Origin of the sequence: Emticicia soli (assembly GCF_037860775.1) — a bacterium.
Classification (GTDB): Bacteria; Bacteroidota; Bacteroidia; order Cytophagales; family Spirosomataceae; genus Emticicia; species Emticicia soli.
Genome location: NZ_JBBEWC010000001.1, coordinates 57,672 through 288,357 on the forward strand (window position 1 = coordinate 57,672; position 230,686 = coordinate 288,357).

Consider the following 230,686-nt stretch of genomic DNA (forward strand, 5'->3'; position numbering starts at 1 on the left):
TTTAGTGCTAATACCGAGCGCCAAGGCTTCTGAGAACTCATCAAAAATTTTGCTTGATGATAATTTAAAAGTCTGGTTCTTTACAAACTCGGGTACAATAAAATGGTAGTTTGTATCATACCATTTGGTCATTTCCATGGCTTTTACATCAAGGCCATCTTTCTGATAGCCACGTGCCATAGCAAAATACTGGTCGAGCTGGTTGTTGGCAGCGTTGCCACTCAGAATGGCATCATAACGCTCAGGAATATTGCCTATCAGCAAGCTATGGTCAAGCACCTGGTCGTAGAAAGAGAAATCATTAGACGGAATAAGGTCAATGCCTGATTGCTGTTGTAACAACCAATTCTGACGGCGAATCTGCCCTCCGACTTCCAATAATTGAGATTGAGAGATTTTGCCTGACCAATAAGATTCACAGGCTTTTTTGAGCTCACGATGGCTTCCGATTCTCGGATAACCAAGATTGTTTTTGAGCATACGATTAAAGGTTTTAGTGAAACAAAAATTTGGATATTTTTGAACTTCCCTTTTCGTATGCTTTCACTGAGAAAGATACAAAAGACGCACACCACTAAGCTGAAACAAGGATTTGTTCCGGCTAATGAAATGTTCAACGCCTGACTACTGCTCTATGTCGTGAAAGCATTCGTCAATTCGTTTAAGGCAAGTCTCCCGACTCGTAACAGCCTTTACCCTCCTTCTCATCTTTTCAGACAATGGATTAAAATGATAAAAACTTTGCCCTTCATTCAGGGCAGTTACTCACGGTTGCACGTCAGCTCGTGAATGACACACGATTCCTTTTTAATCAGCCGAGAACACTATTATAATATTCTGACCAAACCTATAAACGGCAATTGATTGAAAGAACCCTTGCAAAGTTAGCAAAAAAATCTAAAATTCAATGCAATTTTAGAAAATTTAATATGTAAACATAGTTATATATAGAATAATTAACTACCATATCAACAATAAATAGATATTTTACTAATCAACACAGAAATTTTTTTCAAGTAAATCATCTATAATAATTTTTATAGATTTAGGTTTTACACTAAAAAAATGAGCTTTATAATGTACTTGCCTCTACCAGCCCAAGCAATAGAAACGCTTCTTTCAGCATGACAAACAATGTAGATATTTATGTTTGGTTTGCTGGTAACGAGCCCTCTTATCTAAAGACGAGACCACAGCTTGTAAGATTGATTCAGCTAAATTGCTGATAGGATATAAAAGCAAAAGAGGTAATTACTTGATTACCAAATAATTACCTCTTTTTGTTGTTGACCCACTAGGATTCGAACCTAGACATACAGAACCAAAATCTGTTGTACTACCCTTATACTATGGGTCAATCCTGAACTTGTGGGTGCAAAAGTAGTATTTTTTAAATAACGACGCAAGTATGAGCAAAGAAAAAAAATAAAATTTTACCAATTATTTACTTTTTCATTAATCAGGTCTAATAAAAACTGTGTTTTGACACCAATTTGCCCTGAGCCCAGCACCGCATCATCGACTCTGGTGATAGGTAAAACACGTTTTGTAGTACTTGTGGTAAACACCTCGTCGGCCTCTAGCAGTTCTGTAAAGCTCACAGCACGTTCTTCAATCTTGAAGTGCCCTTTGGCTAGCTCAAGCGTTGTTCTTCTGGTAATGCCTTTCAGAATATCGGTATCAGGTGTAATTAAAGTATCACCTTTAAAAATAAATACATTACTTCTGCTCAGCTCGCTGATATATCCGTTTTTATGATAGAGCACATCTGAAGCCTTAGCGGCTTTAATATCCTGTTGCAATATCATATAATGCTTGTAATCGGTACTTTTTACTTCTGGTAAATCTCTCACAAACTCATACGCAATTACTTTTATGCCTGCAGTATACTCTTCCGGTTTTACAGGATGTATGTCTTCACTGATAATAAGTAGGTTTGGCTTGCTCATCGAAACGCTGTCTTCTGAGTAACCACCTGTTAAAATAAAGCGTATGGCGCAATCATCTAAACCCGACTGTTCTACCAATTGCATTACTACTTTATAGGCTTCGTCTTTCTCAATCGGGTTAGGAAGCCTTAAAAGCCTTGCCGAGCGTTCATATCTTTCCCAGTACCAATCCCACTGAAACGGGCGACCATTGTAGGTACGGAAATAATCGAAAAGACCATAGCCACGCAGTAGCCCAAGGTCGGTAATGTGTACGTTGGTTTGCTCTACAGAGCCGATTTTGCCATTAAAGTAGCAGTGGTGAGCCATTGGTAGTGTTTAATTTGTTTGCCTATGCAAAAATATCATTTTCCTGTATTTGTCTCAAAAAAATCTCCTTTATTCCAGGTTGGTCTTTCGGGGTTTTGTGCTATCAGGTAGCTTATCAGAAAGTTTACCTGTGCGTATTTCCTTCCAGCCGACCACACGAAGGTATCATTTACCTCGTCAGATGGTTTATGGTAATTGGCTTCTCTCCATATTTTTACTTTTTCGGCCAGATTTTTCTCTATCGTAGTTTTTTTATAGCCGTATTTGATATGTAAAGCCGGAATACCCGCTTTTACAAAATTATACTGGTCGCTTCTTACAAAACGGCCTTCGCTTGGGTCTGGGTCAGGCTCTACGTTCAGGCCAACATAAGAAGCGGCTTCTTCAACTACTTTCAATAAACTGCTATGCTCGGCACCCAAAGGTGCTACCGACTCTAAAGGAGCCAGAATAGTAGGCATATCGGTATTGATACCAGCTACAATTTTATCTTTAGGCAAAGTTGGTAAAGCCGTAAAATAGCCTGAGCCTAAAAGCCCAAGTTCTTCGGCAGTAAGCATAGCAAAAACAACCGAACGCTTTGGTTTTGTAGCCAACTTTGAATAGGCACGGGCAATTTCTATGGCACAAGCCACACCAGAGGCGTTATCGTGCGCACCATTATAAATAGAATCACCGTTGATTGGTTTTCCTACACCTACGTGGTCGAGGTGGGCCGAGTGAATCACAAATTCGTTTTTCAGTTTAGGGTCTGAACCCTCAATTTTACCTATTACGTTGTAGCTATTAATGTCTTCAAAATTCGACTCATAATGTCCGCTGATAGCACTTTTAAGTGTTTTGCTTACATAAGAGCCTTTTTCTAATGCCTGCCAGATGGTATCTAAGTTTTCGTTTTCGGCTTGCATCAGTTCTTTTAATAAAGTTACCGAAATACCACCAGCTGCCTGAATCTTACCACCTAATGCAGAGGCTGAACTTGCTCTTTTGCCGTCAGGCAGAACAGACGCACCAATGCCATTTACCGACATATTGTTGGTTATTGCTCTAAACTGAACAGCACCGCTGGTATAATTACACACCAATACGCCAACAGCTCCGTTTTTAGCGGCAAATTCTTGTAAGGTAGCAGGGTACTGTAAATGCAATTTTACGTTGGCCGATAAATTGTCTGGCACTTTACGTAAAATAACAACTATTTTGCCTTTTACATCAAGATTTTTATAATCCTGAATATTGATTTTTGGTGCATCGAAGCCTGTGCCTACAAAAGCCAGAGGTGCATCAAAATCAACCGATTTTTTTTCAGGATGCGGATACACATAAAAATCGGTGCCTAATACGAGTGGTTTTTTATCGCCATTAGGCAGGGTTAATACCAGAGAAGTTTTATCTTTATCTAATCGGCTTTTGCGGAGGGTTACTTTTTGAAGGTAAGAACCATTTTCTCCGGCAGGTTGCAGGCCAATCTCTTTATATTGTTTTTGCACATAGTCTACGGCCATCATAAAGCCCTCTTTACCGGGTTGTCGGCCTTTTAGTTTATCGTCGGCCAGATACACCACATGTGCTTTTATTTTATTAGAATCAATCTGATTGATAGCAGCCTGTGCATCGCTATTGAGAGCTTTCTGAGCATTACTCAACAGCGGAAGTAAAGCAAGCAAAAGACAGAATGTTTGTTTCATGAATTGTCTGTTAGGGATTAGTTTGTCGAAAACTTTTCCGCTAAGTTAAGCAAAAAATGCTTAGGTGGGGGTTAGAAGGGATTAAAAGTGGGGAACTATGCCCCTATAAAGTAAAATTTCAATAAACTATTTCTTATTGGTTATCATGTTATCAACCCAACATCCTTAGCATGCGCAATAGCTTCATCAGTGTGTTTAAACTGGCAAAAATGAATATTTTTGTTAGTGATGGTATTCAGCATTCCTAGCGTTAACTCTTCTTTTTGCGGGCTAATGTTACGGATATAGATTGCCGCAATCTGCTCAGAATATTTATTGGCAATACTCATATAAATTTCCGGGTCTTTTTGTGAGTTATCACCCAGTAAAACAAATTTTTGTTTCGGAAATGCGTGCAAGATTCTTGTTACCCGTACCAGTTTCCCTTGGTGTTTGGTTGCGCCGGTTTTAAGTAATTGGTACCATCTTTTTATCTGGTTGAGCAGAAATGCCCCTTTTGGTAAGCCATTATGATTAAAAAACTCAACTAAGTAATAGTATAGATTCCATTCGCTACTCGAAACATAAAAAAATGGATTCAATAAATCAGGGCTTGTATGGGCTACTGAAAGCAACTGATAAAACTTTACTACATCGGCAAAAGTTTTTCGGGTATGCGGGTTTTTAGTAAACATAACACGCAACTTTTTGCCTGTATCAGCCGAATGAGATACTAGAACGGTATCATCAATATCAGATATAAATCCGTATTGAGTTGAATGAGGTACAAAAATTTCTCCTTTTCCTGAAACAATAGTGCCGTTTTGCTCATTTAGTAGATGAACTGTTATCTCGTGCCAACCTGCCGCCACTTCGGTAGTAGATTGCCATTCAAATTTGAAGAAGCCGTCCGACTCGGTTGTGGTATATAATTGTTTATTTCCCCATTGCAAACTAACACGAACATTTGGTAATGGCTTTACCGAAAACAGCTTGAGTAACTGTAAAGCATTTGTGAGCAGATTATCGCTGAACTTACCCGACTTGGCCGGTTTATTTGCCAAAACATGGCCATACACTACCAGATTATGGGTGTGTCCATAGCCATGATAGACTTTTACGGTAGCATCTAAACTTTTATTTTTCATCATGACGCAAGCTAATACAAGAATACTTTTTATAATTAATCCTGGTTCAGGCAAAAATAATACTGATTGGGCTTCTATAATAGCCGATTACTTTAAAGTAACACAGCATATCGTTAAACTTTATGAACTCACAAAAGACTGTAATATAGAAACAATAAAACAGGAGATTAAGTTATTTCGACCACACCAAGCAGTTGCAGTTGGAGGCGATGGCACGATAAAATTGGTGTCTGAATGCGTGATGAATACCAGCATCAAATTAGGCATTATTCCGGCAGGGTCAGCCAATGGTTTAGCTAGCGAGCTTAAAATAAATGCAGATAATGCCTTAGATATAATCTCAAAAGGCTTTTCTCAAAAAATCCACTTAACTAATATCAATGAGCAATTATGTATTCATCTAAGTGACATTGGGCTTAATGCCTATGCCATGAAAAGGTTTAAATATCAGAAAGTACGGGGTATGTGGGGCTACTTTATTGCTTCTCTGAAAGTGCTGATGCAAAATCCGAAAATGGAGATAAGTATGCGGATTGATAAAAAAGCTGTTAAGATGAAAGCCGAAATGATTGTAATTGCCAATGCAACACAATATGGTACAGGAGCAGTGATTAATCCGATTGGGCGACTTGATGATGAATTATTTGAAGTAATAGTGATTAAAAAAATATCTCTTCAGGAAGTTTTCAAGATGGTTTTTACGCATAAAGAATATGATTTGACTAAAACCGAAGTTTTTCAGGCTAGTTCATTAGCTATGCATTCGGCCAGGAAAGTACATTTTCAGATTGATGGAGAATATCTTGGAAAAATAAAGAGTCTGAATGTTGAAATAATCCCTAAGGCTCTTGAATTGGTTGTGCCTGAAACTTTGATTTAGTCTAAACTGTCAGCAGTCCGACATTCTATTTTTTATAGCTCCATTATATTTGCTGTGCAAATCAACCAAAATATGTCTGAATCATTAGCCATTTTATTACTCACAACCCTTATAAGTTTTGTAGGCTCAATACAGCCCGGCCCTGTAAATCTGGCGGTAGTTCAGGCAACACTTTCACACAATTTTAAAGCTGGTATATGGGTAGCTATTAGTGGCACAATACCCGAAATCGTTTGCACAATAATAGCCCTCAAAAGCCAGAGTTTCTTATCGAAAAACCAACGATTATTTGAAATTTTAGAACTGGCCGTTATTCCTTTTTTTTTAATAATTGGCATTTACAGCTTTTTTAACTCCTCAAAATCAAGTTTAGAATTAAAACAGACTACTCAATTAAAAGCAATTTTCGGCGGATTTATTAAGGGCATCCTTAATCCTCAATTATTACCTTTCTGGGTAGTTGTTTTGGTCTATCTCCAGTCAATTTTTAGTTTTCAATCATATACTTCACAAATCTCTTTTATCCTTGGGGCAGCTTTGGGTGCATTTCTTATTCTGCTGATTTTTGTCTGTCTGACAAACCGTTTCCAAATCAGGCTGCTAAGTTTATTTGACAAGTATGCAATTAATAAAGCTATTGGTTTATTTTTTATTGGTCTATCAGTATTTCAAACTTTCAGAATTTTTCTGTGAATTGTCATTGAGCCGACAATTAGGTTTTTATTAATCTACCAATTTTGTAAAAAATTAAATCTCAATCAGCATGAAAAACAAACTTGTTCAAATAGTTATCCTATCACTCTTTTTTACCGGAAGTATTTTTGCTCAGGAAAAAGCTTTTTACGAAAAAAATGGAGTGGCTATTAATGGCTATGACCCCGTAGCCTATTTTACCGAAAGCAAAGCTATTGAAGGCAAAGAAGCGTTCAGTTTTGTCTGGAACGAAACTAAATGGCTATTCAGTTCTCAGCAAAATCTGGATGCTTTCAAAGCTAATCCGGCTAAATATGCACCACAATATGGAGGTTTTTGTGCCTTTGGTGTAAGTGAGAAGCATAAATCTCCAACCGACCCTGATGCCTGGACGATTGTAGACGATAAACTTTACCTGAATTATAGCAAAAAGGTAAAAGAACTATGGTCGAAAGATATTCCTAACCGCATTCAAAAAGCCAATGATAACTGGCCTTTGCTTAACAAGCCTAACGAATAAACTTAAATAACACCGAAATGAAACTCAGATCTTTTTTTATATTACTCCTCTTAGGTATTTCAGTTATAAGTTTTGCCCAGAATGCCAACAGAGCAAAACAGTTTAACCTCGAAAACGGTTTGGCAATACAAGGCTACGACCCAGTGGCTTATTTTAATCAGAATAAGGCTTTAGAAGGCAATAAGCAATTCAGTGCAAATTTTGAAGGGGTAACTTATCGTTTTATCAATGCCGCTAATAAGGAAGCATTTTTAAAAGACCCTAAAAAATACGAACCTCAATATGGTGGCTGGTGTGCGTATGCGATGGGAGCAACAGGCGAAAAAGTAGAAATAGACCCAGAAACTTTTAAGGTTTTAAACGGCAAACTCTATCTTTTTTATCATTCATGGACCAATAATACACTTCCGAAATGGAATAAAGATGAGGCCAACCTTAAATTGAAAGCTGATAAAAGCTGGATGAATATTTTTCATTAATTGCGCTATAAAGTCAAATGAAAACACTAAAAATAGTCTCTTGGATTTTACGAATTTTAGCTTCTGTTATTCTTATACAAACCCTTTATTTTAAATTTACGGCACATCCTGAATCAGTAGAATTATTCACGAAACTTGGTGCTGAACCCTGGGGGCGAATTGGTACAGGAATTTTAGAGTTAATAACAGGAATATTGCTTTTAATACCCACAACAGCATTTGTCGGGGGGCTTCTTGGAATGGGTTTAATGCTTGGCGCAATAGCGTCTCATATACTGGTAATCGGAATAGAATCAAAAGGCGATGGCGGCCAGCTTTTTATACTGGCAATTATTGTTTTAATTTGTTCGGTAACTATACAATTTATTCATCGTAAAGAGGGCATCGCATTTGCAAAAAAATACCTTCCCAAATCAATAACTCAATTTTTCATAACAACTACATGAAAATACCGCTTTCAATAATAAAAATCTCCAATTACGAATACTGGCCGTGGTGGTTTTTTTATCTGCCAATGGCTCCTTATTGGCTTTATCTGGTATTTAAAACCCGTTCGTTTACTTATTTTACTTCTGTAAATCCGGGTATTGAGGCAGGGGGTTTTTATGGCGAAAGCAAAATTGATATTCTAAACAAAATCAATCCACGGTTTTTACCAAAAACCGTTTTTATTGATAAAAAAAGTGATTTTGAAAAAGCTATTCATTTAGTAACAAGCAGTTACTTGACATTTCCACTAATTGCAAAACCGAACATTGGCGAAAGAGGCACAAATGTAGCCAAAATAGAAACGATTGCTCAATTAAAGAACTACCATTTAACAAGCCCAGAAGATTATATAGTACAAGAGTTTATCGATTATCCTATTGAATTTGGTGTACTTTTTAGCCGCTTGCCAAACGAAAGAAAGGGAAAGGTTTCGTCGCTGACAATGAAAGAATTTCTGACTGTAACAGGTGACGGAAAATCTACCATCAAAGAGTTAATTGAGGCCTCAACCCGTGCCCGATTTCAATTAGAAGCGTTAGAGTCAAAATTGGGTGAAAATATTCATGCAAGCCTTCCTGCAAATGAAAAGCTTTTACTAGAACCTATCGGTAATCATTGTCGGGGAACTAAGTTCATAAATGCCAACCATTTGATTAACGAAAAACTAGATGATGTCTTCAGCAGAATTGCTGAAAGTTTCGAAGGGTTTTATTACGGCAGATTCGACATGAAAGTAGCTAGTATCGAAGATTTATACCGGGGCGAAAACATAAAAATAATGGAATTAAACGGTGTCAGCTCTGACCCTGGCCATATTTATGACCCAAATTATCGGCTTTGGAAAGCCTATCGAGATTTACGTTGGCACTGGAAACGTAGTGCCGAGATAAGTATTCACAACCAAAAAAGAGGGTTTCATCCACTACCGTTTAGCAAAGTCTGGGCAATAATTAAAAAGCATTTTATGTAGATATATGATACATTGAGTATATTAGCAGAGAATATTATCGAAGGCCTTTATGAATCTTGATACAAAATATTGGTATCTGCGAGACCATAAACTTTTCAGTGTACTTTCTTCATCAGAACTGAAATCAATATGTATGATAACAAACTTCAAAACTGCCATGAAGGGAGAGATCATCTTGTTTTCACATGATGAAAATACAAGGGTTTATTTTCTCAAAAAAGGAACACTTAAAATTGTAGAAATAGATGAAAAGGGAAATGAAATTGTAAAAGATGTTATACAAAAAGGTGATATTTTCGGCGAGTTTACTTTAACCGAAACTCAGTCTGATGAATATGCCGTTGCAGTTTCTGATAATGTGATTTGTTGCAGTTTCAGGATGGACGATTTTGAAAAATTATTAGAAAAGAACCCTCAGTTAGGTCTTTCATATACCAAATGGATGGGATTCAGGTTCAAAAGGCTTCAAAATAAGTATTCAAACCTCATGTATAAAGATGTGCGAACTCGTTTTATGAGTTTTTTAGACGAATGGGCATCAAAAGAGGGAACAGCCACAGCCAATGAAGTTACGCTTAAAAATTACCTTACCCATCAAGACATTGCCAGCTTGATATGCAGCACTCGCCAGACAGTTACCCAACTTTTTAATGAATTCAAAGAGAAAGGTATTTTAGACTATTCCCGCACTGAAATCATCTTTAAAAAAAAACCTTGAAGTTCTTGTAGTTTTCTGAGTTAGGTCGTCCAGCCGACAATCCAAATATTAATAATCTACGATATTTGTATGGTAAACTCAAAAATCATGAAGATATACCTCATAAGTTTCTGCCTTGTATGGGCTTTATTTTCTTGCCAGAAAGAAGTAATCAGACAGAATGATTTTACTTCAAACCTCACAGATTCATCTGGTAAATTCAATTCAACCGGACAAAACCTTCTATTACAAGGTAATTTTGAAAATGCACAACATAGTACCTCAGGAGTTGTAAAAGTTTACGAAGATAAGGATAAAAAACGTACCTTAATTCTGGAGAACTTCATTACTGATGCTGGTCCTGACCTCCGCATTTACCTTGCCGAAGATAAGTCTGTAACCAATTTCATTCAGCTTACCGATAAAGTGCAGAACGGTAATATTTCGTTAGAAATTCCATCAAATGCTGATTTACATAAGCAAAACCATGTATTGATATGGTGCAGAAAATATTCAGTATTATTTGGCTTTGCCCAACTAAAATAACTAATCTATTAAGATAAAAAACAATGAAGAAAATCATTCTATTTCTGTTACTGAGTCACACGTTGTCAGCACAATATTTATACCCTGCAACACAACGCAACTTCGACTTATCAGTTGCTTTTGGCTCTGCTTTTTCGCCTTCTCTCTCCTATCAGAACCTGTATGGCATTGGTAAAGCTAAGCGCTTCAAAATTGGGTGGGGTATCAGGCTAAATACTTTTTTTAGCGGCCAAAAAAATTATATCACCGCACCTGCAAGGCTTACGTCTGGCAGCCAAAGCATTGTGGCTTTATTTACTGAAAATATTGCCGATAATCTTGATACGCTACAACTAACAAAATCAAGGCTAGGCAATGTAAATGGCACAATTATATTGCAGTATAGTTTCAAAAAACTTGACATTGGGTTTAATATTGATTTTATTGGTTACTCTTTTGGCGGTAAACAAACTGGCAAATTCATTGCCAGTGAATCAAAATCATTGCATGAGACTATACAAACAGCCAAACCAACCCAATTCAATTTACTATTAATAAGCGATAGCGATATTGGTAGCCTGAATTCAGAATTATATTTCAGGTATCGGATAAGCAACAAGTTGGGGCTTCGTGCAGGGGCAAGTTTTCAATTTTTAGAATACACAACCGATAAAACTTTAACTTTTGAAAATGACCGTTTCCGCCATAAAACTTTGCTGCCCTTTGTAGCAATTACTTACACACCTATTAAAAAGACTGCTAAAAATGCTCGATAATCATTTCAAAAATATTCTATTGGTGTTTTTCTTGTTTGTAGGTTTGATATCTCATGCGCAAAGTTGGAAGCCGACTACTGCAACAATAACATTCAAAATAAAACATGCATTTGGTTCAACTGCCGAAGGCTCGTTTAAAGGTTTTGCAGGTGTTATAGTTTTTGACCCTAAAAACCTCAAAAATACAAACCTGAAAGCCAGTATTGAAGCCAAAACTATTGACACAGGTTTAGATATACGCGATAAAACGTTAAGAGGTAGCAATTACTTTGATGCCGAAAATTACCCTAAAATTTCGATGATTTCTACCAGAATCGAAACAGGAGCAAGCGAAAATGAGTTTATAGGATATTTCAACTTAACAATTAAGAAAACTACCAGAAGCATAAAAATCCCTTTTTCTTTTGTACAGAATAATTCAATTGCGCAATTAAAAAGCACTTTTGAGGTAAACCGATTAGAATACGGAATAGGTGGAAAGAGTTCGCTTCTTAAAGATATTGCCATAGTTTCAATCACCTTAAATGTTCAACAATAAAATGACACGTCAAGCATCAATAGGAGTAATCAAGCAACTTAGAGACTTACTTAGTCAGCTAACCCCACACGAATATACCGAAAACCTTGCGGTGCTGAATCATAGCAGTATAGGGCAACATGTAAGACACACGATTGAGTTTTTTCAATGCTTAATTAAAGGCAGCTTAATTGGCATAGTAGATTATGATGGGCGGGAACGTAATCTGTTAATAGAGACCAATCTGCCCTTTGCACTAAATATTTTAACTGATATTGAGCATAGTATTACAACTGAACCAGATCTATGTAGAAAACTTAAGATTAGGGCAAATTATGATGGAAGCAACTTTGAGCTTATAGAATCTAATTTCATGCGTGAATTGGTATATATGATTGAGCATTCTATCCACCATTTTGCCTTAATCAGAATTGGTATTCAAGAGCATTTCAAGCATATACAAATCGAGCCAACCTTTGGCGTTGCGTATTCGACCATTAAATACAAACAAGAAATTTTAGTTTTTGAAAACTGATTATTGCATTTTTTAACAGATAAGATTCGAGAGATTCGAATTATTTAAACAATTCTAAATTTTTCAATAGTCATGTGTGTGCTGACTTATATCCCTATTGCCAATAAGGGTTTTATTCTTACCTCCAATCGTGATGAAGCTGTATCACGTGAGGCGGCCACTCCACCCAGAAAATATATGATTAACGGCCATCATGTTTTTTTCCCGAAAGACCCCCGTGGTGGCGGTACATGGATTGCCAGTAGCGGAGAAATCACCTTGTGTCTTCTAAATGGGGGTACTATCAAGCATATTCCACAACCACCTTACAGGCAGAGCCGAGGTAAGGTTATTCTCGATTTCTTTAAGTTTAGTACCGTAAATACCTTTATTGATGACTATAATTTTACAGGAATTGAACCATTTACATTAGTGATTATTCAAAATACACATGATTTAATAATCTATGAGTTGAAATGGAATGGACAAACACTTTCTAATAAAACAATAGACACATCAGAACCTCGAATCTGGTCGTCGGTTACGCTTTATTCACCCGAAATTATTAAGATGAGAGAAAAATGGTTTAGCGATTTTTTGCAACAACCATTAAATCCTGAAAAAGTGCTGAACTTTCATAAATATGGAGGTGTGGGAGATATAAGGAATGATATCAGAATAAACCGTAATAATGTACTAAAAACACTTTCAACTACACAATACGTAATTAATGAGAAATTTTTTACAATTTATTATGAAGATTTAGTGACCAATAAAAAATATAATTACAGAGTGATTGAGTAATATCTGTCAAATCTATTTCTGATATACGGTAAGCTACTTATCATAGAGGCTATAATGTTTATAGAGCCAATAATTAAAAGGCTCATTCATTAGCCCGAAAAATATTATGCTTTTTATGTAGACTTACCAAAATCTATGCTTAAATTTAATCCCCTCATAGGTTTTTGACCTGACAAATCTTCATCGTAAAAATAAAAAAATATGAAAAAAATATTCTTCGTAGCACTACTTGGTTGTTTTGTAAGCACCGCCTATGCTCAAACCGATACGCTTACAACAGATAAAGTAGCTAGTTATGTAGATAAACAAGTAATCGTAAAAGGTGTAGTAGCCGGCGCAAGACGCTTTGAGTCGGGCGAAAGAGCTCCACTTTTACTTATAAATTTAGATGAGGCATACCCTCACACGCCGTTAACAGTTGTATTGTATAAAGAAGTGCTAGAAAAAGCCTCTATTGATGTTGATGCACTCACAGGTAAGAAAGTAGTAGCCAGCGGAAAAATAAGTGTTTTTAAAGGCCGAAATCAGTTAGTAATTGAAAAACTGGAAGACCTAAAGATAAGCAACTAAGGTTTTATAAAATAACATAAACAACAAAGCCACTGCTAGTAATAACGGTGGCTTTGTTGTTGTTTATAAAAAGGCTTTTTAACCTATCATTAAAGACTCACGGCGTCTCATTTTTCCTGCCGGGATACCAAACATCATTTTGAAACGACGGCAGAAATAAGCCGTGTCTTTATAGCCTACTTCATGCCCAATGGCACGGATGCTCTTCTTCGATGTACGTAATAAATTTACGGCTGCTTCCATACGTTGATACTCGATATAATCTTGCGGATTAATACCCGTTAGCATCTTGAAATACTGCCCTACGTAGTCTTCTGATACGTTGGCTACATTTGCCAATTGTTTGTTAGACAAATCACCGGCCAGACTGTTCTTGATATAAGTAAAGATGTCTATCAGACGAGGGTCTTTGAAATATGTACTATTGGTTGCCAATTGCTCTACAAACATTCTGTGTTTTAAGATATGGCGCACAATCTCAATCACAATTTCTTCGGTCTTGTTTCTGATTACTCTTCCACGACCAACTTCATCAGAGAAGTCTTCTTTCAGAATATCATAAATCAAAGACGCAAGTTTTGAGTGCTGCTTGATAAAGAACGGAGGAATATCTAGCGAAGTAAAGAAGTTTACAGAATCAAAAACCTTTGCTTCGAAGTTTATCAAGCCAAATGAATTAGGCACTTTGCCGATAACCGTTTGATCTGTCATTGACTCAAAATAGCTCTCACGACGAGTCATGAACTCTTCAAACGAAATGTTTTTAGGCTCTCCTACACCATAGCTAATGGTTGCGGCTTTTCCGCCTGGTATGAAAAGCAAATCTCCTGCCTGCACACGCTCATCATTGCCAGCCAACTTTACGTCCCCGTCATATAGTATAAGAATAGAGTTCTCAACGTCATAAACGTTTTTAATCTTAATCGGTTGTAAAATCCTTATGTGGCGTGCTTTAGCAAATTTCACACCCAGAGATTCGATAATCTTATTATAATCTTCCATTTTGATAGGAGAATTTACGTGATAGCTTAGAATACTAAACGCAATGTATTAACTAATATTGGACAAAACTAATATTTTCCACTTTTTTTTCAAACAAATAAAAAGCAAAAGATGTTCCTTTAATTATATTTTTTTACAACAATAGCACCGTTTTTCTAAAAAAAGTCTAATTTGAGTCATATAAAAACGTAGTGCTATAATTGAATTTTTAAGTAAAATTCCAATATTATATGCCATTTTCATAGCAAAAAAGGCTCAAAAAGAGCCTTTTTTAATACAATGAAATATGCGTTTTGTGCTAAACAATCTGTTGATTATTTCAGAATTTCACGGGCAATTACAAGTTTCTGTATTTCAGACGTACCTTCATAAATCTGGGTAATTTTTGCATCACGCATTAAACGTTCTACATGATACTCTTTCACGTAGCCATAGCCACCGTGTATCTGTACGGCTTCAGTTGTAGCCCACATAGCTACTTCTGAGGCAAAGAGTTTAGCCATAGCCGCTGCTTCAATAAAATCTTTCTTTTCATCTTTCAGGCGAGCTGCTTTATACACCAATAAGCGGGCAGCCTCAATTTTTGTAGCCATTTCGGCCAGTTTAAACTGAATGGCCTGATGCTCACTTATGGTTTTACCAAAAGCCTTACGTTCTTTCGAGTACTTTAACGCTAGCTCATACGCTCCGGCTGCTATACCCAAAGCCTGGGCTGCTATGCCAATTCGGCCACCGTTAAGGGTAGTCATGGCAAATTTAAAACCGAAGCCATCTTCACCAATTCTGTTTTCTTTAGGTACTTTTACATCGGTAAACATCAATGAGTGCGTATCTGACGAGCGAATACCCATTTTATCTTCTTTCTTTCCAACCTCAAAACCATCCCATCCTTTTTCTACAATCAAGCAATTAATGCCTTTGTGCTTCAATTCAACATTAGTTTGCGCAATTACCAGCGAAACCGAAGAAGTACCTCCGTTGGTTATCCAGTTTTTTGTACCATTCAACAAATAGTGGTCTCCTTTATCAATAGCAGTAGTGCGTTGAGAAGTTGCATCAGAGCCCGCTTCAGGTTCTGATAAGCAAAACGAACCTATTATTTCGCCACTTGCCAAACGTGTAAGATATTTTTGTTTCTGCTCTTCTGTTCCAAAACTTTCTAATCCCCAACAAACCAATGAGTTATTAACCGACATCACCACCGATGCCGAAGCATCAACCTTAGAGATTTCTTCCATTGCCAGTACATAAGAAATGGTATCCATGCCACCGCCGCCATACTCAGGCGACACCATCATACCAAAAAAACCCAACTCACCCATTTTTTTTACTTGCTCATGCGGGAATTTTGAATGTGTATCACGTTCTATCGCGGTAGGTAGTAGTTCGGTTTGTGCAAATTCACGAGCGGCTTCCTGTACAGCCAGGTGCTCTTCAGTCAGATTAAAATTAATACCTTCTATTGATGAAACTGCCATAAGCTTATAGTATTTGATTGATAGTATGTGTTAGCATATAAAAAACTAGCTAGAAAAAGATAGTTTCAAACAAATATAAATAGAAACAAAATAGTATGCAAGCATACTATAATGAAGATAAAGAAGAAATATATCAGTTGATGAATTTTGTTGTTGTGCTTAGTATATGTTTTGGGGGCCTGATAAGCCTATAAATCTTTCAGAATATTCTTCAATACTGCTTGCGCCGACCACTCTCTGTTAGCAGCCTGCTGGATTACCACCGACTGATTATCGAGCACCTCGTCGGTTACTTTCAGGTTTCTACGCACAGGGAGGCAGTGCATAAACAAACCATTGTTGGTTAAATCCATTTTTTCTTTGGTAATCATCCACGATGGGTCTTGTGTTAACACTTGCCCATAATGTGTGTACGACGACCAGTTTTTACCATACACAAAGTCGGCACCTGCCAGTGCTTCGTTCTGGTCATATATTACTTTGGCATTGCCTACAAATTCAGGTGCTAGTTCGTAGCCTTGCGGGTGTGTAATCACAAACTCATAGTCTGTCATATTAACCCACTCACAAAATGAGTTAGCTACCGCCTGTGGCAAGGGTTTAAAATGCGGTAGCCAGGTTAGCACAACTTTGGGGCGTGCTACTTTTTTACACTCTTCTATTGTGATTAAATCGGCTAAAGACTGACAAGGATGGCGAGTGGCCGACTCGAGATTTACGATTGGCACACCTGCATATTGTCTAAATTTCTCCATCACAAGTTCACGGTAATCGGCCTCACGGTTTTGTAAACCAGCAAAGGCTCTTACGGCAATTATATCGCAATAGCTGCCTATTACAGCAGCCGCTTCTTTTACGTGTTCGGCTTTGTCTCCGTTCATTATTACCCCGTCTTCCATTTCAAGCTGCCAGCTATCTTGCCCCACGTTCATAATCATCACATTCATACCCAGATTCTCGGCTGCTTTTTGTGTACTCAGGCGGGTTCTTAAACTCTGGTTAAAGAATATTAAACCTATGGTTTTGTTTTTTCCTAACGCTTGCTCGGCAAAAGGTGCTTGTTTCTGACGAATCCCCTCATTCACTAAATCCTGAACACTTTCAACATCTTTCAGCGAAATAAAATTTCTCATCTTTCCTTTATAAATAATCGAATAAATACAATAAATAACACTCTTTTACACGGGTAGGGTAATAAACCCTAATGCCTTGTTTCAGACACAAAATCAATAAAATTCCCTGGTTATTCTTTCACAAAAGTATAGGTCAGGAAATTTGCCACAAATATGGCTATTTGAAAAATAATAACAAGACCCTATTGATTTAATTTTTTAGTAAGCCAAAATAAAGGATAACTCACAACCAGAAAGATTAGCGCATAACCACTACTCTGAATATCCTGATAAACAGCACCAATCAGAAACAAAAGCGAGATAACTATCAGTAAATACGGAATAAACGGATAACCCGCCACCTTATATGGCCTTGGTAATTCGGGCTCTTTTTTGCGTAGCATAATAAGGCTGGCAAAGCCTGCTATATAACACAATACAAAAAAGAAAACGGCAATGTCGGATAGTTTTTCGCAGGTTTCTTTTCCGCTCAGAATCAATAAAATAGAACAGATGCCAGTGAGTGGCATAGCTATGGCGGGGGTACCGCCACTATTCACTTTCTGGGCTGCTTTAAAGAATAGCCCATCACGACTCATTGAATATATTACTCTTGGCGAAAACATAATCTGTGCATTGAGCATACCAAAAATAGACAACGTCAGAAAAAGCGTAACTACCTTGGCAGACTTTTCGCCAAAAATCAATTTAATGGCATCAGACGCCGCCAGTTTTGAGTTAGCCAACTCGTCCATCGGCATAATGTATAAGATAGCCAGATTAACCAACAAATAAATAGCAATCACAACCAGTACTCCACTTATCATTGATTTAGGCAGATTCTTGGCAGGGTCGGTGGTTTCTTCTGAAAAGTAGGCGGCTGTATGCCAGCCATCGAACGTATAAAATACCGATTGAAGCGATACTATCAGGCTTGTCAACAAAGCAGGGCCTGCTACTTTTTGAGTAGTAGCCACCAAAGCTTCACTTTTTACCTCACCTCCGTAAACAAAACAGGCAATTACAAAGGCAAATAAGCCAATAGCCTTTAAAAACGAAATAATCTCCTGCGAACGCCCCGCTGATTTAGTGCCTAACCAGTGAAAACCCATTAGCAAAATAAGAATACCAATAGCCATGTATCTGATTATTGGCTCAACTTCGGGCATCATTAAGGCAACAAACTCACTCATGGTATACGCACCAAAACCAAGGGCTGCCACTGTGCCTAGCCAACTTGTAATGCCTGTAACAAAACCTACGTAATCACCAAAGGCACGGCGGGCATATACATACCATGCACCGGCTTTAGGTACAGAAACGCCCAACTCAATAGCACACAAAACCCCTAAAAAAGCATAGATACTCACCAAAACCCAAACCAACATAATAAGTGTAGGGTCGCCCAGATTAGCAGCAATAGGACCGGGTTTACGCAAAATACCCGTACCGATTGTTCCGCCAACTGTTACTGCAATACCAAAACCAACACCAAGAAGTTTGAGAAGTTCACCTTTGTTTTTTTCAGAAGCCATACTTTCGTTTTATTAATTTTAACGAATATAGCAATTAATCAGATAAATAGAAGAAAAGCAAGATTTTGCTTTTCAAAAAGAAGCAAATATCAAACAATAGGTTAGCACGTAAGTCGCTCAATGTCAACTATTTACAAATACAGAAATTTAATTAAAAACGTAGAAAAAAGTTTGTTTATTTTGATATAGCCCAAAAAAATATTTTGGCTGAAAACACAGAGTTTTAAGGGGTAAAATAAAGCAAGCCCTATTTTACCCCTATTAACATTACAATTTTACACGCACAGCCAGCAAGAAGTTTGTGCCAGCTTGTGGGTAATAAAAGTTTTCGGTAACTACTTGTTGGCCATATATATAGCTATATGTATAGCCATTGGCTTCATACAAATGGTTAAGGATATTATTAGCTAATAAGCTGAAAGTAATCTCTTTTACGATTTTCGGATTAATTGTATAGTTTGCACGTAAATCGTTCACAAAAAAGGCATTCAGCTTCCGGTTTTCGTCCGAAGTATTGTCCATATACTGTTTACCAACATACTTAGGCAACCAGGCAAACTCAAGATTTTTCAAGGGCGAATAAGACAACTGCCCGCCCGCTATCACATTCGGCGAAAACGAAATATCTGTTTTAGCAAACTGATTTACTCTATCGGCATCGCCATCATAATTCACAATGGTTTCGCTAAAGTTTCTGATTTTATTCTGGCTGAATGTAGCGTTGGCATTCAAGCGCCATTGTGATGCAAATTTCCAGTTGGCAACCAATTCAATACCAGCCCGGTAGCTTTTCGGTACATTTACACGAATCGCCTCTCCTACCCCATTTACCTGTCCGGTAAGTACCAATTGATTTCTATAGTTCATGTAATAGAAGTTCGCATCAAAACTCAATGTCTGATTTGCCCAACGATACCCCGCTTCTAAATCTTCCAAATGTTCAGGTTTTGGAACTTTTACATTATCTATAAAATCGGTGCGGTTAGGCTCTTTATTCCCAACTGCATAAGAAGCATAGAACGAAGCCTGATTGCTTAGCTGATAATTCAAACCCAGCTTAGGGTTAACAAACTGGAACGAAGTCTGGCGGGTAATATCCTGCAATTTATCTGCAATGCCATTCATATCGTAAGATACCGTACGGTATTGCACATCACCAAACAGATTGAACTTATCAGTTACTTGATAGAATGCCTTTGCAAAAATATTAAAGTCGGTTTTGATAGAACGGCTCTCATACCAACGATAATCGTTAGAAGGAGTCAAAGCAAATTTCGTCCAGATTACCTCGCCATAGTGGTCGCCATCATATTTGTTCCATGCACCGCCAATATTGGCTGATAGCTTTTTATTGCTCTGATAATCGAACGAATAAGTAATGCCATAAAAGTGGTTATCGAGCCATTTTCTGCGTACCAAATCAGAATGTGTAATGGTATCGCCACCTATGGCCGAAACGGGCAATTTATAGTTGGCTAATTCGTCCATTTCTCTGAATTGCTCATAATATCCCTTTCCTCTTGTATAATGCAACGTCGGATTAAACGTCCATTTTTCGCTTAGTTTAAAAGAAGAAATCAACTGATAGTTATCTTGCTGATAGTTGTCTACCTGGTTAGGGTATGTGTAAGGGTTAAAAGTTCTGTTGCTCTTCAACAATCTTTCCGGTACGCCTTCCCAAGCCTGATAGGTAACTTCTTTACCCGAAAAAACATTGAGCCTTACAAAATTGCTTTTGTTGTAATAGCCTGCCGATACATAAAACGATTTCAGGTCTGAACTTGCTCTGTCAATATATCCGTCCGACGATAGTTTCGATAAACGGGCATCAACCACAAAATGGTTATTCAGCAAACCTGTACTTGCCATAATATTGGCTTTCATGGTATTGAAAGAGCCATACGTAAAGTTGGTTTCGCCAAAAGCCTCACGCTCATAACCCAAAGTACTAATATTAAGACTAGCCCCAAAAGCACCTGCGCCATTAGTTGATGTTCCGACCCCTCGTTGCACCTGAATACTTTGCACACTAGAGGCGAAATCGGGCATGTTTACCCAGAATGTCCCCTGCGACTCAGAGTCATTATAAGGCACCCCATTAAGCGTTACATTGATACGGGTAGGGTCTGAACCACGAATACGGATACCCGTGTAGCCAACGCCGGCGCCGGCATCAGAGCTCACCACAACCGAAGGTAATTGATTCAATAGAAACGGTAAATCTTGCCCAAGATTTTGTTTTTTGATGTCTCGCTTATAGACGTTTGTAAAAGCCATACCAGTTTTTTCGTTAGCACGGGTCGACTTCACAACAACTTCATTCAACTCACTGATTCTGGCAGAATCTTCCTGAGCAAAGGCAATTGAAACAAAAAAAAGTAAGAAGGCAGTAGTAGAAAAGGTTTTTCTAAGCGTTTTTGGTACGCTGGTTAAAAGAATACATAAAACATTCTTTGTTAATTTTTTCATTGAATTACGAAAATTTTAACAAGGCAAAGGAGTAAAATCTTGTGAGCTTTTGGCTCTTAGTGAAACAAAATTTTAAATGGAATTTGTAAACAGTCTTATAGCTGCGCACACTATAAAACTATTCTCTCTCCCTTCGACAGAATTACCTGTATCAGGTTCGATGGGTATAATCTCAGCCCGTTATATTAAGGCACCCCTTTTGAGATAAGTTTTGCAAAGAAAACGTTTTTTCACGAAAACTTGTTTATATTAGTGATAAGAAATTTATAGCATCTCGAAACGTTGTTAATTCTACCCAAATAGCAAACAATTTAGTGTGGTATAGATTTTGTGATTGTATTATTAAAATATAGGAGAGATTATGACTCAATTTATGGTGGAATTTGATTTGCCAGTGCCTTTCCCAGAAGGTTTCATTGCCAAAATTCCTTATCAACGAATTGCTGTAAATCAATTGTTAGAAGAAGGAAAGCTTAATTCATATGCGCTGTCGGCCGATAGAAGCAAACTCTGGTGCATTGTGAACGCCCAAGACGAACTTGAAGTAATGGATATTATTGCCGAATTTCCATTAATAGACTATATGCACCCAACCATTACAGAACTCATGTTTATGAACTCTGTGGTGATGAAAGTGCCTACGTTTTCATTGAACTAATCGATGCGTGGTCTGTTGAAGACCACGCTTATAAATATTTCTGCTTACCAAAACCTATGCCTAATTTTCTTGTTGTCAAAGATTTAGAATTACCTGCCGAATACTCAATCATCGAACTAGATGGCCATAAAACGCTTACGATGCGAGGCTTTTATGAAGAAATCGGCGATGCACTCGCTTTTCCTGAAGAGTTTGGTTTTACAATCGAATCGCTTGATGAAATGTTAAGCAATTTATCGTGGCTGGAAGACGAAAAAATAGTAGTGTATATTTCGCCTTCCGAACATTTTATAGAAAAGGAACGGAACCCTGAAAAAATAGGCACATTACTTAATCTACTTGATGCCATTTGTGAAGACTGGCGCTGGGAAGATAGCGAAGACCTACCTAAAAAAGAGCTAATCTTTGCGTTTTCAGATAGTGCTCGTGTAAGAGGGCTACTCGACAAACAGGAAATAAGCTACCGAACAAGCACCAAATGAATTTTACGCTGAGAAGATGGCAGTCGGGCGATGAAAAATCATTGGCTGAAAATGCCAACAATTATAAAATCTGGAAAAACCTGAAAGATGTTTTCCCTCACCCTTATACCATTACAGATGCGTATGAGTGGGTAAAAATTGCCGCAGATTCGGCAGAAAACTTTGCCATAGAGGTTGATGCTAAAGCCGTTGGAGGCATAGGTATTATGCTCAAAGACGATATTTATCAGAAAAACGCCGAGATAGGCTACTGGCTCGGCGAAGCCTACTGGGGTAATAAGATTATCTCTACTGCTATTACCGAAGTAGTGCAATATACCTTTGCGTATTATAAAATTCACCGCATTTATGCCGGAGTTTTTGAGTACAACCTACCATCAATGAAAGCGCTTGAAAAAGCAGGTTTTGAAAAAGAGGCTGTTCTGAAAAAATCTTTGGTAAAAGAAGGCAACCTCTACGACGAGCACATTTATGCCAAATACCGTGAAGTTGTTTAGGATTTTAATTTCAGTTTAAAAATAGTGGTATTTTGAGCGAGACAAGTCAAATGATGAAGCCCCGAATGGAATTCCATAGCAGAGCTATGGTTGAAATTATTTGACGAAGGCGTAGCTAAAATAACGCATTTTTAAACGAAAGAAATAATCCTAAACAACTTCAGTATATAAATTATAAGCCCTCTATTTTTATATGCTTGGTTTCAAGGTATTCAAAAACTGCATTTCTTGATAACTCTACGCCATAGCCTGAGTCTTTCCAACCTGCATAAGGTGCATAGTTGGTATTTACAGCACCATTGTTAATACATACTGTTCCGGCTTCCAATTGCTCGCCTAATAACATACTTGTTTTAAAATCTTTGGTAAATGCATAAGCAACCAAACCATAATTGGTATTATTGGCTTTTGTGATGGCTTCATTGAGCGTCTCGAAAGTTTCTACAGGCACAATACAGCCAAAGGTTTCTTCTTGCATTACTTTCATTGAATCATTACAGTTATCTAAGATAGTAGGCAGAAAATAAAAGCCTTTTTCGTACTGTTCCCCCTCTGGTGCTCTGCCACCTGTTACAAGTGAAGCGCCTTTACCTATGGCATCTTCTACGTGTAGCCTTGATGTTGCTACGCCATCAGCCGTTGCCATTGGGCCTAAATCTACAGCGCCATCGCTTATGCCATCGCCAATTGTTAATTTTTCTGCCTGTTTTTTTAATTCGGCTACAAACTCCTGATGTTTGGATGTATGCACATACACCCGATTGACACTACTGCACGACTGCCCCATGTTTCTGAATCCTTTGTAAGCAACTATAGCAGCAGCATTTTTTATATCGGCATCTTCGCAAACAATAGCCGGGCATTGGCCGCCAAGTTCTAAAGAAATTTTCTTTAGGTATGGGGCTACGGTTTGCATGAGTTTTCTTCCTGTTCCGGTTGAGCCTGTCATGGCTACTTTTTTTACTACTGGATGTTTCACCAGACTATCACCAACCACAGCGCCTTGGCCTGTAAGCACACTAATCACCTTAGCAGGAACACCACCATCGACCAAAGCCATACAAAACGCCATAGGCGATAGCGGTGTAACAGTAGTAGGTTTTACTACTACCGAACAACCAACAGTCAAAGCTGGCCCGAGTTTCCACGATAACAATGAGACAGGATAATTCCAGGGGGTAATCAAGGCACAAACGCCTACCGGATAGTATTTCACCATCGAAAAAAGCCCTGTTTTCTCGGTCTGATTCACATAGCCTTCTACCCGCACACCCTCGGCAGCAAAATAATCAAGCGTATCGCACGAGCCTATAATTTCAGATTTCGATTGATTGAAAGGCTTGCCTTGCTCCATAGCCATAAGCATACCAATGCGGTCGGCTTGGGTACGCACGTAAGCTGTCGCTTTTTTTATGATACTCTCTCGTTGATAAGCCGTCAACTTTGACCATTCTTTAAACCCTTCCTGAGCCGTTTCTACTGCCAGATTCACATCTTCTTGTGTTGCACGGGCAATGGTAGCGATAAGCTCACCATTAGCCGGAGAATAAATACTAATACTAGATTCATCAGCAGCAGGCAGTGGCTTTCCATCAATAAAAAGTCCCCAGTTACGTCCCTTTATTTCGGCTATCAATTCGGTGTTCATAAAATCTTAAAGATTAGGTTTAATACTTACTTTCAGTGCCTCGCCCGATTCCATCAAAGTAAATGCCTCGGTGATTCTGTCTAGTGGTAGTATATGGGTAACTATTTTATCTGACGGAAAATTCTTTTTTTGTACCAAAGCCGTAGCAGCCTGAAAATCACTCATTTTTTCAGAATAAGAACCGCTGATGCGTAATTCTTTATAATGCAGATGGTTGGTATTTAACGTGGCAAACGGATTCGTTTTTGGCAAACCGCCAAAATACTCAACCCGTCCGGCTTTTCCGGCTATTTCCAGGGCATCGGCTTGTGCCTGTGCAACACTTACGGCCACTATTACTACATCGTAGCCTAATCCTTCGGTAAGTTCAAGTGCTTGCTCTAAGTGGCTATTCTCTTTATCTACCTTTATTACATTGTCAATATCAAACTGGGCAGCCTTTTCCAAGCGGGTTTGCATCACATCATACATATCTACCTGCTGCGCTCCCTGAAAACGAGAAACAAGGGCGTGCATTACGCCAATAGGCCCTGCACCAATAATGGCTACTTTATCTTTTAAACCAATTTCCAGTCGTCCTCGGCCATGTGCATTTATTACACAACCCAAAGGCTCGGCAAGGCTCAGGTATTCTGAGGGCATTTCTTCATTTACCTTAAATAACTGCCTGCGGCGAACAGCTTTTGCAGGCACTTTCATGTAGGGAGCAAAAGCACCATCAAGATGATACGACATTGTGGTACGGCTCTGGCATAAATTCTCACGCCCTGCTTTACAATAGCGACACTCCCCGCACGACAGCACAATGTACATCAATACCCTATCACCTACTTTTATATCAGTTTCTGTGCTTCTTGACTCCACAACCCTACCACAAAACTCATGGCCCAAAACACGTGGCGGGCTTATTTTTTTATCTCCATGCCTGTAAGTTCGTAGGTCAGTACCACAAACATTGCAGGCTTCTATTTCGAGCAATACCTCGCCTTCTTCTAAGCTTGGTATGCCTACTTCTTCTATTAGTATTTCTTCTTTCCCTCTATAAACCGCTGCTTTCACTTGAAATTATGGTTTAGTTAATAAATAAAAACGCCCCAACTTGTATAGACAAGTTATATATACAAAGGTATAGATACAAAAAAAGTCAGGCAAGTTTTTTCAGAAGAAAATTTCAGAAAATGCAGCCATTAGAAAATGAAAATCTGCAAAAATGGCAATAGAAATAAACTTGATTCGATAAATATTTTACTTTTTATAGACCAGTATTATCATTTTTTGAATAGTTTTGAAGAATATACCATAACAAACACATAAAAACCTAAATAATTATCTACTCATGAGTAACTCACTTTTTCGCAGGAAAGACGTCAATAAAGCTATACAAGAAGCAAAAACAGGCGGTGAAGGGCATTCGTTGGCTAAGATTCTTGGCGTAAGAGACCTGACAACCCTCGGAATTGCTGCTATTATAGGTGCCGGAATCTTCAGTACTATTGGTTTAGCAAGTTTCAACGGCGGCCCTGCGGTGTCACTCTTATTTGTTTTTGTTGCTATTGCCTGCATTTTCACGGCTTTAAGCTACGCTCAATTTGCATCAATGGTACCTGTGAGTGGTAGTGCTTATACTTATGCGTATGTATCGTTTGGCGAGGTATTAGCCTGGATTATTGGTTGGGCACTTATTCTTGAATACGCCGTATCAAACATGGTGGTGGCTATTTCGTGGTCGAGTTACTTTATCTCTATGCTCGAAGGTTTTGGTATTCATTTCCCGATGTGGCTTGCAACAGATTACACTACAGCCAAAGAAGCTTTCGAGGCAGTTCAGGCCGGAGGAGCCGATATTAACGAAGGTACCCGAAAACTGGCCTCAGCTTTTCAGACAGCACCAGATTTAGGCTTTGCCAAGCTTATTTTCAATTTGCCGGCAGGTTTTGTCACAGTTCTGATTACTTCGCTATGCTATATTGGTATTAAAGAATCTCGTAATGCAAGCAACATATTAGTTGCCCTTAAAATGGGGGTTATTCTGCTGGTACTCATTGTTGGTGTATTTTATGTAAAGCCCGAAAACTGGTCGCCGTTTGCGCCGAATGGCGTTGAGGGGGTGCTAAGTGGTGTTGCCTCGGTGTTCTTTGCCTTTATTGGTTTCGACTCTATCTCAACAACTGCTGAAGAAGCTAAAAATCCGCAGAGAGATTTACCACGAGCCATGTTATTGTGCTTACTTATCTGCACCATATTTTATATCCTGATTACGCTCGTATTAACCGGAATGGTGAATTATAAAGAACTAAACGTAGCCGACCCATTGGCCTATGTGTTCTCTAAAGTTGGTTTCGATTTTGTAGCAGGGGTTATTTCAGTAAGTGCCGTTATTGCCATTACGAGTGCATTATTGGCCTACCAAATTGGCCAACCTCGTATCTGGATGACCATGAGCCGTGATGGTTTATTGGGCAAAAAATTCGGTGAGATTCACCCTAAGTTTAAAACTCCGGGTTTTGCTACCATTATCACTGGTATTCTGGTGGCGGTTCCGTCTCTTTTCTTTAAAATGAGTTTCTTTGTTGACCTCACAAGTGTAGGTACTTTCTTTGCTTTTATATTGGTTTGTGCCGGAGTTTTATACCTCGATACCAAAGGACTAAGCAAAGATGCCAAGTTTAAAATACCTTATGTAAATGCCAAATATCTTGCCGGATTGCTCATGCTAGTGGCGTTGTACTTTACTTATGCTGAAGGAGACGTAATGCTACATCTTGAACAAAGACCTTTGCTTTTTGTGTTCTGGCTGGTTTGGCTAGCACTTGCGGTATTGAGTTTCAAACACAATTTATCTTTATTACCAGTATTGGGTATTCTGACTAATCTTTACCTGATGACAGAGTTAGGCTGGTCTAACTGGCGCATGTTTATTATCTGGATGGTAATCGGGCTAGTGATATATTTTGCCTATGGCTACCAAAATAGTAAATTAGCCAAGAAATAAGCATGAAGTGGATAGACAAACTTGCGTGGATATATATAAAAGACCGCAAGATTTTAAGCACTCGCAGCAAAGGCAAGGATACATTTTATTTTCCGGGTGGTAAGCGTGAAGTCGGCGAAAGCGACCACGAAACACTAATCCGTGAGGTAAAAGAAGAATTAACCGTAGACCTTGTACCCGATTCTTTAGCATTTTTCGGAAAATTTGAAGCACAAGCACATGGGCACGCCGAAGGAATAATTGTTGTGATGACCTGCTATGTGGCCAATTATACAGGCGAACTAAAACCTGACGCTGAAATTGAAGAATTAGCATGGCTCACCTATGCCGACAAGCATAAAAGCTCTGCTGTTGACCAGATTATATTCGACCATCTAATAAATCATGATTTAATTGATTAACCTAACCTCTACTCAAAGTGGCAAATTTTAAGAAAGAAATCCGCTTATACGATGCTGTTATGCTCGTGTCAGGGTCTATGATTGGCTCTGGAATCTTCATTGTAAGTGCCGATGTGGCTCGTCAGGTAGGGTCTTCCGGCTGGCTTTTAGCCTCATGGCTCTTGGCTGGAGTACTCACAATGACTGGTGCGTTATGCTATGGCGAGCTAACTGCTATGTTTCCGCATGCTGGCGGGCAATATGTGTTTTTGCAAAAAGCATACGGTAAACTTACCGGCTTTCTGTATGGCTGGTCGTTCTTTGCTGTTATCCAGACAGGTACAATTGCAGCCGTTGCAGTAGCTTTTGCTAAGTATTCGGGCGTACTTTTCCCAGATTTTATCAGTGATAAACACGAGATTTTTGCCATTGGCGATTCTTCTTTCAAACTTACCTCTCAGCGTTTACTCGCCATAGTCAGTATTATTATTCTGACTTATGCCAATACAAGAGGTGTAAAAGAGGGTAAGATTATTCAGAATATTTTCAGTACAACCAAGCTAGGCGCAATTGCCTTGCTTATTATATTAGGTTTCATATTAGGTGCAAATGCCGATGTAATTTCGCAAAACTTCTCTAATATGTTTGCTGCTACAAGCACCGCTAAAATAGGCGACGAATGGGTAACAACAGCCATTGGCGGTTTTACTATCATACTAGCTTTAGGCGTAACACAAGTAGGCACCTTGTTTTCGAGTGATGCCTGGAACGGGCTGACCTTTGCAGGTGATGAAGTAGTAGAACCAAAGAAAACAATTCCGAGAGGTTTGGCTATCGGAACAATGCTTGTAACAGTTCTTTATTTATTGATGAACGTTGCTTATTTGTGTATTCTTCCGCTAAAAGGCGACCCTAACGGCGCCGATGTGTTCAGCAGAGGTATTCAGTTTGCCAGCGAAGACCGTGTAGCAGCTGCTGCGGCTAATCTGATTGGTGGGCAAGGCTTTTCTATTGTTGTGGCTATGTTGATTATGGTTTCAACTTTTGGCTGTAACAATGGTTTGATTCTCTCAGGCTCAAGAGTGTACTACACTATGGCTAAAGATGGCTTGTTCTTCAAAAACTTTGGCAAATTATCAGAGCGTGGTGTACCTCAAAACGCCCTTTGGTGGCAGTGTTTCTGGGCTTCGTTCTTATGCTTAACAGGCAAATATGGCGACTTGCTAGACTACCTGATGGGAGTAGTAATTCTGTTCTATGCCTTCACAATCTACGGCATATTTATCTTACGCCGCAAAATGCCAGAGGCCGAGCGACCAATTAAAGCACCAGGTTACCCTGTTATTCCGATGCTTTATGTAATTGTAGCTTCAATTATCGTATTAATATTAATCAAAGAAAAACCACAGTTTACCTATCCTGGTTTAGGCATTGTGGCTATCGGTATACCAGTCTATTTCTGGTTTAACCGCAAACAATAAGCGTATATAATCTTATTCAAACGCTCTTTCTTTGAAAAGGAAGAGCGTTTTTTATCACCATGAGAAAAATTGTGTTTTTTGATACCGAAACTACGGGTTTGCCCAATAATTACAATGCGCCTATTAGTGCCGTACAGAACTGGCCACGAATGGTGCAGTTGGCTTTTTTAGTGTATAATGAAGATGCCACATTGGCAAGCAAGCATAATTATATAATTAAACCCGAAGGTTATGTGATTCCGGCCGATGCTACCAAAATTCATCGCATTACTACCCAACAAGCATTGCTAGAAGGGCATGATTTAGGGCAGGTGCTTGCACTGTTTCAGGAAACAATCAACGAATCGGCTATTCTGATTGGGCATAACGTTGAGTTTGATAAAGCCATTGTCGGTGCAGAGTTTATCAGAAAAAAATTAGACACCAAAGCCTTACTATCTAAGCGTACTTTTTGTACCATGAAAGACAAAAATGTGGTTAATTTTTGCAAGATTCCGGGTAAATATGGCTTTAAATGGCCAACTTTAGAAGATTTACATTTCAGGCTTTTCAATGAGCAGATACAAGACGCGCACGATGCAAGTATTGATATTGAATCTACCGCCAAATGCTTTTATGAATTACTAAAACGTAGGGTTGTAAAATAAAACAAACATGAGTGATTGCTTTAAATTGAGCATAAATCATGTTTTCTGAATTATTTATCTTTAAAAGCTGTAATGGTTTTTCCATCGTAACGATATACCCCGCCTAAAGTACCAAACCAGATACTTCCATCATTTGCTTCTAAAATCCCGAAAATCATGTTTTTATAAGCTTCGTATCCTGCCATTATATCGGTTATAGTTGGCTTTTGACTAAACAACGACATTGCATCATAGCGCGAAAGTGCCCATCTGTCTCCTCCACCAAAACTATACGGCTGTTGTGAACTGGTCCAGATATTGCCTTTTTTATCTTCATAAACATACCCAACAAAATTCTTATTAAAGTTAGTAAATGTTTTGCCATCATAGCGCCAAAGCCCATCTCCGCCACTCAGCCATATATTGCCTTTTTTATCTTCCGTTATCGTACGAATATTAATAAAACGATTTCCATTATGGGTCAAAACGGTAAATTTCTTTCCATCGTAAGTAAACAAATTACCCCTTGTGGCAAACCAGAATTTTCCTGTTTTGTCTTCAATAATAGAATTAACATCATTGTCGTTAGGATTCTTATCAGCCACTCCTTCATTCATCTTATAGGTTCGAAAAGATTTACCATCATAACGGCTTGCGCCGCCTTCAGTACCAAACCAGATATTACCGCTTTTATCTTCATAAATATGCGGAACCCGGTCGTTAACAAGTCCATCTTTAGTTGTAAAATTCCGAAAGGCTTTTCCGTCATGATAATACACACCTGAACCGATAGACGAGAACCAGAAATTTCCTTTCTTGTCTTGTAAAACATCAAAAAAACGGGCAGAACTTACCCCTTTTGTGACATTGGTAAAAGCCTTTCCATCATAGCGAAAAACACCATCAAACGCCGCTATCCAGATATAGCCCTTCTTATCTTGCTTTATATTACGAGTGATAGACAGAGGCCCGTGTGAAGTAATTAACTTATTGGTGTCTGATAGGTAGTAGCTTCTTGACTGGTTAGTTTTGTTTTGTCCATTACACAACGTGCAAGAAACAAATATCAATAAAGCGTGTAGATATAAGTAATTTACCATTTTCATTTTGTTATCAGGTTTTTTAACAAACCTACAAGTTTCTACGCTACGTATTATGAGCGAAAGTGTAAAAAAAGGTTAATGAAATGTTAAAATTTGAGGTATTAGACATAAAAAGACCTTCTGACAGAAATTTACGTTTTTGACTCGTAAATTCTGCCAGAAGGTCCGTTTTGTTTTCTCCTTAAAAGAGAGATGAATATGATTATAAAATTATATCATCTTAAGCATACACATTCAAAGCTGAGGCTACTTCACGCACGCCCAACATCATCATGTTCGATAAATGTGTGCTAACGTTTTCTGCAAAACCTGAAAGTTGAGTAAGGTCGCTTCCCCATAATTCAGTATTCGACAATACCTTCTGCACTACTTCATCAGCCGAGTTATTCTGCCAAACGTTGTAGAAATAAGCAGCAGAATCGCACTGAATCGGGTATTGCTCTTCGCCTCTTTTACCATAATATTTGCCATTTTCTTCTTTTGTTGCTTTCATAAATAACAGATAAGCAGCAAAACCACGGGCAAAATACTGAGGCACTGTATTAAACTCTTTATAATATTTAAGTAACAACGGAATATTACGCATACGCATCTTCATGGTATATTGTAGCGTAATGCTTATCCATTGATGCTCCAGGTATGGGTTACGGAATCGGTCTAAAACTTCTCTGCCATAGCGTTGAGAAACCTTAGCATCTATTTTGTACGGAATAGCCGGTACAATTTCCGTCGTCATCAAAATTGTGATAAACTTCTCTGTTAGTTCGTCAGCCAAAGCTTCTTTCACAGTCTCAAAGCCTGAAAGATATGCCATACCGCACATTAATGTATGTGTACCATTAAGCATACGTAGTTTAAGCTCACGATACTGCTCAATGTTCTTTTCTATTTTCACACCAGGGTCGGCCTCATGGAAAGATAAAACTTCTTTTACTTTCTCGTCGCCCTCTATAGCCCATAAACGATATACCTCGGCAATAGTCAGTAAATCGTCTTTGTAGCCCAGTTTTTCGTCAAGTTCTTTCAGGCTATCGCCTTTAGGCTTGCCCGGCACAATTCTATCAACCAAAGAGTTACAAAAACTGTTTTCTCTGTTTAGCCATTGAACAAATGCGTCAGGTAACTGATTAAATGCACATAGTTGTAGCACAATCTCTTTCAGCTTATCTCCATTGCCTACTATTAATTCGGTCGGAATAATAACAACGCCCGATAAGCCTGCCTGGAATCTTTCATAAAGCCATGCCGTAAGTTTAGCAGGAAAAGAAGCCGGAGGCGCTTGGCTGATGCTTTCGGCAACATATTGCAGACCTACCTCAGTAGTATTAGAAATAACTATTTCAATGGCTTCGTTCTTAGCAGTTTCCAGAATATCGGCCCATTGGCTTTGTGCTGATAAAACACGGCTAATGGCTGCCGAAATGATATTTTCTTCTTTAGCAACGCCTTTGTCGATACCTCTTACACAAATTGTATATAGGTTATCTTGTTCAGCAAAAGCATCTGCCCCGCCTGAGTCTGTCGATTTAACAACAACAATTCTACCATTGAATATACCTTCTTTATTGGCTTTGTCGATGAAGTAATCACACAAGCCACGAAGTAAAACACCTGTACCAAATTGTAAGACTTTTTCAGGAAGTTGTGTTAAAGAAGGGTCAGCGAGTAAAGATTTATTAAGTTTCATTAAGGTTAACGTAAATAGATTGAATTGAACAAAATTAGAAAATGCGTGTTCTTATATCAACTAATATTCCATTTAATTCTAATACTTTTTTGCGATAAGACATTTTTCATCAAGTTTTTAGACGTTATCACGGGTATTTATTATCCTTTTATCAATTTCACATTTGGCGAGAACCATGAAAACTAATAATTTCGCCATAAAATAAACCGTAAAAACAAAGAATGGAACAGATTTTTACAACCGCAGCGTTGACAAGTATTCTCACACTTACACTTTTAGAAGTTGTTTTAGGAGTAGATAACATTATTTTCGTGTCTATTATCTCTTCGAAACTACCAAAAACTGAACAAAAAAAGGCTCGTCAGATTGGTTTGATTATGGCAATGGCCATCCGTGTCAGCTTACTTTTTGTATTGGGCTGGATTCTGGGTCTTGAAAAAGAATTATTCAACCTTCAGAGCATAGGCTTGCCTTTCGACATCGGTTTTAGTGGTAAAGACCTTATTCTTTTAGCTGGTGGTCTTTTCTTGTTGTATAAATCAACATCAGAGATTCACCATAAACTAGAAGGACACGAAGACAATGTATCGGCCAAGAAAACGACCTCGAAACTTTCAAGAGCCATTTTTGATATTTCAATTATCAACCTTGTTTTCTCTGTCGACTCTATTATTACCGCTATTGGTATGACCAACAACATTTATGTAATGGCCGTTTCGGTAATATTATCAACAGTTGCCATGTTGCTGTTTGCAGGTAGCGTTGGTGAGTTTGTAGAAAAACACCCTACCGTAAAAATGTTGGCTTTGGCCTTCTTGGTAATGATTGGTACATTGTTGATAGCCGAGGCATTTAAAGTACACGTACCTAAAGGCTATATCTACTTCTCAATGGCATTCTCGTTTCTGGTAGAGATGCTTAATATTAAAATGCGTAAAAACGCCAAACCGGTCGATTTACGTAAAGACATAAAATAACCTGAAATCTATTACAGGGGAATGTATTAAAACATATATTTGTGTAATCATTCCCCTGAATATACCCTGATGCAAGGCTTCTTTAAATTATTATCCTGGCTTTATACGGGCTGGTGTCTTTTTTGGTTTTTACTCATATTTATTCTTTTATATCCTATTGTTTTCATTAGTTTACAAAAAGAAGAATGGAAAATTGTAGTACACTACTGCAACCGAATATGGGGTCGTATTTTTTTCTTTATGGCAGGTATGCCTCTAACTATTACATACGAAGCCAAACTTGACCCTAAAAAAGCTTATGTCTTCTGCGCCAATCATTTTAGCTATTTAGATATTGCACTTATGGGCACGGTCATTAAAAACTACTTTGCTTTTTTGGGTAAAAGCTCAGTAAAGAACGTACCTTTATTTGGCTATATGTTTGCTAAAGCACATATTCAGGTAGATAGAAGCGATAAAGGCAGTAGAACCAAAGCGCTGACACGCTCAATAAAAGCCTTAAAATCAGGCCGTAGTATCATGATTTTTCCTGAGGGTGGTATTTTTTCTACCAATTTCCCTCAAATGGTACAACCCTTTAAAGATGGGGCTTTTTCGATGGCTGTCGAAAACCAAGTGCCTATTGTACCTATTTCTCTGGTTGATAATTATAAAGTAATGCCCGAAATACGAATGGTATGGCACCCAATAAGAGTAATTTTTCATGCGCCCATCGAAACCAAAGGCAAAACCAAAAAAGATATTGAAGACCTGAAAAGACAGGTGTATGAGGTCATTCAACCTACTTTAGATAAATACCGCGATTAATCGCTACACTATTTTAAGGATTAGCCTTACCTTTGTAGCCGAAAGAATAGTTAAATATCAAAATGAAAATAGAACAGCAAACAGTAAAGAAAATAGCTCATCTGGCACGTTTAGAACTAAGCGAGCAGGAAGAAGTGAAAATGGTAGAAGATTTATCTAAAATTCTGGACTGGATGGACCAACTCAAAGAACTGGATACTACCGAAGTAGCACCTCTTACACACATGAGCGAAGAAGTAAACGTTTTCAGAGAAGATATTGCCAACAACCAGATTACCCGTGAGCAAGGCTTAAAGAATGCACCTAAACAAGATGGTGAGTACTTTTTGGTACCAAAGGTTATTGAGCAATAATTAGTGTACCTGGTGGCTTGCAGCCCGACCGAAACAAAACAGGCTGATGGCTAACAAATAGTGGTATACGTCTATGCTGTCGATGATGGTGTTGGGCATAAAGCTCTTGTTGTAAGTACCCATCACCAAAGCCACAACAGCCAGAATCAGCCATGCGCCTATCGAACGCTCGCCTTTTATGAGCGCCCATACTCCCATCAACAAAACTAAAGGTATTGAAACAGTAAGAACAGCATTCAGTACCTGCATATTATCGGTTAGCCTTACCACAGTAAAGGCAATAAACCCTAAACCCACTACAACATACGCAAAGTTTACTGGCACGGGTTTCTTCAAAACCAGAAAAAGCGTTACAAATACCAGTGAGAAAGCACCCACCGTTCCTGCCAGATGCTGAAAAAACTCCGAAACAATAAGGGCGTAAGTTGAAGCACCTAAAAAACGAACAGCGCCAAAAGCCGCAGCAACAGTTACCGAAAGCACGAAGGCCTCCCACAATAAGCAAGCTACCAGATCAAGTTTGAATAAATAACGGAAGAAAACAAAAACACCAACCAAGGCTAATACAATATCTGAAATTGCATGAGAAATCTCCATAGTGTTAACACAGCATAAAGTGAGGGAAAGATTAGAGAAGGGAAGCATCGCTAGGGTACTTCCCTGAATGGCAAAATATCAGAAGCACAAGCTAGCCGCACCTAGAAGGCCGGCATCGTTACCTAAAGTTGCTTTCTTGATATCTAATGTTTTTATATAATAAGGCGTAAGCCAGTATTCCAATTGTTTATTTACAGCCGGCATAATGTAATCGAAAGAGGCTGATAAGCCACCGCCAATAAGTATAGTAGTAATATCAAGAATTCTGATCATTGATACTAAACCACTACCTAGCATTTCGCCTACTTCGTCGAATATCTTTTGTGCTAAATCATCTCCTTCTGCTGCTGCGGCAACCAATCCAGTAGTTGAGATAGTTCCATCGCCCGGTAATTGCGTTTTACCTGTATAAGCCTGGCGCATACTGTTGGCAAGGTCTAGCAATTCGTTTTTACCGATATTGCGCTCTAACACTTTACCATGTTTTGAAGGAATATGACCTGGCTCCATAGCGTTACCGCCGCCGCCTTTAAACACTTGTTTATCTATAATAGCTGCACCACCAATACCTGTTCCTAAAGTAACCATGATGTAGTCTTCCGGAACATCCCCTTCACCGAAATAATATTCGCCTAGAGCAGCTGCATTAGCATCATTCTCCAAGAAAAAATCATGATTCGGGAAACGCTCTTTCAAATCAGGAATAATAGTAATACCGTTGATTTCAGGGATAGCTGTGATTTCAATAAGTGTCGAGCGGTCTCTTGTAATCAGACCAGGAACACCAATCCCGACTTTCTGAACATCTTTATTTTCGCGTAATTGAATTGCTATAGCATCACCCAAACGTTCTATAAAATGTCCTGATTTACGCCAACTTGCAGTATCGTGACTATAAAAATTCGAAAGTTTACCTGTTTCTGCTTCAACAATGCCCATTTTGACATTTGTTCCGCCAATATCAATTCCCAAATATTCAGTTGCCATTTATTATAGTTTTGTTATTTTATTCGGTATGTCTGTATAAAATCTTTATTTAAACAGGTTTTTTCATATTTTCCTCAAAATTAAAAATAAATCTCACTTGAAGACAATTTGTAATAGGAAATATTGCATTTCTCTATTAAATCTCTGTTAATTCGCCTTCAGGGTGTAGCTCAAATTCCATTTCGAACAAATCAGCCAAGTGATTTTTCAGTTTTTCGGCAACCTCTTCTATAGCTACTATACGACCTAATTCTAGTGCCATAGACGTAACAGCTTTATCATCGATACCACAAGGCACAATATTGCTGAAATAATTTAAATCGGTATTTACATTAAGTGCAAAGCCATGCATGGTTACCCATCGACTCGACTTCACACCCATAGCGCATATCTTTCTTGGGTTTGTCTGTGTTTTATAATCAAGCCATACGCCTGTCAGTCCATCAATTCTACCTGCATCAATGCCGTAATCGGCCAATGTCAGAATAATACCTTCTTCCAGAAAGCGCATATAACGGTGAATATCGGTAAAGAAATTTTCTAAGTCCAGAATAGGATACCCCACCAATTGCCCAGGGCCATGATAAGTAATGTCGCCCCCACGGTTAATTTTGTAGAACTTCGCCTCTTTGGCAGACAAGCTTTCTTCGTCTAGCAACAAATTCTCCATTTTGCCACTCTTACCAAGTGTGTATACGTGCGGGTGCTGGCAAAATAGCAGGTAATTATGTGTAGGCAATTGCTCTGCAGGCTCTATAGGGCGGTTTTTTACTTTCAGGTCAATGATTTCAGCAAAGAGTTTTTCCTGAAAATCCCAGCCTTTTTGGTAATCAATTAGCCCTAAATTAATAAACCTTACTTTTTTATTAAGAATATTATTCATCAGTTTTGTAACTTTGTGATATGAATACGAGTGCAAATGTAACAATTAGGGTAGGTACAATTGCCGAATGCGTAGCGATTTCTGAACAAATACCTGAATTTTCTGACGGAATTTACGACGAAAAAGTCTACGAAAGTCGATTATTAAACACCAAATTTCTGATTTTAGTTGCTCTTTATAACCACACTCCGGTTGGCTTCAAAGTTGGGTACAAACGTGATACTGACGGCAGCTTTTATACATGGATGGGTGGGGTATTGCCCGACTACCGAAAACTGCATATTGCACAACAGCTAGCCGATACACAAGAGACGTGGGCTCTTAACGAAGGGTTTGCTGCCATTGTGCTCAAAACTCGAAATCGTTTCAGAGCTATGTTGTTGTTTGCCTTGAAAAATGGCTTTTGTATTGAGGCAGTTGAACCAAAAGAAACAATTGAAGATTATAGAATTACTCTTCGGAAAAAATTAATTAATTACCATATATAAGATACAATGATTTATCCTATTGTAGCCTACGGCGACCCTGTTTTAAGAAAAGAAGCCCGTGATATTGAGCCTAGCGAGATTGATGTAAAAAAACTTGCTGAAGATATGTTTGAAACCATGTATGCAGCATCGGGTGTGGGTTTGGCAGGTCCGCAGATTGGCTTAGACCTTCGTATTTTTGTAGTTGATGGTACACCCATCAACGAAGGTGCCGAAACAGACGAAGACATCGACGAGTCTCTTATAGATTTTAAAAAGGTTTTTATAAATGCCGAGATTGTGGAAGAAGATGGCGACGAATGGGCTTACGAAGAGGGTTGTCTGAGTATTCCGGGTATTCGTGCCGATGTATATCGCCCTGAGTTTGTAACTATCCGCTATTTTGATACCGACTGGGTTGAGCATACCGAAACCTACGAAAGCATGGCAGCCCGTATCATTCAGCACGAATACGACCACATTGACGGTATTCTGTTTACAGACCACCTTACGCCTCTCAAAAAGCAAATGCTTAAAAAGAAACTAACCAATATTACAAAAGGTGATGTTGATGTAGATTACCGCATGAAGTTTCCTAAATAACCTTATTTATATAAATGGCTGACCAAAACGCTTCTCTTCAAGACTTAAACGTTACGCTCGTGCAAACCAATCTTCATTGGGAAGATGCAACGGCCAACATGGCTATGTTGGAAGAGAAGATTTTTGGTATTTCGGCACCTACCGATTTAATAATTTTACCCGAAATGTTTACAACCGGATTTTCGATGAGTCCGGCAAAAGTAGCTGAGCCGATGAATTTGTACACCACTCGTTGGATGAAGCAAATTGCCGCTCAAACAGGCGCTGTAATTACGGGTAGTGTGGTTATTAAAGAAAACAACCAATATTATAATCGGCTTTTGTGGATTAGCCCCAATGGCGATGTTGATACTTACGACAAGCGCCACCTGTTCAGAATGGCAAAAGAGCATGAGGTTTATACCGGTGGCGACAAAAAGTTGATTAAAAATCTGAAAGGCTGGAAAATCTGTCCGCTTATCTGCTATGATTTAAGATTTCCGGTCTGGAGCAGAAACGTTAATCTGGAATATGACCTGCTTATTTATGTAGCCAACTGGCCACAAGTAAGAATGTATCCGTGGGATTCGTTACTTGTAGCCCGAGCTATAGAAAACCAAAGCTATGTAGTAGGTGTAAACCGAACAGGGCTCGATGGCAACAATGTGGTTCATGCGGGGCATTCAGCCGTTATCGATTTTACAGGCAAAGTGCTCTTCCGTGAAGTCAACAATGAAGTTGTGCATCAGCATACACTTACAAAAGCTACCTTAGACGAGTTCCGCCAGAAATTTCCGGCGTATCTTGATGCTGATGCCTTTGAGATACAATAATCAGGCTGTTTGCAAAACCGACTTTTGCGCCTTGGCTGCAAACTTAGCCTTGTATTTTTTAAGTATTCTTGATGCAATTATGCCTACTACTACTCCAGGTAAAATCCATGTGGCAATCAATATAAACGATGGCGTATTTTGTGGCATATATCTAGGCACAATGTTTACAAAGAAGGCTGTTAAGGCAGCAGAATAAGCGCCCATCATTTTGCCTCCGTGCCCCAAAAACCAATGCATTTTTTCAGGTTTCTTGTAGCCCAAGTATATCTTCAAATCTCCATAGGCATTTGCTAAACAAACTACCCCGAAAATGGCAAATAAAATAGCCATGCCACCAAAGCCCACAGGATTTACAAAACCATACATAGCATAAGCTAACATTACAATTCCACATACACCTACTCCCCACGCAGCTACCCAGTCGACAAGTGTTGGTGCAATGGCTTTCTTCATGCTCAATATACGTTTACCCGAAAATGTAGGATAAAAACTAATAACCCCGATAGTAAGAAAGAACTGATATTTTAATACCGCAGGATAAATAGCAAAGAATATAATTGTAGTAACAAATACGCCTGCCATTGCCCAATAAAAGATTTTCCCGCTTATGTTATGAGTCTTATTGCCTTTTTGGGCAATCATGGCTATTAATCCGGTTAGTAATGATAAGAATCCGCAGATAACGTGTATAACCAGAAAGAAATTAAATAGTAGCTTTTCCATAGTTTTGTATGTTAAAAAGGTGATTTACTTGAGAGTTTAGGGATTAATCTGTATCTTATCAGAATGCCATTAGGCCAATGGCAAGTGTTTTGTTTTCGTTTACATCAAAGGCACATTGCTCAAAGCTCGGAGGCCCCATTAACATCGTTACGTTAGAGAAACCAAAAGGTTCGGCAGGCATATCACCGTTCATATCCAACTGCTTATTATCATTTAAATCCTGATACAATACAATGGCATATTTACCTTCAAGAATACCCTCAAATTTCAGAGAAACTTCTCCTTCTGGCGTTACTTCTGCAATAGCTGATTTTACATTTGTCCCTCTCGGAAAACCGCTTGCATCGTTTGAAATAGAAGCGTAAACTTTGCCCTGGCGTTGTTGAATGCCTTTTACTACTACAGTAACACTATATTTGTTTTGTGCAAAAGAAGCAGTACTAATGACTCCTAAAAGAATAAAAGCGACAATTGATTTGATGAAAGTTTTCATTTGTGTTATTGTTTATGTGTTGTTTTCTGATGACACAAATGTATAGCAACAGCATAATAGCTGTCAAATGAAAGGGTTGAGTATCAAGCCTTTGGGGAGTTTGACAAAGCTTAGGGAAGAATAACAAGTTTTAGGGAAGAATGACAAAGCCACCAGAATGCGGCATTGGAAGCTTTATTTCAGTTGCTCTACAATTTCGGAATACTTGCGGGCAACCGGAACACTTAGTTCAGGAGATTTAAGGTGTAACTTATAGCCCTGTGCATTGCCTGTTACCTTTTCAACTTTATCAAGGTTAACAATAAAAGACCTATGGCAACGAACAATGTTAGGTAAGTTTATCTGGCTTTCGAGCCTTGTAAGGCTACTACGTAGCATTTCTTTCTGAATCGTATTACCTGTTTTATAGAATACGGTTGAATAATTATCTGACGATTCTATGAAAAACAAATCGTCGGCCAATATTTCTAAAATATCTTTCTCGTTTTCGGCAATCAGCTTTATCGAAGCTTTAGTTTTTATTTCCTGCGTTGGGGTTTCTTGTGCTTGTACTATTATGGTCTGGTTATATTTTTTGAGCTGATATATATAATTTGACATCACACCAAACGAAATAGGTATAATACCTATCAGTATTACAATAAAAAACATGGCAGTAAAACCCAAAGGCGAAAGCGAGAAGTAGTTAAAAAACATCTTTGAGTACAGTAGATTGGCGCAGGTAATGAGCAAAAGCACAAGTAGAATATCTACTATTTTTTTACCTACTGTCCAATTCTTCTCAGTAAAAAACCTTGGGAATAATGCCGGAAGTACAAATCTGTTAAAACTTGTGCAGGCGCTTACAATAGCCCCAAAGCCTACCAGCACCCAAAGTTTATTCGGATGTTTCCACTCATTTAAGCCAAAAGGCTGAAAAATCACAAAAAATGCAGCAACACAAGCACCTTCAATGAGGCTCCTGCGGATACAAACACCTACTGAAGGATTCGTGAAAGGATAAGGTTGCTTTAATATCTTAAACATTACTGAAAGCTATCGGCAATCTTTTGAATGAATATCTGAACAATAGACGGGAAAGTGATAATCATAAACACCACACCCCATAGCGCTCCCCACATGTGGGCTGTATGGCCAATGTTATCATATTGTTTTTGTGCCATGTATCTTGAGTAAAGCAGATACAAAATACCGAATATCCACGCCGGAATAATTGGAGGAAGTGGAATAAAGCCCATTTTTGCAGTAGGCTCAAGCATAATAAAAGCAAAAACCACTGAGGCAACCCCACCCGATGCCCCTAAAGCATTATAGCCGGAATTGTTTTTCTTACTGAAAGTATCAGGCAGATTGGCTACTATAATACCAAGTAAATAAAGCAATAAATAAAAGAAATCGGCTTTAGCACCATACAAGGCATGAAAATATGCCTCTATACCCTCACCGAAAATATACAAACTGAACATATTGAAAAACAAGTGCCCGAAATCGCCATGCAAAAAACCAGAGGTAAGCAAGCGCCACCATTCGTTGCGACGATGCGCTGTGTAGGGGTTCAGAATATACTGGTACATCAGGCGGCTATTGTTAAAAGCCGCAATGCTTATCACAACAGTAATAGCAATTATAATAACTGTTAAAGACATCGTGTGTTAGTTTTCTCGTTCAATCAACATATATATAATATCCAGCAAAGGCTTTTTGCGTTCGGCAGGCGCTTCTAATCTTTCTAAATCGTTTAGACCTTTACTGAAAAACTCATTCATTTTGCTTTCGGCCATTTGTTTAATACCCAAAGTATCATAAATATTGGTAACAGCCTTTACTTTTTCAGCTTTATCAAAACTCTGTGCCGATAGCCATTGTGCTAATTCTTTTTCCTCAGGCTTGCCTTTGGCTTGTGCCAGGGCTTCTATCAACAGAAACGTTTTTTTGTTTTCTATAATATCGCCTCCTACTTGTTTCCCAAATTTCTCAGGGTCGCCGTACACATCAAGAATATCATCTTTCAACTGAAAGCCAATACCGATGTTTGTACCAATCTCATAGAGTAGTTGTGTATTGGCCTCACTGGTTTCGGCAATCATCCCGCCTAGTTCTAAGGCAAAGCCTAGCAGAACAGAGGTTTTCAGGCGAATCATATTAATGTACTCTTCTTCTGAAACATCATTGCGTGAAGCAAAATTCATATCTAGTTGCTGACCTTCGCATACTTCTGCCGCTGTGCGGTTAAATCGTCTGATTACTTTTTTGAAGATATTGTCTTTAACAGCCGTCATCAATTCGTAAGCACATACCAGCATTACATCGCCCGATAAGATGGCAACGCTCGAGTTCCATTTTTCGTGCACAGTAGGTTGGCCACGGCGCAACGGGGCAGCATCCATAATATCATCGTGCATTAGGGTAAAATTATGAAACACTTCTACACCTAGGGCTGGTTTTGTAGCTTTCTGCCAATCATCCGAAAAAATACTTGCTGCCATAAGGCATATCGCAGGGCGCATTCTTTTACCGCCAAGCGACATCAGATATGCAATCGGTTCGTATAACTCTACGGGGCTTTCACCATATTGTGTGCGGGCAATTTCCTGCTCAATTGCTTTAAAAAAAATAGCTGACGACATTTAATCTTGTTCAAGTGAGTAGCAAAATAAAAAAAACTTGGCAACACTACCAAGTTATAAGCCCATATAAAGCATCAAAAGGCTATAATATAATACAAGTAAAGACCCGGAAACTATTATTACTTGTCCAGGTATTTCTGCACAACTTTCACAATAGTATCTTTTACGAATGGCTTTGTAACATAATCGTCCATTCCGGCCTCTATACATTTTTCTTTTTCACCTTTTACCGTTCCAGCCGTAAGTGCAATAATAGGTACTTTACCTTTGCCATTCTCAATGCTACGAATTGCCAAAGTAGCCTCAAGCCCGTTCATTTCAGGCATTTGCATATCCATAAAAATAATATCAGGCGTTTCTTTCTGAAAAATATCTACGGCCAGCTTTCCATTTTCGGCTTCGAGAATACGCCCATTCGGAAACACTGATTTGAAGATAGTTCGGGCAAAGAGCATATTTACTTTGTTGTCTTCTACTATCAAAACAGTCAGGTATCTGTCATCTATATATTGAGCCGGTTTTAGTTCATCTGTTTTATGCTTGTCTTCAACAAACCTAATAGCAGTTTTAGACATAGCTCCAAACACCTTTTGAATAGTAACGGGCTTTACCAGCCTTTGCCTTATCTGTAGCTTATCTGACTCGGAATTTATATAATCGTGTGCATGAGAGCTGTAAAGCAATATTATTGGTAGTTTCTCGGCACTAAATTTGGTTTTTTGTCGCAATAATCGCACTGTATCAAGCCCATCTATATAAGGCATATGATAATCAATAATCAACAAATCAAACTTCTCGCCTTTCTTTAGTATATCTATTACTTCTTGTCCGTTCTCTACTTCTTCATAACTAATTTTTCGTAAATCGAGCATTCCTTTTATCAGCGAACGATTTGTTTTGTTATCATCGGCAATTAATACCCGTTTAAATACCTCAATATTTTCCCATTCATCAATTTCTCCTATTTCGGTTCTAAGATTTAGGTCGAAATAAAACCTTGTTCCTTTGTTGAGTTCACTTTCTACCCGTAACTTACTTTGCATCAAGGCTAATAGTTTGTTCGAAATCGTCAAACCCAGTCCTGTTCCACCAAATTTCCGAGTAGTTGATGAATCTTCTTGTGAAAACGCCTGAAATATTTTTTCCTGATTTTGGGGTGCAATCCCTATACCGGTATCTTTTACCGAAAACCGAAACGTATCATTGTTATTCTTAACTTCTCCTAATTTTTCTACTTTCAGTTCAATTTCTCCGACCTCAGTAAATTTTACAGCATTACTTAGCAGGTTAACCAATATCTGCCGTAGGCGAACCACATCTACCCATATATAGCGAGGCACATCTACCGGAATATTAAGTAATACTTCAAGATTTTTCTGACTTGCCTGAAAAGTAATCATATCGGCTACCTGGCTCATGAGCTCGTGGATATTTGTTTTTTCGATTACTATTTCTAGCTTTCCTGCTTCAATTTTCGAGAAATCGAGAATATCGTTGATAATATCAAGTAAAGCATTGGCTGACTGGAAAACAGTTGACATATACTGCTGCTGGGTATTATCAAGCTTGGTTTTCATTAGCAAATCAGTGAATCCGATTACACCATTCAAAGGCGTTCGGATTTCGTGGCTCATATTAGCCAGAAACTCTGATTTTGCCTTAGCCGCTTGCTCAGCTTCCTGCCGTGCTTTTCGGAAAGAATATACAAAGCGATGTGAAAGAATAAGGGTTTGAAACAGAATAAAGCCAAAGTAGCCGAAAAACAAATAATAAGACGAAGGGCGTATGTACCCAAAGTACCCTAATATATTTAAGCCAACAGCTATGCCAATAGATGACATACTCAATAATGAAAAAATAGAACCTTTCCGCTTTTTTATAACTGCAACCAAAGACTTATAAAGATTGTAGCTTACAAAGAACAATATAATAAAGAAGAACAACTGCGATAGATAAGAGATAATATAGACAGGTGTAACAAACAACAATACTATATATATAAGGCTAATATACTCTGTTGCTCGTACAATAACACTGTTATCTGAATAAAGTGCTCTTACAAAACGGCTGAATAAATAGATACAAATAAAGATAGCGAAGTACTCAAGAGTAAAGGTTATTCTGAAATCAATGTTCGGAAAAACCTGATGCAGGTAATAGATTTTATCGACGCCTATTAACCTATATATATAGAATACACAGTAAAGCGCAAAAAATACTACAACCTGGTCTTTTTGTCCTAAAAAATACAGGCCAAAGAATATCAAAGCTACCATCAACAAAATCCCGGTCAGAATCAGTGTAATTGATAGCTCTGTATCCCATATATCTTCGGTATAACTATTACTACCCAGAATAATGGGCTGAGAAAAACCACCCCGATAATGGTCAAAGTTAGCAACCTGCAATACTAATTGTAGGGTATCTGATTGAGCCAGATATAGCTTTTTTGTAGGCAACCAATGTGGTGTATAGGCTTCTTTGGTAGTAGCCACTACCCCATTGCTGGCTACTGGCTGGCCGTTGATCCAGAGTTTATAGCTTGAATAAGGCGCAGGTATAAAAAACGAAATCTGAGGATTGGCACGGTGGTTTATATAAACATTTAATGTATAAGTAGCATAACCAAAGGCTTTAAATGGCTTGCCTAGTTGCTCGTGCTTATTCCAGACCTCGGTAAAGGGCACATAATAATCAGGCTTTGCAGCAGATACCTCTTTGGGTTCTAGCAATTTTTGCCAATAAAAACCCCACTCACCCGATAAATCAACGTGGTTTTTTGTGTCCTCAATTTTAAGTGCTCTTAAATCTACCTCTCCTTTCTTAAACGACTGCGCAAACGATACAGAAGAGAAAACCATTAAGCATATTAATGAAAAAAAGCAAAGGAAACCATTCTGTAAGCGGCATATCATGTGGCTGTGCACTAAGCATTTAATGTCCATCTTTAAGTCTACGCCATTTTAGATGAAAAATCAATACGAAAAACAATCAATATAAGATTTGGTAAATAAGGCCGGTGGCCCCTCTACCAAATAGCTAATTTTACTTTGAGCAGTTAGAACGAAAGCTATATAAGCCCTGACAAAGACTTACGATGTAAAACTAAAATTTTTCTGAGAAGTTTACTCAAAATAATGATTTATCAGCAACAAATGTGCCTAAAAAACACAGCTATTTACGAAAAAACAAAGCTAATATTTGAAGAGTCGCGGATTTTTGATTAAGCGGTAGTGATTTGAACAAACTATGCTTTTTGTTTAAAGAATATTCTGTAATTATGCCTAAGGCCTTTGCGTCACAAATATACAGACACAAACAAATAAAGCCCGATAATAAACTTATCAGGCTTTCAGCAAAAATCAAATGTATTGCTAGAATTTATATACTATTCCGTCGAGTTTTAATTCTTTCAGTTTCTTCTTTCCTCCTATACAATTTCCCATACATTCTTGCTGAATAAACCCAATCCCTGGTGCCAGCCAGATTGCGTGCTCTTCATCGGCCATTGCCGGAATATCAAAATAAAAACGATAACAGTCTTTAACAGACTCGCCGCCAATTACAATTGTTTCTGTTTTACTTGTAAGCTTTACTGTATAATCTCTATACTGCCAGGTGTCGTTTACATTGGCAGCTAAATCAAACCTTACCGATGTTTTGCCTTTATGATATTCTATAATTTTGTCGTTCTCTTTTCTGACATAAGAGGTATCATAGCTAGACGTAATTGCATAATAAGTTTTCTGGTCAAAAACCTTGGTTTCGTTAATAGTTCTTGTGTCTACTCCATCTATTTTCCAATAATTACCTACACTTAAAGGCAGATAAGAGGTATCAAGCCCCACTACCGAAACAGTATCTTTTTTACAAGAGCTTACAAAAAAGCTACCGATAATACCTAAAATGCAAATTACCTTTTTCATATCATTATATCAGTTAAGTTTGAATAGACGACCCTTGTATTGATAAAAGCAAGTCGAGGCATTTAAGCCTCGACCTGACACCAATTATTTTGTAGCTGTTGCCGTTACCTCCTGAAGGTTTACTTTTACGCCTGTATAATAAAGCGTTGTAGTAGCTTCAAAACCAGAATCGGTACCTACAATTACCCAGATATTACCGTTAGCATCTGACTTACCTGTAAATTCTCCGGTTCTTTTCACAATTTTGTACTTGAACTCAGATGTACCATTGCCTACGTTACCAATTACTTTCATATCTTGGCCACTGGTTGCTTGCTGCATTTTTTTGATATTCATCTCGTAGCTCTTAGTAGTAGTGTTAGCCACTTTTTTCGGCTCGATTGATGTAAGACCAATACCCATGTACACACTTCCTGCCGGAGAACCGCCTACACCAACCGAACTATCGGCAGCACTTGTAGCAAACTCAACTTCGAATGTTCCTTTGTACGATTGATTTGCTTTCAGGCCAGTCATTTTTTTAGTAATAAACATAAACAAATCATCGCTATGGTTATTACCCGAAATACGAAACGCCTTTTTTGTTGTATCTAAAGGTGCCGGTAATTTAGCATCTTTTTTGTGCGACAGTTCGTAGAATGTTTCTTCGCCTACCGGGTAGTCAGCAAAATCAGCAGTCCAGCCTTCTGCCGACACATTAAACTGGTCATTTAACGAAAGTTGTGGGGTGGTTGTTTCCTCTTTTGAACAAGCAAACAAAATAGCTACCGAAACGACACTTAAAATGATTTTTTTCATAAATTTTTCTTTGGTTTATTTCCTACATGGATTCGGTTTGAAAAAATTTGGTTGGAATTATTTTTTTCAAACTGCTCAGAAGAAACGCTATCTTGTTGATTTTCAAATAGATAAAAATCGAAAAAAAATTCACAAAATTTTATTTGGTTATGCACAAATCCATGAAACTACCGAAAAACCTCAGAATATTTTTTAGGTTTATAACTCATAAAAATTGGGCATTTTCAACCTTTTTCAATGCCTTTTTGTTAAGCAAATAAGCATAGTTTACTAGTATGAAAGCATTTATACTGATAAAACCTATCTAATATGAAAATGTGGTTGTAACTTTGCGATTTATTAGCATATTTATTGATTTTTTGCAGATTCAGAGATGGTTGTACCTTACAAAGAAAAAGAAACCGGAAAACGTGAACAGATAGCTGAGATGTTTGATAATATCTCGCCAAAATATGACCTGTTAAATCGTTTACTAAGTGGAGGCATTGATGTGTGGTGGCGCAAAAAGGCCATTTCAATGTTGCGTTCGGCTCAACCTAAAGTAATATTAGACATTGCTACCGGTACCGGAGACCTTGCTGTTGAGGCAGTAAAACAACTAAAGCCGGAAAAAGTAATAGGTGTTGATATTTCGGAAGGTATGTTGGCGATTGGCCGTGAGAAGATGAAGAAAATCGGCATGGAAAAAGTGATAGAACTCAGAAGCGGCGATTCGGAGAAATTATTGTTTGACAACAATACTTTTGATGCTGTCATCGTTTCATTTGGAGTAAGGAACTTTGAAAACCTAGAGAAAGGCTTAACCGATATGCACAGGGTTACAAAACCCGGCGGCACTTGCCTGATTGTAGAGTTTTCGAAACCTAAAACACCTATAATCAAGCAGTTATATTGGCTCTATAATTCTACTATCTTACCTTTAGTTGGCAAAATAATTTCGAAAGACAAAGCAGCTTATAGTTATCTGCCTGAGTCGGTTAAGGCTTTTCCTGAAGGAAATGATTTCTTACGGGTATTCGAAAAAGCCGGATTCAGCGAAACCAAAAGTGTACCGCTTACTTTTGGTATTTGTACAGTTTATATTGGTAAGAAAAAGGCCTGAGCTTGCTATTGATTTATAGTTGTAACCTTTTCTTGAGTTAATGAAAAATATTAAGGTATCCTTTTCTAGTAATTTAACGTTTCCCTTTAAAAAGATTTTTACCCTTACGGGAGTTTCTCTGTTCTTAGCTATTATAGGTGTGCATACTTTGTCAGCACAAGAGAACAAACGTCTTTTCCAAGGCGATTACGATGCCAAAACCGTTAGGTTCGGCTATTTTCTGGGTTTACCTTATACAAACTTTAATATTAAGTTTAATAACTATTTTGTTAATAAGGACAGCATTTACTCTATCACCTCACCATCAACCATCGGGCTTAAAATGGGAGGTTTGGTTAATATACAGCTGAACGATTATTTCGATTTCCGTATCTTACCTACAGTAGCCATTTATGGGCGTCGGCTTGAGTATCGCATTGCTAATACAACTACCAATACACTTAGCGAAAAAAAAGAATTACGTGAAACTGCTTGGTTCGAGTTGCCTGTTATGTTCAAATATAAATCGGAGCGCCGTGGTAATGTAAGAATGTATATTTTTGGTGGTGTTCGTTATGCTGTAGAAACCAATGCCGTTAACAGAAGAGGCCGCCAGCAGTTTACAACCAAAAACAACGATTTTAGTGTAGAATATGGCACCGGTATTGAGTTTTTCAGAGAATATTTCAAGTTTTCTCCTGAGTTACATTTTTCACATGGTATTGTAAATCTTGTAAACCCAGTTACGGCTCGTGGTACGGCTATCGGGGGTATCGACCGCCTCTCAACGCATACAGTTACTTTATATATCTTATTTGAATAACCCCATGAAACACATTGCCATTTTTCTGGTTCGTCTTTATCAGGCAGGTATTTCGCCTTGGTTTCCGGCTTCGTGCCGTTATACGCCTACTTGCTCACAATATTCGGTAGAGGCATTTCAGAAATATGGTTTTTTTAAGGGTTTATTACTTACCATAAAGCGTATCGGGCGTTGCCATCCGTGGGGTGGTCATGGATACGACCCTGTGCCTTAATCTTCAAAAAATTATTATATTTGCATTTCTTCTTCATCAACGCTTAGTATTGAGGTCGTTTAGACTTATTTCTTAGGTTTCAAAATGTGCTATTTGGGCTACGCCAAATCAATCTCATTTTTAAACTGAAATTAAAACTCAAAACAATTCATTTTGTATTATACTAAGAAAATTCTTGACATTTCGTTTAATTATTGAAAATCAGTTGCTTAGCTCTGTTTATTGCATAATAGTTCTGTAAATTTGAGTTGACAACAAAACACTCCCCAAAGCAATGACTCTTGAAGAGCGGCAGTTTCCTATTGGTAAATGGAAACCAGAAAGTAGCTATTCTGAAGAAGAAATGGCTCGAAACATTGGCATTATAGAGCAGTATCCGGCCAAGTATGCGCAATTAATTGCAAATCTTTCGGCAGAAGAGTTGGCAAAGTCTTACCGTGAAGGCGCCTGGAGTATTCATACTCTAGTGGTTCATGTTTCAGATGTGCATATTCTGCATTTTGCCCGTTTTAAACAGGCACTTTGCGAAGACAATTCGCAGGGGTTTATACCAAATGTTACAGGCTGGGCCAATAACCCCGAAGTACCGAGCGTTCCACTAGCCGATGCCCTATTGTTACTAGAAGCTACGCACAAAAGATGGGTACATCTGCTTAAGTCGATGTCCGCCCAGGATTTCAACCGAACATTTTATCATGCTGGCCGCCAGATAACTGTTACTTTAGCACAGGCATTACACATGGGTGCCTGGCACACAGCACATCATCTTGAACATATTAAGATTGCATTGGCAAGTTGAGCAGTAAATAATCAGTAATCAGAATACTTTTAACATAACACCTATTATAGAGGCTTAGTGATTCATGAATAACCAACCTTATTTTATTATAGACTTCGACAGCACTTTTACAAAAGTAGAAGGGCTCGACGAGCTAGCTAATATCGCCCTTGCAGGCAATGCTAATCAGGAAAAAATTGTAGGCGAAATCAGAAAGCTGACCGAAATGGGTATGAATGGTGAGATTTCGTTTTCTGAAGCCCTAAGCAGAAGAATCGACCTTCTGAAAGCCAATCGTTCGCATATTGATAAACTGATTGATTTCTTACATACCAAAGTATCGAACTCGTTTCAACGCAACGAAAAGTTTTTGCGTGAATATGCCGATAACATATTTATTGTTTCGGGTGGCTTTAAAGAGTTTATTGTGCCTATTGTAACAGCTATGGGCTTGAAAGAGGAAAACGTATATGCCAACGACTTTAAGTTTGACAACGAAGGCAATATTATAGGCGTAAACGAAGACAATGTACTGGCTCATGAAAAAGGGAAAGTGAAACTATTGAGCTCACTAAAACTTGATGGAGATGTATATGCCATCGGCGACGGTTATACCGATTATGAGTTAAGAGCATCGGGGCTGGCAAATCGTTTTTATGCTTTTACCGAAAACGTAGAGCGTGAAAAAGTAGTAGCCAAAGCCGACCACGTGGTGCCTTCGTTAGATGAGTTTTTGTACTTGAATAAACTGCCACGTAGCCAGTCTTATCCTAAAAGCCGTATCAAAGTGCTATTGTTAGAGAATGTGCACCCTGTAGCGGTAGAATCATTCAAATTTGAAGGCTTTGATGTTGAGTTTCATAAAGGAGCGATGGATGAGGACGAACTGGCCGAGAAAATAAAAGGGGTATCCATTTTAGGGCTTCGTTCTAAAACCAATGTTACCAAAAAGGTTTTGGAAAATGCCGATAAACTGATGATTATCGGGGCATTCTGTATCGGTACAAATCAGGTAGATTTGAAAACAAGTACCGAAAAAGGTATTGCCGTTTTCAATGCACCTTATAGTAATACCCGCTCGGTAGTTGAGCTTGCCGTTGGAGAAATGATTATGCTTATCCGTAATGTATTCTCGAAAAGTATAGGTATGCACGCCGGAAAATGGGATAAATCGGCTAATAATAGTTTTGAAGTACGTGGCAAGAAATTGGGTCTTATTGGCTATGGCCATATCGGTACGCAATTATCGGTTATTGGCGAGGCACTAGGTATGGAGGTATATTTCTACGACATTGTAGATAAAATGCCTATCGGAAATGCCAAGAAATGCCGCTCGTTAGACGAAGTTTTGAAAGTAGCCGATGTAGTAAGTATGCACATTGATGGCCGTAAAGACAACACCAATATCTTTGGCAAACGTGAATTTGAGTTGATGAAAAAGGGAGTAATATTCCTGAACCTTGCTCGTGGCCACGTAGTTGATGTACCTGCTTTGGTAGAAGCCATTAAAGAAGGCAAAGTAGCAGGTGCAGGGGTTGACGTGTTCCCTTATGAACCTAAGACCAACAACGAAGAGTTTATCAACGAGTTGAGAGGATTACCAAACGTAATTCTGACGCCGCACATTGGTGGTAGTACAGAAGAAGCACAAGAAGGCATTGGCCATTATGTGCCTGAGCGTCTGCTCGAATTTATGAACAACGGTAGTACCACAGGTAGCGTAAACTTCCCTGAGCTACAATTGCCATTATTGAAAAACTCTCACCGCTTGTTGCATATCCACAAAAATGTGCCGGGTATATTGGCAAAAATCAACAATATATTTGCCAAACACGCCATCAATATCAATGGTCAGTACCTGAAAACCAACGAGAAAATTGGTTATGTGATTATGGACGTTGAAAAAGGCTATACCGATGAGTTTATTCAGGAGATAAAGGATATTGAAGAGACGATTAAGTTTAGAATGTTGTATTGATAAATAAACCTTGTCGGTTAGAAACAACAAAAGATTTATTCTGGTTAAAAGCCCGACTTGAGTCGGGCATAGCTATTAAAAATACCTTTGTTATTTTAGTCGGTGAATTTATTCACCGAGATACAAAAAAGCCCTGAAAGAATCTCTCTCAGGGCTTTTGTATTATTAAAAAGTATTAATCCTTTTTATCATAGATTGGGTCATACTTCAAGCCGTATTTATCTAATACATCTTGCGGTACACCTTGCCAATCGTTCGGCGTGTTACCCATATAACCCAAATCGTCGAAGCCCATACGAGTTGTATAAAAGCCCGTAACGGTCAGGTTTCTGATTTGAGAGAAAAACGCTGCACCTTGCGTAAACTCTGGTTTTACGTCTTCCGGGTATGCAATATCTTCTACTATTTCGATACGTTGTTTAGGCGTAATCTGACCAAAAGGTTTGCCGAAGCGTTTATTCGAATGATTCTCCAACCATTTCAAACCACCTCTGATTGGCGTTTGATAATGTGGCATATCTTTTACGATAAATTCGATAAAAGCCGGCACACCTGCTTGCGTAGCACTACCCGATTTGCCATCGGCCGGGATAATAATATCAGCCAGGATTCCGATAGTAGCCAATTCAGCTACTGTCAGGAATTTATCAGCCATTATTTTTTTATCTCTTTCTATTTCCTCCGGTATACGGGCCGGAGTAGTCTTGAACGGTTTCGGGTCTGGAGCAGCTACCAAATCGGTAGTTGGTAAAACAGCCATTCCCAACGAAGTCAATGAAATTGCTTTTAGTGTATCTCTACGTTTCATGTCTGGAAAATGGTTTTGTTAAAGGTTTTTAGCTTTTACCTGCTCAGTGATATAGTCAGACGTACGCCAAGAGCTCGCCAGGATTGTCCAGGTTACGTTTTTATCACCTTGCGATACGAAAGGAGCCGCATCAACTACAAATAGGTTTTTCACGTCGTGCGCTTGTTGCCATCCGTTCAAAGCCGATTTTTTAGGGTCGTTACCCATACGTACCGTACCAATTTCGTGAATGATTTCACCCGGTTGAGCTAAACCATAGTTAGTGCTTGCATCAGGTTTTTTACCTAAAGCAACACCACCCATTGCATGGATAATCTGTTCGAATGTATCCTGCATGTGTTTGGCTTGTTTTATCTCGTTTTCGCTCCATTTGTAGTGGTAACGAAGTGTCGGGATACCATATTTATCTACGTTGTTAGGGTCAATCTCACAATAGTTCGATTCCAACGGAATAGGTTCTCCACGGCCCGCCATACCAATATAAGCACCATAAGTAAGGCGAATATCCTCTTTAAGGGCTGCGCCATAGCCACCTGCTTTTTTCTTGTTACCGTTTTTATCAGGATAAAGCCCATTTACACGCTCAATACCACCACCGAAGCCAAAGCCCGGCATACCCATACCACCACCATACTCAATATGGTAACCTCTAGGAAAATCAAGCGTTTTGTTATCTATCCACCAAGGCGTAAATACGTGCATACCCCCTACACCGTCTTCGTTGTAGCGTTTACGGTCCATCAAAGCAGGGATAAATGCCGAACGACTAGCCCCTGTAGAGTCGTTAAGGTATTTACCAATGATACCGCTATCGTTGGCAACTCCTCTTGGGAATCTTGCCGATTTTGAGTTAAGCATGATTCTGGCTGTTTCGCAAGTACTGGCTGCCAGAATAATGATTTTACCTTTTACAGAATATTCTTTCAGGTCTAGCTTATTTACATAAGATACGCCCGTTGAAAGCCCTGTGTTAGGGTCGGTCAATACTTCTCTTACCATTGCGTTGTTAATCAAGGTAAGGTTACCCGTTTTAGCAGCAGGAATACATAGTACTGACGACGAAGAGAAGTCGGCATAAGCCTGACAAGCTCTACCACATTGCGCACAGTAGAAACAAGCACCACGAGAATCGTTGATAGGCTTGGTAAGCATAGCCATACGAGACGGAATAACCGGAATACCAATACCAGTAGCCGCTTTTTTAAGCATCAGCTCGTGCAAGCGTGGTTTTGGTGGCGGTAAAAATATTCCATCCGGCTCGTTACGGATACCTTCTTTTGTACCAAACAAACCAATCAATCTATCTACTTTATCATAATAGGGTGCATAATCTTCGTAGCTGGTAGGCCAGTCGTCGCCGATACCAGTCAGAGAACCTCTACGGAAATCATCAGGGCCAAAACGCATAGAGATACGCCCCCAGTGGTTGGTTCTACCGCCAAGCATTCTTGAACGGAACCAACGAAACTGTGTGCCCGGCATAGCTGTATAAGGCTCGCCTTCAATATCCCAACCACCCCAAGCGGCATCAAAGTCTCCGAACGGACGGGTACGCGTGCTTGCACCACGGCGTGGCGACTCCCAAGGATTTTTTAATTGAGTGATATATTTAGGGTCTGCAGGGTCAAAGTAGCCACCCGCCTCTAACAAGCAAACCTTTGCACCAGCTTTAGTAAGTTGGTATGCTGCCATACCCCCACCTGCACCAGAGCCTACAATAACAACATCATAGACCTTCGGTTGCTCTTTAATTTCAAATAGGTTCATGTTTAACCGGTCGTAAATAGAAGATGAGAAAAATGAATTTAGAGTGTTAAAACTAGTACTTTTTTTATAAAAAAAAGGCTATTCAGTAAGCAAATTTTCTTTTGCGTAGCATAAATAAAATAATTCCAAATAAAATCACAATTCCAAGCGGTAAAGCAATATTAATAATCTGCCATTTTGTGCGCTCGTCTCGTGTGCGAAGTTTATCCAGAGGCCGTAGTTTTATTTCTTTTCCACGTGCTTGTATAACCCCATTTTCGTCAATCATGTAATCGATAGCATTCAGCACAAAGTCTTTATTACCAAATACATGCTGCGTAGTTTTATCGAAACCCAATGGCAAGGGGTTACCCGTTTTTGGGCTAAGGTCGTTCACGATTAAATCACCATCAGAGCAAACCAGCATTTTTGTTGGCACACTTTCGGCTTTGAACGATGCATAATTAGGGTCTGAGGGTAGCAAACGGTTTTTGTATAGAGACTCAAACTTACCTTCCAACAAATAGGCAATTGTTTTTATACCACCATTGTAATCGTCTTGTTGAGTTTCGGTATGAGCTTCGTTATATGTTACCAATGCTGGCGCATTCAATACCTTTGTGTATGGTGTTGTCATTAACAAAGGGGTTTTGTTAACACCCGCTGCTTGTACGGTATCGATAGAAGCTACGTAGCGACAGAAAATCAAATCCAGGTTATTTGTAATAAGGCTTTTGCCAAAATTATTAATTACCGGAAAGAATCTGTAAGGTATAGGCTGAATATTAGGCTTATCGCCCATGTTTCCAACCACCATCGGAATAGCCGCCGAACTTGCACCATCTTTTACAATATTGCTGTTGATTCGGACCCCGTATTTAAAAAACAAATCGGTCAGGTTCAATTCTAGTGGTTGAGCATAAGTGCCTTGTAAGCCTACCGAATCAACTTTCAGGCCATCAACAAAAAACAAGGCTCTGCCCCCATTCATTACATACTGGTCAATTTTATATTTAGTACTATCATCAACCGGAAAATCAGGCTTTGGCAGAATCAAGGCATCAAGCCCCTGAAAGGTAGGCGATTGCTTGGCATCAATGATAAACAAATCGTATCGTTCTTGTAGAGAAGTAATCAAATCGGCAAAGCTCACAGGTTTTAGTTTGGTAAACTCAGCCAACAAACCAATCTTCTTTTTTTCCTTCAGCGTCAATTTTCTGATAGCATTGGCTAATTCATATTCCACGTTTTCGTACGATTGGTTCAGTTTCTCCTGTGCTGTTCTGCCCTCTGTGCCTTTCAACAACAATACCGGCACTTCTTTACCTTCGTAGCTTACAGATGCATACGGAAAAACGATATTTTCTACCTGACGGCCATTTTTATTATCTATTACCCGTGTAGGTTCCATGCCTTTTTTCATGAGCTCGGCATAAAATTCTTCACGTTTTTTGGTATCGTTTTCTGCGCTTGGGTCTATCAAACGATAGTCAATTCTTGAACCCCCATATACCTGAAACTCATCAAGTGTTTCGTTCACGGCACGTTTCAGTCTTTCAAAGCCCCCAGGCAGCTCGGTTCCACCCAAATATACCTTTATCAGAATCTCTTTATCCAGATTCCCTAATAGAGTTTTAGTGGCATCAGAAATAGAATACCGTTTTTCTTCAGTGAGGTCTAAGCGAAAGAAAACAAAAGAGGCCAGCACATTTAGCACGACAATTACGCCTACAATAGCAAGGATTTTTATAAATTTACTTTTCATTAAGAGTTCTGAAGAAACCGGTTCTTTTAATTTTGCTCAAAAATAAGACATTCGTTCATCTATTTCCACATTAAATTATGAAAACAGCCAAATATTGGGTTGAAAAATACAACATGCAGGCGCATCCTGAAGGTGGATACTTTGCTGAAACCTATCGTTCAGCCGAAAGTATTCCTCATGATGCTCTTCCTAAACGATTTAAGGGGGAAAGAAATTTTAGTACCGGAATTTATTTTTTGCTCGAAAGCCACCAGTTCTCTGCCCTACACCGCATACAGGCTGACGAAATGTGGCATTTTTATTATGGTGTACCACTCAATGTTTTTTATATCGATAAGCAAGGTTTTGTGCAAACCATCAAACTAGGCGATAACCCCGAAAATGGTGAGGTTTTTCAGGCAGTTGTGCCGGCTGGAGTGTGGTTTGGCAGCAAACCTGCGCAACCCGATGGCTACTCTTTGGTAGGATGCACGGTAGCACCGGGTTTTGATTTTTCGGATTTTGAGATGGCTAGTCGTGAAAAACTCCAGAATGACTACCCTCAACACAAAGAGATTATTGGTCTATTGACTAACTAATGAATCTTTTCAATAAAAAAAAGTGTAGGTTTCTTAAACCATTTGCATGAATATTTACCTTTGTACTGATATTTGTATTTAATAATTATTAATTTATTGTTGAAATGTTACAACGCCCTCAATCACTTTTATTGCTTCTCACTGCTATTTGTATGATTCTGTTTTTGGCCACTCCGGTATGGCATAAGGTTGGAGTAGGAGAAGAAGCGATACTTAACCCGTATTATCTTATACACCTGAAAGGCTCTTTAGCTGCTGTAAGCAAGCCTGTTTATTACTTGGCTGTTATGGCGGTTTTTTCGGCCGGGGTATCAATTTTCACTATTTTTCAATATAAAAATCGTGTGCGCCAGATGCTTTACGTAGCACTTAACTCTTTAATTGGAGCAGGCTTACTTGGGGCTACAGTGTATCATATACAATTTGAAGGCACAAGATTTTTTGCGCCGGAAACACAAGGCGAATTTGGTATCGGTTTCTGGGCTGCATTTGTTGCACTAGCCGCTAACTGGGTAGCTAACCGCCTGATTCGTCGTGATGAAAAAACTGTAAGAGATGCCGACAGAATGAGATAATAAGGCTCACAAACACATAGAAAACCTATTATTAATTGAAAATTGCCTTAAAAATACTCAAATATACTGGACTTGCTTTGCTCGCATTGGTTTGTTTAGTAGGTGTTTATCTGCTTGCAGCCTTTGTTTTATCAAGGATAAGCGTAGATAAAGAAAGCCAGACACAAGGCGAAATTCCTGTCTATATTCTGACTAATGGTGTGCATACTGATTTGGTGCTCCCAATTAAAGATGAACAGATAGACTGGAGCAAAGAAGTGAAATTTGCCAATACTATTGGTAAAGATAGTGCGTTTGAGTATGTAGCATTTGGCTGGGGCGATAAAGGCTTTTATTTAGAAACACCTACCTGGGCCGACCTCAAGGTTAGTACAGCCCTTAAAGCGGCTTTCTCGTTGAGTACAGCAGCTATTCATGCTACTTTTTACAAAGAACTGACTGAAGGGGCAGATTGTGTAAAGATATATGTTTCGAAAGAAGAGTATTCAAGACTCATAAAATATATTCAGCAGAGTTTTATTACCGATGCGCAGGGGCATCTGATTTATATCAAGACCAATGCTAACTATGGTGATGATGATGCTTTTTATGAAGCCAAAGGTAGTTATAATATACTTTATACCTGCAATACGTGGGCTAATAACGGGCTGAAAAGCTGTGGACAAAAAGCCAGCCTCTGGACGCCTTTCGACACCGGAATTTTTTATCAATACCAAAAATAAATTAATCTATGTATCAGAAACCATCAGCAGCATTTGTGGCAGCATCGTGGGTAGCATTAGGAGCCGGAATGGCAGGTTTTTTGGTTGGGCTCTGGCGCTCAGAGATGTTGCTTAACGAAAAGGGCTATTATTTTACTATCCTAATGTATGGGTTATTTTCGGTTGTATCTGTTCAGAAAAGCGTGAGAGACCGCCTGGAAGGTATTCCGGTAACTGATATTTATTATGGCCTTAGCTGGTTTTCTACTATTCTGAGTATAGTATTACTAACCGTTGGCTTATGGAATGCCACACTCTTGCCAAGCGAAAAAGGCTTTTATGCCTTTGCGTTCTTACTGGCTTTGTTTGGTGCTATTGCGGTACAGAAAAACACGAGAGATGCTACGCAGGGGAGTAGTAACGAAAAAAGAAATTCGTAATGAGTGAAATAATCATTGTCTACAAAATAAGCTCAACTGGTCGGTTGAGCTTATTTTATTATAACTGATTCCATAACACCTTGTCACTTAATATAACAAGAATAACCATAAAGTTGTTTTTACTATATTAAAAACAAAATAAACAAACTTTATGGTTAAAATAAGAAACTTTTTATATATTTGTATATTGAATTCTAACGTTATACTAATGGCATCTAAGGAGGAAGTGCTTTCGTTTTTAAGAGATTTTAATGTAAAAGCAAATATTTGGGGTATTGTATTTTTAGACGATAGAGCTAAAAATTCTAAGGCATTGGCTTTATTAGAGATTTCACCTATTGAGCGCAAACAAATCATTAAAGAATTACATTTACATGATTTTTCAGATGGTCCTATCAAAGACGGAATGAATATAGGTGGCGATTTATGGGTATTTGGTAAAATGGTAAAGAATCAGGAAGTTTACATAAAAATTTCAATGGGATTCAGTAATAACCCAACCATTTGTATTTCTTTTCATCTATCTGAATACACTATGATATATCCCTACAAAACTATTTAAGATTTATGAAATATATAAAAAGTCCATTTAGTGACAAAAATTTGCAAGTAAGAACACGTTTGGAGAAAATACTTTTTAGAAAGGAAGAGTTTGAAATTATTTACCAATATTATGAAGATAAAGGACAGCAATTTACTACTGATGAAGAAGATGAGATAAATTTAAAACAAGTTTATAACCAATATAGAGAAAAACACAGATTACCTTTTCCTGAAGAAATTCAGGAAATAAGAGAAAAATATCAACTTTCAGCATCAAAAATGTCAGAAGTTTTAGGTTTTGGAATAAATATATATCGACAATATGAAAATGGAGAAGTACCAAATCACTCTAATGCAAGATTAATTCAATTAATAAAAGATCCAGAAGAATTTAAAAAACTAGTGCAATTAAGTGATGTTTTTAGTTTAAAAGAATTAGAAAAGATTATTAAACATATTGATACACTAATTCTGAAAGGCAGACATAATCAAACCCAATTCATTATTGAAGATTATATTTTAGAAAATTCAGAAAAACCTTGCTCTCAAAACGGCTATCAAAAACCCAACTTACAAAAGGTTAGACAAACTATCCTTTATTTAGTAACTAAATTAAAACCTTATAAAACTGCTTTAAATAAATTTTTATTCTATGCCGACTTTGTTCACTATAGAAATTATGGAAAATCTCTTATGGGATTAAGATATAGAGCTATTCCATTAGGTACCGTTCCAAGTAATTACAATAGGATTTTAGCAGATACTATTGAACGAGGTATTATTAATGTAGAATATGTAAACTTTCCAAATGGTATAGGTGAAAAGTTTAATCCCGGAACTGAAATTGAATTAAATTTATCATTATTCTCTGATAAAGAATTGAATACCCTTGAATCTGTAGTAGAAGCATTTTCTGGCAAAAAAACTAATGAAATTGTGGATTTAAACCATCAGGAAACTGCTTGGATTGAAAATCAAGAAAACCGTCAAATTGTTGATTATAAATTTGCGTTTGAATTAAAATACATATAGAAATTTGAATCTCTACTAATAATTTATTGTTAACTTAAATTTATAAAATTATGTCAAATTATCATGTCTCAAAGAACAAAGAAACCTCTAAATGGGATATCCAAAAAGAAGGCGGCTCCAGATCAAGTGGCTCTGCTAATACACAAAAAGAAGCTGAAAAAATGGCAAAAACTTTTGCTTCAAACTCTGGTGGTGGAGAAGTAAGAATTCATGGTCTAAATGGCAAAATTCGTGATTCGGATACTGTTGCCCCAGGAAATGACCCCAGATCAATCAAGGACACCAAACATTGACATATCGTTAACAAAAAATCCTAATCGGCTGATTAGGATTTTTTGCTTTATATCATTTAAACACGTTTGCTGATGTTGTCATACATCTGCACCAATGTTTCTTTCAAATCATATTTCCAGCTCCACTCTGGGTAGTGAGTTTTGAACTTAGAAAGGTCAGAGATATACCAGATATGGTCTCCGCTACGGTTATCTTCTGCATAGCTGAAGCTCATTTTATTTCCGGTAATTTCTTCACAAAGCGCAATTCCCTCCTGCATTGAGCAGTTAGCAAAACGGCCACCACCTGCATTATAAACCTCACCCGGACGAGGTGCATTATAAAAATGCCAGAACATATTCACTAGGTCCCAGCTATGGATATTATCACGTACTTGCTTGCCTTTGTACCCGAAAATAGTGTAGTGATTTCCGGTGATAGCACATTTCATTAAATATGCCAAGAAACCATGTAACTGCGCACCTGAGTGATTAGGACCAGTTAAACAACCTCCACGGAAAACAGCCGTTTTCATTCCGAAATAACGGCCATACTCTTGCACCATTACGTCAGCCGCAACTTTCGATGCACCAAAGATTGAGTGTTTCGAGTGGTCGATTGACATTAATTCATCAATACCGTTTTCGTAGTATGCATGAGATGGGTCAATTTCCCAACGGGTTTCAAGCTCTACTAATGGCAAGTAGTTTGGTGTATCGCCATATACTTTGTTGGTCGATGTAAAGATAAACACGGCATCAGGGCAATGCTGGCGTGTCATTTCAAGCATTACTAATGTACCATTGGCATTTACAGTAAAATCTGTAAAAGGCTCACGTGCAGCCCAGTCGTGGCTTGGTTGTGCAGCAGTATGTACAATTAGTTTAATATCGTTGCCATATTCTTTGAATATCTTACCGATTTGTTCTTCCGAACGAATATCGGCATTGTAGTGCTTATAGTTGTTGAATTTTTCTTCCAGACGATTGCGGTTCCAATCTGTTGAAGCCTCTGAACCAAAGAAATATGAACGAAGATTATTATCAATACCTATAACCAGGTCAAACTTTTCTGCAAAAAAGGCTACCGACTCGCTACCTATCAAACCTGCCGAACCGGTTACTAATGCTATTTTCATTTTTTAGGCTTTTATTTTTTATGAGGTGTGAAAAATAAAAATAGGCATATTACAAGCTTTTAATAGCACGACGCTATAAAGACCGTAATTTGCCTACTCTATGAGCTATAAAATTAAGCTCCGGTTTTTCCATACAAAATTTCACGAATTTTGTTCGCCTTTACTTCAAGGTCTGGATTAGCCGTATATTTATTTTTTAGTTGTCTTGCAGCAGAATCAGGGCTTACACCATATACCCATTGGTCTCCTTTGCGAACATCTTTTTGTTCAATTCTATTTGTTTTTTGATAATTGCATGATGCTAACGAAACCGCTACTACTGCAACTAATAACACGCGTAACTTTCTCATGTTAGAAATGTTGTTCTTTAAATTTGCACAAATTTAAGTTCATCAATCCAAACCGCCAAAACAAATTGTATTTTTTAAATGCCTAAATTTTATTTCTTCAAAGTATTTGATAAATTTACACATGGCACAATCACAAGAAGAAAAACTACAGAAAAGTCTCACACCTACTTTACTATGGGGTTTAGGGGTAGGTTATGTTATTTCAGGCATGTATTTTGGCTGGAATTTGGGCCTTGAAAAAGGCGGTACCCTAGGCATGGCTATTGCTACTATTGTAGTGGTAGTTTTGTACATTACCTTTTCTTTAAGCTACGCCGAGCTAGCCTGTGCCATACCCAAAGCAGGTGGCGCCTTTGATTATGCCAATAGAGCTTTGGGCCAAAAGTGGGGCTTTCTGGCCGGGATGGCCCAAAACATTGAGTTTCTTTTTGCACCGCCTGCCATTGCCGTAGGTATCGGTTCTTATTTCAATGTTATTTTCCCTCAGATTCCGGTTACGGCTATTGCTATTACAGCTTATCTGATATTTACCTTATTAAATATATTAGGCACTAAATTGGCCTCAACTTTCGAGCTGATTATTACTATTCTGGCGGTATTGGGCCTTATCATTTTCTGGGTAGTTGTGTTTCCAAGCTTTGAGGTTAAAAATCTAAGCATAAACCCATTGCCGAATGGCTGGGCAGGTAGCTTTGCAGCTTTGCCTTTTGCTATATGGTTTTTCTTGGGTATCGAAGGTTTGGCCAACGTAGCCGAAGAATCGGTGCATCCACAAAAAGATATTACATGGGGCTTTGGCTCTGCCATGACAACCCTAGTTATACTCTGTGTGCTTACCTTTCTGGCAGCCGTAGGCGTTAGTGGCTGGGAAGCTATCGTATTTAATGCTGATGGCAGTACTTCTGACTCACCGCTACCAATGGCTATGAGCAAGGTTATTAGCCAAAACAGCCTTATTTATTCGTTGATTGTCGGTATTGGCACTTGTGGGCTTATTGCCTCTTTTCATGGTTTAGTGTTAGCTGCCGGGCGTTCAACTTTTGAGTTTGGGCGTGTAGGCAATGCACCTCGTTTTCTGGGCAAAGTTCAACCTAAGTTCAAAACGCCAGCCAATGCCTTATTGCTGAATATGGTTTTGGGTATAGCCGCTTTGCTTACCAACTCAACTGCCGATATTATTATTCTTTCGGCTTTTGGGGCCCTCACAATGTATATTTTTTCGGTAGTATCTTTATTGGTATTGCGCAAAACAGAACCTACATTGCACCGCCCTTTCCATGTACCGCTTTATCCGCTTTCGCCTATTGTGGCTTTAGTTATTGCTTCTATTGCATTACTAGCCATGACTATTTATAATCCCATGCTAGCACTTATCTTTTTTGCTATTCTGATAGGGAGCTTCTTATTGGCAACATTACTAAAAAGGGTGTAACTACACCCTTAAGAATATCTTATTGCGGTACATAAACCACAAGAACACCCACTTCACAACTATTATTCCTGCCATAAGTACTACTCCCTCGTAGTGCTCACCTGCAATATCGGCTATCCATTGAAAGAAACCCTTTGATGTATAGTACCAGTTAATGAATTTACTCGACATATAAATCAGTATAGAATTGGTGCCGATTACCATAAAGAAAAACGCCCAACGACGGAAACCCAGCACATCGATAACATAATAAAAAATAGATAGCAATACCAAACTACAGCCACCTACGTATAGTACAAAAGAGCTTGTCCAGAGATTTTTGTTAATCGGGAAAAACAAATCCCAGAAACCACCAATTATTAAACAAACTACACCTGCTATTGCTAAAGACGGCGCTTTCCGCATTTTGTCCATCGGGTTGTTTTTCAGAAAATTACCTGCAAAAATTCCGAGCAAACCAGTACCGATTGCAGGTAAGGCAGAAACCAAGCCCTCAGGGTCGTGAATACCCCGATGTAAACGCCCCGGAAGTATGGTTCTATCGAGCCATGAAGCAAAGTTCCCTTCCATTGTTAAATCGCCAGTCGGGAAACCCGGCGCAGATGTAAACCTGAGCAGTAGCCAATAGCCAATCAGAATACACGCAAACCATACGTATTGAAACCTCTGGCTGGCATATAGGTAAATGATACAGGCAAACATATAAGCTATACCTATTCGCCCTAATACACTCGGAAAACGCACCTCTGAGAGTGGTTTTATATGCAAGCCATTGTTGTAGATAATGCCGAGCAATACCAGAATAAGCCCACGCTTTATAATCCGCATTAATAGCTTCGATTTATCAGAACCTTTTTCTAAATCACGCCCTACTGAATAAGGTGTAGAAACGCCCGACATAAACAAAAAGAGCGGAAAGATGAGGTCGTAGAACCGAAAACCATTCCAATCGACGTGCGATAGCTGGGTAGCTATCCAGATAGCAGCAGGGTGCTTGGTGGCCAGCATTAACTCATGAAAAAAATCTTCTGCACCCATTATCCAAAACATATCAAAACCACGAAGTGCATCAAGCGAGTAGAGGCGTTGTGAAGTAGAACTTTCACTCATTTTAATAGGGCTTAGGTTTAAAACTTAAATGTACACATTTTAACATATTCTTATATTTGTTGAGTGAAATAGATTTAAGAATTTTAATACAATCTTCATAAGAGATAAATTAATATCTTTAAAATACATCAGGACATCAGTCAATATCTATAAAATTATATACTTATCAGTGTTCGATTCGTACCATTCGTCCTCTAGTACCTAGTCCGAATAGTACGAATATTTCAGTCATAAAATCCCGTTCAGTAAGCTTTTATTTATACCTTGCATGCAATTATAAACTCTACTTTAAATGAAAAATTATTGTCTTCTTTTTTTTATACTTCTTTCAATAAATGCTTTCTGCCAGTCAGGTAGTACGCAAAAAGATACTACCTCTTTTATAGAAATCAACCCCGAGTTTCCAGGAGGAATAAAAGCGTTTTACAAGTATATTAATCAGAATTTTAACTACCCCAAATCTGCAATAAAAGCAGGCTATATGGGAAGAGTAATCGTAAAATTTATAATTGAAAAAGATGGAAGAGTTAAAATTGATAATATAAATTCTTCAGAAATGGTTTTTCGAAGAAAAAAGGCTACTGAAGAGTTAAGACAATTAGCAATAAAAGAAATGATTGTTGCAATAACAAATCATTATGAATCTATGCCTATCTGGAAGCCCGGTACACAAAATGGCACACCTGTAAGAGTTTTCTTTACAACGCCATTATACTTGGAATTTCAATAACCTAAGAGAATATTCTTGTTTTAATCTCCAAAATACTACTCGTACCATTCGTACTTTCGTACCTAGTGCAGATAGTACGAACGGTACGAATGATACATTGCACAAACCAACAATATCTCTTTTATTTGCATAAAATCATCTTGTACTACATGCTAATCAGACTCGCTACTTTAAACGATGCTCTTCGCCTACGTGACCTTTCAGAAATTACTTTTCGTGATACTTATACGGCCTACAATACACCCGAAAACATGGAACACCATGTGGCTAAAAATTTTTCATTACAACAAATAGAAAAAGAGTTACAAGATGCGACTAACCAATATGTTGTGTGTGAAGATGCAGCGCATTTAATTGCTTTTGTGAAACTGGTAAAAAATCACTTGACCAAAGGTTTAACAGAAGAAAAAGTAGTAGAAATAGAGCGAATATATGTATTGAAAGATTTTCATGGCCAACAATTAGGCCGAAAACTCATCGACTTTTGTACTAGCTGGGCTAAAGAACAAGGTTTTGAAGTAATATGGCTTGGTGTATGGGAACATAACCACAATGCCATGAAGTTTTATGAGAAAATGGGTTTCGAACGTTTTGGGGAACACACCTTTGTATTAGGCGACGACGTACAAACCGACCATGTAATGAAGAAATACTTATAAAATCAGGGGAAGTCTGTTGTAGATTTCCCCTGATTAATAACATTTCAGAGAATTACTCTGGAATATCCATTCTGATGCGCCATTCTTTAGGCAGATAATTATTGATTCTACCACCGATTACCTTCATAAAACCTAAATTTAAACCCTGATAACGGGCTAATAACCAACCTTTAGGTTGCTCAGACAAATCAGTAGTCAGGTTTTCTCTTTTCAGAAATTTCAGTGCATCGTCTTTCGATAATTCAATGGCAGGTAAATTCTGAGCGATTGCCGTGCTCAAAGCCAAATCGTGGCTTGGTATAAAATCATTACCTTTAAACTGCCCGATTTCCAGACCCGACGAGCGTTTGTGCAATGCTCTGAACAAAACAGCATATTCGTTTGTCAAATCAGCCGGAATTGCCACTATTTGTCCATCTGGTTTTTCAAAATACTCGAAAGTATCAGGTGTTTGCAACCATTCCTTCAATACCTCAATTTTTTTCTGGGGTACTCTATTGAGTTTAATTTTTCCTTTGGCTTCTTGTTTATCACCTCTGGTCTTTCTGAAAACAGCCAGATAAAACCCTTCACCTTTGGTTTTATGCGGATAAAACTGATACCCGTATTTACGTGCTGTAATTCCCCATTCGGCAGGAATTTCAAGTTCTACTGGCTCAAAATCAGCTACTTGTGTTAGCCATTGGGCATTCAGTTCGTTTTCTTTTTCGTTGTAAGTACAGGTAGAATAACACAGAATACCACCCGGAGCTACCAGCATAGCTGCTGCCTGCAAGATTCTTTTCTGGCGTGCACAACATATCTGCACGTTATTCTCCGACCACTCATTCATGGCCTTTGGGTCTTTTCTGAACAAGCCTTCGCCAGAGCAAGGCGCATCGGTAAGCACTATATCAAAGAAACCCTCCAAGTCTATCATCTCTTCCGAATCGTGGTTGCTCACAATATAGTTAGGAAAACCCCATTTTTCGAGATTTTCTTTCAGAACCCCTACTCTACTCTTTATAACCTCGTTGGCAACTAGCAAACTTTTATTATTCAATAAAGAAGCAAGCAGGGTAGTTTTGCCACCCGGAGCGGCGCACAAATCCATTACTTTAAGTGCTTTGCTTGTGTCTATTGCTTGTCTGATAGCCTCAGCTACAAACATCGATGAAGCCTCTTGCACGTAATAAGCACCTGCATGAAAAGCGGGGTCGAGCGTGAAAACAGGCCGCTCAGCCAGATAATAAGCATCAGAGTGCCACAATACCCTTTCTTGCGTTGCAAGGGGCTCTGAGGGCGTTTTTCTGTTGTTAAGCCTTATGGTAACAGGCGTTGGCTCGGCCAGACTTTCTACGAAAGCAGGATATTCTTCGCCTAAAATTTGCTGCATCTGCAGCGAAAATGCTTCTGGTAATTTCATTAACGTTTCATTAACAATACTTTTGCAACTTGAACAGTCTAAAAGGCATCTTGCATACAGAAGCAGTATCTGTAAACAAACTTTTTTAAACTTATTTCTTTCGACTACAAATGGCTATTTGTTTGATTATATTTCAGAGAAAAACTTCGTCCGTAGTTTTACTACGAACTTAGCTTTTCTCTTCATCTAATCAAAAAATATCTCATTTTCGTCACGAAATAAAAAGTTTAAATAAGTTTTTAAAATCATAAGCCTATTGCAAGACCACTATCCATTTTTTTACAAATTTATAAAAACTGATTACTAAAATGAGAACCGTACTCAAAACACTTGCATTATTGCTTATCACACACTTTTCGTTTGGCCAAATTCAACTTGGCGTAAGAGGGGCTGCTAACTGGTCGACAATGACAAAATTTGACCTTATCCAGAACGTAACACCAACTTTCAGACTGATGCCCTCAGCAGGCGCTGCCATTTTTGCCGAGTTTCCTATCAATGATCAACTATCTATTCGTCCTGAGTTAGCCTATACTCAAAAAGGTTTTCTTATAAAAGAATCGCTTAACCTTGGTGGGTCTGATTTTCTGGGAGTAAATATACCACTTGGTGGCACACTAGCTTTTAAAACCAACTACTTCGAATTACCAATTCTTGCCAAATTTAAAGTAGGCGACCCTGATGCACCACACGCTTATTTCCTTTTAGGGCCATCGGTGGGCTATATGGGCGATGCCAAAGCGGTGATTCGTGTGTTAGGTCTTTTCCCGATACGCCCCTCTATTGGCACAGGCTTTTTCCACCAGTTCGAGATTAGCGGTGTTGGTGGTGTAGGTTTCGAGTTCCCGGTAGGCAATGCCAATCTATTTGTTGAGGGCCGTTATCAACATGGCTTCTCAAGAGTACTTGATATTCCGCTTTTACAACTACCTGTGCGTAACCGTACTTTAGGCGTATCAGCTGGTTTCTCATTCCCAATCGGTGGGTAAAAATAAAGCCCCTCTCGCATGAGAGGGGCTAATTTCACTAAACAACGTATCAAAATCGTGTTTCAAATTAGATTTGTACACGTTTGAATGCTGTAACTTTCAAACCTTTTTGCGTATTTTCAAGTAACTGAGCAATAGTTACTGAGCTATCTTTCACGAATTCCTGGTTCAACAAAGTATTTTCTTTGTAGAATTTACCCAATTTACCCATTGCGATTTTCTCTAACATTGCTTCTGGTTTACCTTCTTGACGAGCGATGTCCATACCGATTTCAATTTCTTTCTGAACAACTGCAGGATCAACATCGTCTTTATCTAAACCTACTGGTTTCATAGCAGCAATTTGCATCGCAATATCTTTACCTACTTCCGTTACGTCGTTTCCTTGCGTGTTATCAAAAGCTACTAATACACCTAATTTACCAGTTGAGTGGTTGTAAGAAACAACTTGTTGTGCTTCTACTTGTGCATACTCAGTGATAACTAATTTCTCACCGATTTTACCAATCAAATCTGTAATATTTTCTTCTACAGAGCGGCCATCTGCCAAAGTAAAGCTCAATAGCGTTTCTTTATCTTTAATATTGTTTTGCACACCAGCCTGAAGAATTTCTTCTGCTAGGTTACGGAAAGCTTCAACTTTAGATACAGGCTCGGTTTCACAAGCAAGTGCTAAAATAGTAGCTGTTGCACCATTATCACTTACGTTTGTTAATACAATACCTTCTTTAGTTTCGTTGTCAGCACGTTTAGCTGCTACTTTCTGACCTGCTTTACGAAGAACCTCTACGGCTTTGTCGAAATCGCCTTCAGCTTCTGTTAAAGCTTTTTTGCAGTCCATCATACCAGCCCCTGTCATCTGACGGAGTTTATTTACATCTGCTGCTGTAATATTCATGATTTTTATAAAATATAAAGAGTTTCAAAAAAGATTAATCAATAAGAAATATTGACTTTTAAATAAAAAACCCCTAAAGGGTTCTATTCGGGGTGCAAAATTACAGTTTTTTTCGGTAAAAGCAAAAGCTAATACTTATAGAGTAAGAATTTATATATTCATAATATGGCAGCCCCTTGTAATATAATAACAGCAGTCTGACTATCGAGCTTCTTTTTTTTCAAAAAATTTATCAATGTATTATAGATTAGAGATTAAGGATGTGATAAAGATAACCGCAATTATCCCTAATATTAAAACACCAGCCCCTAAAACAATACCTAAAACAGCCATTACTCTTTTAGAAGTACTTTTTAAACTTATGATTCCAGTAATCATGGCACCTAGCCCCAATAAGAAGCCTACCCAAACTCCAAAGATTAACAATGTCACGCCAAATAAACCTAAAATTAAAGAGATAATTGCAAGGGTATCATCAGCGCTTGATTCAGGGTTGGCTGTAACAGCCGATTTTTTGCTTACTTGTTTCGATAATTTTTTGATTTGCTGTATTGCCTTAACCTTCTGAATGAGTGTAGTTTTTTTCTTAACCGCTGTATTGGGTTCAAGTTTCTTAGGTTCAGCTATATTTGGTTTTTCAGATATTGTAATTGTTTTAGCTTCTATACCTGTAACATTTGTGCTATTGGCGTAGATACTTTCGGTAGGCGCACCTGGCAATATTACTTCGCTAGCGGGTATATCATCGGATGCTTTAATTTCAGTTTTTTCAATACTGTGAGCGTAATCAGTTTGTGAACTATTTTGAAAAGTAGCATATTGTTTTTTCTGGCATGAGATTAATGACATTAAACAAAAGCTAATAACAAAAAGGAGAATTTGTTTCATAATTGACAATACGTTTAAATTATAAAATCTTCAATAAATACAAAACAACATTACTCTCAATATGTTATTTTCTTTAAGTCAAGACAGCTTAGTTTTTGGATATAAAATACATAATCAATACTCGATTCACCTTTTAGAGAGGTACCTAAGACAACTGCCTTAAATTTGACTATGATTTTACGCTACTACATTTTTAATCCATTCAGTAAAAATTATTCAAAAATAATTCAAAAAAAAATCGTTTTTTTAAATTAGGATAGTATATTGCAAACAGAAAAAAAACCTATTTTTTTGACCATTTAAAACCATTTAAGTAAATGAAAGGAAAATTATCTATTATCTTCGCAACAGCCATTTCTTTCTTCTTTGTATCATGCCAAAAGAAACAATATGCTTTTGTACAACAAGGAAAAGTTGATAATTATGCTTATGCACAAGCCCCTAAAACTCAGGCACCAGCAATAGCAGAAACTACACCAGTTGTTGTTGAAAATACAGCAATTGCTACTTCAGAAGAAATTGCAACTGCAGCTATTGCAAACCCTACAGAGACATTAACGGCATCGAATGATGTTACTACTGCTCCTACTCAAGCTGAAGCGTTGAAATATGACGAAAAAGCTATCAATGCTGAGTTCGAAAAACTGAACAAATTAGAAACATATGTAAATGCCAACGAAGGTACTACATTGGCCGATGTTCAAGAAACAGAACTGACTAAAGACTTGAAACTTGACACTAATGTAACTTCTACAGTTGCAGCTGGTGAATTACCATTGAACATTCCTGCATTCTGGTGGGGTTGCGTACTTGGTCTAGTTGGTGTTTTAGTTGTTTATATCGTAACTGACCAAGACAAAGATCAAACTAAAAAAGCACTTTATGGCTGTTTAGTTTGGGTTGGTGTTTGGTTATTGTGGTGGATTTTCGTTGTATTAGTTGGTGGCAGAAGCTTCTGGTTTTAATTAATATAAGATTCATAAAGGAAAGCCCAACCCCTTGTTGGGCTTTCTTTGTTTAAGTGCTTATTAAAATAATGAAAAAATTAGTATTCTTATTCTTTCTACTTAGTGTTCAATATACTTTCGGGCAAGAGTTTTATCGTTTGAAAGCAGATGTTTCAATTAAAGATAAATTAGCCACAGGAGCCTATCGCCTTACAGTAGGAAAGGTTTACTACAATAAGCCGTCTATGGGTTTAATTTATAAACTTCATTTTCCGCAAGAAGAAACCATTATTATTAAAGATACTACACTATATAGATTAGATAAAAAAGACTCTTTACTGGCTGCACAGACCGTAACCATCATGAACGAGTTTTCGATATTTCATTTATCGTTATCGGGCAAACTAGCAGATTATGGTATTAACTCCGGAAAAGTAAATGGTGTTTACAAAATAGAGAAAGTAGAAAAAGATGCCGATGGACGGGTGATTACAACCTGGAAAGTAGTAGAAAAACGACTCTTGAAGATTCTGGGTAAAATAAAAATGGCTAATATTGACAAAAAATTAGATGCCATAGCGTTTTATGATGTATCGGACAAACTATTGAGCCAGCAGTTTTTTAAAGATTATGTAAACATAAAAGGTGTAGTTTTTCCGAGACAAGTCACTCAGATTTCTTATAATTCAGATGGCACGCAGAATTTCCAGCAAACAACCTATAAAAACATTGTTATAGATGAAAACGGCGAAGATAATATCTACAACCACCATATTCCTGTTGTTCCTATTTCTAAATCAGGCAACAGCCCAAAGTAAAGAAGAGATTAGTCTTCATAGAAACGTAATACAACATCCCACTAAAAAAGTTTATAAAGAAGCTAAAAGCAATAAGAACGAGGTTCAATACCTTTTTTCGGGGCTTTTCTTATTCTATAAAACATTCTTTTCTTCGCAAGACTTAACCGTTTGTACTTTTACTCCTTCTTGTTCAGAGTATGGCATTTTATCTGTCAAGAAACATGGCGTAGTAATGGGTGGCATAAGAACAATGGACAGGCTCACCCGTTGCAATGGTTTAAGCCCTACAAAGTACGAGATTGATATGGACGCCAAGTTGTTGATTGATAAACCCTAATCTGATGAAAAAAACCTTATTATTACTATTAATTGTATTCCCTTTCATAAATTCTTCAGCACAAGACCTATATAACTACGATAATTCTAAAAAATTTGCCGAATATCTTTCTAAATCGGGTCAATATGAAATAGCTACTCGTGAATACGAACGATTAATTTTCATGCTTCCTCAAAACGATAGCCTGAAAACCTCTCTTTTATCTATGTATCGGCGTTCGGGTAAATTAGACCAGGCATTACTCAGAGGCCGCCAGCTATACCCAGATATAACCATGATGTCATCGCCCTCAGCTATTGAGTATAGCCGTAGTTTGCTTCTGAAAGATGATTATAAATTAGCCAAAGAGTTTTGGGCTACAAATACACAATTATCAGAACCTGATAAAATAATTTTATCGGCTACTTCCGAAATCTTGCAAGACCACTACAAAGCTGCCAATGAAATTCTGGAAGTGCTGAAAGATGAAGACCACAAACTAGCTACTGATTATAAAACGCTGGCAAGCCAAGCCGTTAAAATCAGAAGAAAAAGCCCTGCCTTAGCCGGCATTATGTCTACAATAGTACCCGGAACCGGACGTTTTTACACAAAAGACTGGAAAGACGGTTTGGTTTCTATGTTTTTTGTTGGCACTATGGCCTTCCAGTCTATCAGAGGTTTTAGCAAAAGCGGTGTAAAAAGCACTCGTGGATGGATATATGGCTCCATTGGGCTAGGTTTTTATCTCGGTAATATTCACGGCTCTGTGGCTTCTGCCAAAGCCTATAACAAAAAAAGCCACCAGTCGATAAAAAATAGGATTGATAACCTCTTCAATAGTTATTTCTGACAATTGCTAATCCAAAAATCTTTATTACCTATGAAGAGCACTATCATTAAATACTTTATAATACTATTTCTGGCTTTCCCTTTTTTAGCTCATTCGCAAGACCTTGCAGAAACATTTGCCTTTGCAAATGAGCTATTCGAGAAAAAAGACTACCAAGGAGCTGCTAATACTTACAGACGAGTTATTTTTTTTGACAAGGCAGAAGAATACCGAAAACGCTGCTATAAAAATATTGCCGATTGCCTCTATGCTACGCAAAGCTATGAAGAAGCCGCCGATTATTATGAACTGGCTTTTTATCAGCAAAAAACAGATAGTACAAAGGCAGAAGTATTATTTAGAAAACTATCTTGTTTTTTGATACTGGGCAATTTTGAATATGCCGAAATAGAATTAGTAAATATTCCCGACAATCTTACGCCTGAGCAACAGAGACGCAAAACTTTTTATTCGGCCCTCCTTCATTTCTCGACTGAAAAGTACGAAGAATCAAAAAAAGAGTTTCTTGCATTAGTAGATTCCAAGAATCTGGAAGCTAAACAAAACATTGAGGAATTGTTTGTCAAGAATGATAAAATAAGCCGCCTAAGCCCAAAAAAGGCACGAATTCTAAGCACTATTTTGCCTGGCTTAGGTCAGTTCTATGCAGGTGATGTAAAAAATGGACTAAACTCGCTTTTATTAACGGGTGGAATTGTCACCTGGGGGATTCTGGCAGCCATTAGTAGTTCGAGCCCGCTTGATATATTTATAACAATGGTGCCTTGGTTTCAGCGTTACTATATGGGTGGCTATAAAAAAGCAGAAGTAATTGCCGAAAACCAGAAAAAAAAGCGGAGGTCGAAAGTCTATAACCAGATTTTAGACCAGGTAGCTAATTAGATTTACGGACTCCCAAAGAACAATTAAAACGGCGATTCCGACCGTTCAATATAATTTTTAATCATTTCCTAACAAATTATAGTGTTAGAATATTCTACATTATCTAATTTTCGGCTCTAAAATTTAAAAAACGTTATTATGAAAAAATTACTCACAATGACTGCCGTTGCAATTTTATGTTGCATTTTCGCAGAAAACACACAAGCACAAGCATTCCAAAAAGGAACAAAAAATTTAAATGTGGGCCTTGGTTTAGGTTATGGTGTAGGTTTAAATGCCTCGGTTGATGTTGGTATTCATGAACTAATAAGTGTTGGTGCTATTGGTGCATTTAGCTCTTCTAACCTTGGTTATGGATTAGGCCGCTTTAGAAGAACCACATTTGCCATTGGTGGTAGAGGGGCTGTTCACCTAGGTAAATTTGTAAATGAAGCTTTAAGTATCGACGACAATAAATTTGATCCGTATGTAGGTATAGCCCTTGGCTTTAGAACAGTTAAGTATAATGATGATTATGCTCTTTTTTATAACGGAATTGGAACTGGTTTAATGTATGGAGGATATGCAGGTGCCCGTTATTATTTTAAAGAAAAACTAGGTGCTTATGCCGAGGTCGGTTTCCCATACACATCGTTGGGTATAACACTAAAATTCTAAATCCATTAATACTTTCTGCCGAAAATTAGATGTGTTAATATATAGTGTTTCTTCATTCTACCAGGATTCGCACATAAAAAACAGGTGTCGGGATTTCCAACACCTGTTTTTTATTTTATGCTACTTTATTACTTCGTCATCTCGCCATCAACCAAACGCCAGATATTGAGTGGGTTATCACTTTTTAATTCATCAGGTAGAATAGCATCAGGGAAATCCTGGAAACTTACCGGACGAGTGAAACGTGTAATGGCTCTCGTTCCGACCGATGTAGAACGAGAATCGGTAGTAGCCGGGAATGGCCCACCGTGTATCATGGCATGATTCACCTCAACACCTGTCGGGAAACCATTCAGAATTAATCGACCTACTTTTTGCTCCAGAATATCCAATAATTCGCTGTATTCTTCAAAGTCTTCTGCTGTTCCGTGTACTGTGGCAGTTAAATGCCCTGTCAGATTTTGCGCTGCTATCAGAATCTCTTCTTTTGTATTAGCTTCTACAATTAAGCTTGTAGGGCCAAAGATTTCTTCAGCCAGTTCAGGCTGAGCATTCCATGCTTCAATATCGGTGTGCAAAATAACAGGCTCAACAGCCGTGAAGCCTTCAGGTGCTTTACCGATACCTATTACATTGGTATATTGTTTCGAATGCTCGGTTCCTCTCACATAAGCGTCACGGATACCCGGTGTGAGCATAACTCCCCCCTGTGTATCTGATGCATTTTTGCCTATTTCGTCCATAAAGTCTTTGTCGTTTTGCAAAAACAATATACCCGGATTGGTACAAAACTGCCCAACACCCAAAGTAACTGAGCCTAAGTAACTATTGGCAATTGCTCTTCCTTTTTCGGCAAGTATTCGGGGCAAAACAAACACAGGGTTTGTGCTACCCATTTCGGCATATACCGGAATTGGCTCCGGACGGCTAACAGCGGCATCAAATAAAGCTTTGCCTCCTTTCAAAGAGCCCGTAAAACCAATGGCTTTCACGGCAGGGTGTTTTACCAATGCCATACCTATTTCGTGACCGTCGTCAAATAACAAAGAGAATACACCATCAGGCATGCCTGTAGCTTGTGCGGCTTTTTGCACAGCTTTAGCAACTAGCTCTGATGTACCCAAGTGAGCCGGGTGCGCTTTCACTATAACACTACAACCTGCTGCAAACGCCGATGTAGTGTCGCCGCCTGCTACCGAGAAAGCCAAAGGAAAATTACTTGCCCCAAAAACCCCTACAACACCCAGCGGTCGCTCCATAGAGCGTAAGTCGGGGCGAGGCGCTGGTTGGCGGTCAGGCAGCCCTGAATCGATACGGGCATTTACCCATGAGCCTTCACGTAGTAACTGTGCATATAGCCTTAACTGGCCTACTGTGCGGCCTCTTTCTCCAATAGCACGGCCTTGTGGCAAGCCTGACTCCAGCATGTATCTTTCTAACAATACATCGCCTAATGCCTCTATTTCTTCGGCAATTTTTTCTAAGAAATTTGCCTTTTCAAAACCTGATTTTTTACGATAAATCTGGAACGCCTTCTCAGCTTTCTCGGCTGCATATTCCAGTTCGTCGAGGGTAGCTTTAAAGAAAAGTGGCGCAAGGGCTTCGCCTGTTGCCGGATTAATGCTTTGGATAGCTACTGTGCCTTCTGAGAAGGTTTCAAAACCAACAATATTCCTTCCTGTGAGTTGCATGTTAAGAGTGTTAACAAACAAATAACTCATTTATACACCTGTATATATTGTTATCTGCTTTAGTGGTTAATTATTTATTTTGTTTCTACTGTATTTACTAAAGTGCCGATGCCTTCAATCGTGATTCGGATTTCATCGCCTACTTCTAGGGTAAAATCTTCGGGTGGTACTATTCCTGTGCCTGTCATAAGAAAACAACCGTGAGGAAAAGAAGTTTCACGAAACAGATATTCAACCAATTCGGTATGCTTGCGTTTCATACGATTGATAGAAACCGAATCTGTAAAATAAGGAATATCAAAACGAAGAATTTCGAGTTTGATAAGTGTTTCAGACAGAATAGGTTCGTCAAGTATAGTAATACAAGGACCAATGGCTGTGCTTTTGTCGTACGATTTCGCCTGAGGTAAATATAAAGGATTTTCGCCTTCTATATCTCTTGAACTCATATCGTTACCGATAGTATAGCCGGCAATTTGTCCTTTCGAATTTATAAAGAGTGTTAGCTCAGGCTCGGGCACATTCCAGCTTGAATCTCTGCGAATACGCACTTTCTGACCTGACCCAACTACACGATGCGGTGTAGATTTAAAGAAAAGCTCGGGGCGGTTGGCATCATAAACCCGGTCATAAAAATTATCACCTCCAGCTTTTTTCGATTCTTCCATACGAGCATCTCTGCTTCGTAAATAAGTTACGCCCGATGCCCATACTTCTTGCGATTGTATTGGTGCCTGAAGACTGTTATCAATCAATGATTTATATTCGGGTACAGGTGAGAGCAACTGAATCTCTCGCTGCAATTCAAAAAATAAGTCTTCACGGTTAATGAACAAGTCCCAATCCTGGTGGCGAGAAAGGAAGTACTGGTTTTGGTATTCGATAACGAATCCTTGCAAAGTTTTGTAGGCTTTCATTGAACGGCGCAATATTTTTTCAATATTAATTAAAAAGACTTATATACGTATGATAGCAGTCTATATTTATGTGGCTTTTTTATTAAAATATCAAACGCTAAAAGAGCCAATAATTTGTTCATATTCAATTAAAAAAACATTAATCTGTTTACAGATTGCAGACTAACTACTTTTAACTTCTAGTTACTTTTATTTGTTGCAAATTTTATTAAAAAGTATCAATTATACAATGAAGCCATTTTTTATTACATATTACTTCAAAATGTAGTTTAAGTACTACAAATATTTGTCTTAACTTAGCGGCAGGAAATTTATTTAGATTTATGCCCAAAAAACTACTTTTCGTCTTTTGTTTTTTTGTAATAACAAGCACTTGTTTCTCACAGGCTTTAACATATTATCCGTTCAACTCTATTGTTTCAATTGCCAGTAACCCAAACAAACCCGTTTGGCTGGATTTGAGATTTCAGATGAACTCTTATTTTTCTTCGTTAAGCACCGAAATTGCCCCTATGGTAAATCTTACCAAAGGCGAAAAAGCCAAGCTATATATGGGAGTAGGTATAAAAGCTAATTTTCTGAATTATCTGAACACCGACCCACAAAAACAAAACCCACTAGAAGGTTATGCTTTCAATTTAGGCGTAAGGGTTTCTCCGTTCGAGAAAGCGCCGCAGTTTCAGGGTGTTTTTGAATTATCTCCTTATGCCAACAGGCAGTTTGATTTAGGGATTTTTAGAGCCAATCTGGGTATTGCCTATGTTTTTGGCAAGAAGAGGAAAGTAGAATAATCTTCGCCCTTTCGTGTTTATAGTATCTTGATATTGTTATTTTCTCTTACTGCAAATCTAAGTTATGAAGCTGACCGATAAAGCTACTTTTGGGCAAACTGCTTTCATTATTAAACATAAAGAAGAAATAATAGAACTTTTTATATAGACGCATATTATTTTGCGCATATAAACATAGATTTGTACTAACAACACCATAATAATTCATCTTCAATTTTTTTCAGCTTTGAAAGTCATCATTATTAAATATAACGCAGGCAACGTGCAGTCGGTGATGTATGCCTTAGAACGTATCGGTGTGGCGTATGAATTGTCGGACGATGCTGATACTATTCGCTCGGCTGAAAGAATTATTTTTCCGGGTGTAGGCGAAGCAAGTACTGCTATGAAAAGCCTGCGTGAGAGTGGTTTAGACAAATTGATTCCTACCCTGACACAGCCCTTTCTGGGTACTTGTGTAGGTATGCAATTGCTTTGTAAGTCGTCAGAAGAAAACAATACCGATTGTTTAGGTGTGTTTGATATACCTATTCTCAAATTCCCACAGATTAAAGGCTTTAAAGTACCCCAAACAGGCTGGAACGATATTTATGGCTATGCCTCTGAACTAACCAACGATTTAGCCGAACATTCGTATGTTTACTATAATCATGGTTACTATGCGCCATTATCTGACTACACAGTAGCAAAAACAACCTATATGCTCGAATACTCGGCTATGTTGCAGAAAGATAATTTCTTTGCTGCTCAGTTCCACTCCGAAATCAGCGGCGATGTAGGCCAGAAGATTTTTGAGAATTTTTTGAAATTGTAACCTTTTTACATTCTCTATTACCGGAATACGACAAACCTATGTTTCAAATAATACCAGCCATCGACATCATAGACGGCAAATGTGTTCGCCTGACACAAGGCGATTATTCTCAGAAAAAAACCTATAATGAAAATCCGCTCGAAGTAGCCAAAATGTTTGAGGGAGCCGGAATAAAACGCCTGCATCTGGTTGATTTAGACGGAGCCAAGCAAAAGAAAATCATTAATGCCAAAGTATTGGAAACCATTGCTTCAAAAACCAATCTACATATTGATTTTGGCGGTGGGGTGCAGTCTGATATTGATATAAAACTGGCTTTTGATTGTGGAGCAAAGCAAGTAACAGGCGGAAGTATTGCCGTTAAAAATCCTGAGCTGTTTGAATCGTGGATAAAATCTTATGGCAGCGAGGCTATTATTCTGGGAGCAGATGCACGTCAGGAAAAAATTGCCGTAAGTGGCTGGGAAGAAGAAACCAGTGTATGGGTTTATGATTTTGTGGGCGAGTGGATTCAGAAAGGAATTCAGTACACCATTAGCACCGATGTAGCTAAAGATGGTCTATTACAAGGCCCATCGGTAGATTTATACAAAAAAATGCAGGAGCAATTCCCTGATTTAAAAGTGATTGCTAGTGGTGGCGTAAGCTCTATGCAAGACCTTGAAGAATTAGCCGAACTAAACATTTTCGGCGTAATTGTAGGTAAAGCCATTTACGAAAACCGTATTTCATTAAAGGACATTGAACGTAGATTTTTATGAACCACGAATTCAGAAAAGAGGGATACTTAATTAGTACCAACAAAGAACTCTTACAGTTTGATGTGATTCATGGCTTTCTGTCAACCAGCTATTGGTCGCCTGAGATTCCGATGGATATTGTAAAAAGAGCCGCTGAAAATTCAATTGCATTTGGTATCTATAAAGAATCTGGTGAGCAGGTTGGCTATGCCCGTGTGGTTTCTGATTGTGCCACCTTTGCATATCTGGCTGATGTATTTGTGTTAGACACAGAGCGAGGTAAAGGCTTATCGAAATGGTTAATGACCTGCATTATGTCTTTACCCGAACTACAAAACCTAAGACGCTGGTCTCTGGCTACTCTTGATGCGCATGGCTTATATGCGCAATTTGGCTTCACTCCTTTAGATAAACCAGAGGTAGCCATGCAAATTGCCCGACCTGATATTTATAAAGAAATGAAAAATTGAGTGATTTAGTGAATGAGTGATTGCTATTTGATAATCACTCATTCACTAAATCACTCAATCACTAAATAGTTGAAATATGCTTACAAAGAGAATTATTCCTTGTTTAGATATAAAAGACGGCCGCACAGTGAAGGGCACTAACTTTGTTAACCTTCGTGATGCCGGCGACCCTGTTGAACTAGCTGCGACTTACGCACAGGAAGGAGCCGACGAACTCGTGTTTTTGGATATTACGGCTACTGTTGAAGAGCGTAAAACGCTACTTGATTTGGTTCGTCGGGTTGCGCATACCATCAACATTCCTTTTTGTGTGGGTGGGGGCATAGGTTCAATAGCTGATGTATCTAAGTTATTGAATGCCGGAGCCGATAAGGTTTCTATCAATTCATCGGCTGTTCGTAATCCTGATGTAATTAATGAATTAGCCTTGGAGTTTGGTTCTCAATGTATTGTTGTGGCCATTGATACAAGACACATTACACTCGAAAATGGCTCTCAAGCGCACATAGTACACACACACGGTGGCCGAAAACCAACTGAGTTGAAAACAATTGAATGGGCAAAAGAAGTAGAAAACCGAGGTGCAGGCGAAATCTTATTGACTTCGATGGATACTGATGGCACTAAAGCCGGATTTGCTTTGGAACTCACTGCTCATATTTCTGACAATGCCAATATACCTATCATTGCCTCAGGCGGAGCCGGAACAATGGAGCATTTCTACGATGTATTCACTACCGGACAAGCCGATGCAGGCTTAGCTGCCAGTATCTTCCACTTTAAAGAAATAGGTATTCCAGAGCTTAAGTATTACCTAAAAGGCAAGGGTATTTCAATGCGTATTTAGTAGCCGCTACTTTGGCACTACAAATCGTTTGATTTGCCCACTGTAATGGTCAAGAATATATATTTCTTCGTTGGCATCAACCCCAAAAGAAGAAACAGAACCGCCATCAGTGCTTAATAGTTCACTGCCTGTTTTTGTAGTGCCATCAAACGATAAAGCCCAGATGCTACCCTTGGCATAGTCTGCAAAAAGATATTTGCCTTGTAGCGCCGGATTCCGTTTACCACGATACACATAACCACCTGTTACCGACACGCCATCGTTACGTGGGTATTGATGAATTGGGTCGATGAGTGTTTTTGTTGGGTCGCAATCATTTCTTGGGTTATAGCAACGGCTTGCTTCTTTCAGTCGCCAGCCATAATTGCCACCTTTTGTAATAATATCTATTTCTTCAAATTCATTCTGACCTACATCACCTGCCCATAGCTGCCCTGTTTTTGAATCAAAACTAAAACGCCAGGGGTTTCGTAGCCCATAGGCATAAATCTCCTCCCGAAAGCCTTCGGTATTGCCTACATAAGGATTATCAGTTGGAATGCCATAATTGCCCTTATCGGTCTTGTTTACATCTATTCTCAGGATTTTCCCTAGTAATGAAGTTCTGTTTTGCGCATAATTATGTTGGTCACCCCAAGCACCACCATCACCTACGGCAATATACAAATAACCATCAGGCCCGAAAGCCACTTTACCGCCATTGTGGTTATCGTAAGGCTGCGAAAAGCGCATCAATATCGTTTCTGAACTTGGCGATACTTTTGCATCTTTATACGAACTGGCTTTGAAACGAGCAATAATTGTTTCTAAAGGGTTTCTTTTGTTATAATTCAAATAGAAATAGCCATTTTCTTTAAAATTTGGGTCAAAGGCAATTCCTAAAAGTCCCATTTCTCCACCATCATCTACCTTATCCCTTATATCCAGATATGTGCTTGCTTCTTTAGTAGCAGCATTATTATCAAATACTTTAATCACTCCGGGTTGCTCTAATACAAAAATTCTGTTTGTGCCATCGCCTGCATGCACAAACTCAACAGGGCTATTAAACTTGAGATTCGGGAAAGCATTTTCAAGCTGATATGCCGCTGGTTTTGTTTTGAAACCTTGCAAAAGTCTGTTACCATTCAGATAGTTCACCAGCAAGACTATTAATCCAACAGCCACAATGGTAATGGTTAGCAGAAAAAACAACAATCTGTTTTTATAGCGATTCAACGATGAATGAGCAGGTAAACGAAGATACATAACCTTAGAAAGTTTAAATGCACGAAATCCATAAAGTTTCAGTTCATCAATACTTTAGGTTTTCTGTTGCTATACTAGCATTTTGAGCAGATATTTACAAGTACAGCTATGCGAAAGGAGAATAAAGCATGATAATATGTTAATTTTTGCTACGTTCTATCAGATTTTCGAGCAATAAAATCCATTCATGTGCCTCACATTTCCAATCCATCTGCGTGATTTTCATGGGGGCAAAAAACTGCAAAATCTGGTGCTCGTATGAGCTTAATAAGGGGCCTAAGAAATAGCAGAAGTCAGGGTCAGGTATGCTAAAATCCGTTACGTTATTATTTTGTTGCATACTATCAATTGTATCTCTATATGTGGCAGCGTTTTGTTTGCTCAATTTCAGTATGGCTGTTTCAAGTATTACCCTATTCATGGCTACTTGTTCTATTTCTAGCAATAACAAAGCCTTTTTTATTAAATCCTGCCTGCAATCTTCTAAAGGCTCAATGGTAAAGTCGCCTAACAGGCGTGCAAAATGATAAATGATAAGCGGAGGCGTAGCATAGTTATGCGCAACTCTGAACGGGTGGCTTACAAACTCATTTCTGGTAAAAATTCCTTTTAAATAAGTATAAGTAGCCATATCATGTTCATTGTGCGGTAGCTGGTGTAACTCAAACAGATACATCAGGTTGCATAATGCACAGGCATCGAATTCTATGGCCATATTTTTGCCAAACCATGTTGAGTAAATTTTTAGCCCTTTGTAATGTTTGAAAGTATTTTGTACCCGTCTTATATCTTTTGGCCCTTCTGATAAGTTGGCATGCAATTGCACTTTATCTTTCAACCACAAAACCTCTTCTTTGCTCGCCTGCAAGGTCATGTAAACTAAGGCAGTATCATCAATATCATCGGGAATCCTGAAATGTTCTAAATGGCGGAAGATATAACCATTGGGGAAATGATTAGAAGCCAACCCATTCTTGGGTGTTTGCCAGAAGTTATAGGTCTTTAAACCATCTTTATTCTGAAATGCAGGGTAATTCTTAATGGCTTTCGCACTAATATCATCAATTATATCTTGCGAAGAATCGGGTAGATAAGGTTTGAGTTGATTTAAAACGAAAACAATAGAAGCGGTATAGAAAATATTAGTGTCGGGGCGTTTATATAGCAGATATTTGTTTTGCCGATAAGACGGGAAAATACCCTCTGGAAAATGCGTATCGCCCCGTGATTGTAACGAGGCGATTTTATTAATAATTGACTGAATGTGTTCTGTATCTGAATTTATACTTATCATGCCACTTTCAAAACCAATTTACCTGTGTTTTCGCCTTTAAAGAGCTTCATTAAAGTATCCTGAAAAGCCCTGATGCCGCCTTCAGCAATATCTACATTAGAGTTGAGCTTGCCTTGTGCTACCCAGCCTGCCATTTCCTTGATGGCTTTTCCATAATTAGCGGCGTTATCAAAAACCACAATACCCTCCATACGCGCACGATTAACTAATAAGGACATATAATTGCTTGGTCCTACGGGCTTCTGAATCGCATTGTATTGCGAAATAGCTCCACAGATTACAATTCTTGCTTTCAGGTTTATTAATGTCAGCACTGTATCCAGTATTTCGCCACCTACGTTATCAAAATACACATCAACACCATTTACACAAACTTCTTTCAGTTGATTTCTTAAATTTCCGGCTTTGTAATCAACACAAGCATCAAAGCCCAGTTCTTCTACTACATATTTGCACTTTTCTTCTCCACCTGCTATACCGACTACTGTACAGCCCTTAATTTTGGCAATCTGCCCTACTACACTTCCTACTGCACCCGCAGCGCCTGATACCACCACGGTTTCGCCCGGTTTTGGTTGGCCAGTATCCAGAAGGCCAAAATAGGCTGTAAGCCCCGACATACCCAAAGTACCCAAGTACGAAGGCAGTGGAATAAACTCAGGGTCTACTTTTACTAAATCTTTGCCCTCTAGCGCTACATATTCTTGTACGCCTGTGCCACCTGTTACAAAATCACCGGCTTTAAAACCAGGGTGTTTTGAATCTACCACTACGCCCGCACCTAATGCCCGCATTACTTCTCCGATTTTTACAGGGCGAATATAAGATTTCCCCTCGTTCATCCACCCACGCATGGCAGGGTCAATCGAAAGATATTGCACCTGTACCAATACTTGATTTTCCTGAATTTCGGGAACATCTGTTTCTTCAATCTCCCAACATTCGGGCGTTGGATTACCAATCGGGCGAGCCAATAAGTTAATGCGTGTGTTTTTCATAATATTTCAGATTGTTTTTGTCTCTACAAGTCAAAACTATGATATTAAAACGAATTTATTGCATTTCTTTTAAAATAGTGGGCATAGGTGTCTATAAAATTACTTTAATAAGCACAAAGTCTAATATTTTATCAAAAAACTTTCGAAAGAGATTTGGTTAGTAATCAAGAGTTTAGTATCTTTGCAGCCCGAATTAGATTAGCAAAGATATTAAATACATAAAACAATGGCGAAGAAAGGCAATCGTGTACAAGTTATCCTAGAGTGCACTGAGCAAAAAACAAGCGGTGTAGCAGGTATGTCTCGCTACGTTACGACTAAAAACCGTAAAAACACTACAGGTCGTATGGAGTTAAAAAAATATAACCCATTCCTGAAGAAACATACAACTCACAAAGAAATTAAATAATTTTTGATTGTAGGGGTTCATAGATTTTATCAGAATCCTGTAAAATCAACTGACTCAATACATCATAAAACGATACTAAAATGGCAAAGAAAGTAGTCGCTACGCTTCGTGATAAAACCGCAGGAAAAAACTTCGCAAAAGTTATCAAAGCTGTGAAGTCTCCTAAAACAGGTGCATATACTTTCAAGGAAGAAATGGTTCCTATGGAAGAATTGCAAAATGCGTTGAAAGCATAATTCCGATAAAATATTGGTATAAGCCTTCTTGATAAACAAGAGGGCTTTTTGTTTTACATATAGTTTTCGGCATTTCTATTGATTAGGCAGCTATTTTTCTTCATTTTTGAGATTATCTTCTTACCCAATCTTTTATACTCTTGGAAACCCAAAGCAGCAATTATCATTTACATCCTATTAAAGTTGTTGAGGCCGATATCGATGACCTGAACCACGTTAATAACATTGTTTACCTGCGCTATGTGCAAGAGGCAGCAGGTAGCCATTGGCATACGCTTGTGCCCGAAAAGCTAAGCGCACAGGTTATATGGGTAGTACGCCGCCATGAAATTGACTACCTGAAACCAGCTTTTCTGGGAGACGAACTAACAGTAAAAACATGGGTCGATAATTTTACAGGCGTTACCAGCGACCGCCATTGTGAGATTCTAAGAGGTAATGAAGTATTGGCTCGCTCACGTACACTCTGGGTTTCGTTAGATGCCAGCACCAAACGGCCAAAACGTATTGGTGAAGAGATTGCAAGCCTGTTTTTTGGCAATAAAGATGAAGAAATGTAAGAGTATCTTGAAAATTAAACTGAAAGTATAATAAAATTGTTATAGTTTTGTCTTGAATCACACAAGCTTAGCAATTATTCATTTTACACTATTATTATTATTAGATGGGCTTATTTGACTTCTTTTCGAAAGAAAAAAAAGAAACGCTTGACAAAGGATTAGAAAAATCAAAAACAAATATTTTTGATAAACTCTCGCGCGCCATCATCGGAAAATCGAAGGTTGATGATGAAATATTAGATGAATTAGAGGAAATTCTGATTAGCTCTGATGTAGGCGTAGAAACAACTGTAAAGATAATCAGACGTATTGAAGCCCGGGTAGAGCGTGATAAATATACAAATGTTGATGAATTAGATAGAATCTTACGTGAAGAAACGGCAGCATTGCTGGCCGAAAACAACTCACAAGATGTAAAAGATAGTTTTGAAACCGATAATTTACCCAAACCATACGTATTGATGGTAGTAGGCGTGAATGGCGTTGGAAAAACAACTACTATTGGCAAACTAGCACATCAGTTTCAGAAAAGAGGCAAAAAAGTAGTGCTAGGGGCAGCAGATACATTCAGGGCGGCAGCGGTTGACCAATTAAAATTGTGGGGGCAACGTGTAGGCGTGCCTGTAATTGAACATGGTATGAATACCGACCCATCGTCGGTAGCTTTTGATGCCGTGAAGAAGGGAATGGAAATGAATGCCGACATTATTATTATTGATACAGCCGGACGTTTGCACACCAAGGTAAATTTGATGAATGAGTTGGGGAAAATTAAACGTGTTGTTCAGAAGTTTTTACCTGACGCACCTCACGAGGTGATGATGGTATTAGACGGAAGTACAGGACAAAATGCAGTAATACAAGCCCGTGAATTTACTAAAGTAACAGAAATAGACTCGCTAACTATTACAAAACTCGATGGAACAGCCAAAGGCGGTGTAGTAATTGGTATCTCTGACGAATTTAAAATTCCGGTAAAATATATTGGTGTAGGCGAACAAATGGACGACCTACAGGTATTCAACAAAATGGAATTTGTAGATTCGTTATTTAAGAAATAAACACCACAGGGCTTTCGACAGCAAAAAAGTTCCACGACCACTATAAACAACAAAAGCCGCTCTTGAAGCGGCTTTTGTTATAATATAAGCTCTTATTATTAAGCTACATCACATATTTTAACACTTTGTTTCAAAGATGCTATCTGGTCGGCACGTTTCGGTACAAACTCTTGACCAACAAAGCCTTTATAACCCGTTTCTACAATGGCTTTCATAATAGCCGGATAGTTCAACTCTTGTGAATCATCAATCTCGGCACGGCCTGGTACGCCACCGGTATGGTAATGTGCAAAGTATGGGTGGTATTTTTTGATAGTTGCTATTACGTCACCTTCCATAATTTGCATGTGGTAGATGTCATACAATAACTTGAATTTATCTGAACCTACTTTATCACAAAGGTCTACACCCCATTTGGTGTGGTCGCACATATAGTCTTTATGATTCACTTTGCTGTTTAGTAGCTCCATTACCATCGTAACACCATGTTTTTCGGCTGATGGCATTAGTTTTTTCAAAGCTACTGCGCAATTCTCTAAGCCCTGCTCGTCTGACATTCCTTTTCTATTTCCTGAGAAACAAATAACTTTATCATAGCCAAAAGCTTTTAGTTTCGGGAATATTCCTTCAAAGCTAGCGATTAGCTCATTGTGCAATGCAGGGTCGTTGAAGCCTTTTTCGATACCTAAACCAGCACCCCAAGGCAAAGCACAAGTAAGACCATATTTCTTGATAGTTGGCCATTCTTCCGGGCCTTGCAATTCTACCGATTTCATACCCATAGCGGCCGCCTCTTTACAAAGGTCGTCTAACGGTATTTTGCTATAACACCAACGAGCTACCGAGTGATTGATTTTACCGTTAAGGTCGCTACCCAATACTTTTTCGTTTGCCGCAAAAGCTTCTGTAAGTGTCATTGGGGCCGATAATATTGCCGCACTGCCTAAAATGTTTTTTATGGCCGAACGACGAGACGAGTTAGATTCCATTGTTTATCTATGTTAAATTTGAATAGTAGTTCTGTTAAATATTAATCTCTAATACTTACACTTTCAGCCGTCGGGAAATCTTTCGGAACTGCCTGTGTTACTTTGCCTGTAGCTGCCCATTCGGTACCTCTCTGCAAGGTAGTAATAAAACCCTTACATTTCTGAGAATAGTTACCATGCCCAAGCGTAGTATGAAAAACCTTGCCTTTGCCATAAGTGATAGTCATTAGCATTGGCTCTATTCTGCCTGAGCCTCTTTTCTCTTTTGGGCTATAAGCAGTAGCCAAAACCTCCATATTTACAGCAGGCCCTCTCAGTCTGTCGTAAAGCTCGTCTTTTTCATGCAACCAAGCCTCAGGCAAGCCTTTCGTAATCGGGTGTTTGGTGTTGTGTACTTTAACCACAAACTGATGTTCTGCCCCATGACTACCACCATTACCTGCACTGTTATCATGCACGAAATTATGCTTTTCTTCGTCATAATACACATACGGGCCCGACTTCTCGGTGCGGTCGCCCCAGCCTCCCAAGCCAATCATTTTGTTGTAGGCATCCCATTCCGGAAAAGCGTTATCAGCAGCATGCACAACCACAAAACCACCGCCATTGCTTACAAATTTCTCGAAAGCATCTTTGGTAGCTTTCGACCATGAATCTCCGTTATAATTAGATAAAACTACCTGATATGCCGAAAAATCAGGTTTAAACGTTTCCATGTCTCCACCTGCGGGCGGTGTAGTGGCTACATCTACTTTAAAAAGCCCTGTTTCTTCCAGATATCCTTTCATCATCTGTGTAGTCTGAGGCCAGTTTTTGTGGTTATTCTGTCCATCAATTATCAAAACATTCATTGGCTTCTTTGCTTTCTTCTGTGCAAAGGCCTGGCCCAGAAATGCAATTGAAAACACCGCTAGAAGAATAACGAACTTACTAACAAAGTTTAGTTTTTTATTTATCATATTCAGATGTTTAAGAGGTAAGAAATGGCAACAGACGTATCTGTTGCCTATTGATTTTATTATTTACCGTCTTTACGGGCAAACATCTCATGGTTCTCGTTGCCGCCCGATTTCAGGTATGCTATCAGGTCTCTTAGTTCTTCTTCATTCAAGCTATTGATAAGCCCGGGCAACATTACCGATACAGAAGAATATTTACTCGAAGCTACATCTTTTTTCGCTATTTTCATCAATACATCAGGCGCATACGGATTCTGCGATACATAGTAAGCATTGTTATCTTCATTTGCCAGTCGTCCAACAACAGAATCACCGTTTTTCAGGATAAACTGCGTAGCAGCATATTGGTCAGAAACAGCCTTGCTAGGGTCAATGATAGCCTCAAGAATATCTTTGGTAGAGAAACGAGTACCTAATTGTGTTAAATCAGGCCCTACATTGCTGCCCTCGCCTCGTATGCTATGACAACGGCTACACGTAATAGCATTGTACATATCTTTGCCTTGTTGGAAGTTTCGGTTGGTTAATCCTTTTTCTACTACTTCTACTGCATTATCAAGTTTCCAATTTTTGCCAGGGCCTTTCGGATAATTCTGTATCACAAGGTCATTACCTGATTTTGACATCATGTCAGCACCAGATAGTTTTTCGTAATACGAAACTTTATCTTTTGGTACATGTGCCAATGCCAGTTTTCTGGCTCTGTCGATAAAGCCGATATAGCTATTACCACCACGGAAGTTTAGCGCATTGCGGAACCATTTAAAGTATTTGTCACGCAATTGAGGAGTCCATCCGGTTTTAGCCGAACTTAAAACAGTAGCAAAGTAAATTTGCTGTGCAGGTGGTACTTTTTCTAACATTTTTGCAATATCAAGCCCATAAGCTGGGTTTCGCATAATTAAATCGGCAGAAGAAGTAGCTGTTTCTCCGCCCGCTATTGCGCCCGGAACTTCTTTTTTGTCTAATAGAGCCACTGTTTTTGGCACAATACCCGGAGCCTCTAAGAATACCAGAATTCTGCTTAGCAATTTATTGATTTCGTCGTCAGACGAAGGGAATAATGGATTAAGATAGGCTATTACCTTAGGTTTTATAGTAGTACCCGGTTGTCCCATTCTGAAAAACACCAACTCAAAGGCACGTAGTATATCTATTTTCTGCGATACACTTAAGGTAGAGTAATTTATACCTAACAACGACGCCAAAATATTATCTTTTTGCTCGGGTTTTCCTTGGCGAGCCAAAGCAATCATTGCATTGATAACTGTAATAGGCTCTTTTTCTGCCAGTGCTTTTGCTTGCCATTCAGCTACTGGCTGGTGCTCTACTGCCAATCTAGCTGCATAACGCACAAGCCTATCGGCATGTTTTAAATTTGGCCATGCTTTATCTATTGCCATAGCATCAGGGGCACCATGAAATGCCTCTAACTCTCTTCTCAGGGCATTTTCTTTAGGCAAAGCTGTTGCTACTGATACGTTAGTGTTTTCAGGCCCGTTATAATATACACGGTAAAGGTCTGACTCTAATCTACGCCCACCTGTCAGGAAGTAAAGCGCTCCGTCAGGGCCGATGGCTCCATCAGTTAATGGCAAAGGCATACCAGATAAAAACTCTTCTCTCTCTGCCGTATAAGTCGAACCGCTTGGTTTTAAATGCAGTGCATGCACAATTCCGAAACTCCAATCGAACGCCAATAAGGAATTTTTATACTTTGCCGGAAACTTGGCATCTTTTGTATAAATTAAGTTAGTTGGTGAGCCTTGCCCGATATTAACAATTGGCGGAAGATTATCAGGCAATGTAGCCGACCATTTCCCAGAGCCTGTTCTCCAGCCAAACTCGCTGCCACTCGTAGAATGAGAAATACGTGTTGGGCGATACCAAGGCATACCGAAGTCCCACTCCATATCGGCATCATATACAAACAAATCGCCTACATCATTAAAAGCCATATCGTAAGCATTTCGGTATCCGGCACTTATCATTTCCCAGTGTTTGCCTTCAGGGTCAACATTGGCTATCCAGCCACCTGGCTCTTTACGGTCATTGGCGTGCCCTCTCGGATCTTTTATTAAAGGAAATAATTGGTCATACTGCCAGTTTGAAGGTAACCTGTAAGCATCCATTTCTGGTGCATCGGTGTGGTTACCCGAAATTACATACAAAGATTTCTTGTCAAATGATAAAATTACACTATGTGGGCCATGTTCGCCATCGCCGTGTAATTCTTTCATTAAAGTAACTTTATCAAACTGGTCATCTCCGTTAGTATCTTGTAGGCGATACAAACCACTTTTTCTAGGGAATTTCTGGCTGCTATGGTTATTCATCATTACATAGAGGCTATTGAAAGCATACAATAAGCCTTGTGCATTACCTAAAGCCACTGTATCGCCCTGAACAAGTAGTTTTTCAACTTTTGGTTCAGTTCCCTGCCCAATTGCTGGAATTGTAAGACGATACAAAATACCATATTGGTCAGAAGCAATCATACGGCCTTTATCGTCAAAAGCCATTGAAACCCACGAACCCATATTATTTTCGGACGGGCTGAAAAGATGCTCAGCCTTAAAGCCGGGCTGCAACTTTAATTTAGCTATTTTAGGGTTTTCTTCCGCAGTAGCCGGATTATCTTTCAGGCTTGTGTAGGATGCTACAAACAGAAATACCCCTGTGACAACAACAAGGAGTTTCAGCGTGTTTGGTTGAGCGTTCATAGTTTATTTTTTAGGATTGAATGCGGTTATAATTTGCCTTTTTTATCTAACTATCAAGATCAAAAGGGGCTTTAAAAATTATGAGGCTGAATTTCTTTTACTAAATACTCAAGTCTCGTCTATTAAACACACTTTCGGGTTGGGGTGCATTGCCTGATAGAATAGCCAACACGTTTTTCACTGTTGAGACACACATATTTTTATAGGTAGTAGCTGTAAGGCTGCCTACATGTGCCGTGATAATGGTTTTAGGGTGGCTCAATAATGGTTCGTCTTGTGCCGGTGGTTCTACTACCAACACATCGGCGCCAAAACCACCAATAACATTGTTATTCAGAGCTTCTATCAAGGCTTTCTGGTCTACTAAAGCACCTCTTGCCGTGTTAACCAATATTGCCGAGGGCTTCATCAGGCTTAGTTCTTTTTCACCAATCAGGTTTTTGGTGTCTTCAAATAGTGGCAGATGCAGGGTAATAATATCAGACACTTTCAGTAATTCTTCTAAAGGCAAAGCCTGATACTCAGATTGTACCGGAAATTTATCCCAATAAACCACATTCATGCTGAAAGCATCGCCTAATTTAGCTACTCTTTTGCCAATATTACCCATGCCTAAAACACCAAGTGTTTTACCATGTAGCTCGTCTCCAACAAATTGGTTTCGCCACTCCCAGTTACCAGCTTTTACTTGCCTTGCCGACTCATACAAATTGCGTTGAAGCATCAGCATCAAAGTAATGGCGTGCTCAGCAATGGTACTAGAGTTTGAACCAGGGGCGTTTACAACCATTATTTTACGGGCGCTGGCTTCTTTTACATCTACGTTATCAAGCCCTACGCCACAGCGTGCAATTACCTGCAAATCGGGGCAAGCATCCATTAATTGGGCATTGCCTTGTCCTTTTCCTCTTGTAATTACGCCATGAATGGTATTCTCCTGAAGAATATCAGTCAGGGGTTTGTCGCCATAAGCCGTAAAAATTTCTATCTCACCTGCCGAAGCAGCATTATTCAATAAGTCCATTGCCTCGTCGGCAACTGTTTCTAGTAACAATACGTTTTTTTTCATACTCTATCGTGATATAAAGTAGCGTCGGCTGATTTATATCCTCTGAAATCGTTACGGCCTGAAACATAAATACCTGCTTTGAAAAGCTCGTCTTCAAATATCTTAGGGTCAATTTCGCTACCCGGTGCTGATGATATTTCAACTAAATTGCCCGATGGGTCGCGTACGAACATCTGCATAGCACCATCAGGTAATTGGCGTACTTTACCCCAAGGCAAAATATCAATTACACCCAATTCTTTCATACGGCTGAAAACCGTATTGAAATCATCAACCTGCACACACATATGTCCTCTAAACGAATAGGTATCTTCCCACTCGGTCAGGTGTAGTTGTTGTTCTTCGTTAAACTTGAAAAATGCTGTTGGGTAATCGAACAAAAAAGCCGGAAGTGGCTCTAAGCCCAACTCTTTTTCATAAAATTCGCAAGCTGCTTCAAGGTTGCTCACTACTAATGCTACGTGGTTTATTTTTACTGCTTTTGCCATAGCTTTAAAGAGGTTATTGCTTTAGCCGCTATTAGTTTTGAATACATAGCGGCTTTAGAGTGGTTGAATACTTAAATTGTTTGTTTAAATTCTTTTACAAAATCCCAGTTTGGTGTAAGACCTAAACCCGGCGCAGTAGGCACTTCAATCATGCCATCAACGGCTTGAATTTGCTCATTCACTAAGTCGTACATCATTGGGTTTCCGCCTGACGAAAACTCAATGATAGTAGCCGCAGGTGCTGCAAAAGCTACGTTTACCCCAGCCATAAACGAGAACGCCGAACCCCAGCAATGTGGAGCCAACTCTAGCTGATAAGTATGTGCCAAGTGTGCTACTCGCATAGCTTCTGTAATACCACCAATAATGGCAGAGTCTGGCTGAACAACGTCTAATGCACGCACTTCTATTAAATCACGCACATCAAAGGCTGTGTATTCGCTTTCGCCGGCTGCAATCGGAATCGATGTTGAAGCTTTTACCTCAGCAGTTCCGTGGCGGTTATCTGGGCTGATAGGTTCTTCAAACCAATACAAATTACAATCTTCTACACCACGGCAAAACTGCTTAGCCTCAGGTACGCTGAAAGTACCGTGTGCATCGGTCATCAATTTAATATTTTCGCCCAAGGCTTCTCTTGCTGCTCTTACACGGCGGATACTCTCCTGCACGGTTTCGTCCATTACACCCACACGCATTTTCACACCCTGAAAACCCTTAGAAACATAGCCTAACAATTGCTCGCCTATTTTATCGGTTCCGGCCCAGCCACCACTGGCATAAGCAGGCATTTTTTCACGGCAAGCACCACCTAGTAATTCAACAACAGGCACACCTAAGGCTTTGCCTTTTAAGTCCCAAAGAGCAGTATCAACCCCACTCATAGCCGAAATGGTTAAGCCTCTACGGCCAAGAATCGGGAATTTACGGCCTCTTTTTAAAGCATAGTGGTCTCGTGTTCCGTTATAAATATGTTCCCATATACGGGTAATCTGGTGGGCATCTTTACCTATTAGTAAAGGTTTTATTTCGTTTTCAATACAACTTACAATAGATGCACATACACCCGATGAACCTACGGCTGCTTTTGCTTCGCCGAATCCCTGTAATCCTGTATCGGTTGTAATAACCACAAGGGTCATGTCAAAGTCTGTAAGCAGACCATAATCAGAAAAATGCTGTTTTTCTTTAGGTATAGGGCAACGCAGCCAGAAGGCTTCAACATTAGTAATTTTCATTCAAAAAGAGATTAAATAGGTTGGTGGTAGGTATAACCCGTACCATTTAGGTTAACTTTGATTATAGGGCAAACCGGAAGTTTGCCCCACATATTTAGTATCAGATAAGCGGTCTCAGGGTTTCGATAGACCTTCTTGTAAGCATTGAATAAAACTCTTCTGTTACTGAAGAGCTACCGTGGTCTTCCAGAAACTTCTTCTGCTCAGGGCTTAGCCCTTCAGGCATTAGTTCAATCGAGTTTGGATACGGGTTTGCAGGTGTTCTGTCTAGTGGAGCGCAGAATTCTACTGATAATACTTTGTCGTATTCTATTTCACGCAGGGTCTCAATAATTTTAGGCCAGTTGATAGTACCCATTCCCGGCGCCATACGGTTGCTATCGGCAACGTGGAAACCAACCAAACGGCCTTTTGCACGGCGAATAGCATCGTAAGTGTTATCTTCTTCAATATTCATGTGGAAAGTATCTAAACATACGCCACATTTAGGGCCTACAGCTTCGGCAAGTGCTAGTGCCTGGTCGCCTCTATTGATAAAATAAGTTTCAAAACGGTTAATTGGCTCAATGCCTAATAATATCCCTACGCTTTCGGCATATTCATATATTTGTTTCATACCTTCTACGGCCCACTCCCACTCTTCTTCCGGTCTGCCATCGGGTATGATTTTACCTACTGTACCCGGTACAACCGATACCATCTGGCCGTCGAGTTCTTTTACCATTGTTACTACATCTTTGATGTATTGTACCGATTTTGCTCTTTGAGTTTTGTCTTTGGCAAGCAGGTTTCTGTCTTCCAGCATTAGGGTTACTGAGCCCCAACATGTCAGTCCATTGTCTTTTAGTAGTTTGCTTATTTTTTTTGTATCATACGCTTCTGGGGTGCCTTGAATCTCCAGTTTGTCATATCCAAGTCCGGCAATTCGTTTAATAGTAGTCTCTATGGATTCGGCCCGCATCCAGTTGTGAATTGAAATTTCCATCTTAAAGGTTATAAGTGTTGAATATATGAATGTGCATCTGGGTAAAATGCTATAGGGCAAAAATAACAGTAATTGTTTATTTTCTTTGATTTTTCAAAGATATTATTTGTTCTTTCTTATGTAGGCAAAACAACATAATAAGCCTCTATAAATACTATCGTAAATCGATTTAGTACCTCTGTTGACTGTAGTTTTTTATTAAGCAAAAATATGAAGGGAGAAAAAAGTGCTTGGCGTAGAAAACTTATTGCACAATAATAGATTCGTTGATTATCTCATGAATCCTTTTTCGGATGCGTAGGGTGTTGATTTTGTTATTGGTAGAAAGTGGATAAACTCTATTTGAAAGGAAAATAAAAATAAGTTCACGGTCGGGGTCAACCCAAACGACAGTTCCGGTAAAACCAGAGTGCCCATAAGTATTAGCTGAGGCTGTTGATCCTATAATGGGGCTATCGCCCGAATTGGGTTTGTCCCAACCTAGCCCTCTGTGGCTTTTTTGGGTATAGTTTTTAGCAAAATGCCTCACGGTTTCAGGAAACAGGAAATTACGCCCTCCATAAAAACCATTCTGCAGATTCATCTGAAAGAGTTTTACTAAATCAGAAGCATTGCTGAATAAACCTGCATGGCCTGCTACCCCGCCCAGCAATGCGGCATTAGGGTCGTGGACAGTTCCTTGTATCTGCGAAGCCCTGAAAATTGCTTCGTTTTCGGTAGGTGCAATGTTGTTTTTCGGAAATCGCTGCAAGGGGTTATAAAGCGTAGCGGTCATCCCCAATGGCTCATAGAGGTTCTGTTCCAGAAACTCGTCTAAAGGTTGGTTGGTAATGCGCTCTACCAGTTTTTGAAGAATCAGCAAGCCTAAATCGCTGTATGTATAGCGATAGCCCCCGAGTCTATCGTAGATATTCAAGAGTTTCGACTGCATCACCCATCGCCAAACAGAGTCTCTTATGGCCGGTTTGATGAATAAATTACTCGCAACCTGTAAGTTTGGTGGCACTTGCAGGCTATCATAAACGGTGCTATAATAGTTATTGCTCAATGAGTTTCCGGTTTTGGTTTTCTCCCAGAAAGGCACAAAAGCAACCAAACCTGCCTGATGCATAAGAATATCTGAAACCAGCATATTTTCTTTATTAGTACCTTTCATTTCGGGCAGATACTTAGAGATTTTCTCGTTCATATCTATTTCGCCCCTTTCATTCAGCATCATTACTCCTTGCAAGGTTGCCGAGACCTTTGTCATAGAAGCTATATCGTATAAAGTCTGGTCGTTTACGGGTTCGTAAACACCATAGCGAAGTGTACCAAAACTACGGTTATAAACTATTTTGCCCTGGCGAGCTACTAAAACCTGACAGCCCGGAAAAGCCCTGTTATCGATGCCTTGTTTTACAACTTGCTCTATTTCGTCTAGTTTCTGGCTGTTCATGCCTACACTTTCGGCATTACCAAACGATACTCTACCTAGTTTTGGGGTCTGAATACCGTTACCAACTTTTAAATCATTAGCTACCGACACAGGCAGGCGGCCTTTAGCAGGTAAGGCTCCGAACAATACCTGAGGTACTATTTTATGCGAGATTGGGTCGTCTTCGTAGCCACACACCAGATTTCTGGAATTACCATATAATTTAAGCCCATAAGGGTTACCAAAGGCACACACAACCACATTGGTTCGCTGGCTTAGTTGATTAATAAAAGTTACAGTTGCCGGAGACACGCCGTAGTTTCGTTCGCCTTTGCTGTTCATGCCATGTACACTTACTACTACTACCTTGTATTTAGCGGCTTCGTCGAGCACCCAGGCCACATCTTTTTCGGTGCTTGGTTTAAAAGGTACCGTAAAGTGTTTGAAATTGGCATATTGGCTCAGGGTTTTCTGAAAAACATTTTCGTATTCAGAACTGATGGCTACCGATGCAAAGGTTAGAGTATCAAGGTGAGTAAAAGGCAAAAGATTGTTTTCGTTACGGGCAATAGTAACGGCTTGTTCAAATAATTCGGCTTTGAGGTCAAGCGATTTCTTGCTGTTTAAATCACTACTCAACCCTGCCATTTCAATGGGTTTATAATTATTTAAACCTGCCCAATATTTGGCTTTCAGTATTTTCTTTACACGCATATTCAGAATATCCATCTGAATCTGTCCTGACTCTACAGCTTGTTTTATTCTTTTAAACGCTGCCGGCAAATTACCCGATTGCAGAAGAATATCGTTTCCGGCCATAAAAGCCAGCAACTCAGGCTCGCCGGGTTGTAAACCCTGCGTAATGCCTCGCATATTTAGCGCATCGGTTACAGTTAAGCCCTTGAAACCCATCTGATTTTTAATGATCTGTGTTACAATTTTCTCAGAGATTGAGGTAGGCGTAGTACCACGAGGCTCTAAGGCAGGCACAAACAAATGGCCTGTCATAACTGTACCTACGCTATCGGCAATTAAACGGCGGAACGGATACAGTTCAACCTCGTTTAGCCTTTGTAAAGTATGATTTACCACAGGGAGTGTATGGTGCGAATCCTGGTCGGTATCGCCATGCCCCGGAAAATGCTTGGCACTACCCAGAATATTGTATTTTTTCATGCCTCGCACATAAGCAATCCCTTTTTCGGCCACATTTATCTGTGATTCACCGAATGACCGATAATTGATAATCGGATTATCGGGATTAGTGTTGACATCGACAGAAGGGGCAAAATTGATATGGATGCCCATACGCTTACATTGGCGGCCGATTTCTTCTCCGAATTTTTCGACATAGCTATTATCCTGTATAGCACCTAATGTAATCTGCTTTGGAAAATCGATAGTGCTATCAAGGCGCATACCAAGCCCCCATTCGGCATCCATGCCAATTAATAGCGGAATGCGAGAGATTTGCTGATAACGATTGGTAAGCTTTGCCTGACGATGCGGCCCGCCCTGAAAAAAGATAAGCCCACCCAAATGATAGGTGGCTATGTTATTTTCAACCTGTTGATAGTATTTCTCGGTACGGTTCGAAAAAGTAGCAATCATAAACAACTGACCTACTTTTTGGTCAACCGACATAGTAGCAAGCAGGCTGTCGGCCCACTTGTCTTGTAATGTCTGATAATGTGAAGGTTTCGGGGATAAAATAAACGAACTAAAAACTGTAAACAAGCTCAAAGCAAAAGCCCCTAAAATAATGATCTTCCTAACAAGCACGATTCCTGAAATTTTTAACAATTAACGCCAAACAGAGGCTTTTATTTTTGATTAAGAAGCTGTTTAGAGTTTTATGCTATTATTTAAAAATCAGGAGGTTTTGAGCAAGCCAAAACAACACATTTTTAAATGAAAGTAATAATTCTAAAGAGCTTACATAGTAAAGGTAGGGCTTGATTTGAAAAGCTGATATTCGTATAGGTTTATTTTAATTTTTTTTTAATCAATTTCAACCACTACTCCTTCTGTGAGCGGGTGTGCCACACAAGTGAGTATATACCCCTGTTTTATTTCCTTTTCGGTTAAGCCTTCTTCCTCGTCCATTTTCACTTTACCTGATAAACACTTACCCAAGCAAGCGGTACACATACCCGCCTGGCAAGAGTATGGTAAGTCGATATCTAAATCGAGTGCTGCTTCAAGAATACTCTCATGCGGTTTCACTTCAAACTCATATTCTTCGCCATCGTAGATGAGTTTTATCATCTGGGCTTTTAACGAATTATCGTTTTCTTCTACATGAATTTCGTCAAGCATTGGCGCATGGAAATTCTCACGATGAATCTGCTCTTTTTTTACATCATATATATTCAGCCCTTTTATTACATCTTCCATCATGCCAACCGGGCCGCATAGATAAAAACTATCTTTTGCAAAATCAGTGAAAGAGTCTTTCATAAAGCGGATACTGATACCTTGGCTGATGCGCCCAACCTGCCCTACCCAATAATCAGAAGGGCGAGAAATAATATGATGCACTATGAAACGCCCACGATAAGCATATTCCATTTCTTCAATCTTGTCTTTAAAAATAATGCTTGCCTCGCTGCGGTTGCCATATACAAGTGTGATTCTCGATTCAGGCTCCATTTTCAGTAGAGATTTGGCAATAGACATCATAGGCGTAATGCCGCTTCCGGCAGCAAAAAGCACAAGGTGACGAGTTTTTTCGGGGTCTGGTTCAAAAACAAAATTACCCATTGGCTCTACTATCTCCAGAAAATCGCCAACCTTAACTCTATCGTTGAGATAATTTGACACCATGCCACCTTGCACACGTTTTACAGTAATACCAATAGAAGTATCGGTATGAGGCGAGGTAGACATAGAATAACTCCTGCGCTCCTTTTTGCCATTAATCGGCACTATTACTGTAATAAATTGTCCTGCCTTATATTTTATCTGCTCACTTAATGGGTGCCAGAAATAAATTGTTACACAATCGGGAGTTTCGGTTACAACTTCTTTTACCTGAAGAAAGTATGTTCTTAATGCCATTTCAATTTATTGGGTGAAGGGCGGCCGCTGCTGCGGTAATTGCATGATTTAGTGATTAAACTTTAAATGTCATTACTTTAATCACTAAATCACTCATTCGCTAAATCACTAAATTCTTTTAATTTTCTACAATTATTTTTTTGATTACTTCTTGCTTTGCTGTATTTACTTTAATGAGATAGCGCCCTTTGGTAAAATGACGAATATCTATCAATTCTTGCTGGAATCCGCCGATAGCTTTAATCTTGCGCTCGCCTACTACGGCACCACGCATATCAATCAACGAAATATCAACCATATTGTTTGCTAGTGCATAAAACTCTACTATTACTTCATGGCTTGTCGGGTTCGGAAATGTGCGGATATTTACTTCTTTTTCTACACCCAATACATTATTTATTAACACAGTAGTTTCAGCTTTTCCGGTACAGTTATTAGCATCTGTAACTAATACGCTATATACGCCGCCCATTGTCAGAGCTGCATTCAGAATAGTAGGGTTCTGCTCGCTTGAAGTAAAAGAGTCCGGGCCTGTCCATGCATATTTTGTTCCGCCCGAACTGCTTAACTTAATAGATTCGCCTATATAGAAAGGACCAGTGTTGCCAGCCGTAGCCGTTACCTTAGTTACTTGTAAAGCTACCTCGTTAGATGCCTCACTATTTTTACAGCCCAATACACTGCAAACCGCTGTAAAAGTAGCCGCATTTTCAAGCGCTATTGATAATCTTCTGCCTTCTTCATTATTCGACCACTTTACAGTTCCGGCGTCACAACCTGTGGCAGATAGGTTAAATACCTCTCCGGCACAATTCGATAATTTATCGGCCGTAATCACAGGTGCTCCGGCTTCGTCTATTACTATATCTATTGTATTACTCTCAACTGCAGGCGAAGAAGAAACTATTTTTATTTTATACGTTCCTTTTTCTAAAGTCTGTGGAGTTCTTACGGTAATTGTTGTTCTGCTATCTTGGCCGATTTCGGTAGCATTGGCAAAGCTACCATCTTTGTCCGACAACAGAACCTTGAAAGTATTGTTGAAACTAAAAGCAGAACCGCCCAAAATAAATCTAGTTGCAAACGACTGTCCGGCGCAGAATTTATTAGCCTCAAGAGGCGGTACTACAATTACAGGCGACTCATCAAGACCGAAACGCCCTGTTTCGGTAATGTAATTGGTGTATAAGTCAACGGTGTAGCCTATCCCATCGCTTTCTTCTTTATTTGCACCCCAATATACAATCACACCACCTTTTGGGTAAGGAATCACACGTGGGCCGCTGTAATAAGTAAAGTCTTTAATAGAAACACCGTCAGTACCAAAGCGTTTTTGACCAATGTTATCAAAGTGTTGCACGGTTAGGTCATAACCTACTGTTTTTGGTGCAAGCCAAAGGGTATAAACACCGTCTTTTCCGTCAGGCTCTAGTTTATTTGGTAATACATAAGGTTTATCAGAACGAGGAGAAAACACATCGGCATCCCAAAGCATGGTTCCGGTTGAGGTAATTTTTGCGATTTTGAAGGGCTGTGTCTGGCTAGCGGTTTCAACCCATGTTGCAATACCGCCGCCATCGCTTGTTGGTACAATCTGTATATCAAAAGTACGGTCGCTACCCAGGTTAATTCCGTTAGCTCCCCATAGTGCTTTCCCATTTATATCTACTTTATGGCCAAAAACAAATTTGCGACCATCATCAACCGACAAGGTTCTGCCTATTACGGCGTTTCCGTCGTTGTCTACTTTAAATAGGTCGATACGAGAATTACCCGCTACCGGATTCTGATAAACCGCAATAGGGCTTGGTAAGATAGGCGTATTATCAGCATTGAAAGTCTGGAAAAGATAGTCGGCCTGATTGTCTTTAATCATTGCTAAAAAACGTTTGTTTTTAGCATCATATATTACCTTATCTTCTATTCGGTTGTTTTCAAATAGTTTCTTTTCGTCTTCAACAGTATTTCCATCAAAGTCAACCTTTTTAGTATATACAGTATTAATACCGGTAGCTCCTACAAATTGATTGAATAAAACCAAAAGTTGATTGTTGCCGAGATTCACAATGTCAAACACATCGTCATAGGGTTCGACTGTCCATAACTCCATATCTGTCAATTTTTTACCACCTTCGGCCCACAAAACCTTGCCATCTTTAGAAACATGCTGTGCGTAAAACTGTCGATGCCCCGTATTATTGACATCGGGCAAAAGATGCCAGCCTACAAAAGCGCCCCCCTGCCCATCGGGCCGTATTACTCTCTGGCTATAAAGTACATCGTAGTTGCCTAATACATTGCCTATTCTGAGGCCATCTTTTTGCCATTGCGCTACGCCACGGCTATCAAATTTCTGTACGTAGAGTTCTACTACTCCTGTTCTGTAGTCAGACCAAACATAATAGCTGTTTGCGTCTTCGTCTGTTGCATAAAGCTGCGCCGATTGGAAATTAATAGCAGTCGATACCGGAACGGGTGTCTGGTCGTTCAGTTTCCATTGTGCCATACTGGTCTGTAAAAAGCCCAGAAACATGGCAAGGCTAAAAAGTTTTTTGAATCTCATTGTTATTCATGGGAGGTTATAAACAACTCTAAACTATCTCACAAAATTAGCTTCTTCTTATCAGAAGAACTAATTTTCAATGGTTTAGCAGAAAATAAAATAGAAATAATTGCTTTTTCTTAAAGAAATCTATAATTTTGCAGCCCCAAAATACATCCCTCGTAGCGTAGCCCGTTAGTTCGAGGGGCACTGTCAATTTTGAGAAGCAACTGTTTCCGGAGCTGCTATGTGTTGTTTCAACACCTCAAAAATTCGCGAAAAAGAGTCATAACGCGTTCATCTAAGCTTTTGGGGGCAAGGGTAAAAGCAGTTATGGCACAAGCTTTTTTCAAACACATATTAATTTTTAAAATTGTGAAACATTTAAGTTACAAAACGATTTCCGCAAATAACGGAACGGTTAATAAAGAATGGGTGGTTGTAGATGCTACCGATAAAGTTTTGGGTCGTTTGTGCAGCCAGATTGCGAATATCATTCGTGGTAAAAACAAAACAAACTATACTCCTCATGTGGATTGTGGCGATAACGTAATTGTTATCAATGCTGAGAAAATCCGCTTGACCGGAAAGAAAATGACTGACAAAGTTTATACACGCCATACTGGCCACCCTGGTGGACAACGTTTTGCTACTCCTCGTGAGTTATTGGCAAAAGATGGTCGTCGTGTAGTTGAGTATGCTGTAAAAGGTATGCTTCCAAAAGGACGTTTAGGCCGTCGTTTATACACAAACCTTTATGTATACGAAGGACCAAACCACCCACATGCAGCACAAACGCCAAAAACGATTGAACTGTAATTGATCAAACGGGTAATAATTTATAAAATTTAGAAATTTTCAAAAATCCTATATAATAATGCAAGTTATCAACGCAGTAGGTAGAAGAAAAACAGCCGTTGCCCGCATCTATATGAAGCAGGGAAATGGAGCAGTTACTGTGAATGGTCGTGAATTAAAGGAGTATTTTCCTTCTGAGATTCTTCAAATCGTGTTAAACCAACCATTTACTGCTGTAAATGCAACTGGCCAATACGATTTAAAAGTAAATGTACAAGGTGGTGGTATTGCCGGACAAGCAGAAGCAGTGCGTATGGCAATTGCTCGTGCTTTGTGTGAAGCAAACACTGAGAACCGTCCTGCATTGAAAAAAGAAGGATTCTTAACTCGTGACTCTCGTATGGTTGAACGTAAAAAATACGGTCGCCGTAAAGCTCGTAAGAGATTCCAATTCTCGAAACGTTAATATTTTTTACGAATTACAAGTGCTTGTTTCAGACTTTTTCTGTCGGGTACCTGTAATTCGTAAATTTTGTTTTGTCCAGACAGCACTTAAAGTGATGCCGACGTGCTGTGCTGCGTATTTCATTTTTTTCTAACACTTTTTACATTTTATCAAAAATGGCACAATTACAGTACAAAGACCTTTTAGATGCAGGTGTACACTTTGGTCACCTTACTCGTAAATGGGATCCGAAAATGGCTCCATATATTTTCATGGAGAAAAACGGTATCCACATCATCGACCTTAACAAAACTTTAGCTTGTTTAGAAGAAGCTCAACAAGTTGTAAAAGGAATTGTTCGTTCTGGTCGTAAAATCATGTTTGTTGCTACCAAAAAACAAGCACAGGAAATTGTAGCAGAAGAAGCTAAACGCTTAAAGATGCCTTTCGTAACTGAGCGTTGGTTAGGTGGTATGCTAACAAACTTTGCAACTATCAAGAAATCTTTGAAAAAATTGCAAAATGTTGAGCGTATGTTGAAAGACGAAGCTACAGCTAGCAATTTAGCAAAACGTGAGCGCTTAATGCTTGACCGTGAGCGTATCAAATTAGAAAGATTATTGGGTGGTGTTGCTGATTTATCGAGACTTCCTGCCGCTTTGTTTGTTGTTGACGTAAAACGTGAGCACCTTGCAGTAGCAGAAGCGCATCGCTTAGGTATTCCGGTAATCGCAATGTGCGATACTAACTCAAACCCGGAAGCAGTTGAGTATCCAATCCCGGCTAATGATGATGCTTACAAATCTGTTGCTTTAGTAACCCTAGCATTAGGAAAAGCAATTGAAGAAGGTATCATGGAGCGTAAAATGGATAAAGATAACGCCGCTATTCAAGAAGAAGAAGATGCTAAACGTGCAGTAGACACAGCTCCAGCAGCTGCAGTTGAAGAAGCACCTGTTGCTCCGGCAGCAAGTGAAGAAACAGAAGCATAATTTTTCTTTGTTTTCATAAAAAAACAGCCCGAAGTCAGTGATTTCGGGCTATTTTTTGGCTCAATTAAAAGATTCACATCAGAATATTATTAAAAACTTGCTCCCTTCGCCAACTTTAGATGATACTTTCAGGTTTCCGCCATGCATTTGCATAATCTGGCGAGAGAGACTCAAGCCAATACCAGAGCCGGTCTTTTTGGTGGTATAAAAAGGGATAAATATCTTTTCGAGTGCCTCAGGCTCAATTCCACTTCCATTATCGGCAATCTCTATAATTTTCTGCTCGTCGAGTTCGTAAGTGCTAATCTTTATTTGCGGATTCAATCTGTTTTCGACCGATTCTGCTGCATTCTTAATAATGTTTATTAAAACCATAGCAATTTGTTCGGTATCAGCCATCAATTCAAAATCTTCTTTGAAATTGGTCTTTAATTCAACTTCTTTTTCTTTTAACTGTGGCTGAACCAGGTTTAATACCTGGCTTATTACTTCTTTCGAGTTTGTCTCTACAAACTTAGGTTTAGGAATACTCGTAAATTCACGGTAAGCATTCACAAAGTTCATAATTCCCTTACTTCTGTTTTCAATCGTGAAGAGTGCTTCTTTCAAATCGCTTACTGTTTCTTGTATATCTTCCTTTTCTGAAAGGTCTAATTCTATGATTTCACGCATGGTACTTGCCAGTGAGACAATCGGCGTTACTGAGTTCATAATCTCATGGCGCAATACTTTTGTTAGATTCTGCCATGCTTCTAATTCTTTCTGCTGTAGCTCCGCCTGAATATTCTGCAAAGAGATTAGTTTAATAACCCGCCCACGCAAACTTACAGTAGCTGCATTAATTGAAATCTGTTTTTCGTTTGAAGTCTGATATAAAGCTTTGCTGCCCGAGGGAATGTTTTCAAGTATGTCATACAAAGGTGCATGAGCCGTTTTAGCCAGTTCGTTTATATTTCGTAAGCGGTAGATGTTCAAGATTCGGAAAGCGGCATTATTGATTAGCTCGATATTACCCGATGAATCGTAAGATAAAAGCCCAACGTTTACGTGCTGCACAATGGTATTGATATAGTGTAGGTTTGCTTCTTTTTCTGCACGAGCCTGGCGGAATGCTTCTAATACCCCATTAAATTGCTGATTTACCTCTTCAAAGCTTTTACCAAGTTTATTATCAGACCGAAACTTTACTGTAAAATCAGAATACCTTACTGACTCAAAAAAACGAGCAAGTTTACGATTGATGGAAGTAGTATAATTAAAAATCCAGAAGAAGATAAGCGCACCCAGAATACCAAACAAGCCTACGGCCGACCATTGGTCTTGTAAGAAAAAATACACTAGCCCCATCAGGACTATACTCAGAATACCCACACGCCAGAGGATACCAATTGCAAAATGCCTCATGAATTTTAATTGCTTATTAGCCTTAAATTAAACTGTAATAGCCGAATTAATCCTTTTTAAAATATTCCTATCTAAAATAAAACCCTGATTTGAAAAATCACGTGATATTACAAAAGAAATTTTATCAAATTTCGTTAAATACTCGGTAAAACAATAATAAAATGAAAACCAAACACGCAAATAAAAATTTCATCGCAATAATCCTTCTAGCAGCGGTGCTATCGGCCTGTTCTGCTTCGAGAGATTATGTTTCAAATAATTTCGAGAAAGTAAAAACTACTCACCAGAGGGTAGCTATTTTACCTTTTGATGTACAGTTCGAAAATCCGGCAAACCGTAAGCCAAGCGAACGCACCCAGCGTTTTTTCAGCCAGCAAGAGCGTACAGCTAGTTTAGATAGCCAAAAAGAATTGTTTGCTTACGCTGCCAAACAAGTAGAAAAAGGCAGATACGAATTGGCTTTTCAGGACTTCACAAAAACCAACCAGATTCTAGCCGAAAGAGGTATCAGACTAGAAGATATTGGGCAACACGACAAAGGCCGTCTGGCGCAATTATTAGGAGTAGATGCAGTTATATGGGGTCAGATGGGCGTCAGAATCACTCGTCAGGACCGTTACTCGATGATGCCTGCTTATATTGGCAACGATGGCATAGAAACCAACGTGAACCTGTACGATGCAGCCAGCGGCGAGCTATTGTGGAAGACCAATCTAACACAACGCCCCAACAACCGCATGGATACGCCACACCACATGGCCAGCCAGTTGATAGCCCAAGTAGCTAAACATTTGCCTTATCGGACGAAATAAGTGGATTTTTAAAGTAAATTTTTCTAATTTCGCACTCTGAACTCCTACCCTGCTTTTAAATGAAGCGGAGGTAGTTAATTATTAAAAATAGAAATTATATTTAGTATATGGGAAGAGCGTTTGAATTTAGAAAAGCTCGTAAAATGAAGCGTTGGGGACAAATGGCTAAAACATTTACCCGTATTGGTAAAGATATAGCCATTGCAGTAAAATCTGCAGGTCCTGACCCTAACAGCAACTCTCGTTTGAGAGCTATCATACAAAATGCCAAGGCAGCCAATATGCCTAAGGCAAACGTAGAAAATGCAATTAAGAGAGCATCTTCGAAAGACCAGGAAGATTACAAAGAGATGGTGTATGAAGGCTATGCTCAACACGGCATTGCTATATTGGTTGAGTGTACAACCGATAACACCAATCGCTCGGTAGCTAATATCCGCAGTTATTTTTCTAAATGTGGCGGTAGTTTAGGTACATCAGGAATGCTAGATTTTATCTTCGACAGAAAATCAGTATTCAAGATTGCTAAAACCGACAACATTGATGTAGAAGAACTAGAGTTTGAATTGATTGATTTTGGTGCAGAAGAGGTTTTCTTAGACGAAGAAACAAATCAAATCAATATCTATGGTGAGTTTACAGCTTTCGGAGGCTTGCAGAAGTTTCTGGAAGAAAAAGGCTTTGAATTATTACAGGCCGATTTCGAGCGGATTCCGACTGATATGAAGACTATCACCGAAGAACAAGCTGCCGACGTTGAAAAGCTGATTGAAAAACTAGAGGAAGACGACGACGTGCAGAATGTGTATCATAATATGATAATTGCCTGATTTCAGGGTTATTAATATACGTCAGAATCTTATACAGATTCTGACGTTTTTATTTACTTTACTGTTTGTGTTGCTTATGCTACTATTTCTTTATCCTTATATTCTATTTTTTCTTATGCCGCTAGCTGATTATACGCTTTCTTTATCGAAAAACGAATGGAAGGCCCTCGACCAAAAATATTTTAAGCATTCGACCAATGGTGAGCAAGCGCCACAAGAAACCTTAGTAAAGCTAAAGTACGACGACCAATATCTGCATATAGCATTTGAGTGTAAGCAAAACCCCTACTGGAAAGAAAACACTTATACAGTACATAATACTGAACTATACAACCAAGAGGTTTTTGAGGTATTTATAGCCGAAGGAACCGACGTACCCGACAGGTATCTGGAATTGGAGATTAACCCTAATAATATATTGTGGATTGGTAAAATACACAACCCAACCAAAGGACATGGCGGCGGTAACTCGGCCGATATGATAAGTTATGAAAATGCAGGTATAAAACACTCCGTAAAGACCGATAACGATAGCTGGAGTGGAACATTACAAATTCCTTTAGCTCTAATTGGCAATCAGAAAACGAAAGATTATCGTGTTAATTTCTACCGCATTGTTTCGGTACAATCGCATAAAAAAGGTAATTGGAAGTGTACACCTAAAGAATGTAATTTTATATGCTGGAGCCCAACCATGAGTGGCAAATCACCAGCCTTCCATAGACCTGAACATTTTGGATTACTTCATTTAAAATAATAGCTAGGCAACTGAAAACCAGTTGCCTTTTTTATTAATATTACAAGTAGCTTTGTTAATTAGCCTTTTTATTCATTTGAAAGTACCTTTCCTATTTCTTCGCCCATTTTTTTCATACGGGCATAGTTTTCATATGAATTTTTCGATTTATCCATTTCTATTTTTACACTGCCAGGGTACATCTTTATGTAGAAGTTCATGTCGTTGTCTAAGGCAATGTTAGCATCGATTTGGGCATTTTTAAAAGAAAAGTTACCAGCCGGAGTCTCCAGATTATCATCCAGATATTCCTGCACTTCTTTGGTTCTATCCTCCGGAAAAGAGGCTGAAAATTTATAAATATCTCCGGATTCTTTATGAGAGATAGAGATATTGCCTTTGTTTTTGCAGGAACAAAAAACAAATAAAGATACTGATGCAAGTAATACAAAGTTAAATAGCTTTTTCATAATTAATTACGAATTAAGTTCGTTTTGATAGTACAAATATAATGTATTGGCAGATACATTGTTATACATAGTACCTTGTTATTGATAAATTTTCTATAAATGGCTTTAAAATCTGATAAGTGGTAGTTTTTCAGGATTGAACTAAACGAAGCGAATCAGTATTTAGTTATAATCGCCTGACTCTGTGAGGGCAATCAGAAATTGAGAGACTTGCTTTGGCTTTTTAAATACCAAAATCTTGCGGTTTTGGGTATGCTGTTTGAGTTTATCAAGTACTATTGGGCGGTAGGCGTGTCGGTAGCTCAGAATCCAGCCAATAAAACTCCAGTCTAATTTTTCAGGGCAACCTTCTGTCATATCCGGTCGGGTTCTGCCCCGGTAGGTAAAAAATCTTCTTATGGCTCGCCTTAAACAAAGTAAGGTTGAGAAATCAAGAAAAATAATGGTGTCTGCTTCTTTAAAACGAGCCGACATGGTGTTTTTATAATTACCATCAATAATCCACTCGGTTTGTCGGCTTAGCTTTTCAAGCACTTTGCCTTCTTCTTCTTTGGGTAGCATTTGCCAACCCGGTCGCCAGAATTCTTTGTCCAGATGAATAACCGGCAAACGTAGTATTGTTGCCAGTTGGCGAGCCAGTGTAGATTTACCGGCACCGCCACAACCTATAATAGCAATCTTTTTCATGATGGTGAGCCTTGAATTGAAAACTATGTCTAATACAAATTTAGAGCTTATTGTTTTGTTTTACTAATCAGTAAAAGACATTTGGTCTATACAATTATCTGCTTTATCTATCTTTCAATAAAACTGCTTTACTCCGCAGAAAACCGTGTTTGTCAGAAATCACTATTGCTCAGCCTCGCTTTCAGATAGGTTTGTGTCATCATTTAACAAAACTATTATGAGCAAGCTATTACCTTACCTTCTATTCTTTTTGTTTCAGATACCTCAATTGTTTGGGCAAACAACCATTAAGGGCAAAATAACCGACAAAAAAGGTGAAGCCCTACCAGGTGCTAATGTTTTCATCAAAGGCAGCTATGATGGTGCTTCGAGCGATTCAGAAGGTAATTTCAGTTTCAGAACCAGCAGAAAAGATACAGCTACACTTGCAGCCAGTTTTGTAGGCTACGAAAACTTTGAGCAAAAAATAAAGCTGAATAATGCTACACTTGAAACAAGTATTAAAATGCAGGAGTCGATGAATGTGCTAAATATGGTTACAATTACGGCAGGGACATTTGAGGCATCAGACAGTAAAAAAATGGTTATGCTCAAACCGCTTGATATTGTAACTACCGCAGGCGGTGGGGCTGATATTACAGCGGTAATGCAATTGCTACCGGGTGCACAACGTGTAGGCGAGCAAGAGGGCTTATTTGTGAGAGGTGGCTCTGCCAACGAAACCAAAACCTTGATTGATGGCATGATAGTACAGAATCCTTTCTTTAGCAGCACGCCTGATGTGCCTCAACGTGGGCGTTTCACACCATTTATGTTTAAAGGCACTGCTTTTAGCACAGGTGGCTATTCGGCACAATATGGGCAGGCGCTTTCATCTGTATTACTTTTGCAGACCCGTGATAAAACCGACAATGCCAGCGGTTGGAATATTGGTGCCAACCTTGCAGGTATAGGTGCAACTTATACCCACAAAGGCAGTCTTTCAGGCTCACTTTATTATACCAATCTTTCGCCGTTTTTTAACCTGATGAAAACGAATGTGGTATTTGATAAAATTCCTCAAGGTTTTAGTACTTCTTTGACATACAACGAAAACCTTACTAAGAATAGCACTTTAAAATTGTACGGGACTTATTCTGACAACCAGTCAGCTATGTTGTTTCCTACTTATGACGAGACAGGTTCTAATTACCTTTTTGAAATGAAAAATAAGAACGTGTTTACGAATGGTACTTATCAGGTAAATTTTGACGAAGGCAGATGGGTTCTCTTGACAGGTTTATCGTATAGCCACAACACAGACAAAATAAAAATAGGTAATGATGATGGCGACCGACTAGACGAGCGCACACAGGTACGTGCCGTAATGACAAGGCTATTTGGGAAAAACAATGCCAGTTCGGTTTTATTCGGCGCAGAGTTTCATGCCATTAAAGTGGGCAATATCTATAACCAATATGATTTAAGTCTGAAAGATAATTACAGTACAGCTTTTGTAGAAACAGAGGTTTACCTAACCCCAAAACTAGCAGGCAGATTTGGTATGAGGACCGAATACACGAGTATTATCAGCAAAGCTAATATTGCACCTCGTATCTCTTTGGCTTATAAAACGGGGCAATACAGCCAGGTATCATTGGCAGCAGGGCAGTTTTACCAAACACCTGAGAAAAACTATCTTTACCTAAACCAAAAGCTGGGTTATGAATTAGCTAATCACCTGATTTTGAATTACCAGATTATAAAAAACGACCGGACTTTCAGAGTAGAAGGTTTTAAGAAAGACTATAAAAATCTGGTATTAGAGCATACTTATTATTATGACCCTAACCCTTATCGTTTCCCAACGGGCACAACAGATAATAGCGGCAAAGGTTATGCACAAGGATTCGATGTATTTTTCAGAGATAAGAAAAGTATAAAAAACGGTGAATTCTGGCTTACGTATTCATTCCTGGATACCGAGCGTTTGTTCAGAAATTACCAGAAACAAACCATGCCTACTTTTGCATCAAAGCACAATGTGAGTGTAGTGTATAAACAATTCTTTGAGAAAATTAGCACTAGCGTAGGTGTTACAGCTACCCACACCAGCGGCCGCCCGAATTATGATTTTGCCACTACTTCTTTTACGCCTGAATACACAAAGCCTTATCAGAACGTAAGTTTATCGGCTAGCCATATTCGTACTATCAAGGGCAATTTTATAGTGCTTTATGCTACGCTCGACAACCTTTTTGCCCGTAAAAATGTATTTGGCTACCGTTATTCGGCTGATGGCAAGCAACGTTTTGAGGTGATTCCGCCGATGTATCGTACGTTTTTTGTAGGTATATCTATGAATCTTTCAAAACAACTATCAAAACCTAAAGAGGCTGATTTGGATAATTTGTAGGGAATTGAAGAAAGGAAAACGGAGTAGGGAAAATAAAAAACTAAGAACTGTGACCGGATAGAGATTCAAACCCCAAACCATATATACGCCCGCTATCCGGTCAAGTGATTGTGTGCAAGGCTTTTCAAAAAGCTTTTTGACGCAAACGCTCGGGCGAATCGCCAAACCATTTTTTGAATGAATGGATAAAAGCGGCTGGTTCGGAGTACCCCAATACATAAGATATATCGGTAACCGAAAAGCGGTTATGTCGAATCAATAAACCTGATATTTGCTTTCGCAAATCATCAGTGATTTGGCGAAAAGTTATGTTTTCGCTTACCAAACGTCGCTGAAAAGTACGAGGGCTCAAATGAAAAGCATCTGCTACGCTGGCAAGGTCGGGTAATTCGGGCTTTGCCAGATTCAGCGATGCTATTTTTACTTTATTGGCAAAACTCAACTCTGATTTTAGTCCTTCTATCAATTTCAGATACTCTGGTATCAGCAAATCTAATTGTTGTCTGCTTCTATCTAATAATGTTGCTTTTAAAATACCGGAAGTAAAACAGACTGAATAGTTTTCTGATACCTGCCAATCATCGGGATAATCTGGTGAAACAAACGGAGAGGTTTTAATAACTTCAACCCCATTTTGCACCATCATATTTACTTCTTTGGCAACAATGGTAAGAATATTCTCCAGAATAACACGATTGGCTTCTATATGCTCATTGTCAATATGTAATAATATTCTTACTGCATCAACATCAATAGTTGTTTCAATACCAACAATCGGGAATGTCGCATTGAGGTACATTTGCAGATAATACAAGGCTTCTTCTATGGTTGTTGCTTGTAGCGATATACGGTAGATAAGCCCTAAAGCACCTAAATTCAGAAAATTACCTAGGCGAATTCCAAGTTGTTCATCTTTTAATTGCTGAATCAATACATCGATTACCTTATAAAAATCTATCGGGCTTACTGTTTCTGTTTCGCTTAAAAAATCAGTAGGCGGATTTTCTATTAAGCTCACAAGCTCTTGCCGAGCTATTCCCCTCATTTGGGCATATGCTATTATCTGGTGCAGGTGTAAAGCAAGTATCTTCATTTTGTCGTGAATTATCAATCATTAGTCATGCCGCAAATCTACCTTTGTTTCATCATTAAACAATTGATATAACATGACAACCTTAAAAAATGTATTGCTTATCAATGCCCTGAGTTCAGGCATAACAGGTCTTTTATTAATAGAGTTTCCAGTTTTTACAGCTCAACTCTTTGGCGTATCTCAAAGTATGCCTTTTATGGCAACGGGCATTTTTCTGGTAGCATTTGCTTTATTGGTCTATTATGCTTCACGCCAGACACCTACTAACAAAACACTGGTACGGTGGATTATTGCTTTAGATATTATTTGGGTTGCCGATAGCCTGATTGTAGTAGTAGCTCAGTTATTTGGCTTTACAATGATTGGCTACGCCATTACTTTAGCAGTGGCATTATGGGTAGCTTTGATGGCTTTTTTGCAGATAAAAGGATTGAAAGAAGACTTTGTTTTGAAAACAGAGTAGTTTTAGTGGATGTAAATGAGATTAGGGGAGAAATTTTCTCCCCTGATATTTAAGCACCTTCAGCTACTTTCTTCAATTCTTCCAACACAGCGCTCCAGTCTCCTTCTGAGCGTTCAACAGCGGCATCATCTTTAAAGCCGTCTTGTGTAATAGTCAATAAGGTTGTGTCGCCTTGTTCTTCTACCGTGTAGCTAATGTTGGCATAGTTTTCTGGAATATCTTCCGTACCACTTAGGTTACTCCAATAATTATAGGTCAAAGTTTTTTCGGGCTCGTAAGCTAACACTGTTCCTTTGTCTTCGTATGGTTTATCATCCCATTGACCCGAAAATACGATAGGTCTACCTACTTGCCAATCGGTTTTGGTTTCAGTACCAAACAAATATTTTTTGATTTTCTCAGGGTTAACCAATGCATCCCATACATCTGTTTTTGATGCGTGTATCGCAATCGTTTTTTTCAATTCTTTTGCCATGATATAGTATATCTATTTTACTGGTTCTCTTAAAATGGTTCTTAATTTCCCGGGTGCTGTTTTGTTAAAATCAGAGAGATAAATCTCATGATGCAGGCCGTTTCTTTGTAATTGATGTTCATCTGTAAATTGCTTAATCTGAGTCAGACTTTCAGGTTCTTTATCGAATGGCCCTACATGGAGCATTTGCACACATTTGCCTTCATGCATTTCGTAAAGTTCTACATTATGAGCCAGAGCAATCTGTTTTTTGGCAACCACCTCTTCTGTCATGCTTTTTACAGCCTCTGCTGTAACATAGTCTGGCAGGCGTATCAACATTCTATAATGCCATTCACTTCGGGGTATCTGTGTTGGGGCATTATTCATCGTTACATCTTTGTACTGTTCTTCATCATACCACCAAAGCCCTTCTAGTTTTGCCACCACAAAGTCCTGATTTTGTGCTTTATACTTAAATTTAAGCCCATAAGCCGTAGCGTATAAAGCCTGTAAAGTAAGCCCATAGTCAGGGTGCGAAGGGTCTCCTTTGCCTACAATAGACAAAAATTTTGCTGCTTCTATGTCTACCAAAGCAGGTTTTGTAGTAGCTGTGTAGTAGGCTTTGTATTGTTTACTTAAATCTAGCTTTTCCATATTTGTGTATGTGATGGGGCCGATAAAGCCCCATTCTGAAAAAATTATGCTTTAAACCCTTCGTCTGCACTTGGCCCATAACTACCCGGAATCGGAATATCTAACAGGCGTAAATAAACTCCTAGCTGTGCTCTGTGGTGGATAATCTGGCTAAGCGCCATTCGGAGCACATCAACTTTAGGACTTACATCATAAATAGTTTCTCCATCTCGCAGTGTCCAGTTTTCGGAAAGCGAATCAGCATAATCTTCTTTCAGATATTCTTTCCCCTCTTCTACCATTCTTTCAAAATAATTTAATAGCTCTCCGTTATTAGTTATGTTTTCAACCTTGTAAGGATTTTTAGAAAAGTCTAATTCATCGGTTGTAAGCGTCATTTTTATCCACGATGGCAGCTCGGCAATGTGTGTAACCAAGCGTTTCATGGTCATGCTTTTTGTGTGTGGTTTCCAGTCATATTTATCATCTGGAACAATAGATAACATCTTGCGTGTGGTTTGAGCTTCTTGCTCCAATTGTCTTGAAAATTGCTGAATGATTGTCATTTTGCGTTGCGTTTTAGTTTACATTACAAAGTAAACACAGCCCACTGACAACCCTATGGCAGTCGGTTTTTGAAAGTTTTAAAAATTTTTAAGAAAATTTTGAGCAGTATTTTCAGGCCGAAAAAGAGTGCTTAAAAGAACATATTAATACGCTACCGGAAGCTGATAATCGTTCAATCGGATATGGTCTTTTTTGCTGAAAGGTAAGCCTGTTTCACTGATAGTACGGATACGAGACACTTTAAAATCACGATACTCTGAGCGCATCTGGCACCAGGCTATCATGTGCCAGCTAAAGGCATAAAACACCAAACCTATGGCTTCTACCCTACGTTTACTGATTTCTTCTTTGTTGTTGATGTATTCAATATCAAGTATCTGTTTCGAAACAATGGCATTCTGAATAGTGCTTAAATATTCAAAATCATTGCTAAAACGCTGGGGTACTTGTAGCTTAATATTATCGGTCAGAAACTCTATTTTTTCTTTCTGGTTTGTTCGTAGTACCGACTTTACTTTATTAAGGGCAGAAGAATAATGTTTTCGGATAGATTTATCGGCAAAGCCCATCGTAACGCTTTCCATGAGCAACAGCGCATTGGCCTCTTCAATACTAAATGCAACCGGTGGCAGAAAATACCCTGGCACAATAAAATAGCCTTTCTGATTCTCGAAACTCACCGGAATCCCAAGTTCTCCTAATGCCTTAATGTCTCGATAAACCGTACGGATACTGATTTCAAATTTCTCAGAAATACTCTCGGCACTTACATATTTTCTTGATTGTAGCGTGGTTACAATAGCCATCAGGCGGTCTATGCGATTCATGGGCAAGCTCGGTAAAGATTGTTTGGTAAAAGTAGCAAACTATTTACTCCTGTAAAAGCCCATTTTACTCCGTCAAATTCGGTCTTTGTCAGAATACCCTGTTTTACAGAATGGTTCTCCTATAATTTTGAATCAACAAACAAGCACAAGACATTATTAATCATTTAAACGCCTTTTAAAAATGAAACGAATTATTTTAACTCTCAGCTTTTTATCTTTAATTTTCATAAAAACTTTTGCCCAGAAAGCCGATTACGTGGCAGCTATGGAAAATGCCATTACTTTGCTAAATGAGTTTGAAAATACCGAAAATAATAAGCAGGCTGTAAGCCAGCTAGAACGCATTGCCGTAGCCGAGCCGAACGAGTGGCTTCCGGGTTATTGGGCTGCTTATGGTTTAGCAAATCTGAGCTTTGCAGAAACCGATGCCGACAAAAAAGATATGTTGCTTGATAAAGCAGATAAATTTCTGGCTGCTGCAGAAAAACTAGAGCCTAAAAACGATGAGATTGAGGTCATGAAGGCATATCTGGCAGGTGCACGCATGGCAGTAGCACCACAAGACCGCTGGCAAAAATATGGTGGTGCTGTTGGCATGAGCTTACAAAATGCCTATAAACTAAACCCTGAAAACCCAAGAGCTAAAATGCTGGAGGCGCAAGGTATTTATTTTACACCAGAGGCTTACGGCGGTGGTAAAAAGAAAGCAGCACCTTTGTTTGAAGAAGCATTGAAAAAGTTTGCCAAGTTTAAGCCAGCGTCGAGCATTGCACCAAGCTGGGGCGAAAGAGCTACTACCTGGTTATTGTCGCAAACTAATTAAATTAATTGCAATGAACCCTAATGATGCATTGATAGGCTATACCGACCTTATTCAACGAACCGATACTTTTATCCGAAAAAATGCTTTCTGGATACTAGGGCTGGGATTAATAGCAGGAATAGGGCGGTTTATTCAGGAAGGTGGCAGCGGCGCTATCTCTTCAAGTACGCAAATTATATTAGACATTGGAGTCAATACCGCTCGCTTGTTAACTGTTTTTATTATTATTGGCAAAGGTAGCTTACAGAATGGACTCAGCGCAATAGCCAAAATTTTTCGCCTCACAAAAGCCAAATGGGTCAGCATTTGGGATAATATTAAGCGAAATTTCTCAGGCAATTATCTAGCACTTCTGGTCAACTTTATAATTTATACCCTCATAGCGGTTATCATCAATATAGGTTTATTTATACTGTTAGACCATACAGCCTTTTTAGAATGGCTAAAATCAAACCAATTGCTTAGTCCTTTTGCTTCTAAATGGCCTGTATTATTACTTTTAAAAAACATTTCTATTATTCCGTTTACTTTAGTTTTTGAGGTATTGATTGTGAGCTGGATTGTAGAAAAAAATAAAATGACTGAGCAATGAACATTTTACCATCAGAAATAAAAACCATCGCTGCCGAAGGTATCACGCATGTAAATGTTGAGACCGTGAACGGAAACATAGAGCTTCTAGGCAGCGATGAGGCCGAGATAAGAGTTGAGATTTATGCATCGAAGCGCCTGGTGATGAATCTTTTCAGAAAAGAAAGTATTAGTTCAGAAGACCTAAGCTATGGTTTAATAAATATTTCTCAACAAAACGAAACCCTAAGAATTGCTGTGCGAAACAATGGTTTCTGGCGATGGGACTGGCTGAGTTTCTTTCAGGTATCATTCCGTGTTTTTTTGCCTAAAAACATCAATACTTTGCTCAAAACAACAGTAGGAGACATTTATCTGAACAACATTGTAGGTAAACAAACGCTTCGCACATCAGTAGGAGACATAAAAATAGCAAATTCCAATGGCGAAATACAAGGAAAATCGTCGGCAGGAAACATCAAAATTGGTAATTGTGATATTAAAGGTGATATTTCAACCTCTGGCGGAAATGTTCATATTTTTAACTCTAAGGGCGAACTCAACAGTAATACCAGCGGAGGTAATATTAAGCTGGAGAACTTCAGCGGTAAACTCTACACCAAAACCAATGGCGGTAATATAAGAGCCTCTAATATATCTGGCGAATTTAAGACGTTTACGTTTGGCGGTAATATTCGTCTGGAGCAGATGCGAGGTAACATAAGCGCGTCGACCAAAGGTGGTAATATCAATGTACAGGCATTAGCTATTGAAGAATACCTGTGGCTCGAATCAAGCGGCGGCAATATAAAAACACAACTACCCCTGAACCAAGGATTGCAATTAGAAGCAGATGGTGTACAAGTAAACGCCCCTCACCTAAACAATTTTCAGGGTATTAAAAGAAATGGTTTTATTTCGGGCAGTATTAATGGTGGCGGTGCAAGTGTAAAACTCAAATCTTTCGGGGGTAATGTGCGTATCTCTGTTCCTAAATTTGAATATAATCCTGGGTTTGACAAAGACCTAAAAAAAAAACAATATAGCTGGGTAGAACAATTGAATATAGAAAAAGCCCCGGATATTAGCTCCAGGGCTTCTGTTAATCCTACAACTACATCCACTCCAGAACCACAGAAGCCTTATTATAAAGAGCGAAGTAATAGTTTCAGAATAGGCTTTAAAAATGCACTCAACAGGCTCAATCCAAGATTTCTGTTTTATACTTTCCTATTTGCCCTTTTCCTTATTTATGGTTTAAACAGTATCCTATATTTTTCTTTAGAGTTGTTTAATCCTACATCTTTGGAAGCCGAGCAGAATAAGGCCGTTTTTTTAGCAAACCTTACCACAGGCTTTTCATGTTTTGCCAGTTTGGTTATTTTTATCCTGTTTATCGAACGATTTCTGGTCAGAAACTGGTCGAAATATATCATTCTGATAGTGTTCACTTATTTTACACTCATGTTTTTGCGTCTGTTTCAGAAAACACTATATCTATTAGAAAACGACGGCGGTAAATATTGGACCCACTACTGGAAAATTATGTCGATAAATAATGATAACAATGTAAGTGCTCATGGCCTATTATATTTACTGATTCCGATGATAGCCGTTTGCGTAATTTTCTATAACTGGCAACGCTCTAAAGACCTCGACCGTAAAATCTCAGAACAGGAATACCAACTACTGAATCTTGAAAAACTAAAAACCAAAGCACAACTAAACGCATTAGAAGCCCGCATTAATCCACACTTTTTATACAATTCGTTAAACAGTATCACAGGCTTGATCCATGATAACCCAGATAAAGCTGAAGAAATGACTATTCAATTATCAAAATTATTCAGGGCAACTACGGGGCGCTCCGACCAGAGTGCTCATAGCATTGCCGAGGAGCTAGACATTGTAAAGTCTTACCTATCTATTGAACAAATGCGTTTTGGCGATAGGCTGAAATATTTAATCAATTTAGAGCCGGGTCTCGAAAACATTAAAATACCTCGATTTTTACTACAACCAATCGTTGAAAATGCTATTAAACACGGTATCTCTAAAATTACAGAGCATGGCACTATTGAGGTAAGAATAAGTAGAGAGCAAGACTTAGTAGTTTTTGAGATACACGATAATGGCCCTGCATTTAAAGAAGATTTAAGCGGCGGGTATGGCCTCAGAAGTATTAGTGATAAATTGCAGTTGATTTATGGCAATATGGCCAGCTTACAAATCGAAAACAACGACCATAAGGCTATAATCATCAAAGTTCCGGTAGAAACTTTAGATAAAATAGCCATGTAAATTTGTATACTACTTAAAATCAGCGATTATGTTCAAGACTATATTAATTGATGACGAACCTCTGGCCATTAGCCGTCTGAAAAGGCTATTATCTCACTATAGCTCTATTATCAATATTATTGACGAAGCACACAACGGGCAGGAAGGCTTAGAGAAAATTGAAGCGCACAAGCCAGACCTTATATTTCTGGATATTGAAATGCCCCTGATGACGGGTTTTGAAATGCTGGCAAGCCTTAGTTATATGCCTAAAGTTATTTTTTCAACTGCCTACGACCAATACGCCATCAGAGCATTTGAGGAAAACTCTGTTGACTATCTGTTGAAACCGATTGAAACAGAAAGACTCGAAAAAACGATTGAGAAGCTAAAGAAACTAGAAGATAAGAAAGATGATAGCTCGCTGAATGCTAATTTGCTGCAATTGCTCGAACAATTTAAAGTCAAAGAAGATGTGCAGTCAGCCAGTGCGCAAAAACAGAAAGTAGCCCATTCTATATCGGTAAAATCAGGCGAAAGAATCTTGTTTATTCCTTTAACTGAAATCAGCTATTTTGAGGCAGAAGATAAATATGTATTTCTGAATACAGTAGATGGGAAGCAATACCTTACCAATTATACAATCTCTAGTCTGGAAGAAAAACTACCAGATAATTTTGTGCGGGTAAGCCGTGCATCTATTGTTAATTCTTTTCTGATTAAAGAACTACAGAAGTATTTCAATGGTAAATTTCTGGTTTTAATGCGCGATAGTAAAGGCACAAAAATAGAAACCGGCTCTACTTATGGCGATAACCTGAAACGGCTAATGGAGATATAACAAGGGAGGCATAACTAGTATATTATGCCTCTTTTGGTTTTGCCAATTTCCTGAGAATCCAATACAACAAGAAGCCTAACGGGCCCATCATAAGGCATAAAAACAGGCATGGCCCTACAAGTATCCGATTCAGCCCACGGCTTAGTGAATCTTTATATACCCATGTGCCTGCTACTAAATCGAAACAGAGATAATGTACCCAGCCTACCAGCACACTTTCGTCGTTGGCAAATAAGGACTTGATACCGGCCAAGGTGCTGAACGACATAAAATCTAAATTCCCTACGCTTGTAATAACATAGCATGCATACACAGCCGCCAGCAGTAGTGGAATAAGATATGAATCGGCTAACTTCTGTGTCCACTTCCAATGTGGAGCAAATATCATCAGCAGCCATTGGGGCATTACAAGGGCATTAGCAATAGAAAAAACAGTTTCTGAATTCATAGCTTTGATTTTAAGTACAAAATTTAGAAAATTGTATTTACAAAATCAAAAACACATGAACAAACTTCTCCTGACAGGCTTTTTGGCCTTCGCTACCTCACTCGCTTTTGGACAAAACAAAGAAATTGTCAAGACCGATAAAGCACCTGTACCCATTGCACCTTATAGCCAAGGCGTAAAAGCGAACGGCATGCTTTACGTAGCCGGGCAAATAGGACTAAACCCCGAAAGCCGAAAACTAGTAGAAGGCGGCGTAGAAGCCGAAACTGTACAGATAATGGAAAACATCAAAGCAATTGTAGAAGCAGCCGGAGCAAAAATGGGAGACATTGTAAACACAACTATCTACATGAAAGACATCAACAATTTTGCTAAGGTAAACGACTTGTACGGAAAATATTTTACGGGTAACTACCCTGCTCGCACCACTATCGGGGTGGCAAATTTACCAGGTGGTGCTAATATTGAAATTGCAGTAATTGCTGTTTTACCAAAAATACGTAAGAAATAAACTTAGTTGTGGCACAAAAACCAACGAAAACGCATTTTTAATGTGCGTTTTTAGCCTTTTTAATTAAATTTGTTAATTATTAAGCCCTTCATCATAATTCATGAAAAACACCATTTTTCTACTCTGTTTCTTAACAGGCCTTGCAGTGTTTGCTCAGCAACCTGCTACCACGCAATACAATGCCAATACTCGCTTTGAGCAAATGGGTACCGAGTTACCGACTCCAAACACCTATCGTACAGCCTCAGGCGCACCGGGTAAAGACTATTGGCAACAAAAAGCCGACTACGATATAAAAGTAGAGCTCGACGATGTTAATCAGCGCATTATTGGCACTGAGGTAATTACTTATACCAACAAATCGCCTGATGAATTGCGCTATATCTGGTTACAGCTTGACCAGAATATGTTTGAAAAGACCTCTATCAATGCCATGACAAAAACAGGTAGCATTGAAAATAACCAAATGTCTTTCGGCGCTATTCAAGGCATTAACTCGCCAAGTGCTGTAAGAGCTACTATTACGGGCAATAAAGAGTATGGTTATAAAATTACGGTAGTAAAAGACGCTAAAACAGGCGCTGACTTGGTATATACTATCAACAATACTATGATGCGTGTTGAAGTACCTGTTCCTTTGAAAACAGGTCAGTCTTACGCTTTCCGTGTCGACTGGAACTACAATATTAATGAATATTACGGCCGTGCAGGTTTGGAGTATTTTCCGAAAGATGGCAACTTTAATTATTTCATTGCACACTGGTTCCCTCGTATGGCGGTATATGACGATGTAAACGGCTGGCAACATAAACAGTTTATTGGCCAGGGTGAGTTTACTTTGCCATTTGGCGATTATAAAGTAGAAATTACCGTACCAAACGACCACGTTGTAGGCGCAACAGGCGAATGCCAGAACTACGATAAAGTTTTAAGCAACACCCAACTGAAACGTTGGGAACAAGCTAAAAACTCAAAAACGCCTGTATTGATAGTAACACAGGCTGAAGCAGAAGCCGCAGAAAAAGGTAAACCAACAGGCAAAAAAACCTGGATTTACAAAGCCGCCAACGTGCGTGACTTTGCCTTTGCATCGTCTCGTAAGTTTATCTGGGATGCCATGCAAACCGATGTCTATAACAATGGCCGTAAAATATGGTCGATGTCTTTTTACTCAAAAGAGGGTAATCCACTTTGGGGACAATATTCAACCAGAGTAGTAGAGCACACTTTGAAAAGCTATGGTAGCCGTACTATTCAGTACCCTTATCCGGTAGCTATTTCTTGTCATGCTACTGCGGGTGGTGGTATGGAATATCCTATGATTTCGTTCAACGGTGGTCGTCCTGAGCCAGATGGTACTTATTCAGAACAAACCAAAGCAGGTATGATTGGCGTAATTATCCATGAAGTAGGGCACAACTTCTTCCCGATGATTGTGAACACAGACGAACGCCAATGGACATGGATGGACGAAGGCTTAAACACTTTTTGCCAGTATCTGGCCGAACAAGAGTGGGACCGCAATTTTCCGTCTCGCCGGGGTGAGCCACAATACATTGTGCCTTACATGAAAACCGACAAGTCGCAACTATCGCCTATCATGACCAGCTCTGACAACGTAATTTCACTAGGGCCAAATGCTTATGCAAAGCCTGCTACTGGCTTAAATATGCTCCGTGAGACCATTATGGGTCGTGAGTTGTTCGACTATGCTTTTAAAGAATATGCACGCCGCTGGGCGTTTAAATCGCCTCAACCTGCCGATTTCTTCCGTACAATGGAAGATGCCTCAGGTGTTGACCTTGACTGGTTCTGGAAAGGCTGGTTCTACGGCGTTGAGCCAGTTGACCAAGACCTGGCAGAAGTAGAATGGTATGCTATTGATACCCAAGACCCTGTTGCCAAAAAAGCGGCCGATAGAGCTGATTTTGAAGCAAAGCGTGAAACGATGAGCAATATCCGTAACAAAACAGACATTAAGCAAACAGTAGTAGAAGCTGACTCAACTATGAGAGATTTCTACAACTCTTATGATAAGTTTGCTGTTACGGCGGCTGACCAACAGAAATCAGAACAATACAAAGCGAGTTTGTCTGACGATGAGCGCAAAATGCTTGAAGAAGGTAAAAACTTCTATGTATTGAAAATCAAAAATAAAGGTGGTTTACCAATGCCTGTTATCATAAAACTAGATTATGAAGATGGCACGAATGAGATTGTAAGAATACCGGCCGAAATCTGGCGTTTGAATGACCAGGAAATCAAGAAGACACTTCCTACCACCAAAAGAGTAACAAAGTTTACACTTGACCCATTCTATGAGATTGCCGATATTGATACAGCTAATAACTCATTCCCTCGTGAACCTGAGAAGCCAAGCAAGTTTCAGGCATTCAAACAAAGAAGTTTCCAAGCGGGGCCTAATCCTATGCAGCAAGCAAAAAAGAATCAGCCTTCAGGCGTACAAACTAGTGGAAAGAATTAATCCTGTCTCTGTTTTTATATAAATTAAGAAAGCCGAAGTGAAAACTTCGGCTTCTTTTTTACAATTAAAAATATATTAGTAATAATCTGTTTTTTACACAGAGCGAATCATCAATAACCCTTTGCATCTTTTATAAAATGAAAAATCCGCAGTAGCTTCTACTGCGGATTCGAACATTTATTCAACATTTGTTATTATCATTTCGACATCTCCAATGCCATTTTCACAGCATTATAAGCATTTACCATACCACCTGTCAACGACAAATCTTCAAACTTCACAATCTCTTTAGAGCCCGGTTTATTTACTCTTAACTCAGGTAGTTTTACCGATGAATCTAAAATGATTTTTTTGATTTGCGCAGCTGTCAACTCAGGGAAATAAGATTTCAATAAGGCAGCAACACCTGTAGTAGCCGGAGCAGCCATACTTGTTCCGCTTTTCTCTTCGTATTTAGAACCCGGCACGGTTGAGTAAATATCAACACCCGGTGCAAATACATCAACGTTTTTCTTGCCATAGTTACTGAACTCAGCTACTGAATTTGGCTCACTCTTCCATGATAACGCCCCTACTGTAATCCAGTTTTCGGCTTTTTGTCCATTTTCATAATTAGCTGTTGGGTAATGTACATCTACGTCAATATCAAGGTTGTCGTTACCTGCCGCAGCTACCAACAATACTCCTTTCGATTGTGCATATTTCACGGCATCATCTACCCATTTTTTCTCTGGTGAATACGGTTTCCCAAAACTCATGTTTATGATTTGTGCACCATTATCAGCAGCATAACGAATCGCATTTGCTACATCTTTATCTCTTTCGTCACCATCAGGTACAGTACGTACTACCATTAGTTGCACGTTATCGCATACACCCATAATTCCTATATTATTGTTACGGTTAGCACCAATAATACCGGCAACGTGCGTGCCGTGCATTCCGTCAGGGCCTAATACTTCGTTGTTGCCATACTCACCATATTGCAATTTATCTGGTTTGTCACCAACTACTGTACGTGGATTATAATCAAGGTTGTAATTATATTTTAACTGACCTTCGTAGTGTTCTACGGCTTCTTTAATATCGTTACCAGAAGCCCCTAATTCTATAAATTTCTCTAACGTACGTTTTGCAGCTCTTACTGTGCGGTCGGCGTTGTTTTCGTCTATGCCTGTAATGTTTTCTTTAGTAAGCGTTTCTACTTTCAGGTAGTTTTTCAATACGGCTTCTGACTCTAAGTAGTTTTTATACAACTGCGCATAAAAAGGTGCATACTGCTCTGACTCTGAGCGTTTTTCTTCGTACTCTTTTTGTAATTTACCATACAACTCATATTCAGCCTGATTTTTACGAATCAGTTTCTTAGATGGTTTATCGCCGAATTTATCTTTCAGTTGTTTTAGCATACGGGTAATCTCAACCTGCTCGTGGTTTACGTCCTGCCCGTCTTTACCCCCCAGAAAATCCCAGCCATTTATGTCATCAATGAATCCGTTTTTATCATCATCTTTGCCATTACCTGCTATTTCTTTGGCGTTTACCCATATTTTATCTTTCAGGTCTTCGTGGTTTGTATCTGTACCGCCGTCAATTACTGCTACCACTACCGGTTTTGAAGTGCGGCCTTTCAATAATTCCTGATAAGCACGCTCAACACTCATACCCCGAATACCGTCTTTCTCGAAATCAAGATTTTGCCAGTTAGGTTTAGTTTTTAGGTCTTGTGCGTTAGTTTGAAGGAAAAAAGGGAATAAAAAAACTGCAAAAAGTATTTTTTTCATTGTCTAGTTTTTAGTTTGAAATAGAAATCCGTTTAGTTAAAGTATAGTGTCTTATCAACAATTAATCCAATATTATAAAAATGTAAACTGCGAATTAAACGAATTGGTTCGAGTTTTATTTAACCCATATTGGGTTATTTTATTTAATGGACATTACAATTGTGCCAATGCCTGACTGAAATCAGCTATCAAATCTTCGATGTTTTCGATACCTACCGAAATCCTCAAAAGATTATCAGGACTTACCGAATGTGCACCCTCAGCCGACTTCCGATGTTCTATTAAAGTTTCTACACCACCTAAACTTGTGGCGTGTTTCACCAACTTTAAGTGTGACGTTAGTTTTAGTGCCGCCTCTTGCCCACCTTTTACCACAATAGACATCATACCTCCGAAACCGTTCTGCATCTGCTTTTTAGCTACTTTGTGGTACTCGTTCGATTTTAAGCCCGGATAATTTACTTTTTCTATCTGAGGGTAATTCTCTAAAAAAGTAGCCAGTTTCATGGCATTCTGTGCATGTACAGGCATTCTGACAGCAAAGGTTGCGAGGCTACGGAATAATAACCAACAATCAAACGGCGATGGGATTACGCCTCCGGTAGTCTGGAAATTTCTTATTCTTGCTTTTAACTCCTGCGGCAGCGTATTGTTAAGCACTATACAGCCACTGATAATATCAGAATGCCCTCCAAAATATTTGGTAGTAGAGTGCATGATAATATCAACGCCAAAATCAAAAGGTTTAGTAAAATAAGGCGTTGCCCAAGTGTTATCGCAGCCTGTAAGTATATTTTTAGCATTAGCCAGTTTTACCACTGCCTGAATATCGGTTATTTTCAAACTCGGGTTCGAAGGCGTTTCTATCCAGATAAGTTTTGTATTTTTCTTTATGGCTTTTTTTACCTGATTAATGTCTGTCATATCAACAGGTGTGCAGGTCATGCCCCAATGCCCGTAGAGGCTTTCTATCATGTATCGGGTACCATAATAAATATCGTCTGGTAAAATTACATGGCTATTAGCTCCTAAAGCATGAAAAACACTCATGGTTGCGGCTTGCCCTGACGAAAAAGCGATGGCGTCAGTTCCGCCCTCTAGTGCCGCAAGTTTTTCTTCAAGCATTCGTCGGTTAGGATTCGATGCCCTTGCATAAATATCTCGGCCTTCTACAAAGCTTCCGTCTTGGGCACGTTCAAAAGTAGAAGAAAGAATAATGGGTGGAATTACGGCTCCGGTAGTAGGTTCGCCATGATTTCCGGTATGAATGCTTAGAGTTTCTAATTTCATGTGTAATTTTGGAGATTAATTCAGCTATCTGTGTTGTACTACAGAAAGCGGCAAATATAACCATTAAATGAAGCAAAAACTTAACATTATAAAAATCGGTGGGAATGTCATCGACAATCCTCGTGCCTTAGCTCAATTCCTAAACGACTTCTCAGCGCTATCAGATGCCAAAATCCTGATTCATGGTGGTGGCAAAATAGCTACCAAAATAGCCGTTAAACTTGATGTAGAAACCAAAATGGTAGACGGCCGACGTATTACCGACCTGCCAATGCTTGAAGTAGTAACAATGGTATATGGCGGCTTGGTAAATAAACAGGTAGTGGCACAGCTACAAGCTTTAGGTTGTAATGCCATTGGGCTTACAGGTGCCGATGCTGGTGTGATATTGGCTAAAAAACGCCCTGTACGAGAGATTGACTATGGTTATGTGGGTGATGTTGAGAAAGTGAACGATGCCATTATCAAGAATTTTATAGATAATGATTTGACTCCGGTTTTTGCCCCGCTTACGTTTGATAAAGACGGCAATATACTTAATACCAATGCCGATACACAGGCATCGTCGGTGGCTGTGGCAATGTCAAGCCATTTTGATGTAAATCTGATTTATTGTTTTGAGAAAAAAGGTGTACTTTCAGACCCTGAAGATAATGATTCGGTGATTCCGACACTTACACCTGCCAGCTATGCCGATTATAAGGCTTCAGGTGCGATTAATGCGGGCATGATTCCGAAATTAGATAATGCTTTTGCTGCGCTACAGAAGGGTGTTTCGAAAGTAATTATCTGCCATGCAGACGAATTACAGCAAGCCGTAGCGCAAGGGCAAAGCGGAACACAAATTATTCTTTAACTTTGCAGTACTAATATTATTATAGAGATATATGATTCAAAATTCCAATCTGGTTGAGACACTGACAAACGATGCGATTGAGTTACTGAAAGATTTAATCCAGACCGAATCTTTTAGTAAGCAGGAAGATGAAACAGCCGCTATTATTGAAGAATTTTTTCGGGCAAGAAATATTCCGTACCGCAGAAAGAAAAACAATATATGGGCAAGAAACAAATACTTTGATGCCAGCAAACCTACTGTATTGCTCAATTCTCACCATGATACGGTAAAACCTAACCCGTCGTGGACACTTAACCCATTTAACCCTTTGCTAAAAGATGGCAAGTTGTATGGTTTAGGCAGCAATGATGCTGGCGGTTGCTTGGTTTCATTGATTGCCACTTTTTGTTATTTCTACTACCGTGACGATTTAACTTATAATGTGATTATGGCTGCTACGGCCGAAGAAGAGATTTCAGGACGTGAGGGATTGGAAATGGTAGCACCGGAATTACCCGAAATTTCGTTTGCCATTGTAGGCGAGCCTACGCAGATGCATCTGGCAGTAGCCGAAAAAGGGCTGTTAGTATTAGATTGTATTGCACATGGTAAATCGGGGCATGCAGCAAGAAACGAAGGCGAAAACGCTATTTATAAAGCAATACAAGATATTAACTGGTTTCAGACTCATCAATTCCCTAAAGTATCAGAGAATCTTGGGCCAATTAAAATGACGGTTACTATCATCGGCGCCGGAACGCAACACAATGTAGTGCCAGATACCTGTAAGTTTACTGTTGATATTAGGGTAACAGAGCAATACACTTTAGAAGAAATTATTGAAACCGTAAGAAAGAATATCGGTAGTGAGGTAATTCCGCGTTCGATTCGCTTGAAACCATCGAGTATTCCAATGGAACACCCGATTGTACAGGCGGGTATATCGATGGGGCGTACTACTTATGGCTCACCGACTACTTCTGACCAAGCTTTGTTAGATTGCCCATCTCTAAAAATGGGTCCTGGTGATTCAGCACGTTCGCATACCGCCGATGAGTATATTTATCTGGAAGAAATAGTAGAAGGCATTCAGTTATATATACAAATGCTTGAGAAAGTAATTCTTTAAGATAGAAGAATCAAATAATCATTAATGAATATCATTTTTTACTTCTTTGCCATACTTTGCGGGGTAGCCAACAGCATTCAATCAGGTGTGAATGCCGAGCTTCGCAAATCTATCAATAACCCAATCTATACGGCTATTTTTTCTTTTTCGATTGGCTTGATAAGTTTATTACTCATAACACCGCTTTTCAAAGAGCCTTTTCCGTCGCTGGCTTCGCTTAAATCGATAGCATGGTGGAAATGGACAGGTGGGCTTTTGGGTGCTTTTTTTGTAACTACCGTTATATTGAGTATTCAGCGAGTTGGCTCGGCCAATATGCTGGCACTTATCGTAGCAGGCCAGTTAATTACAGCCATGACCCTCGACCACTTTGGTTTATTGGGTTTCAAAATACACCCAATCAGCGTGTGGCGCATTATTGGCGGAATAGTAACTGTAATAGGGGTTTATTTAATAGTGAAGAACTAGAGAGAACATAGAAAGCATAATAAACTACTTCTTTATTATGCTTTCTACAACTGTCATTATTTTTTGCGTAGCTCCTACATTATTTTCTACGTATTTCTGACATATTTTAGCGGCTTTAGCTCTTTGCTTTTCATCAGCTTTCATAGCTTGATATTTCACTTTCAGGTCTTCCATATTTTCAACCGGAAAAGCCCCTCCTAATTCTATCAAATCGGTAGCCTCCTGAAATTTATGGTAGGCTTTATTGCCGAAAAAGATAGGCATTCCGAAAGTAGCCGCTTCCAGAATATTATGTAAGCCTTTGCCAAAAGAACCACCAATAAAGGCATAGTCGGCGTATTGGTAAAGAGACGATAACATTCCGATATTATCAATAAACAGCACATCGTAAGAAGCTAAATCTTTCACCTCGTCAGTATCAGAAAACAACACCGATTTCGCTGATAATTCTTTTCGCCAGATGGCTATTTCTGCATCATGAATTTCGTGCGGGGCTACAATAAATTTCGTATCATCTTTCAAGGCGTTCATCATAGGTATCAGCACATCCATATCAGTTTGCCATGCTGAGCCTATAATAAATACCTGATGCCCGTCTTTAAATGTTTTTACTACCGGAATATCCTTTTTGTTATCAACAATCTGTTTAACACGGTCGAAACGGGTATCGCCCGCTAAAGTTGCGTTGTCAATATCAATGGTTTGTAGCAATTCCAGTGAACTTTCGTTCTGCACCAGAATATGATTAAACTGATGCAATAGTTTACGATAGAAACCTCCGTAAAACTTAAAAAAAGCTTGGTCGGGTCTGAAAATAGCAGAAAAAGAAATAATCGGAATCCTGTATTTGTTGAGTTCGGTCAAGTAGTTTTTCCAGAATTCATATTTTACAAAGAAGGCAATATTTGGTGCTACTATTTCTACAAATTTTTGTGCATTTTCGGGTGTATCAGCCGGAAGATAATAGATATATTCGGCACCCGAATAGTTTTTGCGAATTTCGTAACCTGAAGGCGAAAAGAATGTCAATATGATTTTGTAATCAGGATATTGTTTGCGAAAAGCTTCTATTACGGGGCGGCCTTGTTCAAACTCCCCTAGAGAAGCGCAGTGAAACCAAGCTACTTTGGTATTTCTCGACCTTAGCTGTCGGCGTTCAGTATCTGATTTTAACTTACTGAATATATTATTTCTGCCTTCTACCCAAAGTTTTGCCTTCTTGTTGAAGGGAGCAATAAGCCTGAGTAAAGAAACGTACAAATAAATTGATAGGTTATAAAGAATGTTAAGTAACATACAAATGCTTTTTAAAAACCAATAACGGTATTTAGCAACAAACCTACAAAAAACCTTTGACAAACAATCTTTTTAACTGATTTCGTGTGCTAAAACAAGGCTTTTTCTCCAATATTTTTCTATCGCATTACTTCATTAATCAGTTTATTTATTTGCAGCCAAAAATACTTATTGAAATAGGACAAAAGCAAGAAAAAACAACCGTATAGCCCTTGCAGAAGCCTCTCTTCACAATTATTTAAAGAAAATCAAAATATTTTTCTGAATTTAGAGTTATAATGGCAATTATAACGGATAATATTTGTTATACCGTGAGCCATATTGTGTTTTTCACTATTAAATACAATTTCATTTCCTACAAAAGCTATTATCCCATATAAAATTGGGGAGATGATTAAAACACCAATTAACCCATGTCTTTCCTCGATCGTTTAAAAAACTGGTTTCGTTCTGAAATACCTTCAGATGTTCCCAATTACGAGGCACCTGCTGTAGTAAACGAAGCTCAGAATGAAGTAAGTACGCCCGACGCTCCTGCAACAGAAGTACCTGTTCAGCCTACAGAAGCCCCTTTGACGCCTTTTTGGTTAGAAAATGAAGATGCCCTAAGAGATGAAGGCGTAATTTTTGGTTTGTCCGAATCGAAAGCAGAAGAGAAAATAGCAGCTATACGCAACTATTTTTCACATAAAACAGCTAATCTGGAAAAAACAGTTGAGTATCTTTCAGAGAAAATAGGTGAGTTGAATCTCTTTATTGAGCAAAAAGAAACTCGTATTAACGAGCTGAAAGAAAAAGCCCTTGTGCTTGAAAACCGTGAGGCTGCAACGCATTACTTGCCTCGTACTATTGTTGGTCTTTTGTTATCGTTGGCTATGTGTGTGGGTAATTACTACCTGATTGATGAATCTATTCAGCCGAATTTTCCGCAAAACCATTTGTTTATTGCAGTGGGTATTTTGCTGGCCGGTATGTTTAACTTGTTTAATCCGAAATCTTTGTTTCATGAAAAAGATACACCTGTTTCATGGAGGAATATGCTAGAAGAAGTAGGTATGCCTTTGGCTGCTTCGGTTTTTGTATTTGTACAGGCACTTGAGCACCAATCTGTTGCACGTTCGCTGGCACTCTTATTTTTCACATTCTTCTTGTTTTTGTTTGCAGGTAAACTGTTGCTTAGCAACCTGACTGTTACCAAAAACGATATGGGCTTATGGTTGAGCAACCGACGCCTCGAAAAAGACAAAGTACGCAAAGCCGATGGCTGGGAAGTAGAACTGAATCAACTAAAAAACGAGATTGATCAGCAAAGGGTGCAAAAATGGCAAATAATTGATGAGCTAAAAGCACCTGAGGCAGAATTGAAACGCCTGAACGAAAAACGTGATATGATGATAAAATTGTTTGAAAGTGAGTTTAATCTGGCAAGAAGCTACCGTGAAAAACTGACAAACAAACAAATCAAAAAGATTTTAGAATAGTAAAGTATTGTTTACCACAGTACAAAACGAAAATATTAGAGCATGGAAAAAGAAAATGAAAATTATTATAACGGCGATTATCAGCATGGCTATATCACCGGTATTGAGAATGTAAATAAAGAAACCTACGAAAGTTTCTTGTCGAGCCATGTAAGCTATGAGTGGTTACAAGACCGTATTGCTGAAAAACGTGACGAAATAGCTGAAATAGATGAAACTATCAAGACTAGCAAAGAAATTCAAAAGACAGCTTACGATAAACTACAGGAGCATACACTGGCTGTAAATACCCAAACACAGCACATAGGTTATATTCAGAAAGAAATTGATACCAACACCGAAAGAATCGATTTTTTGGATGGAAAACGTAAAAAATCAGAATCACCTTACTCACTTTTTGCTGGTATTCTCTACTTGTTGGCAGGTATAGCATTTGTATCAGGTGATTTGATTATTTCTCACGAAATTGTGGCGTATGCCCTTAACATACGCAATAGTTTTGAAGCATGGGCTTTTGCTATTGGTTTGGCTATGTTGTCTATTTTATTAAAACCTGCTTATGAGCGCTTGGTTGAACAACCATACTTGACCGATTATAACGCTAAAACCAAGAAAGTCTATGGTGTTTTTCAGGGCTTTTTATTAGTGTTCTCTATTGGTACCATGCTAGTTTTAGGCTGGTTTCGTTATGAAGCCTACAAAACAGATAAGCTGAAAGAGGGTATAAATAAACAAATAAAGGCTTTGCAATTAGATAGCACACCTTTAGACCCATCGGTAGCACAGCCTACAGATAACCAAGCACTTATTCAGAAGATGGACGAGCAATTAAAAGCTTACGACAAACTAAATATTGATTTAGTAAATAGCCCGTGGGCTTTGATGTCGTTTGTTTTGAGTGGTATCCTGTTTGCTATTGCAGGGGCTATTTGTTTAGGTATTGCACTTCCGGTTATGCAGGCTTATTGGTATAGATGGTTGCAGTCGGGGCCGGCTATCAGACGCTTACGTAAGAAAAACGTTAAACTCACCGAAGAGCTGAAAGCAGCCGAAAAAGTTTTGGCTGAGCAAACGGCACAAAGAAACATTGTAGAAAACGATTTGGCAAATCTACCAAGCCTAGCTGAGCTAAAAGAAGAAAAGAAAACGATTTCAGCCGAAATTCTGGCTATGCTTGAGCATGCTCGTATGGCAGACCAAGACCGCAGAATTAACTCATTTAATGATGGTGTTGCCAAAGGTGGCGCAAACCGTGGAGAAATGACTGACGATGAGTATGAAGAGTTTAGAACTGCCTCTGTCAGACAAATGCGTAATGCGCAGGATTCTAACTCAGATAAAACGCCAAAAGTGTATCGCAACAACGGGCTACGCCCGCATCAGGCATTGCGTAAAGTAATTACTGAGCAATTTAATAACCAGAATCCTAATTAAAACAACAGGGTTTTGACAGATATAAAAGTAGAATCATAGCAACGTGATTCTACTTTTTTTATTCCAGCGGGTTATAAACCGATATTTTGCCTATTTTTGTGCCAGAACTTATCATAACAACAATACATGGAATCAACAGATATAAAGAAAATCCCTTTAAGTGATTTACACGAGAAAATCGGCGGAAAAATGGTACCATTTGCAGGCTTCCTTATGCCTGTGCGTTATTCATCTGATATTGAAGAGCACAATTGCGTGCGCAATGGTGTTGGTGTGTTTGATGTATCTCACATGGGCGAGTTTATGTTGACCGGCCCCAAAGCCCTTGACCTTATTCAAAGAGTATCAGCCAATGATGCTTCTACCTTGTTCGATGGTAAAGTACAATATAGCTATTTGCCCAATAAACAAGGCGGTGCAGTAGATGATTTGTTGGTGTATAAATTAACCGACGAATGGTATTATCTGGTTGTGAATGCCTCTAATATCGAAAAAGACTGGGATTGGATTCAGAGCCATAACACAGATAATGTGCCTATGAAGAATTTATCTGATACTACCTGTTTGTTTGCTATCCAGGGTCCTAAGGCGCTTCCGACTTTACAGAAATTAACCGACATAGATTTAGCATCTATGGATTATTATACTTTCAAATCAGGCAAAGTAGCCGGAATTGAGCCGGTATTGGTTTCGGCAACGGGTTATACAGGTGCAGGTGGATTTGAAGTGTATGTTGATAACCAACACGCCGAGCAATTATGGAATGCTATATTTGAAGCGGGTGCTGAGTTTGACATTAAACCTATCGGCCTTGGTGCGAGAGATACCCTACGCCTTGAAATGGGCTATTGCTTATATGGCAATGATATTACTGACACTACCTCGCCGCTAGAGGCTGGTTTAGGTTGGGTGACCAAGTTTAACAAGAACTTTATTAATTCAGCTAATCTGCAAGCACAAAAAGCTAATGGCTTGAAACGTAAACTGGTAGGTATCGAAATGATTGACAGAGGTATTCCTCGTTCGCATTACGAAATCTGTGATGCTGAGGGTAATAAATTAGGTGAGATAACTTCTGGCACTATGTCGCCAACTTTGCAGAAAGGTATTGCAATGGGATACGTACCAACGGAATTTTCAAAAGCCGGAACAGAAGTGTTTATTAAAGTAAGAGATAAATTGTTGAAGGCCTTAGTTAGAAAAATGCCTTTTGTCAAACCGGGTGTGTAACTATATTATTTTAGAGGGAGGATTCTAACCCTAACCTTATTGGTATCAAAGGTTATTAAACTCCCCTCTTTAAGGTAGTTTTCATATTGGTTAAGACAGTTTATAACCATTTCTCCTATAGATTTGGGAAGTAAATCTTGACTTTTTAGTTGAAATACACTCGGAGCATTTGCATTTGTAGCTGCTAGTATGGTGCCAAAATCTAAATCATTGGTAAATACGATATAGTTATTAGCAGAAGCATAATCAAATATGATTTTATCGGGGTCATTTGCATTGCCTACATTTATCCAATGAATGGCTTCAATTCCAAGTTCTTGCAGATACTGAGCCCAAATGGGCGATAAATTCATGTCAATTAATATTCTCATGAAAATACAACGGGAATATCAATCTCTTCTGCTCTCCATGCCGCATAAGAAAGTGCTTGACGCAAGTCTTCGGTTTCTAAATAAGGATAAGCCTTTAAGATTTCATCATAAGAGTGTCCGGCAGCTATTAAACCTACAATTGTTCCTACTGTTATTCGCATTCCACGAATACAGGGTTTACCGCCCATAATATTTTGGTCAAAGGTGATACGATTCAGGTTCATGATACAATTTTTTAAATTTCCTTTTACAAATATAACGAAATTTAAGTCTATTGGTATTAAACAAAAGCGGGAAGGTTTTGAATCCCTTCCCGCTTTACATTAACTCACCGGCCCACCATTCCAAACTTCTTTATGTGGTTGTAAGAGTGCCAGACTACCGTCTCGGTTTTCTGCCATCAGAATCATACCGTTCGATTCTACGCCCATCATTTTTCTTGGTGCCAGGTTGGCTAAGAAAGTTACTTGTTTACCTATCATTTCTTCAGGTGTAAAGTACTTAGCAATACCACTCAGAATCGTTCTTTTCTGAATACCATCATCAATCAGAAACTTCAATAGTTTATCACTTTTAGCTACTTTTTCTGCCTCTAAAATAGTGCCCACACGAATATCCAGCTTCGCAAAATCATCGTATTGAATGCTAGCTTTTAATTCAGGTACTGCTTTTGTTTCGTCTTCTTTCTTTTTCGCTTCTAGTTCATTCATCTTTTTTGTATCTAGCAATTTCTGCACTTGTTTTTCAACTACACTATCTTCAATTTTTGTAAACAATAGCTCAGTTGGATTTAATTTATGACCCGCTGACAATAGATCTATTTCACCTGCTCTGTCCCAAGTCTGAGGGTCAAGATTCAGCATTTCAAATATTCTAGCAGCCGTAAAAGGTAAGAAAGGCTCACTAACAATTGCCAAACTTGCAGTTATCTGCACAGCAATGTTCATGATAGTTCCTACTCTTTCAGGGTCTTTCTCTTTCCAAGGTTCAGTTTCTGCCAGATACTTATTTCCTAAACGAGCTAAATCCATCACTAAAGTTAAAGCCTCACGGAATTTGTAATTAGTAATTGCATCGCCTATTTGTTTTGGGAGAGTTTTTAGGTCTTCTAAAACTTTTGTATCAATCTCACCTAGCGTTCCTTTTGCAGGTACAACTCCATTAAAGTTTTTATGAGTCAACACCAAGGCACGGTTAACAAAGTTTCCGAAAACACCTACTAACTCGCTATTATTACGGGTTTGGTAGTCTTTCCATGTAAACTCGCTGTCTTTGGTTTCAGGAGCATTAGCCGATAGGACATAACGCAATACATCTTCTTTGCCCGGGAATTCTTCTAAATATTCGTGCAACCAAACAGCCCAGTTTCTTGACGTAGAAATTTTATCTCCTTCAAGGTTCATAAACTCATTGGCAGGCACATTGTCAGCCAGAATATAACTTCCTTCTGCCATTAACATAGCAGGAAAAATAATACAATGAAAAACGATATTGTCTTTACCTATAAAATGTACCAGTTTGGTATCTTTGTTTTTCCAGTAATCTTCCCAGTTTTTACCATTCTGGTCGGCCCATTCTTTGGTAAAAGTAATATAGCCAATAGGCGCATCAAACCACACATAAAGTACTTTACCATCAGTATCAGGTAATGGCACTTTAATACCCCAATCAAGGTCACGAGTCATGGCACGAGGTTTCAAGCCCTCTTTCAGCCAAGATTGACACTGACCAGCAACGTTGGTTTTCCACTCTTTGTGGCTGCTTACATATTTTTCAATCTCAGGCTGCATACGGTCAAGCGGCAGATACCAGTTTTTGGTTGGTTTCATTACCGGCTTCGAGCCTGACAACGTAGAGTGTGGGTTCTTCAATTCGGTTGGTGAAAGCGTAGAGCCACAACGTTCGCACTGGTCGCCATAAGCATTCGGATTCGCACATACAGGGCACTCTCCGGCAATATATCTATCGGCCAGAAATTGTTGCGCCACTTCATCGTAATACTGCTCGCTTGTTTCTTCATCAAAGTACCCTTTATTGTACATAGTTGTGAAAATCTCTTGCGAAAGTTTATGATGCGTCTGGTTTGATGTACGTGAATAAATATCAAACGAGATACCGAAATCGGCAAACGATTTCTTGATTTGCTCGTAATAAAAATCTACTACTTGCTGAGGTGTTTTGCCTTCTTTTCTGGCTTTAACAGTAATAGGTACGCCATGCTCGTCGGTACCGCTGATGAATGCTACATCGGCACCTGTTGAGCGAAGATAACGCACATAAATATCAGCAGGAATATAACAACCAGCCAAATGACCAATGTGAATTGGGCCATTGGCATAAATTAAGGCTGCTGTAACGGTGTATTTTTGCATAGGTAATGGTATTGTGTGATTTTAGTACTTAATTAACGAGAAAAATCCCGTTTTCGTAATACTAAATCACGCATTTTAAAAATAAGTTCGCAAAGTTACAGTATTATATGATTTTTGAATAGGCAGCAAATAAAAATCACTGCAAAACTTTATCTGGAAAGAGATGTAAGTAAATCATAAAGTTGTGAAGAACACTCTATTTCTCAAAATCAGGCCATATGTATGCCTATACTACGAAGTTTACATTTTTATAAATACGCTTCATTGATACTTCTATGCCAAGTGATTGAAGAGGTAATTTGCCTTCTATATTTGTTACAATGGTTTCGTGCCAAAGGCCCGGGCGCTCTCTGAACCAAACTTCTGCATAGCACTCATTCTGGCGTATCATCACATATTCTTTGAATGATTCAAGAGTTTTATATTTATCAAATTTACTCGTTCGGTCATATCGTTGAGTAGATTTAGACAGAACTTCTACTACTAGAATCGGATTTATCAACAACAAATCATCATCATCCCAAAACAAAGGTTTCTCACAAATAGCCAATGTATCGGCATAAACGCTTTCGTCGAGATTTGGTAAATATATTTTCTGATCTGAACCTAAAACCTGATAATTTTTTTCGGCCTCTTCAATTACATTTGTCATTTCAACAGCAACGTTCATTGCTATCAAGTTATGGTTATATCTTGCGTTAGGCATTTTAATTATCTCGCCATTTATATATTCATGCTTATGTACCGAACTACCCTCCTTCCGTAGATATTCTTCCAAAGTATATTTACGGGCAGGTTTATGACGGATAAGTCTTGGTAAAAAATCACTTGTTCCGGTTGCCATCTTTCCTAAAGTTTATCTATACAAATATAATCAGTTTTTAACTTTAAAGGTGAAATATTTCACTTTTAAAATGACATTTTACTCACCTGTTATTTACGCAACAGCATCATTGCTATATGTTATCATTTCTCATAAAAAGCTTTTTGTAAACAATCCCTTTCTAATAAAAAAACAATTTCTACGCTATTTCATAAATGCAAAAAAATTGCACTTTTATTCTATTCCTGACATCCATCATATTTTGTTTAAGCTATAGAATATACCTTTGTAGAGCATTTGGACTATTAAAAGAACTTAATAGATGATTCAAATAATTCACAGATTCATACAAATTTTTTGTATTTTTTTGTGTTAGTTTTTAAACACATAAATAAAGTAAACTCATAATAATACAATGTCATTAGTAGGAAAGAAATATCCGCACATCAATACAGGTGCCGTAATCGACGGAGAAGAAATCGTTGACAACTTCAGTTTAGACCAATATTTAGGCAAAAAATATGTTATCTTATTTTTTTACCCTAAAGACTTCACTTTTGTGTGCCCAACAGAGCTTCACGCTTTCCAGGAGAAATTAGCTGAGTTCGAAAAAAGAGGTGCAGCAGTTGTTGGTTGCTCAACAGATACAGAAGAAACGCACTTAGCATGGTTGAACACGCCGAAAGAGCAAGGTGGTATTCAAGGTATTACTTACCCGATTATTGCTGATACTTCTAAAATTGTTTCATTAAACAGTGGTGTATTAGGTGGCGAATACGTATTCAACAACGAAACCAGAACATGGTCATTCGTAGGCAATCCGGTTGCTTTCCGTGGTACATTCTTGATTGATAAAGAAGGTATCGTGCGTCATGAATCAATCAACGACCTACCACTAGGCCGCAACATTGACGAGTACCTACGTTTGTTAGATGCGCAACTACACGTTGAGAAATACGGTGAGGTTTGCCCTGCAAACTGGGAAGAAGGCGAAACTGCTATGGTAGCTACTAATGCTGGTGTTGCCAATTATTTTTCACAAAACTAATCAGGTTAATTCCTTAAATAGATTACGCTTATGTTAGTTGAATTAGCAGAAGATAACTTAGCCGATATTATAGCACAAAACGAAACTGTAATGGTGCAGTTTTCGGCTACATGGTGTGGTAATTGCAGACTGATGAAACCTAAATTCAAAAGACTGTCGAACGATAATGAAAATACCACGTTTGTGATTGTTGATGCAGAGAAATTTCCTTTATCAAGAAAATTGGCTGCGGTAAATAATCTGCCAACATTTGCCAGCTTTAAAGGTGGCCAATTGGTGAATCAGGTACAGACAAATAAAGAAGAACAATTAAAATCTTTGATAGATGAAATTACCCTTAATTAGACAAATTCAGCGTACCTCTTCGGTTGCTGAAATTGAGGCCGCTATTAAAGTTTTAGAGAATATTTCAGAAACTCCTTCTTTAAAAGATGAAGAGGTAGACGTAATCGGAGAATTAATCTCTAATTTCTGTGGAGCACTGGAAGTGCACCAAATGATAGCCGAAGGTATGCCGGAAAAAGATGCAGCTAATACTTTTATGAAAAAAGTACTAGGCTCTATTGACCGAGTGAGTGCTTAAGTCGCAATTACTTCATTAACAAAAATGCCCTCTTATCGTAAGATTTGAGGGCATTTATATTTATTGGAGTTCGGTGAATGAATTCACCGCCTAAATTAACAAAGGATTGTTTTATTTATCTGCCTCGACTTAAGTCGGGCACTTTTAACTCGCAAAATGGCTCCTTACTTCTTCTTCGCCATTTCTTCTTCTTTCAAGGCACGGCGTAAGATTTTACCAACGTTGGTTTTAGGCAATTCGGTACGGAACTCAATATGTTTTGGGCACTTGTAGCCTGTCAGGTTCTGCTTGCAATAAGCTTTTACTTGCTCTGCTGTTAGCTCAGGGTCTTTTTTTACGATAAAGACTTTTACAGCCTCAGTAGATTTTTCGTCCGGCACCCCAATACAAGCAACCTCTAGTACGCCCGGGCAAGTAGCAACTACGTCTTCAATCTCGTTAGGATATACGTTAAAGCCTGATACCAGAATCATGTCTTTTTTTCTATCCACAATCTTGAAGTACCCGTCTGCATCCATTACGCCAATGTCGCCGGTTTTAAACCATTCTTTTCCTTCGGCATCGGTCATCATTACCTTTGCGGTTTCGTCAGGGCGATTATAATAGCCTGCCATTACTTGTGGGCCATGTGCGCAAATCTCCCCTACTTCTCCGACTTCGCCCCAACTGCCATCATCTTTCAATACTTTTACTTCTGTACTAGGCCAGGGTATCCCGATAGTACCAACTCTGTTTTCGCCTACCAATGGGTTAGAGGTTAATACAGGCGAAGTTTCTGATAAGCCGTAGCCTTCAGCCGGTAAATTACCGGTCATTTCTTTCCAACGATTAGCCACTACTCCTTGCAAAGCCATACCACCTGCCGAGGTAATTACCAGATTGCTGAAATCAACCTCTTTTATTTGTGGGTGATTCAACAATCCATTATATAGCGTGTTAAGCCCAGTAAACACATGCGGAGGATTTTTCTTTAAATCTTTAATGAATGCGGTTAAATCACGTGGGTTTGTGATTAAAAGATTCATTGTGCCTGTTTTTAAAGACGTAAGCGCATTAACGGTAAGAGCGTAGATATGATAGAGCGGTAAAGCTGCAACTACCACTACCTTACTATCTTTAATCTTTCCGGTAAGCACACTTTGCCATATATAGTTGGCCTCAAGGTTCGCCACAATATTACGATGCGTAAGCATAGCACCTTTCGATACACCTGTTGTACCACCTGTATATTGTATAAAAGCGAGGTCGCTATTAGTAACTTTTGGTTTTGTCCAGGTCATGCTACTTCCTTTACTAACAGCACTCATAAATGGCATTGCTTGTGGTAAATGATACTCAGGCACCATTTTCTTCACGGTTTTTACCACAAAGTTCACAATCTGCTTTTTCGGGAAACCCAACATATCGCCCAATTGTGTTACAAACACATGTTCGATTTTTGTTTTATCAATTACCTTCTCAAGATTCGAAGCAAAATTGGCTACAATTACAATAGCTTTAGCTCCCGAATCTTTAAACTGGTGCTCCATTTCGCGAGGTGTATATAGCGGGTTGGTATTAACAATAATAAGCCCAGCTCTTAGTGCACCAAACATGGCCACCGGGTATTGCAAACAATTAGGCATCTGGATAACCAGACGATCGCCTTTTTGCAAACCCGAATTTTGTAAATAAGCTGCAAAGTCTCTTGTATATTTATCAAGTTCCCCAAATGTTATCTCTTTCCCCATGCAGGAGTAGGCAGCATTCTGCGCATATTTTTTAAAACCTTCATCCATCAACTCTAACAACGACGGGTAGGCATCAGGGTTGATTTCATGAGGGATACCCTCTGGATAAAATTTCAGCCAAGGGTGTGGTTGTGTTTTAATAGGCATAACAGTTTTCAGAATTTATTTAAGGGTTAACAGTTGTTGTATTTTTTAATGTAAAAATAAGACGATTTATTGATAAGCAACGAGAAAAATCGAAAAATATTAGGCACGCATAATATTTTTAGGTTTAAGAAGGGCCTTATCTGAGACAAAAATAGATTAATAATTGCGTCAGAATAACCAATGAATAAAAAAACCACTTAACTAGCTAATAATAAATAAATTATCTTGTTTATCAGGAAAGAAAAATGTACCTTTGCAGTCCTTTTTCAAAAGGTTTTATTTTCAATTTAATTTCGGTCTAAAAGCCCGGTAGACCGATGTATATGTGGGCGCATCAAAAATATATATGGCACAAGTTGCAGAATTTGACTGGGACAAAGTCTCAAAAAGAGGTATCGGTAGCGGCTACTCCGCTTCTGAGAAAGCAGAACTTGAAAAACTTTACAGCGAAACGCTTTCACAAGTTGATGAAAAAGATGTAGTAATGGCTACGGTTGTGGGTATCACAGACCGTGAAGTATTACTAAACATTGGTTTCAAATCAGACGGTCTCGTTTCTATTTCTGAGTTCCGTGATTTACCTAACCTAAAAGTAGGTGACCAAGTAGAAGTTTTCATCGAGAAACAAGAAGATGCAATGGGCCAATTGGTTATCTCTCGCAAAAAAGCAAGAGTATTGACTGCTTGGAACAACATCGAAAAATCGTTTACAGAAGACGCTATCATCGATGCATTCGTGAAACGTCGTACGAAAGGTGGTCTAATTGTAGACATCTACGGAATCGAGGCATTCTTGCCAGGTTCACAAATCGACGTTAAACCGATTCGCGATTTCGATATTTTCGTTGGTAAGAAAATGGAGGTTAAAGTTGTTAAAATCAACCATACCAACGACAACGTTGTTGTATCTCACAAAATTCTTATCGAGAAAGACCTTGAAACGCAACGTCAGGTTATTCTTAATAACCTTGAGAAAGGTCAGGTATTGGAAGGTGTGGTTAAAAACATTACTAACTTCGGTGTGTTCATCGATCTTGGTGGTGTTGATGGTCTACTTCACATTACTGATATTTCGTGGGGTCGTATCAACCATCCAAACGAATTGCTTAAACTTGATCAACGTATCAAAGTGGTTGTTTTGGACTTCGACGAAGACAAAAAACGTATTTCGTTGGGTATGAAACAACTTGAGTCTCATCCTTGGGATTCATTGGCAGAAGGATTGTCAGTTGGTTCTAAAGTAAAAGGTAAGATTGTAAACATTGCAGATTACGGTGCATTCCTAGAATTGAAACCGGGTGTTGAAGGTCTTATCCACGTTTCTGAAATGTCATGGTCACAACACCTACGTAACCCATCTGATTTCTTGAAAATCGGTGACGAAATCGAAGCAGTTGTATTGACTCTTGACCGTGAAGAGCGTAAAATGTCTTTAGGCATCAAACAATTGACTGAAGATCCTTGGACAAAACAAGACTTATTGAGCAAATATGGCGTAGGTACTACTCACTCTGGTACTGTACGTAATATGACTAACTTTGGTATTTTCTTAGAACTTGAAGAAGGTATCGATGGTTTAGTACACGTTTCTGACTTGTCTTGGACTAAGAAAATCAAACACCCATCTGATTTCGTGAAAGTTGGTGATTCTCTTGAAGTAGTTGTACTAGAGCTTGACGTTGAAAACCGTCGTTTAGCACTTAGCCACAAACACTTAGAAGAAAACCCTTGGGATACTTTCGAGCATATCTTCACAGTAGGTTCTGAGCACGAGTGTACAATTATCTCTAAAAATGACAAACAAGCAACGCTTGAGCTACCTTACGGTATTGAAGGATACGCATTGTTGAAACATTTGGCTAAAGCTGACGGTACAGTAGCTGAAGCTGGTGAAAAATTGCCATTCCAAGTGCTTGAGTTCCACAAAGAAGAGAAGAAAATCATGCTTTCTCACTCTAAAACTTGGGAAGCTCCTAAGGAAGAAGAGAAAAAAGAAGCTAAGAAAAAAGGTGGAAAAGAAGCAACTGCTTCTTCTTCGAATGACGAAAAATCGACACTTGGTGACCTTGATGCCCTTGCTGCATTAAAAGAGCAAATGGTAGAAGGCGAGAAAAAGAAACTTTCTAAAAAGAAAGAATCTGAATCTGAAGTATCTGAGTAAGATAAATCATAAGTAACAAAAATGGCTTCTCGTAAGGGAAGCCATTTTTGTTTTATAGGAGATTGAGATTCTATAATATATTGAGCATCAAAGTAATCGGATATTTTAACTTAAAGGTTAGAACTTTGAAACACAAGAAAGAAATCTTTACTTCACCCCAACAAACCGCTCAAAAAACTCATAAATACGTAAGATTCTATCGATTCGCTGGCGAACATTCCCTGTTCTTGATAATTCATGAGTAGCACCCGGCATACGCACATATTCTACATCTTTACCAAGATACTTCAAGCTTCTGAACATCATTTCCGATTGTATCACACCCGTGCGCAAATCGCTTTCGCCGTGCTTAATCAAAAATGGTGTTTTAATCTGGTTTACAAAAGTATAAGGTGAGTTAGCATTTATTTTGGTTACTTTTTCATCTTCCCAAGGTAAGCCGAAGTAATTGGGCACTAAACGCCATGCGTTGGCTTCACCCATAAATGTTGTGAGGTCGTACACACCACGTTGTGCAAAAGCAGCTTTGAAACGATGGTCTTGTGTGATAATCCACGCTGTTAAATATCCGGCATAAGAACCTCCCGTAATTACCTGGCGAGCTGTATCTACCCACGCTTCTTTGGCAGCATCAGTGCAAGCACTTAGGGCATCTTCTTGTGGGCCCTTACCCCAATCACGATAGTTTGAGAACTGGAACTCTTTGCCATATCCACCTGAACCTCTTTGGTTAGGATACACTACACCATAGCCTTGAGAACAGAAATACTGAAACTCATGCCACATCGAAAGTTCACCAGGACCCCACATAGCTGTTGGGCCACCATGTAATTGTAGCAATAATGGATATTTTTTACCTGCCTCAATAAAAGTCGGCTTCATAATCCAGTATTCTACTTTTTCGCCTTTAGAGTTAGTATAAATACGTTTTTCAGGATAACTTAATTTTCTACCTTTTAACCATTCATCGTTATTAGCACTTAATTTTACATCGTTTTTCATGTTTAAATCGGCCATGTAAACTTCTGACGGATTGGCTACTTCGGTTTTGGCATATACTACTTTATCTTTTGCCAATTCAAACAATCCTTTACCTGACTCATAATCGCTCAGGCGTTCAATTTTACGAGTTTTGGCATCCATTCTGAAAACAGGGATACCGCCATTTGAAGAGGCCGAAAAATATAGATACTTATTATCTGAAGTCCATTTAAAATTGCTTGGTACACGGTCGAAATCTACTACCTGACGGTTGCTACCATCGGCATTTGCAATCACCAACTGACCAAATGAAAGCAAGTTAGGCGTGTTCATATTCATAGCCAATAATTTTCCGTCTGGCGATGGCTCTATACCCGAAAAGCTTTTACCATCTTCTGAAACCAACACTTTTCTGTCAGAACCATCAGGTTTCATACTTATTACTATACTCTCTTGCTCACGGTCGGGGTGTTGGTCGGAGTCTTTTCCACAAACAGCCAACACTCTTTTACCATCAGGTGTCCAGGTAGCTTGGCCATGCGACCAAAAGCCGCTTGTAAGTGGTGTGGCTTTGGCATTTTCTTTTACATCAATCACAAAAATATGTGAGAAATTCATTTCCGGTTCTACTGTAGCCTCACCCTGAAAATTCAGGCGATTTACTACTTTTGCTTTTTTATCTTCTACGTCTTTATCCAGATACGCACGTATTTCTTCTATGCTACCATCAGGATTAGCCTTTGTTTTCTTGTCTTTATTCAAAAACTCATTTTTCGGGAAACCAGGTTTTTCTAATGACCAAAGTGGACCTGCTTTTGACGGATTCAGCAGAGAGTCCTTCAATAATTCATTAAAAGAGATACCACCGCTAAAAAGTATCTTTGAACCATCGGGCGAAAAAGAAGGATTGCTTGCACCATATTTTGAGTTTGTCAACTGCCACGCTTCACCACCATCAAGCGGCATGATAAAAATCTGCGCTTTGCCTTTTGTGGCTCTTACAAATGCTATGGTTTTTCCATCGGGCGAAAAAGTAGCTTGTGAAGCACTTTCTGCTCCACGGGTTAAGGCTTTTGGGGTACTATTTGCCTGTAAGTCTACCAGATACAGATGTGTACGATAATCGTACTCTAGGTTATTATCTGCATTAGTTTCGGTAGTTTTCAACCCATATACAGCCTTCTTACCATCGGGCGATGTAGTGATTGAGACAACTTGCTTGATTCGGGTTAAATCAGTTACCAGAATTTTCTGTGAATTGGTTTGTGCAAAGACAAAGTTTGAAATGAAGAGTAAAGTCAGGATTATTCTCATATGTTTGTTTTGAGGTTTATCTGGTAAAAATACAAAAAGAGGCGTAATATATTGAATATTTTACGCCTCTTGTACAAAAGCATTCTGCATGCTTAACTTATTTTGAATTATTATTTCGAAATCTCCCAGACCCTATCTGTTTATTCTCATAATCTCCCTAGCCACTTCCATACTATTAACGCTAGCTCCGTTTTCGTTCAGGTGCCCTGGGTCGTACAAATACTTACCGTTTGTAATTTTCGTAAGAAAATCTGCTGAATACACCCATTTATTTGATGCTGGCAATGCACTAAAAATAGGCAATATTTGCTTTCTTTCAGTTGTTTTAGGCATATTAAGTGCTATGTAATACACTATTTTTATATCCTGCTTTTTTGCTCGTTCCATTAAGTCAATCAACATTGTATACATTTTTTGTTGTAGCTCTGTTAATGGCACTTGTGGCTGATTAATATCATTGATACTGATAAAATCTTTGGGTTTATCAGAGTAAGCAGCAGCTTTTTTTACAAATCCTATTTCTTTCAAAATCACCTGTTCTGTATAAACTGATGCCTTGAATTGCGAACGGACATTCACAAAAGAAAAAAATACTTTTTCTATATCATTAAACTTAAACGACAAATCAACCTGTTTCTTCATTAAATTGTACAAATCGGTATAATTACTAAAATAAAGATAATGGTTGGGAGGTAGAATAGTGAGGTCGGATAATTCAAAAAAAACAGTACTTTTTGCAGGCAAAACAGGTATAAGTTTTTCGGTCAACTCATAATTATATAAAACACTTGACCCCGAAAGCCCCATGTTATAAAAATTAAACTCAGGTAGTTGTCTTTTTAACAAGGCAGTGTTAAACCCCGCTTGTACTCTACTTGAGCCTACAAAAACAACCTTTGGCTTCTTATCATCAGCGTTAATATATTTCAATAGGTTTTTGTTTATATCACTGTTTTTTGAAAACGTTTGTGCTAAAGCTATAAATACGATATACATAACACTAACAATAAACGTAAAACCCAAAAGCTTATAAAAAGAACTCTTAATTAGGTATGTCATAACTAAAACTGTCTATAATAGGCGTCTTCTATTTGCCCCAAGCCCATGCTAAGTATTATAAATGCCAGTAATATATAAATTGCCCATCTTGCCTTGAATGAGAACAAACCAATGTACTCATCAATAGTTTTTTCTCCGGCTTTTTTATAGAAATAATCCATAAAGATAAATAAGGGTAAAATGTACAAAAGCTGATGCAATAGCCTCATATCTACAAGCACAGCCAGATTTGTCTTTGCAAATAAAGCATTAAGAGTAGCACTCAGGTTATTAGTTCTGAAAATAATGGCTAAAAACGAAGCCCCTACTATATGATACGTAGTACCGAGAGCCCTATTAAACGGTGTATCAGCAAATTTAAAGTGGTCTCGTACCTTGTTTTCAATAATTATCCAACAACCGTTTATAAGACCCCAGATTAGGAACTTCCACGATACCTCATGCCATAGACCTATCAAGCTGAAAGTGCTTAACATTGCCAGATTAAACTGCCATTTGTTCTTTGCGTTTCTGGCAATCGGATAAAATACATAGTCTCTGAACCAGTGGTTCAGCGTTATGTGCCAACCTTCCCAATAATGTTTTCGTGAGTGAGCGGTATATACCCTACTACGGAAATTATGCGTAAGTTTAATGCCAAATATCTGCGAAGTACCCTGAAAAATATCTATATACGAACTAAAATCGCAATAGATATAAATTAAGAAAACAAGCCCTCCTACTAACACCACGCCTCCATGATATATTTCGGGGTTATCAATAATAGAATCTACTACTTTTTTTAGTCGTTGGGTTAAAACAATGTTTTTGAACAAACCCCATAAAATAAGCCTGAAACCTGCCGAAAAGTTTTTATCTGATAAGCCAACTTTATTCTTAAACTGTGCAATCGTTTTTTTGTACCGATGCATGGGGCCAGCAGAAATGTAAGGAAAATAAAAAAGGTAGAGCAGCATTAACCAATAGTTACTTTCGGCTTTTATATATCCCTTTCTTAAATCAAACAGATAACTTAAACCATTAAACGTTATATAAGAAATACCCAGAATAGTAAAAGATTCCGGCAGGCTACTCTTTGGGAAAAGATGCAGTTTCTCGGTTAATAGTGCCGCTAAGCCCAAAAATATAATACCATAATAGGCAAACTTCGATTTGTTTTTTTCGATGAACCTGCCACCAAAAAAAACAATCAGAGAAAATAGCAGAATAAATATTATAGCCCATTGAGCAATAAAAATGTATAACAAAACACTATTTACCAGCAAAACTTTCCATTTCTCTTCGAGTTGTTTAAATATCAGCAGACCTGATACATTCAAGAAAATAAATAGCAGAATTAACGAGATACTAATTGCCATTAACTTGGTTTTTAACGCTAAAGAGATTTTTTACTCCTCTCATAAAAATCCCTCGTTGCCATTCTATTTCTACCCCCTCTTCAAGAGAATACCCTTTAATAATCTTAGCTAATGGTTTTAACAATGTTCGAAGCTCTAGTCTCGCCAGTTTAGCTCCTACACAAGTATGAGAGCCGCTACCGAAGGTCAGATGCGGATTATAACTTCTATCGGGCACTATCTGCTCAGGGTTTTCAAATACGGCAGGGTCACGATTGGCAGAAGCTAAAGACAGAAATATTTTAGAGTTAGCAGGAATCACAATGCCTTCGATTTCAATAGGCTGAGGATTAATACGGATAGTATATTGCTGCGGAGCGGCAAAGCGCAACAATTCTTCGGCAAAAATATTAATCTGTTTGGCATCTGCATTAAGCACGTAGTCTATCAGAGATGGGTCTTTAAAAAACTCTAGTATGCCGGTAGTAACAGAATCGACTGTGGTTTCTAAAGCACCAAAAAACATGATAGTGATAACCGATACAAGCTCATCTTTCGAAAAAGGGCTACCCATTTCGGCATTGATTCGCTTTAGAGTTTTTACCAACGCACTCTCGGTAAGTTCGTCATTATCAAAATCTTTTGAGATAGTAGTAAATATCCATTCAGCATCGGCATTATACGCCTGATATTTTTTAATAGATACATATACGTCTTGGGAGCTTGCCAATGAGTGAGAAATCTTTTTCAGATGCTCATAAGACTTCCATTCATCAGAAGTAGGCTGATAAAACGAAACAAATACCAACGAAGGCAACACTGATACCACCGAGGCCAGGTCGGGCTTCTCTTCATTAAAAAACTCGGCAAACCATTTATCAAGCGATTCGTTTACGTGCTGCTCTAGGTCATAGCTCTTCAATGCCCTTTCAACCAGCTCTCGGGCCACTTTGTGGTCATCGCCGTCGAGATACATCAGCCACTTTTTAGTAGTCTTTGATAGAAATGGGCACTGATTCGTATTTTTTAGTATTACAGGTTCTTTTTTCTCAAAAAAACCAGATAAGTCGGCAGTAATACATGAGGGGTCTCTCAACAATTGCTTTATATGCTCATACCTAAATAAAACCCATTCGCCATAAATCCCTTGTTGAATAGGGTTATATTCACGGCATTCGGCCAGATTCAGGTAAGGATTATGATTATATTCAGCACTTGATGGATTCCATTTTACGAGTTTTGCTTGTTGATTATCCATCCTATTACTTCGTTAATGGTTTCAAACTCACTAAAAATAGTAGGTTCTATGTAGAAACCCACAAAATCTTCTAAATCCTGAGAAAGGGAAACTAAAGAAATAGAATCTAAATGGTAGTCTTCAATGGGTGTGTCGAGGGAGATTTCAGCCTGACTTTTTCCTAGTTCTTCTGCTAATTTTTTCTGAAACCAATCAACAAGTTTTTCGTTTGACATAAGAATAACTTTATTATAAAAAATATGCAATTGACTTTTATAAGCTCAATTGAAAAATCATTAAAAAAATAAGTAAGGAGGCAAGACCAGAACAATAAAAACTAGGAATGCAAAAGCAGAGTTATTTTTGGTTAGGTGTTTTTATAGTGTTTGCCAGGGTGTACAAATATAAGCAAAAAACCGCAAGCTCTTTGCAGAACTTGCGGTTTTGTATGTAACCACTTCTGATTGATTAGAATCTAAAGTGGGAGAACGCCTTGTTAGCTTCTGCCATACGGTGCGTATCATCTTTTTTCTTCACTGCTGCACCTTCACCTTTTGAAGCCGCAACGATTTCACCTGCCAAACGCTCTGTCATGGTTTTCTCTCCACGTTTACGTGAATAGTTGATTAACCATTTCATTCCTAAAGATTGTTTACGCTCCGAACGTACCTCTGTTGGTACCTGGAAAGTAGCACCACCTACACGACGGCTTTTAACCTCTACCGCTGGTGATACGTTGCTCAACGCTTTTTTCCAAAGCTCTAAGCCGTTTTCTTTTGTACGTTTTTCTACTAGCTCTAATGCACCGTAGAAAATACTGTAGGCAATACTTTTCTTGCCATCGTACATCAAGTTATTTACAAATTTTGTTACTACTACATCTCTGAATTTAGGATCAGGTAATACGTAACGTTTTTTTGGTTTTGCCTTTCTCATTTCTCTTTTTAAATAAATAAGGTTTCGTTTTGAAAACTAATTCACCCTGAGTCAATCAGGATTACTACCCCGTAACTAAACGATTTTCCGTAGTGACGGTACTAAACATGAATGCGATTATTTTTTCTTGCCGCCTTTTTGTGGAGCTGCAACCTGACCTGGTTTAGGACGTTTCGCACCATATTTCGAACGACTTTGTTTACGGTTGTTAACACCAGATGTATCTAGGGCTCCGCGAACAATGTGGTAACGCACACCTGGAAGGTCTTTAACACGACCACCACGAATCAATACGATTGAGTGCTCTTGTAGATTGTGGCCTTCACCCGGAATGTAGGCATTTACTTCTTTTGTGTTACTTAAGCGAACACGAGCTACTTTACGAAGCGCAGAGTTTGGTTTCTTTGGAGTCGTAGTGTAAACGCGAGTACACACGCCACGACGTTGTGGACATGAGTCTAACGCTGGAGACTTCGATTTCCAAGTCATTTGCTCTCTACCGTTTCTTACTAATTGCTGTATAGTAGGCATTTTGTTTTGAAAATTATTTTTCGTTTAGTTACTAATTTCCTAAATAGGGCTGCAAAGGTACGCACTTTTTTGAGAAAATAAAACAGTTTGCAATATTTTTAAGGCAAATGTGGCCTTATTATCAGCTAATTATCTATAAAACAGGCATTTTAAGGCTATTAGGCCAATCATTTTAATATCCTGCATCAATCAATGATATTACCTAAAATTATGTAAATTGCATACATTATTCAAACCCCGGAGCATGCATAACCATACTCCTTCTATAAACCTATAAACTTTCTCGTAACATGGCAAAGTCCATATTATCAACTTTTCTTTTGATTTTATTTATCCATATAACGATAAATGAATCATTCGCCCAATCAAAAAAAGCGCCTTTAGTTGTTTTTGTAACCGGCGACCACGAGTATAGTGGCGAACACACCCTTCCGCTTATTGCAGCAGAGTTAGAAAAAAACTATGGCTTCAGAACCAAAGTGCTAAAGGCATACCCCGACCAGAATGCTGAAAAGGATATTCCGGGTCTGGAAGCTCTGAAAGATGCAGATTTGGCCGTATTCTACCTACGTTGGCGACAATTGCCCAAAGACCAACTCGATTACATTGAAGCCTATCTGAAAACAGGTAAGCCAGTGATGGGTTTCCGGACAAGTACTCACTCTTTCAATTACCCGAAAGGGCATGAACTTGAAAAATGGAATGCCTTTGGTGAATTTGCCCTCAACTCGCCTCCGGGCTGGGGCGGTAAAGCAGCCCATACCCACTATGGCCACGAAAGCAGTACTGATGTAAGTATTATTCCGGCCGCAGCAAAACACCCGATTCTTACAGGTGTGGCACCAAGTTTCCATGCCCGATCATGGTTGTACAGAGTTTTACCCGACTACCCAACCAAAGGGTCAGAATGGCTATTAATGGGAAAATCGGTGAACCCCGATAAAGCAGCTATCGAAAATCCTGTGGCCTGGACGGGCACCAACTCTTTTGGCGGTAAGGTATTCATGACTACACTCGGCCACCCAGAAGATTTTCAGCTAGAAGCATTCCAACGTCTGGTAATAAATGCAATTCATTGGGAATTAGGCAAACCAGTACCTAAAAAATGGAAAGGGAAAATTGATATTAACGTACCTTACAGAGGCATGACCAAATGATATTGGTGTATTAAAATAGCTAAAATTGAAAACCTAGCAGACAACCCCACACCCTAAATCCCTCTCCCCACCGTTGGAGAAGAACTGGGAATGGGGTGTTTTCTACATAACACCTAATTTACTCTAATCATGAAAATAAATATCAAAATATTGGTTGTTTTATTTGTCCTGACAGTATTTGCTATCAGTTCGTTTCAAACTACCCCGCCACCAACACTGAGCATTCAGAAGGATTCACATATTGCATTAATAGGTGGCAATTTAGGCTCAAGAATGATGAATTACGGATTATTTGAAACCGAAATGCACGTTCGTTACCCCGATTATAACTTATATATACGTAATATGTGCGATGGTGGCGATACGCCGGGTTTCCGTCCACATGCCAGCCGTAATGCGCCTTGGGCTTTTCCGGGAGCAGAAAAATTTCAGACCGAATATGCCAAGCCTTCTAAAAGCGAGGGGCATTTCGATAGCCCTGACCAATGGCTTACCCGTTTGAAAACTGATGTTATTATTGCTTTTTTCGGATACAGTGAATCGTTTTTTGGTAAAGCAAAACTTGATACTTACAAAGCCGAATTAGATGCTTTTATCAAATACACGCTCAATCAGAAATACAACGGCAAAAGTGCTCCACAACTGGTAATTGTTTCACCCATTGCTTTCGAAGACCTTACAAGCAAATATGATTTACCCAATGGTGTGAAAGAAAACGCAAACCTGTTGTTATATACCAAGGCTATGAAAGAAGTAGCCGACCAGAATAATGTATTGTTTGTAGATGCGTTTACACCTTCTAAAAAATGGTATGATACTACAACAGAGTTCCTAACAATTGATGGCTCGCAACTCAATGAAAGAGGCTATAAAAAGCTGGCTGATTTATTGACAAATACTATTTTCGGGAAAGCCCCTGCGAAAGCCGAGGCTAACCGTAATATGATTTTGGCAGCAGTAAAGGAGAAAAACTGGATGTGGCACAACGACTACAAAATTCCGAACGGAGTACATGTGTATGGTCGTCGTTATAATCCGTTTGGCCCGGATAATTATCCTGCTGAAATCGAGAAGATTCGCCAAATGACCGATATTCGTGACAAAGCTGTCTGGTTGGCAGCAACAAAAGGCGAAAAAATGGATGTTGCAGCAGCCGATAAAGAAACCCGACAGCTACCTGCTGTAAAGACTAATTACAACCCCGAACAAAATGGCAGCTTACAGTACCTATATGGACAAGAGGCGCTGAGTAAACTCAAAGTACCGGAGGGATACAAAATTGAACTATTTGCCTCAGAACAGGAATTCCCTGATTTAGCAAAACCGATGCAGATGTCATTTGATAATAAGGGCCGCCTATGGGTAGCTGTAATGCCGAGTTATCCGCACTACAAACCGGGCGATACAAAACCAAACGACAAAATACTGATATTTGAGGATACTAATAACGATGGTAAAGCTGATAAACAAATTGTTTTTGCTGACAGTCTACATCTGCCTTTAGGATTCGAAATCACCCACGAAGGTGTTTTTGTTTCACAGGGTACAAACTTTAAGCTTTTAACAGATACCAACGGTGATGATAAAGCCGATAAAGAGGAAATTCTCCTAAGCGGATTCGATGACCACGATACACACCACAATAGCCATGCTTATACCGTTGACCCTTCGGGTGCTATTTACTCAGGTGAGGGCGTATTCTTGCATACCGATGTTGAAACTTCTTATGGTACTGTGCGTGCCACCAATGGTGGTTTTTACAGATACAGCCCACAATTGCGTAAATTAGAGCGTACGGCTCAATTATCAATTCCGAATCCTTGGGGAATTGCTTTTGATGAATGGGGACAACCGTTTTTTGCCGAAACCTCAAGCCCTGACGTACGGTGGATGATGCCCGGCACAGTACTGCCTCGCTATGGTGAATTTACGCATAAAAGCATGCAATTGATAGAAAAAGACCACATGGTGCGCCCAACTTCGGGCTTAGAGTTTGTTTCAAGCCGCCATTTTCCTGATGAAGTTCAAGGCGATTTACTAATAAACAATACTATTGGCTTTTTAGGCACCAAAATGCATAGTATGGTTGATGATGGCACCGGATACAAGAGCAAACACCGCATGGATTTAATAGTAAGCGACGACCGCAACTTCCGTCCTGTAGATATGGAATTTGCTCCTGATGGCTCACTTTATGTAATTGACTGGCATAATATACTTATTGGCCACATGCAACACAATGCCCGTGACCCACTCCGTGACCACATGCATGGGCGTGTTTATCGAATCACCTACCCATCAAGACCCTTAGTAACACCTGCCAAAGTAGCCGGCGCAAGTGTAGAAACTTTGTTAGATAATCTGAAACTACCTGAGTACCGTACACGCTACCGTACACGTCGTGAACTAAGAGGCCGAAGCGCAGCCGAGGTACTACCTAAAATTACTAAATGGGTAGCGGCCTTAGATAAAACCGACCCACGTTACGAACACCATGTGTTAGAAGCGCTATGGGTTAGCTGGGGGCTGAATAAAGTTGACCAGAAACTACTTCGCCAAATGCTGAAAGCCAAAGATTACCACGTAAGAGCAGCAGCCGTTGAAGTATTGCGCTTTACAGGCCATCAGGTGCCCGACCAAGCCGCATTATTGATGCAAGCCGTACGTGACGAAAACAGCAGAGTACGTTTAGATGCCATTGTGGCGGCCTCATGGATTGGTAAAGAAAAAGGCTTGCCGATTCTGGCAGAAGCCAAAAAGAAACCACTAGACGACTGGATGATTCATGCCTACGAAACAGCAGTGGCGCACCTGAGTGATATGCCTGTAAAAAAAGCAAAAGAAGTAGCTGAAAAATCAACTTTGAAAGGCACAGACCTTGAATTATTTAATATCGGTAAAGCTATTTATGCCAAAGAAGGATATTGCACAACTTGCCATCAGGCAGATGGAAAAGGGCTGACAGCCTCGGGTTTTCCTCCGCTAGCTGGTACGCCTTGGGTAGTAGGTAATGAAGAGCGTGCTATCAAAATTGTATTGAAAGGATTACTGGGACCAATAGAAGTAAACGGCAAAAAATATCCGGGACAAGTACCTATGACTCCGTTTGAAGGCTTATTAAACGATAAAGAAGTAGCCGCAGTATTAACTTATGTGCGTAACTCCTTTGGTAATAAAGCCCCTGCCATACAAGCAGATAAAGTAAAAGCAGTAAGGACAGCCTTGAAAAATCAGAAAGAGATTTATAATGCTTCAAAGCTACTGGCCGAACATCCCTTAGAAAAATAAAAGACGTCTGTCTTTATTACATTCTACCTCGGTAAATTTTATAAGATTTGCCGAGGTATTTTTTTTATTCGTAATTTGCTCTAAAAATCTGTCGGAATGTTGCCTTCTCTGCCAATAAAAATTGATTTATTCGCTATTATTATACTGCTAGGAGTAGTACAGGGCTTCTTTTTGGCTTTTTTCTTTCTTACTACCAAAAAAGGCAATAAGGTAGCACATCGGTACTTAGGTTTGTTTTTGTTTTCAATGGCTTTTGCCATTACCGAGGTTTTATTGGGCTATACAAATTACACCTTTCAGACGCTGTATCTGGTGGATATGGCTGAGCCACTTAATTTTACAGTTGCTCCGCTTTCATTTTTATATATCCAAACCTATATTACCGAGCGCTTTACTAAATCACAATTACTGCACTTTATTCCATTTTTTGCGTATCTTATCTATATGTCGGTCTTGTTTTATCCCCTACCCGACACCCATCATTATAACTCATATCTTTACGCCTTCCACCCCGAAATGACTAGAGTACATTGTGATTATACTGAAAAAGAGTGGTACTATTTCTTTAAACACCATGTGAATGATTTAATGTTTGCACACATGGTTGTATATACGTTGGCTAGCTTCTATATCGTTTTCAAAGCCTTTAAAAAAGAAGGCTTAAAACTTAGCTCTAATCAGCATACCAAGTTAAGCTGGGCGCGCAATCAGTCTGTTTCATTGGCTTCTATTGTTGTTATCTTTCTTGTTGTAAAACGCACTTTTATTCATGATTTAGGCGACCATATTCTGGCAGGACATATCACACTCATTATCTATGCCATTTCATTTTCGGTTATTAGCCGCTCAAAATTCTTTCATGATGAGCAACAGGTAAAGCCTACAAAGAAATACGAGAAATCATCGCTCACAAGCGATATTCAGGATAACACGCTTAGTAAACTAACCGAATTAATGGAAACCGAAAAGCCTTTTCTGAATGCTTCGTTTTCATTACCTACGCTTGCAAAAATGCTGGCAATTTCGCCACACCATCTTTCCCAGATTCTGAACGAAAAAATAGGGCAGAGTTTTTTCGACTACATCGCCGCTTATCGAATCAGAGAAGCTCAACAATTATTATCGTCTCCAGAAAATGCCCACATCAAAATTGAAGAAATTGCCGAAATGGTGGGTTATAATTCAAAGTCGGCCTTTAATACTTCTTTCAAAAAAATCGTTGGCCAAACGCCTTCACAGTTCAGAATACTCAAGTAAACGGCAATTCTTACGTTCTTTCTTATCGGCTCGAACGCCATGCTTATCGGCAAAGGCTTTTGTTGGCTACAGGTTCATCTACTTTTGTGGCATCATTTAAACAATAATGCACAAAATAATGGAACCTATTACTAAAACACCAGTTACACAGATTGCTACCTCAAAACGCCAGTATTATATAGACTGGATTCGGGTGTTGGCTTTCTGCATTCTTATTTTTTTCCATAGCGGTATGTTCTTTGTCAGTTGGGGCTGGCATGTAAAAAACAATGTCATTAACCATACAATGGAGTACCCGATGGAATGGCTGCACTTGTGGCGCTTACCCCTCCTATTCTTTATTTCGGGTGTTGGTGTGAGCTTTGCCATGAAATCTCGCACGGGTTGGCAGTTTATAGGCGAGCGTACCAAAAGATTATTACTTCCACTTGTATTTGGTATGTTTATTATTGTGCCACCTCAAATCTATTTTGAGCGCCTGCAAAGAGGGCAGTTCAGCGGCTCATATCTTGATTTTTATCACAACGTATTTCAGTTTATACCTTATCCAAAAGGAGATTTTTCTTGGCATCACTTGTGGTTTGTAGCCTATTTGTGGATTTTCTCTTTGCTGGCTACGCCCCTGTTTTTATGGCTAAAATCAGACAATGCGAAAAAGATGGTAGCAGTCGTGAAAAAGCAATTCTCAAATATCTTGGGGGTATTACTACTAAGTGTGATTCCGATGATAATTTATTGGACGCTTAAAGCAAAATGGCCTGTTGAAAACAACCTTATTTCTGATTGGTACAATTTTACCTTATCTTTTACTATCTTTATTTATGGTTATCTGATAGGCACAAATCAGAAAATATGGGATGTGATGGAGAAATACAGAGTTCCGCTTGGAGTTGTTGGAACGTTTATCTGTATATCCCGTATTTCGTTTGATGCCCTTGTGGGAAGTATTCCTGAAGAATTACCTTTTATGTCATTAATCAATGGGTTCCTGACCATGATTAGCCTCTGGACAACCATCCTGGCTATTTGTGGCTTTGCAAAGCATTACCTCAATTTCAAAAACAACTTCTTAACTTATAGCACCGAAGCCGTTTATCCGTTTTATATTTTGCATCAGACTATTACAGTAGCTATTGGCTTTCATATTGCTGACTGGGATTTGAATGTATGGCTAAAGCTAATTATACTATCGCTAGGTACATTTGCTTTTAGCTTATTTATCTATCATTTTCTTATTCGCCCGTTCAATTTTATGCGCTTATTGTTTGGTTTGAAAAGTAAATAGAATTCTTTAAAAAATATAGATAAAAAAACAAAAAAGGTTGCTCAGCTTATTTTTAGGGTTTAAATTTGTTGAGCACCTGTATTTTTGGTTTTAGCCTATTCGTTTCTACCCCAATAAAATATCTCAGATTTACCGACGTTTTTTCATTATAAATTCACTAGAAAACCCTTTTTCTATGCTGAAAAAAAATAAAAAAGTACGCCTATTTCTATTAGGTTTCTTTCTTTGCTCGGCTTATTGGGTATCGGCACAAAACGTGCAGGCTATTAAGTATCCGGCCTTAGAAAGGCTAATCAAATCATCGAACAATACAGTGTTGGTAGTTAATTTCTGGGCTACTTGGTGTAAGCCTTGTGTTGAAGAACTGCCCCACTTTGAAAAACTCAACACCAAATACGCCAATAAAAATGTAAAAGTAGTTTTGATTAACCTTGATGCCGCCGCCGACCTCAACACCAAAGTAAAGCCTTTTGTGGCAAAGAATAATATCAAATCAAGCACTTATCTTTTAGATGAACCCGATTATAATACCTGGATAGATTTGGTATCAGCCGATTGGTCAGGGTCTCTGCCATTTACCTTGATTGTTGGAGCAGACAATAAAACTCGAAAAATATTTGAAGAGCCACTTAACGAAACTCAACTGGAAAGTGCCCTAAAGCCTTTTCTGAATTGATAGATTCTTTATTTAATGTTTAACACAATTTTGAAATTTATGAAAAAAACAATTTTTCTTAGCATGGCCGGAGCACTCTTTTTTGTGCTTAGCAGTTTCATTCTACCAGCCGATGGCTATAAGGTAGGCGACAAAGTGATGGTTTTCAACCTGAAAAACATTGATAATAAAATGGTAGCTCTCGGGCAAGATGCCTCAGCCAAAGGATACATTATAGTATTTACCTGCAATACCTGCCCTGTAGCACAAGCTTACGAAGAACGTATGCTGGATTTAAACAAAACTTATGCGCCAAAAGGCTTTCCGGTTATTGCCATTAATGCCAATGATGAAAAGCGTTCGCCAGGCGATAGTTTTGCACAAATGAAAGAAAGAGCTAAAAGTAATAATTATGGCTTCCCATATTTGTTAGACGAAACGCAGGAAGTAGCTAAAACTTATGGAGCAAAAAGTACCCCGACGGTTTATTTGGTAAAACGTGAAGGTAATGATTTTGTACTGGCGTATCATGGCGCTATTGATAATAACTCAAACGATGCCTCAGCAGCTAATGTGCATTATGTAAAACAAGCCATTGATGCCCTATTAGCCAACAAGCCTGTGGAAATAACCTCAGCTAAAGCAATTGGTTGTGGTATTAAATGGAAAATGTAATAAGTACGTTTCAACGTATAAATCAAAAGAGGCTTAGAGCAGGTTTATCCACTTTAAGCCTCGTTGCTCTCTGAAAATATAATTCTTACAACTCTCTGATTCTCATGTTTCTGAATGAAACACTATCGCCGTGGTCTTGTAAGGCAATTTTGCCTTTTGCATGAGGTTTGGCATACTCCCACTCAGGGAATTTACTTTTAGCCACCATAGCTATCCAATCGGTGCTACCATATTCATATTCTACTACTTTTTCGCCATTCAGCCAATGTTCAACGTGGCCGTCTTTTACAATAATCTTGCCTTTGTTCCATTGTCCGGCTGGTTTCACAATCGTAAAATCTTTAGGCGGTTGCAAATCATAGTTAGCCGCTGTTTTCTGCGTGTCTTTCAGCTTTGCAGGGTAATTCTGGTCGTCGATAATCTGATATTCAGGCCCCGACATATAGCTGGCTTTTTGCTCAGGCGTTTCTATCACTTTATAAATTACACCACTATTACCTTTAGGTGCTGCTTTAAAGTCAAATTCAAGCTCAAAATTTTCATACTCTTTGTCCGTCACAATATCGCCGCTGCCGCCTTTAGTCATTAAAATGCCATCTTTTACTTCCCAGCCCTTTACTTCTGTAGAGTGCCAGTTATGCCAGCCTTTTGTGGTTTTGCCATCGAATATTTTTATCCATTTTCCTTTTTGTGCCGAAGCATCTATGGCACAAATAGCTAACGCAAGAATCAATATTTTTTTCATTGTAAATAAGAAGGTTGATATACGGTGAAAATTATGGTACTAAGAAACGAAATTAAACTTTAAAAATCAGTTTTCGTCGGTAAAAATAAAGCAGAATAACAAACCATATTAATAAGTAAACCAAAGCCCCCGCCAATGAAGCATTTTTAGGTTCGCTAAAGAATGGAACAATGCCATATTGATAAAGCCACTCTGTTAAACCCATGCTACCTGCTGCATCACCTACCGGAATTTGAATCATATTCAGTACACGGGGAATAATGCCCGAAAAGAAAAACACAACCATCGGGTTTACACCAAAAATCACAAAGGGTTTAGTCCAGAAATCGAAACGAATCACATCTATCAGAAAATACAATATGCCCAGTAGTAATAATGCCCAACCAGCGGTGTATAATACAAAGGTGCTTGTCCAGAGTGCTTTGTTTATTGGAAACACCAATCCCCAGATAAAGCCTAGAGCAACGCCAGCCACGCCTGCACCAATCAGGTAAACAGGCTTCTTATTTTTATCCGTTTTATTAGTCAAAAATGTACCGGTGAGTAAGCCCGCAATACCCGTTGCAATGGCAGGAAAAGTGCTGAGAAGACCCTCGGGGTCCCAGATTTTAGAAGTAGCCCATAGGTGTCCGGGCAATAAATAGTTATCGAGCCAAGCGGCCAGATTCGTGCCTTTTTCTACATTAGCTTCTCCAAAGCCAGGCACAGGTACGAGGGTCATAAGTGCCCAATAGCCAAACAAACACACCAGGCCGATAACAATCTGGGTAGTGGTATTGGTAGTAGCATACAAAATAGATATTATCAAGTACACAACAGCAATACGCTGCAATACGCCCGGAATACGAACATTCTTGAAGTTGTCAAGCCCGAATGCCATAGCAAGCATTAAAACAAATAAGCCAATGGCTATAAAAAACTGTTTTCGTTTATCATAGTCGCCCAATAAAGCCATTGTAATAAGAACCGTGAAAACCAGACGAATGAGCATCAACGGGACACCGTCTAAAGAACCTATATGTATCTTGGAAAAGAAATTCAGAAATAAACCTAACAGAAAAATCCGTAGCGTTCGGGTTATGATACGTTCAAAAGTAGATGCATCAAATCTTTTGATAGGCATTGATAGTACCGCCGAAATACCAACTACGAACAAAAAGAAAGGAAACACCAAATCGGTAGGTGTACAGCCATGCCATTCGGCGTGCTCAAGTGGTGAATAAAGATTGCCCCAATCGCCGGGATTATTTACAATAGTCATAAGCATGATGGTCATGCCTCTAAAAACATCAAGCGACGTAAGGCGTTGTTTCATAGGTATTGGGTTTTATTGCGTGGCAATTTAATGAATATCTGGCTGATTTTCTTGCAAATACTTCGGTTTATGCTTTCTGCTTCTTTCAAACAAATAAATTTTTGTAGATTTGGTACAACAGAAGTAAACCTATGATTGGCGCTTATCAAGCTAATTTTATTCTTTAAAAATATTTCTTTCATTAAAACCTACCCTATCGGGGCTTTTTGTATGCAAATCGGAATTGTTGGGCTCGGCAAAATGGGCTATAATCTGGCACTTAATTTACGTAATCATAACTACGAGGTAGTAGCACAAGACGTTAACGCCGAATCGGTGATAAAAATCGGCGAAGAAGGAGGAATCACACCTGCCAATACATTGAAAGAATTGTGCGAAAAACTGACAGGCAGAAGAGTTATCTGGTTGATGGTTCCGGCAGGAGGAATAGTAGACAGCGTAATTGAAGAATTATTAAACTATCTATCACCAAACGACATTGTGATTGACGGTGGTAACTCTCATTTTAAAGAATCGGTAAGACGTTACAATTACCTGAAATCTAAACAAATCGATTATCTGGATTGTGGTACAAGCGGCGGTACAAGCGGCGCATTGCACGGGGCCTGCACTATGATAGGTGGCGACAAAGAAACATTTAGCTATGTAGAAAGCGTATTTAAAAATATTTCATTAGAAAACGGTTATCTCTACACGGGTGCTTCAGGAAGCGGACACTTTGTAAAAATGGTACATAATGGTATTGAATACGGCATGATGCAAGCCATTGCCGAAGGTTTTGAAGTTTTTGAAAGCTCTGAATACGATATAAATTTTGAAGCTGTAGCCAAGCTCTTTAACAATGGCTCGGTTGTAAGAAGCTGGTTGATGGAGTTAACTGAAAACGCTTTCAGAAAAGACCCACATCTTGATGCCATAAAAGGAATTATGCACTCATCAGGCGAAGGTAAATGGACTCTCGAAACAGCACTTGATTTGGGCGTACCTACACCTGTAATTGCTTTATCTTTATTGATGCGTTATCGCTCACAAAAAGAGGATACTTTCTCGGGCAAAGTAGTAGCAGCATTGAGAAATGAATTTGGCGGACACGCAGTAGAAAAAGCGAACTAGGATTTTCATGGCAGATGTACTATATGACTATTTTGTAGGTATCGATATAGGTACTACTACTACCAAAGCTGTTGCTTTTGATATAAATGGCAATGTTTTGAGGCAGTTTAGCAGTGGTTATGGTATGACCCACCCACAAGCTAACTGGAGTGAGCAAAACCCGGAAGAAATATATCAGGCTTTTGAAAAAGCCTTACATGTAATTGTGCCACCATCAGTTGCCGATAAAAGTATTGTATCTTTTTCGTCGGCCATGCATGGGTTGATTGCCATAGATGAAACAGGCAAGCCACTTACAAATCTGATTCTCTGGGCCGATAACAGAGCAACTGATATAGCCAACAGGCTAAAATCTACTGATTTAGGCCAAGAAATATATCATCGCACAGGTATTCCAATCCATCCGTTTTCTGTTTTTAGTAAAATTTTGTGGCTTAAAGAAAACGAGCCTGAGATTTTCAGTAAAACCCACAAGTTTATCGGCATAAAAGAATACCTATGGTTCAGGTTATTTGGTGAGTACACCATCGATTACTCTTTGGCCTCAGGCAGTGGTTTATTCAATTTCAGAGAAGAGAAATGGGATAAACTGGTGCTCGAAACGCTGGGAATAAGAGAAGAACAGTTACCTCAGCTTGTTTCTACTACGCATATACAGCAAAATACTAGCAACATCAAACTACCTTTAGTAAACTATGTGATTGGCGCAGGCGATGGCCCATTAGCTAATTTAGGCTCGGGTGCTATGAAGCCGGGTCAGATGGCCTTTACTATGGGTACAAGTGGGGCTGTAAGAATGTGCGTAACCCAGCCCTACACCGACCCAAAGATGCGTACTTTCAACTTTTTTCTTTTCGAAAACCAGTACATTATCGGTGGCGCTACAAACAATGGCGGTATAGTATTGCAATGGATGGAAGAAAAGATTTTGGGTTCGAAAAACTCTATTGCAAAACTGATAGAAGAAGCGCAAAATTTAGAAATAGGAAGCGAGAATCTTTTGTTTCTACCTTATATATTAGGCGAACGTGCTCCTGTATGGAATGCTGAAGCGAGAGGTGTTTTCTTTGGCCTGAGCATTACACATACCCAAGCACACATGGTGAGGGCTGTAATGGAGGGCTTAATTCTGAATATGTATTCGATTGGCAAGATATTGATGGAGCAACAGAATATCAATGAAATATATGCCAGCGGAGGTTTTGCTAAAAGTGATTTCTGGTTACAATTGGTAGCTGATATTTTTCAGAAAAAAGTGGTTATCTGCGAAACCGTAGAAGGCTCGGCCTGGGGTGCGGCCCTAGTGGCCATGAAAGCCCTGAATATGCAAGAAGCTAATTATGAAGTGGTAAAAGGAAAAGTTTTTTTGCCAGACCAATCAGTAGCCGAACGCTATAAGCGACTTCATGAGAAATTTGAAAGGCTTTACGATAAGCTGAAAGATGAATTTTAAATCTGTGGGGCGAAGTTATACTTCGCCTTTTTTATTAGTTCTTCTGAAAGAACAATTTGAAGTTGTGATAAATACCTGTTCTCTTGAAAGTAAAGTGCTTGTGCGAAAAGAAGTTTACGACGAAACTCATGCCCATACCAAAAAAGTGAGAAATCAACTCAGATATATCGATGCTTTTGCCAAATATAAGCTGCTCTCCATCTAAAAAAGCCCATTGGTCTAAAACAAGTTTGCAGTAATAAGCACCTTTTACGGTAATAAGCCCCGAGATAAAAGAAACCAGTAAAAACTTAAGCCCTTCTCTGAAAGAGTTTTTTGAATGACGCTGGTTAAAAGCAAAAAACTTAGTAAGAAAAAAGCCTATAATAAATGCAATTGTATAACCCGTAGTGATTGAAAGTTGAAACGAAAACCCAAAGTGATTTTGTGTAATAGAACTTACTATAAGCTGTATCATAACGCCCGAGGAGGCGATTAAGAAATAAGAAATAAGTTCTTTATATTTAGCCCATTTGCCCTCTAATTTTATCACAATTATATCTTTGGTTTTAGTTAACTCATTCTAATCATATTATTAGAACGCCAAAATTAGGAAAAATTTATTAGTGGGCATATTAATTTATTTGGGCGGCAAGACTCTGGCTTACTGCTCAAACCTTAAAATCAATATCAACAACTTCTAAAATCAGCCCTTTTGAGAGCCTTTTTTTCTTTATCAAAAGCATTATATATAATATAAGTAATGCTGTTTACCATATAAGGAACCTGTTTAAACTTTAAAGCAAGATTCGGTAAATACCAGTGGGCTATTTTTTTCAAAAAAACTGAAACATTGCTGACATACTGTTGTCAATAGGTAGCTATACCTTTGTTAAGGAAACAATAAATAACCTTAATTATGGAACTACTAACAACTCTTCTATGGATTCTGGTGGCGCTTTTTGTTGCACCTACTTTTTATTACGGTTATGTAAAAATGATTGCAGAACCGGCTAAAATCAGAAAATTCGCAGCGTGGGGGTATTCGATAAAAATAATGCAGGTAATAGGCGTAGTTGAAATTGTTGGGGCGGTTTCTATCCTTTTCCCTGAGCTTCGTTTGTTTGGCATTGCCATCTGGACGGTCGTATTAACAGCATCTGTTTTTTCTAATATGATTCACCGTGAGTCAAAAAAAGAAATACTAACATCTCTCACCATTTTGTTACACCTGATGCTTATTCTAGCCTTAACCATCTGGCTCAATAATGCCATCAGATAAAATATTTGCGCTACCTTATTCTATACATCTTTGTTTAAAAGCTATACCTACTCTACAAAAAGAGGTGCCTCGCAAGGGCACCTCTAATCTAACAAACCTTAAGCGGCAACGGTAGGCTCTTTAATAGCCAATTGCCCACAGGCAGCATCAATGTCTTTCCCTCTACTTCTCCGCACATTTACTATCACACCTTTATCTTCCAGAAACTTGGCAAACTTGCTAAGTTTGTCTTCTGAGGTGTTAATGAAATCGGCCTCAGCAATTGGGTTATATTCTATTATATTTACTTTGGCTGGTACTTTTTTGGTAAACTCCCACAGCTCTTTTGCATCCTGCAACGAATCGTTGAAATCGTTGAAAACGATGTATTCAAAAGTAATACGGTTACCAGTCTTTTTGTAGAAATAATTGAGCGCAGTTGCCAGGTTTTTCAACGAGTTGGTTTCGTTGATAGGCATAATCTCATTGCGTTTTACATCGTTTGCCGCATGAAGCGATAGTGCCAGGTTAAACTTCACTCCGTCGTCACCCAACTTCTGAATCATTTTGGCAATACCTGCTGTACTTACAGTAATACGTTTTGGCGACCAGCCTAGGCCATCAGGAGAAGTAATTTTCTCAATCGACTCCAACATACCTGCATAATTAAGCAATGGCTCGCCCATGCCCATATATACTATATTAGTAAGCGGTGCTTGGTAATGCTGCTCGGCTTGTTCTTTTATTAACACTACCTGGTCGTAAATCTCGGCGGCATCAAGGTTTCGTTTACGTGGCATATAGCCTGTAGCACAAAACTTACAAGTAAGCGAACAACCTACTTGCGACGACACACAGGCGGTCATACGGTCGTCGGCAGGAATCAACACTCCCTCAACCAGATTTCCGTCGAACAACTTGAAACCTGACTTGATTGTTTTATCGTTAGATACTTGTTTTCTTAGTACAGATACCGCTTTTATTTCGAAGTGCTCTTTTAGCAAATCTCTTGTTTTAAATGAAAGGTTTGTCATTTCATCAAAACTCCTTGCTGATTTTTTCCAGAGCCACTCTGAAATCTGTTTTGCCCGAAAACCCTGCTCCCCATTGGTCGAAAGCCATGTTTTGAGTTGGTCGGCAGAAAGCTTTCTTATATCTTGTTTTTCCATATTTTCTTCAACTATTTTGCAAAGTTCTGAAATATTTAGGGCTTTTACCAAAATATAGTGAATTATCATGGTAAAACCCTAGTTTATCTAAACAAGAATGATTGAATAGAAGTTTAAGACGCTTGAAATAATTACATAAAAATGAAAAGATTTTCGAATAAGGTTGTCTGGATTACGGGTGCTTCCTCAGGTATTGGCGAAGCCACAGTTTATGAATTTGCTAAAGAAGGCGCCAAGCTTGTTATTTCGGCCCGACGAGAAGATGAACTGCAAAGAGTAAAGAAAAACACTAACCTGCCCGATGCCGATGTACTTGTGCTACCCTTAGACTCGGAAAAACCAGAAGAGTTTCCGGCAAAAGTAAAAGAAGTACTTAAGCATTTTGATACCATAGATGTATTGTTTAATAATGCTGGTATATCGCAACGAAGCTCGGTAATGGAAAGCGATATGGAAGTGTATCATAAAATTATGGACATCAATTTCTTTGGTGTAGTGGCATTAACTAAAGCAGTGCTACCTGTTATGTTGAAACAAAAAAGCGGGCATATTGCCGTTACGAGTAGTATATCTGGTAAACTAGGCACACCTATGCGCTCTGGCTATTGTGCAACCAAACACGCCCTTCATGGTTTCTTCGATTCATTAAGAAGCGAGGTCTGGAAAGAAAACGTAGGTGTTACAATTGTGTGCCCCGGCTATATCCATACCAATATCTCAATTAATGCTATTGCAGGCGATGGAAGTAAGCATGGCAAGATGGATCAGAATCAGGCAAGCGGCATATCTGCAGAAGATTGTGCGGCCAGTATTGTAAGCGCTATTTATAAAGGTAAAGAAGAAATATACATTGGCCGCAAAGAAGTTTTAGGCGTATACCTTAAACGTTTTTTTCCAGGCATACTTTCTAGAATATTGCGAAACCAAGCGCCCAAATAATATTCTACCAAAATAAGTTTTTACAGAATTTCTCCAAAGCCAAGCCATTTTTCGAAATGGCTTTTTTTCTACGAATAATCCTATCTTTTACATACTTTAACACATTTGTAGGTAAGAAAAATTAAAGTTTTATTTTTTTTTAATTATTGCTTGTACAATAAAAAAAAAAGTCACTAACTTAACGTCTGAGTATGTGGTTAAACACACATATCTTATTTAAACTAAACTAAAAAAACAAACTAAACAAACTGTATGAGGAAACTTCTACTTGCCTGCTTTATGCTGGCTTGGGGTAGCTATGCTTATGCCCAAAATGTCGATGTAACAGGAAAAGTTACAGCCGATGACGGCTCCGTTCTTCCAGGAGTAAGTGTCGTAGTAAAAGGCACAAATCAAGGTGTACAAACAGACGCAAATGGTACGTACAAAATCTCTGCAAAAAAAGGCGCAGCCCTTTTATTCAGCTTTATTGGTTTTGAGTCACAAACAGTAACTGTTGGTAATGCTTCTACAATTGATGTCATTCTGAAAAGTGATGCAGCACAATTAAATGAAGTAGTTGTAACTGCACAAGGTATCCGCAAAAACTTACGAGAGGTTGGTTATGCTTATTCAAAAGTAAGCACCGAAGACGTAACAGTTGGGCGCTCGCCTCAATTGGCTCAGGCACTTTCAGGAAAAGTAACCGGTTTGGCAGTTTATAACGTTAACAACAGCGTTGACCCAACCGTAAAAGTTATTTTGCGTGGGTATCGCTCTTTAACGGGTAACAACGAAGCGCTTATTGTGGTTGATGGTATCCAGACAACCTCTACTATCTTATCAATGATTAACCCGAACGACATCGATAACATTTCGATTCTGAAAGGTGGACAGGCGGCTACCTTGTATGGTTCGGCAGGTATCAATGGTGCTTTGGTAATTACAACCAAAAGAGGCTCTAAAGGCAAAATAAAAGTAAACTACTCAAACAGTACAAACTTCGAGCAAATCAGTTTCTTGCCTGAGTTCCAGGAAAAATACGGTTCAGGTTCGCACTATTATCCGTCTTATGGTTCGGCTGGCTATAGCAATGACCCACTCGTGCGTATGCAAGGCAACTGGCGTGCTTATGAAAACCAACAATACGGCGACCCTTTCGATGGCTCAATGCGTCAGCTAGGCCGTAGTGCAGAAGATGGCTCTACTAATCTGGTTAAATATGCTGCCGTTGATAATATGCGTATGAAAGCTTTTGACACGGGTGTATCAATGAACAACCAAGTGAGTTTTCAGGGTGGCGACGATAACGGGACATTCTATATGTCGTTAGAGAATCAGAAGATTCAAGGTATCGTTCCAAAAGACAAAAGTGAGAGAACAGGTGCACGTCTTTCTTCTACAAGAGAATTTAACAAACTATCGGTTGGTTTCAATGCAAGCTATACACAAGCAAGCTACGACAGAACCAACTCTGATTTCTACAACGACGTAATCAACCAGCCTGCTAACCTTCCGTTACAAGATTACCGTGACTGGCAAAACAATAAATTTGCTAACCCTAACGGTTTCTTTAACGATTATTACAACAACCCGTATTTCAACGCCGACAACAACCGTCGTGTATATAAAGATGCCAATATTTCGGGTAACCTAAGCCTTACTTATAAAATTACGCCTTGGGCTACTCTTAGCAACCGTTTGGGTATCATGAACAACTCACGCACGCAAAAAAGCCGTGTAGGTAAATTTTTATATACCGACTACGCCAAAACAAAAGCATTTATTGCTGAGCCTTTCTTCCGTGATGGCGACGGTACAGGTATTTACCGTGCTATTACCGATATTTTGGGTTCTGTTACTGATTATACTAAAACAGAAAACGTACTCAACAACGAGTTCCAGCTTTTGTTGGAAAAAGACTTCGGGCCATTTGCTAACAAATTAATCTTAGGAAACAGCGTTTACCAACGTTATATCAAAGAAGTAGAGATAGGCTCTAGCTCTATTGTAGTACCAGAGGTTTACAACGTTTCGAACCGCCAGGGTGAATTGACAGGTTATGAGAGAAATTTCTTGAACCGTCGTGTTGGTTATTATGCCGACTTAACAAGTAACTACAAAAACTGGTTGATTCTGAATGGTACTTTCCGTTATGACCAAACATCTCTGTTCTACAAACCATCTCGTCCGAAAAACCTTTGGTCGTACCCATACTACGGTGTAGCCCTTTCGTTTATTCCGACCGATGCCTTCCCTTCGCTTAAAAGCAATGTGTTGAACTATGCTAAGATTCGTGTAAACTATAACAAAAACGCAAACGACAACATTGATACTTACGGCTTGGATTTAACTTACCCTAACGGTACAAACTTCCCGTATGGTAACACAGTAGGTTTAACAGTTGGTAATACTTTGCCTGATGTAAACCTGAAACCGGAATCGGTAACTTCGGCTGAAATCGGTGGTGAATTCCAGTTGTTCGATAACAGAATCAACATTGACGTATCGGCGTATACACAAAGATCGAAAGGGCAAGTAATTACAGTTAAAATCCCTAACTCTACAGGTTTCCCTAATATGTTAATTAACATTGGTGAAACTAAAAACTTCGGGTACGAAGGTGAGTTGAAATACCTGATTACAAGAGCAAGTAAATTCTCTTGGGATGCAAGCGTAAGATATTCGTATAACGACAACAAAGTATTAGAACTATACCCGGGTATCAACGAGTTTCAGTTGAATGGCTACGCTTATGCTAACACAAACGTTATCAAAGGCTCTCGTTTCCCTATGTTAAAAACTGACGGTTACCAATATGCCCCTGATGGCTCTGGTTACCGCCTCGTGAATGCAACAACTGGTTATCCATTACGCCAGACTACCCTTACGCCTAGAGGTGGTACACTTCCACGCCATATTGTTGGTTTAGGCTCAAGAATGAGCTATGGCGATTTTGCTTTCACATTTAACTTTGAGTATCGTGGTGGAAACTATATGTATAGTGACCTTGGCCGCCAAATGACCTTTACTGGTTCTGGTAAATGGACTGATAACAGAGAGGCGCAGATATTCCCTAACTCGGCTTATCTTGATGCCGATGGTAAAGTTGTGCCAAATACTACTGTATATGTTCGTGAGCCTGAGTACGCTCTTTGGGTTGACCAATACCGTTTGATTTCTGAAAACTTTGTAAACAAAGCATGGTTTATCAAACTTCGTGACATTAACCTTTCTTACAGCGTTCCGCAAAGCATACTTAGCAAAACCAAGATTTTTTCTGGTGCCAGCATTGCGCTATACGGACGTAACCTGATTACAATCGTAGACAAAATGAACTACTATACCGACCCTGAGTTTAGCATTACGTCAGGAAATGGAAACGGTATCGGTATTAACAGTACTGGCCAGACGCCTCCGGTACGCCAATACGGTGTAAACATTAACCTTACATTTTAATCAACATTACAATTGACTGAACATGAAATTAAAATCAATATTTATATCAGCTTTGGTTGTTTTGGTTGGCAGTAGCTGTAGTGAATCATATTTTGATATCAATACCAACCCTAACTCGTTGCCTACGGCATCGCCAAACTACGTATTTACCAATGCCATAAACACATCGGCTACTAATATTGCCGGCACAAGTGCAGGGCAAGGTTCAAGTGAAATTGGCTTCTATTGGTCTGGACAGTGGACACAAGGAAACGGATATATCATAAACACTGCCCAATTTGCTTATAACTTCACAAACGGTGATTTTAACTATTGGGACAACTACTATGATAATCTGCAGGATTACGAATATGTAATAAATAATGCTGACGCCAATAATCAGAAATTTTTGAAAGGCCCAGCTAAAGTAATGAAGGCTTTGTTGTATCAACAATTGGTTGATATGTATGGTAATGTGCCGTATTCTGATGCACTCAAAGGAACGGCTTCTCTTGCACCTAAATTTGATGACCAGAAAACAATCTATGAAAATCTAATTAAATTGTTAGACGAAGCCATAGTTGATTTAAAAGCAAACGCATTTGCAGGTGCTTTTGTAGGTTCTGATATTATTTTCAGAGGAAACACTACGAAATGGGCTCAATTTGCCAACTCTCTTAAACTACGCATATTGATTCGTCAGTCGAAAGTTGCCGGAAGAGAGGCTTATATCAAACCTGAAATCAATAAAATTATAAGCGAAGGTAGCGGTTTCATTACTGGCGAAGAAGTAGGTGTTGGTGGCCCTACGTTTTATCTGGCTACAGCCGGAAAACTAAATCCGGTTTACGACCGTTGGGGATATGATGCAAACGGTGCCAAAAGAGCATTGAACAACTACCCTCGCCCAACACAGTTTTTGATTAATACATTGAAAGCCAATGGCGACACCCTTCGTATGAAAAGAATTGCCTATGCTAACAGCGGCGAAAACGGTAATGCGCCGGGCACTAGCTTGTTGAAAGAGGTTTCGGCCAATTATTCGGGTACTCCGTTTGGTGTGAGCTCTGGGTACTTACCTGCAAATACTGTTCCGCTAGGACCAAGCTTGCTTGTAAAAGGAGAATATAACAGACCATATATTTTGATGACAGCATCAGAAGTACAGTTCTTGTTGGCAGAAGCAAAAGAAAGATATGCTGATGTCACATTACCACAAACAGCACAAGGCTATTTTGAAGAAGGCATCAAGCAATCGTTCCGTGTTTTGGGTGCAAATGTAGCAGGTGCTGAAGCTTACAAAGGTAGCGGAATTGTTAACTACGATTGGGCTGCATCACCAAACAAGTTGTCGGCCATTGCTATCCAGAAATGGATTTCGTTTGTAAATTTCAATGGCTTAGAAGCATGGGCCGAATACAGAAGAACAAACTTGCCTGAAACTCCACAAAGTATTCAGCTTGTTGGTGAAACCAAACGCCCGCTTCGCTTCTTTTACCCAAATACCGAATCTGGTTCAAACGGAACTAACGTAGAAGCCCAAGGTGCAATTGATGTATTTAGTACAAAATTATTCTGGGATGTAGACTAACAAAACTCCCCTTCTTTTTATAAACCCGAGGAGCCTAGCAATAGGCTCCTTTTTTGCATAAAAAAACGTTAATTGTACTATTTTTAGCTACAGAAATCAGAAAAACCGGTTTAGCAAATAATGAAACATAGTTCCATTTTTTGGTCAATTTTGTCGAAAATTGTAAGAAAACGGTCGTCAAAATTTCTATGTTCATCGCAGAAGTTATTTAAATTTTTTTAAAAAGTTTCTTTTTTATCAGAAAAACACTCTAACTTAGCACTATTGTACATGAAAAAAGTACTTAAAAATTAACTAAACAAACTAACGAACTGTATGAGGAAACTTCTACTCGCCTGCTTCATGCTGGCATGGGCAAGCTACGCTTTTGCTCAAGATGTGAATGTAACCGGAAAGGTTACTGCTGATGACGGCTCTGCTCTACCCGGAGTAAGTGTTGTACTACAAGGAACAAACAGAGGTACACAAACCGATGCCGACGGGAACTACAAAATTTCGGCTACTAAAGGTGGCTCACTTTTATTCAGTTTTATTGGCTTTGAAACACAAACAGTTGCCGTGGGCAATATGTCTGTTATCAACATTACATTAAAGAGCGATGCTGCTCAATTAAACGAGGTTGTGGTAACCGCTTTGGGTATCTCTCGTGAGAAAAAATCACTTACTTACACTGCTCAAAGTATCAATTCTGAAAAATTAACTGTATCTCGTGATGCCAACGTGGGTAATGCCCTAGCCGGTAAAATTGCGGGGGTACATGTATTAGGGCAGTCGGGTGCAAAATTTGGTTCACCAAACATCCGTATTCGTGGTGTAAACTCCCTTACAGGTGGCGACCCACTTTATGTAGTTGATGGCACACCTGTTGGTAGTATTGCCGACGTAAACATGGACGACGTTGAGAACCTTACTGTATTGAAAGGGCCATCAGCTACGGCTCTTTATGGTAACCGTGCTTCGGGTGGTGTAATTGTAATTACTACCAAACGTGCCAAATCTGGCGAAACTACTTTCAGTATCAACCATAGTACAACTATGGACAGAGTAGCGCTTTTACCAAAATACCAAAACGAATACGGCGGTGGCTATTCTCAGGACTGGGAGACATTTGAGTATAACCCTGCTATTCACCCGGCTTCATGGGCTTCGTTTAACGGACAAAAAATGTTAGATTACTCGGCTGATGAAAGCTGGGGGCCACGCTTAGATGGCTCGCCTCACCGTTCGGCTTTTTCTTGGCAACAAGGTCCGCAATTCGGACAGCTAACGCCTTACGAAGCTTCACCTAACAACGTTAGAGATTTCTTCGAAAAACCATTCAGCCATAACACCAACCTTGCTTTTGCAAAAGGTGGCGATAATTTCCAGAGCCGTGTTTCTTACACACATTTAGATAATAATGGTATTATTCCTAACAGTAAGCAACTACGTGATTTTATAAGTGCGAAAAACACCTTTAACCTTACCAAGAAGTTTTCAGCAACACTTGATATTACTTATTCAGCTACCCGTGCGAAAAACGTACCTGCTGATAACTATGGTTCATCAGGTAGTACAACCGGAAGCATGGGCTTATCAGGTACTATTCCTGTAGCAACTGTGGGTTATAACCAAACAGTTGGCTCATTTAATCAGTGGTTCCAACGTCAGTTAAAAATTGAAGACTTAAGAAACTATAAGAACCCTGATGGTACCTATAGAAGTTGGAATATTGGTGGCCCGCTTGATCCAAAACCAAAATACTGGGACAGCCCATATACCCAGGTATATGACAACACTAACCTAAATAATAACGACCGTATTTATGGTAGTTTTGGTTTAAATTATAAAATCTTTGATTTCTTAACGGCTTCGGTTACAACCCGTAGAGACTGGAGAAACTACTATGGCGAAGGTAGAATTGCTTACGGTACATTAAATGCTGGTGGTTTAGGTGCTTATGCAAATTATAATACTACAGGTTACGAAAATAACCACGAAGCAATATTGGCATTAGATAAAACCCTTGGTAAAGTGTCTATCATTGCTACTGCTGGTGGTAATATCAGATATTCTAAAACAACAGTATTATCTCAATCAACTGTTGGTGGCCTTACATCGCCTAGTTTCTATAATATTGGCGCATCAAAAGACCGTCCGGCTGTAACAAATAACTTATTTGAAAGACAAGTAAACAGTTTATTTGGTAGTGCAAGTATCGGGTATGACAATACTTACTTCTTAGAAGGTACTATCCGTAACGACTGGTCGTCAACGCTTCCTGTAGCGCACAACTCTTACATTTATCCTTCAATTGGTGGTAGTGTTGTGGTTTCAGAATTGTTGCCTAAAAACAGTGTATTGTCGTTTGCAAAAGTAAGAGCCAGCTACGCACAAGTAGGTACTGACGTAGATCCATATAGAATTTATCAACTTTATGATATTGGCAACCCTTATGGTTCTAACCCTACATTATACCCTCGTACACAGTTACCAAATGCTGACCTAAAACCAGGTTTATCGTCTGCATATGAAGGTGGTATTGACTTGAAATTCTTGAATAACCGTATCAGTGTAGAATTCACCGCTTATAAAAACAAAAACAAGAATCAGATTCTTGGATTATCGGTTCCTCCGGCTAGTGGATATGCATCTACCCTTATCAATGCTGGTCTTATTCAAACGCAAGGTTTTGAATTGCACATCGGAGCTACTCCTATCAAAACTTCAACAGGTTTTACTTGGGACATGGATATCAACTTCGACCGCAACACTTCAAAAATCGTAGAATTATCTGAAGGTCTATCTAATTTCCAATTGGGTGGCCCAACCTGGAGAACGCTTACCGTAAATGCTCGTGTTGGTGAGCAATGGGGTATACTACAAGGTAGAGGATATGTAACTAACGATAAAGGAGAGAAAGTTGTTGGTCCAGACGGCCATTATCTGGCTCAGGATAACAAGTTACTAGGTTCTGTTCTTCCTAAATTCAAAGGCGGATTCCTAAACGTAGTTACTTACAAAAACTTCTCGTTCCGTGCTAACATCGACTTTATCGTAGGTGGTAAGTTCTTCTCAACTACTCGTATGTTTAACGCTTATGCAGGTTTGGCAGCAGAAACAGCTGGCTTAAACGAATTAGGCAACCCAAAACGTGATCCTGTATCAGAAGGAGGTGGTATTTTATTGCCAGGCGTAACAGCAGATGGTAAACCAAATACTGTTCGTGTAGAAACACAATCGTTCTATGAAGATAAAATGTTTGCCTTCAATGAAGCTTGGATCTACGACCAGACTTACGTAAAATTAAGAGAAGTATCATTAGGCTATAGCTTCCCTAAAGGCTTTTTGAATAACAAAGCGATTAAATCTGCAAGAGTTGCCTTAATCGTTCGTAATCCTGTGTTGATTTACAGTGCCGCAGGTGGTGGTATCGATATTTCAGAAGCAGAGGTTTACTGGACAGAGGGTGGGCAGCTACCTCCGGTTCGTTCTTTTGGTATCAATCTTAACTTAGGGTTCTAATTTTAGAAATTCAGTACGAAAACTGTTTTCATACTGCTAAAATACAATTGAAAAAATGAAAAAAATAATAGCATATAAATCATTAGCAGTGGCGCTTGGCTTAACGATTGCCACTACGTCGTGTGACCCGGGTGATTTTGGCGATATGAACGTCAGTTCTAATAACCCAGCAGCACCAAATACTGCTAGTTTCCTTACAGGAGCTTTACGTAATATTGGCCAAATGACAACCGATATGGTTCCGGCATTATATACGCAGCAATTCGGAGATATTACTTACATTGAAGAATCTCGTTATAAAACTATCAATTTTAACTTTGGCGGTTATTATACAGGTCCTTTAGTGGCTTATCAGTCAATTATTGATTTAAATACTGATGAGGCAACTAAAACTACTGCGGCCGCAAATGGTTCAAACGAAAACCAGATTGCTATTGCACGTATTGCCAAAGCATACACTTATATGTGGATGACTGACCGCTGGGGTGATATTCCGTATTCTCAGGCTTTGAAAGGTAAAGAAAACTTTAGCCCTGCTTACGATTCACAACAAGCAATCTATACAGACTTGTTTAAGGAGTTGAAAGAAGCACAGGCTCAATTTAATAGCGGAGCAACTGTAAAAGGTGATATTTTACTAAACGGTAATACAACTCGTTGGAAAAAATTTGCCAATACACTACGTATGATTATGGCACTTCGCCTTTCGAAAGTAGATGCAGCCAAAGGTAAAGCCGAATTTGTGGCTGCAATGGCTGATGGTCCGCTAGCTTCAAACGCTGATAACGTAAAATATGGTTATCTGTCTGAAGCTAACAATGAGCACCCGCTTTATAACAACTACATTACTACAAACCGTAAAGATTATGCAGTAAGTAGTACTTTCATGAATTATCTGGTTAAAATCGGAGACCCTCGTATTCCTGCATTTGCAGACCCAAACATCGAGCAAAAATACATTGGCGTTCCATACGGAGTATTCCCTCCTACCTGGAAAGCACAAGATGTATCTTTGGCTGCTACTGCAATACGTCAACAAAACTCATCGGTTAATGTAGTAACTTATGCACAAGTATTATTTTCTGAGGCAGAAGCAGCTAAATTAGGATGGATTACAGGCGATGCTAAAGCATTATATGAAAGTGCCATTAAGGCATCGTTAGAACAATGGCTTGGTGCAGGTGCTACCGAAGCTGTAGTTAGTGCTTTCTTACAAAAACCAGATGTTAAGTATGATGATGCAAGAGCATTGGAGCTGATAGGAACACAAAAATGGATTGCCTTATTTTACCAAGGCAATGAAGCATGGGCTGAGTGGCGTCGTACAGGGTATCCTGTATTAACTCCTCCGGCTAATGCATTAAATCCAAGCGGCCAGATTCCTAATCGTTTAGCGTACCCTGTTACTGAACGAACTTTGAACAAAGTTAACTATGACAAGGCCGTGGCTACACAAGGAGCCGACACCCAGGATACGAAAGTATGGTGGGATAAATAAGCATAATTACCGAAACACATATATCGCAAAGAGGCAGCCACTAGGTTGCCTTTTTTGTTGGTTAAGTACAATTTTTAGAAAAATTTAATATACTTCTAAAAACAAAAGTCTTAACTAAAAAAAATACCAATTTAAATTCCACAAAAAACTAATAATCAACTACTTACAAACCTGCACTTGTCTATTCTATTAAAATTATTCAAACTAGTGCAAACCTTTTTTTAAAAGAAAATTTTGCTTTTTGAATTTTCTCTCTGTTATTTTTGTATGAAGATTGTTATAACAATCTTTTTTTTTCAGTAAAAACAAACTAAAAACCAAACAAACGATTATGAAGAAATCTCTTCTACCAAGCCTTTTTTTGGTATTGTTTTGGACTGTGCAAGTTTTTGCGCAAGATAAAACTGTATCCGGTAAGGTTACATCAGCTGATGATGGTTCGGCTCTTCCGGGTGTGAGTGTTACAGTAAAAGGCACTACCAAAGGTACAACAACAAATGCAGATGGCGCCTACACTATTTCAGTGCCTGGCAATGCAACCCTTACGTTTAGCTTTATTGGTTTTGTTACACAACAAGTGCCTGTAAACAACCGAGCAGTTATTAATTTACAATTGGCTTCTGATGCGCAAGAACTTGCCGAAGCAATTGTTGTAGGTTACGGTACTACCTCAAGCATCAAAAAAACAGGTGCAGTAGGCGTGGTAGGCTCTGAGAAAATCGAGAATACTCCATTTACATCTGTTGATAAAGCTATCCAAGGTCGTGTAGCAGGTTTGCAGTCGGCAGGTGGTTCAGGCCAACCAGGTTCGGTGCAAAATATCCGTATCCGTGGTATTGGCTCGATGACAGCCGGTTCTGACCCTCTATATGTAGTTGACGGTATACCTATCAACTCAGGAGATTTAACAAGAAACACTACTACTGCCAATGCTTTGGCTGGTATTAACCCAAATGACATTGAAAGTGTAACTGTTTTGAAAGATGCAGCTTCTTCTTCAATTTATGGTTCTCGTGCTGCCAATGGTGTAATCTTGATTACAACTAAAAAAGGTAAAGCCGGAAAAACCAAAGTACGTTTCGATACTGAGATTGGTGTAGCCGATATTGCTTATCTGAGTGATGCTAACCGCCCTTTGAATACTGCAGAATGGCGTGAATTAACAGCCGAAGGTCTGGTAAATGGTGGCCGTGCTGCCGACATGACAGCTGCTCTTGCAACCGTTGATCAAAACTTCAGAACTAACTCTGGTGTTGATACAGACTGGTTAAAAGAAGTAACACGTGTTGGTACTCAACAACAATACAACCTCTCGCTAAGCGGTGGTAATGAAAAAACTCAGTTCTACTTTTCAGGTGGTTATTTCAAACAAGAAGGTACTGTTATCGAGTCACTTTTTGATCGTTTTACAGGTAATTTAAATCTAACAAACAAAATCACTGATAAATTGACTTTGAAAGCAAACCTGATGCTTTCGTCAACAGGCCAGAAAGGCCCTGGTAATGGTGGTTTGTTTGCAAACCCTGTATTAACTGCTTACTTCTTGTTGCCATCTTATGCTCCAAGACTTGCGGATGGTACTATTAACACAGTTGGCCCTGACTTCCCGAATGGTGCACTTTACAATCCATTAGCTATTGCAACGATGGATAAAAGAAAAACTTCAGGTATGAAAGGTATCTCAACTGTTGCTTTAGAGTATCAGGTATTGAAAGATTTAAAACTATCTTCTAAAATTGGTATTGATTACAACAATTTTGAAGAAGATATTTATAACAACCCTTTCTATGGCGATGGTAGAAATGATGCTGGTCGTGCTTACAGATTCTATACTCGTTATTTCAACTGGGTTTGGACAAACCTTGCTGATTATACTTGGGACATCACTAAAAACGATGACTATGTGTTGAATATCATAGCTGGTTACGAAGCACAAAAATCGCAACAATATACTTCAAACGTTGCTACTTTTGGCCTTCCTGGCAACTTGAATGTTATTGTTCCTTCAGCCGGTTCGGTTTATAACTCAGCAGTTGGTTCAAACAGCGACTATACTTTCGCTTCTGCTCTTGCAATGGCAAACTTCTCGGTAAAAAACAAATATGTATTATCTGGTAGTTTCCGTAGAGATGGTTCGTCAAGATTCGGTATTAACAACAGATACGGTAACTTCTGGTCTGTAGGTGGTGCGTGGAATATCCACAAAGAAAACTTTATGACAGACATTACTTGGATTGACCAATTGAAATTAAGAGCTTCATACGGTGTAAATGGTAACGCAGCTATTGGTAACTACGACTGGAGACCTACTTATGCTTATGGTTCAGGTTATAACTACCTAGGCTTAACAGGTAGCGGCCCAGATGCAGTAGGTAACGTAAACCTTACTTGGGAAGAAAACCGTCCGTTCGATATTGGTTTTGACTTAACAATGTTGAAAAAACGCTTAAACTTTACGTTTGAGTGGTACACAAGAAAAACTACTAACTTGTTGCTAGATGAGCCATTGTCTCGTACATCTGGTTTCTCAAGCTTTAAAAACAACATTGGTTCATTACAAAACCAAGGTGTTGAGATTTCGGTTTCTGGTACTCCGGTTGTTGCTGGTGATTTCTCATGGGATGCAGCCTTTAACATCTCTTTGAACAAAAACAAAATCTTAGCTCTTGTAAACAATGCAGATCAGGTATCTGGTGCGTTTATCAGAAGAGTTGGAGAAGACTTCCAATCTTTCTACGTAAGAGACTGGGCCGGTGTTGACCCTGCTAACGGTAACCCATTGTGGTATATCGACGATACTCGTACAGAAACAACAAGCGTTTATAACAATGCAAAACAACAAATTGTTGGTTCTGCTACTCCAAGAGCATTCGGTAGCTTAAGCTCTACTTTCAACTACAAAGGTTTAAGCCTTGACTTCATGTTTTACTATAACTTCGGAAACTTAGTACGTGATAGCTGGGCTAACTATACACAAAGTGATGGCTATAATGCAACTTTCAACAGAGTAGCTGCACAGCTTGACAGATGGCAAAAACCTGGCGACATCACAAACGTGCCTAAATATGTTTACGGTGGTGCTAACGCTACAAACTCATTGTCGAGCAGATTCCTATATGGTGGAGACTATATCCGTTTAAGAGATATTACTTTGGGTTATACATTACCAACAAACCTTATCTCGAAAATCAAATTGAGCAATGTAAAAGTATATGTTAGAGGTAGCAATATCTTGACGTGGGTTAAGGACAAAAACTTACCTTACGACCCAGAAACATACATCAACAGTTCAACAAACTTAGATGTTTACCTTCCTAAAACTGTTACAGGTGGCTTACAAGTTGCGTTTTAATACAAAATCTCTAAAGAAACATCATGAAAAGATTCAATCATAAAATAGTAGTTATGGGAATCCTTATTACAAGTTTTCTTTCTTCTTGTAAGGATTCTTTCCTAGAACTATCTCCTTATACGCAAGTTCCGACTGACGCCGCAGTTGCAACAGAGGCCGATTTATTAGTGGCCCTAAGAGGAACTTACGCACAATTGAGAAGTGTCAATTTATTCGGTCGTACGATTCCGGTTATCGGAGATTTAGGTGCTGACAACGTGTTTCTTTCATCAAGAAACTCAGGTAGATATTTTGCATTTGACCAATACGTAATCACAACCAACAATGCTGATTTCGATGGCTATTGGAACAATGCTTATACAGCTATCTTAAGAGCAAACAATATCATCAATTCTAAATTGACTGAAAATGCAAACGTTAACCAGATTAAAGGTGAAGCTTATGCATTAAGAGCGTTATTGTACTTCAACTTGCTACGTAGCTTCTCAAAAGCTGGTGAGCCTGCAGCAGAAGGTGTTCCGATTGTTTTGGCTTACGACCCAACTCTGAAACCATCTCGTAATACTGTTCAGGAAGTTTTTACTCAGATCCAGGCTGACTTAGAGAAAGCTTATACTTCAATGAGCACTTACGAAGGCTCGGCAAGATTCTCTAAATATGCTGCTCGTGCTTTGGCCGCTAAAGTTAGCTTATACCAAGGCGACTACGAAAAAGCATTAACCTTTGCAAATGATGTAATCAACAATAGTGGCTTTACACTGTTGACTTCTGATAAAGTATTAGCTTACTGGGCTTCTCCGGCTTCAAATAGCAATACAGTTAAAAACGAAACATTGTTTGAAGTTTCAGCTGATGCTACATTGAACATCGGTACTGATGAGCTAGGTTATATCTACAATCAAGCTGGTTATGGCGACTTACTTGCAAACGAAGAACTATACAAATTGTACTCTGCAACTGATGTAAGAAAAGGACTAATTGTTATTGGTTCAAGAGCACAAGCTGAAAACCCTGCATACATCGTAAATAAATACCAAAACGTATCAGGTGACAGAGACGACAAAAAAGTGCTTCGCTTGTCAGATGTTTACTTGATTGCTGCTGAAGCTGCGGCTCGTACCAACAAAGAAACAGAAGCATTGCAACGCCTTAATGCTTTAATCTCTCAAAGAGATTCTGCTTTAGTTTATGCTTCATCTGGTGCTACTTTGATTGAAGATATTATCACTGAACGTAGAAAAGAATTAGCTTTTGAAGGCGATAGATTCTATGATTTGAATCGCTTGAAAAGAGACATCGTTCGTGTAGGCGGCAGATATCAACTAAGAGAAATTCCATTTACTAGTAACTTTAGAATTGGACCAATTCCTCAGGCTGAAAGAAACGCTAATCCGAATATTTCGCAAAATCCTGGATATTAATCCGGATTTACGGATAAAGGCCCGACTTAAAGCTTTAAGTCGGGCTTTTTTATACCATCAGTACCACAGCTATCGTTTTATCATCATTATATTTGCTAAAAACCATTCTGATTATGAAAAAAACTGTTTTATGTATTTCTCTTTTTATCGCTGCTCTTACTACACAGGCTCAGATTATGCAAGATGTAAACGGAAAACCGCTTATGTCGGGCAAATATGTTGATATTGTGGGCTCACCTTATATGTTTGAAGATTGGACCAAGGGCGAAGTAACATTAAGCGATGGAACTACGCATAAAGACCTTGACCTAAAATATGATCAAGTAGAAGGTGTTGTATTTTATAAAGGCAAAAACGGTGCAGATATGGGCTTTACTACTGTTGTGAAGTCTTTTATACTTTATCCTAACAATGTGGCTATGAGTTTTACTCAGGCACCAGAAATAAAAGAAACTGAGAAAAATGCCTATTTTGAAGTGTTGAACGAAGGCTCAAAAGCAAAGCTTCTGAAAAGAACAATGAAGGCAATAAGAGAAGGTAAATCTTATAGCTCGGCTACTACCACCAGAACATTTGCCGAGAACACTAACTATTATCTACTAAAAGCAGATGGTACTTATACAAAAATTAAAAAGGATAAGAAAGCCCTTATAAGTGCATTGAGCGATAAGTCGGCTGAAGTAGAAAAATATATTAAAGACAACAAGACAAATTTTAAAGAAGATGCTTCTTTTGCCGCTGTAGTGGCCTATTATAATACGCTATAAATGAACGAGGGGCCTGCTAAGCCCCTCTCTTCTGTTTTAAGCTAATACATTTTTGGCGTAGATTTCGGTTAAAACATCTATTACTTTATCTACTTCTTCTTCAGTATTATACTTGCCGAACGAGAAGCGAACATTTCCTCTGCCCGGGTGTACATTTAAAGCACCTAATACATGTGAGCCTACATCTGTACCACTTGAACAGGCACTACCACCAGAGCACGAAATCTGAGCTATATCGAGGTTAAATAATAGCATATCGTTGTCTTCGCTAGGTGGAAAACTCACGCTAAGTACTGTATAAAGACTATTTTCTACATCGGCCGAATCTCCGTTAAATGTAACTCCTGGAATATTGGCTTTTAGCTTTTCAATCATTCGGCTCTTAAGCCGTGTAATATGGTTCTTGTGTGCTTCCATATCACGGTAGGCAATTTCAAGCGCTTTGGCCATTCCTACAATACCATATACATTTTCAGTACCGCCACGCATGTTGCGTTCCTGCGAGCCGCCATGAATAAACGGGTGTATTTTATTATTAGCGTTGATATACAAAAAGCCTACACCTTTAGGACCATGAAATTTATGAGCCGCACCTACAATAAAATCTATACTCAGCTCTTGTAGATTATGGGTATAATGTCCCATTGTCTGCACCGTATCTGAGTGGAAGATTGCATTGTATTTCTTACAGATTTCGCTTACTTGTTTTAAATCTATCAGGTTACCAATTTCATTGTTGCCATGCATCAACGAAACCAGTGTACGAGGTTTGGTACTCAATAATTCTTCTAAATGAGCAACATCTACACGTCCTTTCTCATCGAGTTTTACATAGCTCAGCTCTATCACGCCTTGTTTTGCCAAATGCTCTAAGGTATGTAATACTGCGTGGTGTTCGGTAGGCGATGTGATAGCGTGTTTTAACTGATATGTATCAATACTACAAATAATAGCTGTGTTATCTGCCTCGGTTCCGCCAGAGGTAAAAAATATCTCTGAAGGAGATGCATTCAATAAATTTGCTATGTTTTTGCGAGCCCTTTCGATAGCCGAACGCACCTGACGACCGTGTGCATGAATAGAAGAAGGATTCCCGAAATTTTCTGTCATCAGGGGTAACATAGTCTGCAGAACCTCATCGTCAAGACGAGTCGTTGCTGCGTTATCTAAATAAATACGAGGCATTATTTTATTTGGTTTTCACAAAATTAACACTTGTTTTTGTATTGTACAACCCACAATTTCAATAGACTAAGCAAATTTTATTTGGCAGAAAAATTATATTTGCCCATTATAACTCAACACTTACATTTCTTTTAAATGCAGCTCCAAAATCAATCATTGATTCTGTTTTTAGTACGCCATCAATATTATCTATTTTGTCATACAATACTTCTCTCATGTGTTCACTAGTTTTAGCAACAATGCGGGCATATAAAGTATATTGCCCGGTTATGTAATAACACTCTGTTACTTCTGGTATTTTTCTGAGTTCTTCAATAATGAGTTTTGAGTCTGAATCTTCTTTCAGAACTATCCCTGTAAAAGCACTCCATTCATATCCTAACTTACGTTCGTCTAAAATAATACCTGCACCTTTCAAAATCCCGACTCGCTTCATGCGGGCAATCCGTTGATGCACCATTGTGTTCGAAATATTCAGATTTTTAGCAATTTCAGAGTATGGTTTCCTACCATCTTTTTCTAGCTGAATCAAGATTTGCTTATCAAAATCATCAAGAAATTTTTCATTAATCATAAGTCAAAATATTCTTTTTTCACCTATTTTAAATAATATTTTACTCTAATATAAATAATAAAGTAAATACAACTCAAAACTTGTTTAAATAAAGTCATTTTAACATTTTTGCCGCATATACTACAGAAAAACTAAATACTATAACTATGGTAGTAGATACTCATTTAAGCGAACAGCTAATTGAATTAGAAGAACGCTACGGAGCTCACAATTATCACCCGCTGTCGGTTGTTTTAGATAAAGGCAAGGGTGTGTATGTGTGGGACATCGAAGGCAAACGTTATTATGATTTTTTATCGGCCTATTCAGCAGTTAATCAAGGGCATTGCCACCCTCGTCTTATCAATGCTTTGATTGAGCAGTCGCAGAAGCTGACACTTACCTCACGGGCATTTTATAATTCTATGTTGGGGCGTTTCGAAGAATACATTACCCAATACTTTAGTTATGATAGGGTTTTACCTATGAATACAGGAGTAGAGGCTGTAGAAACCGCCATGAAGCTATGCCGCAAATGGGGGTATCAAGTAAAAGGGATTCCAGAAAACAAGGCAAAGATCATTTTCGCAGGAGGTAATTTTCATGGCCGGACTTTATCTGTTATTTCGGCATCTACTGACCCTACCGCTCGCCAGGACTTTGGACCATACATGACAGGCCTAGAACTTGTGCCTTACAATAACATAGAAGCGCTTGAAGAAGCCCTTATAAACGACCCTTACGTTGCAGGTTTCATTGTAGAACCTATACAAGGTGAGGCAGGTGTAGTTGTACCTGACGACAATTATTTACCAGAGGCTTATCGCTTATGCAAAGCAAGCAATGTGCTTTTTATTGCCGATGAAATACAGACAGGCATTGCCCGAACAGGCAAAATGCTAGCCTGCGACCACTATGATATACGCCCTGATATGGTGATATTAGGCAAAGCACTATCAGGAGGGGTATTGCCGGTATCGGCAGTGCTGGCTGATAATGAAATTATGCTTACGCTGAAACCCGGTGAGCATGGGTCTACTTATGGAGGAAACCCACTAGCTTGTGCCGTAGCTATGGAAGCATTAAAAGTAGTGAAAGATGAAAATCTGGCCCAGAATGCCGATAAATTAGGCCAACTGTTTCGTCAGGAAATACAGAAACTGGTAGATACTACCAGTATTGTTACACAGGTGCGTGGTAAAGGCTTATTGAATGCCATTCTGATTGATACCACTGAAGACTCTGACTTAGCGTGGGATATTTGCCAGAAATTAAAAGATAATGGCCTGCTTGCAAAGCCTACGCATGGCAACAAAATACGCCTGGCACCGCCTTTGGTTATGACCGAGTCTCAGTTATGGGATTGTATAGATATTATATCAGATACTATTAAAAGCTTTGAATAAACGCCTATACTAAAATTGTACTAATACTCCCAGGTTTTGGGTATCTCCATTTGTCGGGCATAATAAGATGGTGCATAAGTATGCACTCTTTCTAATAGTTTGTTCACATCGCGCTCAAACTCTATGTAGTAATCTTCATGGAGTTTGGGTAATTTTTTTAGCACGAACTCTGTTCGCTTGGCTATATAAAGTGCAACAGTATCCGACTTACTATTATACTTCTCCAGCAATTTTATCTGATTATCAAAGAAAGTATTCAGCAGATAAAGCGTGAGCTCTATCTCTCCATATTTATCTTTTGTTATTTTCACATGGTTGGTGATTCGGCCATTTAAATCTCTCATATCCATCATCATCCAGCCGGGGGTATCGTGGTACATTTTTGAAACCCTTACAATACTCTTTCTTATTTCGTCTCTTCTGTCTTTCAGGAACGATTCATTCTCAAGCAATTGATACTGCAATTGCTGCACAAGCAAATCGTTTTTAGCAATTAGCTTCAGAAGCATTTTATCCTTTTCTTTTGCAGCAAGACTCAGAATAGCTTTTTCGAGATCTTTGGGTATTTTCGACATGATTATAAATGATATTGATATTATAAAACTATAAAGCCCCTGAAAAGTTCAGAGGCTTTATAAATCTATATAAAAACAATGTTTTATCGAGTACTTTTTACTTCTACTGTAAAGATTAAAGGTGCATATGGCGGTATTTTAAATAAGCCAGTTGTATTATCTGTAATACCCTGAGTTCCATAGCCAAGTGCAGACTTAAAAACTAAATTAGCTTTTTCACCAACTCTTAGTGCCTGTAAACCTTCTTCAAAGCCTTTTACTACAGTACCTCCGCCTAAATAAACAGTTAACTCGCCGGTATCAAATTGTTTGATATTGCTGGCAGTATAACCTGTATATTTTACAGTAACTGTTTGTCCGGCAGCTAGTTTGGTGCCAGTTGTTTCATTAAACTTAAGTACTTTTACGCCAGAAGCTGTTGTGTCAGACGATACAAAAACAGCACCACCAGTACCTGTTGCAATATACTCATCAATTTGTTGCTGTTCTGAACGGTATCTTAGTACTTCCAGATCAAAAACTATTACTGATTTAGCAGGAATCTTTCCATTACTTTGCGAACCATACGCCAGATAAGAAGGAATTAAAAATGTACCTCTTTCACCTTCTTTTAGTCTTGTAAAAGCATCTAATAATCCTTGTAAACCTATAGTACCTCCAAAAATAGACGATATTGGTTCATTTTTTAATCTTGAGCTGCTATCAATTCTTGTACCATCAAGTAAAGACATAACATAATGAAACTTTACTTCGTCACCCAAAGCTACATTTCTTCCGGCACTATTGGTTTTTGTAATCTGGTAATACATTCCATTATCATATTTTGTCATATTAAGGTTTTTACTGTTAATATAACTCAACATCTCCTGGTCATTTTGCTTAACGGTTTCTTCTAAATCATTAGCCAGAAAACCACCGCAAGAATTTAATAAAACCGAACTACAAACTAAAGCTAATCCAAGTACTATCTTTTTCATTAGAATTAAATTATTTATTTTACATCTATAACTTCCATTTCGAAAATTAATGGGCTGAATGGTGGGATAGGCCCGCTGCCTTGCTCACCATAAGCTAAGTTTGATGGAATAAAGAAAATGCTTTTTTCGCCTTTTTTCATCATCATAAGTGCTTGCTCCCAACCAGGTATTACTGCACCTTGTCCAACAGAAAATTCGATTGGTTCTCTACCTACAGAGCTATCAAAAGTAGTTCCGTTTATTAGTTTACCTGTATAATCTACTTTGACGGATTTTCCTGCTGTAATGGTTGCACCACTACCTTCTTTCAAAACGACACGATACATGCCATATTGTGTTTTGGTAGCATTTGGGAAGTTTTTCTGTGCATAATTTTCCATAACTTTTGCCTCATTATTTTTCTTCTCCTCTTGTGCTTTCTGGAACTCGGCCATTGTCTGAATAGATTTTATTTTTACAATAAATTTCATATCAGAACCTTTGGTAACTCCCGGAGGCAATGGTTGTTGCACACGCATAAATAGTGAGTCGGCACTTACATACACAGTAGCACTATCGCCTGCCGAAAGGTGCGTAAGAGCGTTATCAAAAGACCCTTTAAATGCACCTTTTTGTACTGGCATTACAATTGGCTCTTTTCTTTTGTATGTATCGGTAAATACTGTGTCGTTCGGAGCTTTTATAACCAAGTCAAAAGTTACAATATCGCCTTCTTTTGCTGTTGTTTTGCCATCTCCTTTCTCGTGGATCTGAAACTTAGAACCATCGGTTTCCTGAGTTACTTTAAACTCGTTGCAAGAGAAAAGCAAACTTGTTGCTGCTACAAGACCCAGTGAAGTTTTCAAAAATTTTGTCATGAAATTTTATTAATTATAATGTATTACGTAATTGAGCTATTTATTCGTTGCTTAATAATTGTGCTTGGTACTGTGGTAAAAGACTCAGAAATCGCTCGACTGTTTTTGATAAGCCGTCATAAGAACGCCCTCCGGCTGCATTTTTGTGGCCACCACCGTTAAAATTATTTCTGGCAAATTCGCTTACCGAAAAATCTTTCACTGAGCGAAACGAAATCCGAATCATATCGTCTCTTTCTACAAACATGGCTGTCATCTCTACACCTTTAATAGAAAGTCCGTAGTTCACAATTCCTTCAGTGTCTCCATTTTTTGAGCCGTATCTTGCTAGTTCATCTTTCGAAATAGCCATGTAAGATACTTTGTAATCAGGTAAGTAAATCAGTTTCTGGCCTAGCACAAATCCAAGAAATTGAATACGTTCTAACGAATTATTGTCAAATATTCGTCTATGGATACTATTGGTCTCTACGCCTATATCTAGCAGTTCGCCAGCTACTCTGTGTAAATCTTTTGTTGTGCTATCGAAACGGAAAGAACCCGTGTCAGCCACTACGCCTGCATACAAACACTCGGCTGCCTGAATATCTATTAAAGCCTTATCGCCCAGAATTTCTATCAACTGATAAATTAGCTCACAGGTAGCAGCGGCTTTTTCGTTCCAGAAAACAAAATCAGCAAAATGCTCGGGTTGTTGATGGTGATCTATCAAAACTTTTTTGGCCGGGGCATTTTTTACAGGCTCTTCCATAGCCTTAATACGGTTTAATGCCGAAAAATCAAGGCAAAAAATCACATCTGCTTCTGCTAGCAGGCGTTTAGCTTGTTCTTGTTTCTCGCTTTCGAAATTAATTACCTCTTTTTCGCCCGACATCCACTGCAAAAACTCAGGATAATCGGTAGGAGTAATAACCGTAACTGTATGATTTTTTTTCTTTAAATAGGAAGCTAAACCCAACGACGAACCGAGTGCATCGGCATCTGGGTTTTGATGAGTAGTGATAACAATTCTTTTGGGCGAAGCCAACAGGTCGTTAAATTCTTGTAACTTTTGTACCGAATCTGTGAAAAACTCTTGCATAACGCCACAAAGGTACAAAGTAATGGTGGGAAAACAAATAAGCCTAAATTATTGCTTGCGTTCAATTATAGCTTATTTCAATACAATATTTCTTTTCAGACTGAAAATATAATATAAATCATATTTTCTAAATTTTCAATATTATATGAAATACATAATTATAATTTTATAAAGTCCTGAAAATTGATAATTTCGCTTATGTTTGTATTAACGAACCTGTTTAAACAGACTCATAGATTCCTTAATTGCTCACCTATGAAAAACTTTATCCTATTTCTTTGCTTATTGGCCCCATCGGCAGCCTATTGTCAACAACAAGCCACCGAACAATGGAGGCCATACTTTCATTTTTCACCCGCACAAAACTGGACAAACGACCCTAACGGGCTTGTATATCATGAAGGCGAATGGCATATATTTTATCAGCATAATCCGTTCGAAAACAAATGGGGACACATGAGTTGGGGCCATGCTGTAAGCAAAGATTTAGTAAACTGGGAGCACCTGCCTGTAGCCATACCAGAAGACTCTGCGTGGATTTTCTCGGGTGGCGTAGTAGTAGATAAAAACAATACCAGTGGTTTTGGCGCCAATAGCATGATAGCTATTTACACAGCCGATTATCATGGCAAAAAAGAAAACCAGCAACTGGCCTACTCTACAGATAAGGGACGCACATGGACAAAGTATAAAAACAATCCTATTATTGCTAAACCGCTGCCAAACGGAAAGGAAATGAAGGATTTTCGTGACCCAAATATGTTCTGGCATGAGCCTAGCAAACAGTGGATTATGGTAGTAGCATTACCTACCGAATTCAAAGTTCATATCTATGGTTCTAAAAATCTTATTAACTGGACATTTCTGAGCGAATTTGGCAAACAGGGCGATTTCACTAAAATATGGGAGTGCCCTTCACTTATTGAACTTCCGGTAGAAGGCTCACAAACCTCTAAATGGGTTTTGTTTATATCATCAAGTAATCCCAATCCTGACTTTGTGGGAATGCAGTATTTTGTTGGGAATTTCGACGGCAAAACCTTTACCAACGATAACCCTGCCGACACCAAACTATTTGTTGATTACGGCAAAGACTTCTATGCCGCAATTCCGTTCAGTAATGCGCCTAAGAAAACCATACTTGGCTGGATGGCCAGTTGGCAATATACCGATGCTTTACCTACGTTTCCGTGGAAAGGACAGATGAGTATTCCAAGAGAAATTTCGTTGAAAAAAACACAAGCAGGCTTAAGACTTATACAAAGACCTGCCGAAGAGGTATTGAAAGCGAAAAACTGGAAAGGTATAGTACAAATGGAGGAGATGGGTATTGAAGAAGATAACAGCATGATGTGGCGAAACCAGACAAGCTCTTATATGATTGATGTAGAGTTTGAGCTAGGCGGTGCACGAGAAGTAGGTGTAAAAGTAATGAAAAACCTTACAACTAATCAGGAAACACTTGTTGGGTATCAGAAAGATAGTGAACAATTATATATAAACCGTATAAATTCGGGTAAAATAATTTCACCCAATTTTGCATCGATGGATGCCAGCCCGCTAAAACTGGAACGTGGCACAGTAAGACTGCTTATTTTTGTTGACCAGTCTTCGATAGAAGTATTTGGTAATGATGGTGAAGCAGTTGTAACCAGCCTTATTTTTCCGGAAAACAACAGTGCTAACTGGCAACTATTCAGCCGCGATGGCCGGGTAAAAGTAACCAAACTGAAAGTATGGGAATGGCAAAAGGATTAAATAACATTCAATAATTTTCAGAGGAAATCTCCTATAATTTCTTCTTATTTCCCTTGCATCAATTTATGTATTTGTGTTTGTAGTATATTTGCAAATGTAATAATTTTTAATGCCGCTACCCTATTATGGACAGTTTTTCACGACGAGACGTACTCCGCACCTTTGGTTTAACAGCCGGTAGTTTGTCTTTTATTAATTCGGAAACTTTTGCAGAAAATAATGACGAAGAGTCGGTTTTAATTCAGCACGACGAGCGTTATATTACGCTTGAGCGACCCGTTACAGCCATTGTTTTGGGTGCAGGTAATAGAGGTAATGTGTATGGGCGTTTTTCTTTGGCTTTTCCTGCCGAATTAGACATAGTAGGCGTAGCAGAACCGATTCCGTTTCGTAATGATAAGTACGCAAAGGCACATAATATAGAAGAAAAAAATCGATTCAATACCTGGGAAGATGTGTTTAAAGTACCCAAGTTTGCCGATGCAATTATTATCTCAACACCCGATTATATGCACTATGGCCCTGCCATGAAAGCGCTTGAAATGGGCTACGATGTATTGCTCGAAAAACCGATTTCACCATCTTATCAGGAATGCCTTGATATATTGGCAATGGCAAAGCAAACCAACAGGGTTATTGCAGTTTGCCATGTATTGCGCTATACACCTTATTTTAAAAAACTAAAAGAAATAGCACAAAGCGGGCAGTTTGGCAAGCTGATTAGTGTTAACCATCTGGAAGGCATCGAGTACCAGCACATGGCTCACTCTTATGTTAGAGGCAACTGGCATGTAGCCAAAGAAACAAATCCGATTATTCTGGCTAAATCGTGCCATGACCTTGATATTTTAAGATGGATTATCGGCAAACCTTGCAAAAGCATTTCGGCTCATGGGTCTTTGAGTTGGTTTAAAAAAGAAAATGCACCCGAGGGTAGCACCGAACGCTGTACTGATGGTTGTAAAATAGAGAAAGAATGTGCTTTCTCGGCCATTAATATTTATCATAAACAACGCCTGCGTATACGTGTACTTGATGTAACTGATGATATGGCAAAACAAGGCGACGAGATTATGGAGAAACTGAAAACTTCGCCTTACGGCCGTTGTGTTTACCGAATGAATAACGACCAGCCCGACCATTACACGACATCAATGGAGTTTGAAGATGGTGTTACGGTTAGCTTTGCAATGGAAGCATTTACTTCTTTTGAAGCACGCAAAACACGCCTCATGTTTGCTCAAGGTGAAGTTTGGGGAGATATGGACGAAATTCAGACTTATGATTTTCGTACTAAACAACATACTAAATGGCGGGCAAGTGAATTGCCCGAATACAAAAGCCAGGCTTCGGGCCATGCCGGAGGCGACTATGGCTTAACTCGTAATTTTGTGCAGGCAGTGGCACAGAAAAAACCAGAATTATTAACATCAACCATTGATGCCTCAATAGAAAGCCATGTAATGGGTTTTATGGCCGAAAAAAGCCGCTTGAATAAACAAATGGTAGAAGTAAAAATTTAAAAATGATGCGTAAATTATTAATAATTGCTCTAGTTGCTTTAGGTGCTTGCAAAAACAAAGAAGCAGATTTAGGAGATTTTGATTTAAAAAGTTTCAAAACCGACCGTGGTGGTTGTGAAGATAAACGAGTAAAACTGATTGAACCATTAAAGACACTAAGACCTAAAGTATTAGGCTTAACCGAAAATCAGGTTGTGGATAGCTTTGGCAGATACGATTACCAGATTCTGAGCCGCCGTAACGAAAAAGTATTTGTGTATTTTCTGGAAAAAGGCCCGCAATGTGAGCAAATTCAGAATCCAACGAATTCGAGGTCGATGCTTGTGTATTTCAACGCTGCTAGTTTAGTAAAAGAAGTATCTTTTCAAAACGGGGGCATTATTGATACTTATAAATAAGTTAATCGTTTAACTAATTGATTTAAAGACTATAAACTTACTGAAAAGTATTTTGATAATTTTTTGAAAAAAATTTTGTTTTTAAAAAATACTAAATACTTTTGTAACAAGATTTTTAAATAAAGACAATGACTCAACAAAATATCATAGCTAACATTTGGTGGTGGCGTTCTTCCGACAAAGGATGAACAGCGTAGCTATGTATTTTAAGTAATAAAGATATATTCAGCGGCTTACAGTTCATCCTGTAAGCCGCTTTTTTGTGCATTATACTCAAAATTTACCATCAAAATGGACACAAAATTTAACTCAAAAATAAGTTCCTGGCTTTTTTTGCCACTTATATTTTTCCTCGGAATTCTGTTAGTAATCACTATCATTGATAAAAGCTGGGGCGGAGCAATTATTCTCGTAGGAGTAACTATTTTCATTCTAAGTTTTCTGTTCCGAACCTACTACGAGGTTGAAGGCAAAGTCCTGAAAATTGTCTCTGGCTTCATATTTAAGAAAGAAATTGACATCATGAGCATCAGGAAAATAGAAAAAACTAATAATCCGCTGAGTTCTCCGGCCTTATCACTCAAAGACAGAATAGAGATTTATTACAGCAAGTTTGATTCTGTTATTATTTCGCCAGAAAGACAAAGCGAGTTTATTGCAACACTGAAATTGATTAATAAAAATATTAGTACAAACCTCTGACACAATGCAAAAGTTTGGCATCACAACCCGACACAAACGCCTATTAGCCGACATGCTTACACCAGTCGGAATTTTTCAAAGACTGCGTAATCATTATGCGCATTCGGTTATTCTCGAAAGCGCCGATTATCACGCCATGCACAATAGCTTTAGCTATATTGCCTGCGACGAAGTAGCAAGTTTCCAGCTCGATAACGACGTTGTTACACAGAAATTTCCTGATGGCACTACTACTCAGTTTCCATTAGAAAACCGCAAAGATGCAGTAGGTGTACTACAAGATTTTGCAGCTAAATTCGAAAACCCAAAAAGCGATTTCCCTTTTATAACCAATGGTTTATTCGGCCACATCACATACGATTCAGTTGAGTATTTTGAAGACATTGAAATACAAGAGAAAAGCACCGAAACCTCTATTCCACAAATATTGTATCGGGTTTATCGTTACGTAATAGCCATTAACCATTTTAAAGACGAGCTATACATTTTCGAACATACTTATACACCAGAAGGGCAAGAGCCAAAACCGATGGCTGAAGGCTTAGAAACTTTAGAGTTTTTTGTAAAAAACCCTAAAATGACTACCTCTAAGTTTAAAGCCTCTACCGACGAAGAAACAAACATTAACGATGATGATATGCGTGACATCATCAACAAATGTATTGGGCATTGTTTAAGAGGTGATGTTTTCCAGATAGTTCCTTCCAGACGTTTTTCAAGAAAATTCGAGGGCGATGATTTCAACGTTTACCGTGCCCTTCGCTCTATTAATCCTTCGCCTTATTTATTCTATTTCGATGGCGGCGACTATCATATCTTCGGAAGTTCGCCCGAAAAACAGATTTTCATTAAAGATGGTCAAGCAGAAATTCATCCAATTGCCGGAACGTTCAGACGAACAGGCGACGATGAAAATGATGCCGAACTAGCCCGCCAGCTACACGCTGACCCTAAAGAATCGGCAGAGCACGTGATGCTGGTTGATTTAGCCCGTAATGATTTATCGAGAAGCTCCGACTCAGTTAAGGTTGATATTTTTAAAGAAGTACAATTCTACAGCCACGTGATACACTTGGTATCGAAGGTAACCGGAAAGATGCATGAAGGCACCAACCCACTACAATTAGTGGCCGATACTTTCCCGGCAGGTACGCTTTCGGGTGCACCAAAGCACAATGCCATGACCATCATCAACCGCTTTGAACCAACCAACCGTAGCATTTACGGCGGAGCCATTGGCTTTATGGATTTCAAAGGCAATTTCAATCATGCCATTGCCATTCGTACATTCCTGAGCAAAAACAATACGCTTTATTACCAGGCAGGTATGGGTGTAGTAGCAAAATCAGACGTGGAACTCGAAATGAAAGAGATTCACCTGAAACTAGCCGCCCTGAGAAAAGCCATAGAAATGGCGAGCGATATTTAGGCTTATTGTGGCGCGAACTTCCAGTTCGCAAAAGTGTAGAACGAGTAAAACTTGATGTAATAATTTTATAAAAATATTCAAAATGAAAATTCTGGTTCTTGATAATTATGATTCATTCGTTTATAACCTGGTCTATATTCTGAAAGACCTGGGCGGAAACGTAGATGTTTTTAGAAACGATAAAATCACTTTGGAAGAAGTTGATAAATACGATAAAATTCTGCTTTCGCCCGGGCCTGGTATTCCCGAAGAAGCAGGCATTATGATTGACCTCATTAAAGAATATGCGCCAAAGAAAAGCATTTTCGGGGTTTGCCTGGGTCATCAGGCTATTGGCGAAGCCTTTGGGGCCAAACTCCATAACATGGGCGATGTATTGCATGGTGTTACTACGCCGTGTATCATCACCGATAAAGACGAAGTGTTGTTTCAGGGCGTACCAGAAAAAATAGAAGTTTGCCGCTATCACTCATGGACAGTTGTACCAGAAACAATGCCTGCCGAATTGAAAGTAACAGCCGTAGACGAAAAAGGCTACGTGATGGCCGAAGCGCATACAAAATACGATGTGAGAGGAGTACAGTTTCACCCGGAGGCTTACCTTACACAACATGGCGTGAAAATGGTTGAAAACTGGTTACGTAAATAATTTGCCGCACTATACCTATGAAACAATACTTACAGATTTTACTCCAGAATCAGGCGCTTTCAACACAGGAAGCCAAAGAAGCCTTATTGCTGATAGGGCGTGGAGAATGTAATACTTCGCAGATTGCCGCATTTCTGATGGGAATACAGATGCGTGGCATTACAGTAGAAGAACTAGAAGGTTTTCAACAAGCTATGCTTGAGTTAGCAGTGCCTACTGATCTAGCTGAATACGACCCAATGGATGTGTGCGGCACAGGTGGCGATGGCAAAGATACATTCAATATATCTACTACCTCGGCATTTGTAGTAGCCGGTGCCGGACAAACCATTGCCAAGCACGGTAATCATGGTGTTTCGTCTGCCGTTGGCTCTAGTACAGTACTTGAGTATCTGGGCGTGAAATTTACCAACGATATTGATTTTCTGAAACGCAAGATAGAAACAGCAGGCATTTGCTATATGCACGCACCTCTGTTTCATCCGGCCATGAAATACGTAGCACCCATACGTAAAGAGTTAGCGCTTAAAACCTTTTTCAATATGCTTGGCCCGCTCCTGAACCCTGCCAAAGTGCAAAAGCAGTTAACGGGGGTTTATGATATGAAGGTGTTTGATTTATACACTCAATTATTCAAGCGTTCGGCAGCACAATTTGGTATTATTTATGATTTAGGCGGCTATGACGAAATATCGTTTACCAACGATTTTAACATCGGTACACGCCACGAAGTGGTTGTGTACTCCCCTACGCACTTTAGCTTTGATTTAACAGACCAATCAGCTTTGCATGGGGGCAGTACGCTTGAAGAATCGGCCAATATCTTAGTAAATATTCTCGAAAACCGAGGCACTAAGGCCCAAACCAATGTAGTATTAGCCAATGCCGGTGTAGCGCTAAGCGTAGCCAAAGGCATTACTATTGCCGAAGGCATTGCGCAAGCCAAAGAATCATTAGAAAGCAAAAGAGCCCTGAATGCTCTAAAGCAATTAGTTGCTGAATAACCAACAAAACCACGTGTGGCATACTTATATATAACATGACAATTTTAGATAAAATAGTTGCCCAGAAAGCAATAGAGGTAGCAGAAGCCAAGGCAGAAATTTCGATTGAAGAATTAGAAAAAGCCCCCCTTTTCTCTCGAAAAACTGTTTCTTTAAGTGCACGGTTATCAGCCGATGGCTCAACTGGTATTATTGCAGAGCATAAGCGTAAATCGCCATCGAAAGGTGTAATAAACGACCAATTAACTGTTGAATTTGTAACAAATGGCTACGCAAAAGCAGGAGCAGCAGGTTTATCTGTGCTAACTGATACCGATTTCTTTGGCGGCACAAAAGAAGATTTACACAAAGCCAGAGAGGCTAACCCCAACACCCCTATTTTGCGTAAAGACTTCATGATTGACACCTATCAGATCTATGAAGCCAAAGCTTGGGGTGCAGATGTAATACTGCTTATTGCAGCCTGCTTAAGCCCAATCCAGATTGAAGAATTGAGCAAAAAAGCACATGAATTAGGCCTAGAAGTATTGCTGGAGATACACGATGAAGAAGAACTTGCCAGAAGCCCCCTGGAAAATGTCGACATCATTGGCGTAAATAACCGAAACCTTAAGAATTTTGCCGAAAACAATGTAAACGCTTCGTTGGCCTTGGCCGATAAAATTCCTGCCCGCATCGTAAAGATTTCTGAGAGCTGTATAAGCCAGCCCGAGACAATTAATTTATTGAAATCGGTAGGTTATAAAGGTTTTTTAATCGGTGAAACTTTCATGAAAAACGAAAATCCGGGAGCAAAACTCGCTGAATTTATTGCTAAAATCTAATAAAAAATGCTAATTTTGACATCGTTTTGTTAGTTTTTCTAAAGTTCATGCTTTTGTCCCGAGTATGAGTAAAATTAAATTTCCTTGGGGGCTAGGAAATATTTTTTATGAAACTGAAAGTATGTGGCATGCGAGATGCCGAAAATCTCAAAGAGCTTATTGAGCTAAAACCTGACTTCATTGGCTTTATTCTTTACGATAAATCGCCAAGATATGCAGGGAATCAACCGGATATTGACCTGATTTTGTCGATACCGAGAGAAATCAGGAAAGTGGGCGTATTTGTAAATGCAACTGTTGATTACATCTTACAAAACGTAAGAAAATACGGACTTAATTATGTGCAATTACACGGCAACGAAACGCCAGATTTCTGTAAAAGCTTACGTACAAAAGGTGTAAATATCATAAAGGCATTTCGTCTGGATGAATCATTCATCTTTAGTCAGTTAAACAATTATAAACCTCATGTTGACTTCTTTCTTTTTGATGCAAAAGGCGAAAGCTATGGCGGAAACGGCGTAACCTTCGACTGGAGTATTCTGAAAAAGTATGATAACGAGAAACCCTATTTTCTGGCCGGAGGCATCAGCCTTGATAACCTCGACGAACTACAGAACATTACACCTAAACCTTATGTGATTGACGTAAACAGTAAATTTGAGATTGAGCCGGGTGTAAAAGACATTGAGAAAATAGCCGAATTGATTACCAAACTAAAAGAAAGAAAAACTATACAGGTATGATAGACAATTTACGTTAGAAAAATAAACAAAATGACAAGTACAGAAAACTATATAGGTAAAGAAACAGCATTTGGAGTAAACGAAAAAGGCTATTACGGACAGTTTGGCGGGGCTTATATCCCCGAAATGCTGTACCCGAATGTAGAAGAACTACAGAAGAGTTATCTGGATATTATTTATAGCTCTGATTTTCAGGAAGAATTTCATGGTTTACTAAAAGACTATGTAGGTCGGCCTACGCCTTTGTACTTTGCCAATCGCTTGTCAGAAAAATACAATACCAATGTTTATCTGAAACGTGAAGACCTGTGCCATACGGGTGCACATAAGGTAAACAACACTATCGGGCAGATACTTTTAGCCAAACGCCTTGGTAAACACAAAATAGTAGCCGAAACGGGTGCAGGTCAGCACGGAGTAGCAACAGCTACGGTTTGTGCCTTAATGGGTCTTGAATGTATCGTTTACATGGGCGAAATTGACATTGAGCGCCAGGCACCTAATGTGGCTCGTATGAAAATGCTCGGAGCAGAAGTTCGGCCTGCTACCAGTGGTTCAAAAACCCTGAAAGATGCCACTAACGAAGCCCTGAGACATTGGATTAATAATCCGGTAGATACACACTATATCATTGGCAGTGTAGTTGGTCCGCACCCATACCCTGACATGGTAGCTCGATTCCAATCGGTTATTTCAGCCGAAATGCGCTCTCAACTTCTGGAAAAAACAGGTAAAGAAACACCCGACTATGTAGTTGCTTGCGTAGGTGGTGGCTCTAATGCCGCCGGAGCATTCTATCATTTCCTTGACGAACCATCGGTAAAAATCATTGCAGCCGAAGCAGGTGGGCATGGCATTAACTCTGGTCTATCGGCCGCTACTACGTTTCTGGGCAAGCCGGGTGTATTGCATGGCAGTAAGAGTATATTAATGCAAACCGAAGACGGACAAGTAGTAGAACCACACAGTATTTCTGCCGGACTCGATTATCCGGGCATTGGTCCGCTTCATGCGCACCTATGGGAGTCAGGCCGTGCGAAATTCTTTGCTATAACCGACGAAGAATCTATTGAGGCAGGTTTTGAACTTACCAAACTCGAAGGTATTATTCCCGCTATAGAGTCAGCTCATGCCCTTGGGGTTTTGAAATACCTTGAAGCCAAGCCAAACGAAACGGTAGTTATCAATCTATCAGGTCGTGGCGATAAAGACCTTGCCACTTATATGAAATATCTGTAAGCAATTCTGTCAAATAACTATATATAAAATGAAAACCCTTCTGTTAACCATCGCTTTATTACCCCTTTTTTACATGGCAAACGCACAAAAAAAAGAGCCTGCGAAACTTCTTCGCCACGCTGTTTTATTCAAATTTAAAGACTCTAGCAGCCCAGAAGACATAAAGAAAGTAGAAGATGCTTTCAGAGCACTTCCAAGCCAGATCAAAGAAATTGCAGATTTTGAATGGGGAACCAACAACAGCCCTGAGAACCTGAACCAAGGATTTACTCATCTGTTTTTTGTGAGTTTCAAATCAGAAAAAGACCGTGAGGTTTATCTGCCACACCCTGCACACAAGGCCTTTGTTGGTGTGTTAGGGCCGCATCTTGATAAAGTTTTAGTGTTAGATTACTGGGCAGGCAAATAATAGCTTCTTTCAGGCGGGCAATACTATTCGAATACTCATTCGTGCTCGCCTGTATTTTATCTTCGCTTATATATTCTCTTATTATATTTACTTATGAATCGTATAACAAAGCTTTTTCAAACTAAGCTTGATAAGGTATTGAACCTATACTTTACGGCCGGGTATCCAACATTAAACGATACGATGCCAATTCTGGAAGCATTGCAGGAAGCAGGTGCCGATATTGCCGAAATTGGCATGCCGTATTCTGACCCCGTGGCCGACGGCGAAACCATTCAGCAGTCTAACCAGATAGCTTTAGATAATGGCATGAGCCTGAAAATACTTTTTGAGCAGTTACAAAATATGCGAGAAAAAGTACAGATACCTGTTATTCTGATGGGTTACCTTAATCCGGTTATGCAGTTTGGTATTGAAAACTTCTGCCAGAAATGCCAGGAAGTAGGCGTAGATGGTTTGATTCTGCCCGACCTCCCTATGGAAGAATATTATGAAGAATACAAGCCTGTTTTTGACAAATATGGTTTGCTGAATATATTTCTGATAACCCCTCAAACAACCGAGGCTCGTATACGCCGTATCGACGAGATTTCAGATGGGTTCATCTACATGGTAAGTAGCGCCAGTGTTACAGGTAAAACCTCGGGTATTTCGCCTGAAATGGAGACTTACTTCAACAGGGTAAACGCCATGAACCTGAAAAACCCAAGATTGATTGGTTTTGGTATAAAAGACCACTATACATTTACGAAAGCGTCAGAATACGCCGCAGGTGCTATTATTGGCAGCCAGTTTATACGTGTTTTGGAGTCAGCAGCCGACCTTAAAACCGATGTAGTAAAGTATGTGAGGGACGTAAAAGCAGTTTAATTTTAAGGATATTTGGCCTCTTTAGAGCCTGTTTAAATTTTATAATCAGACCTGAAAAACAGAATTTCTGGTCAGAATTATAAAATTTAAACAGGCTCTTCGTTTTTTTTTCAAAAAAGTATAAAAAATAGCCTTACAAGTTAAAACTCTTTTGAAAAAACTTTTGTTTGACTAAAAAATGTTCTAAATTTCCTTAGAATTTTAATACCAAGATTTACCGAAAAGGCTATAGCTATGGAAAAGTTGTACAGACTCAGCATAATAGCTATCTTATTGATTACTAGCCAGTTGGCTTTTGCTCAAAAAGACAGAAAGAAAGATAGAAAAAAGGATACCAGATATGGGTATCATTTTAGAGGGAAAAAACAGAAATTCGCTAAATTCCCGTTTGACCTACATGCTAATCTTATTGTTTTAAAAGCAACTATTGACGATTCAGATACCCTGCGTTTTATTTTAGACACAGGAGTAACCTCAACTATTGTAACCGACCCCCAAAGAGCCTCGACACTTGATTTAAAGTATGTACGCCGGGTAAAAATAACAGGCGCAGGTGAAGGAGGCGAGTTGATGGCCAATGTATCGGTTGGGCATACTATCAGAATGGGCGATATAGTAGCTTCACAACAAAATATGGTTGTGTTAGATGATGACGTACTGAAATTATCCGAGTTTCTCGGTGTACCTATTCATGGCATTTTTGGCCACGACATTTTCAACAATTTTGTAGTAACTATCGACTTCGAGCATAAAATACTCTCGTTTACTGACCCCAATAAGTTTAAGTACAAACAGTCGATGGGCACAATTTATCCGATTGTACTTACCCAGTCGAAACCTTATACCGATGCGATTGCAATGGTGCGTAACGATAAGGAGATTCCGATGCGCTTAGTGATTGATACTGGCGCAGGACACGCCCTTCTCTTGAATGCGAGTGAGAAAGAACCTATTCAGTTACCTCAGAAAGTTATGAGAGCCAATTTGGGAAGAGGGCTGAATGGCGAAATCAACGGGCATATTGGTAGAGTAGATAAAATACGAATGGGCACGCTCGAAATGAAAGACATTCTGGCTTCGTTTCCGGATAGCCTTTCTTTCAGTATGAAGTTCCCGCCATCTACTGAAGGCCGCCAAGGGAGTATTGGTTGCGAGTTATTGAGACGCTTTACTGTAACCCTTAATTACAGAGATGGCTACATGATTTTGAAGCCTATCAAAAACCGCATGAAAGAAACCTTTGAGCACGATATGAGTGGTATGGATGTGAGAGCAAGAGGCGACCAGTTTAATCAATACTTTATTAATAGAGTACTTGAAAACTCTCCGGCAGCTGAAGCAGGTTTAGCAGAGGGCGATGAAGTTATTTTTGTGAATAATCAGAATGTGAAAGACATGGCTATCAGCGAGATTTACAAAATCCTGTCAAGAAAAGAAGGTAAAGAAGTAGAGCTTTTTGTAAGGCGCAAAGGGCAACTCATATTTACCAGCTTTAAATTACGACGGATGATTTAAGAAACAAACATAACCTATGATAAGAGTAGAAACGGGGTAGTTGCGTAATGCGATTATCCCGTTTTGTTTTCCGCAGTCCGTAGGTGTTTAATGTATTGCTGAAACATTAAACTTTCCTACGTTCCTGACGGAGTCCCTAATCAAGCATTTGCCAGTTCTTCAACCCCATTTGCAATAAATCTTTATAAATTAATTATCACATCCTTCAATTGATGCCACAAATACAGTTCCAGTGGTTGCTTCAAAAGTATTTCCGTTTCCATTAGCACCCGGCTTTAATTCTATTTTGTTGCCTGCCCTCATGGTTACCTTGGCTGAACCTGAAATAATATTGCTTGCTGTAATAGAATTGGCTGCTCTAAAGGTAGTAGCGCCTGTAGCTAAGTTATTGGTAGGATTTACAAGCGTAAGCGTTTCTGGACAAGGTGAACCTTCGCCGTCGAGCGTAACTGTAACAGCTAATCTTGCACCTTCGCAACCATTTATGGTTTGTGAAGCATAATAGGTGCTACCACTAATTAAAGTTGTTGAGCTGTTTAATAAATTTCCTCCTGTTGCAGCATTGTACCACTTAATGCCTGTGCCTGCTACCACTATATCAGCTATAGTAGAGCCATCGGCAACTGTCTGATTCGCTGCTCCGGTTGGTGCTGCCATTAAAGTGCCTGAAACTACCATAGACACCATTCTAGCAGTAGCAGGCGAAGAGGATTTCTTTCTAACAGCAATTCTATATTCCTGATTCGGGGTAGGATTAGTAATCTTTACCTGTTTATAGTTATTACCGTTCCCGTCAAACCATGTGGTCGAAATAGTTGCATCTAAAGTTCTCTGCGACATCATTCGTGGTTTCCATGTGCGAGTTTCGGCATTAGTAGTCATATTTTTTACCAACATATCAAAATCATAAACCATTCGGCCACTGGTGTTGTCAATACCATCTTCTTCTACTTGCTCAGTTCCTTCATCGTCTGTCCAGGCAATTGAAACAATCAAAGGCTCACAACCGCTGGCTTTCACGGTTCTATACATTTCGGTGTTCGAATCATTAGCAGGATTGTAGGAAATTTCTTCAATATATGCACCCTTACTTTCTGTATCAGTATGTGTCTGACCCGAAGGATTTACAGATGTGCTTCTGTATTTAATGGCATTAGCTGCTTTTTCTACATTTACTAAGCCCCAACCAAATTTAGCATCCGGGCCGGGTTGTCCTAAGTCTTCAGCTGTGCCTAACAAAAGTGCTTTCAGTGTAGAGGCTTTCATATAAGACCCATTAAGGCTATTGTAATATTGTTGTAACAACAACGCCGAAGCCGCCACCGCAGGCGTAGCATAAGAAGTACCGCTTGATCCCTCACCATTGCCACTATACGCATTGTCTGATGGTACATTGGTTTCTTCGCTGGCAAATAATGAAGAGTTAATCCCTGTTCCTTTAGCTACTACATCAGGCTTTACACGGCCATCGTCTGTCGGGCCCCAGTTACTATAGCTTGACATCGTTTTATCTCCGTTTACAGCTCCTACGGTTACCACGTTCTTGGCTGCTGATGTTCCTGTAACCATATCATAACCTAGCTTTGTCCAGTTTCCGTTGGTATGCTTATTGTTGTCGTCCAGCGCATTAGGGTCTTGCTCATTACCCACGGCTACAAACGGCAAATAGTAAGGAGCATTCTTTGTAATTTCGTCCCATTCTTTAGCATCACTATCATAAGCACCGAACTTCCAGATTGGATCTCCCTCTCCGTTACCATTGCCATAAGAGTGATTTGAAATAAGGTAGCCTTGCCCGGCAAAAGCAATCATCTCGGCTCGGTCGTTAGTCCAGTCATAGTTTTTGGCGGTCGCCCCGTAAGCGATACCCCTTGCAGAAGGCTGGTTTACAATATCTTTTCCAACAATAGTACCCGAAACGTGTGTCTGGTGATTATTCCCTTTGTAATTATCTGCGCTTCCATCAAGCGTTTGTCCGGCTTGCATGCTTACTTTACCAGAAAGCAACTCATGTGTAGCTCTTACCTGCCCCCCATCCCATATACCAACTATCATATTTGTACCTGTAATATTTACTCCTACAGAACCACCACTATACAATTGGTTTGCTTTAATTAATTCTCCCGAAGCTCGGTTTTTAGTATTAATATATACCGGATTCCCCTTGGCATCTATGCTTTTCAGGTAATACAAAGCTCCATTTTTTACAAAACTCCTGCTTAATTGTGGGTTCTTTACTAAAAACGCTATTACCTTTTTTTCTTCTTTCTCAAAATCTTGTTGAGCTTGTTGTTGCAAAGAACTGATTCGGGCATTGCTGCTAGTATACGACTGAACTATTTTTTGTCTTTCTTCGGGTGTTTGTGCATTTGCCGAGAAGGTGCTACCTAAAAGCAACGTTATTAATAAGCGAGTAAATGATTTGTCCATGATTGATAGAGAAATAAAATTTATGAGAGAGTTCTGTATTTGCGGCGTGAATAAGTAAATCGGGAATTATCGCTGAGTTCTACCTCTTGGCTTTTGAGCAAGCTAATAATTTTCTGTGGATTTATAAGCACACTTTTGTTGATGCGCTTAAAATCCTGAAAAATACCTTGCCAATAATTAAGGCTATAACTTACGATTACTTTTTTACCACAGTCAAATTTTACTTCATTATAGGGTTGACTACCTAAGTGCTTGATATACACAATGGCTTTTTCTTCTAGTAGGTTTAATACTCTGGTGTTTCTAATAATAGGCGTGTACATACTTTTATTTTTGGGTTACTTTTATGCAAAAATTACTTTGCACTTAAATAGGTTAATGCTGCTGCATACAGTTTGACGTTACAAAAGTAATATTATACTATGACTAAGTAAATAAGGGGAAACCCTTGATTTAAGCCTAATGACAGATTTTTAAAACAGATAATCTTACCCATACCTATTGCATAAATCCAGCCTTAAAATCTCCCTACTCGGTTTATTTTATTACTTTCGTGGCATAATTCTATATTTTGTATAACATGACTATTCTTATATTAAATGCGTTGCTTGTCAACGAAGGGAAAATCGAACCGCGTGATGTATTCATTAAAGACGGTATTATAGAACAAATTGGCGCTGATTTATCTACACTAAAAGCCAATAGAATTATTGATGCCACAGGCAAATATCTGATGCCGGGTGTGATTGATGATCAGGTACATTTTCGTGAGCCGGGGCTTACTCATAAAGCTAATATTTATACCGAAGCCAAAGCGGCAGTAGCCGGAGGTACAACCAGTTTTATGGAAATGCCCAATACGGTTCCGAATGCGCTTACGCAAGACCTACTGGCAGATAAATATCAGATAGCAGCCGATAGCTCTCTGGCCAATTACTCATTTTACATGGGTACATCTAATGATAATTATGATGAAGTAATGCGCACCGACATACAGAATGTGTGTGGCCTGAAAATATTTATGGGTAGCTCAACGGGCAATATGTTGGTAGATGACGAACACGTGTTGTCGAAAGTCTTTGCCAATTTCCCTGCATTAATTGCTACCCATTGCGAAGACGAAGCAACAGTAAAAGCGAATCTGGAGAAGTATAAAGAATTGTATGGTGATAATCCGCCGTACGATGTTCACGCCATCATCAGAAACGAAGAGGCTTGCTACAAGTCGTCATCAATGGCTGTCGAACTAGCTAAAAAACACAAAACCCGCCTGCATATTCTACATATTTCAAGCAGCGAAGAAATACCTCTGTTTGCCAAAGGGCCAATTGCTGACAAACATATTACGTCTGAAGTATGCGTGCACCATTTATGGTTTGATGCCGAAGACTATAAGCGTTTGGGTAATCAGATAAAATGTAACCCTGCTATTAAACATGGGCATAAAGAAAAGCTTCTGCAAGCCTTGCTCGACGACCATTTTGATGTAATTGCTACTGACCACGCTCCGCATACATGGGACGAAAAACAACAATCTTACTGGCAGGCACCATCGGGCCTACCATTGGTACAACACTCATTGAATGTGATGCTTGAGTTTTATAAACAAGGCAAAATATCTCTCGAAAAAATTGTACAGAAAATGTCGCACGCTGTGGCAGATTGTTTTCAGATTGAACGCCGTGGATACATAAGAGAAGGCTATTGGGCTGATTTAACCTTAGTCGACCTAAACAGCACTACTTTAGTTGAGAAAAGCGGGCTATACAGCAAATGCGGTTGGTCACCTTTTGAGGGTACAGAGTTTCAGTCGAAAGTTACGCATACGATTGTGTCGGGCAATATTGTTTTTGCCAATGGCAAGTTTGATGAAAGCAAAAAAGGCCAGCGTTTAAAGTTTGCTCGTTAAGGTGTTTTAAGCCATTAACGCAATGTTAACACTTTTATGAACGGGAATTTGTAACATTTGGAAGATATAAAGCGTTAATCTTCCCAAACACAACGTTCATTTCTAAACATAAAAGAAACCAACAATGAAAAGATTACTTTTTGCCTTTCTCTTATTAGGCTACACATTCACAATTAACGCGCAAGACAACATGGCAAAAGACCCTGTTAAGAAAATTGAAGTAACGGGTTCGTCAGAAATGGAAATTGTACCTGACGAAATTTACTTTGCGATTTCGCTCAAAGAGTATTTTAAAGATGAGAAAAATCAAAAAGATAAAGTAACAATTGATGTGCTGGAGAAACAATTGATTTCGGCTATTATAAAAGCCGGATTTCCTAGAGAGAATCTGACTATCAAGGCAATATCAGGTTACAGAAACTGGACAGGGAAGAAAAAACCACAGTTTTTTCTGGAAAGCAAACGCTATATTCTAAAAATGAATAACCTTTATAAATCTGATGTGATTCTTGATGCAGTAGACGACAAAGGCATTGAATATGTAAATATCGACCATGTTGACCATTCGCAAATCAAAGAATTCAGAAAAGAGATAAAGATAAAAGCTTTGCAGGCAGCCAAAGAAAAAGCTACTTATCTGCTAGAGTCTATCAACGAAAAAGTGGGTGATGTGCTTACAATTGAAGAGTTAGACGACCAATTCTACTCGCCACAGCCTATGATGGCTAACATGCGAATGATGGCAGCCGGAGCCGACGCAGCTCCAATGGAAGACAGCAACCTTGAATACCAGAAAATAAAACTGAGCTATAAAATGAAAGCAGCTTTTAAGATAAAATAGAAAAGCGTAGGGTGTCTGAAAAATCAGACACCCTCTTTTTTTAATCTTTAAACTGACTTCCCTGAAAATAAATAATGTCTCTTAAAGCAACTATACAAATACGGTTCAGACGCTCATTAATGAGGTATATCTGGGTATAAAATTTATTAAAGTTTTCTCCCATAAAAAAGCCTCTACCACTCTTTTGCAGGTCTTCGTTTAGTAAATATTTCTGAAAAGAATCTCCGATTTCTAAATCTAGTATTTTTGTCGGAACCGCTAAGTTATCTACCTCTGTCAATGCATTTGTTATTTCTACATACAAATCATCAAGCGAGTCTTCTGCTGGCTTAATTTTGTATTCGTCTAATGGGGCATTTTCTCTTACATAACTAAGTATTTGTTCTATTCTGGCACAGGTAGCATCTGAGGCATTCAGTTTGCTCATAAGAGCATTATATAGCTTTAGCTTATTTGTAAACTCCTCTTCTACCCCATTTCTTTGGGCTTGCTGAAACCCTATCGATAATCCTTTGTTTTCCAGAATAGTAATCTCTTCTTTCTGTTTTTCTATCTCTTTGTTTAATTGGTCAAAAATAGATTCGGCTGCTTCTTTCTCATATTTTTCACCATCAAAATCAAATGTTTTTGTAGGAATCTGTCCGTTTTTTATAGCTTCTAGTATGCGGCTATCTTCCAGATTCTGATAGTAGCTATCTAATAGTTTTCTGTTCTCTTCATTAAAAACATCGTTTAATGTTAGTTCACCAGCATCATTCGGTAGTGTATCTAAGTTAACATCGAACAAGAAACGGCCATCGTAAAAATGTTTAAATATCTCAGGGTATTTATATTGCTCACGTCTTTCGTCGATGCTGTTGATAAAAGTTGCTTTATTGATAAATTCAGTTGGTTTTTCAGTATTTTCCTGCACATCTTTATACAATTGGGCTGTTAACTCTTTTTGTATTTTTTCAGGATTACTAAACAGCAACCAAGGCGAAGTCTCGTTTATTTCGGCTTGTACGAGCACAGTATTAATATTCGCTTCTCTGTCTGATTGCTCGGGATGAGACGACCATTGGTCTTTAAAATAGACCCTATTTTTAGGTGCGGTCATCTGCATATAATGGTCGGTAAGCACGGGCAGTTCTTTTTGAGAGTCCAACTCTTTTTCTTTCACCATGTAGCCAATCATAGCCGACTGTTTTTCGTAGATATTATCGGTGCGCTTTTGTTTTTCTATCAAAAAATTCAGTTGGTCTATTACTCTGTTATAAGCTTCGCCACCAAAGCCAATTCTTCGCAAAGCAGAAATAGAAGCCGCATTGCCGGCAGCACTAACGGCTATCAAATCGGCATTGTATTCCATCTCGCGCGAAAGCCCCATGTAGCGGATATTGATTAGCTCGTAGGCTTTTCTTAATAAAGACCGAACGCCATTTACCATAAAGCGGGTAATACCGGCAAATATACTGAATAGGCCACCGCTGGCAATCCATTGGTCTAATAGCTTATCCCAGCTATCGTATTCATACACCATATTATAAATAGCTCGGTTTACGGTATATACATAGCTACCTATTTTCATGCTCCGCTGCGAAAAATGCCCGAATTCGTGGGCGAGCACAGCTTTAAACTCACTCATGTTTAATGAATTAACAAGCCCTAAGCCTATTTCAAGATTTTTACGAACCGGAAAAAACATACTCCAGAAACTGGAATTATAAAAAACTGCCGCATTTACATTGGGCACAATAAACACCTTTTTAGGCGAAGGAGACTTTACTTCTTTAACCAATTGATTGATGAACTCAAAAAGCTGTGGGTGTTCTTCTTTGGTAATTTCTGCACGATTGTCGTTACTATCTTTCTGTACCGAAAAAATGAATTTGAGTAAAAAAGCCAGAAACATAAGCCCCAGACACATAACACCGCAGCCAATAACAAGTGTCAACCAGCCAAAGCCCAGGCTTAAAATACCAATGCCTAACAGAATACACAAATAAAGCAGGCCAAAGGCTACTGTAACAAGTGCCAGATAGGTGATAAAGAAGACAACAATAGCAAGTAGTACATTTTTTACATTTCTGGCAAAACTTTTTGATGGGTTTAAAAACGAATAATCTACAATTTTAGGTTGGGGCGGGTAAAGGTTAGTCATAAAAGCATTCACTAATTTAGTTTCGCTTAAAAATAGCAAATTATAGACCACTTATATAATTATTAGACGAAAATATAATACAAAACGCCTATTTTGAGCAAAATTCAAAATAGGCGTTTTGTGTAAACTTAAAATAAAGACTTAATTTTTATTAGTCAATTCCCATTGCACGTTTATCAAGGTGCTCGTCAAGATTCAGGCGGTCGATGCCCTTATCTAACCAGTCTGGTGCAGGTTTGCCTTTTAGGTGATAATCGAAGAACTCCATCATACGTATTGCATAGTCCTTACGGTTAGGTAGCTTTACTAAGCCGTGATTTTCGCCTTTGTACTGTATCAATACCACAGGTTTTTTCAAACGGCGAAGCGCATTATAGTACTCAATACCTTGTGTAAAGTCTACGGCGCCATCGGCATCATTATGCAATAGCAATAAAGGTGTATTCACTTTTTTTACATGATACAAAGGAGAGTTGCGGTTGTATGCCTCCCAGTTTTCCCAAGGAGGTAACAAACGGCCCTGCGAAGCTTCGAAAATAGCCCCATTAGAAGTACCTGTGTTTTTATAAATAAGGTTATACATCGAAATCATGTCTGTCAGTGGTGCGCCTGCTGCGGCTGCCTTAAACATATTGGTTTGCGTAATCAGGAAGCTGGTCTGATATCCACCCCAGCTATGGCCATGAATACCGATTTTGGTTTCATCAATTACTCCCGTTTTAATAGCAGCCTTTACACCCGGAATCACACACCATACGGCCGACATACCAGGGTCGTTAAGTTTATACACAATATCCGGAATAAACACGGCGTAGCCATTAGAGGTATATACGCTCGGATTCCAGCCACCACCCGGGTACGACGGATTGGCGAAGTTATTGAGCGTTTGCGATAGTTTTTCGTAATAATAAACTATGGTTGGATATTTCTTGCCAGCTTCGTAGCCTGCCGGTAAAAATAACGCGCCTTGTAGTTTTTCACCTTTATCGCTCTTGTAATCAATTAATCTTACCGAGGGCGACCATGCATATTTTTCTAAAGATGGCGTATTCTGGCTAATCTGTTGCCCGTTTTCTAAACTAGCAGAAGTTGACAAATAATACTCAGGCGATTTTTTAAATGTCTGGCGGCTAAATACATAGGCATTCGCATTTTTAGCTTTGGTAAGCCCCCCTATCGAAGCATCTTCCCACAACAGCTCTTTTACCTGACCGTTATCTAATGCAACAAGGCCACTTTTCTTTGTCCACTCACCATATATTTTAAAATACTGTGTTTTAGCTAAATCGATACCTTTTTCTTCAGGGTCTAGCACAAAGCGGTTTTGGTAGCGAATTTGCTCAGTTTTTCCATTTTTAGTCAGGTTTTGTGGTGCCGCAGAAGCATCGGCTGATAATTTCCAGATATTCCAGCCATCGCTTACCAATACAAAACGGCTATCGCTTGTCCAACCAACAACATTATATGGAGGTTTACGTACATTGTGGTCGTCTTCTTGGTCAATAAACGAAGTACCCGCTTTATCTGAAATATTACGAGAAGTTTGGCCGCTCAAATCATACACAAACCAATTACCGTCTTTCCAATACAAAAACTTAGTGCCATCTGGCGCAACGTTAGGGTTCGCATAGAAATTAGGGCTGTAATGTTTCTCTATTACTTTGGTGCGTTTACCCGTTTTAAGGTCAGTTACATACACATCGGTATAGTTTTGTCCGTCAAGGTTATTGTCTAGCTCATAGTTAGTAATATCTTGGCCAATACCAAACAACTGCTTAGGGGCAATGTTCAGGTTTTTAACACTGCTATCGGCTAGTCTTAAAAACTTCTTACTATTTACATCATAATTGGCAATGAAACTAAAGTTCTTATCCTGCGTTTCTTGTACCTGCTGGCGCGACTGCAAGCGTTTATCCTGCCAATGCCAGATAGTCATATCAGGTTTTTCTTTGTCGGCCTCTGGTGCACCTGCTACCTTCTTGGTCGAGTCGGCTTTAACCTTCGCAATGGCTTTTGTTAAATCAGCAATGGTTTTAATGCTTGTATCGGCCTTGATTTTAGCTAGTTTTTCAGCATCCGATTCGCCTTTTTTAGTAGAATCTTTCTTAGCATCTGCTTTAGCAGTTTCTTTTTTAGCTGGTTCTAACTTTACAATCCCAAAAAACAACTGGCTCAGGTCTTCTGACCAATACGGTGTTCTGTTGGCACTAATGCTCATTCCCTTCGGAAAAGCCACAGAGTCTTTCTTTGGCTCATAGCTTACCAGTTCAGGCACAGCACTAAAGTTTTTCACACCCAGCACGCTGTTAAGGTCAGTTTTATATTTTTCATCTTTTATGCCTTTCAATAAAGCCAAACCGTCGCCTTTTTCTGTCCAGTTCAACGACTTATAAGTAGCCTTGTCGTTATCCAGAATCATCACAACGTTGCTTGTCATATTGCGCACCCATATACCATTTCCGGCTTTTTCGGCAGCATCTACTGTTAATGCTAACCAATCGCCCTTTTTATTGAATGCATACTCTGAAATATTACCAAGGTTCTGGGTTTTAGCCGATGCCAAATCGAACAATAATAAATCGGAGCCTTTAGGGCTATCAGCATTAGGGCCGCTTGGTGTGTTAGTCGGGGTCAGGTGCAAAGCTAGTACAGAAGACTGCTCACCATTAAAAGCAAAAGATTTTACTCTTTCAAATTCGGTTTTCTTTTTGGTTGAAAGGTTTACAAGAAACACTTTGTCGGTCAATGGCTTAGCCGCAGGGCCTTTTGGTGCAGATTTTTTATCTTTTTCTTTTGGATAAACTTTAAATGCAATCCATTGAGAATCGTCAGAGAAATTAAAAGCAAAAAAAGTACCCGAGCCTACGGGATATTTGATTTTGGTAGTATCGCTGGTTTTTCTGATAATTAATTCGGCATCGCCTTCATTGGGGTTCAAAACATAAGCAAACCACGAGCCATCGGGCGATAATTGTGTGCCACCAAAAGCCGGAATAGCTTTCCAGGTTCCTACGTCTTTCCAGGTAAGTGGCGGTTTAGGTTTATCTTGTGCCAATGCAAAGAGCGAGCAGAGTAGTAAATAGGTGATGAAGTATTTTTTCATTGTTGAATGAGGTATTAGTGAGAATTGATAAGGGTCTGTTCAATCTTTAATATTTTTCTTTCTACATCAACAGCCCAAAGCTGTCTTTTGCAGGTATAATTATAAATTTAAACAGGCTTTAAATTTATAATTAAAAGTTTTAAAACCGAAAGAAAACGGCATTTATCACATTTTCTGTTTAAAACTAAGGGAATTGCAAAGACTTATTTTATTCTTGTTTTTCCCATAAAATCTCTTTGAAAACTGTATATAATTATGTTTTTTTCTAAGTTTCAAATAAATATTAGTAAAATCTAAATCATTCTTGAAAAACATCAAAAACTTGTTTTAATTTGCCCAAAACTTTTTACAATTAAAATCATTCGGATAGTCATGCTACAAAATCTTAAACTAGATGCAACGGCAGAGAAGAATATCAAAACTTGGCTTAAAGGCAAGTATGATGAGGAAACCAAAACTGCAATTCAGAAACTCATTGATGACAATAACGCAACCCAATTGACCGATTCGTTCTATAAGAATCTGGAATTTGGCACAGGTGGTATGCGTGGCGAAATTGGTGTAGGTTCTAACCGCATGAACAAATATACTGTTGGAGCAGCCACACAAGGTTTAGCAAACTATCTTAACAAAGCGTTTCCTGACCAGGAAATTAAAGTAGCCATTGCGCACGACAGCCGCAATTTCTCGCCTGAATTTGCCCGTGTAGCGGCCGATATTCTTTCTGCCAACGGCATTACTGTTTATTTATATAAAGAACTGCGCCCTACGCCGCAGTTGTCTTTCACGGTGCGCCAGTTGGGTTGCCAGAGTGGTATTGTTATTACGGCTTCGCATAACCCAAGAGAATACAACGGATACAAAGTATATTGGGTTGATGGCTCGCAGGTAGTGGCCCCGCACGATAAAAATATTGTAGCAGAGGTAAATGCTATCACAAATGTAAAAGACATTAAGTTTAAAGGCGTAAAGAAACGCATAAAAATGATTGGCGAGGTGCTTGACAAAGCCTATCTGAAAGCCGTGAAAAGCATCTGCGTAAACCCACGTATGATCAAGCGCCAGTCAGACCTAAGCATCGTTTTCTCTTCTATACATGGAACGGGTATCACAATGGTACCTAAGGCTCTGGCACAATTGGGCTTTACCAATGTAAATATTGTAGAAGAACAAGCCACGCCTGATGGCAACTTCCCGACGGTGGTATATCCGAATCCTGAGGAAAAAGAAGCCATGAGCATGGCGCTGCAAAAAGCAAAAGCTATAAATGCAGACCTTGTAATTGCTACCGACCCCGATGCCGACCGTGTAGGTATGGCCGTAAAAGACCCTAAAGGCGAATGGCAATTGCTCAATGGAAATCAGGCGGCAAGTTTGATTATCTATTACTTGCTGAAAGCATGGAAAAAAGCTAAAAAATTAACAGGAAATGAGTTTGTAGCTAAAACCATTGTAACAACCGACCTGATTGATGAAATGGCAGCCAAAGCAGGTGTAAATTGTTACAATACGCTTACTGGCTTTAAATACATTGCGCAGGTTATCAGAGAGCTAGAAGGCGAACAAACCTTTATTGGTGGTGGCGAAGAAAGCTATGGCTACCTGATTGGTGATAAAGTGCGAGACAAAGATGCTATTGCAAGTTGCGCCATGATTGCCGAACTTACGGCTTTTGCTAAAGACCAAGGCATTAGCCTGTTTGATTTCCTGGCTGAAATGTATCAGAAAAATGGTTTCTACTACGAAGGACTTATCTCTCTAACCAAAAAAGGTAAAACCGGAGCAGAAGAGATTCAACAAATGATGCTTGATTTCAGAGCGAATCCACCAAAGAGCCTGGCGGGGTCGAAAGTTATTCGTATGGACGACTATAAATCGTTGAAAAGCACAGATTTGAAAACCGGTGAAGCCACAGAAATTCCATCGGGCAAAATGGGTATTGAATCATCAAACGTGCTACAATTCTTCACAGCCGATGGCACCAAGTTTACTTGTCGTCCATCGGGCACCGAGCCTAAGATTAAATTCTATGTAGGCGTAAGAGCCAAATTGAAGAAGAAAGATGAGTTTGATGCTACTTTAGAAGCATTAAAAGAAAAAGTAAAAACTATTCAGCTAGAACTGAATCTTGTATAATACTCATTGGAGCGTCTGGTTAATCCGGGCGCTCTTTTTTTATTCTGTTGTTAATTCTCTTTCTTTCGGGCATTTCTTTTCTTCTTTCTTTAGCAAGCGGTAGCTTTTGGTACATAAATTGCTGCAATAAATACCATAAAGAACTGCTAAAAAGCGAGTATCGCTTTTGCTAGTCTTGATTTAAAACTGTATTTTTACAGCAGAAGGTTAATCTATTCTTATCTACCTATTTTCCTAATGCCAAAACCAATTTTAATAATTGTTTTGATGTTTCTGTTCGTAACTCATGCTGTGCACAGCCAGACAACGAACACACCTCAAAAGAAAAGCAACTTCAAGGCTAAAATTACTCGTGTTGAAATAGCAGGGCGTGATATGCCATTTCAGGAAAACTACCACGTTGATTATGATAACAATATTCTGGAGTTTGAATTCATGGGCGTGCCTGCTCAGAATAATCTCTCTTACAAATATCGTATCATTGAAAACAGTTTTGAGGGAGCCAAGCCTTCTGAATGGTTTTACACAGCTAAAACATCGGTAAAGGTCGATAGCCTCAAACCTGCGGTTTATCATTTTGAGCTTGTAGCCCTTGATGCCGCCAAAAACGAAAGCCAACCCGCCATAGTTGAGTTTAAGATAGAGTATCCGTGGTGGCGTTCATGGTGGTTTTGGGGGTCTTGCTTTGTTACATTATTTGGTTTGTTTTATGGAAGAGAGCGTTTCCTGAAGTTCTGGTCTGACGAAGAGCAGCGGCATCACCGCCAGGTTACTGAGCTTGAATTACGGACTTTACAATTACAGATGAATCCTCACTTTGTATTCAATGCGCTAAACGCCGTACAAAGTTTCATTCTGAATAGAGACACTATCTCGGCCAATAACTATTTATCAAAATTTGCCAATCTTATTAGGCTCTTTTTAGATTCGTCGCGTAGTAAATACATTACCCTTGCCGACGAGATAAAACTGTTGAGCCTTTATATAGAGATTGAAATGTTGCGTTTTGAAAACAAATTTGAGTTTCATCTGAATGTAGCACCTGATATAAATCGTTTTATTGAAATACCAACCATGATTCTGCAACCTTTTATTGAGAACGCTATTAATCATGGTTTACGTTATAAAGAAACCAAAGGAAATTTATATATGAGTTTCTTCAACCAAGGCAAATATCTTGTATGCAGAATTGAAGACGATGGGGTTGGAAGAGAAAAGGCCAAACAGATTCAATCTAAATCAAGAAAAGGCTATAAATCGCAGGGGTTAAAGATTACCGAAGAACGCTTGCAAACCTTTAACTTAATTGCTGACGCCGACATCCATTTTCTAGTGGAAGACCGCCTGAAACCACCTTATGAACCCGGAGCAGATATTGGCACAACAATTGAAATTAAATTTCCAAAATTTGGTTAATATGGAATGTTTTTTTTCTTTTGTAATGCTTAAAAATATACCTCTCCCTATACATATAAATTACTAGCGGTTAATATTCGGATGGCTATTGGTATTGTTCCTTTGGCTTATACCAATGTTATTGATAATACAGTAAACTTGTAAACAAAACCTTTTATGTATAAGGCTATTATAGTTGATGACGAAAATCGAAGTGTTGAAACCCTAAGCAGTATCATTTACCTGTTCTGTTCGTCAGAAATAGAGGTAGTTGGTACCGCTAATTCAATACAAGAAGCGTATCAGCTTATCCAGGAGAAATCGCCAGATGTTGTTTTTTTAGATGTGGAGATGCCTCACGGCAGCGGTTTTGACCTATTGGAGAAATTTACAAACCCAAAATTTGAAGTCATTTTTACTACCGGATTCGACCACTACGCCGTTACGGCTATCAAATTCAGTGCTTTAGATTATCTGTTAAAACCCATAAATATCGAAGAGCTTAAGCAAGCCATTGCTAAAGCTAAAGAGCGCATTGAAAAGAAAAACAGCCAACAGAATTTCGACCACCTGATACAGAACCTGCGGAACCCTCGAGACAAATCAAATAAAATACCATTACCGATTCTGAATGGCTTTCAGTTTGTGCCTGTTAATAATATCATTTATTGCGAGGCCGACGAAGACTATACACATATTTATCTGAACGATAATTCGAAAATAACGGTCTCTAAGAGTATCAAAGATTTTGAAGACTTATTGGCCAATTACGATTTCTTCCGTATACATCACTCTTTCCTTGTCAACCGTGACTACATCAAGAGATATACTAAGGGAGAAGGAGGAACAATCACTACCGAGCAGGGCACCGAGCTACCTGTGTCACGTCGTCGTAAATCTGAGTTTCTTGAGTGGCTGAGCAATATTTAAGGTTTCCCAATATTTTTTTCATTATTAACTCAGATATTTAAGCGAAAATATTTATTCAGGCGCATTATGTTGATTGACCTTAAACCTATTCTATAAACTTATGACATCTCTTGGCTGTATAGCTATTAAAGTTGCAGATATTTCTATTGATATTGAGAAATTTACTGAGTTAGTATTTGACACTTTTGCTGATGAAGCCACCGGTTATCCTGACACTAGGCAAGATCAGCATTTTTGTATTGTCAAAACAAAAGATAATTTTATCTGGTTTGAAAGCTCTTGGGTTACCGATGAAATATTTTATAACGGACAAACCGAAAGGCTTAATCGTATCTATGAGTTTTTCAATAAACCTGCTTTTATGATTGCTCTAAATGAATATGATTCAGGCGGAACTTATGGTTATGTGATTATTGAAAATGGTCAAATAATCAGAAAAAGACGTACTATTTGTTATGACACAACTATTGATGAAGGAGAGCCACTTCCTTTAGAAAAAGATTGGCTTAGCGGCAAAAAGATTATTGCAGACTTTGATGAAGACGGCAATCTAGTAGAAATAGAAGGTAAAAAAACTGACGAAGAGATTGAAGACGAAGATTTAGTCAGAGCTGTGGTTAATCCGGTAACGAATGAAGTAGTAGAAGAAAATGAACTTACACAAATACTTCATAAAAAAGTCATGATACATTTCTTTGGATATACTATTTGGGATAGACTAGAATATGACTTTTATAAATGCTATACTTTAAGAATGATTTAAACTAAAGTAGCCTATTAAAAAAATACAAATTTTATTTGCAGCCTATCAAAAATTGGCACGCTTTTTATATAGAATTAGAGGTGTAGAAACAGTGGTTTTTACACCTTTTTTTTGGTAATTTCTGGTCAGATTTTTAATCCTGAAATGTATCCGCTTAATCAGTTTGTCTTGAAAATATCAAAATTAAACACTTAATTATGCAAAATGATTTTTTTGTATCACTCTTCTAACTTCGCTAAAAGTTCGATTATTTAGTATATTCTGCCACTTATCTAATTAATCCTGCCACTTACCGAATCGTTGTTGTAATAGTTATATGTCAAAATTAACTTGCTATAAAATTCAACAATTTTAAAGCTTTCCTTAGAATGAACAAGCTAATATACAAGACCCCGTTTAGTCCAGAAGGATTCACGGTTGTCCAAAATGTGGAAAGCCAAGCTACTGGAGCAAATATGTCCATGCGAGTTGCTGGCAAACGTAACATGGTTAAGCTCGGTGATATCTTATACTTGAAGAGCGCAAAAAATTATACAATTTTTAAGCTTGCTGATGGTAGAGAAATTATTAGTTCTAAAACGTTGAGAATCTTTGAAGAAGAATTAGATGAGATTGCTAACTTTGTGAGGCTTCACCGTTCTTACATCATTAATTTAGAACACGTAGACGATTTATATTTCAATTGTCGTGGAGGCGAAGTGCTCATACATGACGAGAAAATAATTATATCAAGAAGAAAAGCAGCTGAGTTTCGTCGGAAGTACCGAAAATTCTTACGCACAACGGGCCAGAATGTAACTTCTACAATAAAATTAAAGACATCTATCCGAATGTCATAAAAACATTCAAAATATTATTTTTTACTTTTTGGGTTACGATAATAAAGTGCTGGTTTAATCTGGCACTTTATTTTTTTGTGGTATTTCTAAACTTATTTTCTTCTTAAATCTTTCACCTAAAAGCCTTACCTTAGCAGGAGAGTACATGAAGATTTCCATCAGGAATTGCCGAATTTTGTAATCGAAAAACAGATTTACAGCAACAAAATTTTATATAAAAGCATGGAAAATACCCTAACATTCAAACATGTTAGCTACCTATGGGACGACAACAAAGCCGCCGAATTAGCCAATAACGAAGTTGATTTATTCATTTATCGCTCTAATCTATTAGGAGCCGATTTACGACTAACCAACTATGCAGGGGGTAATACTTCTTGCAAAATAATGGAAACAGACCCACTAAGCGGCGAACAAGTAGAAGTTATGTGGGTAAAAGGCTCTGGTGGCGACATTGGCACACTTACTAAAAAAGGCTGCGCCAATCTTTATGTAGACCGCCTGCACTCGCTGAAAAAACGTTACCGTGGTTTAGCATTAGAAGACGAAATGGTGGGTTTGTTTGACCACTGCCTTTTCGACCCTAAATGTGCAACCCCTTCTATTGATACGCCTTTGCATGGCTTATTGCCATTTAAACATATTGACCACCTTCACCCTGATGCTTTAATTGCTATTGCTGCCAGCAAAGATGGCGAGCAGATTATGAAAGAAATATGGAGAGATACCATTGCGTGGTTACCTTGGCAACGCCCTGGTTTTGACCTTGGCTTGAAACTAGAGAATACCATCAAAGAAAATCCGAATCTGAGAGGTGTTATTTTAGGTGGGCATGGACTCTTTACATGGGGAGATACATCTTACGAATCATATATTAATACGCTTGAAGTCATTGAAATGGCTTCGGTATATCTTGAGCAGCATTACGGTAAAAAAAGCCCAGTATTTGGTGGAGCCAAAATAGAATCGAAACCAGAGGCAGATAGAAAAACAGCCGCGGCTGAGGTAATGCCTACGTTGAGAGGGCTGGCATCGAGCTACAGAAGAATGGTAGGCCATTTTACTGACGATGCCCGCGTGCTTGAATTTGTAAACTCAAACGACCTTGAGAGACTAGCACAAAAAGGCACAAGCTGCCCCGACCACTTCTTGCGTACTAAAATCCGTCCATTGGTATTAAAAGGCACTGATAAGGCCGAAATAGAAGCACAATTTGAGGCTTACAGAGCCGATTATACAGCTTATTACGAACGCTGCAAGCATCCTGATAGCCCTGCTATCAGAGACACCAATCCGGTTGTGATTTTGTATCCGGGTGTGGGTATGTTCTCTTTTGCCAAAGACAAACAAACGGCTCGTGTAGCGGCAGAGTTTTATACCAATGCTATTAATGTAATGAAAGGCGCTGAGGCAATCTCGGAATACGTAGGTCTGAGCGAGCAAGAAGCCTTCAATATTGAGTACTGGCTGTTAGAAGAAGCTAAATTGCAACGTATGCCTAAGCCTAAGTCGTTATCAGGCAAGATAGCTTTCGTAACAGGTGGAACAGGCGGTATCGGGAAAGCGATTTGTGAAGAACTATTAAAAGAAGGCGCATGTATTGTAGCTGCCGACCGTGATTTACTAGAGGATACGCAAACCGAGTTGCGTAAAAAATATGGTAAAGACGTAGTGCTTACCGTAAAAATTGATGTAACAAATCCTGAACCCATCGCCGAAGCCCTCAAACAGGCAGTATTAAAATTTGGTGGGGTTGATATTGTGGTAAACTGTGCAGGTTTATCAATCTCTAAACCGCTTGAAGACCATACACTTGCCGATTGGAATATCTTACAAGATGTACTGGTAAAAGGCCAGTTCCTGGTATCACAAGAGGCCGTGAAGATTATGCGCAAACAGGCTTTAGATGGAGATATTGTGAATATTGCCAGCAAAAACGCCTTATTTGCAGGCCCTAACAATGTAGGTTATGGCACAGCTAAAGCTGCGCAAGCCCACATGAGCCGCTTATTGGCTGCCGAGCTTGGTAAAGACAAAATACGTGTAAATACTGTAAACCCTGATGCCGTATTACGTGGTAGCAAAATATGGGAAGGCGAATGGGCCGAAGGACGTGCCAAAGCTTATGGTATTAAAGTAGAAGAGCTTCCTAAAATGTATGCCGCTCGTACGCTACTAAACGAAGAAATATTAACTGAAGATATTGCCAAAGCTGTAAGAGTATTTGTAGACGGCAGCTTATCAAAATCGACTGGAAACATTCTGAATGTAGATGGTGGTGTGGCTGTTGCTTTTGTGAGGTAATTTTAACCCCACCCTTGCTCCCTCCACAACTTTGAGGAGGGAGTAAGGAATTTATTTAAAATTATTCGGAAAATGTATAAACTACAACTCAATCCCAATGACAAAACCCCGAAGTACAAGCAAATTGTACGGTCTATTGTTGCGGATATAGAGCGAATGGTTTTAAAGAAAAATGAGCAATTGCCATCTATCAGCGAGTTAAGCGAGGAGTATTATCTGGCACGTGATACGGTAGAAAAAGCCTATCGTGAACTGAAAGAACAAGGCTTTATTACATCTGTGCAGGGCAAAGGTTTTTATGTAAATGGCAAAGAGCACAGCAAAATGAGAATCTTGTTGATTTTTAATAAGCTGAGTTCTTACAAAAAAATCATTTACTATGCATTTCTGAAAGTACTCGGCGAAAAGGCAACGGTCGATTTACAGATACACCATTATAATGCCCGTATTTTTGAGGAAATCATAGAAAAAAACCTCGGCAAGTATAATTACTATGTTATCATGCCGCATTTTTTTCCTGAAGTAGACAAAACGCTGGCTTTGAAAACCATAGAGAAAATTCCGGCAGACGAGCTCGTTTTTCTGGATAAAGACCTACCCGAATACGCCAATCCCATCTTAAGTGTATATCAGGATTTTGAGAACGACATTTTCGATGCGTTAGAATCAGCACACGATTTACTCGAAAAATACCAGCGTTTGGTACTGATTTTTCCGAGCGATGGTAATTACCCTAAGGAAATCGTAAAAGGCTTCCGTTTCTTCTGTATCAATTCTCAGAAAGAATATATCATTAAAGAAAATGCCTTTGATGAAATCCCTCAGCCTAAAACCGCTTATGTAGTGGTAGAAGAAACCGATTTGGCCGAATTAATCAAGAAAACCAGGCAAACTAATTATACAATAGGTGAAGATATAGGCATTGTTTCATTCAATGAAACTACGCTGAAAGAATTACTGGAAATAACAGTAATAACCACCGATTTTGAAACGATGGGCCGAACGGCCGCCGCTTTATTGCTCGATAAAAAACAGATTAAAGTAAAAAATCCGTTTTATATCATCAGGCGAAAAAGCCTCTAAGAAGATTCAATCAAAACCTCTATAAACATGCTTACTAAAGATATTATTCAAGACCATAACAAGACCTTAGAAGCCGACCACCAGTTTAAACTTGCTTATATAACCGAGCTACTCGACCGTAAAGGTATCGATGCCCAAAACATCATCGAAAAAATCAAGGCATTTCAAGTGGCTATTCCAAGCTGGGCTTTGGGCACAGGTGGTACTCGTTTCGGACGTTTCCCGAATGGTGGCGAGCCTCGTAATCTGGAAGAAAAAATTGAAGATGTAGGCTTGATTCACCAGTTGAATGGCTCGTCTAACTCTATCTCTTTGCATATTCCTTGGGATATTCCGTCTGATGCCAATGCTGTTAAGCAGTTGTTGAAAGAACATAGTCTTACCATTGACTCTGTTAATTCAAATACTTTCCAAGACCAGAAAGACCAATCTTATTCTTATAAATTCGGGTCATTATCACATACCCAAACCAATAGCCGCAATCTGGCTATCGACCATAACATTGCCTGTATTGAATACGGCAAACAATTAGATTCAAAAGTATTAACCGTATGGCTGGCCGATGGTTCTAATTTCCCTGGTCAACAGCATTTCCGTAAGGCGTATCAGCGCACAGCCGATGCCCTAAGCAATATTTATGCAGCCATGCCATCTGACTGGACAATGCTGATTGAATACAAGCCTTACGAGCCGTTTTTCTACTCAATGGTTATTCCTGATTGGGGAACTTCTTATTCGCTTTGCCAACAAATTGGTAAAAATGCACAGGTATTGGTCGATTTAGGCCATCATTTACCAAATACTAATATCGAGCAAATAGTTGGTCGTTTGATGCACTTTGGCCGTTTGGGTGGTTTCCATTTTAATGGCTCTATGTATGGCGATGATGACCTAACAACCGGAAGCATCAAGCCTTATCAATTTTTCTTAATCTTCAATGAATTGGTTGATGGTATGCAAGACCCTAACGTGAAAAATCCACCACTAGCATGGATGATTGACGCTAGCCACAACACAAAAGACCCTATTGAAGACCTTTTACAATCAGTAAATGCGATTCTGGCTACTTATGCCAAAGCTTTATTGGTAGATAGATTTGCCCTGAGCGATGCACAAGAGAATAACGATGTGCTAAGAGCCGAGGAGTTACTGAGAGATACATTCTTTACCGATGTGCGGGCACTGGTTGCCGAGGCAAGCCGCCAGGTAGGTGGTGCGCTTGACCCCGTTGCAACTTTCCGCAAAGTCAATATACGTGAAAACCTGATTAATAAAAGAGGCAAATTTAGCGTAGCTACCGGTCTATAAATTCTTTATCCGAACTTTTAATGCAAAATACTCATCAAGTCTTGTCTTTCTTTGCAAAACTTGATGTTATTTTGCATTGATAGTAATTACCCATACACCCATCTATTCTATAATGAAAAAAATCCTGACTATTGTTCTTCTGTTCTCTTTTCCGATTCTGAGTTTTTCACAAGAAGTAGACCCTAAAGAATGGAAACAACTTTTTAATGGCAAAAACCTTGACGGCTGGCGTGTCAAAATCCGTAATTATGCTTTAGATGATAATTTCGGCAAAACATTCAGAGTAGAAGATGGCCTTATGAAGGTTCGTTATGATGCCTACAAATCTTTTAACGAGCAATTCGGACATATTTTCTACAAAGACAAATACTCTTACTACCGCATTGCGGTTGAATACCGTTTTGTAGGTGACCAGGCTACTGATGGCCCCGGATGGGCAACTCGCAACAGTGGTATCATGATTCATGGGCAGTCGCCTGAATCAATGGGTAAAGACCAGGATTTTCCTATTTCAATAGAAGTACAATTACTTGGTGGTTTAGACAAAGGCAAACGCACAACGTGTAATCTTTGTACACCGGGTACGAATGTGTTTTACCAGGATAAACTTGATAAACGCCATTGTATTAACTCAACTTCACAAACCTACAACGGCGACCAATGGGTACGTGCCGAAGTATTGGTTTTAGGCGACTCGCTTATCCGTCACTTTATCAACGGCGAGCAAGTTTTAGAATATACAAAAACACAAACTGGTGGTGGTAACGTAAGCGGCCACGATGAAAACCTGTTGGTAGAGGGTAAACCTTTGTCAGAAGGTACAATTTCTCTACAAAGCGAAAGCCACCCTGTTGATTTCCGCAAAGTTGAGTTATTAAACCTTTGTGGTTGCACCGACCCTAAAGCCAGTAATTATAAATCTTATTACGTAAAGTCTGACAACAAGACTTGTGTGTATAAGAAAAAAAGAAAGAAATAGTTTTTTAAAACATGAAAGTAGCCCTGTTTATTCCTTGTTACGTCGACCAGTTTTACCCTAATGTGGGCATCAATACCCTGCAATTATTAGAAAAAATAGGTGTAGACGTACACTATCCCATGCAGCAAACCTGTTGTGGGCAACCTATGGCAAATAGCGGCTGTGAAGATGATTCTAAAGAAGTGTATCATCATTTTGTTGATACCTTTGCCGACTACGACTACATAGTTACGCCTTCGGGTAGCTGTACATATCATGTAAAGAAACATTACAATATAATTGAGCAAACCCCTGCCGTAGAGAAAGTAAGAAAAGGTGTGTATGAATTGGTGGACTTTCTGGAGAATGTACTGAAAGTAAACGAAATACCTGTCGACTTCCCTCATAAAGTAGGTTTGCACCTGAGTTGCCACGGACAAAGAGGCTTACGCCACGCCAATGCCTCAGAAATAACCGGAGATAAAGGCGGGCAGATTCTGACCCTTTTGAAAAAACTTCGTGGCATTGAGATAACGCAATTGGAGCGTAACGACGAATGCTGCGGCTTTGGCGGCTCGTTTTGTGTGTCAGAAGAGGCCGTTTCGGCACGCATGGGGCAAGATAGAATAGCCGACCACGTGCGTAATGGCACCAAAGTGCTTACCGGAGGCGATATGTCTTGTCTGATGCACCTTGAAGGAATAGTAAAAAGGCAACAATTACCTATAAAAGTAATGCATATTGCAGAAATCTTGAACGGAAGTCAACCATGAATCACCCTGCACTAGCTGAAAAGTTTACCAAAAATGTTAACCGAACCACCTGGCACGATGAAACGCTATGGTTTGTGCGCCAGAAAAGAGACCGGGCTATTTATCCGATTCCTGAGTTTCAGGAATTGCGCCAATTGGCTTCTCAGATAAAAGACCATACGCTTAGTAATCTGGACAATTACCTGCTTGCGTTTGAAGAAAACGCCCGAAAAAACGGTGTAAAAGTTCATTGGGCTGCCGACGGTGAAGAACACAACAGGATTGTACTGGATATTATAAAAAATGCCCCTAACGTACAAGGCAAAAGTGGGCCGATAAAAATGGTAAAAAGTAAGTCGATGCTTACTGAAGAGTGCCACTTAAACCCGTTTTTACAAAAAAATGGCGTTGAGGTAGTTGATACCGATTTGGGCGAGCGCATTGTACAGTTCAGAAACGAGCCTCCGAGCCATATTGTAATGCCTGCCATACATCTCAAAAAAGAAGATGTAGGCGAGACTTTCCACGAGCATCTGGGAACGCCTAAGGGAGAAAAAGACCCACAGGCGCTTACCGAAGCTGCTCGCCAGCATTTAAGACAAAAATTCATAGAAGCCGATGTAGCCCTTACGGGTGTAAACTTTGCTATAGCCGAAACCGGAAGCGTTGTAGTATGCACCAACGAAGGCAATGCTGATTTAGGCGTAAATCTGGCCAAAGTGCACATTGCCTGCATGGGTATGGAAAAACTCATACCTAAAGTAGAGCATCTGTCGGTATTTGTTCGTTTGCTGGCACGTAGTGCTACGGGGCAGCCTGTTACTACTTATACCTCGCATTTCACAAAGCCCCCCGAAGGTAAAGAAATGCACATTGTAATAGTAGACAATGGCCGCACACAGCAATTAGGTCGCTCTGATTTCAGAAATTCTCTTAAATGTATTCGTTGTGGGGCTTGTATGAACACCTGTCCGGTATATCGCCGCAGTGGTGGACATAGCTACGACTTTACAGTTCCTGGCCCGATTGGCGCTATTCTTTCGCCTAATATTGATTTACATAAATACAGCAGTTTACCATTTGCCAGCACCTTGTGCGGCTCTTGCTCTGATGTTTGTCCGGTTAAAATAGATATTCATGTGCAGCTCTATAAATGGCGGCAGGTTGTTGGCAAAGAAAATGAGTTGCCGGCAGTGAAAAAATGGGGCATGAAAGGTCTTGCTAAAATGCTGGCTATGCCTAAAGTGTATGATTTAGGCGGTAAACTAGCCAGAGGAGCTTTGAGAGTACTGCCACACGGCATGACTCACGCAAAAAGCATGAACCCTTGGGCCAAAGCCCGTGAACTGCCTGATGCTCCGAAACAGAGCTTTAAAGAATGGTACAGTAAAAACAAAAAAAGCTAAGCCCTGAAAGCGTATGAGTAGCAGAGAAAAAATATTGGCTAGTGTAAAAGCCCATAAACCATCTTTTGTCGATTTACCGACTATTCCGGTTTTTGATGGCGATGCAAGCCTTGAACGATTCAAAACTGTATTACAAGGCATTGGCGGCCGAGCCATTGAGGTCGAAGGTAAATCAGCTTGTCAGGAGGTAATAGACACATATTATTCTGATTTAAAAAATGTTGCATCTAAGCTGGTTAAAGCAAGTATTGAAATAGATGCCAATACAGATAAATACATACTCGAAAAGATAGATCTAGCTGTAATAGAAGGCATAATTGGTGTAGCTGAAAACGGCACTATATGGGTACCTGAAAGCAATATGATTAACCGGGCCTTACCTTTTATTACGCAACATCTGGTTTTGGTGCTTGATAAAACAAATGTAGTAGCCAATATGCACGAAGCCTACAAGAAACTACCTACTGTGGGTAGTTATGGCGCATTTATAGCAGGTCCATCAAAAACGGCAGATATTGAACAATCGCTGGTAATTGGTGCGCATGGTGCCAGAAGCATGATGGTGATTTTGTATTGATAAATAACAAATAAACCAAAAAGAGAGACGCTTACCGGTGTCTCTCTTTTTGGTTTAAAAATGTCTCTACGGCCTATCAATCTTTAGGTTTAGCCTTGTTTTTATCAATCACTGTTTGGGCTGAACTCACGGCTGATATTCCGAAAAAGCCCACTGCTTTCTTGGTCGACTGTACGTTGTAGTTAAGAATGTTGGTTGGCAAGTTAGACAATGGCGTTGCAAAAAGCCCACCGTTCGACGAAACCTGCTGCACTATCTGCAAATAATAGAACTGCTCTTTTGTAATTGAGTACAAATCAACAGTAAGTGTGTCTTTATCTGAATACAGCTCCCCTCCTAAGGATACCCGAATCGGCAGAATAAACAATAAACCATCTGTTTTTGAACCCGGGCTGAAACCAGCATCATAAGCCACACTAATCTGATTCGATTTATTGAAGTATTTATGATTTTTGGCTGCTTTTATCCAATAGCAATCCCCTTCTCCCTCAAAATCGTGGGCATAGAATTGCGGTTGGAAACCGTCTTGCGGACCATTATCAGGTTTTATCGGGAATCGCTCTACTTTATAATCAATCGAATCAATTTTTGGTACTCTGTTTAGTTTTGACAAAGAAACATATTCTTCGTTCTCATATTTAATATATAGCACATACTGTTTCCCTATTTTATCGAGAGGTTTCAGTTTGCCATCATACACATAATTGCCATCGCTTTTCACGTCTACAAACTCATGCGCTACGCTGTCTTCGTCAAACACGGTTACAGTTGCGCCCAAAGCTGGTCTAGGGTCGGTATTATCAAAGTAAGGCTGCGATAAAGTCAGCTTTATAGTCTGTGTTTCGGCTTTATTAGTAATCAGGGCATCAACGGCCAATTGAGAAACACCGTCTTGCACATCAATTTCAACCACATCTTCGCACGAAAAGAGCGAAAGAGAGGTTATGGTTACCAGTATACTTAAAAATATATTTTTCATTGTTTTTTCGCTATGTTATGAGTGTCGGATTTATCAGAATTTGAAATTATAGGTTACAGCCGGAATGATAGTTCCGAATATGGCATATCTTACAGCCTCGGTGCGTGTCTGAATGTCTTCATTCTGGCGTACAAACACCGAAAACGGGTTACGACGGTTATAAACATTGTATATCGAGAAAACCCATTCACTTGTACCTTTCTTAAAGAAAGCGTGCTTGTTTTGTCGGGTAGCCGATAGATCTAAACGATGCGAGGCAGGAATCCGATAAGTATTGCGGGTGTCGTAATAATTATGGGGTAAAGCAATGCCTTGCCATATAAACTTATTGGTCGGAAAACTGGCAGGGGTACCTGTGCTAAAAGTAAAATTGGTAGAGAACGACCACTTACTGTTCAAATCATAAATACCTACAATTGCCAGATTATGTGTTTTATCAATTCTACTCGGAAACCACTCATTCAGGTTAAGGCCGGGAATTTTCCTTTCGGTGCGGGCTAAAGTGTAACTCACCCAACCGTTAAATTTCCCTTTGGTTTTCTTTACATAAAATTCTGCCCCGTATGCTCTTCCATCGCCAAATAACAAATCTCCTTCTACAGCCGTATTCAATAGCAAATCGGCGTTACGTACATAATCAATCTGGTTGTACAGCTTTTTGTAATACACCTCAACCGAAGTTTCGTATAAGTTATCTTCCAGATTATGAAAATAACCTAACGCTACCTGGTCGGCAATTTGTGGTTTAATGTTATTGCTACTAGGTGTCCAGACATCGAGCGGCGACGAAGCCGTTGTATTTGAAAGTAGGTGCAGGTATTGTACAAGCCTGTTATAACTTAACTTAATTGAGTTATTTTCGCCTAAACCTATGTTTGCCGCAAAACGAGGCTCAAAATTGCCATAATTCTTAATAGACTCTCCCCAACCATATACTTTACTACTTATTACCGGGCGGCGTTCGCCCACAGCAGGTGCTTCGCCTAATTCTACAGCTGTTCCTTTACCTAAATAGTTATACAAAGAGTAACGCAAGCCATACTGCAACGAAATCTTTGAATTTATCTTCTGCTCGTTGCTGATATACAGTGCCGATTCGGCAGCATACTTATTGTCTAAACCAATAGCTCTCTCTACACCACCCGAAATAGCTACTGCCTGACCCGGATTAAAAGTGTAATAGATTATCTGCCCACCAAAATTGATAGTGTTTTTGGCATTTGGATAATAAGTAAAATCAGGCTTTATACTATACGTAATAATATTAGACTTCCAACGGAAAGCATCTTGTGTATTTTTCTCTTTCAAGTCCGACTGCAAGGCGTAGTCGTAATTGCTGTAAAACACGGTGTTATTAAGAAATAACTTATTGTTGAATACATGATTCCAGCGAAGGCTGGTTGTGGCATTTCCCCAGTTAAAGCCAAAATCGGCACCGAAAGTATCACGACCAAAATAGCCTGATAAAAAGATGGTATTCTTGTCGTTTATCCGCAG

Annotated in this window: 214 protein-coding genes, 1 tRNA gene and 2 riboswitches (2 of these 217 only partly in view); of the genes, 126 read left to right on the plus strand and 89 right to left on the minus strand. The window is 39.0% G+C overall.

The window, feature by feature from the left end; translation table 11 throughout:
• The 5 genes from metE to WAE64_RS00235 form a co-directional block, all read right to left on the minus strand.
• Positions 1-480, minus strand: the 5' end (the start) of a protein-coding gene (gene metE / locus WAE64_RS00215; protein ID WP_340233090.1) for a 5-methyltetrahydropteroyltriglutamate--homocysteine S-methyltransferase. It extends 1,830 nt beyond the left edge of the window; the window shows 480 of its 2,310 coding nt (coding positions 1-480); its start codon is at positions 478-480; its stop codon lies off the left edge, out of view.
• A 168-nt stretch (positions 481-648) separates the two neighbouring features.
• Positions 649-866: riboswitch (cobalamin riboswitch) on the minus strand.
• Positions 867-1,286: 420 nt separating this feature from the next.
• Positions 1,287-1,357, minus strand: a tRNA-Gln gene (locus tag WAE64_RS00220).
• Between the two features lie 76 nt (positions 1,358-1,433).
• The gene (locus WAE64_RS00225; RefSeq protein WP_340233092.1) at positions 1,434-2,258 is read right to left on the minus strand and encodes an aminotransferase class IV; all 825 of its coding nucleotides are present in this window, start codon (positions 2,256-2,258) and stop codon (positions 1,434-1,436) included.
• Between the two features lie 35 nt (positions 2,259-2,293).
• Positions 2,294-3,946: a M20/M25/M40 family metallo-hydrolase gene (locus tag WAE64_RS00230; RefSeq protein WP_340233097.1), complete on the minus strand. Its 1,653-nt coding sequence runs from the start codon at positions 3,944-3,946 to the stop codon at positions 2,294-2,296.
• A 143-nt stretch (positions 3,947-4,089) separates the two neighbouring features.
• Complete coding sequence (locus WAE64_RS00235; protein WP_340233099.1) at positions 4,090-5,076, minus strand: App1 family protein; 987 nt, start codon at positions 5,074-5,076, stop codon at positions 4,090-4,092.
• Between WAE64_RS00235 and WAE64_RS00240 the strand changes: the two genes are divergently transcribed.
• The 13 genes from WAE64_RS00240 to WAE64_RS00300 all read left to right on the plus strand — a co-directional run bounded on the left by WAE64_RS00240 (position 5,075) and on the right by WAE64_RS00300 (position 13,507).
• On the plus strand, positions 5,075-5,953 hold the full coding sequence (locus WAE64_RS00240; protein ID WP_340233101.1) for a diacylglycerol/lipid kinase family protein: 879 nt from the start codon (positions 5,075-5,077) through the stop codon (positions 5,951-5,953). The two genes, WAE64_RS00235 and WAE64_RS00240, sit on opposite strands and share 2 nt — an antisense overlap.
• 72 nt (positions 5,954-6,025) lie before the next feature.
• A complete protein-coding gene (locus WAE64_RS00245) occupies positions 6,026-6,646 on the plus strand; it encodes a LysE family translocator (protein ID WP_340233103.1) in 621 nt (206 codons plus the stop codon).
• 70 nt (positions 6,647-6,716) lie between these two features.
• Entirely contained in the window at positions 6,717-7,166 is a 450-nt protein-coding gene (locus tag WAE64_RS00250) for a YHS domain-containing (seleno)protein (protein ID WP_340233105.1), read from the plus strand.
• 17 nt (positions 7,167-7,183) lie between these two features.
• Entirely contained in the window at positions 7,184-7,645 is a 462-nt protein-coding gene (locus tag WAE64_RS00255) for a YHS domain-containing (seleno)protein (RefSeq protein ID WP_340233107.1), read from the plus strand.
• A 17-nt stretch (positions 7,646-7,662) separates the two neighbouring features.
• Positions 7,663-8,091 carry a DoxX family protein gene (locus WAE64_RS00260; RefSeq protein ID WP_340233113.1) on the plus strand — a complete coding sequence of 143 codons (429 nt, stop codon included), beginning with the start codon at positions 7,663-7,665 and terminating at the stop codon, positions 8,089-8,091.
• Entirely contained in the window at positions 8,088-9,104 is a 1,017-nt protein-coding gene (locus WAE64_RS00265; protein WP_340233118.1) for an ATP-grasp domain-containing protein, read from the plus strand. The genes WAE64_RS00260 and WAE64_RS00265 overlap by 4 nt, the downstream gene beginning before the upstream one ends.
• A 49-nt stretch (positions 9,105-9,153) precedes the next feature.
• The gene (locus tag WAE64_RS00270; protein ID WP_340233120.1) at positions 9,154-9,822 is read left to right on the plus strand and encodes a Crp/Fnr family transcriptional regulator; all 669 of its coding nucleotides are present in this window, start codon (positions 9,154-9,156) and stop codon (positions 9,820-9,822) included.
• 87 nt (positions 9,823-9,909) lie between these two features.
• The gene (locus WAE64_RS00275; protein WP_340233122.1) at positions 9,910-10,347 is read left to right on the plus strand and encodes a DM13 domain-containing protein; all 438 of its coding nucleotides are present in this window, start codon (positions 9,910-9,912) and stop codon (positions 10,345-10,347) included.
• 23 nt (positions 10,348-10,370) lie between these two features.
• Complete coding sequence (locus WAE64_RS00280; RefSeq protein WP_340233124.1) at positions 10,371-11,102, plus strand: hypothetical protein; 732 nt, start codon at positions 10,371-10,373, stop codon at positions 11,100-11,102.
• Positions 11,092-11,640, plus strand: a complete 549-nt coding sequence (locus WAE64_RS00285; protein WP_340233126.1) for a YceI family protein — start codon at positions 11,092-11,094, stop codon at positions 11,638-11,640. Before WAE64_RS00280 ends, WAE64_RS00285 begins: the two co-directional genes overlap by 11 nt.
• A gap of 1 nt (position 11,641) precedes the next feature.
• Positions 11,642-12,154, plus strand: a complete 513-nt coding sequence (locus WAE64_RS00290; RefSeq protein WP_340233128.1) for a hypothetical protein — start codon at positions 11,642-11,644, stop codon at positions 12,152-12,154.
• A 72-nt stretch (positions 12,155-12,226) separates the two neighbouring features.
• Entirely contained in the window at positions 12,227-12,937 is a 711-nt protein-coding gene (locus tag WAE64_RS00295; RefSeq protein WP_340233130.1) for an NRDE family protein, read from the plus strand.
• 201 nt (positions 12,938-13,138) lie between these two features.
• Positions 13,139-13,507, plus strand: a complete 369-nt coding sequence (locus WAE64_RS00300; RefSeq protein WP_340233132.1) for a hypothetical protein — start codon at positions 13,139-13,141, stop codon at positions 13,505-13,507.
• Positions 13,508-13,585: 78 nt separating this feature from the next.
• On the opposite strand, the gene WAE64_RS00305 is transcribed toward WAE64_RS00300, so the two are convergent.
• From WAE64_RS00305 to WAE64_RS00325, 5 genes are all read right to left on the minus strand, one after another.
• A complete protein-coding gene (locus WAE64_RS00305; protein ID WP_340233134.1) occupies positions 13,586-14,509 on the minus strand; it encodes a helix-turn-helix domain-containing protein in 924 nt (307 codons plus the stop codon).
• Positions 14,510-14,823: 314 nt separating this feature from the next.
• Complete coding sequence (locus WAE64_RS00310; RefSeq protein WP_452124573.1) at positions 14,824-15,963, minus strand: acyl-CoA dehydrogenase; 1,140 nt, start codon at positions 15,961-15,963, stop codon at positions 14,824-14,826.
• Between the two features lie 212 nt (positions 15,964-16,175).
• Positions 16,176-17,120: an N-acetylornithine carbamoyltransferase gene (locus tag WAE64_RS00315; RefSeq protein ID WP_340233139.1), complete on the minus strand. Its 945-nt coding sequence runs from the start codon at positions 17,118-17,120 to the stop codon at positions 16,176-16,178.
• 182 nt (positions 17,121-17,302) lie between these two features.
• Positions 17,303-18,634: an APC family permease gene (locus tag WAE64_RS00320; RefSeq protein ID WP_340233141.1), complete on the minus strand. Its 1,332-nt coding sequence runs from the start codon at positions 18,632-18,634 to the stop codon at positions 17,303-17,305.
• Positions 18,635-18,901: 267 nt separating this feature from the next.
• Positions 18,902-21,103: a TonB-dependent receptor gene (locus WAE64_RS00325; protein ID WP_340233142.1), complete on the minus strand. Its 2,202-nt coding sequence runs from the start codon at positions 21,101-21,103 to the stop codon at positions 18,902-18,904.
• Between the two features lie 110 nt (positions 21,104-21,213).
• A riboswitch (TPP riboswitch) is annotated at positions 21,214-21,311 on the minus strand.
• A gap of 153 nt (positions 21,312-21,464) precedes the next feature.
• On the opposite strand from WAE64_RS00325, the gene WAE64_RS00330 reads away from it, so the two are divergent.
• From WAE64_RS00330 to WAE64_RS00340, 3 genes are read left to right on the plus strand one after another with little or no spacing between them, the layout of a single operon-like run.
• On the plus strand, positions 21,465-21,761 hold the full coding sequence (locus WAE64_RS00330) for a muconolactone Delta-isomerase family protein (protein ID WP_340233143.1): 297 nt from the start codon (positions 21,465-21,467) through the stop codon (positions 21,759-21,761).
• 56 nt (positions 21,762-21,817) lie between these two features.
• Positions 21,818-22,243, plus strand: coding sequence for a barstar family protein (locus WAE64_RS00335; RefSeq protein ID WP_340233145.1), 426 nt, complete (start codon positions 21,818-21,820; stop codon positions 22,241-22,243).
• The gene (locus WAE64_RS00340) at positions 22,240-22,740 is read left to right on the plus strand and encodes a GNAT family N-acetyltransferase (protein WP_340233147.1); all 501 of its coding nucleotides are present in this window, start codon (positions 22,240-22,242) and stop codon (positions 22,738-22,740) included. The genes WAE64_RS00335 and WAE64_RS00340 overlap by 4 nt, the downstream gene beginning before the upstream one ends.
• Positions 22,741-22,912: 172 nt before the next feature.
• On the opposite strand, the gene WAE64_RS00345 is transcribed toward WAE64_RS00340, so the two are convergent.
• Positions 22,913-24,388, minus strand: coding sequence for an aldehyde dehydrogenase family protein (locus tag WAE64_RS00345; protein WP_340233149.1), 1,476 nt, complete (start codon positions 24,386-24,388; stop codon positions 22,913-22,915).
• A 6-nt stretch (positions 24,389-24,394) separates the two neighbouring features.
• Positions 24,395-25,447, minus strand: a complete 1,053-nt coding sequence (locus tag WAE64_RS00350) for an alcohol dehydrogenase catalytic domain-containing protein (protein ID WP_340233151.1) — start codon at positions 25,445-25,447, stop codon at positions 24,395-24,397.
• A 277-nt stretch (positions 25,448-25,724) separates the two neighbouring features.
• On the opposite strand from WAE64_RS00350, the gene WAE64_RS00355 reads away from it, so the two are divergent.
• The 4 genes from WAE64_RS00355 to WAE64_RS00370 are packed head-to-tail and all read left to right on the plus strand — an operon-like array spanning position 25,725 to position 29,888.
• Entirely contained in the window at positions 25,725-27,380 is a 1,656-nt protein-coding gene (locus WAE64_RS00355; RefSeq protein WP_340233154.1) for an amino acid permease, read from the plus strand.
• Positions 27,381-27,382: 2 nt separating this feature from the next.
• The gene (locus tag WAE64_RS00360; protein WP_340233156.1) at positions 27,383-27,781 is read left to right on the plus strand and encodes an NUDIX hydrolase; all 399 of its coding nucleotides are present in this window, start codon (positions 27,383-27,385) and stop codon (positions 27,779-27,781) included.
• A gap of 17 nt (positions 27,782-27,798) precedes the next feature.
• On the plus strand, positions 27,799-29,241 hold the full coding sequence (locus WAE64_RS00365; RefSeq protein WP_340233158.1) for an APC family permease: 1,443 nt from the start codon (positions 27,799-27,801) through the stop codon (positions 29,239-29,241).
• 59 nt (positions 29,242-29,300) lie between these two features.
• Complete coding sequence (locus WAE64_RS00370) at positions 29,301-29,888, plus strand: 3'-5' exonuclease (protein ID WP_340233161.1); 588 nt, start codon at positions 29,301-29,303, stop codon at positions 29,886-29,888.
• A gap of 50 nt (positions 29,889-29,938) precedes the next feature.
• Here the strand turns inward: WAE64_RS00370 and WAE64_RS00375 are convergent, their stop codons facing one another.
• Both WAE64_RS00375 and WAE64_RS00380 read right to left on the minus strand, forming a co-directional pair.
• Positions 29,939-30,973 carry a ligand-binding sensor domain-containing protein gene (locus WAE64_RS00375; RefSeq protein WP_340233165.1) on the minus strand — a complete coding sequence of 345 codons (1,035 nt, stop codon included), beginning with the start codon at positions 30,971-30,973 and terminating at the stop codon, positions 29,939-29,941.
• 217 nt (positions 30,974-31,190) lie between these two features.
• Complete coding sequence (locus tag WAE64_RS00380; protein WP_340233167.1) at positions 31,191-32,657, minus strand: tagaturonate reductase; 1,467 nt, start codon at positions 32,655-32,657, stop codon at positions 31,191-31,193.
• 221 nt (positions 32,658-32,878) lie between these two features.
• Between WAE64_RS00380 and WAE64_RS00385 the strand changes: the two genes are divergently transcribed.
• From WAE64_RS00385 to gatC, 3 genes are all read left to right on the plus strand, one after another.
• Positions 32,879-33,634: a TerC family protein gene (locus WAE64_RS00385; RefSeq protein ID WP_340233169.1), complete on the plus strand. Its 756-nt coding sequence runs from the start codon at positions 32,879-32,881 to the stop codon at positions 33,632-33,634.
• A 39-nt stretch (positions 33,635-33,673) separates the two neighbouring features.
• Entirely contained in the window at positions 33,674-34,441 is a 768-nt protein-coding gene (locus WAE64_RS00390) for a lysophospholipid acyltransferase family protein (protein WP_340233174.1), read from the plus strand.
• Between the two features lie 62 nt (positions 34,442-34,503).
• Complete coding sequence (gene gatC / locus WAE64_RS00395; protein ID WP_340233176.1) at positions 34,504-34,794, plus strand: Asp-tRNA(Asn)/Glu-tRNA(Gln) amidotransferase subunit GatC; 291 nt, start codon at positions 34,504-34,506, stop codon at positions 34,792-34,794.
• On the opposite strand, the gene WAE64_RS00400 is transcribed toward gatC, so the two are convergent.
• The 3 genes from WAE64_RS00400 to lipB form a co-directional block, all read right to left on the minus strand.
• Entirely contained in the window at positions 34,795-35,391 is a 597-nt protein-coding gene (locus WAE64_RS00400; protein WP_340233178.1) for a DUF6962 family protein, read from the minus strand.
• 78 nt (positions 35,392-35,469) lie between these two features.
• A complete protein-coding gene (locus WAE64_RS00405) occupies positions 35,470-36,378 on the minus strand; it encodes an ROK family protein (RefSeq protein WP_340233180.1) in 909 nt (302 codons plus the stop codon).
• A 136-nt stretch (positions 36,379-36,514) separates the two neighbouring features.
• A complete protein-coding gene (lipB, locus tag WAE64_RS00410; RefSeq protein ID WP_340233185.1) occupies positions 36,515-37,261 on the minus strand; it encodes a lipoyl(octanoyl) transferase LipB in 747 nt (248 codons plus the stop codon).
• A gap of 20 nt (positions 37,262-37,281) precedes the next feature.
• On the opposite strand from lipB, the gene WAE64_RS00415 reads away from it, so the two are divergent.
• From WAE64_RS00415 to WAE64_RS00425, 3 genes are read left to right on the plus strand one after another with little or no spacing between them, the layout of a single operon-like run.
• Positions 37,282-37,749: a GNAT family N-acetyltransferase gene (locus tag WAE64_RS00415; RefSeq protein ID WP_340233189.1), complete on the plus strand. Its 468-nt coding sequence runs from the start codon at positions 37,282-37,284 to the stop codon at positions 37,747-37,749.
• Positions 37,750-37,755: 6 nt separating this feature from the next.
• A complete protein-coding gene (gene def / locus WAE64_RS00420; protein WP_340233192.1) occupies positions 37,756-38,331 on the plus strand; it encodes a peptide deformylase in 576 nt (191 codons plus the stop codon).
• 14 nt (positions 38,332-38,345) lie between these two features.
• Positions 38,346-39,143, plus strand: a complete 798-nt coding sequence (locus tag WAE64_RS00425) for an amidohydrolase (RefSeq protein WP_340233194.1) — start codon at positions 38,346-38,348, stop codon at positions 39,141-39,143.
• Here WAE64_RS00425 and WAE64_RS00430 read toward each other — a convergent pair whose 3' ends face one another.
• From WAE64_RS00430 to WAE64_RS00465, 8 genes are all read right to left on the minus strand, one after another.
• Positions 39,144-39,866, minus strand: a complete 723-nt coding sequence (locus WAE64_RS00430; protein ID WP_340233196.1) for a hypothetical protein — start codon at positions 39,864-39,866, stop codon at positions 39,144-39,146.
• Between the two features lie 58 nt (positions 39,867-39,924).
• Positions 39,925-40,359, minus strand: coding sequence for a DUF2141 domain-containing protein (locus WAE64_RS00435; RefSeq protein ID WP_340233198.1), 435 nt, complete (start codon positions 40,357-40,359; stop codon positions 39,925-39,927).
• A 174-nt stretch (positions 40,360-40,533) separates the two neighbouring features.
• Positions 40,534-41,385 carry a LytR/AlgR family response regulator transcription factor gene (locus WAE64_RS00440; protein ID WP_340233200.1) on the minus strand — a complete coding sequence of 284 codons (852 nt, stop codon included), beginning with the start codon at positions 41,383-41,385 and terminating at the stop codon, positions 40,534-40,536.
• Positions 41,385-42,005: a rhomboid family intramembrane serine protease gene (locus WAE64_RS00445; RefSeq protein WP_340233202.1), complete on the minus strand. Its 621-nt coding sequence runs from the start codon at positions 42,003-42,005 to the stop codon at positions 41,385-41,387. Before WAE64_RS00445 ends, WAE64_RS00440 begins: the two co-directional genes overlap by 1 nt.
• Before the next feature lie 6 nt (positions 42,006-42,011).
• Complete coding sequence (locus WAE64_RS00450; protein ID WP_340233204.1) at positions 42,012-42,986, minus strand: polyprenyl synthetase family protein; 975 nt, start codon at positions 42,984-42,986, stop codon at positions 42,012-42,014.
• Positions 42,987-43,105: 119 nt separating this feature from the next.
• Positions 43,106-45,931: a response regulator gene (locus tag WAE64_RS00455; protein WP_340233206.1), complete on the minus strand. Its 2,826-nt coding sequence runs from the start codon at positions 45,929-45,931 to the stop codon at positions 43,106-43,108.
• A 429-nt stretch (positions 45,932-46,360) separates the two neighbouring features.
• Positions 46,361-46,912: a hypothetical protein gene (locus tag WAE64_RS00460; RefSeq protein ID WP_340233208.1), complete on the minus strand. Its 552-nt coding sequence runs from the start codon at positions 46,910-46,912 to the stop codon at positions 46,361-46,363.
• 84 nt (positions 46,913-46,996) lie between these two features.
• Entirely contained in the window at positions 46,997-47,710 is a 714-nt protein-coding gene (locus WAE64_RS00465; RefSeq protein WP_340233210.1) for a hypothetical protein, read from the minus strand.
• A gap of 373 nt (positions 47,711-48,083) precedes the next feature.
• On the opposite strand from WAE64_RS00465, the gene ubiE reads away from it, so the two are divergent.
• From ubiE to serA, 5 genes are all read left to right on the plus strand, one after another.
• The gene (ubiE, locus tag WAE64_RS00470; protein ID WP_340233212.1) at positions 48,084-48,812 is read left to right on the plus strand and encodes a bifunctional demethylmenaquinone methyltransferase/2-methoxy-6-polyprenyl-1,4-benzoquinol methylase UbiE; all 729 of its coding nucleotides are present in this window, start codon (positions 48,084-48,086) and stop codon (positions 48,810-48,812) included.
• A gap of 40 nt (positions 48,813-48,852) precedes the next feature.
• The gene (gene porT / locus WAE64_RS00475; protein ID WP_340233214.1) at positions 48,853-49,614 is read left to right on the plus strand and encodes a type IX secretion/gliding motility protein PorT/SprT; all 762 of its coding nucleotides are present in this window, start codon (positions 48,853-48,855) and stop codon (positions 49,612-49,614) included.
• A gap of 4 nt (positions 49,615-49,618) precedes the next feature.
• On the plus strand, positions 49,619-49,828 hold the full coding sequence (gene yidD / locus WAE64_RS00480; protein ID WP_340233216.1) for a membrane protein insertion efficiency factor YidD: 210 nt from the start codon (positions 49,619-49,621) through the stop codon (positions 49,826-49,828).
• A 274-nt stretch (positions 49,829-50,102) separates the two neighbouring features.
• On the plus strand, positions 50,103-50,627 hold the full coding sequence (locus tag WAE64_RS00485) for a DinB family protein (protein ID WP_340233218.1): 525 nt from the start codon (positions 50,103-50,105) through the stop codon (positions 50,625-50,627).
• 64 nt (positions 50,628-50,691) lie between these two features.
• Complete coding sequence (serA, locus tag WAE64_RS00490) at positions 50,692-52,584, plus strand: phosphoglycerate dehydrogenase (RefSeq protein WP_340233221.1); 1,893 nt, start codon at positions 50,692-50,694, stop codon at positions 52,582-52,584.
• Positions 52,585-52,759: 175 nt separating this feature from the next.
• Here the strand turns inward: serA and WAE64_RS00495 are convergent, their stop codons facing one another.
• From WAE64_RS00495 to gldG, 3 genes are all read right to left on the minus strand, one after another.
• On the minus strand, positions 52,760-53,392 hold the full coding sequence (locus WAE64_RS00495; RefSeq protein ID WP_340233223.1) for a gluconate 2-dehydrogenase subunit 3 family protein: 633 nt from the start codon (positions 53,390-53,392) through the stop codon (positions 52,760-52,762).
• Between the two features lie 18 nt (positions 53,393-53,410).
• Positions 53,411-55,159, minus strand: coding sequence for a GMC oxidoreductase (locus WAE64_RS00500; protein WP_340233225.1), 1,749 nt, complete (start codon positions 55,157-55,159; stop codon positions 53,411-53,413).
• Between the two features lie 82 nt (positions 55,160-55,241).
• The gene (gene gldG, locus WAE64_RS00505; protein WP_340233227.1) at positions 55,242-56,903 is read right to left on the minus strand and encodes a gliding motility-associated ABC transporter substrate-binding protein GldG; all 1,662 of its coding nucleotides are present in this window, start codon (positions 56,901-56,903) and stop codon (positions 55,242-55,244) included.
• Between the two features lie 77 nt (positions 56,904-56,980).
• Between gldG and WAE64_RS00510 the strand changes: the two genes are divergently transcribed.
• The 7 genes from WAE64_RS00510 to WAE64_RS00540 all read left to right on the plus strand — a co-directional run bounded on the left by WAE64_RS00510 (position 56,981) and on the right by WAE64_RS00540 (position 61,065).
• Complete coding sequence (locus WAE64_RS00510; protein WP_340233229.1) at positions 56,981-57,481, plus strand: cupin domain-containing protein; 501 nt, start codon at positions 56,981-56,983, stop codon at positions 57,479-57,481.
• 104 nt (positions 57,482-57,585) lie between these two features.
• On the plus strand, positions 57,586-58,056 hold the full coding sequence (locus WAE64_RS00515; protein ID WP_340233231.1) for a DUF4293 domain-containing protein: 471 nt from the start codon (positions 57,586-57,588) through the stop codon (positions 58,054-58,056).
• Positions 58,057-58,091: 35 nt separating this feature from the next.
• Positions 58,092-58,778 (plus strand): TIGR02117 family protein, encoded by a 687-nt coding sequence (locus WAE64_RS00520; protein ID WP_340233234.1) that lies wholly within the window; start codon positions 58,092-58,094, stop codon positions 58,776-58,778.
• 8 nt (positions 58,779-58,786) lie between these two features.
• Entirely contained in the window at positions 58,787-59,197 is a 411-nt protein-coding gene (gene yiaA / locus WAE64_RS00525; RefSeq protein WP_340233238.1) for an inner membrane protein YiaA, read from the plus strand.
• A gap of 208 nt (positions 59,198-59,405) precedes the next feature.
• Entirely contained in the window at positions 59,406-59,759 is a 354-nt protein-coding gene (locus WAE64_RS00530; RefSeq protein WP_340233240.1) for a hypothetical protein, read from the plus strand.
• Positions 59,760-59,764: 5 nt separating this feature from the next.
• Complete coding sequence (locus WAE64_RS00535; RefSeq protein ID WP_340233242.1) at positions 59,765-60,772, plus strand: type II toxin-antitoxin system antitoxin SocA domain-containing protein; 1,008 nt, start codon at positions 59,765-59,767, stop codon at positions 60,770-60,772.
• 50 nt (positions 60,773-60,822) lie between these two features.
• Positions 60,823-61,065: a DUF2188 domain-containing protein gene (locus WAE64_RS00540; protein WP_340233244.1), complete on the plus strand. Its 243-nt coding sequence runs from the start codon at positions 60,823-60,825 to the stop codon at positions 61,063-61,065.
• A 56-nt stretch (positions 61,066-61,121) separates the two neighbouring features.
• Here WAE64_RS00540 and WAE64_RS00545 read toward each other — a convergent pair whose 3' ends face one another.
• Together WAE64_RS00545 and WAE64_RS00550 are read right to left on the minus strand one after the other, a co-directional pair.
• On the minus strand, positions 61,122-62,183 hold the full coding sequence (locus WAE64_RS00545) for an NAD-dependent epimerase/dehydratase family protein (RefSeq protein ID WP_340233247.1): 1,062 nt from the start codon (positions 62,181-62,183) through the stop codon (positions 61,122-61,124).
• 113 nt (positions 62,184-62,296) lie between these two features.
• Positions 62,297-62,533, minus strand: coding sequence for a hypothetical protein (locus tag WAE64_RS00550; protein WP_340233252.1), 237 nt, complete (start codon positions 62,531-62,533; stop codon positions 62,297-62,299).
• Between the two features lie 121 nt (positions 62,534-62,654).
• Between WAE64_RS00550 and eat the strand changes: the two genes are divergently transcribed.
• Entirely contained in the window at positions 62,655-63,965 is a 1,311-nt protein-coding gene (gene eat, locus WAE64_RS00555) for an ethanolamine permease (protein WP_340233254.1), read from the plus strand.
• On the opposite strand, the gene WAE64_RS00560 is transcribed toward eat, so the two are convergent.
• Entirely contained in the window at positions 63,966-65,075 is a 1,110-nt protein-coding gene (locus WAE64_RS00560) for an acyltransferase family protein (RefSeq protein ID WP_340233256.1), read from the minus strand. It abuts the gene before it with no gap.
• Between the two features lie 292 nt (positions 65,076-65,367).
• Between WAE64_RS00560 and WAE64_RS00565 the strand changes: the two genes are divergently transcribed.
• Positions 65,368-65,805: an energy transducer TonB gene (locus WAE64_RS00565; protein ID WP_340233261.1), complete on the plus strand. Its 438-nt coding sequence runs from the start codon at positions 65,368-65,370 to the stop codon at positions 65,803-65,805.
• Between the two features lie 149 nt (positions 65,806-65,954).
• Positions 65,955-66,464 carry a GNAT family N-acetyltransferase gene (locus tag WAE64_RS00570; protein WP_340233263.1) on the plus strand — a complete coding sequence of 170 codons (510 nt, stop codon included), beginning with the start codon at positions 65,955-65,957 and terminating at the stop codon, positions 66,462-66,464.
• Between the two features lie 52 nt (positions 66,465-66,516).
• Here the strand turns inward: WAE64_RS00570 and WAE64_RS00575 are convergent, their stop codons facing one another.
• Positions 66,517-67,869 (minus strand): methyltransferase RsmF C-terminal domain-like protein, encoded by a 1,353-nt coding sequence (locus WAE64_RS00575; protein ID WP_340233265.1) that lies wholly within the window; start codon positions 67,867-67,869, stop codon positions 66,517-66,519.
• A 308-nt stretch (positions 67,870-68,177) separates the two neighbouring features.
• On the opposite strand from WAE64_RS00575, the gene WAE64_RS00580 reads away from it, so the two are divergent.
• Positions 68,178-68,858 carry a porin family protein gene (locus WAE64_RS00580; RefSeq protein WP_340233267.1) on the plus strand — a complete coding sequence of 227 codons (681 nt, stop codon included), beginning with the start codon at positions 68,178-68,180 and terminating at the stop codon, positions 68,856-68,858.
• Between the two features lie 67 nt (positions 68,859-68,925).
• Here WAE64_RS00580 and tsf read toward each other — a convergent pair whose 3' ends face one another.
• Positions 68,926-69,756, minus strand: a complete 831-nt coding sequence (gene tsf / locus WAE64_RS00585; protein WP_340233269.1) for a translation elongation factor Ts — start codon at positions 69,754-69,756, stop codon at positions 68,926-68,928.
• A 240-nt stretch (positions 69,757-69,996) separates the two neighbouring features.
• The gene (locus WAE64_RS00590; protein ID WP_340233271.1) at positions 69,997-70,644 is read right to left on the minus strand and encodes a DUF4190 domain-containing protein; all 648 of its coding nucleotides are present in this window, start codon (positions 70,642-70,644) and stop codon (positions 69,997-69,999) included.
• A 317-nt stretch (positions 70,645-70,961) separates the two neighbouring features.
• Here WAE64_RS00590 and WAE64_RS00595 point away from each other — a divergent pair, with 317 nt between their 5' ends.
• The 6 genes from WAE64_RS00595 to WAE64_RS00620 all read left to right on the plus strand — a co-directional run bounded on the left by WAE64_RS00595 (position 70,962) and on the right by WAE64_RS00620 (position 75,099).
• Entirely contained in the window at positions 70,962-71,609 is a 648-nt protein-coding gene (locus WAE64_RS00595) for a hypothetical protein (protein WP_340233273.1), read from the plus strand.
• Between the two features lie 71 nt (positions 71,610-71,680).
• Positions 71,681-72,409, plus strand: coding sequence for a hypothetical protein (locus WAE64_RS00600; protein ID WP_340233275.1), 729 nt, complete (start codon positions 71,681-71,683; stop codon positions 72,407-72,409).
• Positions 72,372-72,728, plus strand: a complete 357-nt coding sequence (gene yidD, locus WAE64_RS00605; RefSeq protein ID WP_340233277.1) for a membrane protein insertion efficiency factor YidD — start codon at positions 72,372-72,374, stop codon at positions 72,726-72,728. Before WAE64_RS00600 ends, yidD (WAE64_RS00605) begins: the two co-directional genes overlap by 38 nt.
• 4 nt (positions 72,729-72,732) lie before the next feature.
• On the plus strand, positions 72,733-73,560 hold the full coding sequence (locus WAE64_RS00610) for a tetratricopeptide repeat protein (RefSeq protein WP_340233280.1): 828 nt from the start codon (positions 72,733-72,735) through the stop codon (positions 73,558-73,560).
• Between the two features lie 30 nt (positions 73,561-73,590).
• Complete coding sequence (locus tag WAE64_RS00615; RefSeq protein ID WP_340233283.1) at positions 73,591-74,442, plus strand: tetratricopeptide repeat protein; 852 nt, start codon at positions 73,591-73,593, stop codon at positions 74,440-74,442.
• A gap of 138 nt (positions 74,443-74,580) precedes the next feature.
• The gene (locus WAE64_RS00620) at positions 74,581-75,099 is read left to right on the plus strand and encodes a hypothetical protein (protein ID WP_340233285.1); all 519 of its coding nucleotides are present in this window, start codon (positions 74,581-74,583) and stop codon (positions 75,097-75,099) included.
• Between the two features lie 128 nt (positions 75,100-75,227).
• Here the strand turns inward: WAE64_RS00620 and WAE64_RS00625 are convergent, their stop codons facing one another.
• The gene (locus WAE64_RS00625; protein WP_340233287.1) at positions 75,228-76,790 is read right to left on the minus strand and encodes an aldehyde dehydrogenase (NADP(+)); all 1,563 of its coding nucleotides are present in this window, start codon (positions 76,788-76,790) and stop codon (positions 75,228-75,230) included.
• Positions 76,791-76,864: 74 nt separating this feature from the next.
• Complete coding sequence (locus WAE64_RS00630) at positions 76,865-77,707, minus strand: fumarylacetoacetate hydrolase family protein (RefSeq protein ID WP_340233289.1); 843 nt, start codon at positions 77,705-77,707, stop codon at positions 76,865-76,867.
• A gap of 323 nt (positions 77,708-78,030) precedes the next feature.
• Between WAE64_RS00630 and WAE64_RS00635 the strand changes: the two genes are divergently transcribed.
• The 5 genes from WAE64_RS00635 (at position 78,031) to hisF (ending at position 81,369) form a co-directional block, all read left to right on the plus strand.
• The gene (locus WAE64_RS00635) at positions 78,031-78,498 is read left to right on the plus strand and encodes a hypothetical protein (protein WP_340233291.1); all 468 of its coding nucleotides are present in this window, start codon (positions 78,031-78,033) and stop codon (positions 78,496-78,498) included.
• Positions 78,499-78,724: 226 nt separating this feature from the next.
• Positions 78,725-79,312, plus strand: a complete 588-nt coding sequence (gene hisH / locus WAE64_RS00640; protein ID WP_340233293.1) for an imidazole glycerol phosphate synthase subunit HisH — start codon at positions 78,725-78,727, stop codon at positions 79,310-79,312.
• A 38-nt stretch (positions 79,313-79,350) separates the two neighbouring features.
• Positions 79,351-80,073 (plus strand): 1-(5-phosphoribosyl)-5-[(5-phosphoribosylamino)methylideneamino]imidazole-4-carboxamide isomerase, encoded by a 723-nt coding sequence (gene hisA, locus WAE64_RS00645; RefSeq protein ID WP_340233295.1) that lies wholly within the window; start codon positions 79,351-79,353, stop codon positions 80,071-80,073.
• On the plus strand, positions 80,070-80,522 hold the full coding sequence (locus WAE64_RS00650) for a GNAT family N-acetyltransferase (RefSeq protein WP_340233297.1): 453 nt from the start codon (positions 80,070-80,072) through the stop codon (positions 80,520-80,522). Before hisA ends, WAE64_RS00650 begins: the two co-directional genes overlap by 4 nt.
• 76 nt (positions 80,523-80,598) lie before the next feature.
• Positions 80,599-81,369 carry an imidazole glycerol phosphate synthase subunit HisF gene (gene hisF, locus WAE64_RS00655; RefSeq protein ID WP_340233300.1) on the plus strand — a complete coding sequence of 257 codons (771 nt, stop codon included), beginning with the start codon at positions 80,599-80,601 and terminating at the stop codon, positions 81,367-81,369.
• Positions 81,370-81,375: 6 nt separating this feature from the next.
• Here hisF and WAE64_RS00660 read toward each other — a convergent pair whose 3' ends face one another.
• From WAE64_RS00660 to WAE64_RS00670, 3 genes are all read right to left on the minus strand, one after another.
• Positions 81,376-82,617, minus strand: a complete 1,242-nt coding sequence (locus WAE64_RS00660) for a PQQ-dependent sugar dehydrogenase (RefSeq protein WP_340233302.1) — start codon at positions 82,615-82,617, stop codon at positions 81,376-81,378.
• A 139-nt stretch (positions 82,618-82,756) separates the two neighbouring features.
• A complete protein-coding gene (locus WAE64_RS00665; protein WP_340233304.1) occupies positions 82,757-83,911 on the minus strand; it encodes a hypothetical protein in 1,155 nt (384 codons plus the stop codon).
• The gene (locus WAE64_RS00670) at positions 83,908-84,909 is read right to left on the minus strand and encodes an NADP-dependent oxidoreductase (RefSeq protein WP_340233306.1); all 1,002 of its coding nucleotides are present in this window, start codon (positions 84,907-84,909) and stop codon (positions 83,908-83,910) included. Before WAE64_RS00670 ends, WAE64_RS00665 begins: the two co-directional genes overlap by 4 nt.
• A 226-nt stretch (positions 84,910-85,135) precedes the next feature.
• On the opposite strand from WAE64_RS00670, the gene rpmG reads away from it, so the two are divergent.
• The 4 genes from rpmG to ftsY all read left to right on the plus strand — a co-directional run bounded on the left by rpmG (position 85,136) and on the right by ftsY (position 87,175).
• Complete coding sequence (rpmG, locus tag WAE64_RS00675; RefSeq protein WP_116983688.1) at positions 85,136-85,318, plus strand: 50S ribosomal protein L33; 183 nt, start codon at positions 85,136-85,138, stop codon at positions 85,316-85,318.
• An 80-nt stretch (positions 85,319-85,398) separates the two neighbouring features.
• The gene (locus WAE64_RS00680; protein ID WP_015029008.1) at positions 85,399-85,554 is read left to right on the plus strand and encodes a DUF4295 domain-containing protein; all 156 of its coding nucleotides are present in this window, start codon (positions 85,399-85,401) and stop codon (positions 85,552-85,554) included.
• Positions 85,555-85,694: 140 nt separating this feature from the next.
• On the plus strand, positions 85,695-86,114 hold the full coding sequence (locus tag WAE64_RS00685; protein ID WP_340233312.1) for an acyl-CoA thioesterase: 420 nt from the start codon (positions 85,695-85,697) through the stop codon (positions 86,112-86,114).
• Between the two features lie 104 nt (positions 86,115-86,218).
• A complete protein-coding gene (ftsY, locus tag WAE64_RS00690) occupies positions 86,219-87,175 on the plus strand; it encodes a signal recognition particle-docking protein FtsY (RefSeq protein ID WP_340233314.1) in 957 nt (318 codons plus the stop codon).
• 98 nt (positions 87,176-87,273) lie between these two features.
• On the opposite strand, the gene WAE64_RS00695 is transcribed toward ftsY, so the two are convergent.
• The 10 genes from WAE64_RS00695 to WAE64_RS00740 all read right to left on the minus strand — a co-directional run bounded on the left by WAE64_RS00695 (position 87,274) and on the right by WAE64_RS00740 (position 102,666).
• On the minus strand, positions 87,274-88,164 hold the full coding sequence (locus WAE64_RS00695) for a hydroxypyruvate isomerase family protein (protein ID WP_340233318.1): 891 nt from the start codon (positions 88,162-88,164) through the stop codon (positions 87,274-87,276).
• Between the two features lie 41 nt (positions 88,165-88,205).
• Positions 88,206-89,123 carry a ThuA domain-containing protein gene (locus tag WAE64_RS00700; RefSeq protein ID WP_340233321.1) on the minus strand — a complete coding sequence of 306 codons (918 nt, stop codon included), beginning with the start codon at positions 89,121-89,123 and terminating at the stop codon, positions 88,206-88,208.
• 59 nt (positions 89,124-89,182) lie between these two features.
• The gene (locus tag WAE64_RS00705; protein WP_340233323.1) at positions 89,183-91,846 is read right to left on the minus strand and encodes a c-type cytochrome; all 2,664 of its coding nucleotides are present in this window, start codon (positions 91,844-91,846) and stop codon (positions 89,183-89,185) included.
• Between the two features lie 100 nt (positions 91,847-91,946).
• The gene (locus tag WAE64_RS00710) at positions 91,947-92,915 is read right to left on the minus strand and encodes a 2-hydroxyacid dehydrogenase (RefSeq protein WP_340233324.1); all 969 of its coding nucleotides are present in this window, start codon (positions 92,913-92,915) and stop codon (positions 91,947-91,949) included.
• Positions 92,912-93,403: a VOC family protein gene (locus WAE64_RS00715; protein WP_340233326.1), complete on the minus strand. Its 492-nt coding sequence runs from the start codon at positions 93,401-93,403 to the stop codon at positions 92,912-92,914. The genes WAE64_RS00710 and WAE64_RS00715 overlap by 4 nt, the downstream gene beginning before the upstream one ends.
• A gap of 71 nt (positions 93,404-93,474) precedes the next feature.
• Entirely contained in the window at positions 93,475-94,641 is a 1,167-nt protein-coding gene (locus WAE64_RS00720) for a mandelate racemase/muconate lactonizing enzyme family protein (RefSeq protein ID WP_340233329.1), read from the minus strand.
• A gap of 100 nt (positions 94,642-94,741) precedes the next feature.
• A complete protein-coding gene (locus tag WAE64_RS00725) occupies positions 94,742-95,626 on the minus strand; it encodes a sugar phosphate isomerase/epimerase family protein (protein ID WP_340233331.1) in 885 nt (294 codons plus the stop codon).
• A 244-nt stretch (positions 95,627-95,870) separates the two neighbouring features.
• On the minus strand, positions 95,871-98,825 hold the full coding sequence (locus WAE64_RS00730; protein ID WP_340233334.1) for a serine hydrolase domain-containing protein: 2,955 nt from the start codon (positions 98,823-98,825) through the stop codon (positions 95,871-95,873).
• Between the two features lie 219 nt (positions 98,826-99,044).
• Positions 99,045-100,103, minus strand: coding sequence for a 2Fe-2S iron-sulfur cluster-binding protein (locus tag WAE64_RS00735; RefSeq protein WP_340233336.1), 1,059 nt, complete (start codon positions 100,101-100,103; stop codon positions 99,045-99,047).
• Positions 100,104-100,221: 118 nt separating this feature from the next.
• Complete coding sequence (locus WAE64_RS00740; RefSeq protein ID WP_340233338.1) at positions 100,222-102,666, minus strand: T9SS type A sorting domain-containing protein; 2,445 nt, start codon at positions 102,664-102,666, stop codon at positions 100,222-100,224.
• A gap of 354 nt (positions 102,667-103,020) precedes the next feature.
• Between WAE64_RS00740 and rplM the strand changes: the two genes are divergently transcribed.
• From rplM to rpsB, 3 genes are all read left to right on the plus strand, one after another.
• Positions 103,021-103,464 carry a 50S ribosomal protein L13 gene (rplM, locus tag WAE64_RS00745; RefSeq protein ID WP_340233340.1) on the plus strand — a complete coding sequence of 148 codons (444 nt, stop codon included), beginning with the start codon at positions 103,021-103,023 and terminating at the stop codon, positions 103,462-103,464.
• A gap of 58 nt (positions 103,465-103,522) precedes the next feature.
• Positions 103,523-103,909, plus strand: coding sequence for a 30S ribosomal protein S9 (gene rpsI, locus WAE64_RS00750; RefSeq protein WP_101724513.1), 387 nt, complete (start codon positions 103,523-103,525; stop codon positions 103,907-103,909).
• A gap of 155 nt (positions 103,910-104,064) precedes the next feature.
• Positions 104,065-104,880 carry a 30S ribosomal protein S2 gene (gene rpsB / locus WAE64_RS00755; protein WP_340233352.1) on the plus strand — a complete coding sequence of 272 codons (816 nt, stop codon included), beginning with the start codon at positions 104,065-104,067 and terminating at the stop codon, positions 104,878-104,880.
• A gap of 78 nt (positions 104,881-104,958) precedes the next feature.
• Here the strand turns inward: rpsB and WAE64_RS00760 are convergent, their stop codons facing one another.
• A complete protein-coding gene (locus WAE64_RS00760; RefSeq protein WP_340233354.1) occupies positions 104,959-106,284 on the minus strand; it encodes a sensor histidine kinase in 1,326 nt (441 codons plus the stop codon).
• 161 nt (positions 106,285-106,445) lie between these two features.
• On the opposite strand from WAE64_RS00760, the gene WAE64_RS00765 reads away from it, so the two are divergent.
• From WAE64_RS00765 to WAE64_RS00775, 3 genes are all read left to right on the plus strand, one after another.
• Positions 106,446-107,096 (plus strand): hypothetical protein, encoded by a 651-nt coding sequence (locus WAE64_RS00765; RefSeq protein ID WP_340233356.1) that lies wholly within the window; start codon positions 106,446-106,448, stop codon positions 107,094-107,096.
• Positions 107,097-107,203: 107 nt separating this feature from the next.
• On the plus strand, positions 107,204-107,926 hold the full coding sequence (locus WAE64_RS00770; RefSeq protein WP_340233358.1) for a YebC/PmpR family DNA-binding transcriptional regulator: 723 nt from the start codon (positions 107,204-107,206) through the stop codon (positions 107,924-107,926).
• A gap of 76 nt (positions 107,927-108,002) precedes the next feature.
• Complete coding sequence (locus WAE64_RS00775) at positions 108,003-108,683, plus strand: carbohydrate-binding family 9-like protein (protein WP_340233360.1); 681 nt, start codon at positions 108,003-108,005, stop codon at positions 108,681-108,683.
• 68 nt (positions 108,684-108,751) lie between these two features.
• Here the strand turns inward: WAE64_RS00775 and WAE64_RS00780 are convergent, their stop codons facing one another.
• Together WAE64_RS00780 and WAE64_RS00785 are read right to left on the minus strand one after the other, a co-directional pair.
• Positions 108,752-109,132 carry a hypothetical protein gene (locus WAE64_RS00780; protein ID WP_340233362.1) on the minus strand — a complete coding sequence of 127 codons (381 nt, stop codon included), beginning with the start codon at positions 109,130-109,132 and terminating at the stop codon, positions 108,752-108,754.
• 162 nt (positions 109,133-109,294) lie between these two features.
• Positions 109,295-109,819: a DNA topology modulation protein gene (locus WAE64_RS00785; protein ID WP_340233364.1), complete on the minus strand. Its 525-nt coding sequence runs from the start codon at positions 109,817-109,819 to the stop codon at positions 109,295-109,297.
• A gap of 217 nt (positions 109,820-110,036) precedes the next feature.
• Between WAE64_RS00785 and WAE64_RS00790 the strand changes: the two genes are divergently transcribed.
• The gene (locus tag WAE64_RS00790) at positions 110,037-112,214 is read left to right on the plus strand and encodes a TonB-dependent receptor (RefSeq protein ID WP_340233366.1); all 2,178 of its coding nucleotides are present in this window, start codon (positions 110,037-110,039) and stop codon (positions 112,212-112,214) included.
• Between the two features lie 124 nt (positions 112,215-112,338).
• On the opposite strand, the gene WAE64_RS00795 is transcribed toward WAE64_RS00790, so the two are convergent.
• Complete coding sequence (locus WAE64_RS00795) at positions 112,339-113,307, minus strand: AraC family transcriptional regulator (protein ID WP_340233368.1); 969 nt, start codon at positions 113,305-113,307, stop codon at positions 112,339-112,341.
• 73 nt (positions 113,308-113,380) lie between these two features.
• Here WAE64_RS00795 and WAE64_RS00800 point away from each other — a divergent pair, with 73 nt between their 5' ends.
• A complete protein-coding gene (locus WAE64_RS00800; RefSeq protein ID WP_340233371.1) occupies positions 113,381-113,770 on the plus strand; it encodes a hypothetical protein in 390 nt (129 codons plus the stop codon).
• Positions 113,771-113,819: 49 nt separating this feature from the next.
• On the opposite strand, the gene WAE64_RS00805 is transcribed toward WAE64_RS00800, so the two are convergent.
• The 4 genes from WAE64_RS00805 to WAE64_RS00820 form a co-directional block, all read right to left on the minus strand.
• The gene (locus WAE64_RS00805) at positions 113,820-114,245 is read right to left on the minus strand and encodes an SRPBCC domain-containing protein (RefSeq protein ID WP_340233373.1); all 426 of its coding nucleotides are present in this window, start codon (positions 114,243-114,245) and stop codon (positions 113,820-113,822) included.
• 12 nt (positions 114,246-114,257) lie between these two features.
• Positions 114,258-114,881, minus strand: coding sequence for a GyrI-like domain-containing protein (locus tag WAE64_RS00810; protein ID WP_340233375.1), 624 nt, complete (start codon positions 114,879-114,881; stop codon positions 114,258-114,260).
• 44 nt (positions 114,882-114,925) lie between these two features.
• Complete coding sequence (locus WAE64_RS00815) at positions 114,926-115,426, minus strand: DinB family protein (protein ID WP_340233378.1); 501 nt, start codon at positions 115,424-115,426, stop codon at positions 114,926-114,928.
• 144 nt (positions 115,427-115,570) lie between these two features.
• Positions 115,571-116,254, minus strand: a complete 684-nt coding sequence (locus tag WAE64_RS00820; RefSeq protein WP_340233380.1) for a helix-turn-helix transcriptional regulator — start codon at positions 116,252-116,254, stop codon at positions 115,571-115,573.
• Between the two features lie 181 nt (positions 116,255-116,435).
• Between WAE64_RS00820 and WAE64_RS00825 the strand changes: the two genes are divergently transcribed.
• The 4 genes from WAE64_RS00825 to WAE64_RS00840 are packed head-to-tail and all read left to right on the plus strand — an operon-like array spanning position 116,436 to position 120,768.
• Entirely contained in the window at positions 116,436-117,077 is a 642-nt protein-coding gene (locus WAE64_RS00825) for a hypothetical protein (protein WP_340233382.1), read from the plus strand.
• A 10-nt stretch (positions 117,078-117,087) separates the two neighbouring features.
• Positions 117,088-117,669, plus strand: coding sequence for a hypothetical protein (locus WAE64_RS00830; RefSeq protein ID WP_340233384.1), 582 nt, complete (start codon positions 117,088-117,090; stop codon positions 117,667-117,669).
• Positions 117,666-119,948 (plus strand): histidine kinase, encoded by a 2,283-nt coding sequence (locus tag WAE64_RS00835; RefSeq protein WP_340233386.1) that lies wholly within the window; start codon positions 117,666-117,668, stop codon positions 119,946-119,948. The genes WAE64_RS00830 and WAE64_RS00835 overlap by 4 nt, the downstream gene beginning before the upstream one ends.
• A 28-nt stretch (positions 119,949-119,976) precedes the next feature.
• Positions 119,977-120,768, plus strand: coding sequence for a LytR/AlgR family response regulator transcription factor (locus WAE64_RS00840; protein ID WP_340233388.1), 792 nt, complete (start codon positions 119,977-119,979; stop codon positions 120,766-120,768).
• A gap of 22 nt (positions 120,769-120,790) precedes the next feature.
• Here WAE64_RS00840 and WAE64_RS00845 read toward each other — a convergent pair whose 3' ends face one another.
• Positions 120,791-121,216, minus strand: a complete 426-nt coding sequence (locus tag WAE64_RS00845) for an ABA4-like family protein (RefSeq protein ID WP_340233390.1) — start codon at positions 121,214-121,216, stop codon at positions 120,791-120,793.
• 55 nt (positions 121,217-121,271) lie between these two features.
• On the opposite strand from WAE64_RS00845, the gene WAE64_RS00850 reads away from it, so the two are divergent.
• Together WAE64_RS00850 and WAE64_RS00855 are read left to right on the plus strand one after the other, a co-directional pair.
• Positions 121,272-121,727 (plus strand): RidA family protein, encoded by a 456-nt coding sequence (locus WAE64_RS00850; protein ID WP_340233392.1) that lies wholly within the window; start codon positions 121,272-121,274, stop codon positions 121,725-121,727.
• Between the two features lie 100 nt (positions 121,728-121,827).
• Positions 121,828-124,212, plus strand: coding sequence for a M1 family metallopeptidase (locus WAE64_RS00855; protein ID WP_340233395.1), 2,385 nt, complete (start codon positions 121,828-121,830; stop codon positions 124,210-124,212).
• 197 nt (positions 124,213-124,409) lie between these two features.
• On the opposite strand, the gene WAE64_RS00860 is transcribed toward WAE64_RS00855, so the two are convergent.
• A complete protein-coding gene (locus WAE64_RS00860) occupies positions 124,410-125,996 on the minus strand; it encodes a S8 family peptidase (protein WP_340233397.1) in 1,587 nt (528 codons plus the stop codon).
• Between the two features lie 153 nt (positions 125,997-126,149).
• Positions 126,150-127,286 (minus strand): trans-sulfuration enzyme family protein, encoded by a 1,137-nt coding sequence (locus WAE64_RS00865; RefSeq protein ID WP_340233404.1) that lies wholly within the window; start codon positions 127,284-127,286, stop codon positions 126,150-126,152.
• 67 nt (positions 127,287-127,353) lie between these two features.
• On the opposite strand from WAE64_RS00865, the gene argB reads away from it, so the two are divergent.
• Genes argB through WAE64_RS00880 form a run of 3 tightly spaced genes read left to right on the plus strand, consistent with a single transcriptional unit; the run spans position 127,354 to position 129,721 of the window.
• Complete coding sequence (gene argB / locus WAE64_RS00870; protein ID WP_340233406.1) at positions 127,354-128,142, plus strand: acetylglutamate kinase; 789 nt, start codon at positions 127,354-127,356, stop codon at positions 128,140-128,142.
• Between the two features lie 31 nt (positions 128,143-128,173).
• Entirely contained in the window at positions 128,174-129,253 is a 1,080-nt protein-coding gene (locus WAE64_RS00875; RefSeq protein WP_340233409.1) for a M20 family metallo-hydrolase, read from the plus strand.
• A 24-nt stretch (positions 129,254-129,277) separates the two neighbouring features.
• Complete coding sequence (locus WAE64_RS00880; RefSeq protein WP_340233413.1) at positions 129,278-129,721, plus strand: DMT family transporter; 444 nt, start codon at positions 129,278-129,280, stop codon at positions 129,719-129,721.
• 24 nt (positions 129,722-129,745) lie between these two features.
• Here the strand turns inward: WAE64_RS00880 and WAE64_RS00885 are convergent, their stop codons facing one another.
• A complete protein-coding gene (locus WAE64_RS00885; protein ID WP_340233415.1) occupies positions 129,746-131,017 on the minus strand; it encodes a 3-deoxy-D-manno-octulosonic acid transferase in 1,272 nt (423 codons plus the stop codon).
• Positions 131,018-131,430: 413 nt separating this feature from the next.
• Here WAE64_RS00885 and WAE64_RS00890 point away from each other — a divergent pair, with 413 nt between their 5' ends.
• The 3 genes from WAE64_RS00890 (at position 131,431) to gcvT (ending at position 135,162) form a co-directional block, all read left to right on the plus strand.
• Positions 131,431-132,498: a tripartite tricarboxylate transporter TctB family protein gene (locus tag WAE64_RS00890; protein WP_340233417.1), complete on the plus strand. Its 1,068-nt coding sequence runs from the start codon at positions 131,431-131,433 to the stop codon at positions 132,496-132,498.
• Positions 132,499-132,540: 42 nt separating this feature from the next.
• Positions 132,541-133,932, plus strand: coding sequence for a hypothetical protein (locus WAE64_RS00895; RefSeq protein ID WP_340233419.1), 1,392 nt, complete (start codon positions 132,541-132,543; stop codon positions 133,930-133,932).
• A 126-nt stretch (positions 133,933-134,058) separates the two neighbouring features.
• Positions 134,059-135,162, plus strand: a complete 1,104-nt coding sequence (gene gcvT, locus WAE64_RS00900) for a glycine cleavage system aminomethyltransferase GcvT (RefSeq protein ID WP_340233421.1) — start codon at positions 134,059-134,061, stop codon at positions 135,160-135,162.
• 5 nt (positions 135,163-135,167) lie between these two features.
• Here gcvT and WAE64_RS00905 read toward each other — a convergent pair whose 3' ends face one another.
• From WAE64_RS00905 to WAE64_RS00920, 4 genes are all read right to left on the minus strand, one after another.
• Entirely contained in the window at positions 135,168-135,533 is a 366-nt protein-coding gene (locus WAE64_RS00905) for a DUF5615 family PIN-like protein (RefSeq protein ID WP_340233423.1), read from the minus strand.
• On the minus strand, positions 135,530-135,757 hold the full coding sequence (locus WAE64_RS00910) for a DUF433 domain-containing protein (RefSeq protein WP_340233425.1): 228 nt from the start codon (positions 135,755-135,757) through the stop codon (positions 135,530-135,532). Before WAE64_RS00910 ends, WAE64_RS00905 begins: the two co-directional genes overlap by 4 nt.
• A 99-nt stretch (positions 135,758-135,856) precedes the next feature.
• Positions 135,857-137,905: a methionine--tRNA ligase gene (metG, locus tag WAE64_RS00915; protein ID WP_340233427.1), complete on the minus strand. Its 2,049-nt coding sequence runs from the start codon at positions 137,903-137,905 to the stop codon at positions 135,857-135,859.
• Positions 137,906-138,131: 226 nt separating this feature from the next.
• Positions 138,132-138,749, minus strand: a complete 618-nt coding sequence (locus WAE64_RS00920; protein WP_340233430.1) for a Uma2 family endonuclease — start codon at positions 138,747-138,749, stop codon at positions 138,132-138,134.
• Between the two features lie 394 nt (positions 138,750-139,143).
• Between WAE64_RS00920 and WAE64_RS00925 the strand changes: the two genes are divergently transcribed.
• The 3 genes from WAE64_RS00925 to WAE64_RS00935 are packed head-to-tail and all read left to right on the plus strand — an operon-like array spanning position 139,144 to position 140,359.
• Positions 139,144-139,776, plus strand: coding sequence for a peroxiredoxin (locus WAE64_RS00925; RefSeq protein ID WP_340233432.1), 633 nt, complete (start codon positions 139,144-139,146; stop codon positions 139,774-139,776).
• 30 nt (positions 139,777-139,806) lie between these two features.
• Positions 139,807-140,121 carry a thioredoxin family protein gene (locus WAE64_RS00930; protein WP_340233435.1) on the plus strand — a complete coding sequence of 105 codons (315 nt, stop codon included), beginning with the start codon at positions 139,807-139,809 and terminating at the stop codon, positions 140,119-140,121.
• Positions 140,102-140,359 carry a DUF6952 family protein gene (locus WAE64_RS00935; protein WP_340233437.1) on the plus strand — a complete coding sequence of 86 codons (258 nt, stop codon included), beginning with the start codon at positions 140,102-140,104 and terminating at the stop codon, positions 140,357-140,359. The genes WAE64_RS00930 and WAE64_RS00935 overlap by 20 nt, the downstream gene beginning before the upstream one ends.
• A 164-nt stretch (positions 140,360-140,523) precedes the next feature.
• On the opposite strand, the gene WAE64_RS00940 is transcribed toward WAE64_RS00935, so the two are convergent.
• A complete protein-coding gene (locus tag WAE64_RS00940; RefSeq protein ID WP_340233441.1) occupies positions 140,524-142,236 on the minus strand; it encodes an AMP-binding protein in 1,713 nt (570 codons plus the stop codon).
• 346 nt (positions 142,237-142,582) lie between these two features.
• On the opposite strand from WAE64_RS00940, the gene rpsA reads away from it, so the two are divergent.
• Positions 142,583-144,397, plus strand: coding sequence for a 30S ribosomal protein S1 (rpsA, locus tag WAE64_RS00945; protein WP_340233444.1), 1,815 nt, complete (start codon positions 142,583-142,585; stop codon positions 144,395-144,397).
• Positions 144,398-144,544: 147 nt separating this feature from the next.
• Here rpsA and WAE64_RS00950 read toward each other — a convergent pair whose 3' ends face one another.
• The 7 genes from WAE64_RS00950 to rpsL all read right to left on the minus strand — a co-directional run bounded on the left by WAE64_RS00950 (position 144,545) and on the right by rpsL (position 151,792).
• Positions 144,545-146,692, minus strand: coding sequence for a S9 family peptidase (locus tag WAE64_RS00950; protein ID WP_340233446.1), 2,148 nt, complete (start codon positions 146,690-146,692; stop codon positions 144,545-144,547).
• A gap of 132 nt (positions 146,693-146,824) precedes the next feature.
• Entirely contained in the window at positions 146,825-147,622 is a 798-nt protein-coding gene (locus WAE64_RS00955) for a hypothetical protein (protein ID WP_340233448.1), read from the minus strand.
• A gap of 131 nt (positions 147,623-147,753) precedes the next feature.
• Complete coding sequence (locus WAE64_RS00960; RefSeq protein WP_340233450.1) at positions 147,754-149,109, minus strand: MBOAT family O-acyltransferase; 1,356 nt, start codon at positions 149,107-149,109, stop codon at positions 147,754-147,756.
• Entirely contained in the window at positions 149,099-150,346 is a 1,248-nt protein-coding gene (locus WAE64_RS00965) for a cytochrome P450 (protein ID WP_340233452.1), read from the minus strand. Before WAE64_RS00965 ends, WAE64_RS00960 begins: the two co-directional genes overlap by 11 nt.
• Positions 150,319-150,561, minus strand: coding sequence for an acyl carrier protein (locus WAE64_RS00970; protein ID WP_340233455.1), 243 nt, complete (start codon positions 150,559-150,561; stop codon positions 150,319-150,321). The genes WAE64_RS00965 and WAE64_RS00970 overlap by 28 nt, the downstream gene beginning before the upstream one ends.
• 232 nt (positions 150,562-150,793) lie before the next feature.
• Positions 150,794-151,261 carry a 30S ribosomal protein S7 gene (gene rpsG / locus WAE64_RS00975; protein WP_340233457.1) on the minus strand — a complete coding sequence of 156 codons (468 nt, stop codon included), beginning with the start codon at positions 151,259-151,261 and terminating at the stop codon, positions 150,794-150,796.
• A gap of 117 nt (positions 151,262-151,378) precedes the next feature.
• The gene (rpsL, locus tag WAE64_RS00980) at positions 151,379-151,792 is read right to left on the minus strand and encodes a 30S ribosomal protein S12 (RefSeq protein ID WP_116983627.1); all 414 of its coding nucleotides are present in this window, start codon (positions 151,790-151,792) and stop codon (positions 151,379-151,381) included.
• Between the two features lie 290 nt (positions 151,793-152,082).
• Between rpsL and WAE64_RS00985 the strand changes: the two genes are divergently transcribed.
• From WAE64_RS00985 to WAE64_RS01010, 6 genes are all read left to right on the plus strand, one after another.
• Positions 152,083-152,949, plus strand: a complete 867-nt coding sequence (locus tag WAE64_RS00985) for a ThuA domain-containing protein (protein ID WP_340233459.1) — start codon at positions 152,083-152,085, stop codon at positions 152,947-152,949.
• 129 nt (positions 152,950-153,078) lie between these two features.
• Positions 153,079-156,237, plus strand: coding sequence for a PVC-type heme-binding CxxCH protein (locus WAE64_RS00990; protein WP_340233461.1), 3,159 nt, complete (start codon positions 153,079-153,081; stop codon positions 156,235-156,237).
• 96 nt (positions 156,238-156,333) lie between these two features.
• On the plus strand, positions 156,334-157,494 hold the full coding sequence (locus tag WAE64_RS00995; RefSeq protein ID WP_340233463.1) for a helix-turn-helix domain-containing protein: 1,161 nt from the start codon (positions 156,334-156,336) through the stop codon (positions 157,492-157,494).
• 118 nt (positions 157,495-157,612) lie between these two features.
• Positions 157,613-158,779, plus strand: coding sequence for an acyltransferase family protein (locus WAE64_RS01000; RefSeq protein WP_340233467.1), 1,167 nt, complete (start codon positions 157,613-157,615; stop codon positions 158,777-158,779).
• A 175-nt stretch (positions 158,780-158,954) separates the two neighbouring features.
• Positions 158,955-159,455 carry a redoxin family protein gene (locus WAE64_RS01005; protein WP_340233472.1) on the plus strand — a complete coding sequence of 167 codons (501 nt, stop codon included), beginning with the start codon at positions 158,955-158,957 and terminating at the stop codon, positions 159,453-159,455.
• A 39-nt stretch (positions 159,456-159,494) separates the two neighbouring features.
• Positions 159,495-160,109, plus strand: coding sequence for a thioredoxin family protein (locus WAE64_RS01010; protein WP_340233474.1), 615 nt, complete (start codon positions 159,495-159,497; stop codon positions 160,107-160,109).
• A gap of 85 nt (positions 160,110-160,194) precedes the next feature.
• Here WAE64_RS01010 and WAE64_RS01015 read toward each other — a convergent pair whose 3' ends face one another.
• Together WAE64_RS01015 and WAE64_RS01020 are read right to left on the minus strand one after the other, a co-directional pair.
• Positions 160,195-160,854, minus strand: a complete 660-nt coding sequence (locus tag WAE64_RS01015; RefSeq protein WP_340233476.1) for a 3-keto-disaccharide hydrolase — start codon at positions 160,852-160,854, stop codon at positions 160,195-160,197.
• Positions 160,855-160,906: 52 nt separating this feature from the next.
• Complete coding sequence (locus tag WAE64_RS01020) at positions 160,907-162,169, minus strand: acyltransferase family protein (protein WP_340233478.1); 1,263 nt, start codon at positions 162,167-162,169, stop codon at positions 160,907-160,909.
• 210 nt (positions 162,170-162,379) lie between these two features.
• Between WAE64_RS01020 and gnd the strand changes: the two genes are divergently transcribed.
• Together gnd and WAE64_RS01030 are read left to right on the plus strand one after the other, a co-directional pair.
• A complete protein-coding gene (gene gnd / locus WAE64_RS01025) occupies positions 162,380-163,282 on the plus strand; it encodes a phosphogluconate dehydrogenase (NAD(+)-dependent, decarboxylating) (RefSeq protein ID WP_340233480.1) in 903 nt (300 codons plus the stop codon).
• 7 nt (positions 163,283-163,289) lie between these two features.
• On the plus strand, positions 163,290-164,735 hold the full coding sequence (locus tag WAE64_RS01030; RefSeq protein ID WP_340233482.1) for a gluconokinase: 1,446 nt from the start codon (positions 163,290-163,292) through the stop codon (positions 164,733-164,735).
• A 34-nt stretch (positions 164,736-164,769) separates the two neighbouring features.
• Here WAE64_RS01030 and WAE64_RS01035 read toward each other — a convergent pair whose 3' ends face one another.
• A complete protein-coding gene (locus WAE64_RS01035) occupies positions 164,770-165,267 on the minus strand; it encodes a GtrA family protein (RefSeq protein WP_340233484.1) in 498 nt (165 codons plus the stop codon).
• A 366-nt stretch (positions 165,268-165,633) separates the two neighbouring features.
• On the opposite strand from WAE64_RS01035, the gene WAE64_RS01040 reads away from it, so the two are divergent.
• Positions 165,634-165,996 carry a DoxX family protein gene (locus WAE64_RS01040; RefSeq protein ID WP_340233487.1) on the plus strand — a complete coding sequence of 121 codons (363 nt, stop codon included), beginning with the start codon at positions 165,634-165,636 and terminating at the stop codon, positions 165,994-165,996.
• Between the two features lie 98 nt (positions 165,997-166,094).
• Here WAE64_RS01040 and rlmN read toward each other — a convergent pair whose 3' ends face one another.
• Complete coding sequence (gene rlmN / locus WAE64_RS01045; RefSeq protein ID WP_340233492.1) at positions 166,095-167,144, minus strand: dual-specificity RNA methyltransferase RlmN; 1,050 nt, start codon at positions 167,142-167,144, stop codon at positions 166,095-166,097.
• Between the two features lie 141 nt (positions 167,145-167,285).
• On the opposite strand from rlmN, the gene WAE64_RS01050 reads away from it, so the two are divergent.
• The 8 genes from WAE64_RS01050 (at position 167,286) to WAE64_RS01085 (ending at position 183,633) form a co-directional block, all read left to right on the plus strand.
• Positions 167,286-168,083 (plus strand): SDR family oxidoreductase, encoded by a 798-nt coding sequence (locus WAE64_RS01050; RefSeq protein ID WP_340233494.1) that lies wholly within the window; start codon positions 167,286-167,288, stop codon positions 168,081-168,083.
• A 252-nt stretch (positions 168,084-168,335) separates the two neighbouring features.
• Positions 168,336-171,521, plus strand: coding sequence for a SusC/RagA family TonB-linked outer membrane protein (locus WAE64_RS01055; protein ID WP_340233497.1), 3,186 nt, complete (start codon positions 168,336-168,338; stop codon positions 171,519-171,521).
• A gap of 22 nt (positions 171,522-171,543) precedes the next feature.
• Entirely contained in the window at positions 171,544-173,091 is a 1,548-nt protein-coding gene (locus tag WAE64_RS01060) for a SusD/RagB family nutrient-binding outer membrane lipoprotein (protein ID WP_340233499.1), read from the plus strand.
• A 315-nt stretch (positions 173,092-173,406) separates the two neighbouring features.
• Positions 173,407-176,595, plus strand: coding sequence for a SusC/RagA family TonB-linked outer membrane protein (locus tag WAE64_RS01065; protein WP_340233501.1), 3,189 nt, complete (start codon positions 173,407-173,409; stop codon positions 176,593-176,595).
• A gap of 55 nt (positions 176,596-176,650) precedes the next feature.
• Positions 176,651-178,093 carry a SusD/RagB family nutrient-binding outer membrane lipoprotein gene (locus WAE64_RS01070; protein ID WP_340233504.1) on the plus strand — a complete coding sequence of 481 codons (1,443 nt, stop codon included), beginning with the start codon at positions 176,651-176,653 and terminating at the stop codon, positions 178,091-178,093.
• 331 nt (positions 178,094-178,424) lie between these two features.
• A complete protein-coding gene (locus WAE64_RS01075; RefSeq protein WP_340233506.1) occupies positions 178,425-181,445 on the plus strand; it encodes a SusC/RagA family TonB-linked outer membrane protein in 3,021 nt (1,006 codons plus the stop codon).
• A gap of 23 nt (positions 181,446-181,468) precedes the next feature.
• Entirely contained in the window at positions 181,469-182,866 is a 1,398-nt protein-coding gene (locus tag WAE64_RS01080) for a RagB/SusD family nutrient uptake outer membrane protein (protein ID WP_340233508.1), read from the plus strand.
• A gap of 113 nt (positions 182,867-182,979) precedes the next feature.
• Complete coding sequence (locus tag WAE64_RS01085; RefSeq protein ID WP_340233512.1) at positions 182,980-183,633, plus strand: hypothetical protein; 654 nt, start codon at positions 182,980-182,982, stop codon at positions 183,631-183,633.
• Positions 183,634-183,669: 36 nt separating this feature from the next.
• On the opposite strand, the gene WAE64_RS01090 is transcribed toward WAE64_RS01085, so the two are convergent.
• The gene (locus WAE64_RS01090) at positions 183,670-184,818 is read right to left on the minus strand and encodes a cysteine desulfurase family protein (RefSeq protein ID WP_340233515.1); all 1,149 of its coding nucleotides are present in this window, start codon (positions 184,816-184,818) and stop codon (positions 183,670-183,672) included.
• A 106-nt stretch (positions 184,819-184,924) separates the two neighbouring features.
• Positions 184,925-185,392 (minus strand): Lrp/AsnC family transcriptional regulator, encoded by a 468-nt coding sequence (locus WAE64_RS01095; RefSeq protein ID WP_340233517.1) that lies wholly within the window; start codon positions 185,390-185,392, stop codon positions 184,925-184,927.
• Positions 185,393-185,538: 146 nt separating this feature from the next.
• Between WAE64_RS01095 and rocD the strand changes: the two genes are divergently transcribed.
• Positions 185,539-186,777 (plus strand): ornithine--oxo-acid transaminase, encoded by a 1,239-nt coding sequence (rocD, locus tag WAE64_RS01100; protein ID WP_340233519.1) that lies wholly within the window; start codon positions 185,539-185,541, stop codon positions 186,775-186,777.
• 20 nt (positions 186,778-186,797) lie between these two features.
• Here the strand turns inward: rocD and WAE64_RS01105 are convergent, their stop codons facing one another.
• The 4 genes from WAE64_RS01105 to WAE64_RS01120 form a co-directional block, all read right to left on the minus strand.
• A complete protein-coding gene (locus WAE64_RS01105) occupies positions 186,798-187,352 on the minus strand; it encodes a hypothetical protein (protein WP_340233522.1) in 555 nt (184 codons plus the stop codon).
• A gap of 83 nt (positions 187,353-187,435) precedes the next feature.
• A complete protein-coding gene (locus WAE64_RS01110) occupies positions 187,436-188,329 on the minus strand; it encodes an FKBP-type peptidyl-prolyl cis-trans isomerase (protein WP_340233524.1) in 894 nt (297 codons plus the stop codon).
• Positions 188,330-188,343: 14 nt separating this feature from the next.
• Positions 188,344-189,186 carry an FKBP-type peptidyl-prolyl cis-trans isomerase gene (locus tag WAE64_RS01115; protein ID WP_340233526.1) on the minus strand — a complete coding sequence of 281 codons (843 nt, stop codon included), beginning with the start codon at positions 189,184-189,186 and terminating at the stop codon, positions 188,344-188,346.
• 40 nt (positions 189,187-189,226) lie between these two features.
• Positions 189,227-190,267, minus strand: a complete 1,041-nt coding sequence (locus WAE64_RS01120; protein WP_340233528.1) for a DHH family phosphoesterase — start codon at positions 190,265-190,267, stop codon at positions 189,227-189,229.
• Between the two features lie 255 nt (positions 190,268-190,522).
• Here WAE64_RS01120 and WAE64_RS01125 point away from each other — a divergent pair, with 255 nt between their 5' ends.
• The 13 genes from WAE64_RS01125 to WAE64_RS01185 all read left to right on the plus strand — a co-directional run bounded on the left by WAE64_RS01125 (position 190,523) and on the right by WAE64_RS01185 (position 203,333).
• On the plus strand, positions 190,523-192,025 hold the full coding sequence (locus WAE64_RS01125; protein ID WP_340233530.1) for a glycoside hydrolase family 32 protein: 1,503 nt from the start codon (positions 190,523-190,525) through the stop codon (positions 192,023-192,025).
• Between the two features lie 125 nt (positions 192,026-192,150).
• Complete coding sequence (locus tag WAE64_RS01130) at positions 192,151-193,548, plus strand: Gfo/Idh/MocA family protein (protein WP_340233532.1); 1,398 nt, start codon at positions 192,151-192,153, stop codon at positions 193,546-193,548.
• A 2-nt stretch (positions 193,549-193,550) separates the two neighbouring features.
• On the plus strand, positions 193,551-193,946 hold the full coding sequence (locus tag WAE64_RS01135; protein ID WP_340233534.1) for a hypothetical protein: 396 nt from the start codon (positions 193,551-193,553) through the stop codon (positions 193,944-193,946).
• A gap of 291 nt (positions 193,947-194,237) precedes the next feature.
• Positions 194,238-194,648 (plus strand): PH domain-containing protein, encoded by a 411-nt coding sequence (locus WAE64_RS01140; protein ID WP_340233536.1) that lies wholly within the window; start codon positions 194,238-194,240, stop codon positions 194,646-194,648.
• Between the two features lie 4 nt (positions 194,649-194,652).
• Entirely contained in the window at positions 194,653-196,077 is a 1,425-nt protein-coding gene (locus WAE64_RS01145; RefSeq protein WP_340233538.1) for an anthranilate synthase component I family protein, read from the plus strand.
• A gap of 82 nt (positions 196,078-196,159) precedes the next feature.
• Positions 196,160-196,726 carry an anthranilate synthase component II gene (locus tag WAE64_RS01150; RefSeq protein ID WP_340233542.1) on the plus strand — a complete coding sequence of 189 codons (567 nt, stop codon included), beginning with the start codon at positions 196,160-196,162 and terminating at the stop codon, positions 196,724-196,726.
• Between the two features lie 17 nt (positions 196,727-196,743).
• Complete coding sequence (trpD, locus tag WAE64_RS01155) at positions 196,744-197,730, plus strand: anthranilate phosphoribosyltransferase (RefSeq protein WP_340233545.1); 987 nt, start codon at positions 196,744-196,746, stop codon at positions 197,728-197,730.
• Between the two features lie 35 nt (positions 197,731-197,765).
• A complete protein-coding gene (gene trpC, locus WAE64_RS01160; RefSeq protein ID WP_340233547.1) occupies positions 197,766-198,554 on the plus strand; it encodes an indole-3-glycerol phosphate synthase TrpC in 789 nt (262 codons plus the stop codon).
• Positions 198,555-198,661: 107 nt separating this feature from the next.
• Positions 198,662-199,300 carry a phosphoribosylanthranilate isomerase gene (locus tag WAE64_RS01165; protein WP_340233548.1) on the plus strand — a complete coding sequence of 213 codons (639 nt, stop codon included), beginning with the start codon at positions 198,662-198,664 and terminating at the stop codon, positions 199,298-199,300.
• A gap of 30 nt (positions 199,301-199,330) precedes the next feature.
• Positions 199,331-200,539, plus strand: coding sequence for a tryptophan synthase subunit beta (gene trpB / locus WAE64_RS01170; protein WP_340233550.1), 1,209 nt, complete (start codon positions 199,331-199,333; stop codon positions 200,537-200,539).
• Between the two features lie 73 nt (positions 200,540-200,612).
• Complete coding sequence (locus WAE64_RS01175) at positions 200,613-200,948, plus strand: Dabb family protein (protein WP_340233552.1); 336 nt, start codon at positions 200,613-200,615, stop codon at positions 200,946-200,948.
• Between the two features lie 93 nt (positions 200,949-201,041).
• Positions 201,042-201,818, plus strand: a complete 777-nt coding sequence (trpA, locus tag WAE64_RS01180; protein ID WP_340233554.1) for a tryptophan synthase subunit alpha — start codon at positions 201,042-201,044, stop codon at positions 201,816-201,818.
• A gap of 234 nt (positions 201,819-202,052) precedes the next feature.
• On the plus strand, positions 202,053-203,333 hold the full coding sequence (locus WAE64_RS01185) for an aspartyl protease family protein (protein ID WP_340233556.1): 1,281 nt from the start codon (positions 202,053-202,055) through the stop codon (positions 203,331-203,333).
• 189 nt (positions 203,334-203,522) lie between these two features.
• On the opposite strand, the gene WAE64_RS01190 is transcribed toward WAE64_RS01185, so the two are convergent.
• Both WAE64_RS01190 and WAE64_RS01195 read right to left on the minus strand, forming a co-directional pair.
• Complete coding sequence (locus tag WAE64_RS01190) at positions 203,523-205,763, minus strand: S8 family serine peptidase (RefSeq protein ID WP_340233558.1); 2,241 nt, start codon at positions 205,761-205,763, stop codon at positions 203,523-203,525.
• A 20-nt stretch (positions 205,764-205,783) separates the two neighbouring features.
• Complete coding sequence (locus WAE64_RS01195) at positions 205,784-206,086, minus strand: LytTR family transcriptional regulator DNA-binding domain-containing protein (protein WP_340233560.1); 303 nt, start codon at positions 206,084-206,086, stop codon at positions 205,784-205,786.
• 257 nt (positions 206,087-206,343) lie between these two features.
• Between WAE64_RS01195 and WAE64_RS01200 the strand changes: the two genes are divergently transcribed.
• Positions 206,344-207,672, plus strand: coding sequence for a dihydroorotase (locus WAE64_RS01200; RefSeq protein ID WP_340233562.1), 1,329 nt, complete (start codon positions 206,344-206,346; stop codon positions 207,670-207,672).
• Positions 207,673-207,796: 124 nt separating this feature from the next.
• Positions 207,797-208,513 carry an SIMPL domain-containing protein gene (locus WAE64_RS01205; RefSeq protein ID WP_340233564.1) on the plus strand — a complete coding sequence of 239 codons (717 nt, stop codon included), beginning with the start codon at positions 207,797-207,799 and terminating at the stop codon, positions 208,511-208,513.
• Positions 208,514-208,553: 40 nt separating this feature from the next.
• Here WAE64_RS01205 and WAE64_RS01210 read toward each other — a convergent pair whose 3' ends face one another.
• Positions 208,554-210,656, minus strand: coding sequence for a M48 family metallopeptidase (locus WAE64_RS01210; RefSeq protein WP_340233566.1), 2,103 nt, complete (start codon positions 210,654-210,656; stop codon positions 208,554-208,556).
• Between the two features lie 151 nt (positions 210,657-210,807).
• Positions 210,808-213,759, minus strand: coding sequence for a S9 family peptidase (locus WAE64_RS01215; protein WP_340233568.1), 2,952 nt, complete (start codon positions 213,757-213,759; stop codon positions 210,808-210,810).
• 372 nt (positions 213,760-214,131) lie between these two features.
• Here WAE64_RS01215 and WAE64_RS01220 point away from each other — a divergent pair, with 372 nt between their 5' ends.
• From WAE64_RS01220 to WAE64_RS01275, 12 genes are all read left to right on the plus strand, one after another.
• Positions 214,132-215,895: a phospho-sugar mutase gene (locus tag WAE64_RS01220; RefSeq protein WP_340233570.1), complete on the plus strand. Its 1,764-nt coding sequence runs from the start codon at positions 214,132-214,134 to the stop codon at positions 215,893-215,895.
• A 237-nt stretch (positions 215,896-216,132) separates the two neighbouring features.
• On the plus strand, positions 216,133-217,311 hold the full coding sequence (locus WAE64_RS01225) for a sensor histidine kinase (protein WP_340233575.1): 1,179 nt from the start codon (positions 216,133-216,135) through the stop codon (positions 217,309-217,311).
• Positions 217,312-217,467: 156 nt separating this feature from the next.
• Positions 217,468-218,220 (plus strand): LytR/AlgR family response regulator transcription factor, encoded by a 753-nt coding sequence (locus WAE64_RS01230; RefSeq protein WP_340233577.1) that lies wholly within the window; start codon positions 217,468-217,470, stop codon positions 218,218-218,220.
• 100 nt (positions 218,221-218,320) lie between these two features.
• Positions 218,321-218,983: a hypothetical protein gene (locus WAE64_RS01235; protein ID WP_340233579.1), complete on the plus strand. Its 663-nt coding sequence runs from the start codon at positions 218,321-218,323 to the stop codon at positions 218,981-218,983.
• 368 nt (positions 218,984-219,351) lie between these two features.
• Positions 219,352-219,822 carry a LytR/AlgR family response regulator transcription factor gene (locus WAE64_RS01240; protein ID WP_340233581.1) on the plus strand — a complete coding sequence of 157 codons (471 nt, stop codon included), beginning with the start codon at positions 219,352-219,354 and terminating at the stop codon, positions 219,820-219,822.
• A gap of 222 nt (positions 219,823-220,044) precedes the next feature.
• A complete protein-coding gene (locus WAE64_RS01245) occupies positions 220,045-222,126 on the plus strand; it encodes a bifunctional aldolase/short-chain dehydrogenase (RefSeq protein WP_340233583.1) in 2,082 nt (693 codons plus the stop codon).
• A gap of 72 nt (positions 222,127-222,198) precedes the next feature.
• Positions 222,199-223,209: a GntR family transcriptional regulator gene (locus tag WAE64_RS01250; protein ID WP_340233585.1), complete on the plus strand. Its 1,011-nt coding sequence runs from the start codon at positions 222,199-222,201 to the stop codon at positions 223,207-223,209.
• Positions 223,210-223,236: 27 nt separating this feature from the next.
• On the plus strand, positions 223,237-224,517 hold the full coding sequence (locus WAE64_RS01255) for a sugar isomerase (protein ID WP_340233587.1): 1,281 nt from the start codon (positions 223,237-223,239) through the stop codon (positions 224,515-224,517).
• A gap of 112 nt (positions 224,518-224,629) precedes the next feature.
• Complete coding sequence (locus WAE64_RS01260) at positions 224,630-225,496, plus strand: 3-keto-disaccharide hydrolase (protein ID WP_340233589.1); 867 nt, start codon at positions 224,630-224,632, stop codon at positions 225,494-225,496.
• A gap of 11 nt (positions 225,497-225,507) precedes the next feature.
• Entirely contained in the window at positions 225,508-226,248 is a 741-nt protein-coding gene (locus WAE64_RS01265) for a (Fe-S)-binding protein (protein WP_340233591.1), read from the plus strand.
• Complete coding sequence (locus WAE64_RS01270; RefSeq protein ID WP_340233593.1) at positions 226,245-227,633, plus strand: lactate utilization protein B; 1,389 nt, start codon at positions 226,245-226,247, stop codon at positions 227,631-227,633. Before WAE64_RS01265 ends, WAE64_RS01270 begins: the two co-directional genes overlap by 4 nt.
• 13 nt (positions 227,634-227,646) lie before the next feature.
• The gene (locus tag WAE64_RS01275) at positions 227,647-228,210 is read left to right on the plus strand and encodes a LutC/YkgG family protein (protein WP_340233597.1); all 564 of its coding nucleotides are present in this window, start codon (positions 227,647-227,649) and stop codon (positions 228,208-228,210) included.
• 76 nt (positions 228,211-228,286) lie between these two features.
• Here the strand turns inward: WAE64_RS01275 and WAE64_RS01280 are convergent, their stop codons facing one another.
• Positions 228,287-229,189 carry a DUF4249 domain-containing protein gene (locus tag WAE64_RS01280; RefSeq protein WP_340233599.1) on the minus strand — a complete coding sequence of 301 codons (903 nt, stop codon included), beginning with the start codon at positions 229,187-229,189 and terminating at the stop codon, positions 228,287-228,289.
• A 33-nt stretch (positions 229,190-229,222) separates the two neighbouring features.
• Positions 229,223-230,686 carry the 3' portion of a TonB-dependent receptor gene (locus WAE64_RS01285; RefSeq protein ID WP_340233604.1) on the minus strand. It continues 897 nt past the right edge of the window, so only the last 1,464 of its 2,361 coding nucleotides appear in the window; its start codon lies beyond the right edge, outside the window — the gene reads right to left on this strand; its stop codon occupies positions 229,223-229,225.

Bases quoted from the DNA above. Each gene is read 5' to 3' on its own strand.
- WAE64_RS00825 (WP_340233382.1), top strand. From the start codon at position 116,436: ATGAAACGAATTATTTTAACTCTCAGCTTTTTATCTTTAATTTTCATA.
- WAE64_RS01125 (WP_340233530.1), top strand. From the start codon at position 190,523: ATGAAAAACTTTATCCTATTTCTTTGCTTATTGGCCCCATCGGCAGCC.
- WAE64_RS00405 (WP_340233180.1), bottom strand. From the start codon at position 36,378: ATGGCAACTGAATATTTGGGAATTGATATTGGCGGAACAAATGTCAAA.
- WAE64_RS00575 (WP_340233265.1), bottom strand. From the start codon at position 67,869: ATGAAATTACCAGAAGCATTTTCGCTGCAGATGCAGCAAATTTTAGGC.
- WAE64_RS00930 (WP_340233435.1), top strand. From the start codon at position 139,807: ATGTTAGTTGAATTAGCAGAAGATAACTTAGCCGATATTATAGCACAA.
- trpA (WP_340233554.1), top strand. From the start codon at position 201,042: ATGAATCGTATAACAAAGCTTTTTCAAACTAAGCTTGATAAGGTATTG.
- WAE64_RS01105 (WP_340233522.1), bottom strand. From the start codon at position 187,352: ATGTCGAAAATACCCAAAGATCTCGAAAAAGCTATTCTGAGTCTTGCT.
- WAE64_RS00435 (WP_340233198.1), bottom strand. From the start codon at position 40,359: ATGAAAACTTTCATCAAATCAATTGTCGCTTTTATTCTTTTAGGAGTC.
- WAE64_RS01110 (WP_340233524.1), bottom strand. From the start codon at position 188,329: ATGAAAAAGATAGTACTTGGATTAGCTTTAGTTTGTAGTTCGGTTTTA.
- WAE64_RS00255 (WP_340233107.1), top strand. From the start codon at position 7,184: ATGAAACTCAGATCTTTTTTTATATTACTCCTCTTAGGTATTTCAGTT.
- WAE64_RS01215 (WP_340233568.1), bottom strand. From the start codon at position 213,759: ATGAAAAAATACTTCATCACCTATTTACTACTCTGCTCGCTCTTTGCA.
- WAE64_RS01210 (WP_340233566.1), bottom strand. From the start codon at position 210,656: ATGACTAACCTTTACCCGCCCCAACCTAAAATTGTAGATTATTCGTTT.
- WAE64_RS00305 (WP_340233134.1), bottom strand. From the start codon at position 14,509: ATGGAAGATTATAATAAGATTATCGAATCTCTGGGTGTGAAATTTGCT.
- WAE64_RS01185 (WP_340233556.1), top strand. From the start codon at position 202,053: ATGGAAAAGTTGTACAGACTCAGCATAATAGCTATCTTATTGATTACT.
- serA (WP_340233221.1), top strand. From the start codon at position 50,692: ATGAATAACCAACCTTATTTTATTATAGACTTCGACAGCACTTTTACA.
- WAE64_RS00810 (WP_340233375.1), bottom strand. From the start codon at position 114,881: ATGGAAAAGCTAGATTTAAGTAAACAATACAAAGCCTACTACACAGCT.
- WAE64_RS01235 (WP_340233579.1), top strand. From the start codon at position 218,321: ATGACATCTCTTGGCTGTATAGCTATTAAAGTTGCAGATATTTCTATT.
- WAE64_RS00265 (WP_340233118.1), top strand. From the start codon at position 8,088: ATGAAAATACCGCTTTCAATAATAAAAATCTCCAATTACGAATACTGG.
- WAE64_RS00235 (WP_340233099.1), bottom strand. From the start codon at position 5,076: ATGATGAAAAATAAAAGTTTAGATGCTACCGTAAAAGTCTATCATGGC.
- WAE64_RS01265 (WP_340233591.1), top strand. From the start codon at position 225,508: ATGAAAGTAGCCCTGTTTATTCCTTGTTACGTCGACCAGTTTTACCCT.
- WAE64_RS00740 (WP_340233338.1), bottom strand. From the start codon at position 102,666: ATGAGATTCAAAAAACTTTTTAGCCTTGCCATGTTTCTGGGCTTTTTA.
- WAE64_RS01040 (WP_340233487.1), top strand. From the start codon at position 165,634: ATGGAACTACTAACAACTCTTCTATGGATTCTGGTGGCGCTTTTTGTT.
- WAE64_RS01270 (WP_340233593.1), top strand. From the start codon at position 226,245: ATGAATCACCCTGCACTAGCTGAAAAGTTTACCAAAAATGTTAACCGA.
- WAE64_RS00620 (WP_340233285.1), top strand. From the start codon at position 74,581: ATGAAAAAATTACTCACAATGACTGCCGTTGCAATTTTATGTTGCATT.
- WAE64_RS00940 (WP_340233441.1), bottom strand. From the start codon at position 142,236: ATGCCTATTAAAACACAACCACACCCTTGGCTGAAATTTTATCCAGAG.
- WAE64_RS00270 (WP_340233120.1), top strand. From the start codon at position 9,154: ATGAATCTTGATACAAAATATTGGTATCTGCGAGACCATAAACTTTTC.
- WAE64_RS00400 (WP_340233178.1), bottom strand. From the start codon at position 35,391: ATGGAGATTTCTCATGCAATTTCAGATATTGTATTAGCCTTGGTTGGT.
- WAE64_RS00260 (WP_340233113.1), top strand. From the start codon at position 7,663: ATGAAAACACTAAAAATAGTCTCTTGGATTTTACGAATTTTAGCTTCT.
- WAE64_RS00570 (WP_340233263.1), top strand. From the start codon at position 65,955: ATGCTAATCAGACTCGCTACTTTAAACGATGCTCTTCGCCTACGTGAC.
- WAE64_RS00990 (WP_340233461.1), top strand. From the start codon at position 153,079: ATGAAAATAAATATCAAAATATTGGTTGTTTTATTTGTCCTGACAGTA.
- WAE64_RS01020 (WP_340233478.1), bottom strand. From the start codon at position 162,169: ATGAAACAACGCCTTACGTCGCTTGATGTTTTTAGAGGCATGACCATC.
- tsf (WP_340233269.1), bottom strand. From the start codon at position 69,756: ATGAATATTACAGCAGCAGATGTAAATAAACTCCGTCAGATGACAGGG.
- WAE64_RS00335 (WP_340233145.1), top strand. From the start codon at position 21,818: ATGCCTAATTTTCTTGTTGTCAAAGATTTAGAATTACCTGCCGAATAC.
- WAE64_RS00850 (WP_340233392.1), top strand. From the start codon at position 121,272: ATGAACAAACTTCTCCTGACAGGCTTTTTGGCCTTCGCTACCTCACTC.
- eat (WP_340233254.1), top strand. From the start codon at position 62,655: ATGGCACAATCACAAGAAGAAAAACTACAGAAAAGTCTCACACCTACT.
- WAE64_RS00700 (WP_340233321.1), bottom strand. From the start codon at position 89,123: ATGATAAATAAAAAACTAAACTTTGTTAGTAAGTTCGTTATTCTTCTA.
- WAE64_RS01015 (WP_340233476.1), bottom strand. From the start codon at position 160,854: ATGAAAAAAATATTGATTCTTGCGTTAGCTATTTGTGCCATAGATGCT.
- WAE64_RS01145 (WP_340233538.1), top strand. From the start codon at position 194,653: ATGCAAAAGTTTGGCATCACAACCCGACACAAACGCCTATTAGCCGAC.
- rlmN (WP_340233492.1), bottom strand. From the start codon at position 167,144: ATGGAAAAACAAGATATAAGAAAGCTTTCTGCCGACCAACTCAAAACA.
- WAE64_RS00765 (WP_340233356.1), top strand. From the start codon at position 106,446: ATGAAAACCAAACACGCAAATAAAAATTTCATCGCAATAATCCTTCTA.
- trpD (WP_340233545.1), top strand. From the start codon at position 196,744: ATGAAACAATACTTACAGATTTTACTCCAGAATCAGGCGCTTTCAACA.
- WAE64_RS00595 (WP_340233273.1), top strand. From the start codon at position 70,962: ATGAAAGGAAAATTATCTATTATCTTCGCAACAGCCATTTCTTTCTTC.
- WAE64_RS00225 (WP_340233092.1), bottom strand. From the start codon at position 2,258: ATGGCTCACCACTGCTACTTTAATGGCAAAATCGGCTCTGTAGAGCAA.
- WAE64_RS00535 (WP_340233242.1), top strand. From the start codon at position 59,765: ATGAAATATATAAAAAGTCCATTTAGTGACAAAAATTTGCAAGTAAGA.
- WAE64_RS00245 (WP_340233103.1), top strand. From the start codon at position 6,026: ATGTCTGAATCATTAGCCATTTTATTACTCACAACCCTTATAAGTTTT.
- WAE64_RS00355 (WP_340233154.1), top strand. From the start codon at position 25,725: ATGAGTAACTCACTTTTTCGCAGGAAAGACGTCAATAAAGCTATACAA.
- WAE64_RS00910 (WP_340233425.1), bottom strand. From the start codon at position 135,757: ATGAACCTGAATCGTATCACCTTTGACCAAAATATTATGGGCGGTAAA.
- WAE64_RS01075 (WP_340233506.1), top strand. From the start codon at position 178,425: ATGAAGAAATCTCTTCTACCAAGCCTTTTTTTGGTATTGTTTTGGACT.
- WAE64_RS00280 (WP_340233124.1), top strand. From the start codon at position 10,371: ATGAAGAAAATCATTCTATTTCTGTTACTGAGTCACACGTTGTCAGCA.
- WAE64_RS01275 (WP_340233597.1), top strand. From the start codon at position 227,647: ATGAGTAGCAGAGAAAAAATATTGGCTAGTGTAAAAGCCCATAAACCA.
- WAE64_RS01070 (WP_340233504.1), top strand. From the start codon at position 176,651: ATGAAAAAAATAATAGCATATAAATCATTAGCAGTGGCGCTTGGCTTA.
- rpsI (WP_101724513.1), top strand. From the start codon at position 103,523: ATGCAAGTTATCAACGCAGTAGGTAGAAGAAAAACAGCCGTTGCCCGC.
- WAE64_RS00855 (WP_340233395.1), top strand. From the start codon at position 121,828: ATGAAAAACACCATTTTTCTACTCTGTTTCTTAACAGGCCTTGCAGTG.
- WAE64_RS00380 (WP_340233167.1), bottom strand. From the start codon at position 32,657: ATGAAACTTAATAAATCTTTACTCGCTGACCCTTCTTTAACACAACTT.
- WAE64_RS00660 (WP_340233302.1), bottom strand. From the start codon at position 82,617: ATGTATCTTCGTTTACCTGCTCATTCATCGTTGAATCGCTATAAAAAC.
- WAE64_RS00715 (WP_340233326.1), bottom strand. From the start codon at position 93,403: ATGGCAAAAGCAGTAAAAATAAACCACGTAGCATTAGTAGTGAGCAAC.
- WAE64_RS00530 (WP_340233240.1), top strand. From the start codon at position 59,406: ATGGCATCTAAGGAGGAAGTGCTTTCGTTTTTAAGAGATTTTAATGTA.
- WAE64_RS00795 (WP_340233368.1), bottom strand. From the start codon at position 113,307: ATGAAGATACTTGCTTTACACCTGCACCAGATAATAGCATATGCCCAA.
- WAE64_RS00925 (WP_340233432.1), top strand. From the start codon at position 139,144: ATGTCATTAGTAGGAAAGAAATATCCGCACATCAATACAGGTGCCGTA.
- WAE64_RS01255 (WP_340233587.1), top strand. From the start codon at position 223,237: ATGCTTACTAAAGATATTATTCAAGACCATAACAAGACCTTAGAAGCC.
- WAE64_RS00250 (WP_340233105.1), top strand. From the start codon at position 6,717: ATGAAAAACAAACTTGTTCAAATAGTTATCCTATCACTCTTTTTTACC.
- rpsL (WP_116983627.1), bottom strand. From the start codon at position 151,792: ATGCCTACTATACAGCAATTAGTAAGAAACGGTAGAGAGCAAATGACT.
- WAE64_RS00430 (WP_340233196.1), bottom strand. From the start codon at position 39,866: ATGGAAAAGCTACTATTTAATTTCTTTCTGGTTATACACGTTATCTGC.
- WAE64_RS00290 (WP_340233128.1), top strand. From the start codon at position 11,642: ATGACACGTCAAGCATCAATAGGAGTAATCAAGCAACTTAGAGACTTA.
- WAE64_RS00425 (WP_340233194.1), top strand. From the start codon at position 38,346: ATGGCTGACCAAAACGCTTCTCTTCAAGACTTAAACGTTACGCTCGTG.
- WAE64_RS00560 (WP_340233256.1), bottom strand. From the start codon at position 65,075: ATGAGTGAAAGTTCTACTTCACAACGCCTCTACTCGCTTGATGCACTT.
- WAE64_RS01175 (WP_340233552.1), top strand. From the start codon at position 200,613: ATGGCAAACGCACAAAAAAAAGAGCCTGCGAAACTTCTTCGCCACGCT.
- WAE64_RS00820 (WP_340233380.1), bottom strand. From the start codon at position 116,254: ATGAATCGCATAGACCGCCTGATGGCTATTGTAACCACGCTACAATCA.
- WAE64_RS00610 (WP_340233280.1), top strand. From the start codon at position 72,733: ATGAAAAAAACCTTATTATTACTATTAATTGTATTCCCTTTCATAAAT.
- WAE64_RS00275 (WP_340233122.1), top strand. From the start codon at position 9,910: ATGAAGATATACCTCATAAGTTTCTGCCTTGTATGGGCTTTATTTTCT.
- WAE64_RS00985 (WP_340233459.1), top strand. From the start codon at position 152,083: ATGGCAAAGTCCATATTATCAACTTTTCTTTTGATTTTATTTATCCAT.
- WAE64_RS00385 (WP_340233169.1), top strand. From the start codon at position 32,879: ATGGAACAGATTTTTACAACCGCAGCGTTGACAAGTATTCTCACACTT.
- gcvT (WP_340233421.1), top strand. From the start codon at position 134,059: ATGGAATCAACAGATATAAAGAAAATCCCTTTAAGTGATTTACACGAG.
- WAE64_RS00345 (WP_340233149.1), bottom strand. From the start codon at position 24,388: ATGAACACCGAATTGATAGCCGAAATAAAGGGACGTAACTGGGGACTT.
- WAE64_RS00995 (WP_340233463.1), top strand. From the start codon at position 156,334: ATGTTGCCTTCTCTGCCAATAAAAATTGATTTATTCGCTATTATTATA.
- trpC (WP_340233547.1), top strand. From the start codon at position 197,766: ATGACAATTTTAGATAAAATAGTTGCCCAGAAAGCAATAGAGGTAGCA.
- WAE64_RS01095 (WP_340233517.1), bottom strand. From the start codon at position 185,392: ATGATTAATGAAAAATTTCTTGATGATTTTGATAAGCAAATCTTGATT.
- WAE64_RS00835 (WP_340233386.1), top strand. From the start codon at position 117,666: ATGAACATTTTACCATCAGAAATAAAAACCATCGCTGCCGAAGGTATC.
- WAE64_RS01280 (WP_340233599.1), bottom strand. From the start codon at position 229,189: ATGAAAAATATATTTTTAAGTATACTGGTAACCATAACCTCTCTTTCG.
- WAE64_RS00295 (WP_340233130.1), top strand. From the start codon at position 12,227: ATGTGTGTGCTGACTTATATCCCTATTGCCAATAAGGGTTTTATTCTT.
- WAE64_RS00590 (WP_340233271.1), bottom strand. From the start codon at position 70,644: ATGAAACAAATTCTCCTTTTTGTTATTAGCTTTTGTTTAATGTCATTA.
- rpsG (WP_340233457.1), bottom strand. From the start codon at position 151,261: ATGAGAAAGGCAAAACCAAAAAAACGTTACGTATTACCTGATCCTAAA.
- WAE64_RS01080 (WP_340233508.1), top strand. From the start codon at position 181,469: ATGAAAAGATTCAATCATAAAATAGTAGTTATGGGAATCCTTATTACA.
- WAE64_RS00315 (WP_340233139.1), bottom strand. From the start codon at position 17,120: ATGAGAAATTTTATTTCGCTGAAAGATGTTGAAAGTGTTCAGGATTTA.
- WAE64_RS00540 (WP_340233244.1), top strand. From the start codon at position 60,823: ATGTCAAATTATCATGTCTCAAAGAACAAAGAAACCTCTAAATGGGAT.
- gldG (WP_340233227.1), bottom strand. From the start codon at position 56,903: ATGAAAAGTAAATTTATAAAAATCCTTGCTATTGTAGGCGTAATTGTC.
- WAE64_RS00370 (WP_340233161.1), top strand. From the start codon at position 29,301: ATGAGAAAAATTGTGTTTTTTGATACCGAAACTACGGGTTTGCCCAAT.
- WAE64_RS00545 (WP_340233247.1), bottom strand. From the start codon at position 62,183: ATGAAAATAGCATTAGTAACCGGTTCGGCAGGTTTGATAGGTAGCGAG.
- WAE64_RS01165 (WP_340233548.1), top strand. From the start codon at position 198,662: ATGAAACTGAAAGTATGTGGCATGCGAGATGCCGAAAATCTCAAAGAG.
- rpmG (WP_116983688.1), top strand. From the start codon at position 85,136: ATGGCGAAGAAAGGCAATCGTGTACAAGTTATCCTAGAGTGCACTGAG.
- WAE64_RS01230 (WP_340233577.1), top strand. From the start codon at position 217,468: ATGTATAAGGCTATTATAGTTGATGACGAAAATCGAAGTGTTGAAACC.
- WAE64_RS00650 (WP_340233297.1), top strand. From the start codon at position 80,070: ATGAACCACGAATTCAGAAAAGAGGGATACTTAATTAGTACCAACAAA.
- WAE64_RS00565 (WP_340233261.1), top strand. From the start codon at position 65,368: ATGAAAAATTATTGTCTTCTTTTTTTTATACTTCTTTCAATAAATGCT.
- rocD (WP_340233519.1), top strand. From the start codon at position 185,539: ATGGTAGTAGATACTCATTTAAGCGAACAGCTAATTGAATTAGAAGAA.
- WAE64_RS00240 (WP_340233101.1), top strand. From the start codon at position 5,075: ATGACGCAAGCTAATACAAGAATACTTTTTATAATTAATCCTGGTTCA.
- WAE64_RS01200 (WP_340233562.1), top strand. From the start codon at position 206,344: ATGACTATTCTTATATTAAATGCGTTGCTTGTCAACGAAGGGAAAATC.
- WAE64_RS01220 (WP_340233570.1), top strand. From the start codon at position 214,132: ATGCTACAAAATCTTAAACTAGATGCAACGGCAGAGAAGAATATCAAA.
- WAE64_RS00720 (WP_340233329.1), bottom strand. From the start codon at position 94,641: ATGAAAATTACTAATGTTGAAGCCTTCTGGCTGCGTTGCCCTATACCT.
- WAE64_RS01135 (WP_340233534.1), top strand. From the start codon at position 193,551: ATGATGCGTAAATTATTAATAATTGCTCTAGTTGCTTTAGGTGCTTGC.
- WAE64_RS00790 (WP_340233366.1), top strand. From the start codon at position 110,037: ATGAGCAAGCTATTACCTTACCTTCTATTCTTTTTGTTTCAGATACCT.
- WAE64_RS00510 (WP_340233229.1), top strand. From the start codon at position 56,981: ATGAAAACAGCCAAATATTGGGTTGAAAAATACAACATGCAGGCGCAT.
- WAE64_RS00485 (WP_340233218.1), top strand. From the start codon at position 50,103: ATGACTCTTGAAGAGCGGCAGTTTCCTATTGGTAAATGGAAACCAGAA.
- WAE64_RS00440 (WP_340233200.1), bottom strand. From the start codon at position 41,385: ATGTTTAAGATATTAAAGCAACCTTATCCTTTCACGAATCCTTCAGTA.
- ubiE (WP_340233212.1), top strand. From the start codon at position 48,084: ATGGTTGTACCTTACAAAGAAAAAGAAACCGGAAAACGTGAACAGATA.
- WAE64_RS00725 (WP_340233331.1), bottom strand. From the start codon at position 95,626: ATGGAAATTTCAATTCACAACTGGATGCGGGCCGAATCCATAGAGACT.
- WAE64_RS00860 (WP_340233397.1), bottom strand. From the start codon at position 125,996: ATGAAAAAAATACTTTTTGCAGTTTTTTTATTCCCTTTTTTCCTTCAA.
- rpsB (WP_340233352.1), top strand. From the start codon at position 104,065: ATGGCACAATTACAGTACAAAGACCTTTTAGATGCAGGTGTACACTTT.
- WAE64_RS00815 (WP_340233378.1), bottom strand. From the start codon at position 115,426: ATGACAATCATTCAGCAATTTTCAAGACAATTGGAGCAAGAAGCTCAA.
- WAE64_RS00770 (WP_340233358.1), top strand. From the start codon at position 107,204: ATGGGAAGAGCGTTTGAATTTAGAAAAGCTCGTAAAATGAAGCGTTGG.
- WAE64_RS00320 (WP_340233141.1), bottom strand. From the start codon at position 18,634: ATGGCTTCTGAAAAAAACAAAGGTGAACTTCTCAAACTTCTTGGTGTT.
- WAE64_RS00360 (WP_340233156.1), top strand. From the start codon at position 27,383: ATGAAGTGGATAGACAAACTTGCGTGGATATATATAAAAGACCGCAAG.
- WAE64_RS01140 (WP_340233536.1), top strand. From the start codon at position 194,238: ATGGACACAAAATTTAACTCAAAAATAAGTTCCTGGCTTTTTTTGCCA.
- WAE64_RS01225 (WP_340233575.1), top strand. From the start codon at position 216,133: ATGCCAAAACCAATTTTAATAATTGTTTTGATGTTTCTGTTCGTAACT.
- WAE64_RS01085 (WP_340233512.1), top strand. From the start codon at position 182,980: ATGAAAAAAACTGTTTTATGTATTTCTCTTTTTATCGCTGCTCTTACT.
- WAE64_RS01250 (WP_340233585.1), top strand. From the start codon at position 222,199: ATGTATAAACTACAACTCAATCCCAATGACAAAACCCCGAAGTACAAG.
- WAE64_RS00670 (WP_340233306.1), bottom strand. From the start codon at position 84,909: ATGAAAAACACACGCATTAACTTATTGGCTCGCCCGATTGGTAATCCA.
- WAE64_RS01120 (WP_340233528.1), bottom strand. From the start codon at position 190,267: ATGCAAGAGTTTTTCACAGATTCGGTACAAAAGTTACAAGAATTTAAC.
- yidD (WP_340233216.1), top strand. From the start codon at position 49,619: ATGAAACACATTGCCATTTTTCTGGTTCGTCTTTATCAGGCAGGTATT.
- WAE64_RS01245 (WP_340233583.1), top strand. From the start codon at position 220,045: ATGGAAAATACCCTAACATTCAAACATGTTAGCTACCTATGGGACGAC.
- WAE64_RS00230 (WP_340233097.1), bottom strand. From the start codon at position 3,946: ATGAAACAAACATTCTGTCTTTTGCTTGCTTTACTTCCGCTGTTGAGT.
- ftsY (WP_340233314.1), top strand. From the start codon at position 86,219: ATGGGCTTATTTGACTTCTTTTCGAAAGAAAAAAAAGAAACGCTTGAC.
- WAE64_RS00630 (WP_340233289.1), bottom strand. From the start codon at position 77,707: ATGAAAGCCTACAAAACTTTGCAAGGATTCGTTATCGAATACCAAAAC.
- WAE64_RS00460 (WP_340233208.1), bottom strand. From the start codon at position 46,912: ATGAAAAAGGTAATTTGCATTTTAGGTATTATCGGTAGCTTTTTTGTA.
- WAE64_RS00580 (WP_340233267.1), top strand. From the start codon at position 68,178: ATGAGAACCGTACTCAAAACACTTGCATTATTGCTTATCACACACTTT.
- gatC (WP_340233176.1), top strand. From the start codon at position 34,504: ATGAAAATAGAACAGCAAACAGTAAAGAAAATAGCTCATCTGGCACGT.
- WAE64_RS00920 (WP_340233430.1), bottom strand. From the start codon at position 138,749: ATGGCAACCGGAACAAGTGATTTTTTACCAAGACTTATCCGTCATAAA.
- WAE64_RS00445 (WP_340233202.1), bottom strand. From the start codon at position 42,005: ATGTCTTTAACAGTTATTATAATTGCTATTACTGTTGTGATAAGCATT.
- WAE64_RS00465 (WP_340233210.1), bottom strand. From the start codon at position 47,710: ATGAAAAAAATCATTTTAAGTGTCGTTTCGGTAGCTATTTTGTTTGCT.
- WAE64_RS00600 (WP_340233275.1), top strand. From the start codon at position 71,681: ATGAAAAAATTAGTATTCTTATTCTTTCTACTTAGTGTTCAATATACT.
- argB (WP_340233406.1), top strand. From the start codon at position 127,354: ATGAAGCAAAAACTTAACATTATAAAAATCGGTGGGAATGTCATCGAC.
- WAE64_RS00340 (WP_340233147.1), top strand. From the start codon at position 22,240: ATGAATTTTACGCTGAGAAGATGGCAGTCGGGCGATGAAAAATCATTG.
- WAE64_RS01150 (WP_340233542.1), top strand. From the start codon at position 196,160: ATGAAAATTCTGGTTCTTGATAATTATGATTCATTCGTTTATAACCTG.
- WAE64_RS00665 (WP_340233304.1), bottom strand. From the start codon at position 83,911: ATGATAAGTATAAATTCAGATACAGAACACATTCAGTCAATTATTAAT.
- WAE64_RS01130 (WP_340233532.1), top strand. From the start codon at position 192,151: ATGGACAGTTTTTCACGACGAGACGTACTCCGCACCTTTGGTTTAACA.
- hisF (WP_340233300.1), top strand. From the start codon at position 80,599: ATGCTTACAAAGAGAATTATTCCTTGTTTAGATATAAAAGACGGCCGC.
- WAE64_RS00780 (WP_340233362.1), bottom strand. From the start codon at position 109,132: ATGAAAAAGCTATTTAACTTTGTATTACTTGCATCAGTATCTTTATTT.
- hisA (WP_340233295.1), top strand. From the start codon at position 79,351: ATGTTTCAAATAATACCAGCCATCGACATCATAGACGGCAAATGTGTT.
- WAE64_RS00325 (WP_340233142.1), bottom strand. From the start codon at position 21,103: ATGAAAAAATTAACAAAGAATGTTTTATGTATTCTTTTAACCAGCGTA.
- WAE64_RS00500 (WP_340233225.1), bottom strand. From the start codon at position 55,159: ATGAACCTATTTGAAATTAAAGAGCAACCGAAGGTCTATGATGTTGTT.
- lipB (WP_340233185.1), bottom strand. From the start codon at position 37,261: ATGAATAATATTCTTAATAAAAAAGTAAGGTTTATTAATTTAGGGCTA.
- WAE64_RS01055 (WP_340233497.1), top strand. From the start codon at position 168,336: ATGAGGAAACTTCTACTTGCCTGCTTTATGCTGGCTTGGGGTAGCTAT.
- WAE64_RS01195 (WP_340233560.1), bottom strand. From the start codon at position 206,086: ATGTACACGCCTATTATTAGAAACACCAGAGTATTAAACCTACTAGAA.
- WAE64_RS01260 (WP_340233589.1), top strand. From the start codon at position 224,630: ATGAAAAAAATCCTGACTATTGTTCTTCTGTTCTCTTTTCCGATTCTG.
- WAE64_RS01060 (WP_340233499.1), top strand. From the start codon at position 171,544: ATGAAATTAAAATCAATATTTATATCAGCTTTGGTTGTTTTGGTTGGC.
- WAE64_RS00455 (WP_340233206.1), bottom strand. From the start codon at position 45,931: ATGGACATTAAATGCTTAGTGCACAGCCACATGATATGCCGCTTACAG.
- WAE64_RS00285 (WP_340233126.1), top strand. From the start codon at position 11,092: ATGCTCGATAATCATTTCAAAAATATTCTATTGGTGTTTTTCTTGTTT.
- def (WP_340233192.1), top strand. From the start codon at position 37,756: ATGATTTATCCTATTGTAGCCTACGGCGACCCTGTTTTAAGAAAAGAA.
- WAE64_RS01240 (WP_340233581.1), top strand. From the start codon at position 219,352: ATGAACAAGCTAATATACAAGACCCCGTTTAGTCCAGAAGGATTCACG.
- WAE64_RS00680 (WP_015029008.1), top strand. From the start codon at position 85,399: ATGGCAAAGAAAGTAGTCGCTACGCTTCGTGATAAAACCGCAGGAAAA.
- WAE64_RS00880 (WP_340233413.1), top strand. From the start codon at position 129,278: ATGAATATCATTTTTTACTTCTTTGCCATACTTTGCGGGGTAGCCAAC.
- WAE64_RS00890 (WP_340233417.1), top strand. From the start codon at position 131,431: ATGTCTTTCCTCGATCGTTTAAAAAACTGGTTTCGTTCTGAAATACCT.
- WAE64_RS01090 (WP_340233515.1), bottom strand. From the start codon at position 184,818: ATGCCTCGTATTTATTTAGATAACGCAGCAACGACTCGTCTTGACGAT.
- WAE64_RS01190 (WP_340233558.1), bottom strand. From the start codon at position 205,763: ATGGACAAATCATTTACTCGCTTATTAATAACGTTGCTTTTAGGTAGC.
- WAE64_RS01005 (WP_340233472.1), top strand. From the start codon at position 158,955: ATGCTGAAAAAAAATAAAAAAGTACGCCTATTTCTATTAGGTTTCTTT.
- WAE64_RS00695 (WP_340233318.1), bottom strand. From the start codon at position 88,164: ATGGAATCTAACTCGTCTCGTCGTTCGGCCATAAAAAACATTTTAGGC.
- WAE64_RS00450 (WP_340233204.1), bottom strand. From the start codon at position 42,986: ATGTCGTCAGCTATTTTTTTTAAAGCAATTGAGCAGGAAATTGCCCGC.
- WAE64_RS00705 (WP_340233323.1), bottom strand. From the start codon at position 91,846: ATGAACGCTCAACCAAACACGCTGAAACTCCTTGTTGTTGTCACAGGG.
- WAE64_RS00970 (WP_340233455.1), bottom strand. From the start codon at position 150,561: ATGTCAAACGAAAAACTTGTTGATTGGTTTCAGAAAAAATTAGCAGAA.
- WAE64_RS00965 (WP_340233452.1), bottom strand. From the start codon at position 150,346: ATGGATAATCAACAAGCAAAACTCGTAAAATGGAATCCATCAAGTGCT.
- WAE64_RS00960 (WP_340233450.1), bottom strand. From the start codon at position 149,109: ATGGCAATTAGTATCTCGTTAATTCTGCTATTTATTTTCTTGAATGTA.
- porT (WP_340233214.1), top strand. From the start codon at position 48,853: ATGAAAAATATTAAGGTATCCTTTTCTAGTAATTTAACGTTTCCCTTT.
- rpsA (WP_340233444.1), top strand. From the start codon at position 142,583: ATGGCACAAGTTGCAGAATTTGACTGGGACAAAGTCTCAAAAAGAGGT.
- WAE64_RS01115 (WP_340233526.1), bottom strand. From the start codon at position 189,186: ATGACAAAATTTTTGAAAACTTCACTGGGTCTTGTAGCAGCAACAAGT.
- WAE64_RS01050 (WP_340233494.1), top strand. From the start codon at position 167,286: ATGAAAAGATTTTCGAATAAGGTTGTCTGGATTACGGGTGCTTCCTCA.
- WAE64_RS00805 (WP_340233373.1), bottom strand. From the start codon at position 114,245: ATGGCAAAAGAATTGAAAAAAACGATTGCGATACACGCATCAAAAACA.
- WAE64_RS00865 (WP_340233404.1), bottom strand. From the start codon at position 127,286: ATGAAATTAGAAACTCTAAGCATTCATACCGGAAATCATGGCGAACCT.
- WAE64_RS00515 (WP_340233231.1), top strand. From the start codon at position 57,586: ATGTTACAACGCCCTCAATCACTTTTATTGCTTCTCACTGCTATTTGT.
- WAE64_RS01205 (WP_340233564.1), top strand. From the start codon at position 207,797: ATGAAAAGATTACTTTTTGCCTTTCTCTTATTAGGCTACACATTCACA.
- WAE64_RS01000 (WP_340233467.1), top strand. From the start codon at position 157,613: ATGGAACCTATTACTAAAACACCAGTTACACAGATTGCTACCTCAAAA.
- WAE64_RS00875 (WP_340233409.1), top strand. From the start codon at position 128,174: ATGATTCAAAATTCCAATCTGGTTGAGACACTGACAAACGATGCGATT.
- WAE64_RS00735 (WP_340233336.1), bottom strand. From the start codon at position 100,103: ATGGCATTAAGAACATACTTTCTTCAGGTAAAAGAAGTTGTAACCGAA.
- WAE64_RS00415 (WP_340233189.1), top strand. From the start codon at position 37,282: ATGAATACGAGTGCAAATGTAACAATTAGGGTAGGTACAATTGCCGAA.
- WAE64_RS01030 (WP_340233482.1), top strand. From the start codon at position 163,290: ATGGCAGATGTACTATATGACTATTTTGTAGGTATCGATATAGGTACT.
- WAE64_RS00845 (WP_340233390.1), bottom strand. From the start codon at position 121,216: ATGAATTCAGAAACTGTTTTTTCTATTGCTAATGCCCTTGTAATGCCC.
- WAE64_RS00885 (WP_340233415.1), bottom strand. From the start codon at position 131,017: ATGTTACTTAACATTCTTTATAACCTATCAATTTATTTGTACGTTTCT.
- WAE64_RS00635 (WP_340233291.1), top strand. From the start codon at position 78,031: ATGCCCAAAAAACTACTTTTCGTCTTTTGTTTTTTTGTAATAACAAGC.
- WAE64_RS00830 (WP_340233384.1), top strand. From the start codon at position 117,088: ATGAACCCTAATGATGCATTGATAGGCTATACCGACCTTATTCAACGA.
- WAE64_RS00840 (WP_340233388.1), top strand. From the start codon at position 119,977: ATGTTCAAGACTATATTAATTGATGACGAACCTCTGGCCATTAGCCGT.
- WAE64_RS00935 (WP_340233437.1), top strand. From the start codon at position 140,102: ATGAAATTACCCTTAATTAGACAAATTCAGCGTACCTCTTCGGTTGCT.
- WAE64_RS00550 (WP_340233252.1), bottom strand. From the start codon at position 62,533: ATGAGAAAGTTACGCGTGTTATTAGTTGCAGTAGTAGCGGTTTCGTTA.
- WAE64_RS00300 (WP_340233132.1), top strand. From the start codon at position 13,139: ATGAAAAAAATATTCTTCGTAGCACTACTTGGTTGTTTTGTAAGCACC.
- gnd (WP_340233480.1), top strand. From the start codon at position 162,380: ATGCAAATCGGAATTGTTGGGCTCGGCAAAATGGGCTATAATCTGGCA.
- WAE64_RS01065 (WP_340233501.1), top strand. From the start codon at position 173,407: ATGAGGAAACTTCTACTCGCCTGCTTCATGCTGGCATGGGCAAGCTAC.
- WAE64_RS00710 (WP_340233324.1), bottom strand. From the start codon at position 92,915: ATGAAAAAAAACGTATTGTTACTAGAAACAGTTGCCGACGAGGCAATG.
- WAE64_RS00775 (WP_340233360.1), top strand. From the start codon at position 108,003: ATGCTACTATTTCTTTATCCTTATATTCTATTTTTTCTTATGCCGCTA.
- WAE64_RS00615 (WP_340233283.1), top strand. From the start codon at position 73,591: ATGAAGAGCACTATCATTAAATACTTTATAATACTATTTCTGGCTTTC.
- WAE64_RS00950 (WP_340233446.1), bottom strand. From the start codon at position 146,692: ATGAGAATAATCCTGACTTTACTCTTCATTTCAAACTTTGTCTTTGCA.
- WAE64_RS00760 (WP_340233354.1), bottom strand. From the start codon at position 106,284: ATGAGGCATTTTGCAATTGGTATCCTCTGGCGTGTGGGTATTCTGAGT.
- WAE64_RS00800 (WP_340233371.1), top strand. From the start codon at position 113,381: ATGACAACCTTAAAAAATGTATTGCTTATCAATGCCCTGAGTTCAGGC.
- yiaA (WP_340233238.1), top strand. From the start codon at position 58,787: ATGTATCAGAAACCATCAGCAGCATTTGTGGCAGCATCGTGGGTAGCA.
- WAE64_RS00375 (WP_340233165.1), bottom strand. From the start codon at position 30,973: ATGAAAATGGTAAATTACTTATATCTACACGCTTTATTGATATTTGTT.
- WAE64_RS00625 (WP_340233287.1), bottom strand. From the start codon at position 76,790: ATGCAACTCACAGGAAGGAATATTGTTGGTTTTGAAACCTTCTCAGAA.
- WAE64_RS01010 (WP_340233474.1), top strand. From the start codon at position 159,495: ATGAAAAAAACAATTTTTCTTAGCATGGCCGGAGCACTCTTTTTTGTG.
- WAE64_RS00330 (WP_340233143.1), top strand. From the start codon at position 21,465: ATGACTCAATTTATGGTGGAATTTGATTTGCCAGTGCCTTTCCCAGAA.
- WAE64_RS00495 (WP_340233223.1), bottom strand. From the start codon at position 53,392: ATGAAACGTAGAGATACACTAAAAGCAATTTCATTGACTTCGTTGGGA.
- trpB (WP_340233550.1), top strand. From the start codon at position 199,331: ATGACAAGTACAGAAAACTATATAGGTAAAGAAACAGCATTTGGAGTA.
- WAE64_RS00905 (WP_340233423.1), bottom strand. From the start codon at position 135,533: ATGAGAATATTAATTGACATGAATTTATCGCCCATTTGGGCTCAGTAT.
- metG (WP_340233427.1), bottom strand. From the start codon at position 137,905: ATGCAAAAATACACCGTTACAGCAGCCTTAATTTATGCCAATGGCCCA.
- WAE64_RS00895 (WP_340233419.1), top strand. From the start codon at position 132,541: ATGGAAAAAGAAAATGAAAATTATTATAACGGCGATTATCAGCATGGC.
- WAE64_RS00785 (WP_340233364.1), bottom strand. From the start codon at position 109,819: ATGAAAAAGATTGCTATTATAGGTTGTGGCGGTGCCGGTAAATCTACA.